We start from the raw sequence: 230686 nt of genomic DNA, 5'->3' as shown, positions 1-230686 counted from the left end.
CGACCGCGAGATCAGGACTTGAAGCGCGTCACAAACCGGCGCTGCCACGGGGTCTCGACCGCTCGCGGCGAGTATGTGGCCCGCACGTACGCCACCGCGTCGGCTGCGGGCACCCCATCGATGATCGCCAGGCACGCCATCGCAGTACCGGTGCGTCCGTATCCGCCGCCGCAGGCGATCTCGACCCGCTCCGACACGGCGCGATCCCACACCTCGTGCAACGCCGACCGGAAGTCGACCGGGTCAGCCGGCAGCCAGAAGTCACGCCACCGTACCCATCGACTCTCCCAGTCCATTGCTGGAGGCCTGGCCCCCAGCAGGTACAGCCCGAAGTCAGGGACTGCTTCAGAGGTTGTGTCGTGTCGCAGACCGCGACCGCGAATCACTCGGCCCGACGGCAGACGCATGAGGCCTGACTCAGAGTCCTCCCAGGTGAGGGGCATACCGCGAGCCTAGCGCTCTGCCGACAGCGAACGACCTCGACGGCAGTCTGTAACGGTGTAATCATGTAATCACCTACCGAGGAGACATCATGAAAAACGAACACCGAGGCTCGCGCGGTCCGGGAGCCGGACGCCGCGGCGGCTGGCAACAGGCCGAACTACCCGACGCCGGCGACGCTGCCGCCTGGTTCGCCGGACGACTTCCCGACAACTGGTTCTCGGGACCTGTCGAGGTCACCGTCGACCGAGATGAAATCACCGTGATCGGCACACTCACACCGCCGGACACCGGCGAGGAGGGGAACGCGGCGGCAGCAGCAGAAGGTCGGGCGTCGCGTTTTCGAGAGGACACCCGCGGTGAACGGATGGCCATCGCCGACGAGGCACAGGCCCGTTATGCGCGCAAGGTGTCATGGGGCGTCAGGGTCGGCGATCAGCGAATCCTGTTCACCCACATCGCCGTTCCGGTGATGACCCGGCTCCGCCAGCCCGAACGTCAGGTGCTCGACACTCTCGTTGATGCCGGAGTTGCCCGCTCCCGCGCCGACGCGCTGGCGTGGTCGGTCAAACTGGTCGGCGCGCATACCGACGAGTGGTTGGGCAAACTCCGAACGGCGATGGACGAGGTCGACAACCTGCGCGCCGAGGGCCCCGGGCTCTGACCCACCCGCCAAATTCGCTCCACCTGCTTGCGTTCGCGCCCGGTGCAACCGGATCGAACGCAGGTAAGTGGAGCGAATTTGGGTGAGGGTGAGGGGCGAGGGTAAGGGTGAGGGTGAGGGGCAGGTCAGGTGAGGGCCCGGCTGTTGTCCTTGAGGTCCACACCGCTGCGCCCCAGCTTGCGGGCACCTTCGACCAGCGCCGCGCAGACGCGTGCGGCGTCGGCGTACCCGAGACCTCCGGGCGGATGGATGTTCGATATGCAGTTGCGCATCGAATCCGCCCGGCCGGGCTCCGGGAGGTAGGTGAGGTAGATGCCCACACTGTCGGCTACCGACAGCCCCGGCCGCTCGCCGATGATGACGATCAGTGTCCCGACCTTTTGAGCCGCGCCGATGTGGTCGCCGAGGGCCACTCGCGCCTGGGTCGCGATGACCGGCGGAGCGAGCGAGTAGCGCGGCGCCAGAACGTCTTTGAGTGCCGAGAGCAATCCGGCTCCATGTTCGGACAGGGCAATCGGTGACAACCCGTCCGCCAGGACCAAGCCGATGTCCGCGCCGACGTCCGAGACTGCCGCCAGGTCGTCCGGTGTGCGGCCCAGATCCGGACGCCTCAGGTATTCGCTGCGGTCGGATGCCTTGCTGGTGACCACGATGGGCTCGCCGAGACCCACTTCGGCCACTGCGGCCGCGAGGCCCCCGACATCCAGTGGCTGGTGCACCGCGTCGCGAGCGGCGGCATGCGCGGCGGCGAACTCCAGCACTCGGCTGGTGGGCAGCGAATCGCCGGTGCGCCCCAACCCTATTCGAGCAGCGGTCCGTAAACGCAGGCCGTCCCACAAGTCGCTCATCAGGCCACCGGCCCCGTCAGGCTGCGCAGCGGTGACGACTCGGGGGCCAGGTCGAGCACCCGGCCGTCGGCTCCCAGCATTCCCACCTTGTCGAGCCACGCCTCGAACTCTGGAGCCGGCTTGAGTCCGAGCGTCCGCCGCGCGTACAGGGCGTCGTGGAACGACAGGCTCTGGTAGCCGAGCATCACGTCGTCGGCTCCGGGGACGGTGATGACAAACGGCACGCCGGCAACCCCGAGCAGGGTGAGCAGATCGTCCATGTCGTCCTGGTCGGCCTCGGCGTGGTTGGTGTAGCAGACGTCCACACCCATCGGCAGCCCCAGCAACTTGCCGCAGAAGTGATCTTCGAGTCCGGCCCGCACGATCTGCTTTCCGTCGTAGAGGTATTCGGGGCCGATGAAGCCGACGACCGTGTTGATCAGCAACGGATCCAGTTCTCGCGCAACGGCGTACGCCCGCGTCTCGAGGGTCTGCTGATCCACCGGCCTACCACCGGTTCCGAGGTGTGCCCCTGCCGAGAGGGCCGACCCCTGGCCGGTTTCGAGGTACATCACGTTGTCGCCGACAGTCCCGCGCGACAACGACCTGCCCGCTTCGTTGCCCTCGCGCAACAGCGCCAGATCCACGCCGAACCCCTTGTTCGCCCCCTCGGTTCCCGCGATCGACTGGAACACCAGATCCACCGGCGCACCGGCTTCCACCAAGCCGATGGTGGTGGTGACGTGCGACAGCACGCACGACTGCACTGGGATCTCGAACCGCTGACGGATGTCGTCGAGCAACAACAGCAGTTCAGATGTGGCGTGTGGTGAATCGGTGGCCGGATTGATCCCGATCACCGCGTCGCCGCATCCGAGCAGCAGACCATCCAGGGTCGCCGCGGCGATCCCGGTCGGATCGTCGGTCGGATGATTGGGCTGCAACCGTGTGGCCAGCCGACCCGGGAGGCCGATCGTGGTGCGAAACGCCGTCACCACCGAAACCGCCTTGGCGACCGCGATGAGGTCCTGGTTGCGCATCAACTTGCTCACCGCCGCAACCATTTCCGGCGTCAGACCCGGCGCGACGTTCCGGAATGTCGTCGCCGCGACGTCTGAGGGCCAGGCCGCGACCTCGAGCAGCCAGTCACGAAGACCACCGACGGTCAGCGACGACACCGGCGAAAAGGCTTCGCTGTCATGCGAATCCATGATCAACCGGGTGACCTCGTCGGATTCGTACGGCACCACCGCCTCGGACAGGAACACGGTGAGCGGAACGTCGGCCAATGCCCACTGCGCTGCCGCCCGCTCGGTGTCCGACTCGGCAGCACACCCGGCCAACTCGTCGCCACTTCGGCGTGGAGTGGCCTTTGCCAGCAGCTCGACCAAGCCGCCGAAGGCGTAGGTGGTGCCGGCAAGCGTGTGTCGATAGACGGTCACACCCTCATTCCATTTCTTTGTCGACCTCGGCAAGCAGGGCGAACTCCTCGTCGGGCGAGGACGCCACCAGGTGCTTGCGGCTGTACAGGCCAAAGTAGGCCATGAACGCGACGAACGCTGCCAGACACCACAAAGCAGCGGTGGTGTCGACCAGGAAGGTGGCGATCACCGATGCCACCGCGATGACCAGCGCGAATCCGGTGGTGACGATGCCTCCGGGCGTCTTGTACGGCCGTTCCATCTCGGGCTCGCGAACGCGCAGCACGATGTGGCTCACCATCATCAACACGTAGCTCAGCGCCGCCCCGAAGACCGCCATGTTGAGCAGGATCGCACCCTCACCGGTGAAGGTCAGGGCGAACCCGATGACACCCGGGATGATCAGCGCCCAGGTGGGCGCCTTGCGGCTGTTGGTCACCGACAACACGGTCGGCAGGTAGCCCGCACGCGACAGCGCGAAGAGTTGACGCGAGTATGCGTACATGATCGAGAAGAAGCTCGCGACCAGGCCGGCCAGCCCGATGTAGTTGACGACGGTCGCGGTGGTGCCGTTGAGCGCGTCGACCAGCGGGTTGGCAGACTCCCCCACACCCTGGGCCCCGAGGGCCCCGGTGGCGAGGAACAACACCAGCGCGCAGGTCAGGAGCAGTACGCCCATTGCGGCGATGATGCCCCGCGGCACGTTCTTCTCCGGGTTCTCGGCTTCCTCCGCAGCGAGCGGAACACCTTCGATCGCGAGGAAGAACCAGATCGCGAAGGGAAGCGCAGACCAGATGCCCAGGTATCCGAACGGCATGAAATCCGACGATCCCGCGGCGTCGGGATCCGGGGCGATGTCGGTGAGCAGACCCGCGTCGAACTTGCCGAGGGCGGCGATCCCGAAGATCACCAGGCCGACCAGTGCGACGGCGGTGATCACGAACATCGCCTTGAGTGCTTCACCGGCCCCGACCAGGTGGATGCCGATGAAGACCACGTAGACGGCCAGGTAGACCCACCAGCCATCGGAGATGCCGAACAGGTCGAGCGATTCGACGTAACCCCCGATGAAGGTGGCGATCGCAGCAGGCGCGATGGCGTACTCGATGAGGATGGCCGTGCCCGTGGCGAAACCACCCCACGGGCCCATCGCCCGACGGGCGAAGGTGTAGCCACCCCCGGCCGCGGGCAACGCAGAGGACATCTCGGCCATGCCGAGGACCATCGCGAGGTACATCGCCGCGATGATGATCGAGGCGATGAGCAGTCCACCGAAGCCACCCTCGAGCAGCCCTGCATTCCAGCCGGCGTAGTCGCCAGAGATCACATAACTCACGCCGAGCCCGGCCAGCAGCACCCAGCCGGCCGTGCCCTTGCGTAGTTGACGCTTTTCGAGATAGTCGGAGGTTTCCGACTGTGCAACGGTTTCAGTCATGCCGCAAGGTATCCGGCGACTGAAACCGCACCGTTAGCGTGAGTTTTCGTACGTGTTTCGTCTTTCGGCAGCTTCCACCCCATGCGGGAATTCGGCGGACCGATGCTGGAACGAGAGAATGTTCGGATTCTTGATGACACCCTCACGGATCTCGATTGCCCGGAACACGGTCGGGACACGGTCCCACGCTGCGGGCCCCTGCAGGATCGTCTCGAGATGCGGCAGCAGCGCCGAACTGATCTCCCACGTGGCCGAGTCCCACAGATACGACGGACTGTGGTCCACCGCGTAGTACAGAACGTTGTTGCCGACCATGAACGAAGGATCGGTGAAGGTGGTGGGCCGCGCCCAGCTGAAGCCCATTCCTTCGTCGCACGACACGTCGACGATGATGCTGCCGGGCGCGAAGCCAGCCAGATCGGATTCGTCCAGGAACGTCAACGGCATGTCGGTGTTCTGCAGGACGCAGTTGACAACGATGTCGTTGCCGGCGAGGAACTCGGCCACCGGGACCCGCCCGTCTGCCGACTCGGCCCACATGCCCTGGGGCTCGCCCGATTCACCGTGCTCTAGCTGGACGATCTGGGTCGAGTGGATGGGTGAGCCGACGGCCGCGACGTCACGGTTCGTCAACACGGTGACGTCGTCGACACCGTGGGCGTTCAGTGCGGTCACTGCGCCACGCGCGGTGGCGCCGAACCCGATCACGGTCGCCTTGAGCCTGCGGCCGTAGTCACCCGTCTTGCCCGCCAACTCGAGCGCGTGCAGCACCGAGCTGTATCCGGCAAGTTCGTTGTTCTTGTGGAAGACGTGCAGCGCGAAGCCGCCCTCGGCGGTCCAGTGGTTCATCGCCTCGAAGGCGATGAGCGTCAGTCGCCGGTCGATCGCGACCTGCGTCAGCGCCTCGTCCTGCACGCAATGCGGCCATCCCCAAACTGTTTGTCCCACACGCATATCCAGAAGATCGGTGGCCTGGACCTTGGGGAGCAACACCACGTCGCAGTCGGCGATGAGCTGCTCACGGGTGCCGATGTTGCCGACCAGCGGGCGCAGGTCGGCATCGGTCACCCCGAAATGCCGGCCATAGCCGTGCTCCAGCGAGATCCGACTCCGCACGCCCGGCTCGATCTTGCGGAAGTGCTGAGGATGAATCGGTAGCCGTCGTTCGTTTTCTTTTGCCGAGTGAGCGAGTATGCCGATCGAAAGATTCTGCAAGTCAGCGCTTTTTGTTGCCGCTGAAGATGGTCTCGCCCGGGGCGGACTCGGTCTTGCCCTTCTTGATGGCACGCTTTTCTTTGAGGGACTTGCCGGACTTCTTTGACATTCCTTGACGGGGCGATTTGTCGGCCATGTGGCGATCCCTTGATTGAGAACCTGATAGGTCCCGGTGTCGCCAGCCTACCCCTCCGGTATGAAAAACTCGGAGGCATGCGTATCGCCACCTGGAACGTCAACTCCATCCGGGCCCGGAGTGAACGGGTCGTCGATTGGCTCGAACGGGCCGACATCGATGTGCTGGCCATGCAGGAGACCAAGTGCAGCGATGACCAGTTCCCCGCCATGGGGTTCGCGGCGGCAGGATATGACCTCGCCACGATCGGGTACAACCAGTGGAACGGCGTGGCCATCGCGTCGCGGGTCGGGCTGACCGACGTCCGCACCGCATTCGACAACCAGCCGGGATTCAGCAAGGACGCCGACGTGGATCCCGCGGTCGAGGCCCGGGCCATCGGTGCCACGTGTGGTGGGGTGCAGGTGTGGAGTCTCTACGTGCCCAATGGCCGCAGCCTCGACGACCCCCACTACACATACAAGCTGGAATGGCTTGCTGCGCTGCGTGATACTGCGGCGGGATGGCTCACCGACGACCCGACGGCGCAGATCGCGCTCACCGGGGACTGGAACATCGCCCCCACCGACGACGATGTCTGGGACCCCGCACTCTTCGCCGACAAAACACACACATCCGAGCCCGAGCGCAAGGCGTTCCGTGCGGTGGTCGATGCCGGGTTCTCTGATGTGGTGCGCCCCCACACACCTGGCCCGGGGGTGTACACGTACTGGGACTACACACGGTTGCGGTTCCCACGCAAAGAGGGGATGCGCATCGACTTCGCACTCTGTTCACCGGCGCTGTCCGCTCGGGTGACCGGTGCCGAGATCGACCGTCAGGAACGAAAGGGCAAGGGCGCCAGCGATCACGCGCCCGTGATCGTCGAACTCGGCTAGGACGGGCGGGTCACTGGTCGCGGTCTTCCACCAACTCGTCGGCGACCACGCGCAGGGTGCGGCCCAGCACTTCGCGCTCGGCGGAATCGAGTCCGTCGAGTGCCTTCTCCAGAGCCTGGATACGACGCGATCGGCTGCCGTTCACCAGTTCGTTTCCGGCGTCACTGAGGGCGAGCAGACTCGCCCGGCCATCGGCCGGGTCGGCGGTCCTGGCCACCAGACCGTCCCGTTCGAGAGCGGTCACGATCCGCGACATCGTTGGCACCGTGACGTTTTCACGTTCGGCCAGTTCGGAGAGCCGGATCGGCGCCTCGGCGGCCATCAGGACCCACATCGCCGACAACGCACTGAGAGGCTGCGAATGCTGGCCGGTCCGCTGACGCAGTGCCCGGGTGATCCTGGTCAAATCGCGGTACAGCGACGATGCGGTGGTGGTCTGGCCAGTCATGACTTCGATCCTGTCAGTTCGGTACTCGGCGCCTTCGAGAGATCATCGTTCACTGAGCTCTTCGGCGCCATCGGAGGACGCCACGGACGCAGTGACCATCATGACGGTCGTCGGCGGCATCCGACCACCCCTCACACAAACTCGTCACCGGGGCGACACAGCCTGTGCAACTGACGGCGGTTCACCGGGTGTGGAGGATGAGGATCAAGACGAGCCCGCTGGTCACGATCAGGGCGGCGACCACGGCCGAGACCCCGACAGCCACGAGAACGGTCGCCGTGTTGACGCCTGATTCCGGTTCGACGGCCCGGATCTCTTGCGTCGGATCGTCGTCTTGCGGCTGCATTTGCCCATTACAACACGGCAACCCGATTCATAGGGAGCTTAGGCTAAGCTCACCCCATGACCAGAGGACTGTCCGGTTTGGCCCTCAAGGCGTTCGGGGCGAACGACTACCGACTCACGGTGACAGGCAATCAGCAGATCACCGACCGCTACATCCGTCTCGGATTCGCAGCCGGGGGGTTGCTGGAACACCACCCGAGTCACCCGACCCAGTGGATCCGGCTGTGGATCCCGAACGGTGACAAGGTGCAGCAACGGGGATACACCCTCGTCGACCCCGACCCGGCGGCCGACCGCTTCGACATCGAGTTCGCGCTCCACCCCGGCCCGGCATCGGACTGGGCGACCTCCGCGGTGGCCGGCGACGAGATCGACGCGTCGGTGATGGGTTCGAAGTTCGAGATCCCCACACCGCCCCCAGCCGAGTACCTCCTGTTCGGCGACCCCGCGTCCCTGCCTGCGATCAACTCGCTGCTCGACGTCGTCGGCGACGTGCCGGTGCGCGTCTGGCTCGAGTGCCAGCACGACTCGGATCGCGATCTACCGCTGCGCTCCACTCCCCGCACAACCGTGCAGTGGCTCGACCGCGGAGACAAGGGGCAGGCTCTGCGGAAGGCCGCGAGCGAGTTGAGTTGCGGCCCAGGGGCATACGCATGGGTTGCCTGCGAGTTCCACACCACGCGCGACATCGTCAAGTCGCTCAAGTCGATACACAAGATCCCCAAGTCCGCGATCAAGTCGCAGGCCTACTGGAAATGACCGTCAGCGAAAGAGTGCAGATGCCCACCCGCTTCAACCGTCTCGGGGCCCCGGCCCTCACCGCAGTGTTCGCCGTCTTGATCCTGCTGATCTCCGCGTGCAGTTCCCCCGAGGAGAAGGACGACTCCGCAGGCGGTCCCATCCAGGTGAACACCTCGATGGGTCAGGTCACCATCGACGGCACGCCGGAACGGATCGTCACCCTCGGTACCCAGTGGACCGATGTTGCCCTCGCGTTCGGTGTGACGCCGGTGGCCTACCTCGACAACGTCGAATTGCTCACCAAGGAACCCACGCCGTGGGTGGGCGAGCGCCTTGCCTCGTCGCAGTCGGTGGACCCTGCTCGTGACGTCGCCAGTCAGGTCGCCTCCGTCGATCCACAGCTCATTTTGTCGACGAACTTCGGCGAACAGCAGGAGACCTACGAGAAGCTGAGCAAGCTCGCCCCCACCATCCCGTCGATCACCGGCCAGCAGGTCGATCCGTGGGAGGACATGGTGACCTTCATGGGCACCGTGCTGCGCCAGCCCGACAAGGCCAAGGAGATCATCGATGGCGTCCACGCCAAGGTCGACCAGATCAAGCAGGACCATCCCGGGCTGAACGGCAAGACCTTTTCGCTGGCATACATGTTCACCAACGATCAGATTCAGGTCTTCGGTGACCCCAATGACGGTGCGGCCACCCTGTTCTCGTCACTCGGTATGGCGATGGCCCCCAGCCTGCTCGAGACGTTCAAGAAGAACGGCGAACCGCGTTTCCCGATCTCCACCGAGAACGTGCCGCTGATGAACTCGGATCTGCTGGTGGTGACGGCCAATTCACCGCAGATGCGGGGCGCCCTGGAAAGTCTGCCGGGATACAAGAACCTGACCTCGGTCAAGGACAAAGCCGTGTCGTGGCTCAGTGTCGCCGAGATCAGCGGCATCAATCAACCGTCGCCGCTGTCGCTTCCGTACGTCCTCGACAAGATCACGCCCGCATTCGACGCCGCTGCCAAGTGACCGGGGCGAGCCCACCCTCGGTGGGTGACCTGCAGTTCGTCTACGCCTTCCGGCCGGGGGCGTCCTGCATGACCGGACCCGGCGGCGTGGCGGTGTTGTTGCCCGACAAACAGCGCCTCACCGGGCTGTCACCCGAACAGATCCGACTTCTCAAAGCGCTGGGCCGAGAACCCACCCAACTCGACCCGGCCGACACCCGTGTCAGCCCTCTGCTCGATCGACTCGTCGCGGCCGGACTGCTGACGGTCACCGTCCGGTCGGGCGGAGTGGACCTGTACTCGCTGCTGCCTTTCGCGCCGCCGCCGCCGCGAACGACCCCCGAGGCCGGCCGGTTACCGATCACCCTCTCGAAGTTCGCCGTGATCCATCGGAACGACGACCGTTGTGTGGCAGAACATCCGATGTCGTGGTGTGACATCGAGATACACGACGGGCGGGTGCTCGCGGCCATCGCAGGGCTGTCCGCCACCGGGGAGCTCTCTCCCGATGCCCTGTCCAGGTTGGCCGACGACCTGGGTTGGGCGGGCTTTGTCACCGACCCGCGATCCGAGCACGACGACTTCGCCACCCGCAGTTGGGGTCCACACGAATTGTGGTTCCACCGCCGGAGCACGTTCGGTGTGCGCACACGAGACTGGGGACGCTTCGGCCCGACCAAATGGGCGGCCGGCACGTTCCCTCCACTGCCCGCTCGCAAGACCGCCTATGCAACAGACCCGATCGCCCTGCCTTCCCCTGACCTGGACAGCCTGCGCGTCGCCGGGGACTCACTCACCGCCGCGATCGAGGACCGCACCTCGTGTCGAGACTTCGCGGCTCAGTCCCCGCCCACCGTCGACCAACTCGGAGAGTTCCTCTTTCGCACGGCACGGAACCGGACGCTGCGGGTGATCGGGGACGAGGAGTTCCCGTCAAAGCCGTTCCCGTCGGGCGGGGGTCTGTACGAGATGGAGGTGTATCCCGTTGTGCGACAGGTACACGGACTCGCTCCAGGGATGTACCACTACGACGCATTCGATCACGCGTTGCGTCCGGTGGCCGCCATCGACCATCCGGCGATCAGCCGGCTGCTCACCCCGTCGTCACTGACTCTCGCCGACGGACAGCTGCCGCAGATCCTGTTCGTCTTCGCCGCACGCGTAGGACGGGTGATGTGGACCTACGAGCAGATTCCTTACGCAGTCATGCTCAAGCATGTCGGGGTGCTGACCCAGACGATGTCGCTGGTGGCCACCGACATGGGCCTGGGGTCGGTGGCGCAGGGCTACTGCGACACTGCCGCATTCGCCGAACTGGCCGGGGTCGATGAGATGATCGAATGTGCCATGGGCAGTTTGGTACTCGGCTCCCCGCGTCGGTGACTCGAACAGCCCAGTCGCGGAACGAGAACCGACGTCAGAGGGCGCGGGCGAGCGCGGCCACGGACTCCTGCCAGATACCGGCGAGATCGTCGGCTTGCCTGGCGTTCATCAGCGACTCACTCCAGCGCAGGCTGGTGACCAACTGCGGCCCCTCGGCCGTGCCCCGGACCACCGCGACCACGTCCAGTGCGTACCGGAGCGGCAACTCGGGTTCTGGAGCGGTGGGCAGATGGCCGTTGAGTTCGAGGTCGGTGATGGCCGACCACGCTCGGGGGTTGTCCGTCGCTCCGGCCGAGCTCAGATCGAACCGGCCGAGATAGTTGAACTCGATCTGCGGGTCGGCGAGATCCACGAGTCCCGCAACCCGCTCGACATGGCGCAGCAAGCCATAATCGATCCCGCGACGCGGGATGGCGTTGACATGCGAGGTGACCGAATCCAACAGGGCAACTGCGACTTCCGGGGCGCGTGTGACCGCGTCGAGGTCGACCGGCTTGCCCGCACCGAGCCGTACCGGGAAGACGCTGGTGAACCACCCGACAGTCTCGGAGGTGTCCACTTCGCTTGCCACCACGCCGTCTTCGCGGCCGTGTCCCTCGAGGGCGATCAGAGCACCGCCGGTGTTGTCCTGCCCGTTGACCGTTCGCCACGTCGTCACGGCAATGGTGAGGGCAGTCAGCAGGAACTCGCGCATCCCGGCGTCCTGACCCGCCAGTTTCGCCAGCACGCGGCCGGTGATCTCGGTGGTGGTGTGTGCGTCGGTGGTCTGCAGGGACGACCAGTCGTCGACGGCCGGATCGGGTGCCCGCTCCCCGATCTCCGGATCGGGCCCCGCGAGTTGACCGATCCAATAATCCTGCTGCGCAAGAACGTCTTCGGATCCGCTCCGCTCGGTGAGCACGTGCGTCCAGCGTCGATAGGAGGTGGACACACGTCCCAGAACGGGCACCGATCCTTCGCTCAGCACGCGTCCGCACTCGGCGAGATCGCCGAACAGTATCTGCCAGGACACCGCATCTGTCGCCAGATGGTGGATGGCGAGGAGCAACACGTCGCCACCGACCGGGTTCTGCAATCGAACAGCGGCCATCATAGCGCCGGCTTCGGGGTCGATGCGTCCCGCTGCGATCCGGGCGGCGTCCTCGACTGCACGGCCCAGGTCTTCGCCGACCACAACCGTCTCGATGACGTCCGCCCCGCTCACCGACCCGATCTCTCGCGTCACGAGCCGGTGACCGGACGGATCGGAGTACAGCTTCGATCGCAGCATGTCGTGACGGTCGAGCAGCGCTTGCAGCACCGACTGCACGTCGCCGTCCGTCACACCCTCGGGCAATGCGATCAGGGTTGTCTGGGTGAACCGGCGGAAACGGCCGTACTCGTACATCCAGCGGACGATCGGCAGCGCAACCACCTCGCCGGGACCGTCGTGCTCGCCGTCGCCGTCGACCACGGCCACCTCACCGGCATCGATGGCCGCGGCAAGAGAGCGTACCGAGGGGTTCTCGAGAACCGCTCGTGGACTGACGTGCACGCCGAACCGTCTGAGCGCGTTCACCAGCGACATGGCGACGATGCTGTCCAACCCGAGATCGAAGAAGTCCTCGTCGACGCCTGGTGGGGGCCCGCCGATCAGTTCGGCGAACGCCGTGCACAGGGCTCGCTCGGTGTCCGTCGACGGCAGCGCATCGGCTCCTGTCCTGGCCGACAGTGCGTCTCGCGCCAGATTCGTCAGGATGTCGTTGTCCAGCTTACCGTTTGATGTCATCGGCAAGGACTCGAGCGTCAGCACTCGGGCGGGAAGCATATGGCTGGGCAGGCGTTCGGCGAGGAACGCACGAACCTGTTGATCCGAAATGGATTTCCCGACAACAAATCCGACCAGCGTGGCCCCAGCCGCACGTCGAAGCACCACCACCGCAGCCGTTTTCACACCCGGCACGCCGCGCAAGGCACTCTCGATCTCGCCGATCTCGATGCGGTATCCCCGGATCTTCACCTGACTGTCAGCCCGGCCGAGAAAGGTCAGCTTGCCGTCGGGCAGGTGCCGGACCAGGTCCCCGGTTCGATACATCCTGTCGCCGGTACCGGTGGGGTCGGCGACAAACCGGCCGGCGGTCATCCCGGGCTGCGCTGCGTAACCGCGGGTGACCTGCTCGCCGGCGAGATACAGCTCCCCGGCGACCCCACGCGGAACGGGACGTAGCGCAGAATCGAGAACGTGCGCCGTCATGCGGTCCACGGCCTGACCAACCGTGGGTGTGGGTGAATCCTTGACCGTTGCGACCACGGCTTCGACAGTGGTCTCGGTGGGTCCATAGCAGTTGTAGACGTCCAGATCGTCGAACTCTTGCAACTGTTTCCACAGCGCCGCACTGATGGCCTCGCCGCCGAGTGCCAGCACCGACAGCGGTGTGCGTGTGCTGTTCGCCGGGATCAGGCCGGCACCCGAGAGTTGCCCGAACATCGACGGGGACGTGTCGATCATGTCGACTCCGTGCGTGATGATCCCCTCGACCAGGGCGTCGGCATCACGCATGTCCTCCGAGTCGAACAGGTGGACGCTGTGCCCGTCGAGCAGACCGACCAGTGGCTGCCACGAAGCGTCGAAACTGAGTGACCACGCGTGAGCGATGCGCAACGGGCGGCCGAGGCGATTCTTCGCGGGCGCGTACACCCGGTCCCGGTGGTCGGCGAAGTAGCTCAGCACGGCGCCATTGGTACCGATGACACCTTTGGGTTCACCGGTCGAACCGGAGGTGAAGATGAGATAGGCGCTGAGGTGGGACTCGTCCGGCACCGATGGCGGCACGGGTTCTCGGCGTGCGATCGAATCGATCACCGCCGGGTCGTCGAGCCGCAGTACGGTGGTGGCACCGCCCAGGAGCTCCGCGGGCAGCACATCTGACCTGGTGATCACGAAAGCGGAGTTCGACTGTCGCAGAATCGATCCGATCCGTGCCGCCGGCAGCGCGACATCCACGGGGACGTATGCAGCACCGGCGGCCAGTACACCGAGGATCGAGATCACCGACTCGGCCGACCGCTCCAGCGCGATCGCCACCACGTCTTCCGGACCGACTCCACGGTGGCGGAGTTCCTGGGCCACACGCAGTGTGCGGTCGCGCAATTCGGCATAGGTGAACTGGGTGGTCGTGGTGGTGAGGGCGGTCGCTTCCGGGGTCACCGCGGCCTGGCGGAGGAACGCGGCAGCGATGGTTCCGGTGGGCACGTCATCGACGGCGGTACCGCGTTCCACGGCAGTGTGCTCGGTGGGTAACAGCACGTCGAGAGTATCGGGACCGGCAGACCCAGAATCGGGAATCTGCCTGAGCACGTGCAGGATCCGCTCGGCGATGTCTGCGGCGGGCAGGTGCGGAAGGGCCTCGTCGATGGCCTCGGCCATCACTACCAAGGAACCGTTCTGCAGGTATGTCGCGATGGTGAGTGGGTAGTGCGCGAGGCTCTCCATCGCCACGGGCAGAAACCGCGTCCCATCGCTGGTGCTGAGAGGTTCGGTCACCGCACCGATCGGGGCATTCTCGAAGACGAACAGGGTGTCGAAGAGACTGCCGTGCCCTGCGGCACGCTGCACCGCAGACAGACCGAGATAGCCGAGATCGCGCATGCGCGCAGAGTCTCGCTGCAGTGCCGCAAGACTTTCTGCCACCGATGTGCCGGGTTCGAAGACGACCACAGAGGGAACAGTGTTGATGAACAGACCGATCATGCCCTCGACGCCTGGCAGGGAGTCCGGCCGACCCGAGATGGTGGTGCCGAACACCACGTCACGCCGATCGGTCAGCCGTCCCAACACCACTGCCCAGGCGTATTGGACAACGGTGTTCACCGTCAGACCCTGGGTCCGTGCCCACGATGTCAGCCTGGTGGTGTCGGACCGGTTCAGCTGAACTCTCGTGCGCCGGGGGACCGAATCCGGCTGGGCCCCGCGGCCTTCGGCCAGCATCACCGGACCACGTAACGGCGCGAGGTAGTCGACCCAACTCGCCAACGCGGAGTCATCGTCCTGGGCCGCCAGCCAGCCGATGTAGTCGCGGTATGGCCGCGGCAGAGGCAATGACCTGCCATCGCCGCCCGCCTCGTACACAGCCAACATCTCCTGGAAGAAGATCGCGACGGCCCATCCGTCCATCAAGATGTGGTGCGCGGTGATCAACAGTCGCCGGCGGTCGTCAGGCATGTTCACCAGCACCACACGCAGTGCGGGGCCCTGGGACAGATCGAACTTGCGTCGCCGCTCGGATCCGGCGATGGAATCGAACTCGTCCGGGGTCGCGGAACGCTCGGCCCACGGCAGTTCGACCCAGGTGGGAACGATCTGTACGGGTTTGGGGATGTCGCGGTCCCAGAAGGAGACCCGCAGGTTCGGGTGGCGCTCGAGGATCACCTCGACGCTTCTGCGCAACAACTCGGTGTTCACATCGCCGCTGATCTCGACGATGAATTGCATCGTGTACAGATCGAGGTCGTCGCCCGCGATCTCGGCGAGTGAGAAGAGGCCCTCCTGCAGTGGACTCAGTGCCAGAACATCCTCGATGGCGGGTGCGGGGCGATCGACCACGTCCTCGGTCATGAACCCGGTTTCCACGACGCGGTCAGGGCTGCCAGGGCGTCGTCACTCAACCCGGAGACAGACATCGGCGCATGGGTCGCTGCGGGGGCCTCGGGCCGGCCGGCTTCGGGGTCCTCATCCGATCCGGGAGCTGCGGCACGGGCCTCGTCGACTGCGGCGGCAACCTCGGCGATCGTGTGGTGATCGAAGATCATCTGTGGCGTGAGCGGGATGTTCTCGGCTGCAAGCTTTCCCGCGAGCTGGATGGAGATGACGCTGTCGCCACCGAGTGCAAAGAAGTTGTCATCACGACCCACGCCGTCGATGTCCAGCAACTCCGCGAGAACATCGCAGATCGCGCGCTCGGTGTCGGTCTGGGGCTGTTCGCCACCGCCGGCGACGCCCACGACCCCACCGGCCACCGTGGCCTCGGAATGCATCTGGAAGACAAGCGAACCGGTGCGGTCCCACCTCGCCCTGTCACCGGTGCACACAGGTCCCGACCCCGCCACCTGGACGTGGACGTCGCCCACCACCCCCGGCGGAACCGGGTCGAGGTGTGCATCGAGCACCAGTACCTTCGATCCTGGGGCCGGACGTCCGGAGTGGGAACCGGACAGTTCGCCCGTCACCACGATGGCGTCGGGATCCCCTGCCGTGTAACGGTACTCAGCAACCGAACCGGCAGACAGGGACCCGAGCGTCTCGCCCAGAGATGGTTGGGTGCTGACCGAGGCAGCCACCCAGGTCCGCACCGACGGCATCATCGACACCCCCGAGTGCGGGAGCATGCCGAGCATGTCCGGTGAAGCGACCACTCGCTGCGCCGACTGGCCGGCGATCACAGCGGCCAGTGCGGCTGGATCGGTTCGTTCGGAGTCGGTGGCGAGCACCACGGTTGCCCCGTCCGACAATCCGGCGAGGAGTTCCGAGACCATCACCGGGTCGCCGGAACGAACAGCGATCAACCGAATCGTGTCGGTGCTCGGAACCGGAAGCTGACACGGTTGTCCGCGCAGCGCATCGCGCACAACCGTGACGACATCGGACAGCGGGCCACCCGCGTTGTCGTTGCGTGCCAGATCATCGGCGAGGGAACGGTAGTCGAGGACATCGTCGCCCCGCCGGATCGCAATTGTGTCGCTGCCGGCAGGAAGGGCATTCATCCTGGCTCGGAAGGCCTCGACATCAAGCGGTCCTCCATCGCACCACTGGTCGAGAAGGCGGTGGCGTTCGTCGGCAAGAAGCACGTCCGCCTTCTCCACCGGGGTGTCCACGTGGTCGGCAAAGTGCCCGAGCATGACGATCATTCGGCGGGCCATCTCTTCGGCGGTGTCGCGATCGTAGAGATCCGTCGATGCCACCAGGCGTGCGGCCAGACCGCCATCGGCTTGCGAGGCGAAGATGATGTTCAGGTCGAGGAACGATGTCTCGAAGTCCACCGGCAGCAACGAGATCGTGGTTCCGTCGGTCAGTGCCGATGCACTGGAGGCACCGCTCTCTTCGCGGCCGTGCTCATCTCGGCTGTGCTCATCCCGGCCGTGCTCATCTCGAAAGTGCATCATTACCTGGAACAGTGGATTACGCGACCGGGTGCGGCGCGGGTTGAGCGCTTCGACGAGGCGCTCGATGGGCACGTCCTGGTTGGCGTACGCTCCCAGCGCTGCATCTCTCCCGCGGATGAGGACGTCGTGCAGCGTCAAGCTACCGCTGAAGTCGTTGCGTAACACCGCCATGTTCGCGAACAGTCCGACGATGTCGGCCGTGGCATCGTCGGTCCGGCCCGCGACCGGCGTGCCGATGGTGATGTCGTCGCCACCGCCCAGTTTGTGCAGCAGGGTCGCCACCGCAGAGTTCAGCAACATGAACTCGCTGACGCCGACGCGATCGGCCACCGCACGCAACTTCGCGCGCAGATCTGCGGGCACCGCGAAAGTCACGATCTCGCCGGTCTTTCCGAGCACCGCGGGCCGAGGACGGTCCGCTGCGACGGTGATGTGGTCGGGAATGCCCGCCAACGTCGACCGCCAGTACTCGAGCTGCGCATCACCCACGTCGTGCGCCACCGCGCCTGGTTCGAAGAGATCGCGTTGCCACAACGCGTAATCGCTGTACTGGATCGGCAGGGGCAGCCAGGGCGGCGCCGACCGATGACCGAGGCGGTGGCGGTAGGCGGTGGCCACGTCGGCCAGCAGCAGATTGAACGACCAGTGGTCGATCACCATGTGATGCACCAGGATCGACAGCACATGCGAGTTGTCGCCGAGTGAGAACAGCTCCGTACGGATCAGCCGTTCGGATTCGATCGCGAAAGTATGGCCGGCCACCCGGTCGAGTTCTGCACTGAGCCGCGCTTCCTTCTCGGCGATCGACGTGCCGTTCACCACCGTGAGTGGCAACACCGCGGGCTCGACGGGTCCGACAACCTGATACGGCACACCTTCTCGCTCGACAAACGTTGTCCGCAGAGCCGAGTGGCGAGCGATCACGTCGCCCAGTGCGTCGGTCAGGGCAGGCACATCGAGCGGACCATCGATCCGCACCGCCATCGGGATGTTCCCGACCGCACTGGGCCCTTCGAAGCTACGGGCGAACCACATCGCGAGCTGTGAGTACGACAGGGGCACGTGTTCTGGCGCCTCGGTGCGAGCAGAGATCGCGGGCCGTCGCGGTGCCCCGGTCAGAGACGATGACGCCGCAGCCTCCGCGATCGAACTGCTGCTGAGATCCCAGTCTCCGCCTTCGTCATCGTCATGCGCGTCGAGGTCGATGCCGAACTCGCTGCGCACCTGGGCCACAAGCCATGTCGCCAAGCCGGCAACGGTCGGCGTGTCGAACGGCGCCCGGACGTCGATGTCCACTCCGAACTCGGTCCGGATCTGCGTGACCAAGCGCGCCGCCAGCAACGAGTGCCCGCCGAGTTCGAAGAAGGAGTCGTCTGCGCCGATGTCATCGCGGCCGAACAGGGACGCGAACAGTGCGGCAACACGGATCTCGGTCGGGGTGGTGGGTGCACGTGACTCCGCGGGCCGGCTGCTCACCGGTTCCGGAAGTGCTCTGCGATCGAGTTTCCCGTGTGCGGTGAGTGGTATCTCGTCGATCACGGCAAAGCCGCTCGGCACCATGTATTCCGGCAACACCGACGCGGCGTGGTCCCGGACAGCTCCGATCTCGATGGTTTGATCACGTTCGGCGACAAGGTAAGCCGCCAGCGATGCGCCCACACGTGGATCGTCGGTGACGATGACCAGGGCACGCGCGACCGCAGGGTGGCCGGCGAGCGCGGACTCGACCTCGCCGAGTTCGATCCGGAAGCCGCGTATCTTCACCTGCTCATCGATCCGGCCGACGAACTCGATGTCGCCGTCGACGTTCCAGCGCGCGAGGTCGCCCGTCCGGTACAGCCGGCCACCCGGCGACATCGGATCGGCGACGAACCTCTCGGCGGTCAGCGCTGGACGGCCGAGGTATCCACGTGCGAGTTGCTCTCCGCCGATGTAGATCTCGCCGACCACTCCGGTCGGCACGAGTTGAAGTGCGGCGTCGAGGATGTACACCGTCACATTGCGGTTCGGCACACCGATCGGCACGATCCGGACACCCTGGGGTCCGTCGACCGGGTAGTGGGTGGCCGCGACAACCGCTTCGGTGGGGCCGTAGTTGTTGCGCAATTGGGCGTCGAACACCGTGCCGAACTTGTCTGCGATCTCACCGGGCAGCGCTTCTCCACCCACGGGTATCTGGCGCAGGGTGGTCCACTCGTTGACCCCGGGCAGCAACAGGAACATACCCAGCATGGAGGGAACCATGTGCATGACGGTGACGCCCTGGCGCACCAACAGGTCCGCCATGTACGGGATATCTTGCAAGCCATCGGATTTGGGGATCACCAGCGTGGCCCCGAGAGTGAGCGTGCAGAACACCTCGAACAGCGAGGCATCGAAGCTGACCGACGATGTCTGAACCAGCCGGTCCTCGGCGGTCATCCCGAATTGGGCATGGAAGCCGGCGAGATGGTCCGCGATCGCCGCATGGGGTACCGGGACACCTTTGGGCCGGCCGGTGGAGCCGGAGGTGTAGATGACGTACGCCAGACCAGCCGGGAGCAGAGGGCGGATCCGGTCCGCGTCCACCGGATCGACGACGGGCAGGGCCTCGGCTGCCTGCTCAGCAGCGGCCAGATCGGCCTGGGACAGCACGATTCGCGGCCTGGCGTCCTCGACGAGGAAGTCGATCCGGTCCTGTGGGTAGGACGGATCTATCGGAAGGTACGCGGCGCCAGCCTTGAGCACGGCGACCGCCGCCACGACGAACTCGACCGACGCAGCAAGACTCAGTGCCACAAGGTCTTCGGGTCCGATGTCGCGTGAGATGAACCAGCGGGCCAGACGGTTGGACCGGGCGTTGAGCTCGGCGTAGGTGAGGGTGTGGCTGTCGTCGATGATCGCGGGCTGGTCCGGATGTGCCCTGACCCGACTCTCGAACATCTCCGGCAGCGTGGCGGGTGTCGCGGAGACCTGATCACCGTGCGAACGCTCGATGATCTCCGCTCGCCCCTCCCCCAGGATGTCGAGATCGACGATTTGTGTGCTGGGCGACGCGACAGCCTGGTGGAGCAACCGAACGTAAGCGGCCAGCATGTCGTCCACGATCGCGTGGTCGAGCACATCCGCGAAGTACTCGGCTTCCACCGATGCGTCATCGCCATCGCGCACCACCGTCAGCCCGACGGGCATCTGGGTCACCGAGGCGGCCAGGTCGAGCTGTTCGGCCGTCACACCGTCGAGCGCGAACCCGACCGCGCTCTTGCGTGTCGAAAAGCTCAGTCGGACAATCTGTTCGAGACCGTCGCCACCAGACCGGTCCGGATTCAACTCGCGCACCACCCGGTCGATGCCGACATGCTGGTGACCGAAGGCACCAAGAGCGTTGTCTCGAGTGGCTGCGATGAGGTCGGCGAAGGGTGCCCGGGGGTCGATGGTCGTCCGCACCAGCACCGTGTTGCCGAAGTACCCGATCGCCCTGTCGGCGCCAGACTTCCGGCGGTCGGTGATGGGTACGGCCACCAAGAAGTCCGTCGCACCGGTGTACCGGTGGATCAATGTCCCGAAGGCTGCCAGCAGCACTGTGAAGGGTGTTGTCGAGGCCGCACGAGCGAGCTCGTTCACCGCCTCCATCACATCCGAGGGCATCGACCTGGAACCGCGGCCTGCGTTCTTGGACGCGACACCGGGTGTCTCCGCCGGCAGTTCGAGCCATTCAGGAGCCGGGCTCAGCAATTCGCGCCAGTATGCGATCGCTGGGTCGTCGACGGCGAGGGCGGCCGGATCGGTTGCCACGTCAAGGAACTGGGTCGGTGGCCGGTGTGCGGATCGCCCGTCATAGGCCGCATTCAGGTCGTCGAAGAAGACCGCCCACGAGTCGTCGTCCCAGCATATGTGGTGGACGACAAAGATGAACACCCACTCGTCGCGGCCGGTTCGGACCAGTGTCGCCCGCACCAGCACGTCCCGGGCGAGGTCGAACGGCCGCCCGAACTCACGTCGGGCGAGCACTTCGAGACGGCGAGAGCGACTCTGCTCCGCGAGATCGGTCAGGTCGTGTTCACTCCAGGGCACCTCGACGTGCTCGGCAGCAGACTGGTACGGGATCCCATCGTCGCCCACGCCGTAGGAGGTGCGCAGGATCTCATGGCGTCCGACCACGTCGGATAGCGCTGCCCGCAACCGATCGACGTCCAAGCGGCCCGACAACCGGTATGCCACACAGACGTTGAGGGTGGTGTCATCAGGGTCACGGGTCTGCAGGAACCACAGCCGCTGTTGCCCCACCGACAGCGGTGAGCGCTCACCGGCCGATCGAGTGCGAACCGGAGCGGTGACGTCGGATGCGAGGCCGCTCTCGACGAGCTTTCGGCGGAGCAGTTCTCTGCGGCGGGCTATCAGGTCTTCTGGCATGGAACGCCCCTAGCGATCACGGTCCGACGGTAGACGCAGGCGGCGCTACAGCGCGCACGGAACCTGCGCGTACCCGGCGACCTCACAGGCGCTGGTGTTCGACAGCTTCCACTTGTTGTCTTTCCACACCCAGGTCAGACCCATCGTCGCGTCGTTGAAACCCGGCGACGAGAGGATGAGGTTGGCGGACATGGTGTTTCCGTTGACGGTCACCGGTCCCGCGATCCGCCATTTCACACCGGCGGGCTCGAACGTCCGCAGCGTGTTGCCGATCCCCTCGCCCACCGGCACACCCCGGGTGCCGGCCTCGAGTTCGTCGGCTTTCTGCGCACTCGAACCGTTCAGCACCAATTTCAGTTTGTTCTGCAGTTCTCCTGCGGACAACGCCGCGGGCGCAGCCGTTTCGGCTGCGGGCGCCTCGGTTGTCGCCGGTGCCGCGGGGGCCTGTGGTGCGTAGCCGCCACCCGAGGTGGTGCCACCTCCGACCGCTGGTGCGGGTGCAGCGGCCGCGGTGGTCGGCGCAGGAGCGGCGGGCGCAGCGGTTGTCGGCTGAGCCGTGGCTCCAGCCTGCACGGTTCCCTGCGGGTTCGCCGCGGCCCCGAGATTCACCACGGTGGGTTCGGCAGAGTTCGACGCCGAATTGTCGGTGTCGACGGCAAACAAAACCCCCACCACACCGATGGACACTATGAGCGCAGAGATGACCGCCGACACACCGGCAGCCACGAACACTGTCGGCACGTTGACACTCGAGTTCGATTTCTCGGTCACCACATCTGCTTTCTGTTCACTTCATGATTTCCCCGCATGTACGCGCTATTGAACCACGACACGGGCTTAAATGGTAAGCCTGTCCTTACCTACATTCAGGAGTGCGATGACCGTTACCCGCCGACGGTGGTCTCAGACCCGACATCCATCAACCTGACCACCTCGTCGAACGATGCGCCGCCCAGGATCGCCTCCACCGGAAGGTCCCGATCGAGTTCGGATTTCACCCGGCGACGGAAATCGAGCGCCTGCAGCGAATCGAGCCCGAGCGCAACCAACGGCACGGTCCGGTCGATGTCAGCCCCGTCGATGCCCATCACGCGGTTGAGCTCGGTGACGACCAATTCGGCAAAAACCGCGCTGTCGGTCGGCGCAGCGGGCTTCTCGGGTGCGGCCGGTTCCGACGCCGTCGGCGAACCGGCCGCCACGGGCGAAGGCGTAGTCAGCACCACGGATGAAGCCAACTGAGCCGGGGTGCGTTCGGGGACCAGCCCGGCGATCAGGGGTCCGTGCCCGAACATGGACACGATGTCGTGTAGCTCGGCCCAGTCGGCCGCGGCGACGATCGTGTCCGCCGTCGCGCCGGTGAAGGCCACCGACAACGCGTCCGCGGGCCGCATGGGGATGACACCTGCCCCTTCGACCCGATCGACGCCGGCCGTATCGAGCGGACCCTGCACGTTCCACAACCCCCACTGCACCGACGCCGCCCGCATGCCCTGTTCGCGCAGGGTGCGCGCCAGCACATCGAGCATCCGGTTGCCTGTCGCGTACAGGATTTGTCCGCGGCCTCCGAGGGTTGCCGCGATCGATGAACACAGCACGACACGACATCGCGGTGCCAGCGGTGTCGCCGCCAGCACATGCATGAGGCCGACGACCTTCGATCGTGTCGCTGCCGCAACGAGATCGGGTGTGATGTTGCCGGATTCGGCGTCCACATAGTTCACCGCAGCGTGTACCACCACGTCCACCGGCTCGGTCACGTGATCGGAGACGAACTGCAGAACCGATGCCTCGTCACCGACGTCACACGCCACGACATCGACCCTCGCGCCACCCAGACTCCGGATGTGCCGCAATCGGCCTGCAGTGGAGGCGGTTTCACCTGATCGGCTGAGAAGGGTGATCCTTGTCGCGCCTCCCGCGGCGAAGTACTCACAGAACTCCAGACCCAGCTTGCCGGTTCCGCCGATGATCACCACGTGATCGTCGGGACCCGAACCGATGGCCGGATCGTCGAACCCGAGCGGTGCGGCGTCCCCGAGCACGGGTGCGGGGCGTCCGTCTACAGCGTCGACGTAGGCGAGGCGTTTTGCGTAGACCTTAGCGCCGCGCAGGGCCAGCTCTGATTCGGCAGCGATGTGCAGAGCGCCGATGACGGCGGAAGCCGACGGCGCACCGTCGTCGGGAAGATCGAGGTGCCGGAACGTCGTGCGCGGGTACTCGGCTGCCAGACAGCGGAATCCGGCGTTGGCAGCGGCATGAAACAGGTGTGGGACCGGATCGTCTGGCACCACGTGTTCGCCGGCTGCAGTCACCAGCCAGCATTCGGCGGCGTCGGTGACCGCGGCCGGCAGCCAGCCCCGGTTGCCGAAGAAGTCGGAGAGGTCCGCGATCGCGGCGGGCACGGTGTCGCCGGAACCACTCGGCAACAGGATCACCACCGAATCGAACTGCGCCGACCCCGACGATCCCTGCTGTCGGTACATGCTCGCGGTGGCGCCGTGGGCCGGCGCTGCGGCGCACAGGTCGGCGGCCCATTGCTCACACCGCCCGGTGTGGTCGACCAGCAGGATGGAACGCGGTGGCACCAGCGTGCGGCGCGCCAGTCGCATCCACGTCTCGGTGATGCGACGGGGAAACAGCGCCGAGTTTTCCTCAGGCACTGCCGATTCCAGTTCCTGCCCAGGCGCCAGATGCGAGGCCCACAGCGACCGCCGCGCCATCTGCACGTGAGGGAAATCGGGCAGCGGGGGTATGGGTTCCACGTCGTCGACAGCGAGGGACTCCCACCGATAGCCGGAGTCGTTCACGGCGACGGTGGCGAGATTGTGTGTGAACTCGCGCAGGTCTTCTGCGCTGCGACGCGACGTCCCGATCACGGGCATCGCCGCGTCAGGCGCTGCGGTCGCGATGTTCTCCTGGATGGCAAGCGCCAGGGTGGGGTGCTCGGCGATCTCGATGAAGGTGTCCGCCCCGCTGCGCACGGCGCCGCCGACCGCGAGATCGAACCTGACACGGTTACGAAGGTTCCAGAACCAGTAGTCCGACAGCGGTTGTGACGGCGACATCGTCTTGCCCAGGGTGCCACCGAAGCATGGGGTCGACGTCTCCGTGAATCTCGAGTTCTCGAGCTTGTCGGCCAGCGCCTCGCCGAGTTCGTCTCGGAATCTGCTGACGATGGAGGTGTGCGCCGGGTAGTCGACCCGGATCTCTTTCGCGAACTTTCCTGCGACAGTCAGTGTTCCGACCATGTCATGCACCGTCGAACGGTCACCCGAGATGCACAGGATGTGCGGGGAATTGACCACCGACAGCTCGGCCCACCCCGAATGTTCGGCCAGTAACGCCTCGCACTCATCACGGTCGATGGCGACCACCGCCATCGAGTAGCCGGTCGGCGAGAACTCGACGACCAGATTCGCCCGGGTGGCCACCACGTGGATGACGTCCGTCAACGACATCGCTCCTGAGATGTACGCCGCGGCGATCTCACCCTGGCTGTGCCCCACCGTCAGCATCGGTTCCACGCCGAACGAACGCCACATCTGCGCCAGGGCGATCATCTGCATCAGAAGCGCGGGCTGTACCACGCGAATGTCCTCGTGCACACGCCCATCCGCGTCGACCGAACGCTCCTGCTGATCGAGCAGATAGTCCCTGGGGGAGATGCCGTACAGGTCGACGAAGATGTCGTTCATTCTGTCGAGCTCGTCCCGGAATACCGGTGACGCGTCGTAGAACATCTTCCCCATACCGGGGTACTGACTGCCCTGCCCTGGAAAGACGAAAGCCGTTGTCCGCCTGGTCGCCGGGCCGCGGCCACGCACCACGTCCGGATGGTCGCCACCGTCCGCGAGCGCCTGCAGGCCGGCAGCGAGGCGATCCCGGTCGGAGGCCATCACCAGTGCCCGATGTCTGCGGACCACACGGGTGCGCATCAGCATTGCCGCGACAGCACTCGGGGTCACCGTCGGGTTGTCGCGCACATACGCCGACAACGCACCGGCCTCGGCCGCCAGGAGCTCCGGCGAATCAGCAGACAGAAGAACCGCGGTCCGGCCGTCGGGCAGGCGATGATCACGCATGGCGGGCTCCCGCGGTCTCGACGGCCACGGCACTTTCCGGCATCGCGACGATCGCATGCGCATTGGTGCCCGAGACCCCGAACGACGACACGGCGCCGTAGCGCACACCATCTTTCGGCTCCCAATATTCGAGGCCGTCGGCCAATCGGAGCGCCGAACTGTCCCAGTCGACCTTCGTGGTGGGCCGATCGGCGTGCAGTGTCGGCGCGATGTGCCCGTTGCCGCCGCAGAGCAGCATCTTGATCAGACCGAGCATCCCCGAGGCAGCCTGGGCGTGGCCGGCGTTCGACTTCACCGATCCTAGCTTCACCGTCCCGGCGCTCCCCTGCCCGTAGGTGTTCTGCAACGCGGTCAGCTCCATCGGGTCGCCGAGCGGTGTCCCGGTGCCATGCCCCTCGATCAGGCCGATATCGCCGGCCTCCACCTCCGCTGCCGCCAAGGTCTTCTCGATCAGGCGAACCTGCGCCGCCGCACTCGGCACCACGATCGGCATTCCCTTGCCGTTGTGGTTGATACGTGTTGCCAGCACACGCCCGTGGATCCGGTGTCCGAGAGCCCGCGCCCTGGATTCGCGTTCGACGACGACCACACCGGCCCCTTCACCCCACAGAGTTCCGGTGGCATCGGCCGCATACGACCGGCAATGTCCGTCCGATGCCAGCCCGTTGTTCTTGGAGAACTCGTAAAACGCAGCGGGAGAACCCATCACGCAAACGCCGCCGGCAAGCGCCCAATCACATTCGTCGTCGCGGACCGCTCCGGCAGCCAGATGCAGTGCCGTCAGCGACGAAGCACAGGCCGTGTCCACACTGATCGATGGACCGACGAGTCCGAGGCTGTGTGAGATCCTGCCGGCAACCGCGCCGAGCGCGGTTCCTGTGATGCGGTGACCGCTGAACTCGTTGACCTCGGCCGCTCGCGGGCCGTACTCGCTGATCGACACGCCCATGTAGCAACCGACCTCCGCATCCTCCAGAGAACCGGGGTTGATACCGGCGTCTTCGAGTGCGCGCCAGGCAACTCGCATGGCGACCCGCTGCTGAGGGTCCATCGCGATCGCTTCGCGTGGACTGATCCCGAAGAAGCCCGGGTCGAAATGCGATGCCCCGTCGAGGAATCCGCCGGCATCGGCGACGGCACTCCAGCCGTCGAGCCGGTGCAGGGCGAACAGCTCCTCGATCGGCCAGTCGCGGTCTCTGGGAAAAGGACCGATCAGCTCACGCCCGGCGACGAGCGCCGCCCAGAAGGCTCCCGCGTCCTCGATTCCTCCCGGCGCTTCCACGGCCATCCCGGAGATTACGATCGGATCGCTCGTGTTGGCTGACATCGACGGCTCCGCTACCGCTGGATCGATTGTTGTGCTGCCGCGGGTTCGGCGACGAGCAACTCGGCGACATCGTCACGGTTCTCGTCGAGATAGAAATGCCCGCCGTCGAAGACGGTCACATCCACCGAACCGGTGGTGTGTGTGCCCCAGCCGTGCAGTTGTCCGGGGGTGATGAAGGGGTCCTCCGCGCCCCCCATGGCGCGGATCGGGGCCGCGACCGTCACCTCGGTGCCGCAGGAGTAGGCATCGAAGGCGCTGTAGTCGATCTTCATGACAGGCAACGCCATCCGCATCACATCCGCACTCGCCAGCACGTCACCACCGGTGCCGTTCAGCGCCGAGAGGTGCTCGAGCAATTCCTCGTCCCCCGTCGGATGAGGAGGCAGGTCCGCAACCTGCGACGGCGCCACCGCCGCCGACACCCCGAGCAATCGCACGTCGATGCCGCGGGCTTCGGCCAGACGGACGAACTCGAAAGCAGTGACAGCACCCATGCTGTGGCCGAACACGGTGATCGCTGCCTGCCGGTTCCATCTCGATCCGACGAACTCTGCAAAGGCACCCGCAGCAAGATCGGGCAATGTCTCGGCCGGCGCCTCCCGTGCGCGGTCCTGCCGTCCCGGATATTGGAAGACGATCACGTCGAAGGAGGCACTGAGTTCTTTGGAGAACGCCCGGTAGGTCGATGCCCCGCTGCCCGCGTGAGGAAAGATCAACAGAGGCGGATTCGCCGGGGACGTGGGCTGATGGAACTGCCGGATCCATCCGAGGTCGCGTGACATCTAGGTACTGCTCCTTCATTCTGGGCGGCCATGGGCCGACACCCCGGGCGGCCAGAAGCGCTGCTCTTCCGGCGGCCAGAGGTCGGTTCCCGGTACCCGAAGGCCGGAACTCCTTGGTTAGGCTACCCTACTTGCGTCCGGCTGAACTGAACGGAGCACGACCGACGTGACCTCGCATGTCCTCAAACGTGAACTCACCGACGTCGGTGACGATGTCCGGGCGGCCCCACCGCCGGTGGTGCCCGACTTCGATCCGCCGTTCGCGTTGCGCCTCGTCGACCCCGACGGCTCCGACCCGGAGATGCTCGCCGCGTGGATGTCGCTGCCGCACCTGGTGGAGACCTGGGAACAGCCATGGTCGGCTGCGCAGTGGCGAGCAGACTCGGCGGCACGCCTTGCCGGCGACTACTCGCGCCCGTGCATCGTGAGTGCCGATCTCGCCGCATTCGGAGTCTCCGGTGAGGCGATGACCGAGGTGGCGTACGTGGAGCTGTACCGCCCGGCCCGCGACGAGAACGCCAAGGTGTATCCAGCTGCGCCCCGCGACATGGGCTTTCACATCGCAACTGCACGGACCGACCTCCTCGGCCGAGGTGTGATGTCGACCTGGATGGAACGGCTCGCGGAGGCGATCTGGGCAGCAGACCCGTTGTGCCACAGTATTTTTGTGGACCCCGATCACCGAAACGCCTACATGCGCAGGGCCCTGGCGAAGAAGGGCTACCGCGATCTCGGCGAGTTCGACGTGCGTCCCGGTCGCCGTATTGCGCTGCACTCGCTCAGCCGGCCCTGACCCCGCTCCCCGACGTCGGCCCGTCGGTCACCTACGCCCGTAGCCCGCCTGGGCTCGCCGGCCCGGTGACACCTTCTCGGGCGCGCGCAGCAGACGATTGGACAGCTCTCCCAGACAACTGAGATTCGGAAAACCGGGGCCCTGAGCGAATCCGGCCAGATTCGGCAGATACAGCTTGGGGAGCAGACCGGTGACCGAGAGGTCGTAGCCGATGGACAGTTCCAGCCGTTCTTGATCGATCGGCCAACCGATCGCGAGTTCGATGAGGTCTGTGGTGGCCGGATCGAACAGCTCCATGAACCACAGGGGCTGTCCACCCGTGGCGTCCACCACGAGGTCGAAGGTGTGCGCCTGGTCCGAACGCAGTTCGTTGTGCAGTGTCACCGCCACCGACTGCCCTTGCTCCACCACCCGCACCACTCTTCCCTGCAGGTGATGGACTCGGGCGTCGCTGATCAGGTTCTCCTGCACGCGAACCGAGAACACTCCGCGGTCGGTGCGGCGGATCACGTCGCGTCTCTCGGCAGTGCTGAGCGCCGCCCACTTCGACGGGTCGCTGAACAACGCGTTCTCGAAGAAGCTCTCTCCGCGGGTGTAGATCGTGGCCATCGGCGAGATGACGGAGATCGTCATCGCGTCGTGCCGAACCAGTTCGTCCAGTGCAGACCCGGCGGTCTCGCCACCGCCGATCACGGCGGCCCGAGACGATGCGGGAATTTCCCTGCGGCCGGCCAGGTTCCAGAACTCGGCGATGCTCAGTACCCGTGGGTGCCGGGCCAGGGCTCGATCGCTGCGGCCCGGGCCGGAGATCATCAGCGCGTCAGCGGAGATCTCCTGTATCGAGCCATCAACTCCCGACACCTCGACACTCCAGCCGGGGCCATCGGCCGAGATCTTGCGCGCCGTCCCGAGCACCACCTCCAGGTCGACCTTGCTCGCCACCCACTGCAGATACTTCGCCCATGTGCTGTGCGGAGGTGCCGGTCTGCCCCGATCGATCCATTCCGAGTAGGTGCCCCGATCGATGAGATACGACGTCCAGCTGTAAGCCATCATCCGCGTGTTGATCTCGTGGTTGTGCCCGCGAGCGATATTGGAACGGTACGGAAATCCGATGTCCTTTTCCGGGCTCGTGCCCAGTCGATGCCGACCGTCGGTCCATCCACCCCCGGCTTGCCAGTTGGCGCCGACGGCATGCGATTCCACCGCCAGGACACGCGGCGCCGGCAGGCCGAGCTCCCGCATCACCGTCGCTTTGGCCGCGACAGCAAGCGCTTTCGGTCCGGCCCCGATGACCAGAAGGGTCTGCACTGGTCCCGTCAGCCGGTCCGACCCGCCCGTACCGCTCATTCGGTCACCAGGTCCGCAAGTTCGTCGTCACCCATGGCGATGACCTCGAGGTACATGTCCGCAACCTGCTCGAGGCGGCCGACGACAGGGTCCGAGGCCATCAGCCTCTCGGCGATCGACGCAACCGTCCGTCCCGAGAACACATCGGCGACAACCGCATTCGGAGCATCCAGCCACTCGCGGACACGAGCGACCAGTGTGGTCGCGAGCACCGAGTCCCCACCGAGAGCGAAGAAGTCGTCGTCTCGCCCGACCCGGTCGGCCCCGACGAGCTCGCCGACGATGTGGGCGAGCGCGCGCTCGAGTGCGGACCGAGCCGGCTCGAACTCCGAGTTGGTGTCCTCGATGTCGAACATCGTGTGCACCGCACGGCGATCGAGTTTCCCGACGCCGGTGATCGGCATCGCTTCCAGGATAAGCAACTGTACAGGGATCATGTACCCGGGCAGCAACTCCCGAAGACCGTCCAGCACGGCCTCCCGCTGCAGCGAGGCACCGAACTCCGGCGAGACGGCGGCCACCAACGTGGGAGCTGCGCCCGTGAGCACCGACGCCACCGCACGGTGCACCCCTGGCAGCAACCGGAGCGCGCCTTCGACCTCACCCAGTTCCACCCGGTAGCCGCGGATCTTCACCTGATGGTCGGCACGTCCGAGAAACTCCAGGCAGCCGTCGGGCCAGTAGCGCGCCAGATCGCCGGTGCGATACCAGTTCTGGCCGTGGTGGCGCACAAAGCGGTCGGCGGTGCGTTCGGGGTCGCCGCGATATCCGTGCGCGACCCCGGCTCCACCGATCCACAGTTCGCCTGCCACCCAGTCCGGGCAGTCGTTGCCCGTGGCGTCGACAACCCGGCACTGCACATTGTTCAGCGGTGTTCCGTACGGCACTGCGGCCCAATGATCAGGCGGGTCCACCGTCTCGCAGATCGTGGCGTGGATGGCCGTCTCGGTGGTACCACCGAGACCGGCAACCCGAACGCCCGGTGCCAGCGCCGTCATGCGGCGGGGCAGGTCGACGCCGACCCAATCGCCACCGAGGAACACCGCGCGCACCGACGCGAGCGCGGTGCTGCCGGCGGGTGTGGCGTTGAGCAGCATGTCGAGCAGGCTGGGTACGCATGCGAGCAGCGTGATCGAATGACGCTCGATCAGTGCCTTCCAGACGTCGGGATCGGTGCGCTCGGCGTCCGTCATCGTGACAACTGTGCCGCCGACACCCCACAGTCCGAAGATGTCGTAGATCGACAGATCGAACTCGAGGTTGGAGACCAGCAGGGCGCTGTCGGCGGCAGTCACACCGAAGCGGTGATGCAGGTCGTCGATGGTGTTCATGACCGCCCGGTGTGGCACCTCGACCCCTTTGGGGATCCCGGTGGATCCGGAGGTGAACAACACGTACGCGACGGACTCGCGGTCCGGGATCACTGCCTCTGCAAGAGGGGCCGGACACTGTGCGGCGTCGGTGTAGGTGAGCGCTGTGAGGCCGGTCGGCAGGTGGGGATCGGGAGTGGCACCCACCCAGGCAACAACCTGTCCGGCAGTAAGGATGTGCGCTCGCCGCGCCGCGGGTTGGTCGTGACCCACCGGTACGTACGAGGCACCGGCCGCGAGGATGCCCAGGGTGGCGATGACCTGTTCGGGGCCTTTCGGAAGCTGTACCGCGACAGCCTGACCCGGCTTGACACCCGCCTGGTGCAGCGCCCCCGCGACAGCGAGAGCTGCTGCGCCGACCTCACGATAGGTCAACAGGCCCTCGGTGCCGAACCGGATGGCTGCAGCCTCCGGAGTCCTTGCCGCCCACGAGAAGAAGCCCTCGTGCAGCACCTGTTCGCTGGTCGGGTGGTCGGTCGCGTTGACCCTGTCGCGCACCGCACGCTGATCGAGGGGAAGCTGCGGTGTGGTGTCGGCCTCCCAGGCCGCCTTCGAGAGGGTGAGCCTGTCGACCGCGACACGGTACTGGGTGAACATCGCGTCGATGACCCCTGGAGAGAACGCAGATTCACGCACGTCCCAGTTCAGCAGTAGTCCGCCCCGCACCTCGGTGACCTGCGCATCGAGCAGGACCTGCGGGCCCTGCGAGACGATCCACTCGGGATCGCCGAAGGTGTGCACCACATCGTCGTCGAACAGCTCACCGAGATTGAGTGCGCTGGTGTACACCACCGGCGCGAGCACCTGTTCTCCGCGATGGCGACCCAGGTCGCGCAGTACCTCGAGCCCGCTGTAGGAGGCATGAGACCCGTTCGCGTGCATCACTTTCTGCAACGCGCGGGCGCGGTCGAGAATGGATGAGTGGGCAGAGGCGTCGACGTCGAGCAGGACCGAGGTGGTGAAGTCGCCGATCAGCCGATCGGCGTCGGGATGTACGGCCTCGCGTTGGAACAGGGGAAGATTCAGCAGGAATCGGGGCGAACTGGACCACCGCGCGATCGACTCGGCGAACACCGACGCCAGAGCCATGGCCACCGTCACGCCGCGCTCGTGCGCTGCCGCGATGAGGGTCTCCTTGGCGGCCGCGTCGATCCAGTGGTGATGACGCACCACCCGGTGTTCGTCGGTTCGCTGCGACCGCGGCACCAGCGGAAGCACTGGGGCCGAGGGTAATTCATCAAGCCGATTCACCCACCACTGCTGATCGCGATCACGATTGACGTCCGGGTGTTCGCCGCGCCAGGCGAGGTAGTCCCGGTAGGTGAACTCGACGGCAGGTAGTGAACGGCCGTGATAGGCCGCAGCCAGGTCGGCCAGCATCGTCCGGTAACTCATCGCGTCACCGGCGATCATGTCGACATCGACGTGAAGTCGCGTCCTGCCGTCTGGCAACAGGGTCAGGGTGATGTCGAGGACCTGACCTTCTTCGATCGGCAGCATCTGGTGAGACTTGTTCTGCCGCAGTTCGTTCAGGGTCTGCTCGACCTGCGCATCGTCGGTCGATCTGAGATCCACGACGCCGAACACCTCGCGGCCGGGTTCGGCCAGCACGCGCTGCGTACCGTCGGACAGGATCTGTACCCGAAGCATCGGATGCGCCGCGACCAGATGTGCAACGGCTTCTCGGAGCCGTGACGGGTCCACATCGGCTCCGTCGAACTCGACGTAGAGGTGGGCCGCGACACCGCCCAGGTCCTGACCTTCGGAGCGGCCGATCCAATAGGCATGCTGCATCGGCGCCAACGGGAAGGGTCCCGATTCGGCGAGCGCCTCGTGCGGGGCATCCGGCGATGCCGGATGTTCTTGCGTCGACGGAGGAATCGACACCCCGCCTGCCTGTGACCGCTCCGATTCCGGGTGCCCACCGATGAGGTTCGCCCAGGCGGCAACCGATGGGGCCTCGGCCAGCTGCGCGAAGTTCACGTTGTGGCCCCGTTTGCGCCAGCCACCCGCGATCTTCATCATCCGGATCGAATCGAGACCCAGTCCGATCAGGTCGGCGTCGTCGTCGATGGTCTCCGGAGAGCACCCGAGTTGCTCGGCGATCTGCCGGCGGATCTCATCGAGGCCGACCTTGTCAGTGGGCTCGGTACCGTCGTTCATCACACGGCTCAGCGGTCGTCGGATGTGCGTTCGACGAGATAGGGCGCGATGCTCCCCAACTTCTCACACGTCTCGATGAATTCCCGCTCGGGAGACGACTGGCCGACAATGCCGGCACCGGCGCGCACCCAGGACCGGCTGCCTTCCCGGAAGACGGTGCGCAAAGCCAGTGCCGCCTCGAGCTCGCCTTCGGACGAGGCGGTCAGAACCGCTCCCGAGTACAGCCCGCGCCTGGTGTCCTCCAGGCGGTAGATCGCATCCACCGCAGCAGGTTTCGGGATACCAGAGGCGGTGACCGAAGGAAAGAGCACCTCGAGCGCATCCCAGGGTCCGAACTCCGGCGCCAGCGTTCCCTGCACGGTCGAAGCGAGGTGCTGAACACTGCCCCGTTCGCGGACCACCATGAACTCGGTCACCGCGGTGGTGCCGGGCAGCGCCACCGACTGCACCTCGGTGAACGAGGTACGTACCGAAACCGCGTGTTCCACAATCTCTTTCGAATCCGACACGAGCTCGGCACGAGCGGCTGCGTCGAGTTCGGGAGACCTGCCGAATGCGCGTGTGCCCGCCAGTGGTTCGGTGACGATCCGGCGATTGGCATCAACCGATCCGACGAGCTCCGGGCTGAAACCCGCAGCTTCGAGACCACCGAGCCGAAGCAGGAACGAACGAGCAGGGTTGTTCTTCTTCCGGCCTTCGCTGTAGGTGGCGGCGATGTCGACGTCGAAGGGGACATCGACCCCTCGCGAGATGATCACCTTCTCGTAGTCACCGCGATGGATCTCCGCGACCGCCTTCGCCACGCGACCCCGGTAGTCCGACGGGTCGTCGTCGACAGGCAAGGGACTGGGCGAGACCGGGTGAGAATGCGGCGCACGGGCCGCCATCTCGCGCAGTCTCTCGGCCAATTCGTCGCCGCCACCCTCCACCCGGATGCCGTCGGGTTCCACCCATGCCTCGAACTCGGGCACAACGAGGTGGGCGAGCACGCTGCCTGCGGTGAGGTGATCGCCGGCACCGAGACCCGGCGCGCAGAAGTCGAACGCGATCCATCCGTAGACACGCCAATGCGGGAAGGGCAGCCCGGCGAGCGCTGCGGAGATCGCGCCGGCAGGTAGGCCCGACCAAGCTTGTGACGTCGACTCGGTCCCGATCGTCGTGACCACCTCGTCGGTGGTGAGCACCACGCTGGCCCGCTGTCCCCCGGCGAAAACCCAGCGATTCTCGCGTTCGTACACGACGTAGTCGTCGGCGACATCCGCCTGCGCCCAGGCCGCACAGATCTGTGCGGCACCGAGGTCCCCGTGGAGCGCCCCGGACTCGTCGCCGCCCTTGTTGTCGCCGCCCTTGTTGTCGCCGCCCTTGTTGTCACTGTTGGTGTCGATGGTCGCGGTCACGCGATCGCCCCGGCAAATGCTCTGCTGCTCATGGCATCCTCTACTCACCCGCACCACGTGTGGACCCCAGTGGCCCACGGACTTGTCAGGCGTCTTGTCGATCGAAAGTTCGTCCGTGCCCCAATGATCCCAGCAACCGCGGACTTAGGATGGGCTAACTCTCGCGCTTGAGGCTAGCCTAACCAACTGATCTGGGCCAAGTCTACGATCACCACCATGTCTGTGATGCACGATGACAGCGACCTCACGAGCGGTTTCACACCCCACCCCCCGACGGCCGCGACGCGGTACCGGGAACTGGGCCTGTGGCGAGAGACACCCCTCTGGCGGATGTTGTGGGACCAGGCCGATGCCGCACCGGATGCACCCGCCGTCTCCGACATCACCCGCACGCTGAGCTATCGCGACCTCGCCGACTCGTCGGCCCGGCGTGCGGCCGGGTTCGTCGAGGCCGGCCTGCGCCCTGGCGAACGCGTGGTGCTGCAGAACCGGAACTCGGTGGATTTTGCGGTCAACTTCTTCGGCATGCTGCGAGCCGGAATCGCGCCCGTGATGACTCTGCCCGCCCACCGCATCAACGAGATCGCCCATCTGGCTCAGACGGCCGGGGCGGTTGCCTATGTCTGCCACGGACACGCCGGCGGGTACGACTACCGCGACCTGGCCCACCAGCTGCGCGGGCGCGTCGACACCATCCGCGCGGTCTTCGTCGACGGTGACCGGGGTTGCGAGGCCGCACCGCCACAGGGCGACCCGAGCTGCCTCGAGGTTGTTCCCACCCCCGATCCCGACAGCCCCGCACTCTTCCTGGTGTCCGGTGGCACCACAGGTCTGCCCAAACTGATCCCGCGCACCCACAACGACTACCGGTACAACGCCGAACTCAGCGCCGAGGTGGCCGGGTGGACCTCCTCCGACACCTACCTCGTGGCGCTTCCCGCCGCACACAACTTCCCGCTGGCCTGCCCAGGGCTGCTCGGCATCATCTCCGTCGGTGGCCACGCGGTGTTCACCGACAACCCCTCTCCCGACCACACCTTCGACCTGATCGAGAAGTACCGGGTCACCGCGGTGGCACTCGTACCCGCGTTGGCCCAGGTCTGGACCGCCGCGACCGAATGGGAACCCGCCGACGTCTCGTCACTGCGGCTGCTGCAGGTGGGCGGGGCCAAGATCGCCGAATCCGACGCGATCGCAGCGAACGCGGCGTTCGGCGGCGCGGTGCAGCAGGTGTTCGGGATGGCCGAGGGGCTGATCTGTTACACCCGGTTCACCGACGACGAACAAACGGTCACCCGCACCCAGGGTCGCCCGATGAGCGACCACGACGAATTGCGCGTGGTGGACGAGAACGGCGATGAAGTCCCTGACGGCACGGAAGGTGAATTGCTGGTGCGCGGTCCGTACACCATCCGCGGCTACTACCGCGCCGGCGAGCAGGGCCGGCGGTCGTTCACCGACGACGGCTTCTACTGCAGCGGTGATCGTGTGCGGAGACTGGCCTCGGGCCATCTCATCGTCACCGGCCGCATCAAGGACACCATCGTCCGCGGCGGCGAGAACGTCGCGGCCGACGATGTGGAAGAGAACCTTGTCGCCCACAACAACATTCGGCAGGCAGCGGTCATCGGGGTTCCCGACGACTCTCTCGGCGAACGCATCTGCGCCGTCATCGTCGCCGACGGCCCGGCGCCTGATCTCCCGACCATCCGGCAGTTCCTCGCCGACCGTGGGCTGGCGACGTTCAAGCAACCCGACCAGCTCGAGGTGGTCGCCGGTCTGCCGGTGACCGCGGTCGGGAAGATCGACAAACGCGCGTTGCTGCTGCAGCTGACTTGACGAGCGGCGTAAGCTGCCCTTGGACAATAGAAAAGCACGGGGGCTCTCGCGATCCGAGGGCTGAGATGACGGCAGGCGGCCGTCGACCGGATGAACCTGACCGGGTAATGCCGGCGTAGGGAGAAAAATGGTTGACGCCGTAAATTCTGTGACCACGGGCCCGATCCGCGGAAGCTCCAAGACCTACCAGCAGATCGATCATCTGCGGGTACCCGGGCGGCGGGTGCACCTGTCGAACGGTGAACACCTCGACCTGTACGACACCTCCGGCCCGTACACCGAGCACAATCCCGAGTTCGACCTCGAAGTCGGTCTGCCCAAGATCCGCGACAGCTGGAACCGGCCCGGGCCGGTGGACGGCGCCAGCACCCAACTCGCCTGGGCAAGAGCAGGTTTGATCACAGACGAGATGCGCTTCATCGCCGCTCGTGAGCAGATGGATCCCGAGTTCGTGCGGTCCGAGGTCGCGATCGGCCGAGCAGTCATCCCGGCCAACCATCGCCACCCGGAGTGCGAGCCGATGATCATCGGCAAGGCGTTCACCGTCAAGGTCAACGCGAACATCGGCAACTCGGCGGTCAGCTCGTCGATCGCCGAAGAGGTGGAGAAGATGGTCTGGGCCACCCGGTGGGGTGCTGACACCATCATGGACCTCTCCACCGGCAAGGACATCCACGCCACCCGCGAGTGGATCATGCGCAACTCGCCGGTGCCGGTGGGCACGGTGCCGATCTACCAAGCCCTCGAGAAGGTGAACGGCGACCCGGTCAAGCTGACGTGGGAAGCCTACCGCGACACCGTGATCGAGCAGGCCGAACAGGGTGTGGACTACATGACGGTCCACGCCGGCGTGTTGCTGCGTTACGTGCCGCTCGCCGCGAACCGGGTCACCGGCATCGTGTCGCGAGGGGGGTCCATCATGGCTGCCTGGTGTCTGGCCCACCACGAGGAGTCCTTCCTCTACACCCACTTCGAAGAGCTGTGCGAGATCTTCGCCCGCTACGACATCACATTCTCCCTCGGAGACGGTCTGCGGCCGGGCTCGATCGCCGACGCCAACGACGCCGCCCAGTTCGCCGAACTGCGCACGCTGGGCGAACTCACCAAGATCGCGAAATCGCATGGCGTACAGGTGATGATCGAGGGCCCCGGGCACATCCCCATGCACAAGATCGTCGAGAACGTCCGCCTCGAGGAGGAGTTGTGCGAGGAGGCGCCGTTCTACACGCTGGGCCCACTCGCCACCGACATCGCCCCCGCATACGACCACATCACCTCGGCGATCGGCGCGGCGATGATCGCACAGGCCGGTACTGCGATGCTCTGCTACGTGACCCCGAAAGAGCATCTGGGACTTCCCAATCGCGACGATGTGAAGGTCGGGGTGATCACCTACAAGATCGCCGCGCACGCAGCCGATCTGGCCAAGGCTCATCCGCGCGCGCAGGAACGCGACGACGCACTTTCGCGGGCGCGTTTCGAGTTCCGCTGGAACGACCAGTTCAACCTGGCCCTCGACCCCGACACCGCCGTCGAGTACCACGATGAGACGATGCCCGCCGAGCCCGCGAAGACGGCCCACTTCTGTTCGATGTGCGGCCCGAAGTTCTGCTCGATGCGGATTTCCGCGGATGTCCGGGCATACGCCGAAGAGCACAACCTGGTGACCCAGGACGACATCGACCGCAAGCTGGCCGCGGACATGGCGGCCAAATCGGCCGAGTTCGTGGAGAAAGGTGCGGCGGTGTACCTGCCGCTCACCGAGGCCAGTTCAGCGCCCGCAGCCGGTGTGGGTCCCGTACTTTCGACACCATGACCGACGCCGTGCAGCTTCTACCCCGGGTACCTCTGGGGCAGACACCCATTCGAGTGATGACCATCGCCGGAACCGACTCCGGCGGTGGCGCAGGCATCAACGCCGACCTGCGGACGATGGCCCTGTGCGGAGTGCATGCCACGGTGGCCGTCGCCGCGGTGACGGTTCAGAACTCGCTGGGCGTCAGCGGTTTCCATCCGATTCCGCCAACTGTCGTGGCCGACCAGATGCGGTCGGTGATCACCGACATCGGGATAGGGGCGGCCAAGACCGGCATGCTCGCTTCTGGCGAGATCATCGATGCGGTGGTGGGCGCGGCCGGTGAGCTGGATCTGGGCCATGGACGGGCCATCCCCCTGGTGGTCGACCCGGTCTGCGCGTCGATGCACGGTGACCAGCTCCTGGCCGGCGAGGCGATGGATTCGCTTCGCGGCAAACTGATCCCGATTGCCACACTGATCACGCCCAATCTGGACGAGGTGCGGCTCATCACCGGAATCGACGTCACCGACCGGGTCTCCCAGGAGAAGGCCGCACGCGCGCTACACGCTCTGGGTGCTCAGTGGGCCCTGGTCAAAGGCGGTCATCTGCGGTCGGACCCGAACAGTCCGGATCTGCTCTTCGACGGTACGGACTTCATCGAGCTCACCGCTCCGAGAATCGACACCGGCCACGACCACGGTGCCGGAGACACGTTGGCGGCGGCCATCACCTGCGCACTGGCGCACGGCTATTCGGTACCCGATGCCGTCCGTTTCGCGAAGTCATGGGTGACCAAGTCGCTGTCCGTGGCCTACCCCTTGGGGGCAGGCCACGGACCGGTCAACCCGCTCTGGCGGCTCGAGGTCTAGCGCGACCTCGGCGTCGTCTGGTCAGGCGTCGCGGCGGTCGGTCACGTAGATCGCCGCACCGAAGACCAACGCGGTGATCACCATGAAGTAGAACAGCGACCCGTATTCGTTCCAGTACCAATCGAATCCAAGTTCGCGGCCGTCGATGAAGTGGTTGGCGTTCAGGAACGGCATGAGGGGTCCGGCAACGTCCTGGACCTTCGGGATCGCCGACAGCACGTTCTCGAGCACCAGGCTCCAGACCAGCAGGACAACGATCGCGCCGGCCGTCTGGCGGATCAGTGCACCGATACCCAACCCGATCAGCACAGCCAGGAATGCGTACAGCGGAACGCCCCAATACAGCCGGATGGCGTGGGAACCGAGCAGGTCGACGTCGGAACCCGACATCGCCTTGCCGATCGGAACCGAGATGAGGGTGAGCACAAACGTGACTGCCGCAGCCAGCCCGCCGTATACGGCCGCCTTTGCCAACAGGACGTTGTAACGCTGCGGAACCGCTTGGAACGACGTCCGGATGGTGCCGAAACGGAACTCACTGGTGACCGCCAGCACGGCCATGATCATGAGAACCGTGACACCGAATCCGGTGGTACCGACCACGAAGTCGGAGACGTTGACTTCGCTGTCCGAGGTGTTGTCGGCATTGGTGGCCCACCCCAAGAGGAATGCCAGTCCCAGTCCGAGAACGATGACGATGCCGACACACCAGTACGGCGACTTGGTGGTGACGAGTTTGATGCGCTCTGCCGCTACGGCGTTGGTGAGCATCAGGCTTTACCCCCGAATTGATTCTGACCCGATTCGTCCCAACCTGATTGCGGATGACCCGGTTGCGCGTAACCCGGTTGGCCCGCCGGCGGTTGCACACCTGGTTGCGGACCCCACCCCGGTGGCGGCGGAGCGAATTGACCTTGCTGAGCAGGATAGGAGGCCACCGATTGTTGTTGTCCGGGAAAGGCCATCGCGTCGTTGCCGTGATATTCGACAGCGCCCGCGGTCATCGACATGAAGACTTCCTCGAGCGAAGCGGTCTTGCCCGAGAGCTCGTGGAGACCGATGCCGTTGGCCGCAGCGATGTCGCCGACCTGGTCGGTGGTGACGTTCTCCAGGCGCAGCGACGGGCCTGCCCCGTCGTCGGCCACCGGCACCGAACGCAGCCCGGCCGCGGCGAGCGCAGCCTGCAGTTCGCCGAGTTTGGGACTACGCACGCGGACGGTGACCTGCGCGCTGCTGGTGAAGTCCTTGACAGACGCATCCGCGATCAGCTGACCGCGGCCGATCACCACCAGATGTTCTGCGGTGAGCGACATCTCGGTGAGCAGGTGACTCGACACCAACACGGTGCGACCCTGGTCGGCCAGAGCCCGCATGAACTTTCGGATCCAGACGATGCCCTCGGGATCGAGGCCGTTGACCGGCTCGTCGAAGAGCAGGACACCTGGGTCGCCGAGCAGTGCACCCGCCAACCCGAGGCGCTGGGACATGCCGAGCGAGAAGCCTCCGGCTTTCTTGCCCGCCACCTCGGTGAGTCCGACGTCGGCCAGCACCTGGTCGACGCGGTGGTTCGGGATCCCGTTGGACGCGGCCATCCACCGCAGGTGGCTGCGGGCGGTGCGGTTCGGATGCACCCACTTGGCGTCGAGCAGCGCGCCCACCTGGGTCAGCGGCCTCTTGAGCTCGCGGTACGGCAACCCATTGATGGTCGCGGTACCCGAGGTGGGACGGTCGAGCCCCAGGATCATCCGCATGGTGGTGGATTTGCCGGCACCGTTGGGACCCAGAAAACCGGTCACCACACCTGGTTTCACGTCAAACGTGAGGTTGCTGACCACCTGGTTCTTGCCATAGACCTTCGTCAGGCCCTGAACTCTGATCATGGCCCTCAGTGTGCCAGAGCAGCACCGCCGCCCACCTCATCCTTGTGACTGATCTTCACCGGCGGTCTCAGCTGTCGAGCTGCGGCGACGACGCCTGTGCCCAGAACCGCTTGGGGATCCGGCCGGCCCCGCGGGCCAGCCTGCCCGCGGTCACCGCCGAACGCATCGCGGCAGCCATCCGGGCCGGATCGGCAGCCCTGGTCACCGCAGAAGCGAGCAAGACCGCGTCACAACCGAGCTCCATGGCCAGGGCCGCGTCACTCGCGGTGCCGATGCCCGCATCCAGGATCACCGGCACGCCCGCAGTCGCGACGATCATCTCGATGTTGTGTGGGTTGCTGATGCCCAGCCCTGTGCCGATCGGTGAGCCGAGAGGCATCACGGCGGCGGCCCCGGCATCTTCGAGTCGTCGCGAGAGGATCGGGTCGTCGTTGGTGTACGGCAACACCACGAACCCGTCCTGGACCAGACGGTCGACCGCTTCGATCAACTCGGGTCCGTCCGGGAGAAGGGTCCGTTCGTCGCCGACCACCTCGACCTTGACCCAGTTGGTGTCGAGTGCCTCCCGGGCCAGTTGGGCCGTGAGCACGGCCTCGGCGGCGGTCCGGCAGCCGGCGGTGTTGGGCAACACCTCGATCTGCAAGCGGCGCAACAGGTCCAGCACTCCGGTGCGTCCGCCGGAATCGACCCTGCGCATGGCCACCGTCGTCATCTCGGTGCCGGAGACGACCAGCGCGTCTTCGAGAACCGCCAAGTTGGCGGCGCCGCCGGTGCCCGTGATGAGCCGGGACGTGAACTCGCGGCCCGCGATCACCAGGGAGTCGTCGGCAGCGGTACCCGCCTGAGTCAATTCGTCAGGTGCCGTGAGCTGTTCAGCCACCCTGCACCGCCGTCAGGATCTCGATCCGCTCACAAGGCCCCAGCTCTTGCGCCCAACGGGACTGCGGATGCACCACGCCGTCGACGGCAACGGCGACCCCGGTACGGGGAAGGTCGAGTTGGTCGAGCAATGTCAGCACGGTCGCCCCATCGGGTAGCCGAACGTCGTCGCCGTTGACGTTTACATCGGTTGCCATGCGAATCTCCCTGGTTCTGTCGCTGGTTGGTCGATCTCCTTGCCGGAGAGGATGTCTGCCACCAGATCTGCGGTGACCGGGCACATCAGGATCCCGTTGCGACCGTGACCCGTCGCCACGATCGTCCGGTCGTCGAGCCTGCCGATGAGTGGCATTCCGTCGGGTGTTGCGGGACGCAGTCCCGCCTCGGCGCTGAGCAGGTGGTACTCGCGCAATGACGGCATGAGCTCGATGGCGTCGGTGAGCAGGTCCGCCACCCCACCGGCCACGGGTCGCCGGTCGAACCCGCTGTCGTACTGGGTGGCCCCGACGACAACGCCGTCGGGCCGAGGCACCACGTACACCGCCCGCCCGTTGACCCGGCCGCGCACAACGTGTTTCGGCGGCGGCAGTGCGCCGGGCGTGGATCCGAGTCGCAGAACTTCGCCCTTGGACGGATAGACCGGGAGCCCGGTCCAGAGCGCGGCCGACCCGACACCTGCGGCGAGCAGCACCTGGTCGGCGGAGATCTCCGCGAGGTCGTGGACTGTTGTGGTCTCGATCCGTACTCCCGACGTCGCCGCGCGGTCGGCCAGCACGGCCAGCAGGCGGCGATTGTCCACTGCCATCTCTCGCCGGGCCAGGTATCCACTGCGAACCCGCCCCGACACCGCGGGCTCGAGTGCACGGATCTCCCTGCCGGTCAACGGTTCTATCGGATGCCCGCGTCGGGCCAGCCATTCGGCGACCATGGCCAGCTCGCCGACGTCCGCGCTGTCGACACCCACCATCAGACTCGAGGAGGCAGCGACCACCTGATCGTCGCCCAGCCTGTCGACGAACTCGGGCCAGCGCGACATCGCCTGCTCGGCAAACGCGAGGTAGACGTCGTCACCGGTGCGACTCTCCCCCGCGATGCCCAGCATCCCGGCCGCCACCCGAGATGCCGCAGTGGAAACGAGCCCGCCGCCGCGCTGCGGCTCGAGGTGACCTGGATCGTAAACGGTTACCTGCCAGCCTGATTCGGCGGCACGGACCGCGCATGCCAGACCGATGACGGCGCCACCGACGATTGCGAGAGACTTCATCCCACCTTCTTCCTTCGCCGGCATTACCCGGATCAGGTGTAACGGTCATGGGCAGGTTCGCGACCCAGATCTCAGCCCGACGCATCCCTCGGGCACCCGTGTGTGTACTGACCGACAGACTACTCCGTCGGTTCGGCCCGCAGGCCAGCCCGTTGGTTCGGCCAGGAGGCTAGCCCGCTGGTTCGGCCAGGAGGCCGGGCCATGATTCGGGCAGAAGGTAGATTCGGCGATCGTGAATGCCCGCGATCGCCTGACCACCGCCCAGCTCTACCTCTGCACCGACGCCCGGCGTGAACGCGGCGATCTCGTCGAGTTCGCGGACGCCGCGCTGGCCGGCGGCGTGGACGTCATCCAGTTGCGTGACAAGGGGTCGGCCGGTGAACGCGACTTTGGGCCCCTCGAAGCCGCGCAAGAACTCGATCTCCTCGGCGCACTGGCCGAGGTGACCGCACGCCACGGCGCGCTGCTGGCCGTGAACGATCGAGCGGACATCGCCGCGTTGAGCGGCGCCGATGTACTGCACCTGGGGCAGGACGACCTGCCGGTGGATCTGGCCCGCCGCATCGTGGGCGACGACGTGGTGATCGGCCGTTCGACCCACGATGTCCAGCAGGCGACGTCCGCGGCCGAGCAGCCGGGGGTCGACTACTTCTGCACGGGCCCCTGCTGGCCCACCCCGACCAAACCGGGCCGCTTCGCACCGGGTCTCGACCTCGTGCGTGCCACCGCCGAACTGGCATCGCCGCGGGCCTGGTTCGCCATCGGCGGCATCGACGAACAGCGACTCGCGGAGGTACTCGACGCCGGCGCCGACCGCATCGTCGTGGTGCGCGCAATCACCGCCTCGAACGATCCCTGTAACGCTGCCCGTCGTTTGAAGGACAAACTGGTTGCAAGGACAAAATCCTGAGGACTATGGTTGGCGAATCATGAAGCGCATTCTCGTAGTTCACCGCAGCGGGGTCTGATCCGACCGGCCCCCCGTTGCGGGCCGTGAGCGCTACCTGCTGGTCATCCTTTTCTCCGGAAGACCATGTTGATGAACACTCTCACCACACCAGATACACCGATCTCCCCACATTCCCAGGCCACCGCGCCCGATCCTTTTGCCTCCCGCTATGGCAGATCACTGCCATCGCCGCTGCGGGCCGAGGCCGCCGGTATGACGTGGACAGCTTTCGCCGACACCTACGCGCCCACGACCGGACCGATTCGTCTCGGCAACTGGACCGCGTCGGCCGCCCCACAAGACCTCTTGCACTGTAGGGCGACCATCGCCGCCGGCGACGTCATCCGATCGCTCTCGGCGACCGCGACCGGAGCGATCGGCGCGCTCACCGACATGCTGTACCGCTTGGGCGCCGGCGTCGAGATCGTCAGCCTCCACCAGTACGACTTCACCGGCGGCGTGGCCACTTTCCTGCTGTGCGAGCGCGACGACCGGCGCACCTGGGCGATGGGGAACGGCCGCACCGGTCAGGAGTCGGCACTGAGTGCCCTGATCGCGGCGGCCAATCGGCTCTACTGAGCTGCAGGCACCGGCCGATCGGCGTCGGCCCGTCCCAGATCAGTACTGCGCGGCCACGTCGATGATCCACGTGACACCGAAACGATCGGTGAGCATGCCGAACGCCGGCGCCCATGGGGCGGGGCCGAACTCTTCGACGATGTCGGCGCCGTCGGCGAGCCCGTCCCACAGTGCGCGGACCTCATCGACGCTCTCACCCCGCACCGATACGAAAAACGGCGAGTTCGTGAGGGTCATTCCGTTCTCGCGCCTGGTAACCGGCGTGGGCGCGACCGCGCGTGACGGCTCGGCCGGTGCGGGCGCGTCGTAGGCCATCACACCGAATCCGGACTCCCCCACGATCTGGCCGAACACAACCCGATCGGCGCCGGGGGCATCTTTCGGCATGCCGAAGTCGCCGTAGGTCGCGACGGTCATCTCGCCGCCGAAGATCGATCGGTAGAACTCGAGGGCCGCCCGGGCTTCGCCGTCGAAGTTGAGGTGGGTGACTGCGTTGTAGGTCATATCTGCTCCTTTGAGGCTCGGAGCCGGTTTTCCGGCCCGGTGCCCACTGTGCGCACCTCATAGGTCAGTATTTGTCCGCTTATCGCGGCAGAATCGACAACATGCCGCTGACCCCCGCCACGAGTACCTCGCGCCGACTGCTGTCGCTGCTGTCATTGCTCCAGGCACCACGCGACTGGCCGGGGTGGCTCCTGGCCGACCGCCTCGACGTCAGCGAGCGCACCCTTCGTCGCGATGTGGACCGGCTGCGTGAGCTCGGCTACGAGATCCGGGCCACCAAGGGACGCGACGGCGGCTATCGGCTCGACGCCGGCGCAATTGTTCCCCCGATGCTGTTCGACGACGAACAGGTCGTCGCGATTGCGATCGCGTTGCAGGCCGCACCCAACACCGGCGCAGACATCGGGGAATCTGCGGCTCGGGCACTGACCACCGTCAGGCAGGTGCTGCCGAGCCGACTGCGGCCACGAGTCGACGCGGTCGAACTCACGCCCCTCGCGGGAAACAACCAGCCGACAGCCGGAACCGACGTGCTGCTCGCCATCGGCGATGCGATCCGACGCGGCGAAGAACTCCGTTTCGATTACGGCCGTGCCGACGACACGGACACCGATCGTGAGGACGCCGGGCTGTCCCCTCCGCCCCGCCGGGTGCAGCCACACCACCTCGTGTCACGGCAGGGCCGGTGGTACCTGGTGGGCTGGGATCGCGACGCCGATGATTGGCGAGTCTTCCGTGCCGACCGGATGTCTCCGAGGACACCGACAGGACCCCGGTTCGTCCGTCGCGACATCCCCGGGGGTGACGTGGGCACGTTCCTCGAAAGCCGGTTCAAGGGTTCGACCGACAACACCGACCGCTGGCCGTGCATCGGCGATGTGATCCTTCATGCCGACGCCACGGACGTACATCCATTCGCCCACGATGGGGTCGTCGAGTCACTCGGACCCTCGCGGTGCCGACTGCGGTCGGGGTCGTGGTCATGGGCGGCGCTGGCGGCCGCACTGTGCAGATTCGACGTCGACATCGAGGTGGAGGGGCCGCCCGAACTCCGCGCCGCCTTCGCCGACTTGGCGCGAAGGGCAGCGCTCGCAGCGCAGTGACCCGCCGCGGTCAGGTGTCGGACTGGGAGAACGCGCTGAGCTTGCTGCGCAGCTCGGGCCAGCTCACGGCGAACGCGGGATGGAGTGCCAGATCGCCGACCTCATCGGCGCTGACCCACCGCAGCTCCACCGACTCGCGGTTGGCCGTGGTGGCCAGTGGGGCGGCCACCTCGGCGATCACCGTGGTGTACGTCCAGCCGCTCGGCGCCCGGTGCGTCACCAGTTCGTCACGCACGGTGAGCTCGGCGTCGGCGATTCCCGCTTCTTCATCGGCCTCACGGACGGCCGTGTCCACCGCGCTCTCGTGTGAATCGCGGGCTCCACCAGGCAGTGCCCACGTGCCACCCTGGTGGCTCCACACAGCGCGATGTTGCAGCAGAACGAGGACCGAACTGGTCTCGCTCGGGGTGTACAGCAACAGGCCCGCGGCACCGTGCCGTCCCCAATATCGCGATCCGTCCGCGTCGAAAACCCAACCGTCGCCGTCGCCCCGCACGCGACACCTCCTCGCCCAGCCGACCTACCTCGGTGCAACGCTACTTGCCCCGCCGGGGTGACACAGGGCCGCACTGTCGCAACGGGCTCGGTAATTCGCAGTAATGTCGGTTTCACATCCACTCATCTGCGATCAGGACCTGGCCCTGCGCGGCGGGCCTGGAGGAAGAAGGGATCGCGTGACCGGCGGCAACGCAAGTTCTTTGCGTACCCGGCTCATGCATGCGGAGAAGCCGTACAGCGGCCGCTTCCGACGGCCGCTGTTCGATCGGCCCGCTCCCCTGACCCGGCGCGAAGTACTGAGTCTGACCCGCGAGCGCACCCAGAACCCGCTCACCAACATGCGCGAGCTGGCCTGGACCAGCCCCGGCAAACTGATGATCATCTCGCTGGTGCTGCTGATCTCGTCGGTGGTCGTCGGGTGGTATTCGTCCGACACGCTGGACGACCGCACCACCACGCTCGAGAACATGATCGTGCAGACCGAGCCGCTCGCCGAGGCCTCGCAGGTTCTCTACAGCTCGCTGTCCATCGCGGACGCCGCCGCCAATTCGGCGTTCATCTCCGGCGGCCTCGAACCGCCCGAACTCCGCGAGCGTTACAACGATGCGGTCGCCACCGCGGCGCACGCCCTCATCCAGTCGGTCAGCGGGGCCGCGATGGACAACACCGAGATCCGGCAGGACCTCACCACCCTCTCGGCCCAGATCCCCGTGTACACCGGTCTGATCGAGTCGGCCCGGATCAACAACCGACTCGGCAATCCGGTGGGCTCGGCGTATCTCGGCGAGGCATCGAACATGATGCAGGAGATGATCCTGCCCGCAGCCGAACGGCTGTACGCCGAGCGCGCCGACGCCATCGGCGATTCGAGAACCAACTTCACCAACGCGCCGTGGGGCGTCTACACGGCACTGATGTTGCTGCTGGCAGCGATGATTGCCGCGCACCTGTACGTCGCCAAGCGCAGTCGCCGACGCTTCAACCTCGGATTGCTGGTGGGCATCGGGTGCGTCCTGATCGGCTTGCTGTGGTTGCTCGTCGGCGGCCTGCTGTCGGTCAACTCCACCGCCAACGCCGAGAACCGCGGCGCAGTTCCGCTCCGCGAGCTGACCCAGGCCCGCATCCTCACCCAGCAGGCACGGTCGGATGAAACCCTCTCGCTCGTCCGGCGAGGCGATCAGCAGGAGCTCGAGTCGGGGTACGCCACAGCGGTGGCACAGATCGACACCGTGCTGACCGACTACCGCGAGGACGATCGCAAGGACGTCGCCGAGGACTCGGTGTCCGACGCGATCGACGCTCTCGCCCTGTGGCGCGATGCCCATGCCGCCATCCTCGAACGCACCAACGCCGGCGACTTCAACGGCGCCACCGCCATCGCGGTGGGCGACAACCCCGACGGGTCGGCCGCGGCATACAGTCGCCTCGACACGGCCCTTGTCGATGGCATCACCGACACCCGCAACACGTTCCGCGACGACATCAACACCGCACGGGTGGTCATCGGGTACGCCGGACTCGGGATCATGCTCTTGGGCATCGCGGCCGGCATCGCCGCCTTCGTCGGGATCTTCCCCAGGATCCGGGAGTACCGATGATCACGCGATCAGGAGTCCGTGGCCTGGTGGCGGCCGGCGCGCTGGCGCTCGCCACAACGATGGTGGCCGGCTGCGTCAATGCCGAAGCGCCCGAAAGTCTTCCGCCCTCGGCGTCGGCCGCGTGGCCACAGCCTGCAGGGGTGAGCCTCGACGTGCCGATCGAGCCTCCCCCGGCCACCGAGTCGTGTGATGCGACGGCGAGTCTGACACCTGGACCCCTACCCGAACCCGGCAAGATGCCACCGGGCACCACCACGGAGACAATCTACAAACGGGGCTGGCTCAAGGTGGGCCTGGACATCGGGTCGAACCTGCTCTCGTTCCGTGACCCGATCAGCGGCACCATCGAGGGCTTCGACGTCGACGTCGCCAAAGAGCTGGCCCGGGCGATCTTCGGTGACCCCGAGCGGATCGAGTTCCGCATCCTCAACTCTGACGACCGGATGAACGCACTGAAAGACAGTACGGTCGATGTCGTGGTCAAGACGATGAGCATCACCTGCCAGCGACTGCGGGACATCGCATTCTCCACCGTGTATTACGAAGCGTCGCAACGCATCCTGACCATGCGCAGCTCCGACATCAACGGTGTTGCCGACTTGGCAGGCAAACGCGTGTGCGCGGCCCGCGGCACCACGTCCATCGCACGTATCCAGCAGCGGGTGCCCGACGCCATCGTCGACACCGTCTCCACCTGGGCCGATTGTCTGGTGATGGTGCAGCAGGGCCAGGTTGATGCGGTCTCCACCGACGATGCGATCCTGGCGGGCATGGCCGCGCAGGATCCGTACGTACACGTCGTCGGGCAGAGCCTCGGCGAGGAGCCCTACGGCATCGGCCTCAACAAGAACGACGAAGACCTCGTCCGTTTCACCAATGGCGTGCTGCAGAAGATGCGTGAAGACGGCACCTGGTTCGACATCTACGACCGCTGGCTGTCGATCCTTGGGCCGAAATACTATCCACCACAACCGTCGTACCGGGACTAGAGGTGATTCGTGAACAACGATGACCCCGCCGAAAGCGACACCGAGGTCGGGACACAGGCGGTGTCGATGGAGGACCTCGACATCGGAACGCAAGCCGTTCCGATGGAGATGGCCTTCACCGAACAGACCCAACGAACCCAGCGAGACGATCGGCCCGGCCGGCCGACCAACTCGGTTCTGTCTGCTCAGACGCCCATGGTCCCCACCAGCCGCAGCTCGCGCAGTCGCCGCCGGATGGGCGGCGGCCTGGTCGATGTCCCGCGCGTCTTCGACATCGAGCCCGCCGATGCGGTCATGGACCACGCGGTGGTGGCCGAGGGCAAGCGCAACTGCTGGAAGTGCGGGCGGCCGGTCGGCCGTCAGTCAGGGCCGGGAGCCGGACCGCTCACCGGGGTCTGCAGCCATTGCGGGGCACGCTATTCGTTTGTGCCCGGCCTGGCCAAGGGGACGATGGTCGCCGACCAGTACGAGATCTCGGGCGCGATCGCCTACGGCGGGCTCGGCTGGATCTACCTCGCCATCGACCGCAATGTGTCCGACCGTCCCGTTGTGCTCAAGGGCCTTCTGAACTCGAAAGACGCACAGGCACAAGCAGTTGCACTGGCCGAGCGACAGTTCCTCGCGTCGGTGTCACACCCCGGCATCGTCAAGATCTACAACTTCGTCGAGCACGTCGATCCTGTGGGCAACACCTTCGGGTACATCGTGATGGAGTACGTGGGCGGCAGCACGCTCAAGGACATCACGGCCGTGGACGGCGAATGTGGGCCCGGCCGAAAGCTTCTCACTCCCGAGCAGGCCATCGCGTACCTCCTCGAGGTGCTGCCGGCGGTGAACTACCTCCACTCGGTAGGGCTGGTGTACAACGACATCAAGCCCGAGAACATCATGGTCGGCAGCGAGGACGTGAAGCTGATCGACCTCGGGGCCGTCTCCCCCATCAACGGTTACGGCCATCTCTACGGAACGCCTGGCTTCCAGGCCCCGGAGATCGTCAAGACCGGCCCACAGATCGCCACCGACATCTACAGCCTGGGCCGCACCCTGGCCGTCCTGACAGTCGACATGCCGATGGAGAAGGGCCGCTACCTCGACGGTCTGCCGGATCCCTCGGACGCGAAGGTGTTCGCCGACAACCCCTCGTTCTATCGGTTGCTGCAGCGCGCAACCCATCCCGATCCCACCAAGCGTTTCGCCAGTGCCGACGAGATGGCAGGTCAGCTGCTCAACGTGCTGCGCGAGTTGGTCGCGGCGCATTCCGGTGTGCCACGACCCGGCCTGTCCACGGTCTTCAGTCCACAGCGCACCACGTTTGGCACCGAGATGATGCTCGCGCCCGTGGACGGAATTCTCGAACCCGTACGTGCGCAGATCAAGCTCGACACCACCGATGTTGTCGCCGCCCTTCCCGTGCCGCTGGTGGATCAGTCGGATCCGGCTGCCGGACTGCTCAACTCGACTGCGCTGTCCGAACCCACCCAGACACTCGACTCGATCCGCAGCGCCCGCGAGGGTGGACTGTCATCGGTGATCGGCACCGACCCCTCCGACGACCACCCGTCCCGAGAGATCGACCTGATCGAAGCACGTGCCTATCTCGAACTCGGGGACGCACAGACCGCACTCGACCTGCTCAACCAGGCCACCGAGCATCACGGAAAGTCCTGGCGCACAGAGTGGTTCCTGGGATTATGCGCGTTGCTGATGAACGATGTGGAGGTGGCGCACGCACGATTCAACGACGTGTTGGCCGCCATGCCCGGCGAAGTGGCACCCAAGCTCGCGGTGGCGGCGACCGCGGAGCTGATGAACAACCATGATGTTGCATTGCAGCACTATCGGACGCTGTGGCAGACCGATCGCGCGATCGTCACCGCGGCTTTCGGGCTTGCTCGCATGCGGTTCGCCGGCGGCGACATCGACGGCGCGGTCAAAGCACTCGACGACGTCCCGCCGACAAGCCGCCACTACAACGCCGCGAGTTGCACGGCAATCCTCACCCTTGTCCACGGCCGAGATCCCGCCGAGGTCACCGAAGAACAGCTGCGCGAGGCCGCCAGGCGACTGGACGCCATGTCCGACACCGAACCTCGCAAGCAACGTCTGGTGATCCTGGTCCTCGGCATCGCGATCGGCTGGATCCATCGCCGACCCGACCAGTCACCCACCGATGCATCTGCGCGCGGCGACATCCTGGGCTACCCGTTCAACGACCACGGCCTGCGTGTGGGCTGCGAGCAATCACTGCGGCGACTGGCGCGGGGCACGATGAACCGAACCCAGCGCTTCTTGCTGGTCGATCTGGCCAACTTCATCCGGCCGCATACGTTGTTCTGAGGTCGACGTCGGCGCGGAGGTCCCATTCCCTCCGACTCCAGCCACATCCTCCGGTTGCAACCGGAGGAACTCAACACAATCGGAGGGACTGGCCAGACCCGGGCTGGCTCCCGGCAGAACCGGATGCGTCTAACCGGCCAGCGCCGCCACCGACTGCCTCGCGATCGCGAGTTCCTCGTTGGTCGGCACCACAAGAACGGTGACGGCCGAATCGTCCGACGAGATGACCCGAGCCTCACGGCTTTTGGCTGCATTGCGCTCGGAGTCGATCCGGATGCCGAAACTCTCCAAACCCGCGAGGCTGTCGGCCCTCAACTTCGGAGCATTCTCGCCGACCCCGGCGGTGAAGACGATCGCGTCGGTACGGCCCAGAGTCACCATGTAGGCACCGATGTACTTGCGCAGCCGGTGAACGTACACCTTGTAGGCCAGCGTGGCGTCGGCGTCACCTGCCTCGACCTTCTCGGTGAGCGTACGGAAGTCGTTCTCCCCACTGAGACCTTTGAGCCCGGCCTGGCGGTTCAACATGGTGTCGATCTGGTCGACGTCCATGTCCGCCGCGCGCCGCAGGTACATCACCACACCCGGGTCCACATCACCGCTACGTGTGCCCATCACCAATCCCTCGAGGGGGGTCAGGCCCATCGACGTCTCCACCGGGCGACCACCCTCGATCGCCGACGCCGACGCGCCGTTACCGAGGTGCAGCACAATCTGATTCAGGCTCTCGCGATCGGCACCGAGGAACTCGGCGGTCACGCCCGACACGTACTCGTGCGAGGTGCCGTGGAAGCCATATCTCCGGATGTCGTGCTTCTTCGCCAACTCGCGGTCGATCGCATACGTGGCGACATGGTCGGGTAAGCCGTGGAAGAACGCGGTGTCGAACACCGCCACAGACGGCACGTCGGGCAACAACTCCCGTACCGCTTCGATGCCGACGAGGTTGACCGGGTTGTGCAGCGGGGCAAGGTCTTCGAGATCCTTGATCGCAGCCACCACGTCGTCGTCGATCACGGTGGGGCGATAGAACTTCGGTCCGCCGTGGACCACCCGATGGCCCACCGCGACGATACCTTCGGACCCCAGATCGTGTCCGGCCTCGGAGAAGAGATCGAAGACCTTCGCAAGACCGGCCTGGTGATCGGCGATCTCACCGACGAACTCGTTCTTCTCGTCACCCTGCACGTGCTCGACCCGCGCCTGCGACTCGCCGATCCGCTCCACCAGGCCGTGAGCCACGACCCTACCCGAGTCGGGTTGCACCAGCTGATATTTCAGCGACGACGAGCCTGCGTTGAGTACCAGGACGGTGTTGTCGGGATTGCTCTGGGATGTCATGTCATTGCTCCGCGTCGTCTGATTGGCCCTGGGCCTGGATGGCGGTGATCGCCACGGTGTTGACGATGTCCGAGACCAGCGCACCGCGCGACAGGTCGTTGATCGGTTTGCGCAAGCCCTGCAACACGGGACCGACGGCCACCGCATCGGCACTGCGCTGCACGGCCTTATAGGTGTTGTTGCCGGTGTTCAGATCAGGGAAGATCAGCACCGTCGCCTGGCCGGCGACCGGCGAATCGGGCATCTTCGACTTGGCCACCGAGGGATCGACTGCGGCGTCGTACTGAATAGGTCCCTCCACCAACAATTCCGGCGCTCGTTCCCGGACGAGCCCGGCAGCTGTGCGCACCTTGTCCACGTCTGCACCGCTGCCCGATTCGCCGGTGGAGTACGACAACATTGCCACCCGCGGCTCGATGCCGAACTGTGCAGATGTGGCGGCGGAGGAGATGGCGATGTCGGCCAGCTGCTCGGCGGTGGGGTCGGGGACGATGGCGCAATCGCCGTACGCCAGAACGTGGTCGGCCAGGCACATGAAGAACACGCTCGACACCGTCGACACACCCGGCGACGTCTTGATGATCTCGAACGCAGGCCGGATCGTGTGCGCAGTGGTGTGCACGGCGCCCGACACCATGCCGTCGGCGTAACCCAGTTGCACCATCAGGGTTCCGAAATACGAGACGTCCTGCACTGTGCTGCGGGCGCGCTGCAGGTCCATCCCCTTGTGCTTGCGCAGCTCGGTGTAGACCTCGGCGAACTCGTCGAGTAGTTCCGACGACGTCGGGTCGATCACGTCCACACCGGTCAGGTCGACATCGAGTTCGGCGGCCCGATCCCGCACTGCCCGTTCGTCTCCGAGAATGGTGAGGTCGGCCACCTGGCGTCGGAGCAGTCGTCCGGCGGCACGCAGGATGCGGTCGTCGCCGCCCTCCGGGAGCACGATGCGCTTACGGATTTTGCGCGCCCGTTCGATCAACTGATACTCGAACATCTGGGGGGTCACGACCTCGGGGATACGCAACTTCAGCTTCTCGAGCATCGCCACGGAGTCGACGTGCTCCTCCATCAGATTGAGAGCCACGTCGATCTTGCGGACCGAGTTGATGTTCATCCTCGCGCGGGCATGGGCTGCGGCCCTTGCCGTTTCGTAGGTACCCTGTTCACAGCAGATGAGCGGCAGAGGCGACTGCAACCCCTCCATCAATGCAGCGATCTTCGGGTGAGGTTTGATGCCACCGTTGAGGATGATGCCGGAGAGCTTGGGGAACCCCTCCGCGGCATTTGCTGCCACCAGCGAGACCAGCACATCGGAGCGGTCGGCCGGCGCGATCACGGCAACGCCTTCGGTGAGTCGTTCCAGGATGTGCTCGATGGTCATCCCGCCGACCATCACATGCATGGCCTCCCGGCTGAGCAGCTCGGGATCGCCGCTGTACAACTCGCCGCCGAGTTCTTCCATCAGTTCCCCGACCGTCGGCGCGATCAGCACCGGGTCTTCCGGCAACGTCCACGTCGGCAGTCCGGTGGCCTCCTGCAGCGCGTCCTTCACCGAGTCCAGCCGATCCGGGTCACAGCGGTTGGCGATCAGCGCGACCGCCTGAGCGTGGTTCTGCTCCAGCTCGTGCAGACACAACTCGGCCAAACCGACCACTTCGGCGTCGCTGCGGTCCGCCGCCTTGAGCGCCAACAGCATCGGCGTCTGCAAGTTCGCGGCGATCCGGGCGTTGAAGCTGAGTTCGGACGGACTGGCGATGTCGGTGTAATCCGACCCGATCACCAGTACGGAATCGCATCGTTCCTCCACCGCATGGAATCGGGTGACGATCTCCCCGAGCGCTGCCTCCGGGTCGGCATGGACCTGCTCGTAGGTGACGCCGATGCAATCCTCGTAACTCAGGTCGGTCGAATCGTGTTCGATCAACAACTCCAGGATGTAGTCGCGCCGGTCGGACTTGGTTCTGGAGATCGGCCGGAACACCCCGACCCGGCCGCCCGAGGCGGCCAGCAGGTGCAGCACCCCCAACGCCACTGTCGACTTACCGGTGTCGCCTTCTGGTGAGGCCAGGTAGATGCTGCTCGATGACGAAGCGCCCATACCGCCCACCCTAATGTGGGCGCAATGGGCCGGCCGTGCGACCGGCCTCATCAGGCGGATCACCAGCCGGATCCGGAACGCGGCTGCCGTTCAGCAGAGCTGTCATGTCCGCCCTGTGCGGGCCATCGTTGGTCCGGCAGGCGCACGGCCTGCGAGGTTACCGGACAGCGAGCTCACCGGATGGTCGAACGCACCACCATGTCCGCGATGTCGTCGTCGGACAGCGCACTGCGCGGAATGAGCATGTAGGAGTAGATGATTCGGATCATCATCTCGGTGGCTCGGCCGGCATCGGGCACCAGCGCAGCCTCGAGTTCCGGCTCGTTCGCGAAGTTGCCGACGCTGTTCGCCACGATGAGGTCCACGATGGTGACGTCGGAGGTGCGGTCGGGACCACGGGCGACGATCGTGGTGATGATCTCTTCCGGCTCGTTCTTCAGGATGTATTGCAGCGCATCGTGATTGCGAATGTAGTCGAGCACGTTGAGCACGAGGACACGAACCTTGTCCGCCGGCTCGGGTTCGGACGCGGTCCACTCGGCGATCAGGGTACCGAGCCTCTTCACCTCGCGTTCGACGATCGCCTGCACCAATTGGTCGCGGCCGCCGAACATCCGGTAAGCGGTCGCCCGGCCCACCCCAGCATGCCGCGCCACCGACGTCAGGCTCAGTGCACGAGCACCGAATCGTTCCACCACAGCGATGGCGGCGTCGACCATCCGCTCCCGATCCATGCAAGAAGGTTAAGAGGTGGCAACCGGTTCTGGTACATCGGCCGTCGTTCGGGACCGGCGCCGACTGATCGCGACACCCGTGAGGGCCATCGCGCCACCGACCAGGCCGAGTGGGGTGGGCACCTCACCGAGGAAGAGCCAGGACAGGCCGATGGCAATCGCCGGTACGGCCAGGGTCGTGGCCGCCATCTTGCCCGCGTCGGTACGGGTCAGCGCGTACGCCCACGTCAGGAACGCGATCGCGGTGGGCCCCACGCCCAGGAAGATGACCCCTGTGATCGCCCCTGCGGAGGCATCGGCGAGTTCGTCGATCGCCTGCGGCGCGAACGGCACCGTGGCCAGCAGACCGGCGAGGCAGCCAACCCATGTTGCCGTGACGGCATCGACGGTGCGTAGCGCCACCTTCTGCATCAAGACGCCGGCCGCGTACAGCACGGCAGTGATCAGTCCAAGGATTATGCCGAGTTCGTCGTTGTGACTGCCGCCCGAACCGCCGAGGGCGATGAGCAGCACCCCCGCGAAGGCTATGAGGATTCCGATCACCAGTGGCTTCGGGAAGCCTTCTCCCATGAAGAAGCCTGCGAACACCGCCACCAGGATGGGCGCGAAGTTGACCAACAGCGCGGCCGTTCCGGCATCGAGGTGTTGCTCGGCCCAGTTCAGCAGCACTGTGTACGCGGCAAACCAGAGCAGGCCGTAACCGATCACCAGTCCCAGCGCCCGGCCGCGAGGGACCGGACGGCGATAACGCAGTGCGATGACAACCAGCACCACGGCGCCGGCAGCGAGGCGGGTGAACGCCATCGCACCAGGCGACAGCGTCTCACCGACAAATCGGATGACCACAAACGACGACGACCACAGCAGCACCGTCACGATCGCGGCCACCACCGCGAGATTGTTCGACAAGACCTTCACAGCGACCACTCTGATTCATCCGACACATAAGCACAAGCGATTTCTCCTTGAGAACACTTCAGTGCAGCTGTACAGTTCGACCATGCTCGACGCCCACCGCCTCCGACTGTTCCGCGCCGTGGTCGCCGCCGGATCCATCAACGGCGCAGCTGCCGCACTGGGCTACACCCCGTCTGCCGTCAGCCAGCATCTGGCCGCACTCCAGAAGGAGACCGGGCTGGTCCTGGTCGAAAAGCGCGGTCGCGGGATCGAGCCGACCATGGTGGGCCGCACGATCGCCGCGGAGGCCGGCCACGTGCTCGAACGCCTGGCCGACCTGGAATCGCTTGTCGCAGACCTGCGGTCGGGGCGGGTGGGAAGTCTGTCGGTGAGCTATTTCGCCTCCGCCGGGGCTGCCTGGATACCCCCGGTCATCGCGGCGATCACCAACGAGTTCCCCCGCCTCCGTATCGACTTACGTCTCATCGAACTGGTCCACGACAGCTCCGGCGAGCCCGATGTGGAGATCTTCGTGGAGGGCGCCGCATCCACGTCGCTGCGCGGATACGACATCGAGCCGCTGCTCACCGAGCCCTACGTGGTGGTGCTCCCGGAAAACCACCCACTGGCCGCACGTGACGAGGTCGAATTGTCGGCGTTGCGCAACGAGCGCTGGGTGGACAACGACGTGTCACGCGGCCCGTGCCGGCAGGCGATTCTGGATGCCTGCTCGGTGGCGGGTTTCAGCCCGGGGTTCCACATCGAGACGCACGACTACCCGACGGCGATCAGCTTCGTCGCGGCGGGCGTGGGCGTCACGGTGCTGCCCGAATTGGGCACCGGGAACCTCCCGCCCACGGTGGTGGCGCGGCCGCTGCGGAATCCGACGCCGACGCGAACGATCTCGGTGCGTACCCGCGACGCCGTCCGCGACAACCCCGCCGTGCACCGAATCATGGAACTGCTGCGCGAGCGCGTGGCGTTTCCTCAGGCGGCCTGAGGCTCGGCGTCCGCGTCGCGCACGATGATGCTGGCCATGCCGTAGATGGCCCACGCCGAGGTGACGATGGATTGTGTGATCACGATCAGGGGAAAGAACTGCACGGTGGAACTCCTCAAGTAAGCGGGTGACGGGCCGGCACAACTGAGTCGGCGGTGACTCACTTCTTGGATGCCTTAGTTCGGGCGGGCTGTGACATCCGGCAACCGAACAAGTTCACCAACGTAGACAAACAGCCCAGAGCTGTCGACCGAATCGGCCGCTTTGTGATCGACGCAACCATTCGCACTAGGGTTGAGTGGATCTCAGGTCGAACATCGTGCCTGCGTGTTCTGCAGCTGAAGGGTTCACCATGACCGACAAATCAGTTTCCGGCGCCGTCGATAGGGCCACGGACAGCTCCGCCTTCGAACGCCTGGCGCGAGCCGGGCACGTCGTGAGCGGACTGCTGCACCTGCTGATCGCCTACATCATCTTCCGGCTGGCATTCGGTTCCGGTGGCAGCGCCGATCAGTCCGGCGCACTCGGAACCCTCGCAAAGAACTCGGGCGGCAAGTTCGTGTTGTGGCTTGCAGCAGTGGCCTTCGTGGCCATGGCGCTGTGGCGTCTGGCCGAGACCATCGTCGGACCACACGCCACCGAGCCGGGTGATGGGAGCAATTCCGAGGGAAAGAAGGACGCGTCCGCGCTCTTCGACCGGCTGAAGGCTCTGAGCCTGGCGGTCGTCTACTTTGCCTTTGCGTTCTCGGCGGTTCAATTCGCCCGTGGCACAGGCCAATCGAGCGGAAAGCAGAACTCCGGCCTGTCGGCGCGCCTGATGGAGAACGGGGCCGGCAAGACGCTGCTCGTTGTCATCGGGCTGATCATCATCGCCGTCGGCGCGTACCACGTCTACAAGGGCGTGACGAAGAACTTCCTCGACGACCTGAAGGTCTCCGACGGCAAGGTCGTGACACCCCTCGGTGTGGTCGGGTACACCGCCAAGGGCCTGGTGCTGGCCGGCGCAGGGATCCTGGTGATCGTGGCATCGGTGAAATCGGATCCGTCCAAGGCCACCGGCATCGACGGTGCGGTCAAGACGCTCGGAGACGCACCGTTCGGCCAGTTCCTGCTGGTGCTCGCCGCCATCGGCATCGCGGCCTACGGCGTCTACAGCTTCGCGATGGCCCGCTACTCACGTATGTAACTCCCGATGATGTGCCCTTTTGGCGCCCCCCACCTGGGAGTTCGCTCGCCAAAAGGGCACACTTTCGGGGAAGGGCAGGCGGTCAGCCCAGCTTGCGCAGGCGGGGTTCGAGGTCCTTCTGGAAGTTGGTCAGGAACCGCTGCTGGTCGTGCCCGGGGGCGTGGAAGACCAGGTGGTTGAGGCCGGCATCGGTGTACTGCTTGACCTTCTCGACGGCCTCGTCCGGGTCGGAGGCGACGATCCAGCGTTTGGCGACCTGCTCGATCGGGAGTTCGTCGGCCAGGCGTTCCATTTCGGTGGAGGAGTTGACGCTGTGCTTCTGCTCGGCGGTCAACGACAACGGCGCCCAGAAACGGCAGTTCTCCAACGCCAGCTCAGGATCGGGATCGTAGGAGATCTTGATCTCGATCATCCGGTCGATGTCCTCGAAGTTGCGTTCGGCCTTGTCTGCGCCTTCCTTGACCGACGGGATCAGCTTCTCGGTGTAGAGGTCCATGCCCTTGCCCGAGGTACAGATGAAACCATCACCAGCGCGACCTGCGTAGCGGGCGACCACCGGGCCACCGGCAGCGATGTACACCGGCACCGGCTGCTCGGGAATGTCATACATGTAGGCGCCCTGGGTGTGGTAGTACTCGCCCTCGAACGACACCTCCCCACCGGTCCACAGCTCCCGCATCAACCGGACCGCTTCTCGCAACCGCGCGAAGCGTTCCTTGAACTCGGGCCACTCCCCCTGAAAACCGGTCGCGTACTCGTTGAGTGCCTCACCCGTACCCACCCCGAGCATGATCCGACCCGGGTACATGCACGCCATCGACGCGAACGCCTGCGCGATGACGGCCGGGTTGTAGCGGAAGGTCGGTGTCATCACCGAGGTACCGATCTGCACCCGCTCGGTACGCTCACCCACCGCCGCCATCCACGCCAACGAGAACGGGGCATGCCCACCGTTGTGCCGCCACGGCTGAAAATGATCGGACACCGCAACCGAATCCATACCGTGGGCCTCGGCCGCCACCGCGATCTCGACGAGCTCACGCGGATTGAACTGCTCTGCCGAAGCCTTGTATCCGAGTCGCAATGCCACAGTGATCTCCTCATCGTCCAGCTCTGTCCAGCACAGGTCTTTCCAGTTCACCACAAACCCGCACCGTCCCGGAGGCCGGGCGGATTCAGCTGTGCGCATATTCGATTGACTTCAAGTTAACTTGAACTCCTACAGTGGTTGTATGAGTATGGAGTCGGTTGCCAGGAACACGCTGTACCGGTCGATGAACGCACCCGACCTCAGCAAGGAACGCAGACGCGAGAACCGCCGGGAATCGATGCGCCGGATCGTAGAGTTCGCGCAGCCGCACCGCGGCAAGCTGGCGGTGTTCATGGTGCTCAGCGTGGTGGTGGCCGTGCTCACCGTCCTCACCCCCGTCCTGGCCGGCCGGGTGGTCAACAACATCGTCGACGGCGGCGCCGCTTCCACCGTGGTCTGGCTGTCGATCCTCATCGCCATCATCGCGGTCGCCGAAGCCGGCACCGGCCTGGTGGTCAGCTGGCTCTCGTCCACGATCGGCGAGGGTCTGATCTACGACCTGCGCCGCTCGGTGTTCGACCACGTACAGAAGATGCCCGTCGCCTTCTTCACCCGCACCCGCACCGGGGCACTGGTCAGCAGGCTCAACAACGACGTCATCGGCGCACAGCGCGCGTTCTCCGACACGCTCTCGGGAGTGGTTTCGAACATCGTCACCCTGTCCCTGACCCTGGCCGTGATGATCTCGATCAGCTGGCAGGTCACCCTTCTCGCACTTGTCCTGCTACCGCTGTTCGTGATCCCGGCCAGGCGGATGGGCAAGCGCATGGCCGCACTGTCGCGGGAAGCGGCCGAATACAACTCTCTGATGTCGACCCAGATGACCGAACGGTTCTCCGCCCCGGGCGCCACCCTGATCAAGCTGTTCGGACGACCCCATCAGGAGTCGAACGAATTCGCCTGGCGCGCAGACAAAGTGCGCGACATCGGAGTGCGGCGATCGGTGGCGCAGAGCATCTTCGTCACCTCCCTCACCCTCGTCTCCGCGCTGGCACTGGCCCTCGTCTACGGCTTGGGCGGCTACCTCGCGGTGAACGGGCATCTCAACGCCGGCGCCGTGGTGTCGCTCGCCCTGCTCCTCACCCGCATGTACGCACCGCTGACGGCGCTGGCCAACGCGCGTGTCGAGATCATGAGCGCCCTGGTGAGTTTCGAGCGCGTCTTCGAGGTGCTCGATCTCAAGCCGCTCATCGCCGACAAACCCGACCCCACGCCCGTACCCGAAGGCGCGCTGTCGCTGAGCTTCGATCACGTCAGCTTCAGCTACCCGTCTGCGGACAAGGTGTCGCTGGCTTCGCTCGAAGAAGTTGCGGTACTGGACAAGCGGGGCGGCGAAGAGGTCATCCACGACGTGTCGTTCACCGTGCCACCCGGCCAGATGGTTGCGCTGGTGGGCAGTTCCGGAGCCGGTAAATCGACCATCGCACAGCTGGCCACCAGGCTCTACGACGTGGACTCGGGCGCGGTTCGCCTCGGCGGCAACGACGTCCGCGATCTGGAGAGTGGAGAACTGCATCGAGCCATCGGATTGGTCACCCAGGACGGCCACCTGTTTCATGACACCGTGCGATCGAACCTGTTGCTGGCCAATCCCGCTGCGGACGAACAGGACATCTGGGACGCGCTGCGGCGGGCACGCCTCGACGGTCTGGTCGCGAGTCTGGCCGACGGCCTCGACACCGTGGTCGGCGAACGCGGCTACCGCCTGTCCGGTGGTGAGCGCCAGCGGCTGACCATCGCCCGCCTGCTGCTCGCCCATCCTGCCGTCGTGATCCTCGACGAGGCCACCGCCCACCTCGACTCCACGTCGGAAGCAGCAGTGCAGGAGGCGTTGGCCGAAGCGCTCGCCGGCCGCACATCGGTGGTGATCGCCCACCGCCTGTCGACCATCCGAGCGGCCGACCAGATCCTGGTGCTCGAAGACGGTCACGTCATCGAACGCGGCACCCACCTCGACCTGCTGACGCGTGGCGGCCGGTACTCAGAGCTGTATCGAACGCAATTCGCCGATCAGACCGATCAACCTGCCGACCGGCCGGCTCAGGCCACGCCGTCTCTGCCACCGCTGGGCTCGGACCGGGCCTGACGGACCAGCTTCGCAGCCTTCTCCAGGCTCAAGCCGCGGTCGGCCCGGCGGAGTTTGCGGATCGCGTTGACCTCGTTGTCGATGCCGTCGGTGACCTCGCGGACCTCGGACAAGGTCCACGGCAGCGGCTTGGGCTTGGGCCGCAATTCGGTGACGATCAGGCCGATGTTGACGGCAATGATCACCATCCCGAGTGCGAACCAGCCCCATCTGCCGTCATTTGCCCAGCTCACGGACAGCAGCGCGACACAGACCATCAGGACCAGCGAACCGATCACCGTCAGACTGGTGCCGAATTTCTTCAGAGCATGCATGGGTCAAGTGAACACGGCCACCCCTCAGGGCCGCACCCCGGCCTTTGCAAAGCCTTTGAGGGCGTACTTGTTGTAGCGGGTCGTGGCAGGCAACCGTCGGTAGATCGGATCGAGTGCGCGTACCGCCGCACAGAACCGTTCGTAGTTGCGCTGTTTACGGTCACTCCAGGGCAGGCCGAGTTGCTCGCGGGAGCGAGCAGGCAGGCCGCCGGTGGTGATGAACGCCGCCACCGGGTTGACGATCGGGGAGATCAGTTTCCAGACGATCGGCTTCATCCCCGGAGGCAACGGATAGCCCTTGGTCACGTAACCGACGCCGTACCGCGCGGTCTTGTGCGGGATCAGCACCTCGTCGACCATGTGATCCCAGTACTTCACGAACTCGGCGTAGTTGGCCGGCATCGGCCGATCGCTCACGCCATAGCGCCGGTACCAGGTGACCGACTCTGCGTAGATCTGCTCTTTCTCCGCGTCCGTCAGCTTCTTGATGAAGCGGTCGGTGGCGGTGAGCACGATGTCGAGGAAGGTGGCGTGGGCCCAGTAATAGGTCTCGGGGTTCAGCGCGTGGTAGCGGTCGCCGCCGGGCATCGTGCCCTTGATGTCGGTGTGGAAGTCGCGAACCGTGGGGCCCGTGCTGTCGCCTTCAGGGGCGTAAACCGTTCCGTAGATGCCCGGCAGCGAGCGCTTGACGCGCGCGAACGGGTCATCGAAGAACACCGAGTGTTCCAGGACGGCCTGCCCGAGCTCAGGGAGCATGTTCTCGAGCACCCCGGGCCGCGGACCCAGGAGCGAAACACGGTTGTCGCCGAAGTACTTCCAGGTCAGTGAGCCCGGGCCGAGCGGCGCGCCGACGATTTGCGGACGTGCGTAGTGCTCATCGGGTGCGGGTTTGCCCTCGGTTGCGTCAGAGGTCGATGTTTCGATTGCCTCGGTCATGTGGGTGACGGTAGCACCAATGGAACACATTTCACAGACCGTTCCATTGATTGCGTTCACGGCAGCACACCCCGTCTGCGGGATCGTCCCAGACCTTCAGACCGCCAGCGCACGGTCCGATTCGCGGGGATCGACGATGTCGGAATAGTGCGATGCGTCGCCGGCCACCACCCTGCTGCGTTCGCCGCCCACGCTCACCGGCACGTCACCCGCGAGGGTGATGCGGTTCAGCCGGCGGTACTGGTCGTCGTAGTCGGCCACGGCGTAGTGCTGAGTGGCCCGGTTGTCCCAGATGGCCAGATCGCCGGGCTGCCAGTTCCAGCGAACAGTGTTCTCCAGCTTGATGATCCGTGCCTGCAGCACGCTGTACAGCTCGGCCGACTCCGCGCCGCCCAGGTCGACAAATCGTTTCACGAAATGGCCGAGCAGCAGCGCCCGCTCACCCGTCTCGGGATGTACCCGCACCACCGGATGTTCGGTCTCGTAGTAGGTGGACTGGAACTCGGCCCGGTACTCCTCGGTGTGCCGGGACACCACCGATTGAGCCGAGCTCGCCGCGTAGTCGTACACGTTGCTGTGCACCGCCCACAGGTTCTCGGTGAGCGCCCTGAGCGATGCCGGGAGCTGTTCGTAGGCGGCAACCGTGTTCGCCCACACCGTTGAACCTCCGTAGCTCGGTAGCTCGACCGCACGCAGGATGGACGCCTTGGGAATACGGTCGACGAAGGTGACGTCGGTGTGCCAACTGTTGGCCCGGCCATAGTCGGAGTCGATCGGCAAGATCGTGTCACCCCGCGACGTCACCGTCGGATGGGCGGTGGTCGGGATACCGAGGGCTCGGGCGAACGCCAGTTGACCGTCGTCGTCGAGGTGGTCCTGCCCCCGGAAGAAGATCACCTTGTGCTCGAGCAGGGCGACGTTGATCGCCGAGACCGATTCGGGTGCAAGGTCTCCCGACAGTTTCACCCCATCGATACGCGCGCCGACATTCGATCCGAGCTTGACCACGTCGAGCTGTGCAGACATTGGGTAGCCGCCTTCCGGGAACTTCGCTGTGAGTGTCTTCGCAGTGAAGTTATTCGCGGCGAGGCCATTCGGTAACCGTTCAGCGCGCCCTGAACGAAAAGCCGAACCCGAACGAAACAGCGTTGATCACAACGGATTACCGGAAGGCGTCGTGGCCGGTGAGAGCCTTGCCGATCACGAGTTGATGCATCTCGGACGTGCCCTCATAGGTGAGTACGGACTCGAGGTTGTTGGCGTGCCGGATGATCGGATATTCCAGCGTGATCCCGTTGGCCCCCAATATCGTCCGGCAGGTTCGGGCGATCTCGATGGATTCGCGGACGTTGTTGAGTTTGCCGAGACTGATCTGTTCCGGTCGCAACGTCCCCGCATCCTTGAGCCGGCCGAGATGCAGGGCCAGCAGCATGCCCTTGCCCCATTCGAGCGACATGTCGGCGATCTTCGCCTGCGTCAACTGATATCCCGACAGCGCCTTGTCGAACACCTCGCGGTCCCCGGCGTAGGCAATTGCGGTCTCCAGGCAGTCCCGGGCCGCTCCGAGCGCACCGAACACGATGCCGAATCGCGCCTCGTTCAGACAACTGAGTGGCCCCTTGAGACCTTCGACCCCCGGCAACATCGCCGACTCGGGCAGTCGCACGTCCTCCAGGACGAGTTCGGAGGTGACCGACGCCCGCAGCGACATCTTGTGTTTGATCTCGGGGGCGCTGAACCCAGGTGTGTCGGTGGGTACGACAAACCCACGGATGCCCTTCGAACCCGTCGCGAGATCGGTGCGGGCCCAGACCACCGCGACATCGGCGACAGATCCGTTGGTGATCCACATCTTGGTGCCGTTGAGCACCCAGTCGTCGCCGTCACGCTTGGCGTTGGTGCGCATGCCCGCCGGATTGGACCCGAAGTCGGGCTCGGTCAGGCCGAAACACCCCAGCGCACGTCCGGCCGACATCTCCGGCAGCCACCGCTGCTTCTGTTCGTCTGAACCGAAGGCGTGGATCGCGTACATGGACAGCGAACCCTGCACCGAGACGAAGCTGCGCAGACCGCTGTCGACGGCCTCGAGTTCGGTACAGACCAGGCCGTACGTGGTGGCCGACATGCCGGCACAGCCGTAGCCGTCCAAGTGCATGCCGAGAACACCGAGCTCGCCCAGTTCGGTGGCAAGCTCTCGTACCGGCAATTGGCCGGCCTCGAACCATTCAGCCATGTGTGGACGCAATCGGGACGATCCGAATGCCCGGACGGTGTCCCGGATCTCGCGCTCGTCGTCGCTGATCAGCGAGTCGGTTGCGAAGAGTTCCGGTAGTTGCTGAGAATTGTTCACCGGGCTATCCCACTCCTTGTAGTGATCGTCCGCGGCCTTTTCGGCCGGATCCGGCCGCGGCTGCTGTGGCAAATGCGGCGGTCCTCGCGATTGCTTTCAGGGCATCGGGCAGACGACCGGCGAGAACCGGGAAGGCGTGTACCTGCCATGAATGGCTGTGCAGGTCGGCCTGCACGCCGTCGGCCATCAACTTCTCCACCAGTGCCACCGCATCGGGTTCGAGCATCTCATCCTCGGCGGTCACCACGATCGTCGGCGGGAAGGCCTCGCTGTCGATGTCCACCACCGAACGAGCACCGGTCAGGGCGATCGGGCCTTTGTCGAACTTCGGGGCGAGCTTGGCGAACTTGTTCATCGGCAGGTACGCATCCGACCTGCTGGTGCGATCAGGATTGCTCGCCATGTCGAGATCGAGGAGGGGCGAATAGGCGACGTACGCCACCGGGCGCGGCAAGCCGTCGCGGTGGGCGAACTCGATCACCTTGGCGGCGAGGAACCCGCCTGCCGAATCCCCCGCCACGATGACGCGGTTGAAACCACGCTCGAGCACCAGTTCGCGATAGGCCTGATAGGCGTCGGTGACCGAGGTGCCCACCCCTGCCTCCGGGAGCTGCCGGTAGGCCACCGAGTAGAGCGGCAGGTCGATGTCGAGGCACAAGCGGGCCGCGACCGCACGGTGCGTGGCCAGCCCACACACAACCAGGGCCCCGCCGTGCAGGTACAGCACGGCGGTCGCGTCGTCACGTTTGCTGGGTCCGGCCGGCACCATCAGTTCGACCGGCCGACCGGCGAGGGTCATCTGCTCGCGAACGACGCCTCGGGGGCCCGGGGCCAGTGCGAACAGTTCATCGATCATGAACAGCGGCCGGAGCCCGAACACGCTGATCGGCCACAGGGCCAGGGCCGGTTTGACGAACAGCCGAGAGCCCAGCCAGATCGGGTACGAGCGCAGACTCGGGTGTCTGTGTGTGGTGACGGTCATGACGAACCTCCAGGCGTCCAGTCGTGCGGCGCGGCGGTTTCGGCGACCACGGCGGCTACCCCGGATGGGTGAACCCAAGGCGAACCGTTGGTGAAGTTCATCCCATCATGCGCCCTCGCGACCTGCGCGCGCACGAATAGACACGGTGATTTGTGATCTGGTTGGCTTCGCGGGGCCGGTACCTGCTGCGACAATAAGCATTCTTTGACTTGAGAAAGGACCTCGGTGACAGCTCCGACCCTCGCGCAGTTCAGCAGATCAGCGCAGGCGCCGACCGCACGCACCCTGATCGACATCCTGACCGAAACCGCGTCAGCTCATCCGGATGCACCCGCCATCGACGACGGGGAGTTGGTTCTCACCTACTCCGAGGTCATCGACCTGATCGACGAGGGCGCAGCGTGGCTCGGCAGCCGCGGCATCGGCCGGGGCGACCGCATCGGGATCCGCATGCCCTCGGGCTCACGCGAGCTGTACCTGGCCATCCTCTCGACGCTGGCGGCCGGTGCCGCCTACGTTCCGGTGGACGCCGACGATCCACCCGAGCGGGCGACACTCGTCTTCGGCGAGGCCCAGGTGGCGGCGGTCCTCGGAGCCGACGGTCTGCGGTGGCCATCCGACCTGGGTCTTTCTCGTTCGGGTGACAGCGACGTCGACCGGCCGGCCGATGCCGAGCGACCGACCGTCGAGGACGACGCGTGGATCATCTTCACCTCCGGTTCCACGGGGACGCCGAAGGGTGTGGCGGTGACCCACCGCAATGCCGCCGCGTTCGTCGATGCCGAGGCCGAGATGTTCCTGCAGGACGAGCCGCTGGGTCCGGGCGATCGGGTGCTGGCCGGTCTGTCGGTCGCGTTCGACGCGTCCTGCGAAGAGATGTGGCTCGCCTGGCGCTACGGCGCATGCCTGGTGCCTGCGCCACGTGCCCTCGTGAGGTCGGGCATGGACCTCGGGCCGTGGCTGGTGCAGCGTGACATCACTGTTGTCTCGACGGTGCCGACCCTGGCGTCGCTGTGGCCACCGGAGGCCCTCGAAGCGGTGCGACTGCTGATCTTCGGCGGCGAGGCCTGCCCGCCCGAGCTCGGTGCCCGTCTTGCCGTCGACGGCCGCGAGGTGTGGAACACCTACGGCCCCACCGAGGCGACCGTGGTGGCGTGCGCGGCGCAGCTCGACGGCACCATGCCGGTCCGCATCGGCTTACCGCTGGCCGGCTGGGATCTCGCGGTGGTCGATGGCGACGGGCAGCCCGTTGCGCCCGGCGAGATCGGCGAGCTGGTGATCGGTGGAGTGGGTCTGGCCCGGTATCTCGACCCGGCCAAAGATGCCGAGAAGTACTCCCCCATGGCCACACTCGGCTGGGACCGCGCGTACCGCAGTGGCGACCTGGTGCGTTTTGAACCCGAAGGCCTGGTCTTCATGGGTCGCGCCGACGACCAGGTGAAGGTCGGTGGCCGACGGATCGAGCTCGGCGAGGTCGACAACGCGCTGCAGCATCTGCCGGGTGTCGGTGGCGCCGCCGCGGCGGTGCGCAAATCCGCCGCGGGCAACTCGGTCCTCGTGGGTTATCTCGTGTCCACCGACCCCGACTTCGACATCGCACTCGCCCGCGACCGGCTCTCCGACCAATTGCCCGCCGCGCTGATCCCCCGGCTCGTCCTGGTGGACGAACTGCCGACCCGCACGTCGGGCAAGGTCGACCGCAACGCGCTGCCCTGGCCCCTGCCGTCGTCCGGCGACGACCAGACGCCCGGCGACCTGAACTCCACCGAGGCGTGGGTGGCCGAGCGCTGGACCGCGGTACTCGGGGTGTCGATCACCGACGCCGAGACCGACTTCTTCTCCGAGGGAGGCGGTTCGCTGGCAGCGGCACAGTTGGTCACCGCGCTGCGCGAACGTTTCCCCACGGTGACGGTGGCGGATCTCTACGACCATCCGCGGCTCGGCTCGCTGGCGCAGATGCTCGACGACATCAACCCCGGCGCGGTGACCGAGAAACGCATCGTTCGTCCCACTCCCCGCCGAACAGGTCTTGCGCAAGTGGCGTTGTCGGTACCGCTGACAACTCTCACAGGGCTGCAGTGGGTCACCTGGCTCGCGGTGATCAACAACGTGCTCGCCTGGTTCACCGACGCACCGTGGATCCATCCGGTGAACTGGTGGGTGGTGTTGGCGGCGTTCATCGTCTTCATCACCCCGCTGGGCCGGATGGCCATCGCCGCGGGCGGGATCCGCATGCTGCTCGCCGGCGTGGAGCCGGGTGATTATCCGCGCGGCGGGTCGGTGCACCTGAGATTGTGGATCGCCGAGCGGCTCACCGAGGCCAGCGGCGCAGCCAACCTCGCCGGTGCCCCCTGGATGATCTACTTCGCCCGATCGCTGGGCGCTCAGATCGGCCATGGCGTGGACATGCACACGCTCCCACCGGTCACCGGCCTGATCACCCTCGGCGACGGCTGCTCTGTCGAGCCGGAGGTGGACCTGGCCGGCTGGTGGATCGACGGCGACGTGGTCCACATCGGCGACATCGAGGTCGGTGCCGGCGCAAGCGTGGGATCGCGCTCGACCTTGTTGCCCGGCACCACCATCGGAGCCAACGCCGAGATCGCACCCGGTTCGGCGGTGATGGGCCGGGTCAAGGGCGGCCAGCACTGGGCCGGGTCACCCGCGGTGAAAACCGGTAAGGCCCAGCGCCCCTGGCCCCACCACCGACCGCCACGGCGCAGCTATTGGGTGCCGATCTTCGGTTTGTCGTCCATCGCGCTGGCCGGCGTTCCGCTCATCTCCCTGTGTGCCGGGCTCGCCGTGATCGGCGCGTGGGCCGGCAGTGCGGACCGGCTGCGGTCGGTGGCATTGCGCGCGCTCGCGCTCCTTCCGGCCGCGACCATGGTGAGCCTGCTGGTCTTCGCATTCATCACGGTGGTGCTGGTGCGCCTGCTGTCCCTCGGGATGCGCGAGGGCTATCACCCGGTGCGGTCGCGGACCGGCTGGCAGGTGTGGGCCACCGAACGCCTGATGGACTCTGCCCGCACCTTCCTGTTCCCGCTGTACGCCTCACTGCTGACACCGTGGTGGTTCCGGTTGCTCGGCGCCGACATCGGCAAGGGCACCGAGATCTCGACCGCACTGGTGATCCCGAAATTCACCACGGTCGGTGACGGGGCGTTCCTCGCCGACGACACCATGGTCGCCTCGTACGAACTGGGCGGCGGATGGATGCACATCGATGAGGCCAAGGTGGGCAAACGCGCTTTCCTCGGCAACTCCGGGATGACCGGGCCGGGGCGCAAAGTCCCGAAGAACTCTCTGGTGGCGGTGCTCTCGGCCACCCCGAGCAAGGCCAAGTCCGGGTCGAGCTGGCTCGGCAGCCCACCGGTACGACTGCGCCGGGCGGCCGCACAATCGGACACCTCGCGGACCTTCGATCCGCCGATGAAGTTGAAGGTGGCCCGCGCATCGGTGGAGACGTTGCGTCTGATCCCGGTGATGATCACCTTCGGCCTGGGGTTGTTCGTGCTGATCGGCCTGCAGTACATCTCGCAGGAATCGAACATCTACGTTGCGGCAGCCGTCAGCGGGCTGGTGCTGTTGGTGGCCGGAGCCGCCGCCTGCTGCATCGCGGCCGCCGCCAAATGGGCTGTGGTGGGACGTATCCGGGCCACCGAGTACCCGCTGTGGAGCTCGTTCGTCTGGCGCAACGAGTTGTCGGACGCGTTCGTCGAGACGGTCGCGGCCCCGTGGTTCGCCAACGCCGCCACCGGAACACCCATCCTCAACCTGTGGCTGAGAATGCTCGGGGCCCACATCGGTAAGGGCGTCTGGTGCGAAACGTACTGGCTGCCCGAGGCCGACCTGGTTCGCCTCGGTGACGGCGCCACCGTCGCCCGGGGCTGCGTGGTGCAGACCCATCTGTTCCACGATCGGGTGATGGCCATGGACGAAGTCGTCCTCGGCGCCGGCGCCACCCTGGGGCCGCACTGCGTCGCGCTGCCTGCCTCAGGTCTCGGCGACGGGGCGACCGTCGGCCCGGCGTCGCTGGTGATGCGCGGCGACGTGGTGCCCGATTCGACCCGCTGGCAAGGCAATCCGATCGCGCCCTGGAATTGAGGGACCACGCTCAGTGCGGGTGGGTGACGAGCCGGTTGTCAGTACGCGACGTCGCGGTCGCGATTGAGGTCGCGGCGGCGGCGCCGGCGATTCATCAGGTATCCGTCGCCGCCGATCCGGCCGGTGTCGGCGAAACCGACGGCGATGAGGCCTGCGATCAGCGCCAACGGCAGTTCGTAGCCCTGATCGGCGTTCCAGAATCCGTTGTCGATGTGCGCGTAGAAGATCGCCCCGATCATGTCGGCGATCAGCAGCAAGGACACCAGCGGAGTGAGAACTCCGAGGATGAGCAGGATTCCGCCACCGAACTCGACCAGCGCCGAGTACCACGCAGCGGCCGCAGGCAGAGGGATGTCCAACGACTTGAAGTACGCCTCGGTGGCGTCGATCCCGTCTTTGTTCAGCTTCTGCCAGCCGTGGAAGATGAAGATGATGCCGAGAATCACTCGGGCGACAAACGATGCGAGATTCCTCGTGATACCCATGACTTCCATCCTTCAGGTCGTTTGGCACATAGGTGTGATTCCGGGCGAGCGGCCCCACGGGTCTCAGAGCGCCATCGCCCTAGGAGCCATGTAACGTCATGAAAGACCAAACGTGGGGCCGAATAGGAGGATTAGTGCCAGGTAAAGCGGGCCGACGTTCCCCTGGGACAGGTCAACCGCTTCTCGGCGATCCTTCGGACGGCATCGATCCGTACCTGCCCGCCAACGGCAACCTCGGTTATCGGGTGTCCCGCTACGACCTCGACCTCGAATACCGGGTGGCGACCAACCGGCTTGCCGGGACCGCGACCATCACGGCCACCACGATCATCACACTGAACCGATTCGCGCTGGATCTCTCCGGCGCCCTCAAGGTCGACCGGGTGACGGTCAACGGCACCCGGGCGCGGCGATTCAGTCACCGCAGCAACAAATTGACGGTCACGATGGAAGACGAGCTGCCACCGGGCGGCGTGATGACCGTGGTGGTGAAGTACTCGGGCAATCCGCGTCCGATACGCAGCCGGTGGGGTGAGGTCGGCTGGGAGGAGCTCACCGAGGGCTCGCTCGTGGCGAGCCAGCCCAACGGCGCGGCATCGTGGTTTCCGTGTGATGACCACCCGATCTCCAAAGCGGCATACGGTATCTCGATCACCACCGACAGCCCGTTCATGGCGGTGGCCAACGGGTCGCTGCAGCGCAAACGGACCAAGGCCGCCCAGACCACCTGGGTGTACGAGCAGGTGGAGCCGATGGCGTCGTATCTCGCCACCATCCAGATCGGTCAGTACACGCGGCAGACCCTGACGACCAAGCCGGTGCCGATCCATGCGGTGATCCCGCCGGGCCTGCGCAGGAACTTCGAGATCGAGTTCGTCAACCAGGCGCGGATCATGGAGGCGTTCATCGAGTGGTTCGGGCCCTACCCGTTCCCCGAATACTCTGTCGTGGTCACCGACGACGAGCTGGAGATCCCGATCGAGGCTCAAGGCCTGTCGATCTTCGGAGCCAACCACTGCAGCGGTTCCGGACGATCCGAGCGCCTCATCGCCCATGAGCTGGCGCATCAGTGGTTCGGCAATTCGCTGACTTTGTCGCGATGGAAAGACATCTGGCTGCACGAGGGGTTTGCCTGCTACAGCGAATGGCTGTGGTCGGAACGCTCGGGCGGCCTCACGGCCGAAGCGCAGTCGCGCAAGTATTACGACCGACTCGCCTCGTCGTCGCAGGATCTTGCGATCGGTGATCCCGGACCCGCGCGCATGTTCGACGACGTCGTGTACAAGCGGGGCGCACTCACCCTTCACGCGCTGCGAAAGACCCTGGGCGACAACAACTTCTTCGCCCTGTTGCGCGAATGGACCCGCGAGTACCGCTACAGCTCGGTCAGCACCGAGGACTTCACCGGACTCGCCGCCCGGTACAGCCCACAGCCGCTGCACGATCTGTGGCACCAGTGGCTCGAACAGAAGGCGCTGCCGCCCTACCCGGGCCCCTGATGAGTGAAGGCCCGGCGAACGAAGTGGCCCCGAGTACTCGTGACTCCCTGGGCCGCGTGGCAGTGGCCACCGTGGTGGCTGCGGCGTCGGGTTACCTCGTGCTGTTGCTGGCGGCACGTGCCCTGGGCGCCGACGGGTACGCGGCATTCGCCGTCTTCTGGGCCGCGTACGGGTTGGTGACCGGCACCCAGAACGGACAGTTGCAGGAGACCACCCGAGCGGTTCGGCGCGCGCGTGAAGAAGGGCGCAGCATCGGTGCCCGGCCGATGCCGATGAACGCGATTCTCGGCCTCGCCTTGGCAGCTGTCGTCGCCGTCACCTCCCTTGCCTGGGCTGGGGTGGTGTTCGAGTCGGACCGTGTCGAATCGGTGCTGCTGCTCACGGCAGGTGTCGCCGCGTTCGGTCTCTACGCGGGGCTGGGCGGCGTGCTGTCCGGGCTGGGTCGGTGGGGCGTTTTCTCAGCCCTTCTCGTCGTCGATGCGTTGATCCGTCTGCTGCTGACCGTGGTCGCGGTGGCTGCAGGATGGGGCCTACAGGCCTTTTTGGTCATCACGGTCGCGGGCACGGTCTCCACCGCGGTCGTCCTGGCCGTCTTTGCCGGCGCACGGGGGGCGCTCGGCGCACGCGGTGATATCCCGTCCGGTGAGCTGGCGCGCAACATGCTCACGGCGATGACCGCCGCGATGGCGAGCGCTGTTCTCGTGATGGGGTTCCCCGTGCTCATCTCGATTTCCAGCGACGGCCTCGACGCGTCTGCCGGCGCGGTGATCCTTGCGGTCACGCTCACCCGCGCGCCACTCCTGGTCCCGCTGAACAGCTTTCAGGGTGTCCTGATCAGCCGCTTCGTCGACGACCGTGATCACCTCCTGCGGTCGGTGGCGTCACCGGCCGCTGCCGTTCTTGCGGTCGGCATAGTCGGGATCCTGGCTGCGCGGCTGACCGGACCGTGGCTCCTCGAGACCGTCTTCGGCGCGGACTACCAGCTGTCGGGCGTCACCGTCGCCGCACTGACCGCCGGAGCCGGGGCGATGGCGATGCTGACCCTGACCGGGGCGATGGCGCTGGCCGCCGGCCGACATCGGCTCTATGCCGCCGGATGGTGGCTGGCGACGGCGGTGAGCGTGGGACTGCTGTTCATCTCCGCCGACCTGACGGTCCGCGTCCCGATCGCCCTGATGATCGGACCGCTGGTGGGTATCGTCGTACACCTGCTGGCAGCGCGCGGCGGATCAGCGCACGACGTGCCGGCCCAGGGCCCGGGCGACGCTCCATTGTCGGCCGACTAACGCGCTCGGCAAGAGTGTCGCCGCGTTGAGCCTCGAGGTGACGTGCCGTCGGGCGGCCCGTTCGGCTCTGGACCATCCCCGCTCGCGGCAGCGCGATGCCTCGGTCTCGAAGAAGGCGCGTTCCTCCTCGAACCGGCGGCCGTCGACCGCGCGCACCGAGCTGACGGACTGCTGATGGCGCCGATAGTAAAAGGTGACGTGGGGGTCGAACACCATCGATCCGCCTGCGCGGGCGATGTCGGTGAGCAGCCCCAGATCGAGGGCCACCTCGAGACCCGGCCGGAAACCGATGGGCGCCGCGATCTCGGTGCGCCAGACCAGTGACGGGAAGTACGTCCAGTTCCCGCGGTAGAGGCTCTGCGCCATCGACTCGCCACTGAGCGTGGTGGGCGACGTGGGGGCCATCGATGCTTTGACCCGATCGCCCAGCGGGCGGACGACCTCACCTGCGGAATCGATGACGTCGACCCCGGGTTGCACCACCGCTGCCTCGTGGTGACTCCCCAGTGCGTCAACCGCTCGCGCCAGGTGGTCAGGGGCCATCACGTCATCGCATCCCATGATGGTGAACGCGGGCGCCTGCACCAGGTCCACACATCGACGGAAGTTGCCGTTGACCCCGAGATTCTCCTTGTTGCGCAGGTAGTGCACCCGGGGGTCCGTCAATTCCTGCAGCCAGCGCGCGGGTTCGGGGTCAGGGTATTGGTCGTCGACCATCACCAGGCGGAAGTCGCCGTGGGTCTGGGCGAGGACGCTGCGCACGGCGGTCTTGAAGAGGGCGACGTCCCCGTAGAACGGCAACATGACATCGACCAGCACGGTGGAAGAATACGCTGCGGCGAACCGATAGACTCCCAGGCGGCCGGTTTGCAGTCGAGGTGGGCGTGGAGGTGGAACGATCACTGAGCCAGATACTGCCGTGGGCAATTCAGATGTGTGGCTGATCGTTCCCGTCTTCAACGAAGCTCCGGTCATCCGTTCGGTGGCCGGCGCGGCAAAACGGACCTTCCCGAACATCGTCTGTGTCGACGACGGCAGCAAAGACGGCTCTGCCGACGAAATACTCGCTGCCGGAGTACATCTGGTGCGACATCCGGTCAATCTCGGTCAGGGCGCGGCCATTCAGACCGGCGTGGAGTACGCGCGTTCTCAGCCGGGCGCCAAGTATTTTGTGACCTTCGATGCCGATGGCCAGCATCAGGTGGACGACGTGGTGGCAATGCTGGACCGCCTGAGATCCGAGCCCTTGGACATGGTCATCGGCACCCGATTCGCCGACGACCGGAGCAAGAGCGTCCCGGTGGTCAAACGGATGGCGCTGCGCACCATAGTGTTTCTCAGCCCGCGTACCCGGCGACTCGGTCTGACCGACGCTCACAACGGTCTTCGGGTCTTCAACGCCACCGTGGCCGCACAACTCGACCTGATCATGAACGGGATGAGCCACGCGTCGGAGTTCGTCGCACTCATCGATCATCATCAGTGGCGGGTTGCCGAACAACCGGTCACCATCCTCTACACCGAATACTCCATGGCCAAAGGTCAGTCGCTGCTCAACGGTGTGAACATCTTGACCGATGGCCTGCTTCACGGCCGGATGAGGCGGTAATCATGCTGGCCATTCAGATCATCCTGATCCTGTTTGTCATCGCGTTGGTCGGATACTTCATCACCCAGCGCGGCAACGCCAAGGCCTCGGCCTGGGTGAAAATCGCGTTCGTCGGCTTCCTGGCCTTCGGTGTGTACGCCTTGCTGCGGCCCGACGACCTCACCGTCATCGCCGGATGGGTGGGTGTCGGCCGTGGCACCGACCTGGTGCTCTATTGCCTGGTGGTGGCTTTCGCGTTCACCACCATCGGTACCTATCTGCGGTTTCGCGAACTGGAAGTGAAGTACGCGCGCCTCGCCCGGGCCATCGCTTTGCAGAATGCCGCCCTGGAGAACCGGAAAGCCGAACCCGGCGACGATCCGTTCTAGTGATGGTGCGCGCCCATCACGTCGTGCAGGATCCGGTGGACGATGGCGTCGGCGACCACACGGTAATGCACCGTCCGACCTGCCTTGGTGGTGGTCACCCAGCCCTGTGCACGTAGGGCGCGCAACGATTGCGAGGCCGCGTTCTCGGTGATCCGGGCGGCCGCGGCGAGTTCACTGACCGTTGCGTCCGGGTGTTCGTGCATGTGCGTGATCAGTCGTAGTCGCGTGGAATCGGACAGCAGCGCAAAGCGTTTGGCCCAACCGTCGATATCGGTGTGCTCGTGGTCGCCCATGTCCGCCCCCACGCTCTCGTGCTGCTGCCCGGTCTCGTCGGTGTTAGGCTACGGCACGTAAATGTGTCTGTGCAGACACATGTTTTGGGCGAGGGAGTCGATCGGTGCCACGCATTCGTCGAATGCCTCTGTTCCTGGCTCTCGTCTGCGTGGCATCGGTCGCGGCCGGATGTGCTTCGCCGAGCGAAGATCGCTCAGTCCGCATCGTGCTGGCCGAGAGCCAGGAACTCGGTGGATACAACCCCGTCGCAGGCTACGGCGAACTCGGTGTGTCCCCGCTGTACGACGGCCTGCTGCGCCCAGCGTCCGAGACCGACACCACGCTGCCCGATCTGGTTCCGGCACTGGCGGTCGCGGAGCCAGTACCCCTCGGCGAGCGGCAATGGCGAATGCAACTGCGGCCAGGCGTCACGTTCTCCGACGGATCGTCGCTGGACTCCTCCGATGTCGTCGCGACGTACAAAGCGGTGGTCAACCCACTGGTCGCCTCCGAGGTCGCGACCCACTTCCGCCCGATCACCGACATCCGCGTCGACGGTGCCGACGCCGTGGTCGTCACGATGGCCAACGACGCCGATCCGTCGCCTCACCTGCTGCTGGGGATCGCGCCGTCGGAACGGATCGAGCAGGCACCCGTTGCCGACTGGACGCTGAACACCGAACCCGTCGGTACCGGTCCCTACGAACTGACGAGCCTGCGTCCGGACCAAGCCGTCTTCACCGCCCGCGACGACTACTGGGGCCCTCGGCCACACGTGCGTTCGCTGGTGTTCACCCATACTCCCGACGACAACACCCGCGCCCAGCGCATCGTCGCCGGCGAGGTCGACGGCGCGAGCCTGCCGCCTGGGTTGCTCGGCGCGGTCGCCGGTCGCGAAGGAATCACGACCATCGGGGTCGCATCGGCGGACTGGCGCGGAGTGTCGCTGCCGCGCAACAACTCTTTCACCGCCGACCCGGTTGCGCGAACGGCGATGAATGTCGGCGTCGATCGGCAAACCATGATCGACGACGTACTGGCAGGCCACGGTCGGCCTGCGAGCACACCCGTAGCCGAAGTGTACGGCGACGCCTACGATCCCAGAGCTCAGTTCTCCCACGACGTCGACAGCGCCGCAGCCATGCTCGACCGCGCGGGCTGGCGGATGGGCACCGACGGCGTGCGGCAGAAAGACGGCAGCACAGCCCGTTTCGATCTCCTCTACAACGCACAGGACAGCCTGCGCCGTGATCTCTCGATAGCTTTCGCCGCGGCAATGGCACCGCTCGGCGTCGAAGTGCGGACACGAGGCACGAGCTGGGACGAGATCGACACCAGATTGGGCACCGCGGCGGTACTCCTGGGCGGAGGCGAAACCCCCTACAGCATCGACTCTCAGGTGTACGACACGCTGCACACTCGGGTTCCGGACTCGTCCCCGTATGCGAACCCGGGCAACCTCACTCCCCCGGGTGTGGATCGATTGCTCGACGAGGCGCGGTCGGCCGGGCCGTCGCCCGACACCGACGCAAGATACCGAGAAGTGCAGCAGCGGTATATCTCTGAACCGTCGTATGTGTTCCTGGCCTTCCTCGACCACACCTACGCCTACCGCGATCTCGGCTGGAACCAGACCGCACCGATCCTCGAGCCACATTCACACGGGGTCTCCTGGGGCCCCTGGTGGCATGTCGCCGGCTGGACCCGATGAACGCTGTCACCCGATCGAGACTCGTACCCGCAGTTCGGCTTCTCGGCGTACGAGCGTTGGTTGCTCTGCCCGTGACACTGGCCGTGTCGGCGGCGATCTTCTTCATCGCCTCGCTCTCACCCCTGGACCCGCTGACCGTCTACCTCGGTGATGGATATCAATCCGCCACCCTGTCACAGCGGACCGCAGTGCGTGAGGCATACAACACCGACGGCTCCTGGTACACCGCCTGGTGGCGGTGGTTCACCGAGCTGTGTCAGGGCAACCTCGGATGGTCGTCCACCCAATCATTGCCGGTGTCAACCGTTCTCACCGAGCGGCTGCCGTTCACCGTCGGCTTGTCACTCGCCGCGATGGTTGCTTCCGCGCTGATAGGGATCCTGGTGGGCACTCTTGCCGGGATGCGCCGCGGCGGACCACTCGACCAGACGTGCTCGGCGTTGTCTGCGGCGTTGGCCGCCGTACCCCCCTTTGTGGTGTCGCTGGTATTGGTGTCGGTGGTCGCGGTGTCGTTGGGGTGGTTCCCCACGTCGGGGGCAGCCGCTCCCGGCGATCCGTACACCGCCCGGGGAATCCTCACCCACGGATTTCTTCCCTTTGTCGCGCTGACCATCTCGCAGATCCCTTGGCTGCTGCTGACCACGCGGACGGCCGTGGTCGAGGCGTCGTCGTCGGACGCGGTGCGCGCGGCGAGAGCTCGGGGTCTGCACGGGTGGGCACTGCTGCGCGGCCACATCCTGCCCACATCCGTGGCACCTACCCTGGCCTTACTGGGGACCCGGCTGCCGGAGGTGATCGCCGGAGCCGCCATCGTGGAAACCGTCTTCGGCTGGCCGGGGCTGGCATCGGTGCTCGTGGACTCCGCGGTGGCGCTGGACTTTCCGCTGCTGGCGGCGTTGACGGTCGGCGCGGCGTTTGCCGTGTTGCTGGGCTCGGCAGCGGCAGATGCCGCGGCGACGGCCATCGACCCACGGGTCGGTGCGACGTCGTGACCATGGCCTCATACGCGACACCGCTTCGCCGACAGTGGCCGTGGTTGTTGCTGCTCCTCATCGCGACGTCGGCCGTGGTGATTCCCCTGGTCTCCAGTTCACCGGTCGCGGACTTCGGTGAGGCGTTGCGGGCGCCGGGCATCGGCCATCTGGGCGGTACCGACCATTCGGGGTACGACCTGCTCACCCGCACAGCCGAGGGCCTTCGCATCTCGCTGACGATGGCAGCGGTGTGTGCGGTGGTGGCCACCGGGCTCGGCGTGCTGATCGGGGTGGGCTCGGTGGCGGCCGGCGGCTGGGTCGATGCCGTCGTGATGCGCGTGGTCGACGGGGTGAATGCTTTGCCGCATCTGGTGATCGGCATCGTGATCGCCGCGATGTGGCGCGGCGAACCACTGGCGATCATCGCCTCGATCGGCTTGACCCACTGGCCTGCGGTCGCGCGGGTGGTCCGGGCGGAATTACGGTCGGGGGCCGAAGCAGGGTGGGTACGGTCGGCTCGACTCGCCGGGGCGTCTCGCTGGTTCGTGGGTCGGCACCACCTCCTGCCCGCCGTTGGCGGGCAAGCACTTGTGGCGATGGTGATGCTGCTACCCCATGCGGTGTGGCACGAGTCCACGCTGTCCTTTCTCGGCGTGGGACTCTCGCCCGACCGCGCCAGCCTGGGCACGCTGCTCGGCCAGTCCCGCGGTGACGTGATGTTGGGCGCGTGGTGGACGTTGGTGGTTCCAGCATCGGCACTTCTTGTCACCGCCCTGGCAGTCGCCGCCGGAGGTTCCGGATTGCGTCGACGACTCCAGCCACCAGGAGGTCAGGTGTGGTGACCGACATGGCTGCCCGGCTGGATCGATTCGGCGTTCGCATCGCGACCCGTGAGCGGGAGATCGCGACGGTCACCGGCCTCGACGGCGTCGACCTGGACGTCGCGGCCGGCGCGGTGACCGCACTGGTCGGCGAGTCGGGATGCGGCAAATCGCTGGTGGCGCTTGCACTGTGCGGGCTGCTGCCACCGGGGTCCACAACTCGGGGACGGTTGCACGTGGCAGGCCACGAGGTGACCGACGCGGACGAGAAGACGTGGCGGGGACTCCGAGGACATGCCGTCGGCCTGGTCCCGCAGTCTCCGGCGACGTCGTTCACCCCCGTCCGCACCATCGGGTCGCAGATTGCCGAGGTGGTCCGGGCACTCGACAGTGACCGCAGTGCAATCGAATTGGCTGCGCTGGCAGGGCTGCCCGACGACGCTCTCGAACTGTTCCCACATCAATTGTCGGGCGGGATGGTTCAGCGCGCCGCGATTGCAGCTGCGCTCGCCGGCCGACCGGCCGTGCTGCTCGCCGACGAGCCGACATCCGCACTCGACACCGAGCTCGCCGAGATGGTCTGGACATTGCTGCGCAGCATCGCCGATGACGGTGCCGCCGTCCTGGTCATCACCCACGACATCGCATCGCTGATCGCGTCGGGCGTCTGCGACTCCCTCGCCGTGATGCGGCGGGGACGGATCGTCGCACAGGACTCCCCACACCGTGTCCGGCAAACAGCCGATGAACACACGCAGAAACTATTCACGGGGGTATCCCGATGATCGCCGCCCGTGCCATCGGGGTGCGGTTCGGCGGCACCACGGTGTTGCGCGACATCAACTTCGACGTTGCGCCCGGCTGTGTCAGCGGGATCATCGGTCGCTCGGGCAGCGGGAAGACCACGCTGCTGCAGATTCTCGCCGGCATCCGCCCACCCGATGCAGGCGTGGTGCGGTTCGCCGGAAAAGCCCGTGCGCCACGCGGATCGGTCGCGATGATCGCTCAGCACCCGCGATTGGTCTGCAATCCCCGGTGGACGTTGTCGCAGATCATTCGCGAACCCGCCGACATCATGCGGCGTCCGATCGACCCGGTCAGCCACGCCGAACGCACCGGGCTGGACCCGGAGCTGTTGGGCCGCTTCCCATCACAGGTCAGCGCTGGCCAGCTTCAACGCGCCTGTCTTGCCAGGGTGCTTGTCCAAGAGCCGACGTACCTGCTCTGCGACGAGCCCACCGCCATGCTCGACCCCATCGCCGCCGCCGACGTGGCGACACTATTGAGATCCATTGCCGCAGACGGCGTGGGCATGGCTTTGGTCAGTCACGACCGCGCGCTGGTCAAGCAGATGTGCTCGACGATCACCACACTGCCCGGTCCCGGCGTCTCCTGAATCACTCAGGTGGTGAGACCACGGATGTAGCCGATGACGTCGGTGTACTCGGGAAGCAGGCCACTCGCCTCGGCTTCGGCGAGCGTCGGCGCGGCAGTATCCTTGTCCGACAGGGTGAAACTGAGATCCGAGCCGTCGCGGGCCGTGGTGGGGAACTCGATTCCGATGGCCGGGTCCAACGGGTTGATGCCGTGTTCACCGGCGGGGTTGTATCCGGTCGAGCACAGATAGGTGACAACGGAGTTGTCCTCGAGCGCCACAAACGCGTGCCCCAGTCCTTCGCCGATGTAGAGCGCCCTGCGGTCGACGTCGTCGAGCAGGGCGCCGTCCCAGGCACCGAACGTCGGTGAGCCGACGCGGATGTCCACCACCACGTCGAAGATCGCCCCCTTGGGGCAGCTGACGTACTTCGCCTGTCCCGGTGGCACATCGGCGAAATGCACCCCGCGCAGCACACCTGCGGCCGACACCGAGAGATTGGCCTGCTGGAGGTCGAAGGGATGCCCGATCACCTCCGCCAGCAGGTCACCGCGGAATGCCTCCATGAAAAGGCCACGCGGGTCGCCGAACTTCTTCGGGGTGATCTCCCAGGCGCCATCGATGGACAGGGGTTCGATCAGCATGTTCTCTACAGTTCCTTGCCGCGTTCGAGGAGGTCGATCAGGTACGTCCCGTATCCCGACTTGAGCAAGGTCTGGGCGCGAGCCCGCAACTGCTCGTCGTCGATGAAGCCGCGCCGCCAGGCAACCTCTTCCGGCACAGCGATTTTCAGGCCTTGGCGTTCTTCGACGGTGCGGACGAAGTTGCCGGCGTCCAGCAGTGAGTCGAAGGTTCCGGTGTCGAGCCACGCCGTACCACGGGGCAGCACCTCGACGTGCAGCAGGCCCTTGTCGAGGTATGCCCGGTTGACGTCGGTGATCTCGTACTCGCCACGGGCACTCGGCTGCAGCCCCGATGCGATCTCCACGACGTTGTTGTCATAGAAGTACAGGCCCGGAATCGCGAAGTTGGACCGAGGGTGCTCCGGCTTCTCCTGCAGGTCGATGGCCTTGCCGTCGCTGTTGAAATCCACCACCCCGTAGGCCTCGGGATTGCGGACCCAATAGGCGAACACCGCGCCACCCTCGATGTTGTGGAACCGGTTGAGCTGCGAGCCCAGCCCGGGTCCGTAGAAGATGTTGTCGCCGAGGACCAGCGCCACCGACTCCGACCCGATGTGATCAGCACCCAGAACAAACGCCTGTGCCAACCCGTCCGGACTCTCCTGCACCTTGTACGTGATCGAGATCCCGAATTGACTGCCATCCCCCAGGAGGTTCTGAAACGCAGACGAGTCGTGCGGCGTGGTGATCACCAGGATCTCGCGGATACCCGCCAGCATCAACGTGGTCAGCGGATAGTAGATCATCGGCTTGTCATAAACGGGGACGAGTTGTTTGCTGACGCCTTGCGTGATGGGATGCAGCCGACTTCCGGTGCCCCCCGCAAGGATGATTCCGCGCATATGTGACACCTTAGGCCCCAGGCGCTCGGCCTACCCGATGAGCTGCCGATCGGTAGGGTTGCAGCAGCGAATGGAGGATTGACATGCGGGTACTGATCACCGGTGGCGCCGGTTTCATCGGCGCCAACTTCGTGCACCGGACCCTTGCGACCAGGCCGGATGCCCGGGTACGGGTGCTGGACGCGATGACGTACGCAGCGAACAGGCAATCGCTGGCATCGGTGTCCGATCAGATCGAATTGATCGAAGGAGACGTCGCCGACACCGCTTTGGTGAACCGATTGGTCGGCGAAAGTGATCTTGTCGTCCATTTCGCCGCCGAATCGCACAATGACAATTCATTGGCCGACCCATCGAGTTTTGTTCACACCAATCTCGTCGGCACATTTTCGATTCTCGAAGCGGTGCGCGCACATGACGTGCGTTACCACCACATCAGCACCGACGAGGTGTACGGCGATCTCGAACTCGACGACCCCGCACGCTTCACCGAGCAGACCCCCTACAACCCGTCGAGCCCGTACTCGTCGACCAAAGCGGGCAGCGACCTTCTGGTCCGGGCCTGGGTGCGCTCGTTCGGAGTGCAGGCCACCATCTCCAACTGTTCCAACAACTATGGCCCGTACCAGCACATCGAGAAGTTCATCCCTCGCCAGATCACCAACGTGCTCAGCGGGATTCGCCCCAAGCTCTACGGGCAGGGCACCAACGTGCGGGACTGGATCCACGTCAACGACCACAACGACGCGGTGTGGACCATCATCGACAAGGGGCAGATCGGCGAGACCTACCTCATCGGCGCCGACGGTGAAGCCGACAACCGCACCGTCATCGAGACGATCCTCGAACTGCTCGACCAGCCCAAGGACGCATTCGACTTCGTGACCGACCGGCCCGGCCACGACATGCGTTACGCCATCGACTCCACCCGTCTGCGCACCGAACTGGGCTGGCAGCCGATGTTCACCGACTTCCGGTCCGGGCTCGCCGACACGGTGGCGTGGTACCGCGACAACACCGACTGGTGGCAGCCCCTCAAAGAGGCCACCGAGAGCAAATACGCCACCACCGAACGCGTGGTGGGTTGACCTCACCCACCGGTGGCCCAGGGGCCCGGCCGGGGAGCTAGACGGCGCGGAAGTACTCGACGGTGCGCCGAACCCCTTCGGCCAGCGACACTTGCGGGTACCAGCCGAGTACGGCGCCGGCGAGTGAACCGTCAATGGATGAGTCCCGGACGTCACCGAGCCGGGCCGGTTCGTACACCGGTTCGTCGGGAGCGTGTGCGGCCTCGGCGACCAGGGTGTGCAGCGCCCGGTCTGATGTCGCCGCCCCGGTGCCGACGTTGAAGCGCTGACCGCCACCGAGTTCGCCGCCGGCCAGCACAAAGGCCTGCACGACGTCGTCGACATAGACGTAGTCGCGGGTGTTGCCTCCGTCACCGAACAGCTTGGTAGTGCTGCCCGACAACAGGTTCCGCGCAAAGATGGCGACCACGCCTGCTTCGCCGTGTGGATCCTGCCGCGGCCCGTACACATTCGCGGGGGCGATGTGGGTGCAGTCCAATCCGTACAGCGAGCGGTACATGTTCAGGTACACCTCACCGCTGACCTTGGCGGCCGCGTAAGGGCTCATCGGCGCAACCGGTGCTGATTCCGCCACCGGTAGGTGCTCGGGCGACCCGTAGATGGATCCTCCCGAGGAGGTGAACACGATCTTGCGAACTCCCGCCCGCCGGGCGGCCTCGGCGAGCCGCACGGTCCCGACGACGTTGACCTGGGCGTCGGCAACCGGATCGCTCACCGAGGCGCGCACGTCGATCTGGGCAGCGAGATGGAAGATCACCTCGGGTTGTGCCTGCGCCACAACCGTTTCCAGGTCCGCAACGGTGAGATCCCCCTCGACGATGCGACATCCGCGTTCGACGGCGCCGGTCAGGTTGGACCGGGCACCCCGCGAGAAGTCGTCAAGAGCGACAACCTCGTGGCCGTCGGCCAACAACCGATCCACGAGTGTCGAACCGATGAACCCGGCGCCGCCGGTGACCAAGGTGCGCATCACTTCTCGCCTTTCCGTATTGCGTCCGCGACCTCATAGATCGTCACGTTGCCCTGCCGATAGACCTCGCGCAGACCGGGCGCACCGTTCTCTCGCAGCGGAAGGAAGGGATCACCGAACCGGCCCTCCGCAAGATTGGGTGCGCCGTTCTGGAACCACCAATAGCTCGGCGGCGCGTCGATCACGTACCTGATGTCCAGGTCCCGGACTATCTGGTCGATACGCGGATCCGCGCCGATCCGGGCGACGTTCCAGTACACATCCGACTGACGCTGGCTGAAGTCGTTGGCCCGGTAGAACGGGAACAGCGGGGTCAGATCCGCCACCGGATACATCCATCCACTGCCCTGGTCGAGGTTGTTGAGGATGACGGTGCTGCGCGCCTCCGGCTGCTGCGCCAGCCACCGGTAGGCCTCGACGTCCTCGACACCCACATATGCGCCGCTTCGGTACTGGACGGCGATCTTCCCGTTGTCGGCGTACCGTATGGCTCCCGCGCCGGCGATGATGAGCAGGCCGACCAATGTCAGTGCAGGCAGCGCGAGCCGGTTTCGCTGCCAGACGGGTTTCCGGGCCAGCAGCCGCGCGACACCGAGAACCAGCACCCCGAGCCCGATCCCCGCGGCGACCGCGGTGAACATCGACACCACGAAGGTCAGTCGGTGTGGCGAGTTGTAGAAGTATCCACCCAAGGCGCCGAACAACTTCGACGGCAACCCGCCGAGGTCGTAGACCGCGTTAGCCGTGGTGACGATGAACGCCAGCCAGGCGGCGACCACAGCCCAGTTGCGCGACCACAGGAGCCAGCCGAGCCCGATCGCCGCCGGGATCAGCAGGTACAGCAACGGGTACTGATGGCCGAGCAGATCGGTCCCGTTGAACGCGGCGCGCACAAACGCCTTTGGGACGCTGGCATTCTCATCGCGGAAGTCGAAGCCGGAGAGCTCGTTGTTCTCCGAGATCTTCAGGGTTCCGATGATCACCGGGCTGATCAGCACCAGTGCGCCCGCACCGATCACTGCGAGCGTCGCGACATCACCGCCCCGACCACGTACCGGCTTCCACAATGCCTGCAGTAGCCACCACGATCCGACGATCACCGCCATCACCACCAGCCCCGACGGGTGGGTGGCTGCGGTACCGGCGATCGCGAGCACAGCCGCGAGCACGCGGCGACGATCGCCGACCGCACTGATCACGAGCACCGCGGTGACCGGCGCCAAAGAGACACCGACCGCATTGGGGACTGCCGTGAACGCGAGTTCCACGTAGGGCAACGACGGGAAAACGGCCGTGACCGCGGCGGCAAGAGCTGCGAAGACCGCGCTCCGGTCCGGATCGAATCGCTTGCGGCCCAGCCAATATGCGAGCGACCCGATGCTGATCGGCAAGGTGAACGCCAGCGACGCCGGGGAGTAGATGTTGTACAACTCCACGGTGTTTGCACCGGTCAACGGGTAGAGCAGAGCGCCCAGGTCGTGCCACGTGTTCGGGTAATAGTTGAATCCGTGCGTGTCGTAGTTCATCAGCTCGCCCATGTGGAGCGACGACCCGTCGCCGGTCTCATGGATCCACTGCAGAGCATCGGCATGCCACAAGGCGTCCCACACCTGCGAGATGTTGTTCAGTCCGAAGAATGTGGTGCCGATCAGTCGCCGGATCGACGTCAGGACGATGATCAGCGCGCCCAGCAGCACACCGGCGGCAACGGTCAACAGGGTCGGGCGACTGATCGGGCGTACCTCGGCGGCGACCGCCGGGGCCAGAGACACGAATCGGCGGGTTCCGAGGTCCCACCCCCACGCCACCAGCCAGGACACTCCCACCATCACCGCAGCCGTCCCGACGTTCCACGGGATGGACAGCGCCCCGTAGAGCACGGTGAAGATGCCGATCATGCCGAATGTGAGCGGCGCACCTGCGGCGACCGCCACCGGCCACGGCAATGACATCCGCCGTCCGACCAGGGCCCCGGGCACGATCAGGATCACCGCGGTGACGACCGTGATCCACGCGGCCAAAAGCATGCATTCCCTTTTCGTTGGCTGGGGCGGCCGGCAAGACGGCCGGGGACGTTGCTTCTGCACCTTAGTGGAGGTCCGTGAGGCGCCGCGCCCCCGCCACTCACCACTACCGTGGAACACATGGACTGGCCTCGGCACATCCCCACGCTGACCGATCGGGTGATCACCCTCCGACCCTTCGTGCACGACGACATCGGCGCCGTACTCGCGGCCAGCCAGGACCATGCGACGGCCGAGTTCACCGTGGTCCCGAGTCCGTACACCGAGGCCGACGCCCGCGACTTCGTCGAGGATCGGTCGGTCAAGGTGTGGCCGGGATTCGACGTCGCGATCGTTGATCGCGACGACGCGTTCCTCGGGGTGTGCGGTTTGCGGGCCAAGGACGACGACGCGGTGACCGAGATCGGGTACGCGGTGGCTCCCTGGGCACGCGGCGCCGGTGTGGCCACCAGGGCGACCCGGCTGCTCATCGAGTTCTCCTGGCAGATCGGGGCAGTCCGGGTGGAACTGGACGCCTACACGGAGAACAAGGCGTCACGCGCCGTCGCCCGCAAGTGTGGGTTCACCCAGGAGGGTGTTCTCCGATCGGCGGCACCGGGCAAGAACGGTCGCAGGCACGACCTCGTCGTCTTCGGTCTCCTGAAGACCGACGAGGTGCCCTGAACCCCAAACCCTGAGCTCGCCGGCAGGCGGGGATCAGACGCTTGCGTGCTCGCGATCGGCGAGGATCTCCAGGATCTGCCTCACCAGTTCGTCGGCATCGGCGCCCGTCGTATCGATCACCAGATCCGGGTTCTCCGGCGCCTCGTACGGCGTGTCGATCCCGGTGAGCCCCTTGAGTTCGCCCGCCCGTGCCTTCGCGTAGAGCCCCTTCGGATCGCGACGTTCACACTCGGCCAGCGGCGTGGCCACATGGACTTCGATGAACGGAAGGTCGGCGGCGGCCGTCAGTGCCCGGGGGATCTCCCGGTCACTACGCAGCGGCGACACCAGCGATGCGATCGCGACCACCCCGGCGTCGGCGAAGAGCCTGGTCAGATGCCCGACCCGGCGAATGTTCTCGGCCCTGTCCCCGGCCGAGAACCCGAGGTCGTCCGACAGCCCGTGGCGCACGTTGTCGCCGTCGAGCAGATAGGCCACCCGGCCCGACTCGACCAGTGCACGCTCGAGTGCGACCGCGACGGTCGACTTGCCCGACGCCGGCAGGCCGGTGAGCCAGATGACCGCTCCCCGCTGACCGACCGCACTCCACCGATGGGTGCGTTCGAGGGAGGACGGATGCCACTTGATGTCGTTGCGTGTCCGGGCGCCCGGCTTGACCTCCCGGGGCTCGGTGATGGTGCCGGCGCCCACCGTGTCGTTGGAGTTCTCGTCGATGAGGATGAACGCACCCACATCGCGGTTGTCCGCGTACGGATCGGCCACCACGATGGAACTGGTGCGCAACGTCACCGTGCCGACGTCGTTCAGCGCGAGTTCCACGGGATGCGGATCCTCGCCCAGTGTCTCGGGATCCAGTCGGCTGTGCAGTTCCTGGACCGTGGCGCGCACCGTGCGGGTCGCCTGCTTGAGCGCGATCCGGTCCCCTGCACGAAGCGGCGTCTCCGAGAACCAGCAGACCGTGACGTCGAGCTCACGGGCGGCGACCGGTAAGTGCGCATCCGGTGACCCACTGACGATCATGTCGCCGCGGCCCACGTCGATCTCGTCGGCCAGTTCCACCGACACCGACAACGGCGCGACGGCCACGCTGCGGTCGTCGTCGAGGGTGTCGAGGGCGGTGACGCGACTCTTCGAACCCGACGGCAGCACCACGATCGGATCGCCGACCTGCAGGGTGCCCGCAGACAACCGGCCCGTGTAGCGACGACGCTCGCCGGCGGCCGGCCGCGACACCCATTGCACCGCAAGACGCACCTCGGTCGGTTCGGCGGCGGGCGCCTTCAACTCGACGGCCTCGAGGAACTCCAGCAACGTCGGACCGGTGTACCAGGGTGTGTTGGTCGAACGGGTCACGACGTTGTCGCCGAGCTTGGCGGCCAGAGGAACAACGGTGAGGTTCTGGACACCCAAACGTTGTGCGAGCACGTGCAATTCGGCTTCGACCTCGGCGAAACGCTCTTCGCTGTAGTCGACCAGGTCGATCTTGTTGACCGCCGCGACCAGGTGGGGCACCCGGAGCAACGTGGCGATCCGGGCGTGGCGACGGGTCTGACGGACCACGCCCGCACGGGCGTCCACCAACAGCACGGCCACGTGTGCGTTGGACGCACCGGTGAACATGTTTCGCGTGTACGCCTCGTGACCGGGGGTGTCGGCGAGGATGAAATTGCGTGTGGCCGTGGAGAAGAAGCGGTAGGCCACGTCGATGGTGATGCCCTGCTCGCGTTCGGCCCGCAGACCGTCGGACAGGGCGGCGAGGTCGGCAACACCTTCGGTGTCGGTGACCGATTCGAGGTGATCGAGCGGCAGACTGTCGGTGTCGTGGAGCAACCGGCCGATCAATGTGCTCTTACCGTCGTCCACCGAACCGGCGGTGGCGAGCCGGAGCAGTTGGCGTGTCATCAGAAGTACCCCTCCCGTTTGCGGTCTTCCATGGCCGCGGCGGACGTGCGGTCGTCTGCGCGGGTCTCGCCGCGCTCGGACACGGTGGATGCGGAGATCTCGGTGACCACGTCGGCGATCGTGGTGGCCCGTGACCGGACCGCTCCGGTGATGGTCAGATCGCCGACCGTGCGATAGCGCACCCATTCGACGGAGGCCGACTCCCCTTCGGCCGGACTGGTGAATTCCGAAGTGGCGAGCAGGATTCCGTCACGCTCGAACACCTCGCGCTCATGGGCGAAGTAGATCGGCGGCAACTCGAGGCCTTCCAGCTCGATGTACCGCCAGATGTCGAGTTCGGTCCAGTTGCTCAGCGGGAAGACGCGGACCTGTTCGCCCCTGCGGATGCGCCCGTTGTAGAGCGACCATGGTTCGGGTCGCTGTGCCCGCGGGTCCCATTGACCGAACTCGTCGCGGAAGCTGAGCACACGCTCCTTCGCCCGAGCGCGTTCTTCGTCGCGCCGAGCGCCGCCGAACGCCGCATCGAACTTGCCGGCCTCGAGCGCGTCGAGCAGAGTCCTCGTCTGCAGGCGATTGCGCGAGCCGGCCGGTCCGCCGACCTCCTGCACCCGCCCGGAGTCGATCGACTCCTGCACCGAACCGACGATCAGCTTGTGCCCGCCCTCGGCGAGACGCCGGTCGCGGAAGTCGATGACCTCAGGAAAATTGTGCCCGGTGTCGACGTGCAGTACCGGAAACGGCAGTGGCGAGGGCCGAAAGGCCTTCTCTGCCAACCGGAGCAGCACGATCGAGTCCTTACCCGCCGAGAAGAGCAAGACCGGTCGCTCGAGTTCGGCCACCACCTCACGGATGATGTGCACCGCCTCGGCTTCGAGAACTCGCAGCTCATCGACGTGGGTCACGTCGGCGGTGATCTGCGTTGTCATACTGGCAACCCCCTTTGTCGGGCCTCGGCGCGGTATCGCTCTACCCATTCACCGGACCGGTTGTTCGCTTGACGTTCCAGCACCGGCGGCGGCGCTGCGGCAGGGTCGAGATCGAGGGCGGCGAGGATCCGCGCCGTGACACCGGTGGAGTCCTTCGCCAGCTCGCTGTAGTCGACCTCGAACGGCGTGATCGACTCCTGCTCGAACCAGGTGCGCCAGCCGCGCTCCTGCTCGCGGAGGATCGTGACCAGGTGCGCGATGCCGTCTGCGTTGTACTGCGCCGCCGCATCGACCTCCGGTTCTGCGTGTCCCCGCCACACCTGCGTCTGCACGGCACGCCAGAACGACACCGCCTGCGACACGACGTCCGGCCGGTTTACCTTGATGTACAGCGGTTCCTCGCCGATGACGTCGGCGATGGCGGATCGGAGGTCACCACCGGATCGGCCCGTGAAGCCCTCGGCCCGGTCGATGACCAGCGGAACCTGATTCCACATCAGCTTGCCGCCCCAGACCCCGTTGGGGGTGCGCGCCTCCCGCGAGATGCGCTCACGCCATTGGTCGCTGGTCTCGGTGTTCGGCGTCCCCGTCCGCAGCGGGGCCAGCAGCGCGAGCACGGCGGGATCGGTGACGTCGGCGAACCACTGGCGCGGTTGCGGCGGCAGAGAGGTCGACGGCAGGTATTGGAAGAACTCCTCGGGTTCACCGGCAATCTTGCTGGCCCGCAACGATTCGACGAGGAGGGTGCTACCGCTACGTTGCGATGCGCATACGAGGTAGGAGCTCGGAGCGGAAGCCATGGATTCGAATATAGAGATCACACCGTGTGGGTTCCCCAGCCGCGACGGCTGATATTCACCACGATTCCAACCGTTGACAGCTTTCGGCGATTGTGTCGGTCAGAATCGGTCCCGGTGGCGCTCCTGTTCGAGGACGGCGTCGAGATCGGAAAGTCGTTCCATCGACGCCACGGCCCGCCGCGTTCGCATGTTCTTGGCGAGCCGCTCACGGTGGCGATGGGTGAAGGCCCAGTAGCCAGCGGTGAACGGGCATGCATCCGCGCCTATCCGCTTGCGCGGATCGAACTCGCAGTCCTTGCAGAAGTCGGACATCTTGTTGATGTAGGCGCCGCCCGAACTGTACGGCTTGGTCGCCATCTTGCCGCCGTCGGCGTGCTGACTCATGCCCACCACGTTGACCGGCATCACCCATTCATAGCCGTCCACGAAGTTGGCCGTATACCAGCGGGTGAGCTCATCCGGGTCGTATCCCTGTTGCAGCGCATGGTTTCCCAGCACCATCAACCGCGGGATGTGGTGGACCCATCCTCGATCGTGGACGCCACCCAGAGCGTCGGAGAGGCACTTGGCCGTCACCGCGCCGGCATCGAGATCGCGGAACCAGTCGGGCAACGGCCGATGCGCGTTCAATTCGTTGTTCCCGGTGCGATAGTCGCGACCGAAATGCCAGTACAGATGCCAGACGAACTCACGCCACCCCAGGATCTGCCGGATGAACCCCTCGGCGGAGGCCAACGGGACCGACCCTTCACGGGCGGCGGCTTCGGCGGCATGAACCGCGTCCAGCGGGTGTAGCAGCGACAGATTCAGCGGCACCGACAACAGCGAGTGGGACATCGACCAGTCCCCACCCATCATCGCGTCCTCGTATGGTCCGAAATCTGCCAGCCGATGGTCGATGAATGTCTCGAGAGCAGACTGCGCCTCCGCCGCCGTCACCGCGAACAACCGCGGACCGTCGACACCCGACCACGGTGCGTCGAGTGCGTCGAGGTCGGCGCGCACCTGCTCGTCGATCCCGTCCTCCTCGGGCCACCAGGGGTCGGGCACTCCCAGGGTCGGCGTCTTGGGCGGCGATTTCCGGTTGTCGTGGTCGTAGTTCCACGACCCACCCATCGGTTGATCGCCGTCCATCAGGATGTCGAAACGCGTGCGCTGATCGCGGTAGAACATCTCGAGGCGAAAGCGTGAACTGTTCCCCGCCCACTGTTCGAAGTCGCTTCTGGGCAGAGCGAACGACGGGTTGGGCAGAACCTCTTCGACTAGGCCTTCCGCCTGGAGGCGATGCACGAAGTCGTGAGCGGCCCACGAGGTCGGCTCATGCACCACCACCGGTCGGCCGAACTCGACGAGGGCGTCGCGGTAACCGTCCGCTTTGAGATGATGCGCTCGCTCGCCGTGGTCATCGGCCAGGTGCCGCATCCCCGACAGCAACAGATGCGCCTTCTGCCGGTGGCCTGCCCGTCTCCGCAAGGCCGCGGTGGACTCGATGAGGACCACCTCACGACCGAGATGGCCCTCGGCGGAGTGGATATGGGGACCGAGTTGGTCGGCTAACAACCACAGCGGCGCCGAAGAATCGCTCACCTCGTCCAGCGTACGGTTTGCTCAGCGGCGGGCCACGGAATCGACGATCTGGTCGATGAAACCGGGCGTCACATCAAGACGCTGCATCGCGGTTCGATAGATGATCGGCCCAAGGGTTCTTGCCACCACGTCTGTCCGATCGAGTTTTTGATCCAGTTCGCCACGCTCGACGGCCTGGTCGATCATCCCTTCCATCACCCGGTAGGTCCGCTCGATGAGCTCGGCACCGAGGTCGGCGATCACCGTGTGATTGTCGGCCTCGGCGATCATCAAGGCGATGAATTGCTGACTGGTCGGCAGAGCCAATTCCGCAGCGGCGTGCGTGAGCTGATTCCGCAGCCACTCGTCGAATGGTTCGTCGCCGGGCTGCATGATCGTCTGATCGATGTCGCGCAGGGTGTCGACGAGCAGGTCCAGCGTGGTCGGCCAGTGCCGGTAGATCGTCGCCCGACCCACCCCCGCCTTGAGCGCGACACGCTGATGCGTCAGCCCCGAGGCGCCTTCCTCCTCGAAGATGCGGTGCATCGCCTCGATGACCACTTGTCGTGTGCGGGTGATCCGCGCATCGACGGCCGGTTGTTCAGTCACGTATCGAGCATATGCGAGTGGCCGTGTCCGATTGTTACGCAAACGAATGTTCGTGAAGTCGGCAACCATATTTCACTTTATTTTGTCGGCCCCATCGAGAAATGTTTGCGGAGTCCCCGTACTCTCATCTAAACGCGTTCGACCGGCGACAACAAAGAACGCCCTGCCGAAAAGAAGAGAATTGTGCGAGACGATCAACACGAACGGAATGTGATTGCAACCGTTCTCACATATGCACTTGTTCTCTTGATACTGGGCGGCGGAACCGCCGTTACTCTTGCACTCATTCAAGTGACACCGGAGAACCGTTCACCCGCGGTCGCCGACAGCAGGTCGATTGCATCGCTCATCGCCGGGGCGCCACAGACCCACCAACTGGGTGACGCCGTGGTGGTCAACACCGGCGGCGCCGAACTTCGGATCACACTGGACAACGTGCGCGCGGGCGCCGAGGGAGCAGACTGTTCGGGAGGCTCGCTCCACGTCGTGGACGCCACGGTCCAATTGGTGCGCGGCACCGCCCTTCTCGAGCCCGCAGAGCTCACTGCGCGCACGTCCGGCGGAAGCCAATTGACAACCGTCGCAACAGCACTCGAGCACCCGCTGGAAGCGACAACCCTCACCCAGAACGACGTGGCCACGGGATCGGTTGCGTTTGTGCTACCCCCTGGCGAGACGATCGTCGCCCTGTCGTTCGCAGGCGGTTCCGAAGTGGCGACCTGGGCGGTGCCCGATGACACCTCCGGTCCGCTCGAGCCCTGAGGCAACTCGAAAACACTCTGCTCTGCCGGACTACAACGGCAGAGATAGCTCCTTCGCCCCACCCTGTTGTGAGCCGACCCGCCGGAACCACTCGGTTCCGAACGCAGCTTTCAATTCCTCGTCCGCCATTTTCAGCACAGGGCCGAAGTCGCCGATCTGGGTCTCGTGCACCTGCATCGCCGCACGCTTGGCCGCAATGGCCGCGGCCACGTCCACCCTTGTGGTGATCTCCGCTTCCGGGGTGCCGAACGATTCGAAATCGATCGGCGAGTCGTCGTTGTTCCATTCCGGATTTGACATCATCATCTCGCGCATCTGATCCCGATTGATCACGCTCTCGTACACGTTCTGCACGCCGGCGATTTCCGCGGCGCGCATTCCGACGCGGTGCACCTGGATGTGGTCGGGGTGCCCGTAACCGCCGTTGCTGTCGTACAACGTGATGACATCCGCCTTCTCCTCGCTGAGCACAGCGGCCAGACGTTCGGCCGCCTGCTCGACGGGGACGTTCGCGAAGGCGTCCGGGCTGTTGTTCTCCGGTGTGCCGGCCATCCCAGAGTCGGCGTAGCCCAGCATGACCAGGCGGTGCGCGCCCAGGATGCGGGCAGACTTCTCGAGTTCGGTTCGCCGGCGCTCGGCAAGCGATTCGCCCGGGACCAGCAGTCCGTCGGGGACCTCACCCGCAGCACCGTCGGTGGCCGTGACGAGTACCACCCGGTGACCCGCATCGGCGGAGAGCCGGATGATCCCGCCGGTCCCGAACACCTCGTCGTCGGGATGAGCGTGGAAGCAGACGAGGACACCCATGAATCAACCGCCACCTAGTGTTTGCCGAATGCACCAACCGGCACCGATCGGTGCCGGTTCTGACGTGGAGCCGCCTGCGAGAATCGAACTCGCGACCTTTTCATTACGAGTGAAGCGCTCTACCGACTGAGCTAAGGCGGCGTGCTGCCAAGGCAGCGCAGACGAGTCTATCGACCGGAGCCGACAGCGACCAAACCGGGCGAGTCCACAGCTCAACCCGATCCCGATTTCGCGCCCTGTTCCCGGCATCGACCTGGGGATTCATTGCTGATGACCCCCAGGATCGGGGTCAGTGACGCAGGGCCAAGCCGATCTTGGCGACCATCGAATCGACCGCGAACTTCGGTTTGACGTTGAAGCTCAACGACTCCCGACATTCCAGAACCGCCTCGACACAGGCCAGCAGCTCCTCGCGGCGGGCGTAGCCGGCCATCGCGACGGTCTGCTCGGACATGTCGGGGTGCATCGCGGTCACCGACGACCCGTACGACGCGGCCAGAGCGTCCCGAAACAGGGCCGCAAGATCCACGAGCGCACGGTCTAGAAGATCGCGCCCGGTGCGCGTCTCCCGGGACTTCTGCCGACGTTCGAGGTCCTTGAGGATCCCGGCCGAACCCCGCATGGCCCCGACCGCACCTTTTCCCGTGCCGCCGGCCCCGAGCGCCGTCCGCATCTCCTCTGTCTCGGCCTCGTCGAGCCTGGCGCTGATGGCCTTGGCCGCGGCGTCGGCCGACTTCACGAGAGCCTCGGCCGCCGAGTACGCGGTCGCGTCCCTGGTGGCTGCCCGTGCGACTGCCAGCGCCTGCTTGCGCTGCTCACGGGCCTCGTCGTCAGTGGCCAGCCGTCGCGCCCGGCCGACATGACCGCCACACACCGACGCAGCCCACTTCGCCATCTCCGGATCGATGCCGTCGGACTCGATGAGCACCTCGGCGATCGAGGCCACCGACGGCATGGTCAGCGCCACGTGTCGGCACCGCGACCGGAGCGTCACCGAGATGTCCTCGGGATCGATGCTGGGGGCGCACAGCAAGAACACCGTGCGAGGTGGCGGTTCCTCGACCGCCTTCAGCAGCGCGTTGGCTGCGCCTTCGGTGAGCCGGTCGGCATCCTCGATCACCACAACCTGCCAGCGACCCACGCTGGGACGGCGCGCAGCGGTCTGAACGATGGCTCGCATGTCCTTCACCGGAATCGACAATCCCTCCGGGACTATCCTCCGAACATCCGAATGTGTGCCCGCCATCACAGTCGTGCACGCGTGACATCGCCCACATCCGGGCGAATCGGTCACCTCACATTGCAGCGAGGCTGCAAAACACTGAGCCGCCACAGACCGCCCCGAACCAGGCGGACCGGTGAACAGCCATGCGTGTGTCATCGCCGACGAGCCGGAGTCCGGGTCCCCGGCAAGCAGTGGTAACGGGTCATTTCCGTGGGCTTGAAGGTCGCGCGAGGCGGCGAGCCGAACTGCGGCAACCGCCGCCGATGTGAGTTCACCCACCACCGCGTGCTGGCCGACGAGTCGATCGAACACAGTTGTCACAGGTCAAGCCTATCGGGCGCCTCCGACTGTCGTGTTTAACTCTTGCAAGCAGCCAGCTACCGTGGTCACGTGGTGGAAAGACAGTCACGCTTACAACGGGGATGGCACCTGTTGCGCTGGCTGGTGCGCACACCGTGGCCGGTGCTGGCTCTGGACATGCTCCGAGCCAATGTCGTCGGGGCCCTGTTCACTTTCGCATTCCTCCGGTTCGGCCTCCCCCAGCAGACGTCGGTCCAGTTGTCCGAGATCAGCGGCCTGAGCCAGCTGGTGTTCGTGGTCTACCTCTTCATCGCCGGCCTAGTGAGTGCGTACGCCACCATCGCCCTGTCGCTCCCGGTTCTCGTGTGGACCCGCCGACGATCCCGACTCGACAACGAGAGCGCACGCCGACGCGCCCTCCGCCTCCCGGTGCTGCTGGTGCAGGTGCATGGCGCCCTGTGGTTGCTCGGCGGCGCGATATTCGCCCTGCTCAGCCTGTCGCAATCGGCGAAGACGGCAATCGTCGTGGCACTCGGTTCGTTCGTCGGCGCCCTCATCACCTGCGTGCTGGGTTACATGCAGTCGGAAAAAGTCCTCCGACCCATCACCGTTGCCGCGATGGCCAACAACCCCGAGAGCGCCACGGCCCCCAGCGTCACCCAGCGCATCATCCTGTTCTGGATCATCAGCGTGGCCGCTCCCCTCTGCGTCATCATCGCGCTGGTGATCGGTCAGCAGATCGGGGTGATCGACACCGACGCCGCCGGTCTGCAACGCCCGGTCCTGTGGATGGCGATCGCCGCACTCGCCTTCGGTTCGATCGGTCTCGTGCGCGTGGTGTCCGCCATCGCCGACCCCATCAAGCAGCTCCGGTTCGCCCAGGCCGAGGTGCGTGAAGGAAACCTCGACACCTCGGTGCGCATCTACGACGGCAGCGACCTCGGTCTCCTGCAAGCGGGATTCAACGAGATGGTGGCCGATGTGCGCGAGCGCCAACAACTCCGCAACCTGTTCGGCCGCTACGTCGGCGAGGACGTCGCCCGCCGTGCCATCGAGATCGGCACCGAACTCGGTGGCGAAGAACGCTACGTCGGGGTGCTGTTCGTCGACATCGTCGGATCGACCCGGCTGGCCGTCAACCGGCCGCCCCGCGACGTCGTCAACCTGCTCAACGAGTTCTTCCGGGTGATCGTCGACGTCGTCGGCCGCCACGGGGGCTTCGTCAACAAGTTCCAGGGCGACGCCGCCCTCGCAATCTTCGGCGCACCCTTGGATCAAGAGGACTTCGCCGGTCACGCGCTGGCCGCGGCCCGGACTCTGCGTCAGGAACTGGACACCGCACTGGGCGACACGGACGTGGGCATCGGCGTATCGGCAGGTAAGGCGATCGCCGGACACATCGGTTCGCAACAACGACTCGAGTACACCGTCATCGGCGACCCGGTCAACGAGGCGGCCCGGCTGACCGACCTGGCGAAGTTCGAGCCGAGTCGCGTACTCGGTTCGGCCCGCGCCGTTTACCTGGCGTCGTCAGAGGAAGCCGAGCACTGGGACATCGGCGAGGGTGTCGAGCTACGTGGGCGGGGCATCGAGACACGTTTGGCGAGGCCGAAATACGAGGTCGAGGTCTAGCTCCACCAGCATCGTCCCCGTCGGCCGGGCGGAGGGACGTATGCCCTCAGCCGTCGTCGACGGGGACGATCGTGGTGCTAGTCCGCCTTCTTCTTGGCAGCAGCCTTCTTCGCCGGAGCTTTCTTTGCAGCTGTCTTCTTGGCGGTGGTCTTCTTCGCCGTTGTCTTCTTGGCAGCGGTCTTCTTTGCCGGAGCCTTCTTGGACGCCTTCTTGGCCGACTTCTTCGCCGGGCCACGAGCACGCCTGTCCGCCAGCAACTCCGACGCACGCTCGTCGGTGATCGACGCGACGTCATCGTCTTTTCGCAGGCTCGCGTTGGTCTCGCCATCGGTGACGTACGGACCGAAACGGCCGTCCTTGATCACCATCGGCTGCTCGGAAACCGGGTCCTTGCCCAGCTCACGCAGCGGAGGAGCAGCTGCTGCCCGACCGCGGCGCTTGGGCTCGGAGTAGATCTTCAACGCCTCGTCCAAGGTGATGTCGAAAATCTGGTCCTCGGACGTCAACGAACGAGAATCGGTGCCGCGCTTCAGATATGGCCCATAGCGACCGTTCTGTGCGGTGATCTCCTGGCCTTCGGCATCCTGCCCGACAACCCGTGGCAACGACAGCAACTTCAACGCGTCGTCGAGAGTGACCGAGCCGATCTCCATCGACTTGAACAGCGATCCGGTGCGCGGTTTGGGGCCGGCCTTCTTGGCTGCCTTCTTCGCGGTCTTCTTGGCGGTCGCCTTCTTCGTGGCGGTTGCGGTGCCACCGCCACCCGTCGGTGCGTCGAGCGGGGTCGCGCCGTCGTCAAGCGGGGTCGGGGCCGGGGGCGGAGTCAGCGCCGGGACCGAATTCCCGTCGTCGCCTTCGTCTTCCGGATCCGGGAGGATCTCGGTCACGTACGGACCGAAACGTCCTTCCTTGGCGACGATCTCGTGACCGGTCAGAGGATCGACACCCAGGGTGCGGCCCTCTTGCGGTGTGCTGAAAAGCTTTTCGGCCAATTCCAGCGTGAGCTCGTCGGGCGTGATGTCGTCGGGCAGGTTGGCGCGCTGCGACTCCGGTTCGCCACCACCTTCAGGGGTGACCGTGCGCTCGAGATACGGACCGAACCGGCCGACCCGCACGTACACCGGGCGACCCTGTTCGTCGTCGAACAACCGGATCGAGTTGACCTCACGGGCATCGATCTCTTCGAGGTTCACGCCGACGAGCTTCTTGAGCCCGGTGCCGGCCTGTCCCTCTGCGCCCTCTTGCCCGTAGTAGAAACGGGTCAGCCAGGCGGTGCGATTCTCTGCGCCCTGCGCGATCTGGTCGAGGTCGTCTTCGAGGGTGGCCGTGAAGTCGTAGTCGACAAGGCGTTTGAAATACGCCTCGAGCAGTCCCACCACCGCGAACGCGATCCAGGACGGCACAAGGGCCGAACCCTTCTTGTGCACGTACCCGCGGTCTTGGATGGTGCCGATGATCGACGCGTACGTCGACGGACGTCCGATCCCCAACTCCTCCAACGTCTTCACCAAAGAGGCTTCGGTGTATCGGGCGGGTGGGTTGGTGGTGTGCCCGTCGGGACGCAGCTCGGTTGCGGTCAGCGACTGGCCTTCGACGAGATTCGGCAGGCGACTCTCGGCGTCGTCCGCGGTGCCGCCGGCCTGCTCGTCCACCGTCTCCACATAAGCCGACAAGAAGCCCGGGAAGGTGATGGTGCGACCCGACGCGGCGAAGGTGCAGGTCTCCCCGGTTTGCGCCTTACCGCTGATCCGCAGACTCATCGTGGTGCCGCGTGCGTCGGCCATCTGCGAAGCGACCGTGCGCTGCCAGATCAGCTCGTACAACCGGAACTCGTCGGTCTGCAGCGCAGAGGCGACCTGACCCGGTGTCCGGAAGGACTCGCCCGCCGGCCGGATGGCCTCGTGCGCCTCCTGTGCGTTCTTCACCTTGCGGGTGTACTGCCGCGGCGTCGGATGGACGAAGTTGGCCCCATAGAGATCACGGGCCTGGTTACGGGCGGCCGTGATGGCCGACTCGGACAGCGTGGTCGAGTCGGTACGCATGTAGGTGATGTAGCCGTTCTCGTACAGCCGTTGTGCCACCCGCATGGTGCGGTCGGAGGTGAACCGGAGTTTGCGGCCGGCCTCCTGCTGCAGGGTCGACGTCATGAACGGTGCGTACGGGCGGCGCGTGTAGGGCTTCTCCTCCACCGACGAGACCGTCATCGCGGCGCCTTGGAGCCCTGACGCGAGCGACACGGCGCGCGACTCGTCGAGCACCGTCACCCCGTCGGCCTTCTTCAGCGCGCCGGCGGAGTCGAAGTCGCGGCCACTGGCCACTCGGTCGCCGTCGACACTGACGAGCCTGGCGCCAAAACTGCGGGGTGTCGCTTCCGCACCGGCGTCGAGCGTGGCGGCGATGTCCCAGTACGTTGCCGACCGGAACGCCATCCGCTCGCGTTCGCGCTCGACGATGATGCGAGTGGCCACCGACTGCACACGGCCTGCCGAGAGCTTCGGCATGACCTTCTTCCACAGCACCGGCGACACCTCGTAGCCGTACAGGCGGTCGAGAATGCGTCGGGTCTCCTGGGCGTCGACGAGGTCTTCGTCGAGGTCACGGGGGTTCTCGGCGGCAGCCCTGATGGCCGATTCGGTGATCTCGTGGAAGACCATCCGCTTGACCGGAACCTTGGGCTTGAGGGTCTCCAGGAGGTGCCAGGCGATGGCCTCACCCTCCCGGTCACCGTCTGTTGCGAGATAGAGCTCGTCGACGTCCTTGAGCAGCGACTTGAGCTCGGTGACGGTGGACTTCTTGTCCGGCGAGACCACGTAGAGGGGCTCGAAGTCGTGCTCGACGTCGACACCGAGTCGCGCCCAGGGCTGACCCTTGTACTTGGCGGGCACGTCCGCAGCGCCGCGTGGGAGGTCCCGGATGTGTCCGCGGGACGACTCCACCACGTAGTTGTTGCCGAGATAAGAGGAGATCTTGCGGGCCTTGGTCGGAGACTCGACGATCACGAGCCGGCGCACGACACCGCCAGTCCCGCGGGCTGTTGTACCTGAATCCGCCACCGTCTTTGCCTGCACCTTTCCCTGGGCCTTCTGGCCCGTTTGTACCTTATGTATAGCGCTACTGACACACCTCTACCTGATCTGCCACCCGCGAAACCGGTCGGAGCCCGGTGTTCGGACCCCCCTCGGACAGGGTGTCGTCGCAGTTCAGCGATCGATTGACGCGCTCGTCAAATGAATGGCCAGCATGCGGCCGCCCCGGGGATGTCCGGAGCCTCACCCACTGATTCGATCAGACGCGTCAAGCGGCGTTTGCCTGCGATCCGCAGGGCGGGGGCGGCGCCCCGCGTGCCCACCAGCGTCGGCGCCACCCCTGCGCGCATCACAGCGGTGGCCAGAGCCCCATGGGACTCAGGGGTGTGTGGGTCGAGTCCCAACAGGTAGCGGTCGACGTCGCGCTGCCCGGCAGCGATCACCCACAGACGCAACGCTCGGGGGCTCGGCACCCACGTCGCAGGCATCGTCTTGATCGCCCCTTTTGTCCAAGCGCGATGGAGCGGCTCGAGAGCCCAGGTGGTGGCGGTACCCACGAGCGGCGAACCCTCTGACGACACCGAGACCTCGGGAGTCAGTCCGCACCGTTCCATCTCGTCTGCCAGCGCTTGGGCCCGCCAGTCGTCGGCCACGACCACCGAGACGCGTGCGCCGCGAGATCCGATTGTGGTTTGTCCGGCCGACGCCAACAGACCGGCGAGATCGTCCACAGACGGTTCGTCGGTCTCCGCGGAGAACATGGACAGCTGACCCACGATGAAACCGTACGGTATGCGGGCCGGAAAACGGCTCACCCCCGGACACCGGAATGCGGCGACCGGGGGTGAGATCGTCGAGCACCGAAAGAATGCTCGAATCAAACGGAGGTTCCTCGCGTGGTGCGAAGGTCCTCGGGGAGTGACCTACAGCGCGCGAACGCCGGTGGCCTGTGGGCCCTTGGTGCCCTGACCGACCTCGAACTCGACCCGCTGGTTCTCCTCGAGGGTGCGGAATCCGTTCCCCTGGATCTCCGAGTAGTGGACAAACACGTCGTCCGGTCCATCATCAGGCGCGATGAAGCCGAAGCCCTTCTCCGCGTTGAACCACTTCACAGTCCCCTGTGCCATCTTGCATTCCTTTTCTTTCACCCGGGTGCGGCGGGGAGTTACCCCGCCGGGCCGGTTCCGACCGCCATACCTACTGGCGCCGCTCGCGGGACGAACCCGCGCACCAACCTTCAGTACCACGCTCGCAACACGATCCCGAGAGATCGGCCAAATGCTTGAACCGCCCCCCAGAAGCTGCGACCGAGATCAGTCAATCATGTTCCGGGCGTGCACAACAGTCGAGAGTTCAATCTGATTCCAAACGTGGCCACAACCGTGATTGTCGGAGCAATCGGTATTATTACGACGTGGTGAACTGGCTTTATGAGTAGTGATGATTTCGGCTCCGCGCTACTGGCGCGGACACTGGCCGGAATCTCCCCTGATGAATCGCCACTCACGCACAAGTCGGTAATTCCCAGCCGGACAGCATCTTTCGCCGAGTGGCCGAACTGGGTCGCCGGTCCGGTTAAGGATGCGCTTGTTGAGGCGGGTGTTCGCAGGCCGTGGTCGCACCAAGTCGCGGCCGCCGAACACGCCTGGGCCGGTCGACATGTGGTGCTTTCCACGGGTACCGCGTCCGGTAAATCGCTCGCCTATCAGGTACCCATCTTGAGCAGGATGCTCGCCGACCCGCGGGCCACCGCCCTCTACCTAGCGCCCACCAAAGCGCTCGGTGCAGACCAGCTCCGCTCCGTCAGCTCGCTCTTGGCCGGGCGCAAGGAGTTCCTGCACCTACAGCCCTGCGCGTACGACGGAGACACCGAACCCGCGGTCCGGCAATGGGCACGCGAACATTCGAGGTGGATCTTCACCAACCCCGACATGCTGCACATCGGAATACTCGGCTCCCACGGTCGATGGCGGCATTTCCTGCGCGGTCTGCAATTCATCGTCGTCGACGAATGTCACCACTACCGCGGCGTATTCGGGTCACACACCGCCCTGGTGTTGCGGCGTCTGCTGCGACTGGCACGCGCGGTCGGTGCCGATCCGGTGGTGATCGGGGCCAGCGCCACCTCGGGAACGCCGGGTGCGGCTCTGAGCAGACTCGTCGGCGCCCCATCCGAGGAGATCACCGAAGACGGGTCGCCTCACGGTGCTCGCACCGTCGCCTTGTGGGAACCCGGCTTCGTACCCGAGATGACCGGTGAGAACGGAGCGCCGGTGCGTAAACAGGCCGGCGCCGAAGCCGCCCGCATCCTCGCCGACCTGGTACTCGAAGGCGCCCGGACGCTCTGTTTTGTACGCAGCCGCCGAGGAGTGGAGCTGGCCGCCCTCTCGGCCAAACGCATTCTCGACGAGGTCGACCCGGAGTTGTCGTCGCGGGTGGCCGCGTACCGCGCCGGTTACCTCGCCGACGACCGCAGAGTGCTCGAGCGCGACCTCGCCGACGGTCGACTACTGGGGGTCGCGACCACCAACGCGCTGGAGCTCGGCGTCGACATCAGTGGTCTCGATGCCATTGTGGTGGCGGGTTTTCCGGGCACTGTCGCGTCGTTCTGGCAGCAGGCCGGCCGCGCCGGTCGCCGCGGTGAGGGTTCACTGGTGGTGCTCGTCGCCCGCGACGACCCCCTCGACACCTACCTCGTGAACCATCCGGAAGCGTTGCTGGACAAGCCCGTCGAGGCAACGGTCACCGACCCCACCAACCCGTATGTACTCGGTCCTCAATTGCTCTGCGCGGCAGCGGAGATGCCGCTGAAGGAGGCCGAGGTGGACGCATTCGGCGCACGGGAGCTGCTCGAGGACCTCGCCCGGCAGGGGCTCATCCGTCACCGGAAGGCCGGCTGGTACGTCGCGGCGGGGGTAGATCCTCATGGCGCCGTGGACATCCGGGGAGGCATCGGAGGACAGGTGATGATCGTCGACGAGACCAGCGCCCAACTGCTGGGAACCGTGGACACCGGCCGGGCCATGTCCACCGTCCACCCTGGTGCCGTCCACATCCATCAGGGTGAGAGCTACGTCGTCGACGAACTCGACCTCGAGGACGGGCTGGCTCTGGTCCACCCAGAAGAACCGGACTGGACCACCAGCGCCCGCGAGACGACAGTCGTGGAGATCACCGAGGTGATGCAGGAACAGCGGCACGGGCCGTTGAAGGTCTCCCTTGTCCGCGTCGACGTCACCCATCAGGTGATCGGTTACCTGCGTAAGTTGCTCACCGGTGAGGTCTTGGACTCGGTGGAGCTGGACATGCCGCCGCAGACGCTGTCGACGCGGGCGGTGATGTACACGATCGAACCCGAGGCACTCGAGGCGATCGGGATCGCCGAGGTGGACTTCCCCGGTGCGTTACACGCCGCCGAGCATGCAGCGATCGGCCTTCTCCCACTGGTGGCCACCTGCGATCGATGGGACATCGGCGGGCTGTCGACCAACCTGCACCCCGACACGGGGTTGCCCACCGTGTTCGTCTACGACGGATATCCCGGCGGCGCCGGGTTCGCCGACCGCGGACATGAGGCGTTCGGGATCTGGATCAAAGCGACCCGGGATGCGGTGTCGGACTGCGGTTGCGAGGCTGGCTGCCCCTCGTGTGTCCAGTCACCCAAGTGCGGAAACGGCAATGACCCGCTCGACAAGGCGGCTGCCGTTCGTGTTCTCGACCTGATCCTGCGGGAGTTGCCGGACAGCTGAGGCCATGTTCCGGGTTCCGCGTTGTCGGTGTCGCGGAGCCGCGCGGCTCCCGCGACAGATTGTGTCGACCATCTGACTGAAATAGCTTTGATTTGCGGGGATGAGACAAGGATTCGGGTTCTTTACGGCCTCGTTTGGGCTTACCGTTGGATATCCAAACTCGTTGAAGGATTCGGCAGAAGGATTGACGATGTCTCAGAGCCCCGGGCAGCCCGACCCGTACGAACAGACGCGGTTCAGTCCGACGTCCACACCACCGCCCAGTGGTCCGCCGCAGGGGTATTCGCAGCCGGGCGGCCAGCAGGGTGGTCAGCCGGGCGGCCACTCCCAGGGCCAGTACGGGCAGCAGCCGCAGTATGGACAACCGCAATACGGGCAGCCGCAGGGCCAGCAGCCGCAGTACGGCCAGCAGTACGGGCAGCAGCCCTCGAGTGCGCAGCAGTACGGGCAGCAGCCGCAATACTCGCAGGCTGGGCAGAGCCCGTATCAGGCCGGCCAGAATCCCTATGGCGGTAGCCCTTACGGCGCGGGACCGTACGACGCGGCGGCCACCGGATCGACCACGCTGTCGAAAGCGGTCAAGATCATCGGCGGGGTGATCGCGGCGCTCGGCCTGCTGACCGTGATCGCGGCGTTCTTGCCCTGGGTCACCGGCATCGTGGAGGTCAATGGCCTCGGAGACTCCGACTACGGCGTCAAAGACGGCATGATCACACTGGTCCTGGGACTGGTCGCGGCCATCTTCGGCGTGGTCTCCGCGCTGATCGCCAAGCGATCACCGCTGCACCTGGTCGCAGGCATCATCGCTCTGATCGCCGGTCTGCTGATCGTGCTCACCTCGGCGATCGACATCGCCGACATCAGTGACTACAGCCCCCTCCTCGAAGTCGGTTTCGGCTTGTGGCTCACCCTCATCGCGGGTATCGGTCTGGTGGTCGCCGGGATCGCGGGCATCGTCAAACGCAAGTAGCCACCCCTACTCGGCCGGGCCCGCGCGGGCAACCGCGCGGGCCTGCCGCTGTCCGAAGACACCCACTTCCACCCCCACGGTCACTGTCAGCACCACATCACTGCCGTCGACCGCGCACGACACCACGCCCGCCGACATCCGACGAGTGATCACCTCAGCCCGGCCACACGGGTCGGCACCACCGAGCACCAACGCCTGCGCCGCGGCGAGCGCGCCGAGATCAGCAGCCGATTGCGCCTGATGCCGGGCCGAAACAGCCGCCCCCACATACACAACCAACACCACCAATCCCGCCAGCGCCGCCACCACACACGCCCCGACCACCGTCGCCGACCCGCGCTCATCGGCAACGATCCTCACGGGTCCGCACCCTCCGGTTCCACCGCTGCGACCGCATCAGCACCCACATCGAGCATCGGGAACAGCGGCACAGACGCACTCACCCGCGCCACCACCACATCACCCTCAGTCCGAATCTGCACCTGCGCACCCCGTGGACCGACCTGCGCGGCAACCTCTTCAGCCCGACCCGAATCACCCTGCGCCGCAATGCGCGCCGCCTCACGTGCGGCATCGATACACCGCACGTGAGCCGCCACCGCAACAATCCCCACCACCCCCATCACCACCGCAGCAACAATCGAGGCGATCGCAATCGCCGCCTCCACCGTCACCATCCCCCGCTCGTCAGACACCAGACGAGCCCGGCCGCGACGAATCACCCGACCGACGTCTGCAACGCCTTGTCGATGATCCCCGTCAACGCCGACACGATGTTGTCGCCGGTGACAACGGTGTACAAAATGGCCCCGAACGCCGCGGCAGCGATCGTCCCGATCGCATACTCGGCGGTCGACATCCCGTCCTCGTCTGTCATCAGCAACGCCGCGCGTGCCTGCGCTTCTCGAAAGACTCTGTTCATCATGGTTTCTCCCCCTTTTTTCGTGCCGCGGTGATTCCGCGGCAAGTCTTCACAGCAATCCCCCGCCGAACACCGGCCCGGCCAATCCGATGACCACCGGCACAATGCCCAGACAGACGAAGGCCGGCAGAAAACACAGACCCAGCGGACCGCTGATGGCGACACCGGCGCGCTCGGCTGCCGCGGCCGCGCGGTCTTGCGCTTCGGCACGCTGACCGTCGGCCAACTCCCCGAGGCCACGTACCGGTGACGATCCGGCACGCGCCGAACGCCTCGCCATGGCAGCCAGAGCCTGGGCGGCCGGATCGGCGTCGTCGGGAACGGCCCACGCACGCAACGGGTCCGCGCCCAGCGAGAGGAGGTCGGCGGCCTCGGCAAGGGTTCTCCCCAGGGCCGGTGGCGCCGAGTCCGCCACCACGCGGGCCGCCGTACCAACCGGAAGTCCCGACCGCAGGCACACCGCGAACAGTTCATAACTCGCCGCCGCGGCGAAGGGTTCATCGCCGCCCTTCTTCTTTCCCAGCCAACGCGGCTCCCGATCACGGGGTGTGCGAGCAGGCGGACCGACAACGCGATAGGTGCGCCACACCGGACCTGGTATCAGCCACAATCCACCCGCCCCGGCCACGGCGGCGATCACCCACGGGGTCACAGGGCGGTCACCTTGCCCACGATCCTGCGCGACCACAGCAAACCGCAACACACCAGAGCCACCCCGACCACCAGCAGCACGCCGCCGAGGCCACCACCGAGCAGCACCGACAGCGGACCCGCCCCGATGGCCTGCCCCAACACGATCCCGAGGACCGGCAACAACGCAAGCACCAGTGCGGTGGCCTTCGCACCGGCGAGCGCAGCTCTGGTTCGTTCCCGAAACCGGTTGCGGGCCATGAGGTCCGATCGCACGGACGTCAGGAGTTCGGCCATCGGCAGTCCGTACTGTTCCGCGGTGCGCCACGCCACCGCGACCCTGCGCCACGACTCGCGCTGATTGCTTTCAACCTGCTCGATGCCATCGGCGACATCACCCCCGAGAGCGGCTCGACCGGCCATCATCTGCAACATCTCGAAGGTCGCCGCACGATCGACACAGTCCTGCGCGGCCTGCCGGCACGCATGAGCGGGGTGGGCACCGACCCGAAGCTCGGCGATCATGACCTCGAGCGCTGCCAGCAGCCGGGCCATCTCGGCTGCCGCATCGCTCTCCCGTTTTCGCGCCACCACCGCCACGTAGGTCATCGCCGAAGCCATGCCGGCTGCGAGTGCGGCTGCCGGGCCGAATACCGCCAACGCCAACACCGGTGCCGCACCGGTGAAACACGCTGCAGGATCCCCGATTCTTCGACGGGGAGGGCGGGCTGTCTCGGCCAGCCCGGTTGCGCGCAGATGCTGCGGGGTACGAGGCCACATCAACAGAGCGACGGCAACAGCGGCGACGACGGCGCTCACCGGCGCAGCCTAGAGCTCAGGAGATCGGCGAGATCCGTTGCCGCTCGCGCGAATCCGTCATCTCGATCCCAGACCGGCTCGATCTTCACTAGGCCGTCGTCGCCGCGGCGGACCATGCCGATCTCGGCGACGCCCCGGGCGCCCGAGGCGTCGCGGAAGACGCCGATCACGACGGAGATGGCTGCTGCCAGCTGACTGTGCAACGCCGGGCGGTCCATGCCACCGAGCGCGGCAAGCGCCTCCATCCGCGCGGGTACCTCCGCAGTGGAGTTCGCGTGCAGTGTTCCCGCGCCACCGTCGTGTCCTGTGTTCATCGCTGTGAGGAGGTCGACCACCTCGGCGCCGCGGACCTCGCCGACAACAATGCGATCGGGGCGCATGCGCAGCGCCTGGCGAACCAGCGCGCGTACCGGAACCTCCCCCGCACCTTCGACATTGGGCGTACGGGCCACCAGCCGCACCACATGAGGATGGCGCGGGGCGAGTTCGACCGCGTCCTCGACGCACAGAATGCGTTCGGCCGGATCAACGCGGCCGAGCAGGGCCGACAGCAGGGTTGTCTTTCCCGCACCGGTGCCCCCGACAACCAGGAAGGCCAGCCGGGCGTCGATGATCGCCTCCAGAAGAGTCGCCGCCTCCGCGGCGATCGCACCCGACGCGACCAACGCGTCGAGGTTCTGCGTGGCCGGCCGGAGAACTCGCAGCGACAGACACGTGCCGTCGACGGCGATGGGCGGGATGACCGCGTGCAGGCGCACGTTGTAACCCCGCCTGCCGACATCGGTGAGTTGACCGTCCACCCAGGGCTGCGCGTCGTCGAGGCGTTTGCCCGCGGCGAGCGCCAGCCGCATGGCCAGTCGCCGGACGGCATCGTCGTCCTCGAACTCGATCGTCGACGGCTGCAGCCCGTGGCCCTGGTCGACCCACACCTGTTTCGGGCCGACCACCAGGATGTCGTTGACCGTCGGTCCTGCCAGCAAGGTCTCGAGCCTTCCGGCGCCCACCAATTCGGTTTGCAGGAACCGCAGGGCGTCAAGGAGATCGGTGTCGCCGAGGACCCCACCGGCTTCTTCCCGGACCACCGCGGCCATCACCTCGGGGGTCGGGTCTTGTGCGGTCGCGGCCAGCCGTTCCCGGACACGGGTCAGCAGAGCCGCTCGAGTGGTGCCGGCTACATCGGTCCGAGTGGTCATCTCCGCCCCCGACGTGAGTCGACGCCACGCTGGAGCACGGCTTCCGCGGTCCGCCGCAGCGGTGATCGCCGACCGAGTACAAGGCCGCCGGACTCGAGTTGCCAGGGAACTTTCGGGTCCGACCGCGTCGCACCGAGCAACGGGAGACCGATCACCTCGGCCACCTGCCGGGCCCGCAGACCTCCCGGGGCAGGGCCACGGACCACCACTTCCAGTCGCCCGCTGCGTGAGCCCATCCGTCGCGCCACCTCCCGGGTGGCCGCGCACGACCGGATGGTCGCCGAGCAGACGACCACAACGACGTCGGCCGCCTCCACCACGGCCGCCGCCAGCTCGTCATCTCGCCGGGGCAGGTCGGCGACCACCACATCGCCGTGTGCGCGGCAGGCGTCGATCGCGGCGAGCGCCGTCTCGGGACGCACAGGCTGCGCGGATCCTCGGCGGCTGGTCAGGACGGCCAGGCCACCGCGCGCGTGGGGCAGGGCGGCATGGAGTGAGTCTGCTGCCACCTGGCCGCTTTCCAGGGTCAATTCCTGCCATCGAAGGCCGGGTTGGTCCTCGATGCCGAGCATCAGGTCCTGGCCTCCCCCCAGATCGTCCAGATCCAGGAGGAGTGCGTCGGCACCCTGCTCGGTCGCCAGCAACCCGACGGCGGCCGCCAAGGTCGACGCTCCGGCGCCGCCGTGCCCAGCCAGCAGAGCGACCGCAACTCCGGAAGGGCCGGTGGGTGTGCGGATGCGCGAGAGGGCGGAGACGACGGCGTGCTCGTCGTCTGGCAGGACGAATCCGTCCTCGGCCCCGAGAGCCAGCGCCGTGCGCCACATGTCCGGTCCACTGCCCGCCAGCCCGACCACCATGACGCCGGGTCGGCGGGGCAGGCCGGCCGACAAAGTGGCGTCCACGGTGGTCGCGTCGACGAGCACCGCGGTGGCCTCGGACCACTCCCGACGACAACGGTCAGGTGCCGCACGCCACACCTGATAACCAGAGGCTGCTGCGACACGCGCAACGTCATCGGCGACCTCGGACGAGACCATGACGAGCACGCTGGGTGATTCGGGCATGGACTCAGCATCGGGTACGCCACCGACCGGAGAACCTGCCCGAACCCTCCATCTGTGGATGGCCGACGGTCTGTGGACAACCCGATCCGTCAGCCGATCGAGCAGGCCCCACACGCCACACAGAACAGCAGGTCAGAGGGGTAAATGCGGGGGAATGATCGTGTGGGTCAGATGACCGACATACCCCGGAAATGGGGACGACCCCGGCCAGGGGGGGAGGAGGCCAGGGTCGTCGCGTTCAGCCCCGGGGGGTCGGGCTGAAAGCCCCGGATCAGGTCCGGGTAATAACGACTATACACAAAAACCCCGGATTGATTGCAACTTCAACCATTTGTTTTTCGTCATGCCGATCCGACATCGTTAACGGCCTCCGCTGTAGTCCGAACCGATGAATCTGCGCCCGGAATGGACGGCCGACGTACCCTCGACACGTGACTTATTCCTGGCCCGCGGACGGTGGTCCGGAATCCACCTCCGGCCCGCGGATCGCCGCCTTCTTCGACCTCGACAAGACCATCATCGCGAAGTCGAGTTCGCTGGCGTTCTCTCGCCCGTTCTTCGACCAGGGGCTGATCAACCGTCGCTCGGTACTCAAGTCGTCGTACGCCCAATTCATGTTCTTGCTGTCGGCCGCCGACCACGATCAGGTGGAGCGGATGCGCAAACACGTCACCGAGATGTGCACGGGGTGGGACGTGGATCAGGTGTCGTCGATCGTCCGCGAGACGCTGCACGACATCGTCAACCCCCTGGTGTTCGCCGAAGCCGCGGACCTCATCGCCGGCCACAAGGCCCGGGGTCACGACGTCGTGATCGTGTCCGCTTCGGGAGCCGAGATCGTCGAACCGATCGGCGAGATGCTGGGCGCCGACTATTCGATGGCCAGCCGGATGAAGGTGATCGACGGCAAGTATGCGGGCGCGGTCGAGTTCTACTGTTACGGCGAGGAGAAGGCCGCGGCGATGAACGAGATCGCCGAATCCGTCGGCTACGACCTCTCCCAGTGTTTCGCCTACTCGGACTCGATCACCGACCTGCCGATGCTGCAGGCGGTCGGCCATCCCACCGTCATCAACCCCGACCGTGCGCTGCGCAAGCAGGCCACCGCTCTCGGCTGGCCGATGTTGTCGTTCACCAAACCCATCTCGATCCGCGATCGCCTGCCCAACACACCGTCTCCCACCGTGACCGCTTCGGCGGCAGTCGGTTTGGGCGCGGTGGTCGCCGGCGCCCTCACCTATTCGATCCTCGCCCGCAAGCGCCACTGACGCGCGACGCACCTGAGCCCACCGCAAACACGAAAAACGTTTCCGCCCAACGGGAAATGTCAATCTCGAATTGATGTGCCCGAGGTCTTGATGTGACCGCGGTCACGGTGTAGAAAGTAGTTACGGAAAGCGCGGAAAGCCAAGTTCGGGCCGGAAGAGAAGGAACGGACTCCTGACCGCGCACTCCCAGCACGGATACCGAGCACCCACGCGCAGCACGCCGCGGGAGGCACCAGGTTGCGGGCCTGCGAGATCCGGCGTCGAGTTCGAGTGAGTTCCTTTGGGTGGGAACGGCTTCGAAGCGGCGGCGGAACACTACGCCTAGGTCATCCCACACAACCACCAAAGCACGCTTGGTAACTCGGATCCGTGCTAGCGGGCGGCGATCGGAACGCAGAGGCGAACCGGTACGCCGCCCGCAGCGCGTTCGGAGCAGGTCAGCGCGTTCAGAGCAGGTCGGCAACGCTCATCGCGCGGCTTCGGCAATCGAGTTCGCCTCTGCGGCACCGGCTTCGAGAGCATCACAGCACAGCAGCACCCATTCCCGGATACGGTCGGGGTCTCCGGAACCGAAGGCGGTCGAACTGTCGCGGTACTCGCGCACCCGCTGGAACCACGTCACCTCGGGCACGCCCAGGTTGTGTGGATCGAGTCCGCTGCTGGTGCAGACGAGCCGCGACGCCGCGCGTGCGACGATCCCGTTCGCGTACGTGAAGGGTTCGAGGGAGAGCAGTTCTGCATGCACCACCGCCGCCACGATGGGGGCGGGTGCTTTTGTCGCGCCGGTGATGAGCTGGGCGAGCAAGGCCAGACGCTGGCCGAGGTCGCGGTCCGCGCGGGGACGGCCCAGCAGTTGCGGATCGTCGGTGAGGTCGTTCGCGGCGAGAACGTGCAGTCGCGCCAGCGTCTGCAACGGAGCACGCGTCCAGGTCGACACGAACTGCGGAAGTGATTCTCCGTCGAGCGCCTGGGCCACCCGCATGGCACCCGAGAGCACGGGCTCATCGAAGTCGCCGTCGCGCACCAGATCGACGCTTCCACCGTCGATGGCAGCGGACGACCGTCCGGCCCGCCACGACGCCTCCGTTGCCGTCTTCTCCCACCCGCGCAGGTTCACCGGATGCCGGTGGGCAGCGGCCAGGGCATCACGCGCTCGGTCGGCTGCCTCGATCACGCCGGGCAATTCGAGTATCGGGGCCAAGGGGTCGGTCACGAGAGGCCAGCGTACTGGGCCGAGATGGCGTGCCCGGCCGGGATGCGGCGGCGAGAGCAGACTGCCGGGGAGTCAGATCAATTCCAGGACGTGGCCGGCGGCGCGCGCTTTCACCACGGCTTCATGACGGGTGCGGGCACCGAGACGAACCATGGCGGCCCGGAGGTAGGTCTTGACGGTGTCGACGGTGAGGCCGAGTCGATCGGCGACCACCCTGTTGCCGAAACCCATCGCCACCAGCGACAGCACCTGTAGCTGGCGTGGCGTGAGTGCGATCGTCGGCTCGACCCCGGACCGGTCGACACTGGTGATCTGGTCGACGAGTCGGCCGATCCGGCGTCGGGTCTGCTCATCCTCGGCACCTGTCGCGATGTCGCGGAGCTCGTGGATCCAGTCGGGGATCGGCCGCTGAGCCTGCTCGCGTGCTGCGATCGCGGCGACCCGGCGGTCCACCTCGTCGCGGATCCGCAGTTCGGTGCCGATCCGGCCGGCCTCGAGCGAGAGCGCATCCATCGCGTGCTCGCCGAGAAGTCCTCCGCCACCGCGCCAGCCGCCGTACAACAGCCCTCTGACCGCGCCGTCGACGACAATGGGGGCCGCAGCCAGGTCGGTGATGCCCTCGCCGAGGATCTGGTCGTCGAAGTCATGGGTGATCTCGCTGGCCGACCCGTAATCCCGGACCATCTTGGCCCGCTTGTTCAGCCAGGTCAGCCCACCGAGCCCACGTTCGGGGGTGACCGTGATGGTTCGCAGGGCAGCAGTCTGGTGACCCACCGACTCGGTGACCTGGATGACGTCCCGATCGCGCAGACCTGCGAAGACCACCGGGATCCCGGCTGTCTTACGCAGACGCGCACTCGTGGCACGCACCAGTTCACGATCACTGGGACGGAGCACGCTGTTGTCTTGACTCATCTGCACTATCCACTTTCGGGGCTATTGCCTCCGATGATGCCGCAACCATCATGTGGTGTACAACACAGCGACCGCGCGTCTGTGACGGGACCGAGCACAGCAGCACGTGAATCGGTGTCCGGATCGGGCTCGCCCCATGCAGGTCGGGCAGCCAGTACGAAAGGTCAGAAAATGAGTGAAGGAACCGCGCAAGCGGCGTACCCCCCACCCCCGGCGTTTGTCGAGCAGGCCAACGCCGGACCCGAATTGGCCGAGGCAGCCGAGGCCGACAGGCTCGCGTTCTGGGCCGAGCAGGCCCGCCGACTGCACTGGGACACCGACTTCACCGACGTCCTCGACTGGTCCGGCGCGCCGTTCGCCAAGTGGTTTGTCGGCGGCAAACTCAACGTCGCATACAACTGCGTCGACCGTCATGTCCTCGAGGGCAACGGCGACAGGGTGGCGATCCACTGGGTCGGCGAGCCGGGCGACTCCCGCGACCTCACCTACAGCCAGTTGCTCGCCGAGGTGAGCCAGGCCGCGAACTACTTCGTCGAGATCGGCCTGGTCGCCGGCGATCGCGTGGCCATCTACATGCCGATGGTCCCCGAGGCCATCGTCACGATGCTCGCCTGCGCACGTCTGGGACTCACACATTCTGTTGTCTTCGCCGGATTCTCGGCCGGCGCGCTACGGTCGCGGGTCGATGACGCCGAGGCGAAGTTGGTCGTCACCACCGACGGCCAGTACCGCCGCGGCAAGCCTGCCCCGCTCAAGGCCGCGGTCGACGAGGCACTCGGCAGCGGGGACGACGCAGCGAAATCCGTCGAGCACGTCCTGGTGGTCAATCGCACCGACTCCGACATCGACTGGACCCCGGGCCGGGACGTCTGGTGGCACGAGACCGTCGCCAAGGCCGAGAACGTGCACACGGCAGTGGCGCATGACGCCGAGCACCCGCTCTTTCTTCTGTACACGTCCGGTACCACGGGCAAGCCCAAGGGCATCGTCCATTCCTCGGGCGGCTATCTCACGCAGGTGAGCTACACGTTCCACAACGTCTTCGACCACAAGCCGGGCAAGGACGTGTTCTGGTGTGGCGCCGACATCGGCTGGGTCACCGGCCACAGCTACCTCGTCTACGGTCCGTTGTCGAATGGCGCCACCGAGGTGGTCTACGAAGGAACTCCCAACTCCCCCAACGAACATCGCCATTTCGAGGTGATCGAGCAGTACGGGGTGAGCATCTACTACATCGCCCCCACCCTGATCCGCACGTTCATGAAGTGGGGCAGGGAGATTCCCGATGCCCACGACCTCAGCTCTCTGCGACTTCTGGGCAGTGTCGGTGAACCGATCAACCCGGAGGCCTGGCGCTGGTACCACGAGGTGATCGGCGGCGAGCGGTGCCCGATCGTCGACACCTGGTGGCAGACCGAGACCGGCGCGATCATGATCTCTCCCCTGCCCGGGATCACCTCGACCAAGCCGGGTTCGGCGATGGCTCCGCTCCCCGGCATCAGCGCGAACATCGTCAACGACAACGGCGAACCGGTCGGCGCGGGCGAACAGGGCTTCCTCGTGCTCGACAAGCCATGGCCGTCGATGCTGCGCGGCATCTGGGGTGACGAGGAACGTTTCCGCGACACCTACTGGTCGCGATTCGCCGAGCAGGGTTGGTATTTCGCAGGCGACGGCGCGCGTTACGACGACGACCACGCCCTCTGGGTCCTGGGCCGGATCGACGATGTCATGAACATCTCCGGACACCGGATCTCCACCGCCGAGGTCGAATCCGCGCTCGTCGGACACCACAGCATCGCCGAGGCGGCCGTCATCGGCGCCGCCGATGCCACCACCGGCCAGGGCATCGTCGCGTTCGTGATCTTGCGGCAGGGCCAGGAGGACACCGGCGACCAATTGGTCAAGGAACTCAAAGACCAGGTCTCCAAGGACATCTCGCCGATCGCCAAGCCACGCGAGATCTACGTGGTGCCAGAACTGCCCAAGACACGCTCCGGCAAGATCATGCGACGGCTGCTCAAGGACGTCGCCGAGGGACGCGAACTCGGTGACACCTCGACACTGGTCGACCCGTCGGTGTTCGACAACATCCGTCGCCGCAAGGCCGACTGAACCCGAGGGGCACCGGGTGGTGGGTGCTGTCAGCTCAGCTTCGAGAAGTGCTTGACGGTATCGGTTTCCAGGGTTGCGAACGTTTTCTGCGTGATGGGCAACGCGAACCTGGAGGTCTTTGCCATCACCCCACCCATCTCGATGGCGAACGACCATGTGAAGCGGCAGCCACCTCCCGACGGCTCCACTTCACTCAACTCACCGAAGCGACGAAGACTGGGCACATTGGACTGCTCCACGTAGAACGCGTTGCGGTAGGTGCCCGCCTCACGGTCGTCGTCCCAGCAGAAGAACCTCTCCGACAGTTGCGCGTACCCGGGCGCCAACTGCGCCCTACGGGTTGTCCCCACGCCGTAGGGCGCCGGGGAGGTGAACGTGATCGACTTGATCACCCGGCACCAGTCGAGGGTGTTCTGCCTGGTCAGCTCAGCCCACGCCTGCTCAGGAGGCACCGGGAGGTTGACACTGAATCGGTGGGTGATCGGGGCGGTCTGAAAAAAGTCCAGCTCGAACGGTTCCATGGGGTAAGTCGGCATGCCATTCCTTCGTGATCGGGGTCGGTGGTGCCACCCGATCGGCCGGACGGCCCCGGGTGCACCACCCGACAGTTAACGCATCTACGGCGCCTCGCGCCCGTAGAAAGGTCCGATGAACCTGCAATCGGGTCGGGCATGGCAACATAAGGCCTACTAACCCCGGCGATGCAGAGATGAACGTCCGGGATGGACTCGGGCGTGGTGTCCGAGGATGGAGGAGTTGCAGTGACGCTGGACGACCGCCCTTCGGGAGATGTTCCGCCGAACGTCTCGTCGATTCCGTTGTCCGACCCCAATGTGCGCCCCGGCGGCGACCCGAGTGTCGGTGGTCTGGTCAAGGACGCCACCACGCACTTGTCGACGCTGTTCCGCGCCGAGGTCGCACTGGCCAAGGCCGAACTGACCGCCGAGGCCAAGAAGGCCGCAGTGGGTTCGGGCCTCATCCTGGTCGCGCTCACCGTGCTGCTCTACGCGAGCCTGTTCTTCTTCTGGTTCCTCGGGGAACTGCTGGACGAGTGGCTGCCTCGCTGGGCCGCGTTCGGCATCGTGTTCCTCATCCTGCTGGTCCTGGCGATCATCACCGGATTCATCGGTTATCGGGTGTTCAAACGGATAACCGGTCCGAGTAAGACGATCGCATCGGTTCAACGGGTGCCCGAAGTGCTGCCCACCTCCGGGCACGACGGAGTCCACCCCGGTGCAGACCTGAGCAAGCCGTCCGGCTCGCACAAGGTCCTCAAAGGCTGACATTTGGCGCCCCCGGACCCGTCGACCGTTCGATTCGCGGGACCGTGGCATCACCATGATGTCCGCGCGAACGGCGTGCGCCTGCACGTCGTCGAATGTGCGGACACACCCACCAACCAGCCCCTGGTGCTCCTCATGCACGGCTTCGGGGAGTTCTGGTGGAGCTGGCGTCACCAGATCACCGCACTCACCAACGCCGGGTTCCGGGCCGTTGCCGTTGATCTGCGCGGGTACGGCGACAGCGACAAGCCGCCGCGTGGTTACGACGGATGGACACTGGCCGGTGACACGGACGGCCTGATCCGCGCGCTCGGTCATTCCGACGCCACCATCGTCGGACATGCCGACGGCGGTCTCGTCGGATGGGCGACCGCGACCCTGCATCCCCGGTCGGTCCGCTCGATGGCGGTGATCTCCTCACCGCATCCGCAGGCGCTGAAGAACGCCAACATGCGGGAGTCGACCCAACGCAAGGCATTTCTGGGTGGGTTGCTTCGCGCCCAGATCCCACGGACCGCCGAGCGTGACCTCACCCGCGACGACGGCGCGATGGCCGAGGAACTGATGCGACGTCGATCCGGGCCGGGGTGGCCACGCACCGACGACTTCGCCGATGCCGCCAAGCGCAATCGATCGGCGGTGCAGATCCCCGGTGTGGCGCACTGCAGCCTGGAATACCGGCGCTGGGCCTTCCGGTCCCAATTCCGCCCGGACGGTTACAAGTTCCTCCAGCTGATGGATCGTCGCCTCCAGATCCCGGTGCTGGCCATGCACGGCGAACTCGATCGCTACATCCTCCGGTCCACGGTGGCGGGCAGCGCCAAATGGGTCGACCGGCTCGACTTCACCGAGGTCACCGGCAGCGGCCACTACGCGCATCAGGAAAACCCCGACGAGGTCAACGAACTGCTGATCGAGTTCGCCGGGCGCTGACGGCGACTACCCCGAATGCACGCAGGACTGCGTGTCGACCGCGGTGCTCAACCGTTCCGATTCGGCGAGGCCCGGTTTGACCTGGTCGGCCGTGAGCACGAATCCGGTTTCGCTGGCCGGATCCTCGGCCGCCCCGAAAACCACGCCGAGGACGTCGCCGTCCGAGTTGATCAGCGGTCCACCGGAATTGCCCTGTCGGATCGAGCCGCGCACCGTGTACACCTCCCGGGTCACAGCAGATCCGGGATAGATTCCCGGGCCGCGGAGCTGGATGACCTCCCGGACGCGTTCGGCGCTGGCGTTGAAGGGCCCCGCCTCGGGGAAGCCGAGGGCGATCGCGTCTTCGCCGGTCTTCGCGAGTTCGTCGGCGAAACGCAGCGCCGGCGCCTGCAGTCCCGGCACGTCGAGCACCGCGATATCGGTGTTCGGGTCGAAATAGACGACGGTGGCGTCGAACTGGTCGCCTGAGGCCACCACGTGCAGGGTGGTCGTTCCCGCGACGACGTGCGCGTTGGTCATCACCCGCTCCGGAGAGACCACGAATCCACTGCCTTCCAGCGCCTGATTGCAGCTGGGGGCGACGCCCTCGATCTTCACCACACTGGGACGGACCCGACCGATCACCGGCTGTTCGAGCAGCCCCTGGTCGGGAGCTTCGACACTCGTGATGGGCGTGCGGCCGAACGGGCCGATGGCCTCTTTGAGCCCGGAACCTTCGAACATGTCCCAGAACTCGCGCGGCAATCGCTGCATCCACTGCGGCGCAAGCGAATTGACCTCGTCGATGACTTTCGATTCGCTCACCGCGCCGGCGATCTGGGGCTGGGCCGACGTGCTGATCGGGGTGGCGAGCACCCATGCGGCGAGCAGGACCGCGACCGCCTGGAGCAACGATCCGATCACCGAGTCGATGCGTCGCACCGAGAGGGTGCGGATGCTGCTTCGCGCCGCCCGTCCCAGCACCATGCCGGAGATCTCCCCGACGATGACCAGCGCGACGAGCAGGAGCACGCCGGCAACGAGCCGCCATCGCTGATCCTCGATGTTCCGGATGAGGTGTGGCGCCAGGAGAACCCCCGCGGCAGCACCCAGGAGCACCCCGACAAACGCCATCGCCGACGAGACCGCGCCTTGGCGGTACCCGGAGGCCGCGGCGAGCAGCGCGATGCAGATCACCAGGACGTCAACCCACGCGGCTCCGCTCACTCCTGCCCCACCTTGGCCAGCTCATCCGCAAGATCGCGGACATCCGTCTTGTCCCACGCGATCTCCCAGCCGGCCGCCTCCACGATGGCCGCGAGCAATCCCCCGGTGAATCCCCACACCAGCATCTTCTCGACGCCGAAGGCAGGCCCACGGTAAGGACGTCCCGGGATGCCGGTGGGGCGCTGCACCTGAAAGCGGTTGCGGGGGTTGACCACATCGCGCAGAGGCACCCGGACCACCCTGGCGGTCTCTGCGAGGTCCACCACCCCCACCTCCGACGGGTCGCGCCAGTAACCGATCACCGGCGACACCTCGAATCCGGAGGGTGGCACGGGAAACGTGTCGAGGGTGGCGAGCAGGTCGACACCGGCAGGGTCCAGCCCGGTCTCCTCGACGGCCTCGCGCACGGCGGTGCCGACCGGGAACTCGTCACCGTCGTCGCGGACGCCACCGGGAAAGGCGATCTGCCCACTGTGATTTCGCAACGTCGCAGCGCGCTGGGTCAGCAGGACATCGGCGTCGGCAGGGATGCCGCCGTGGTGGGTGGGGTCGCCGCTCCAGTCGCCGCTGAACAGGACCAGTACCGCTGCCGACCTCGGGTTCCGCATCATCGATCGCAGCAGTCGCTCGGTCACGCCGCCGCGGTCCTCGACCGACCGGGTGACCCCGTCGAGGTTCGCGGTGAGCCCACGAAGCCATGGCGGCACCTTCTCGTCGGGCACCAGAAGTCGGGTCATGCGTCGACGCCCAGATGTTGGCGCACCACATCGGCCACCTCGTCGGGCGACTCGAACACCCGCGGCAGCACCGCTGCCACCGTGCCGTCTGCGCGCACGAGCACGGTCGACGGGTAGGCGCGCGGCACTCCCAGTGCCGCAGCGATCTTGGCGTCTGTGTCCACCACCGTCGGCAGGTGTACGCCGATCTCGGCGAGCAAGGTCAGCGACAGAAACGGATTCTCGGCGCCCTCTTTGCCTTGTACGGTGAGCACCCGCACCCGATTCCCCGCCCTCTTGGCGTATTCGTCGATCACCGGCAGCTCGGCCCGGCACGGTCCGCACCAGTGGGCCCACACGTTGACGAGCATCGGGGTACCGGCCGTTGCGCTGCCCAGGTCGACCGTCGATCCGTCGGCCAGGCACGGCACGGTCACACCCGCCAGCTTCGACCCGGAGGGTGTCGGGCCCGTGGCGACCGGACAGGGCAGCAACGCAGCCTTCTCGCGGCCCTTCGCCATGTCGTCCTCGGTGACCGCGGCCTCCAGCCCAGGAAGCGCGGAGCTTCCCGTGGTCGGCATCCCGCTCGGGGACGGGCCCGGATCGGATGAGTCACGTGGCCAGATCGCGACGATCAACGCCAGAACCACGACCAGCGCGGCAACGGTCCACCGGGCGGACGTCGAGAGATGAAACCGCGCGCGTGGGCGCTCGGGTTGGGTGTCCACGGGCATCGACTACAGACCTGCCAGCTTCAGGAGATGGTCGGTCTCGGGACCCTTGACGAGCTTGGCCGCTTCCGCTTTCTCCGTGGGCCCGAGGCCGTAGGACGGGCAGTCCGCGGCCAGCACGCACACCCCACAGGCGGGCTTGCGCGAGTGACACACGCGTCGACCGTGAAAAATCACCCGGTGCGAGAGGTCGGTCCAGTTCTTGCGCTCGATGAGCTCACCCACGGCCTGCTCGATCTTCACCGGATCGGTTTCGGCCGTCCATTTCCAGCGCTGCACCAACCTGCCGAAGTGCGTGTCCACGGTGATTCCCGGCACACCGAAAGCGTTACCGAGGACCACGTTCGCAGTCTTGCGGCCGAAGCCGGGCAGCGACACCAACTCGGGCAATGTCCGTGGGACCTCACCGTCGAATCGCTCGACGAGCGCCTGCCCGAGACCGATCAGCGAGTTGGCCTTGTTCCGGTAGAAACCGGTGGGCCGGATCATCTCCTCCAGCTCGGCGCGGTCGGCGCCGGCATAGTCGGCGGCCGTCCGATAACGCCGGAACAACGCAGGCGTGGTCAGGTTGACCCGCACGTCAGTGCACTGCGCCGACAGGATCGTCGCCACCGACAACTCCAGCGGGTTGGTGAAATCGAGTTCGCAGTAGACGTGCGGGAACGCCGTCTGCAGCGTTCGGTCCATCCGCCGCGCCCGCCGGACCAGACCGGTGCGGGTCTCGGTACCGCGCTGCGCTGCGGTCTTGCCACGCCTGGCCGGGGCCGCCCCGTTCTCGCGCACACTCACCAAATCAGGGTACGGCGGACTTCTGTGAACGGCTCTATCCGGTGGTCGACCGACGGACCTCGCGTGGCGACGTGTGGTCCGCGTCGCGTCAACGACGTGCATTCAGATGCAGATCGTGTCTCTTCTGAGACCTGCGTTGTGTTAACTACTCCCCATGCACGGACTCGCCGTACTTTTGTTCCCCGCAGTTCTCATGCTCTTCGCGTTGGCGATGGAGCGTCTGGAGAACCAGCTCGAACGACTCAACGTGCGACCGAACGATGTCGAGGAGTTCCTCGAGTCGGCTCAGCCCGAGCAGATGGACACGCTGGCCCGGTCGGGCTTTCCCGCGGCGCTCGACGAGTTCCGCGATCGGAGAGTCCCCACCACGGTCGAGACAGAGCATTCGATCCGCGCCAGCTGACCACCGAAACCCGCGAGCGACAGGCGTGATCGCTCGATGAGGGGTAATTAACCTGTTTCGCACCCGATACCCGTAGACTGGATGACGGGTGACGAACACAACACATCGACCGTGTGACCGGCCCCAAGTTTTGATCGTGGTCTGGCTGGACCCTAGAAAGGGGCGTAAGTGGAGGAAGTACTGGCGCGGGCGGGCATCTTCCAGGGAGTGGAACCGACGGCCGTCGCGGCATTGACCAATCAGCTTCAGCCGGTTGATTTTCCACGGGGCCACGTGATCTTCAACGAAGGTGAGCCGGGTGACCGGCTCTACATCATCTTGTCCGGCAAGGTGAAGGTCGGTCGTCGCTCCATCGACGGCCGCGAGAACCTGCTGACGATCATGGGTCCCTCCGACATGTTCGGCGAGCTCTCCATCTTCGACCCCGGACCACGCACATCGTCGGCGACCACGGTCACCGAGGTCCGCGCCGTGTCGATGGACCGCGAGGCTCTGCGTTCGTGGATCGCGGATCGGCCTGAGATCGCCGAACAGTTGCTGCGCGTCCTGGCCCGCCGATTGCGTCGCACCAACAACAACCTCGCCGACCTCATCTTCACCGACGTGCCCGGCCGTGTGGCCAAGCAGCTGCTGCAGCTGGCACAGCGTTTCGGTACCCAAGAAGCCGGTGCTCTGCGAGTCACCCACGACCTCACGCAGGAAGAGATCGCCCAGCTCGTGGGCGCCTCCCGCGAAACCGTCAACAAGGCGCTTGCCGACTTCGCCCAGCGCGGATGGCTGCGACTCGAAGGCAAGAGCGTCCTGATCGCAGACTCCGAGCGGTTGGCTCGCCGCGCGCGGTAGAACAACGTGGAAAACCGCCCCGATCGCTGATGCGGTCGGGGCGGTTTCTTGGTTGTCTCTGCTGCCTTGCCCGCTACTGCTCGGCCAGGTAGGCCAGCTGGGTCTTGACCGACATCGTGGCCGCAGGCCACAGTTTCTTGTCGATGTCGGTGTACACCTTCTTGACCACTTTCTTCGGCTTGGCTTCTGCGGCACTCATCCCGAGTTCGGCCAGCGCGGCACGTACCTGATCGACCCGCTCTTCGCGGTGCGCTTTGTAGTGGCGGGCCAGCGGGATCACCTCGGCATGATCGGGCCCGTGCCCGGGCAGCAGCACGCAATCGTCACCCTCGACGATGATGCGGTTGAGCGAGTTCATGTAGTCGCGCAACGTGCCGTCTTTGGGATCGAGCACGGTTGTCCCACCACCGAGGATGGTGTCTCCGGTCAGCATCGCCTTGCGTCCGTTGTGCTCGACGAGAAAACTCACCGAGTCGCCGGTGTGTCCGGGTGTGTGCAGCACAGTGATCTTGAGGCCGGCGGCCTCGATCACCTCCCGGTCTTGGAGTGGGCTGCCGTCGCGGGTGTACTTCTCGACCCGTGCCCGCACGGGCGCGCCGGTGAGTTCACGGAAGAACTTGATCGCGCCGGTGTGGTCGGGGTGGCGGTGGGTGATCAGCCCGAGAACCACATTGCCCTGCGCGACAACGTTTTTGACGTGCTTCTTCTTACCTTTGGGACCGGGGTCCACCACCACACAGTCTTTGTGACCGGGCGCCCGCAAGATCCAGGTGTTCGTGCCGTCGAGTGTCATCATCCCCGGGTTGCGGCACAGCACAACCGACGCGAAATCGGTCACCGGACGAACGACACCGTACGCAGGATGCTGCGGTTCACTCATGACGATCAGGCTATATCCTGCACTTGGCGAAGGCAGGGTCGACTCTGTCGGGTCGCTGCGGGTGCACGAACCGGCTACAAAGAGGCGAGGCGCAGACGATGGGTAGATTCCACCGCCACGACGAGACACACACCCACGCCGACGGGACAACGCACAGCCACGAGCACACCACCCCAGGCCATTCCGACCACGGCGACCACAGTGGATACGACACCGGCGCCGAACGCATCGATGTGCTCGAGGCGATCTTCACCGAGAACGACGTGCGTGCCGACCTCAACCGGGCCGCATTCGACGGCGCCGGGGTACCCGCGATCAATCTGATGAGCTCACCGGGTTCGGGCAAGACCGCCATCTTGTCGGCCACCCTCGACGCCATGCGAGCGGACGTGCGTATCGGTGTCGTCGAAGGCGACATCGCCACCGACCTCGACGCCGCACGGCTCGCCGACAAGGGCGCCCAGGTCTCACTGATCAACACTGCCAACGGGTTCGGCGGCGAATGCCATCTCGATGCCCCGATGGTGAACCGCGCGTTGCAAGATCTCGACCTGCAGACGCTTGATCTGGTGATCATCGAGAACGTCGGGAATCTGGTGTGTCCCGCAGAGTTCGATGTCGGCGAGCACGCCCGCGCAATGGTCTATTCGGTGACCGAGGGTGAGGACAAACCTCTCAAATATCCGCTGATGTTCAGCCGGGTGCACGTGATCCTGCTGAACAAGATCGACCTCCTGCCCCACCTCGACGTCGAGTTGCAGGCGTTCCTCGACACCATCGCCCAGACCAACCCGCGCGCACGCGTCATCCCGGTCAGTGCACGCACCGGAGAGGGACTCCAGGAGTGGTTCAGTTGGGTCCGTGCACTGGTCGAGCGTCGCGCAGGCTGACGACGAGGGTCAGACCTCGACGATCAACTCGATCTCCACCGGCGCCCCGAGTGGCAGCTCGGCCACTCCGACCGCAGACCTGGCGTGCGCGCCGGCCTCTCCGAAGATCTCGCCCAGCACGTTGGACGCACCGTTGATGACCTGGGGCTGACCGGTGAAGCCCGGGGCCGAGGCCACGAAGCCGACAACCTTGACGATCCGCTTCACCGAGTCGATTCCGACCAGACTGTCCACTGCCGCAAGCGCGTTCAGAGCGCAGACGCGTGCGGCCTCGGTTGCCTCATCCGGCCGGACAACACCTTCGGCGCCCTCGGACACCTTGCCCTGCACCGTCAATTCGCCACCGAGCAACGGCAACTGGCCCGCGGTGTAGACGAGGTTGCCGGTCTGGACTGCCGGCACGTACGCGGCCAGTGGTGCCACCACCTTGGGCAGCACGATGTTCAGTTCGGTCAATCGCTGCGACCACGTCATGACGGATCAGCCCTTGGCGCGCTTCAGGTAGGCGACGTGCTGCTCGCCCGTGGGTCCCGGCAGGACGCTGACCAGCTCCCAGCCGTCAGCACCCCACTGATCGAGGATTTGTTTGGTGGCGTGGGTCAGAAGGGGGACGGTGACGTACTCCCAGGCAGTTGGCTCGCTCATGTGCACACCCTATCTCTCCGGTATGTGTTCGGGCCGCGTACGTTCACCAACCCGGACATCCCCTGATGACAGGGGTGAAATACGCGTACTGCACGGTATGGTCTTCGGCCATGACCAACGTGGATATGGTGAACCCGTGACAACAGAACAGCCCACGGGCTATCGCTGGTCAGAGGCCGCTGCGAAGGCGCGCCTGCACTTCGTCTCCGGCAAGGGCGGGACCGGAAAAACCACTGTCGCGGCCGCTCTTGCGCTGACACTGGCCGCCGAAGGCAAGAAGGTCCTCCTCGTCGAGTGCGAGGGACGTCAGGGCATCGCGCAGATCTTCGATGTTCCGCCCCTTGCCCCCACCGAGACCAAGGTCGCCACCGCAGAAGGCGGCGGACAGGTGTGGGCACTGGCGATCGACATCGAACACGCGCTGCTCGAGTACCTCGACATGTTCTACAACCTCGGATTCGCCGGCCGCGCCATGCGCCGCATCGGTGCCATCGACTTCGTCACCACCGTCGCGCCGGGGCTTCGCGACGTCTTGGTGACGGGGAAGATCAAGGAGACCGTGGTCCGAACCGACAAGCGCGGCAACCGGATCTACGACGCGGTGGTGGTCGACGCACCTCCGACGGGCCGGATCGGCAACTTCCTCGACGTCACCAAGGCCATGGCCGATCTGACCAAGACCGGCCCCTTGCGCAACCAGAGCGACGGTGTGGTCAAGCTGCTGCACTCGGACCAGACCGTGGTGCATCTGGTGACGTTGCTCGAGGCGATGCCCATCCAGGAGACCATCGAGGCGGTCCGCGAGCTGGAGGGCAAGAACCTCACCATCGGGTCGGTGATCGTCAATCGGGTGTCGCCGCACCATCTGCCGCCCGAGTCGATCGGCGACATCGCCGACGGCGTCATCGATGCCGCCGAACTGCGCGCCCAGCTCGACAAGTCGGGCCTGAAGTACACCGAGGCCGACTTCGAGGGCCTGCTCACCGAGACCATCGAGCACGCCAGTCGGGTGCAGGCGCAGCTCGAGGCCGGTGCCGAACTCGACGCCATGGAACTCGACAAGCTGCAGCTGCCCGCGTTCGACGATGGCGTCGACCTCGGCGGCCTCTACGAAATCTCCGAAATCCTCCAGAAGGCTGGTGCCTGATGCCGATCGACCTGAAAATGGGCGCAATTCTCACCGACCTCGGAACCAAGGTCGTGATCTGTTGCGGCGCAGGCGGAGTCGGCAAGACGACCACCGCCGCGGCAATGGCCGTGTACGCCGCCGAACGGGGACGCAAGGTGGTTGTCCTCACGATCGACCCCGCCAAACGGCTCGCGCAGTCGCTGGGTATGAACGAACTGACCAACAGCCCGCAGCCGGTCAAGGTCGACGGCGAGGGCACGCTCGACGCCATGATGCTCGACATGCGCCGCACCTTCGACGAGATGGTGACGCAGTACTCGACGCCTGAACGCGCCGAGGCGATCATGAACAACAACTTCTATCAGACCGTTGCCAGCTCGTTCTCCGGCACGCAGGAGTACATGGCGATGGAGAAGTTGGGACAGCTTCTGGCGCAGGACGATTGGGATCTGGTGGTGGTGGACACCCCACCCTCGCGCAATGCCCTCGACTTCCTCGACGCGCCCCAGCGTCTCGGGTCGTTCCTCGAAGGCCGGCTGATGAAGATGCTCGTGGGCGGCGGACGCGGTGTGGGCCGGGTCGTCACCGGTGTTGTCGGACTTGCCATGAAGGGCATCTCGACCATCATCGGCGGCGAGACGCTACGCGACGTCTCGGTCTTCGTGCAGTCACTCGACTCGATGTTCGGAAGCTTCCGGGAACGGGCGAACCGGACCTACAACCTGCTCAAACAACCCGGCACCCAATTCGCCGTGGTTGCGGCGGCCGAACCGGACGCCCTGCGTGAGGCCGCGTTCTTCGTCGACCGGCTCTCCGAGGAGAAGATGCCGCTCGCCGGCCTGATCCTCAACCGCACCCATCCCAACCTCACCGCGATCGGCGGGAGTACCGCCGAGGCGGCGGCAAACAATGTCGACGACCCGTTGACCAAGGCCGTCCTCACGATTCATTCCGAACGGGCGACCACCGGCAAGCGCGAACTGCACCTGCTGCACAGCTTCACCACGTCGCATCCGGCAGTCCCGATCGTGGGCGTGCCGTCACTACCGTTCGAGGTCGCCGACATGACCGCACTACGCGCGGTGGCCGAAGAGATCACCAGCAAAGGCTGACGCCGCCGCCCGGCAGGGCGACGGCGTCAGGATGTTCGCGAAAACTCAGCCGACGCTGGTGATCTGCCTGCGACGCTGCGTCTCGAAGAACGTGCTCCACGAGGTGACCTCGGGATGCTGGCGCAACAACGCTCGGCGCTGACGTTCGGTCATGCCTCCCCAGACTCCGAACTCAACGCGATTGTCGAGTGCATCTGCACCACACTCGAGCTGGACTGGGCAATGACGGCAGATCGTCGCAGCCTTGCGCTGAGCGGCTCCACGGACAAACAGCTGGTCAGGATCGACCTCGCGGCACCGTGCCCTGGCCACCCAGGCCAATCTTGCTTCGTTCTCTACCGTCGCAGCTGCCGCTTTTGCCATTACGATCCCCTGTCTGAAGCACAATATTGACGTCCGCCGCCACATTTAAGACTGAATGTTACGTGTGTCACATTCAATTACGACCAATGTATGGACCACACTTACGCACCGTCAAGACCTGGAATGAAAAAAGTGGCACTTGCGTGCAAACCGAGTGCGACGATCTGGCCTTTGCGCCGCTCGGTGCCACCTGAGAAGGCAGACGCCACGTATCCTTGCTGGCGTGCCAAAGTCGAAGTCCCTGTCACTGCTCGCGGGATGCTGCGTCCTAGCCGGTGTTCTCGTCGCCGGACTGCTGTTTCCGGTGGCCGGTGGAATCGGTCTGGTGTCGAGCCGGGCCGCGGACACGGTCCAGAACGTGTCGTCGGAACTGCTCGAAGGCACGGTCCCCGAGGTCACCACGATGACGGACGTCACCGGCAAGCCGATCGCGTTCCTCTACGACCAGCGACGAACACAGGTCGGCTACAACGACATCTCGCCGGAGATGATCCGCTCCATCATCTCCATCGAAGACCGGCGTTTCCTCGACCACGACGGGGTGGACTGGAAAGGCACGATCCGCGCGTTCCTCAAGAACTCGTCGTCGGGCGAGGTGCAGCAGGGTGCTTCGACCATCGACCAGCAGTATGTGAAGAACTACCAGCTGCTGGTTCTCGCCCGCACCGACGCCGACCGTCGCGCCGCCACCGAGACCACGCCTGCGCGCAAGCTCAAAGAAGTCCGCATGGCACTCACGCTGGAGGAGAACCTCACCCAGCAGGCCAAGCGGGACAAGAACCTGAGCGACGAGCAGGCCAAGCAAGAGGCCAAGAAAGAAATCGTCACCCGCTACCTGAACGTGGTGCCGTTCGGTAACGGCGCCTACGGCATCGAGGCCGCAGCTCGCACGTACTTCAACAAGGCCGCGAAGGATCTGACGATCCCCGAGTCGGCGATGCTCGCCGGCATGGTGCAGTCGAGTTCGGCACTCGACCCTTACAACAACCCCGATGGTGTGCTCGAACGCCGCAACCTGGTTCTCGACACGCTGATCTCCAACTTCCCGAATCGCGCGGCCGAGTACCAGGCCGCGAAGGAGACCCCGCTCGGCGTGGTCCCCTCCCCGATCACCTTGCCCAACGGCTGCATCTCGGCCGCCGACGCCGGTTTCTTCTGCGACTACGCGTTGAAGTTCCTGGCCGAGAACGGCCTGAGCCGCGAGACGGTCGCCCGCGGCGGCTACACCATCCGCACCACGCTCGATCCCGCCGTCCAGCGGTCGACGCTGACCGGGGTGCAGAACATCACCGACCCCGACCTCAACGGTGTCGCGACCGTCATGAGCGTGATCCGGCCGGGCACCGAGAGCCACGACATCATGTCGATGGCGTCGAGTCGCCAGTACGGGCTCGACCAGAATGCGAACCAGACCGTGCAGCCTCAGCCGTTCTCGATGGTCGGCGACGGTGCGGGGTCGGTGTTCAAGATCTTCACGGTCGCCGCGGCGATGGAAAAGGGCCTGGGTGCCGGGTCCTCCCTTCAGGTCCCCGCCACCTTCCAGGCGCAGGGCATGGGTAGCAGCGGCGGTGTCAACGGTTGCCCGGCGAACACCTACTGTGTGCGCAACGACGGCCGGTATCCCGCACAGTTGTCGGTGACGCAGGCACTGGCCCAGTCCCCCAACACCGCATTCGTCAAGCTCCTCCAAGACGTCGGGGTGGGACCCGCGGTGGACATCGCCGTACGTCTCGGACTGCGCTCGTACACCAATCCGGGAACCTCCGGCCAGGGCGAGCAGAGCCTCGCCGACTACTTCAAGCAGAACAATCTGGGGTCGTTCACCCTGGGACCCACGGCGATCAACGCGCTCGAGCTCTCCAACGTTGCCGCCACGCTGTCTTCGCACGGTGTGTGGTGCCCGCCGAACCCGATTGCATCCATCACGCAGCCGAAGCGCGATCGCAACGGGAACCAGGTTCTGGGTACCGACGGACGGCCTGCGGTGCAGGAGGTCGCCTTCGAGCGCCCGAAGTGCGAGAAGGTCGTCGAACCCGGCCTGGCCGACACCCTCGCCAACGCGATGAGCCAGGACGACCGCGGATCGGGAACTGCTGCCGGCGCTGCCGGGTCCACCGGATGGAATCTGCCGATGGCCGGAAAGACGGGCACCACAGAAGCCCACCGCTCGTCGGCCTTCGTCGGGTTCACCAACAACCTGGCGGCCGCGACCTACACGTACAACGATTCACCGACCCCGTCGGAGCTGTGCTCGAATCCGCTGCGGCAATGCGGATACGGCACCCTCTACGGCGGTAGTGAACCGGCACGAACATGGTTCACCGCGATGTTGCCGATCGCGAACAACTTCGGGCCCACAGCACTGCCACCGAACGACCCGACCTATGTGGCCGGTGTGGGCGGCAAGGCTGTTCCGTCGGTTGCGGGAATGACCGCCGACGAGGCGACGAAGCGGATCGAGCAGGCGGGCTTCCGGGTCGCGCGGCTCAATACCGACAGTGCGCAAGCAGCGGGCACCGTGGTGTTCACCGCCCCGGAGGACACAGCGATCCCCGGGAGCACCGTCACCATCTACGTGAGCACCGGGCAGTCCCAGCTCCCCACCCGACGGGCGGCGCCACCCACCACCATCACCGTTCCCGGGGTGGGCCCAATCGTCATCCCGGTACCGGGCGGCTGATTCGCCGGGCGGCCGGACTACTGCAGGCGCGCGCGGATCGCCGATGACAGGCGCTTGCCGTCGGCGCGACCGGCGGCGAGCTTGGTGGCGTGCCCCATCACCTGGCCCATCTGCCTCATCGCCGGTGCCTCACCGGTCTCCTCGGCGACCGCCGCGACGGCTTGGTCGACGATGCCCGCCAATTCCTCGTCGGACAGTTGCGCGGGTAGGTACCCGGCGATGATCTCGCCCTCGGCGCGTTCCTTCTCTGCCAGTTCCTCGCGGTCGTTCTCCGCGAACACCGCGGCCGCCTCTGCACGCTTCTTGCTCTCACGCGCAAGCACTTTCATCACGTCGTCATCGGTCAACTCGCGGGCAGCCTTGCCCGACACCTCTTCGGACTGAATGGCAGCCAGAACCATCCGCAGGGTCCCGGTGACCGTGGTGTTCTTGGCTTTCATGGCAGCGGTCAGATCGGTGCGGATCTGCTCTTTGATCGTGGACATGTGGTCAAACCTACGCCGCCGAGGTCGACGGTCCGCACCCGTTTTGCGCCTGCGGGCGTATTCTGGCCAGATGCCTCAGGGACGAAAAAGCATCACTCGTCGCACAGATCAACTCGCCGGACTCACCCCGGTCCACGCGATCGCGGGGGTCGCGGCCGCGGGCGCCGCCGGTCTCGCCTATGCGACCTTGATCGAGCGAAACGCATTTGCGCTGCGACACGAGACCCTGTCGGTTCTCGAGCCCGGCTCCACATCGCTGCGGGTGCTGCACATCAGCGACCTCCACATGATGCCGGGACAGCGGCTCAAACAAGCATGGGTTCAGGAGCTCGCCGCGCTGCAGCCCGACCTCGTCATCAACACCGGCGACAACTTGGCCCACCCGCAGTCGGTGCCCGCCGTGGTGCAGGCGCTGGGCGATCTGTTGTCGCTTCCAGGGCTCTTCGTGTTCGGGTCCAACGACTACTTCGCGCCCATTCCGAAGAACCCGCTGAAGTACTTCAAGAAAGACCACAAGCGCACCCACGGGGAGCCGCTTCCGTGGCAGGATCTGCGCGCGGCGTTCACCGAGCGTGGCTGGCTCGACGCCACCCACTCGGTGCGCGAACTCGAGGTCGCCGGGGTGCGGGTGGCAGCTGCGGGTGTCGACGATCCGCACATCGGCCGCGACCGCTACGAGACCATCGAGGGACGTCCCAACCCGCTGGCGCATCTGCGCCTGGGTCTGACCCACTCGCCTGAGCCGCGGGTGCTCGACCGATTCGCCGACGACGGGTACGACCTCGTGATGGCCGGACACACTCATGGAGGCCAGCTGTGTCTGCCCGGTGTCGGCGCGATCGTGACCAACTGCGACCTCGACCGGTCACGGGTCAAGGGCGTGTCGGCGTGGGGTGCGGCGATGAAGCTCCACGTCAGTGCCGGGCTGGGCACCTCGCCGTATGTTCCGGCCCGCTTCTGCTGCCGGCCTGAGGCCACGCTGCTCACCCTCACTCCCGTATCGGCCGGCGACGCCGACTACGAGCAGGAGGGGTCACTGCCTCCGGTGAATGCCGAAGCCAATTGACCGTCGTGACCAGGCGATTTAATCCGCTACCGCGGCTGAGGTAAGCTATCGCAGGCTGATTGATCACGGGGTGTGGCGCAGCTTGGTAGCGTGCTTCGTTCGGGACGAAGAGGTCGTGGGTTCGAATCCCGCCACCCCGACATGGAGGAGAAGGGCGAAGCCCGGATCCGACCGGTAGATGTGTTGGTTGAGACACATGAGAGACCCTGATCAGGGGAAACCTTGATCAGGGTCTCCTCGTTTTCAGCCGCTCTCCCCGATGATGTGTGGTTGTTGCGACCGAAAGCCCAGGTCGGCGCCGCCACAACAACACACTTTCGGGCTATGAGCCGCTGTCGTCCAGAACTCCGACCGAGACGCCGTAGGGCAGGAACCGGACACGCCGTTGCGGATCCACATTGTCCTTGTGCGCGCGCAGAGCATCGAGTTCCGAGGCGTACACCTGGTCGATGCGAGCCGAACCGTCTTCGGCGACGGTGTAGATGGCCCAGACACCGTCACCGGTGTCGCCCGTGGTCTCACGCGACGGCGGCGCGGGCTTGGTGCGCTGCGACGCCGAGCTGAACATCGAATCGCGAAGTAGCGACGCCAGGGGGTTCTCGCCTCCGGATTGAGACATCCCCTTGGCAACCTGGCCCAGCATGTCGCGGAATCCCTCGCCGGCCTCTCTGGCAAAGCGGTCGAAATCCTCGGGCTCGAAGCCGAACGGTCCGTTGGTACTCATTGATCACTCCTGTTGTGCGGTGAGGACTCCAGTGTGCCTGCCCGGCCGACTCTCGGCAGAAACTATCGGCGGGCCACCTCAGGCCTTCTCCGGTCCGGTGATCACCGTGTAGAGCGACGAGATCCGCCCGTCGGTCACCAGTGCGGCGTCGAAGCCGGTCGCCACCGGGTCCTGTCCGGGCGGGCCCAGCTCCCACGCGAGATGGCCGAAGTTCTGTGCTTTCTGCACCCGGCCGACCTTGCTGAACACCAGACCCTGCATGCCGTCGAGCAGCTTCTGGGCCTTGGCCGCCAGAGCTTCTCGACCCACCGCGACACCCTCTTCGTCCGTCCACACGACGTCCTCGGTGTAGGTCTCTGCGATGGCCTTGGCTCGTCGCTCGGGGTCGGGTTCACCGAACACCGCCAGCAGATTCGCTTCCATCAGTGCGGTCACTTCGTCGGACATGGAGACTCCCCGCGTTGATCGATCCGGACGTTCCGAAGACATGACTACAAAATACGGGCTCCACAGCTCGTCTACTCGGTGTGGCGAAGAGCCTTGCCGCTGTCCGACTTGACGATGTCAATCAGTTGACTTAAATTAAGTCAGTCACCTGACTTAATCATTATTCTGATTCCGGAGATCTGATGTCACCGACTGTTGCCGACCCCGGCGCCACAACCACGGCCCCCAAGACCGCGGCGGTCGTCGCCGTACTCGCCTTCTCAGGGATTGTGGTCTCGCTCATGCAGACCCTGGTCATCCCGATCATCCCCCACCTGCCCGACTACCTCGACGCTCCCGCGTCCGACACAGCGTGGGCGGTGACCGCGACTCTGCTGGCCGCCGCCGTAGCGGTGCCGACGATGGGAAGGCTTGGCGACATGTTCGGCAAACGCCGACTGCTCCTGATCAGCGTGGTCTTGCTGGTCGCCGGTTCTGTTGTCGCAGCGCTGAGTTCGAGCCTCGTGCCCCTCATCGTCGGGCGCGTCCTACAGGGTCTGGCTGCCGGCACGATCCCACTGGGTATCAGCATCATGCGTGACGTGCTTCCCCCGAAGAAGCTGGCAGGCGCCGTGGCGATGATGAGCGCATCACTGGGAGTCGGTGGCGCCCTGGGGCTTCCGATCGCAGCTCTGATCGCCGAGTACGCCGACTGGCACGTCTTGTTCTGGACCTCCGCCGCACTGGGAGTCCTCGCCGGCGCGCTGATCGTCATGCTGGTGCCCGAATCACCGGTTCGCACCGGCGGCGCATTCGACTTCATGGGCGCCATCACCCTGTCCGTGGCGTTGATCGCGCTACTGCTGGCCGTCTCCAAAGGTTCGGACTGGGGCTGGACCGGGTCGAAAACTCTTGTCCTGCTCGTTGTTTCATCTGCCGCATTCGCTGCGTGGATCTGGTGGGAACTACGGAGCAGCCGGCCGCTGGTTGATCTGCGTGTCTCGATCCGCAGGCAGGTCCTGTTCACCAACCTCGCATCCATCGTCTTCGGGTTCGCGATGTTCGCTGCCACCATGGTGTTTCCGCAAGTGGTCCAACTTCCCGAGGCGACCGGTTTCGGGCTGGGCGGATCGATGCTCCTGTCCGGCTTGGTGATGGCTCCATTCGGCGTGGTCATGATGCTGATCTCACCCGTGTCATCGCGGATCACCAACGTTCACGGGCCCAAGATCACGCTGATGATCGGCGCCGTGGTGGTCGCGCTCGGTTACGGCATCGGAATCTTCTCGCTGCACTCGATCTGGCAGCTCATCATGATCGCCATCATCATCGGCGCCGGAACAGGAATGGCATACGGCGCCATGCCGGCACTCATCATGGCAGCGGTGCCACCCACGGAAACCGGCGCCGCCAACAGTTTCAACACCCTGATGCGTTCGCTGGGAACGTCATTCGCCAGCGCGATCGCAGGCGTGATCCTTGCTCAGATGACCATGTCTGTAGGGGCCGCTTCCGTACCGTCGGAGAGCGCCTTTCGGGTCATCATGGCACTGGCTGCAGGATCCGCACTCGCCGCGCTCGTACTGGCGGCCTTCCTGCCGCGGTTTCGTGCACCGGGCGCCGACGACGCGGCTACGGTGGACCGAACTCCCGTGAGCGCTGGGGCTCGCTAGCCGGCCTGCCGGATCGGGCCCCGCCGCCCTGTGACGTGCACTCGGGCTGACATGGAGGGGATATGGCCACGCCATCGGGACGCAGCGAGCACTTCGAGCCACGCCGACAGGAAATAATCGATCGGGCTGCGGTCCTGTTCGCCGAGAACGGCTACGCGGCCACCGGGGTATCGGAGATCTGCAAGGCGACCGGGCTGGGCAAGGGCGCGCTCTACCACTACATCGGGTCGAAGGAGAGCCTGCTCGTTGCCATCCAGGATCGGGTGCTCGAGCCGTTGATGGCGCAAGCCAAGGAGATCGTCCGGTTCGACACCCACCCGGTGGTGAAGATACGGCTGCTCTCCGAAGTGCTCTTGAACTCGATCATGTCCAGGGTCGACCACATCTGGGTGTACGAACACGACTACCGTCACCTGACCGGCGAGAACCTCGAACGAATGCTCGCACAGCGTGACGAGTTCGAGCGGTTGATCGAAGATGCGATCGCCGAGGCCATCGACAATGGCTTCCTCCGCGACATCAATCCGCGGCTCGCCACTCTCCAGTTCCTGAACCTGCACAACCACACCTATCGGTGGGCGAGCACGGCGAATCAGCTGTGGTCAGTTCAGGAACTGTCAGACGAGTACTGCCACACATTGATCCGGGGCATGGCAGCGGCCGATGCACAACTCGAGGGTTTGGATGTCGAGGCCAACCGATTGCGCAAAATACTGGCAGCGGCATGAGGCGATCAGCCGAGGCATTGTTCGAGGGCTTTCCATTCGTCAAATGACGCGAGACGCCCTACCGTGAAAGTCATCGTTCTTGTGTGTGCCTGAACCCACAGGCTTCGCGCAGGCTGCATCGGGGTGGCCAATTCCGGACTCCTCGGTGGACTCGGAGTTGTAGGAGGCCGACATGCCGGACCCGGACGCGGACGAACAACAGAACGAGCTGGATCTCGCACAGCTCGACATCGAGAAGCCGAAGTCCCATGCGGCGGGCGCCACTGCCGTCGCCGTCTCGATGAAACGCGCTCTCGGCCACATGGGGGCGGTCCGGACCGCCAAGACGCTGCTCAAATTGAACCAGGCCGAGGGCTTCGATTGCATGAGCTGCGCGTGGCCGGACCCCGACCCGGGCCATCGCCACGCCGCCGAGTTCTGCGAGAACGGCGCCAAGGCGGTGGCCGAGGAGGGCACCACGAACCGGGCAACTCCGGAGTTCTTCGCCGCACACAGCATCGAGGATCTGTCCGGGCGCACCGAGCACTGGCTGGGGCAGCAGGGGCGCATCACTCATCCGATGATCAAGCGTCCCGGCGGAACACACTACGAACCCATCGACTGGAACGACGCCTTCGCGCTCATCGGCAACGAACTCAACGGTCTCGCCTCACCCGACGAAGCCGTCTTCTACACATCGGGCCGGGCCTCGAACGAGTCGGCCTTCGTCTACCAGCTGTTCGCTCGCGCTTTCGGCACCAACAACATGCCCGATTGCTCGAACATGTGCCACGAGTCCACGTCCATCGCATTGCAGGAATCGATCGGGATCGGCAAGGCAAGCGTCACCCTGGACGACGTCTACAACGCCGAGCTGATCATCATCGCCGGCCAGAATCCGGGCACCAACCACCCGCGGATGCTCTCCGCCCTCGAGAAGGCGAAACAGAACGGCGCGAAGATCCTGTCGATCAATCCGCTGCGTGAAGCCGGACTCGTCAACTTCAAGAATCCGCAGACGCCCCGCGGCATGGTCGGGCCGGGCACCGACCTGACCGACATGTTCTTGCCGATCGCCTTGAACGGCGACCTCGCGCTCTTCCAGGCGTTCGGATCCCTACTCGTGGAGTGGGACGCGCTGGACCACGAGTTCATCGACGCGCACACCACCGGTTTCGAGGCGTGGCGCGAGCATGTCGGTGCCGTCGACTGGGACGTCGTCACCTCCACCACCGGACTCTCCCGCGCACAGATCACCGAAGCTGCCGAACTCCTGCGGGATTCGAAGGCCACGGTGTTCTGCTGGGCGATGGGACTGACGCAGCATCGAAATGCGGTCGCCACCATCAAAGAGGTCACCAACCTCGCTTTCGCACAGGGCAACATCGGCAAGCCGGGCGCGGGATTGTTCCCCGTGCGGGGGCATTCGAACGTGCAGGGCGACCGCACGATGGGCATCTGGGAACGGCCCCCGCAGCACTTCCTCGACGCCATCCAGAAGGAGTTCGGGTTCGATCCCCCGCGCGAGCACGGGCTCGACACCGTCGACTCCATCCGGGCGATGCGTGACGGCAAGGCGCACTTCTTCCTGGGTCTGGGCGGCAACTTCGCCCAGGCAACCCCGGACAGCGACGTCACGTTCGACGCTCTGCGCAAGGTTCGGATGACCGTGCAGATCTCCACGAAGATCAACCGCGGTCACCTGGTGTGCGGCGAGACCGCATTGATCCTGCCGACCCTCGGCCGCACGGAGAAGGACGTGCAAGCCAGTGGGCTGCAGTACATCTCGGTAGAGGACTCGACCTGCTCGGTGCACGCCTCGCGTGGACCGCTCGCTCCGGCGAGCCCGCACCTCAAGTCCGAGGTCGCGATCATCACCTCGATCGCCGAAGCCACCATCGGCGACCGGCATGGCATCAATTGGGAAGCCATGCGCGACGACTACCGCAACATCCGAGCGCACATCGCGCAGGTGGTGCCCGGATGCGAAGGCTACGAGGTGAATGTCCGCAGGCCCGGCGGGTTCATCCTGCCCCACCCACCTCGGGACTCCCGGACCTTCGACACCGAGTCGGGTCTCGGCGAGTTCGCCGTCTCCCCCATCGATGTTCTCCAGGTCCCGCCGAATCACCTGATTCTGCAGACACTTCGAAGCCACGACCAGTTCAACACCACCATCTACGGCTTCAGCGACCGGTACCGCGGTATCGAGGGTGGTCGCCGTGTTGTGTTCGTGCACCGCGAAGACATCTCCGCGCTGGGGTTCCGGGACGGCGACATCGTCGACATCGTCACCAAATGGGATGACGACGACAACGTGCGGTGCGCGCCCTCGTTCCGGATCGTGGAGTACGCGACACCACGGGGTTCGGCTGCTGCCTACTATCCCGAGACCAATCCCCTTGTCCCACTGGACTCGACCGCACTGCAGAGCAATTGCCCCACATCGAAGTCGATCATCGTCTCACTGGTTCCGGCCGGCCAGGGCAGAGCCACCGAGAACGCCGCCGATCAGGACTCGACCGGATCGGACTGGAGTCACAAGACCCAACCGCAGCCCGAGCATCTGAGCTGACGCGGGTACCCGGGGTTGTAAACCGTCGCGCGACGGGGTACACAACTAGAACACGTTCTATTTCGGAGCATGTTCATGTTGAATACCCGGCATTGCGAGGCACACCATGCACACCCCAATCTGTGACGATCTCGGCATCGAGTTCCCCATCTTCGCGTTCACCCACTGCCGCGACGTCGTGGTCGCTGTGAGCAAAGCCGGCGGATTCGGGGTGCTGGGTGCGGTCGGATTCACCCCGGAACAGTTGGAGATCGAACTCAACTGGATCGATGAGCACATCGGTGACCATCCCTATGGCGTCGACATCGTGATCCCCAACAAGTACGAGGGCATGGACTCCAACCTGTCCGCCGAGGAACTCACGTCGATGTTGCAGTCGATGGTCCCGGCCGAAACCCTCGACTTCGGCCGCAAAATCCTTCTCGACCACGGTGTTCCGCTACCCGAGGACGAAGAGAACTCGCTTCAGCTCCTGGGGTGGACCGAGGCCACCGCGACCCCCCAGGTCGAGATCGCGCTCCAGCATCCCAAGGTCAGCCTCATCGCAAATGCCCTCGGCACGCCGCCTGCGGAGATGATCACCCACATCCACGAGGCCGGCCGCAAGGTGGCCGCGCTGTGCGGGTCACCCAAGCAGGCACGCAAACATGCCGACGCCGGTGTGGACATCATCATCGCCCAAGGCGGCGAGGGTGGCGGCCATTGCGGCGAGGTCGGATCCATCGTCTTGTGGCCGCAGGTGGTCAAAGAGGTTGCGCCGATCCCGGTTCTGGCCGCCGGTGGCATCGGCAGCGGACAGCAGATCGCGGCCGCTCTCGCTCTCGGCACCCAGGGAGCCTGGACGGGTTCGCAGTGGCTGATGGTCGAGGAGTCGGAGAACACCGCCGTGCAGCAGGCCGCCTACGTGTCGGCCAGCAGCCGTGACACCGTTCGCAGCCGGTCCTTCACCGGTAAGCCGTGCCGGATGTTGCGCAACGACTGGACCGAGGCCTGGGAAAAGCCGGAGAACCCCGAACCGCTGGGAATGCCGTTGCAGTACATGGTGTCCGGGATGGCGGTCGCCGCAACACACCGCTACCCCGACCAGACCGTGGACGTCGCTTTCAATCCCGTCGGTCAGGTGGTCGGGCAGTTCACCAAAGTGGAGAAGTCCGCTGCGGTCATCGAACGGTGGGTTCAGGAATACCTCGACGCCACAACAACTCTGGACCAACTCAACGCACTGACCTGAGGCTCGGCGGACGTCGCCTACGGCTGGACGCCGGCCGTGGGCACGTCCGCAAAGTGGGCCTCGATGATCGCACGCACGGTGCGTCGACATCGGCCGCAGTCACGACCGGCACCGCAGGCGTTGGCAACCTCTTTGGAGGTACGCGCTCCGTCGGCCACGGCCTGCTCGACGACGTGACTCGTAACTCCTTGGCACAGACACACATACATGACGAAGTCCGATACCTAGGCTTGCAACTGCAGTTCCAGTATCCGCTGCAACTTGCCCACGAACAGCGGCGGATACACCCCGACTCCCGCACCGGACATCCATTCGGCAGCGGCGTCAGGCTGCTCCACCCAGGCGATCGCGTGCTCTTCGGTGTCGAGTTCCTGCAAGATCATGACCTCGTTCCGGTCATCGAACGCCCGGTAGATCCAGACACGCCGGACTCCTGCAGCGATGAACCTCCGCAGGCTGCCCCGAACCTTCGCGAGCAGAACATCCACGTTGTCGATCGGAGCGATTGCAGCGACGATGATGCCCGTGTGGTTAGTCGGCTCGTCCACCAGATCGATCTTCTCCACAACCTCGCCCGCGAACAGAGGAGGGATCTCCTCCACGCCGGCCGCGTCGAACCAATCCATGACCGCAGGATTGCGGAGCAGCTTGTCGATGGATCCGCGGTCGTGCAACCCGAGCGTGGCGAATACGCGCCGCGGGTCATGCAGCCCGCTGTAGACCACCATGTGGTGGGCACCCAGCTTCGCGAGCGAGTCGTTGTTCGCAGACAGAACATCAACGATTCCCTCGTCACTCGGCAGCGAGAAGTCCGAGGCCAGGATTCGAGAGTGCTGGGTCATTGATCCATCCTGCCGCCGAGGTCCGGTCGTTGTCACCAAAACAGCATCGTACCGAGATAAATTGATTCCGGACGCGTGTGTTGCACAGCCCCTCCGGGACCAGCCCTCCCGTTGGCGACACGACGTGCTCTTCGATGTGAGGAGATTTCATGCAAGGAGATCCAGAAGTTCTCAAACTGCTCAACGAGCAGCTGACCAGCGAACTCACCGCCATCAACCAGTACTTCCTGCATTCGAAGATGCAGGACAGCTGGGGATACACGGAGATCGCCGCTCAGACCCGTGCCGAGTCGTTCGAGGAGATGAACCACGCCGAGGCACTCACCGACCGGATCCTGCTGCTGGACGGACTGCCCAATTACCAGCGGCTGTTCTCGCTCAAGGTGGGCCAGACGTTGCGTGAGCAGTTCGAGAGTGACCTGCAGATCGAACTCGACGTGGTCGCACGCCTCAAGCCTGGAATCGTGATGTGCCGCGACAAGCAGGACTCGACCAGTGCGATCCTGCTCGAGAAGATCCTGGCCGACGAGGAAGGTCACGTCGACTACCTGCAGACGCAGCTCGAACTGATGAACACGTTGGGTGACCAGTTGTACCTGGCCCAGTGCGTGGCCCGTCCGCCCAAGTGATCTCCGGCGGGTGTGGGGACGTCGACTCCCGAGAACCCGACGGTTCTCACACCCGCTGATCGCACGCGCCCGCACGGTCCGTGCGAGCCGGATTCGACTGTGTTTCCGCCCCTTTCATCAATCTGGACGCTCTGACAGACGCTCACGACGGACCGATCGGTACGGACCCGAGCCCGTGCGACGGTGCCGGTGATGCGTGACACGGCTGGTAGGTTCCTCATTGTCCCGCCAGATTTACCGTGAGGAATTGATGTTCAAGAAGGCCGCCACGCTCATTGCAACTCTGTGCGCGCTCGTCGCACTGACAGCACTGGGGGTGTCCACCGCTTCAGCTGCGCCTGCAAAGGCCAACATAGGGGGTGGCACAGGAATCTTGGTGGACAAGGACAGGGGCACAGCGAGCGCCTGCACACTGACCGCCATCGGCCGCGACCAGAACAACATCTTGGTGGGTCTCACCGCAGGTCACTGTGGCCCCGCCGGCAAGGCAGTGTTCGTCGAAGCCGCCCAAGGACTCGGACCGGTCGGCCAGGTCACCTTCACGCACCGCGACCTCGATTACGCGATCATCCGCTTCGATTCAGCGAAGGTGAACCCCGTTCAGCGCGTCGGCGGCGTCATCATCCGTGGCATCCGCACGCAGGCCCCCACTTTCCCGGAGATCGGCTGCAAACAGGGACGCACCACCGCCAACACCTGTGGCATCACGTGGTTCTCGGACGGCTCAGCGCACACCAGCCAGATCTGCGTGGTCGAGGGAGACTCGGGTAGCCCCGTGGTGGTCGGCGACCGACTCGTCGGAATGGTCAACGCCTACTACTTCATCGGATGCATCGGGCCGGAGACCGGCACGAACATCAAACCGATCCTCGACGACCTGCCGGCGCGCGGCATCACCGCATTCCACGTGGTCTGACTCTCCGGACTTACTCGGCGAGGGCTTCCGACGTGCTTCTAGCGGCGCGTCAAGGTTTCCAACTCGTCGCGCACCCGTGCGGAATCGGGGCCGTATTCGGCGTCCAATCCGAACGGGGCGCGCGGTAGGTGTGCTGTCTTCTTGGCGTTCTCGTAGAACGCGATGAAGGCGATGATGAGGACTGGGATCAAGATGATTGCGATTTCCATGTCTGAAACTATGCGCCCGAACAGATAGTGCCACCACTGGCTGTTTTGCCAGTCTTCGCATATTTTCTGCCATACTGGTTGGCATGCTCCGCTCCGTTGCCGTGATCCTGCAAGAGCCCGTTGCCGCCTTCGAGTACGGCGTGGTCAGCGAGGTATTCGGCGTGGATCGCACCGACGAGGGCGTACCGAAATTCGACTACCGCGTGTGCGGTATCGAACCGGGCAAACCGCTGAACTTCACGACGGGCGCCCAGGTCATTCCGCAGTACGGGCTCGAAGCGTGCGCCGACGTGGATCTGGTGGCGATACCGGCCGGGCAAGTCCGGACCGACTTCCCCGAGGCGGTGCTCGATGTACTCCGTGCAGCCGACGCTCGAGGCGCATACATCTTGTCGGTCTGCACGGGCTCGTTTGTCGTCGCCGCCGCCGGCCTGCTCGGCGGCCGGTCCGCGAGCACCCACTGGAAGTACGGCAAGGAGATGGCCGAGCTGTTCCCAGACGTCGACGTGAACACCGATGTGCTGTACGTCCAAGAGGGCAACATCATCACCAGCGCCGGTACAGCAGCCGGCATCGACGCCAGCCTGCACCTGGTCCGCACCGAGCACGGGCCGACGATTGCGAACAAGATCGCCCGCCGCATGGTGGTTCCCCCGCAACGCGAAGGCGGGCAGAGGCAGTTCGTGAAAGCGCCTGTGCCGGAATGTGATGAGGACGGATTCGGTCGCGTGCTCAACTGGATGCTGCGCAATTTGAAGCAGGACATCTCGATCGCGGACATGGCCACCAAAGCACACATGTCCCCACGCACATTTGCCCGCAGGTTCGCCGACGAAGTGGGCACCAGCCCGTTGCGCTGGCTCACCGAGCAGCGGGTCCTCGCCGCGCAGAGCCTGCTGGAAACCACCGATCTCGGCATCGAGGAAGTGGCCCGTCAGGTCGGTTTCAGTTCGGCGACCCTGCTGCGACACCATTTCTCGGCCATCGTCGGTATCACGCCCACTGCGTTCCGCGTCCGCTTCGGTTGCGCCAGCTGAACCACGAGCTGTCCGTGTCTACGATGTGTGCACCGGCAATACGGACATCGACAGCGGGGGTTTGTAGACATCATGACCAACGATCCGGGCGACGCTTTCGGCTCACGTCCAGACCTGACCAAGGCTGACCGCCGGACCGGCGACGGCGCGCAACCCACGCAGCACTTCGCCGAACCAGCTGACCCCCAACACCCTGGCCACGTCGACCAGAGTGGTTTCAATCCCTATCCGCCTGCCCAGCCCTCCGATCAGTTCGTGCCGTACCCACCGCCGTATCAGCCGAGCGCACAGCAGTTTTCGCAACCCGCGCAGTACGGGAACACTCAGTACGGCAATCCGCAGTACGGGGTACCGCAGTACGGGGTACCGCAGTTCGGGGGGTCGACGCCGGGCTTTGATCCCAAGCCGGTTGCGGTCGGGCTCACGCGCGCCTTCGGTGCCGCAGCGCTCGTCGGGGCCCTACTCATGGTTGCCTACGGATGGTTGACCTGGGCGTCTTTCGAGCCGAAGACGAGCAACGGCCCGCGGGCCTCGGTCAACGGTTGGGGGCAGGTGTTCGAAGCAGGCGAACCGGTTGATCTGGGATCGGGGGCGAGCGGAGCTCCCTATGCCGGAGTGTTCCTTCCGCTCTTTGTATTACCGGTCGCCATTCTGGGCCTGCTGGTTCTCTGCAACATAGGACGTTTCGGCAATTCGATCGCCGTCTTTGTTCTGTCGGTTCTGCACCTGCTGCTGGCGATCATCTTCCTGGCGGCGCCGAGCATTTGCATCTTGTTCGAGTCCGACTTCGAGTCCGAGGTCTTCGAGGCCACCAATGATTTCACTACAGGTCCAGGCGCCGTGCTCGCCACCCTGACCCTGCTGGTGGTCACCGGGACGAGCCTCGCAGGCATCGTGTTGGGCCGCAAAAGGGCACCTGTGCAGGCGCCGACGTACGGCTACCAGCCCTACTGACGTCTGCCGAACACCGATCAGGCCTCGCCGACAATGGGTTCGCCTCAGTCGGTGGAGCTTTCGGGCTCGTCGCTGTACGAGTCCGCAAACGAAATCCGCGGCATGCTGGTTGCCGCGTACAGCGTCAGTCCCAGAAATACCAAGAAGGTCAGAGCGAAACCGGCTGCCACAGCGGCCAATCCGTAATGCACGACGTCCGTGATGACTCCACCTCCGTCGCGGACCCAAAGTGCGCCGAACGCCGCGAGCACGGCACCCAACAGGGCCCACGCCGCGCCCCGCGCTCGTGGCCCGACCGTGGATGCATAGAACAACCGCTCGTAGATCGCCGTCTCGAACTCGTCGATCGCCGCCGCCCGGACCGGGTCCTGGCCTGCGATCGTCCGCAGTTTCACCGCAAGATCGACGTCGTGATCAAGCCGAGCCGCCTCGTTCTGCCTGTACCGGACATACAAGCCGATACCGAACACCACCGCGATGAGAAAAATCCCGACACCTACCGCACCCCACGACGCATCATTCACGCCGGTCACGTTACGGCAGCCGACCAGCGCTCACGTCCGTCTGGTCGAACCCATCGGGCATTCCGGCGGCACTCGGCGGCGCCGCGCGACGAACCATGTGTGCGGACGTCAGTCGAACCGAGGATTCGGGCTGTTCACCTGGGTTGTTGGTGCCTACGATATGTCAGTCATCGCTCAGCACGCTTGAACTCAGAGGACGCACAACATGGCCGAGTTATTCGGATTGACCAAACGCGTGGTCGAGGCACGGCTCAACAACACATCGATCAAAGCCGTCAGCGGGTCGATGGTCTCGTACCAGGGACAAGTTGAGTTCAAGGCAGCCGGATTCGGCGGCGGGGCGGGTGTGCTCGCCGGCCTCAAACAGAAGGCCACCGGTGAATCGCTCAAACTGATGGAGTGCACGGGCAATGGCCTGGTCCACCTCGCGATCGGCGCTCAGTACACAACGGTGTTGCAGCTGAACAACGAGACGATCCAGGTGGAGTCGCGGCAGTTGCTGGCGATGGCCGGTAATCTTCAAACCAATGTCCAGTTCTCGGGGCTCGGCGGAATGTCCAGCGGGCAAGGTCTTTTCACCACGACGGTGTCGGGCACGGGTCAGGTTGCCCTGCTGTCGGCCGGCGGTCCTTTGATTCATCTCGAGGTGAGCCCGAACATGCCTCTAGTGGTCGACCCGGATGCGTTTGTGTCTGCCAAAGGTCAACTGCAGCAATCGTTTGTCACCGACGTCAGCTGGCGGTCGATGATTGGCCAGGACGGCGGCGAGGCGTTCTCGCTGCGGTGGCAGGGTCAGGGTGTTGTGTCCATCCAGCCGGCGGAACGGTGAGTGCAATGGTCTTTGAAAAAGTGAACTCGAAAGTGGTCAAGGTCAACGTCGGTCACGCCGGTGGCGTGGTCGCGCGTAAGGGCGCGATGCTCTTCTACACCGGTCAGGTGCAGTTCTCGCCGCACCAGATCCCCGGCGCAGGAGGGGGTGGCATGCCGGGAATGGGCGGCATGGGTGCCGTCGCGGGCATGGCGGGTCGGATGATGCGCGGCGAGCACGAGGCCACGATGCTTGCGCAGGGAAATGGCGACGTGCACTACGGGTTTGCCGGTCTTGCCGTCCATGTCATCGACATGCCCCAGGGAGGAACGGTCACCGCTGACGCATCGCGCACGCTCGGCTACACGTCGGGGCTGCAGGCATCGATTGTCTCGATGACCTCGCAGGGCGGCGGGGGCGGCGGCGGTCGAGGCGGCGGAATCATGGGTGCTCTGCGCGGAGCTGCCACCGGCGCATTGACCGGCGACGGCATGTTCACCACCCAACTCCAGGGCATGGGCTCGGTCGTGTTGTTGGCTCACGGTGAGGTGTTGGAGATCCAGGTCGGCGGCCAGTATCCGGTGATCGTGGATCCGCAGGCCTTCGTCGGCACGTTCGGCAACGTTCAAACGCAGCTCAAATCAACGATGGGCTGGCGCGACGCGGTCGGCCGCGGCGCCGGCGAGGCCATGCAGTTGCAGTGCCAGGGCCAGGGAACTGTTTTCGTCCAAGCATCCGAACAGAAGCTGTAGGGGAAAAGCCATGAGCGACATCTTGAATCCGTCGATGCTGCAAGGTGACGACAACATTCCGGGCAACACGTACGCGTACTACATGCAGCTGACCAAGCCCTGGATCATGTCCAAGGGCGCCATGATCGCCTACTACGGACAGATGCAGTTCCAGGCTCTGGTCCAGGGCATGCAGACAGCGATGATGCAGTCGCTGGCCGGCACCATCAGCGCGCCGTTGTACATGGGCGACTACGTGATCGCCCAGGGCCAGGGAACACTGATCATCGGCGACCGCGGCTTCGACATCAATTCGTACGACCTCGAAGACGGCAACCTCACGGTTCGGGCGGCCAACCTGTTGGCTTTCGAGCCCGGGTTGCAGCTGAACCAGTCAATCGTGCCGGGCTACTTGACACTCATCGGCACCGGCAAGTTCCTGGCGTCCTCGAACGGGCCGGTCATGTTCGCCGAACCGCCGTTGCGGGTCGACCCCGAGGCACTGGTCGGCTGGGCCGATTGCCCCTCCCCCAGCCACCACTACGACCAGGGGTGGATCACGGGCTACATGGCCGCAGGAGCCGCGATGATGGGCGCCGCCAGTGGCGAGGAACAGCAGTTCGACTTCACCGGCGCCGGAACGGTTCTCATCCAGTCGAGCGAGAAGGTGATCAACGACCACAACCTCGTTCGCCAGCTGGAGAGCCAGATCCCCGGGTTGTCGACCATGGGACTGCAACGCCTGCAGCAACGCATCCAGACCCAGATGGCGGGCCAACAGCAATACTGACGACAGGCAATCGCACCTCATACGCGCCTGGGACTCGCGCTACATCCGCGCGGAGCTCATACTATGGAGTTTTCAAGGATCTTGCGCGGTCTCGACCACATCGAGGGCGCGGAGGGCAGTTACTGGTCGACTTATGCTGCGAGGGTGAGGGTTCGGCGGTTGTAGGCCGGTAGTGGTTGTCGGGTGGGGTCGATGTCGGCGGGCGGGATCAGCCAGGGATGTCCGTCGAGTCCCATCACGATGTCCCAGTCGGTGTGGTGCACGGCCCGATGGCACGTCCGGCACAACAGACACCCATTCGCGAGGGTGGTGGGCCCGCCATTGGCCCAATGCACGATGTGATGACAGTCCGACCAGGTCGCCGGTGCCCCGCATTTGATACAGCAGGTATCGCGAAGCAAGATCGCTTTACGCACCGGCCCGGTGAACAGGCGATGGGGTGGACTCAGATCGATCGGCACCTGCTGCCCGTCCAGGGTGATCGAGGTGATCACCGCATCACACGCGGCTGCTGCGGCGGTCGCTTCGGTGACCGGACCCATCCACCGCAGTGACGCAAGGTCGGGATGATCCGCCGGAACGGTCACCGCCACTTCCGTTTTCGGCGCCGTCACCAAACCCTGCCCACCACCACCGCAGTCGAGGAGTTGGTGCAGGGCGTCAGCGCGTCGTTGCGTCGGTGTGCGGGTATCGGCGCTTCCGTCCGGTTCAGGTCGGGGTCTGGACCATACGTCGAGCGCGGACATCATCTTTTCCCCGGTCACCGCATCCACATCAAACCTGCCCGACAACCGGCCATCGTCAGTGATCTCGTAGTCCAGAGTGTTCAACGAAACGTCTTCGGCGGCCGGCACCCCACCAGACACCCCGGCGACCTCGTTACCCATCGCCCGGGCGATCCTTCCGATCTCGGCGGGTGGTGCACCAGAGATCGCATGAGCCAGGAGTGTTCCCTCGAGCTCACAACGGAAGTCGTCACTCATCACACCCACCATGCGGCCGCGCACATGGCTGATACCTCGAACTATTGCGTCGACGTGCTCGGCGGAGAGGAAACCGTCCCGAAAATACCCGGCTGTACGCACCAACCCCATCAAGCCGGTCCCGATCCGTAGCCATCGTGCCGCCACCGCTGGGGCGGCACCGTTGGCCTGCGCCACCTTCAAGGTTGTCGAACCCATCCGTTTGGCCACACCCAGGCGGTCGATGATCGCCGCACCGGCTGCCAACCGCGCCTCGACAGCATTACGCAGGGTGATCAGATCTTTCACCACCGCCACCACCCCGGCCGGATCATCGGGAAACTCCACCCCGATGACCTCATCAACCAGATCAACAACAGCCATCACCACACCCCCTCCAAGACAACAACATTGGGACAGCCGATCACAATGGTGGCGTAGTCACACGTATCTCAGAGTCAGGTCTTGCGGACGATCGGCGTGGTATCAGTCTAGATCAATCGAACACACATTCGATAGTCATCCGTTTGGATGAACCCGCCCGAGTCATGTCGGCGGCACAGGGCTCGTCGAATCAGGACCCGCGGGCAGCTGTCGCCATCTACTCGACGGCGTCGAAAGAAGCCCGATGAGAACTGTCGGCTTCCTGCCAATCATCCGGTCCGCTCGACGCATCGAGACTGCCGGCCGAATGAGCAATCGCGCCCACCATGCTCATTCCGAATGCACCTTGACAGTCCCACATGGTGGCCGCGCCCGCGGCAATGCCATCTGCAGACAGATGGTTGTCGGCTTCGATCCCCACGACGTTCCCGATCGGCATACGGGCCAGCAGGATGGTCGCATCGTGGTTGATGAATCCGACACCCCGATCGCCCCAGCTCGTAAGAGTATTCGTCAGCTCGCCGAGCATAGCTGCGCGAATCAGCGGCGTGTTGTCCACGTCGTCAAACAATGAGGGCTGGTCAAACCAGAGCCGTTTCCGACTGGCATTCTGATGCTCCGGCATCGGCACACTCCACCCATCAGGGTGTTCGTCACTGCCCCACAGGATGCCAGGTTGCGGCAACGCTTCTGCGACCCGGTCATCCAGGGACATGGAGGGACTGACCGGACGCCACCGGGCGCCCACTGGTTCCCGGGTCGGAGTGACCGACACCATCGAAGCCCGCGCCACCGTTCGATCCCCTTGGTAGACGCGGACATCGGCGATTCGAATGCTGCGTCCTTCGCGTACCACCGAGCCCCGGGTTTGAATCGGAGCGAACTCCGGTTGCCGGAAGATGTCCATAGTGAATCTCGCAGGTCGATAACTGCCTGCACCGCAGTCTTTCTCGAGCGCATGCGCGATCAGCCCGGCCAACGCCGAGCCGTTGATCGAGTTCGGTGCCCACTGACTCTGGGCGAATGGCAAAGGATGAAAACCCTCGTCGCCATGCTCGAAATACCCCACTGTCCATTCCCCCTCAGGATTTACTCGACCCGTTCCCAGGCCCCTGAGAACGACACTAGAACGTGTTCTAGTTTTGTCAAGGGATCAACTTCTGCGCGGCACACGAGGCCGGTCCGACGACTGGCGCACCGAACTCACACCAAATAGACGAGCCAGAGCCCCAATGCGCACGCACCAACCGAGAGAGCGAGCGGGATAACAGCATTGGAAAGGGCAATCCCGTGGCGCCCCTGTTGAACGAGGCGCACCGTCTCGACACTGGCGGTACTGAATGTTGTGTATCCGCCACAGAATCCGGTTCCGACAATGGTCTGCCAGGCACTTGGTTGGCCGTGGAACAACACCACTCCGGCCACCAGCCCGATCAGCAAGGAGCCCGACACGTTGATGAACACCGTCCCCCACGGGAACGCTGAGGGGCGGCGACGTTTGACCTCTGAGTCGACCAGAAAACGGGTCACCGCTCCGGCTGCGCCGGCCAACATCACCAGAACGATCATCGGCGAGGCGCCGATCGACTCACGCGTGCCTTTGTGGCAACAGCGATGCCCGCCCAAGCCATCGCCACACCGAGGATCACAGAAGTCGCCATATAGGCCACTGCCACAACAACTTCGCCATCCCTGCCGAGCAGAGAAGCTTCGAGAGCAAAGGCACTGTAGGTGGTGAACGACCCGCAGAATCCCGTACCGAAGAACAGGCGAAAACGCTGTCGGCGCCCGGTGTCATCCCCCATCCGGGCCAGCGCTTCCAAGACAATGCCCAGCGCAAAGGCGCCCGCGAGATTGATCAGGAAGGTGGCCCACGGCCACTGCGGGGGGTGAAACGGGTAGGCCTGCTCGATCAGGTAGCGAGCACCGGTGCCCAGCAGGCCTCCCGCAAAGACCATCGCGAGCGAGGCCGCGCGCAGGTGCAACGGTCGTGCAGCCACGAGGTCGGGATCCCCGGGGAGTTCGGGGTGGGAATCGGGCCGCGTCACCAAGTGAATGTACTTCGATACGGCGCCGACTGCATACGGCATGCGAAAGCCCCCACGGCCGAGGGGCTGTGCCGTGGGGGCTCTCTTCTACGAGCGCGTCTGAGACGCGCTGGACTTGCTGACCGATCTGGTCAGGCGACCTGCGCCTGCCACATCCAGTGCAGCTGCTCGAGCCGCGCCGCAAAGCTGATCAGGAGGTCTTGGGTGACCGGATCAGCTTCTTCGGTGGCCTTGATTCGCGTGCGCAGACCGTCGACCACGGTCTTGATGTTCGCGACAATCGCATTGACGACGTCGGAGTCCTTGGTCCAGCCTTCGCCGAATCCCTTGGTACCGGCGGTCTTTGCAACGGTCTCGGACCGGCCGTCCGGGCTGACGCCGATGGCCGTTGCCCGCTCGGCGGCGGCGTCGGTGAACTCGCGAGCAGCGGTGACGAGCTCGTCGAGCTCGAGATGCACCGACCGGAACTGCTTGCCGACAACGTTCCAGTGAGCCTGCTTGGCGATCAGCGACAGGTCGATCAGGTCAACCAAGGTCTCCTGCAGCGCCTTTCCGGCGATCGACTGCTGGTCGTCGTTCAGAGTGCTTGTGATGGGGTTGCTCATTGCACTTTCCTCTCTGTTGAAGTAATTGGTGCGGCCGGTATCCGGCAACACCATCTTGACCGATGGCGACGTGGTCCGTCACGGCCGGTCAGGCATGTGAGCGCTGAGGTCAGCCTTGCCTGAGTGCATGTCCGACTTCAGATTCCGCCTCGAACACCTTCCTCGACCTTCTTGCCGAGTTCGGGATCAACGTTCTTCCAGTAGTCGAAAACGCGTGAAAGTACAGGCTCACGCACTCCGTCCGAGACGTGCCCGACGATGTTGCTCACCAAACGGTCGCGCTCGTCGTCGTTCAAGACCTCCCGGTAGAGAATGCCCGCTTGGGTGAAGTCGCCATCTTCCTCGTGCTCGATGTACCCGGCCCGCACCGCTTGGCCATCGAAGGCCCACAGGCCTTCGTCGCCGGCCGCTGCAGGATCGGCGTGTGGACCGTCGAACGAGTTCGGTGCGTACACCGGAACCTGCGGCCCGCTGAAGTTGTACGCCATCGCACCCTCTTTCGAGTACGTGTTGACCACTGCGGCCTTGGCCGAGTTCACCGGCAGCTGAGCGTAATTGGCGCCGATTCGGTAGCGGTGCGCGTCGGCGTAGCTGAAGACCCGGCCGAGCAGCATCTTGTCGGGCGAGAAGCCGATGCCCGGAACGACATTCGACGGCTCGAACGATGACAATTCGATCTCGGAGAAGAAGTTCTCCGGGTTGCGGTTGAGTGTCCACTTGCCGACCTCGATCAGCGGATAGTCCTTCTGCGACCACACTTTTGTCAGATCGAAGGGGTTGAACCGATATCCCTCCGCCTCTGCCACCGGCATCACCTGGACCTTCAGGGTCCAACTGGGAAAGTTCCCCTTCTCGATTGACTCGTACAGATCCTTACGGTGGTGGTCGGGGTCGGTACCTGCGAGGGTGTCGGCCTCTGCCTGCGTGAGGAACCCGATGCCCTGATCGGTCTTGAAGTGGTACTTCACCCAGAAGCGCTCGCCCGCAGCATTGACCCACTGGTAGGTGTGCGAGCCGAATCCGTCCATGTGACGCCAGGTCTTCGGGATACCACGATCTCCCATCAGCCACGTCACCTGGTGCGCCGACTCCGGCCGCAGTGTCCAGAAGTCCCACTGCATGTTGTGGTCACGCAGGCCCGAGCCGGGCAGTCGCTTCTGACTACGGATGAAGTCGGGGAACTTGATCGGGTCCTTGATGAAGAAGACCGGGGTGTTGTTGCCGACGAGGTCGTAGTTCCCGTCCTCGGTGTAGAACTTCACGGCAAATCCGCGCGGGTCACGCCAGGTGTCAGGGCTGCCCTGTTCGCCTGCGACAGTGGAGAATCGGACAAGCGACTCGGTGGTCTTACCCGGCTGAAGGAACTTCGCCTTCGTGTAGCGGGAGACGTCGCCGGTGATTCGTAGCTCACCGAATGCTCCGCCACCTTTTGCGTGCACCACTCGCTCGGGAACGCGCTCGCGGTTGAACTGAGCGAGCTTCTCGATCAGGTAGTGGTCGTGAAGCAGGATGGGTCCCTGCGTGCCGGCGGTGAGTGACTCGTTGTCACTCGATACCGGTACGCCCTGGTTGGTGGTTGTACGTGGGGTCATCTGTTGCCTCCTGATACCCGCATCGGGAGCTGCCGATGCGGCCTGAAACTTTGTATTGCAGTCTTTTTCGTGACGTCGAACCCGTTGGCTCGCCGTCAGGTCACGGCCGTCCGCGGAAGTCCGGTGATCGCAGAGCCATCTGTGGACTCGGCCCGGCAATCGGGGCACAGGCCCCAGTAGGTGACCTCGGCCTCGTCGATGACGAAGCCGTGTTTGTCGCTCGGTGCGAGACACGGGGCCTCCCCCACTGCGCAGTCGACATCGTGGATCGCTCCACACCGGCGGCAGACGAGATGGTGGTGGTTGTCACCGATCCGGTTCTCATACCTGACGGACGAGCCTGCCGGTTCGATGTGCCGCAGTAGACCGCGTTCGGAGCAGACGCGAAGTACGTCGTACACCGTCTGGGTCGACACGCCGCCGAGTTGTTCGCGAACGCGAGCGGCGACGAAGTCCGCAGTGGAGTGGGGATACCGCTCCAGCACTTCGAGGACCGCCACCCGCGGCGCGGTCACCCGAAGGCCCACTGCACGCAACTGCTCTCGCGTGTCTGGGGTTGGTTGCTGCGAACTCATGTCTTCGACCGTACGCCCTTTTCTGGAATGAGTCCAGATCTAAACTGGAATCTATCTAATCTGGTGGCAGCGCGGCGAGTGGGCTGCGAGATGCTCAGACCCCGCACGGATCAGTACGGCACTACAACCGGTGCCGACGTGATTGAAGCGACGGAAATCGGGAATCCCCTGCACGTGACCACACCACCGAACGACCCCAGCGCGACTACTGCGGCAACGACAGACGACGGACCAGACCCGGACGCCATCACGTCGCTGACGGATGTGGTCCGGCCCGACGGCCCCCGCCCGGTGGCCCACGCTCTCGCCTCCGTCGAGGAACTCTCCGCGGTCGATGCGCCGGCGGGTCGACTCGCCGACCTGGTGAACGGTGCGATCCCGACCGCGGTTCTCGATGTTCTGCGTGGCCGGTGGCTCGGACATCCCCTCCATCCCGTGCTGGTCACCGTGCCCATCGGCGCCTGGATGGCAGTGCCCGTCTTGGACCTCACCGGCCAGCGCATCGCTGCCCAGCGGCTGGTCGCGTTCGGCATCGCCGCGGCACTCCCGGCTTCGATCACAGGGCTTGCCGAGTACACAACGCTCGACACGGCTCAGCGCCGGGTCGCAGTTGTGCACATGGCCGCAAACACCGTCAGCCTCGGCTGCCTGGCGCGATCCTGGTGGCACCGCCACAACGGGTTCGCTTTGCGCGGTGGAGCCTGGTCGCTCGCAGGCCTGGCGATCAGTGGCGTTGCCGGTGCGCTCGGCGGTCATCTGTCCTACTCACAAAGCGCCGGTGTGCTCCGCGAACGCTGACCTCAGCGGCGGTTCAGCCCGAGAGCACCCAGGCACATCTGGTCGAGCGTGTCGAGGAGGGCCTTCTCGTCGGCGTCCTCCCCCTGCACAAGCCACAAATAGAGCGTGTGGTCCACCATCGCGGCCAGCGAGCGGGCCGCCAGCTCCGGATCGAGCGTGGCTGACACCTCACCGTCGTCCTGCCACCGGGCGATCGCGCGAGCGCTGCGTTCGATGAGTTCGCGACGATGCTCATGGCGCAGGCGTCGGAAGTCGGTGTTGAAGGTCGCGACCTGTTCGACGATCGCCATCAGCTTCGCGTTTCGCCGGTAGGCCTGGTAATACGCACGATTGGAGTTGATGAGTCGCTGCGCCGGTGAGGCGTTGCCTTCCACGCCGTTTCGGCGGTGGATGTCCTCGAACAGTCGGGTGCTCAGTTCCCAGAACACGGCGTCTTTCGACTCGAAGTAACGATAAAAGGTGCCGTAGGAAACGTTCGCGGCCTGGGCGATGTGCTCAACCCTGGTGTCCAGGAACCCGACCTCCTCGAACACCACGCGCGCGGCGTCGAGCAACGCATCCCGGGTCTTCCGGCCGCGGGGGGTCAAAGTCTCGACCGCCGGCAGCGCGGCCTTGACAGGTTGCGTGATCACGGTCACACTCTGTCGAAACATGACATGACTGTCAAGTCATGCGGCAATACGGCGGGGAGATGAACATGGGCGCAGCAAACACCAAATACGAACTCGGCGGCATCAACCACCTGGCCTTGGTGTGCTCGGACATGAAACGGACCATCGACTTCTACTCGGGCACCCTGGGCATGCCTCTGATCAAGACCATCGAGCTACCGGCCGATCTGGGTCAGCACTTCTTCTTCGATTGCGGCAACGGAAACACCATCGCGTTCTTCTGGCTGGCGGATTCGCCTGACGCCGCACCGGGTGTCGCGGCGCCGAAGGGCCTCCCCGACGAGGGCGAGCTCGCCAGCGCGGTCGGCTCGATGAACCATGTGGCCTTTGCGGTGCCGCCCGAGAAGTTCGACGAATACTACGACCGGTTCACGTCCGAGGGCATCAAGGTGAGCCAGGTGCTGAACCACGATGACAGCGCTTTCGGGGTGTCTCGCCACGTGCATCCCGGCACATTCGTGCGGTCGTTCTACTTCCAGGACCCGGACGGGGTACTGCTCGAGTTCGCCTGCTGGACTCGTGAATTCACCGATGCCGACGTCGCTCACGAGCCGAAGACCGCTGCCGACCGACGCGTGGCGACCTCTCCGTAGCCAGAGATCGCGAGACCATCGACGAGAGGAACTGTAGTGCCACGTCTTCGCCAAGTACCCCGCGCGGAGGTCACCGACGAGAAGATCCTGTACTTCTACGACAGGCTCTTCGGCCCCGACAAAGACCCGGCGGTCGACGGGGGAACCGTTCACGGCACTCCGGGCGACTGGTGGACTGTCTTCGCGCAGTCACCCAACGTATTCGACCATGCGGTAAGGGGATTCGCCCTCTACCGCAACGCGACGCTCGACCCGATGCTGCGTGAGCTCGGCCAGTGCCGGGCCGGATATGCGCGGGGCAGCCAATTCGTCTTCTCCCAGCACTCCAAACAGATGCGTTCGCTGGGGATGCCCGAGGAGAAGATCGCCGCCATCGCGCACTGGCAGATCGCCGACTGCTACACCGAACTGGAACGGGCCGTGCTCGCGTATACCGATGGCCTGGTGTTCGACGGTGGTCGGGTGCCCGGCGCGGTCGTCGACATCCTCAAGGCTGATCTCAGCGATCCCGAGATCCTCGAACTGACCTACATCACATGCCTTTACGACATGCATGCCACCATCTGTCGCGCCTTGCGCCTCGAGTTCGACGACCGCGAGGAGCCGGTCGTCGAGGTCGAGGTGCCTGCCGGGATCGGTGCTCGTGATCTGTCTGCGGACTTGTCCGGGGAGTGACGCCGGGGCCGCTTTCCGCATCGCGGACCTGAGCCCCACTGCACACAAATCAGCCTGTGGCGTCACATTCGGCCGTCCGAGCACGAAAGATGTGCAACAGGGCACCCGCGTGACTGCTCCGTCGAGCCAGGTGGCCCGCCGCAGAAACCGCCCACGCGCAGAGTCACCTTCCAAGGTGAATCGCGCGTGGGCGGTTTCTGTGATGGCTTGCCTCAGATCACCAGGCCCAGAAGCAGTACAACGATCAGGCCGGACACCGACAACACGGTCTCCATGATCGACCACGTCTTGATCGTCTGGCCGACGCTCATGCCGAAGTACTCCTTCACCAGCCAGAAGCCGGCGTCGTTGACGTGTGAGAAGAAGACCGAGCCGGCACCGATGGCCAGGACCACCAGCGACAGTTCGCCGCTGCTCAGCCCGTCGACGAGACCCAGGATGAGCGAGGACGCGGTGATCGTGGCAATGGTGGCCGACCCTGTCGCCAGCCGGATCAGGGCGGCGAGCACCCAGGCGAGCAGCAGCACGGAGATGTTCGCTTCTTTGGCCCAATCGGCGAGCAACGTGCCGATCCCGCTGTCGACGAGAACCTGCTTGAAGCCGCCGCCCGCAGCGACGATGAGCAAGATGCCGGCGATCGCGGGCAACGCGGCACCGGTCGTCTTGGAGATGGTGTCGCGATCCATCCCCGACCCACGGCCGAGAGTGAACATCGCGACCACCACCGCGATCAGCAGGGCGATGATCGGGGTTCCGAGCACGTCGAGTACCTGCCGCACGATCTGGTCGTCATCGCTGATGAAGATCTCGGCAATGGCCTTGCCCAGCATCAACACAACCGGCAGCAGGACGCTGAAGATCGTGATGGCGAACGACGGGCGCTTGGTCTTGACAAGCGTGTCTTCGGGATCGGCGTCGAAGGTGGTGGGAACCGGCAGCACCACCCAGCGGCCCGCGAGTTTCCCGAAGAGAGGTCCGGCCACGATGATGGTGGGTACCGCAACCGCGACACCGAGCGCCAGCGTGGTTCCGAGGTCCGCACCGAGCACGTCGATGGCGACCAGCGGTCCCGGATGGGGCGGCACGAAGCCGTGCATCGCCGAAAGACCTGCGAGAGCGGGGATCCCGACGGTGATCAATGACAGGCCCGACCGGCGTGCCACCAGGTAGATGACCGGCATCAACAGCACCAGACCGATCTCGAAGAACATCGGCAGACCGATGATCGCACCGACGAGGGCCATCGCCCACGGCAGCATGCGGGGGGAAGCGTGCCCGACAATGGTGTCGACGATCTCATCGGCGCCACCGGAGTCCGCGAGGAGCTTTGCGAACATCGAGCCGAGCGCGATCAGGATCCCGACTCCGGCCGCGGTGCTGCCGAACCCGTCGGTGAACGACTCCAGTACATCCGGAACCGCTTCGCCGGCAACAATTCCCACCGTGAGCCCGCCGGCCACGAGCGCCAGGAACGGGTGCACCTTGGCGATGGTGATCAACACGACGATGACGGCGATGCCGACGAGCGCAGCGAGGATCAACTGCCACCCGGCGGCGACCGGCTCGGGTAGTTCGGTGTCTGCCGCCAGCAGCACCGCCGATGGTGAGCTCATCAGTTCTCCTTGTGTTCTGTCAGGGTGATGTAGGACTCGACGATGTCGTCGATCGACTGATCGATGTCGATCACAATTCCTCGCTCATCGTCGGCGAGTGGTTCGAGAGTGTGGAACTGCGACGACAAAAGTGACGGCGGCATGAAGTGCCCCGGCCGGCTTGCCTGACGTTTCGAGATCACCTCAGGCGTGCCGTCGAGGTGGACAAAACACACCTCGGGACAATGCCGCCGGAGCTGGTCGCGGTACTTGTGCTTGAGCGCCGAACAACTCATCACACCGCCGTCGGCATGATCGGCCAGCCACTGGCCGATCACCTGGAGCCACGGGTGACGATCGTTGTCGTCGAGCGGCTGTCCACTGGACATCTTGGCGATGTTGGCCGGCGGGTGGAAATCGTCGGCATCAGCGAATGGCGCCCGGAGGCGCTGTGCCAGCGCGGCTCCGACGGTGGACTTGCCGGACCCCGACACCCCCATGACGACCAGCGGTGCTCGCATTGATGACTCCTCGCTCTTGTGCTGCCGGTCACAGATATTGCCGCAATGATCATACTTTTGCAAGAGCCTGAGCGCTTAAAGCATTCTTTTGAAGAGGCTCGACGACAATGAGAAGATAAATCGGTGGCAACAGACGCGAGTGTGGGTGAACTTCATGGCAGCGTTCTCACCGGCGTGGGCACGCAGATCGTCTCCGGGCATCACCGTGAGGGCGAGGTTCTCACTCTCGACAGCATCGGCGTCCAGTACGGGGTGTCGCGTACCGTCGCCCGCGAAGCCATCCGGGTCTTGGAATCGATGGGTCTCGTGGCCTCACGCCGACGCGTCGGGATCACCATTCAGCCCCGCAGCCACTGGCATGTCTTCGACCCACGGCTGATCCGCTGGCGACTCGACGCCGGAGAGCGAACCGACTTCCTTCTGACCCTGTCAGAGCTGCGGCGCGGGTTCGAACCGGTCGCCGCGGCTCTCGCTGCAGAGCGCGCGGACGAGCATCAGTGCCGAATCCTCGCTGCTGCGGTCTCGGACATGGTCATGCACGGCCGGTCGGGCGACCTTGACCAGTATCTGTTGGCGGACAAGGTATTCCATCGCACCCTGCTCGAAGCGAGCGGAAACGAGATGTTCCGCGCGTTGAGCGATGTGGTCGGTGAGGTGCTCGCCGGTCGTACACATCACGGCATGATGCCGACCAACCCCAACCCTGCGGCCATCGACCTCCACGACGCGGTCGCCCGGGCCATTCGCTTACGTAAGCCTGTGGACGCCGAACGGGCCATGCGCGAGATCATCATCGAAGCAGCGGACGCTGTTCGCGAACCCGACCAGGACTAGCGGTTACCCGGCCGGATGATCTGGGTCGGCTTCATCCTCATCGAGGGCGGCAACCATCGGTTGACGCCACGACGCAGAGTGAACAACGCAGACAACAGCAGCAACGCGAACTGCAGCCACCCCATGAACCTGATGACGCCAGAGATCGACGGATAGTCGAAGAGGAGATCGATACCCATCGGGATGCACAACAGCATGACCAGCACAGCGGTCACGTAGACGTTCCTGGCACCCCGACTGCGGTGCCGAGACGTCGCCACCAGCAGCGGGTACTGCACGGCGAGCAGAACAAGCGTTGCGACGAGCATCGCCGGGGGGAAGAAGCTCGACAACGAGTCGATGCGGTCCGCAGGCGCCGCCGCACCGGGATCACGGGCGACATCGGCCTGAAGGCGCTCGTTGAGCAGATCGCTGATGGACCCCGAGTTCACGAACCCGTAAACCACACTGACCAGCGCAGCAGCGGCACCACCCAGCCACAGCAACCAGGCGTGGTACAGTGCGGCCGGAGGAGGTGTCGGCTCATCGAGCACCGCGTGGTCTTTGTCCTTGGACTGTCGCCCCGCCTCGATCGCCGCCAGATCCATCGCGTCGAGTTCGGCCAATGACGGCATGCCGGAGAGGTCGGACGGCACTTCTACCGGGCCGTCAGGGCCGATACTCGATTTCTCGAGGTCGGGGCCATCGCGGTCCGGGTCCATCGGCTGCTTGTCTGGGTCCTGCGTCACACCGTCGATTGTTCCACTAGTCCACCTGCGCCCTGACCAGAGTGCGCACCTTCCGTCTTTCCCCCAGCTTGCCGTCCGACACCGTCCCCGACAACGATGGTCGGATGAACACACGTGTCGAGGTCACCAGCGTCGAAGAACTGCGCGCCCTGGTCGGCGAACCAGTCGATCGCGTCGCGAAGAAGGTGCGCCCCGCACTCCTGCCGGTGCATCTCGAGTGGTTGGCGCGGTCGCCCTTCGCTTTCGTCGCCACCACCGACGCCGACGGTCGCGTGGATGTCTCGCCGAAAGGCGATCCCCCCGGCTTTGTGCACGTCATCGATTCGCGAACGATCGCCATACCCGAGCGGCCGGGAAACCGGCGCGTCGACGGCTACCTGAACGTGCTGTCCAACCCACACGTCGGCACCAACTTCCTGGTCCCCGGCAGGGGTGACACCCTGAGGATCAACGGGACCGCGACTGTTCTGAGGGACGCGGACTACTTCGACGCACTGGCGATCCGCGGCCGACGGCCCATCCTCGCCCTCGAGGTCGCCGTCGAGGAGGTGTTCTTCCATTGCGCCAAAGCATTCATGCGCGCCGACCTCTGGCGTCCGGAAACGTGGAAACCAGACGTGTTGCCCAGCCCCGCCGAGATCACGCACGTGTTGAACAAGGGGTCGAATCTCGAAGAGCTGCAAAAGTATTACGGCGAGAGCTACGGGAAGAAGCTGTACTGATCCAGCGCCTCACGAGCTGATCTTCTTCAACATCCGGCCCACCGTCGCCTGCCACATCGACCCGTCGGCACCGATGGTCCCGGTCAATTGCAAGGGTTCGTCGACGGGGGCTGCTCCGACCTCGGTGAAGGCTCGCCGCGTACCCGTCGCGAAATCGACGGCCGCGAAGTAGACCGGTCCGATCTGCTGAATCCCGTTGCCCGCCAATGCTTCAGTCGAGGGCGCATAGGCCAGCGCATAGATGAGGCCGTCGGATCGCGACAATTTCGGCAGAGTCGCCATGCGATCGTGGGTTTCCCAGACGCGATGGCATCCGGTGTCGGTGACGTCGATGCGGGTCATCCCTCCGGCGAACGTCGCGGCCGGTGGGTCACTGGGCCCGGAAGTTGCGAACGGCGGATAGCCGAACCCGTACGTGCTGGGGATGACCAGCGAATTGCCCCACGCCATCGGCGAATTCTCGGTGCCTTGCCCGGAGGTGCCGAAGGCGGGCGTCGCGCACACCACCGACCCGTTGTCGCTGCGGTGGACGATCAGATTGGGCCGCTCGGCGTCGTCGACGATTGCCACGAACTCGTCGTCCACCCCAAAATATGTTGGTGTGGTGCCGGATCCAGGAGCCAGCTGCCCGGGCTTTCGGACACTCCCCGCGGTGTAGGTCTGCCGCCACACAGTGGTGGGCGTGCCGGTGTCGTCGGCGTGCATCTCGTAGAGGGCACGGTCGGTGAGGACGGAAGCACCCTCCCGCCGAACACTCAAACCGTTCGTGAGCCTCTCGCCCGGTGGCAGGTGCATCGAAGCGATATGGCCGTCAGCGGAAATCGTGCCCACCACGCCACCGGTGGTCGCGAACCAGATGCGCTGTTGATAGTCGGGCGCCAATCCGGTGATGGCATCTCCGGCGGGAATGTGAGCGCTCACGTCGATTCGCTCGGCGACGTACAGGTTCCATTGCCCGGCAGCGGTTTTGCGATGGGCGACCTTGAGCACCGAGCCGGATCCGTCGGCCATCACCACGCGGTCGCGGCTGTCGAGATATCCATAGACGCCGCCCAGAAGACCTCCCTTGGTGAGCTGGATGGACGCGATCGGCTGGGCGGTGACCGGATCGAAGAGTTGCACTGTGGGCACCGCGACGCCGGGCGGGTCGACACCCACGTATCCGGTGCACAACGCCACGGGCATGCCATCGCTACCAATGAAGGTCGCCGCACATGCTCCACCGGGCAACGACGAGGCGACCACGCGCCCGCCCACTCCGGGCCCGGGATGCGGCGTGGTGTCCGTCGACGCCAGGTCCCCATGGATCAGAGACGTCCCCGGCGGCCCGACATCGGGAATGCCCGGTGTGGCCTGGGCAGACCCCGCGTTCAGTGCTAAGACCAGCGTCGTGAGCAGAACTGCCACGCAGGCTTTTCGCGCCATCATTCGACCATCGAACCACGGCCACCCGGCCACATCCTCCGACTCCAGCCAGAAACTCCGGCTGCAACCGGAGGAACTGCTCGAAACCGGAGGAACTACCGACTAGACCAGCAGTTCGGCGATCTGAATCGTGTTGAGGGCAGCACCCTTACGGAGGTTGTCGCCGGAGACGAACAGCGCCAGGCCGCGTCCCTCGGGTGCGCCCGGATCCTGACGGATACGGCCGACCAACGAGTTGTCCTTGCCGGCAGCAGCCAGCGGGGTGGGCACATCGGTCAACGTGACGCCGGCGGCGTCAGCCAAGATCTTGGTGGCCTCTTCGACCGACAACGGATTCGCGAACTCGGCGTTGATCGACAACGAGTGCCCGGTGAACACGGGAACCCGCACACACGTACCGCTCACCAGCAGATCGGGGAGGCCCAGGATCTTGCGGGACTCGTTGCGCAGCTTCTGGTCTTCGTCAGTCTCACCCGAACCGTCGTCGACGAGCGAACCGGCCAGCGGGAGCACGTTGAAGGCAATGGGCGCAACATATTTGACAGGATCAGGCAGCGACACCGCCGATCCGTCATGCACCAGCTTCTCGGCATCGTCGATGCCCGCCCGCAACTGGGTGGCGAGCTCTTCGACGCCGGCGAGACCACTACCGGAGACCGCCTGGTACGACGAGATGATCAGACGCTGCAGGCCAGCCGCGTCATGCAACGGCTTGAGCACCGGCATCGCAGCCATCGTGGTGCAGTTCGGATTGGCGATGATGCCCTTGGTCAGGTTTTTCGCCTGCTCACCGTTGACCTCTGAGACAATCAGCGGCACATCGGGATCCTTGCGCCAGGCCGACGAGTTGTCGATCACGGTGACACCGGCGGCGGCGAAACGCGGCGCCTGCTCACGAGACATGGTCGCACCGGCGGAGAACAGCGCGATGTCGAGGCCGGTGGGATCTGCGGTCGATGCATCCTCGACCTCGATCTCGCCACCCCGCCACGGCAGCTTCTTGCCCGCCGATCGTGACGACGCGAAGAAGCGGATCTCGTCGGCCGGGAAATTGCGCTCTTCCAACAGCTTTCGCATGACGGCGCCGACCTGGCCGGTCGCGCCGACAACTCCAACACGTACACCCATTGCTATCGCCCCGTTCCGGCGTAGACGGTGGCCTCTTCCTCGCCACCGAGATCAAATGCGTCATGCAGTACGCGCACAGCCTTGTCGAGCTCGGTGTCGCGGCACAGCACCGAGATCCGGATCTCCGACGTGGAGATCAGCTCGATGTTGACACCCGCCTCCGAGAGGGCCTCACAGAATGTGGCCGTGACGCCGGGATGCGACTTCATCCCCGCACCCACCAGCGACACCTTGCCGATGTGATCGTCGTAGAGGATCGAGCTGAAGCCAATTTCTTCCTTCAGCGTCGACAACTTCTCCACGGCGATCGGACCGAGTTCCTTGGGACACGTGAAGGTGATGTCGGTCTTGCCCGTCTCGACCTTCGAGACGTTCTGCAGCACCATGTCGATGTTGATCTCGGCATCGGCAACAGCACGGAAGACCTTGGCGGCGTAGCCCGGCTTGTCGTCCAGGCCGACAACCGTCACCTTGGCTTCGCTGCGGTCGTGGGCAACGCCGGTGAGGATGGCTTCTTCCACGGGAATGTCCTCCATCGATCCGGACACCATGGTGCCGGGTTTGGTTGAGTACGACGAGCGCACGTGAACGGGAACGTTGTAACGGCGGGCATATTCCACGCAGCGCAGCATCAGCACCTTCGCGCCACATGCGGCCATCTCGAGCATCTCTTCGAACGAGACCGTCGCCAAGTGGCGGGCGTTCGGGACGATGCGCGGATCAGCGGTGTAGATGCCGTCGACGTCGGTGTAGATCTCGCAGACATCGGCGTTGAGGGCCGCGGCAAGTGCCACGGCGGTGGTGTCGGACCCACCACGACCCAGCGTGGTGACGTCCTTGGTGTCCTGCGAGACACCCTGGAAGCCCGCGACGAGAACGATCTTGCCCTCGTCGAGCGCCGACCGGACGCGGCCGGGCGTGACGTCGATGATCTTGGCCTTGCCATGGCTGCTGGTGGTGATCACACCCGCCTGCGAACCGGTGAACGACTGGGCTTCCGCGCCGAGGGAGCTGATGGCCATCGCGACCAGCGCGTTCGAGATGCGCTCACCCGAGGTGAGCAGCATGTCCATCTCGCGGGGCGGCGGCGCCGGGCAGACCTGCTCGGCGAGGTCGAGCAGCTCGTCGGTGGTGTCGCCCATCGCCGACACCACGACCACCACGTCGTTGCCCGCCTTACGGGTCGCGACGATGCGCTCGGCCACTCTGCGGATCCGTTCGGCGTCGCCAACCGAGGAGCCGCCGTACTTCTGCACGACCAGAGCCACCGAGTTTCCCTTCTCTAGCTGCTGCGAACCTTCAAAATCAGTGAGCGGGCAACAGTGCAAGACTGGCTCCCGCCTCGTGCAAGGATAGCCACCCGCAACTCCCCCACGTGCAAGCGTGTCGCTGCACCGTCAAGCCGGGAGACCGCCGCCCACCGGGGCTCGGGCGGGCACGCGGCAATTGCTTTAGCGTGCTTCGGAACTGGCGGATCGGCCGTGCAACCGACAGCGCCCGCCCCGAGCGAGCGTTCGGCACTAGGATCGCTCAGGTGCTGACCCGAGCGAGATTCGAATCCGTCAGCGACCTCCTGTATCGACGGCGAGACTGGGTCGAGCCGATCGCCGCCTTCCTCCTCATCCGTCTGGTCGGCATGCTCGTGCTGGAGCGGTTCACGCAGCTGCGCGGCAGCAGCCTCGGCGCGGCGCTCTCGGCGTGGGACGGCAAGTGGATGCTCGCCATCGCCGAGCACGGGTACGGGGGCGTGCCGCTGACCCAGACCGACGCGCAGGGTATGCGTGACTCCGACACGCCTTACGCGTTCTTCCCCGGCTATCCGTTGCTCGCCGGGGCGCTGGACAAGGTGCCCGGTTTCAGTCCGCTGGGTGCCGCCCTCACCGTGAACGTGGTGCTCGGGTGCCTGGCCGCGGTGGGTGTCGCCCGGATCGGAACGCTGTGCGCCGCACAGATGCAGAACCGTGAACACAAGTCCCGGCTCGTGCCCGCACGCTTCACCGCTTGGTTTGCCGAGGACATCCAGCGGGCCGACGACGGCCAGGTGGTGCGCGTCAAGGCCGATCCGCGTCGGGCTGGGCTGCTGCTCGCCGTTCTGTTCGCCGCAGCGCCGATGGGCATCGTCTTGTCGATGGCCTACACCGAGGCGCTGTTCTGCGCGCTTGCGGCCTGGGCGCTGATCGGCGTGCTGGAGCGACGATGGTTGCTGGCCGGGATCTGCACGATGCTGGCCGGACTGAGCCGTCCGACCGCGGTGGTCCTGATCGTTGTCGTGGTGGTGGCTGCGGCGCTGCGATTCCGCGACGGACCGAGGGCGTGGGCGGCCATCGTCCTCAGTCCGCTCGGCTACCTGGGGTATCTGGCGGTGGTCTGGCACAAGACGGGCGAACCACTCGGCTGGTTCAAGATCCAGACCGAGGGCTGGGACACGCGGGTCGACTACGGCCAGGCCGCCTACGAGTTCATCAACTACGCGCTTGTGAACTCCGGCGAGATCGCGCCGGTGGCCACGGCCTGGATCATGCTGATCACCATCGCCCTGGCGTTGTTGAGTTTCGCCGAGCGGGTGCCGTGGCCGGTGGCGGTGTACGGAGCACTGGTGGTCGTATCCATCGGCGCCTCGAGCGGTCTGATGATGAGCCGCCCCCGACTGCTGCTCCCGGCGTTCGTCTTGCTGATCCCGATCGCGATCGGCCTGGCCAAACGTCGCGGGTCCACACAGATCCTGGTCTCGCTCGCGGTTGTCGCCTTCAGCTCATGGTTCGGCGCACACATGTTGACGGTCTATCCACACGCCATGTGACCTGCGCGTCAGTGACCATCACGCAATCTGGACGCCCTCGATTCGAAACCGTCGCACAGCGCGGCCACACCCTGGGTGAGTAGATGGCGGGGGTCGGTGAGTTCTGAATGATGCGTGCCGACCAGTGCTGCGAGATGGGGCGGCGGCTCGCTCTCGGGGTTGCCTGCCAGAAGATGCGCCAGTCCACTCTGACCTTGGTCTTCATCGGCGGCCCGGTCGAGCAGTAGTCGTTCGGCGACAGTGCTGAGCACCGTGCCGGCGATGAGGTTCCACAGGGTCAGCGCCATCTCGGTGGCGACCGCGGGGGTGACCTCGAGATCGAGGAAGGCGTCCACAAGCCAGTCGAGACAGTTCAGGCTCTGCGGGCCCATGCTGGTGCGCGGAGATGCGAAGGCCAGCAGTACCCAGGGGTGGCGCTGATACAGGGTCCAGTCGACCTCGGCCGCGATCAACGCCCGCTCGCGCCACGTCGCATCGTCGGCGGGCGGGTACGGGAAGCGGATGCCGATCTCATTCGACATCTCCCGCAGCAGCGCGTCCTTGTCGGCGATGTGCCGGTACAGCGACATCGTGCCGACGCCGAGCCGGTCGGCGATCTTTCGCATGGTGAGGGCGCTGAACCCGTCGGCATCCGCGAGTTCGATCGCGGCGTTGACCACCGCGCCGCGGGTCAGTTTGGCGGACTCGGGTGCCGGGTCGAGGCCACCGCTCACCGCACCCTCCTGTGCTGTCATCACATCTCTCCTTCGCCGCGTTCATTGTCCGTGTTCACGGCCGGGACGGTGAACAAAGCCCGAACGATGGAATAAACGCTTTGCGTACAACGTACTCTTATGCGTACGTTGTACTCAGGTTGATCGAGCCGCCACGAGCGGGCGATCGCCGTCCGAACACATGTAGCGCCCTCAACGCGGCCAACGCCGGCGTCCGCTCGTGTGTTCGCAGCGTGATTGGAGCACCCCGTGAGCATCATCGACAAACAGACCGATCCGCGATCCGACGCGAGCACCAGCCGCCCGGACCGCCGGACCTGGCTGGGACTGGCAGTACTGACGCTGCCGGTCTTTCTGGTGTCCATGGACTTCTCCGTCTTGTACCTGGCGATCCCCACCCTGAGCGCCGAACTCGCCCCCTCTGCCACACAGCAGTTGTGGATCGTGGACATCTACGGCTTCCTCATCGCCGGCCTGTTGATCACGATGGGCAATCTCGGCGACCGGTTCGGTCGACGCAAGCTGCTGCTCGTCGGCGCCAGCCTCTTCGGCGTCGCCTCGGCGATCGCAGCATTCGCTCCCGACGCGAGCGCGCTCATCGCCGCCCGCGCCATCATGGGCATCGGTGGCGCCACCCTCCTGCCCTCGAGCCTGTCGCTGATCAGCAACATGTTCCCCGACGCCAAGGCCCGGGCGAAGGCCATCGGCATGTGGACGGCGGCGTTCGCAGGCGGATCGGCCATCGGCCCGGTGATCGGTGGCGCCCTCCTCCACCAGTTCTGGTGGGGCTCCGTCTTCTTGATCAACGTGCCCGTACTGCTGATCCTCTTGGTCTTCGGCCCCCGCCTGGTCCCGGAATACCGGTCGCCCAGCTCGGCCCCCTTCGACGTCCTCGGCGTGCTGCTGTCGTTGATCGGCATCCTCCCGCTCGTCTACGCCATCAAGCACGGCGCAGCCGAAGGGTTCGACACCACCACGGCCGTCTTCGCCGCCATCGGCATTGTCGGAATGGCGTTGTTCGCCGCCCACGAGCGTCGAACAGAACATCCGTTGATCGACCTCAAGCTCTTCAAGAGTCCCGGGTTCTCCGTTGCGATCGGCAGCGCACTGACGGGCATGATGACCCTTGCCGCGTTGAGCTACCTGAGCGGCATCTACCTGCAGTCGGTCCTCGGACGCGATGTGCTGGAGGCCGCAGTACTCGGTATCCCGATGGCGATCGCCGTGGCGATCTTCTCGATGAGCGCTTCCCGCATCGCCGCGGTCATGTCGGTGCGCTGGGCGTTTGTGTTCTCGCTGCTGGCCGCTGCGGTCGGCAACGCAGGCATGCTCGGCCTCGGCGTCGACCAGGGCGTACTGGTCTACCTGATCAGCTCCACGCTGGCCGGTGTCGGCTACGGCGTGATCTTCTCGCTGGTTTCCGATGTCGCCGTGTCGTCGGTGCCTGCTCAGCGCAGTGGGTCGGCGGCCGGTCTCTCCGAGACCAGCTTCGAGTTGGGAACGGCGTTCGGACTCGCCGTTCTCGGTTCGGTGGCCACGATGGTCTTCCGCCGCTCCGGTGAGGGCAGCGGAGTCGAGGACACCCTCTCGCAGACACTCACTCAGGCACAGACCCTGGACCCGGGCGCCGGAAGTGCTCTCGCCGACGCCGCACGCAGCGCGTTCGTCGACGGCTTGCACATCACGTCGCTGGTGAGCGTGGCACTCTTGGCGGTGGTGGCCGCAGTGGTGGCAATCGTTCTCCGCGAACGCCGGCCGGTCACCGACTGATCCCCGCCCGGCCCAAGGAGCTGCTGCCCGTGCACCCGCTACTCGCAGACCGATGGAGTGCACGCGGCTACGACGCCGACGCAACCATGTCCGACGAGCATCTGCAGTCGATCCTCGAGGCGGGCCGGTGGGCGCCCACGGGTGGCGGTCGCCAGCCGGTCCGCTTTGTCGTCGGCCGCCGCGGTGACCCGACATTCGCCGGGGTCACCGAGGCACTCAAACGCGGGAACCAATCGTGGGCACCGGCCGCCGCAGCACTGATCGTCCTGTGTACCGACGACCTCCCCGACGACCCGAAAATGCACGACTACGCCACGCTCGACGTGGGGCTCGCCGCCGGTCAGATGATCGTCCAAGCCCAGGCCGACGGATGGAACGCGCATCCCATGGGCGGGTTCCGCGCGCCAGACCTGGTGCAGCAGTTCGACATTCCGGACTCAGTTCGACCACTACTGGTCCTGGCCATCGGCCGACTCGCTGACGCCGCTGCTCTGCCCGCAGACATCCGAGAGCGTGATGGCCGCGAACGCACCCGCCTGCCGTTGTCCGAGATCGCGTTCGCCGAGACCTGGGGACGACCATTGGTTCCGGACAACCGGTGAACCACCTTTGGACTTCCGCGCCTTCGGGAGTACAGTCACAAAAATGCAGCGCGTGCTCCTTCTCGGTTGCCGCGGCGGGGTCTGATCCAGACCGGCTTCCCGTCGCGGGATCTTTGACGCGCCGGTCTCATTCCCCCAACCCCGGAGATTGACCCTCATGCCTGCCGCCGATGCATTCACTTCCAGTTCCAGCCGGATCAGCGAACCCGCCGGACCCATTCCTTCCGGACAACCGTCGTGGAACCCCCAACGCAATTCCGCGATGCCCGCACATCGTTATCGCGCCTTTGCCGATGAGGTCGAGAACGTCGCGGTCCCCGACCGCACCTGGCCCGACAAGGTGATCGACCGCGCCCCCATGTGGTGCGCCGTCGACCTTCGTGACGGGAATCAGGCTCTGATCGACCCGATGAGCCCGGCACGTAAGCGCCGCATGTTCGACCTGCTGGTGCGGATGGGTTACAAGGAGATCGAGGTCGGGTTCCCCTCGGCCAGCCAGACCGACTACGACTTCGTCCGCGAGATCATCGAAGACGATGCGATCCCGTCGGACGTCACCATCCAGGTGCTGACGCAATGCCGGAACGAACTGATCGAACGCACCTTCGACGCATGTCGCGGCGCCGCGAATGTCATTGTGCACTTCTACAATTCGACGTCGGTGCTGCAGCGCCGGGTGGTCTTCCGCGCCGACAAGGCAGCCATCAAGAAGATCGCCACCGACGCTGCGCACAAGGTCCGCGCCGAAGAGGTCAAGTACCCCGACACCAATTGGCGTTACGAATACTCCCCGGAGTCGTACACGGGCACCGAGCTCTCTTACGCCAAAGAGGTGTGTGACGCGGTCACCGAGATCATCGACCCCACACCGGAAAAGCCGATCATCCTGAACCTCCCGGCAACCGTGGAGATGGCCACCCCCAACGTGTACGCCGACTCGATCGAGTGGATGCACCGTAACCTCGCCCGCCGCGACTCGGTGATCCTGAGCCTGCATCCGCACAACGATCGCGGAACTGCTGTCGCCGCTGCCGAACTCGGCTATCAGGCCGGCGCCGACCGCATCGAGGGTTGCCTGTTCGGCAACGGCGAGCGCACCGGCAACGTCTGCCTGGTGACGCTCGGCATGAACCTGTTCAGTCGGGGGGTCGATCCGCAGATCAACTTCTCCGACATCGACGAGATCCGCCGCACGGTCGAGTACTGCAACCAACTCGGTGTGCACGAGCGCCATCCGTACGGCGGCGATCTGGTGTACACCGCGTTCTCCGGAAGCCATCAGGACGCCATCAACAAGGGCCTCGACCAGATGAAGATCTCCGCGGACGAGGCCGACTCGGACATCGACGACATCCTGTGGCAGGTTCCGTACCTGCCGATCGACCCCAAGGACGTCGGCCGCAACTACGAGGCCGTGATCCGGGTCAACAGCCAGTCGGGCAAGGGCGGCGTCGCCTACATCATGAAGGCCGACCACGGACTGTCACTGCCGCGCCGTCTGCAGATCGAGTTCAGCCGCGAGATCCAGAAGATCACCGACGGTGAAGGCGGCGAGGTCTCTCCCAAGGAGATGTGGGACGTCTTCGCTCAGGAGTACCTGCAGCCACTCAAGCCGCTCGAACGAATCCGCCAGCGCGTTGACGCCGCGGAGGAAGACGGCGGCGAAGATCGCATCACAGCGACCGTGAAGGTAGACGGCAAAGAGAAAGAAATCACCGGCTCCGGCAACGGACCGCTGGCCGCCTTTGTCGACGCGCTGTCGACCGTCGGGTACGACGTGCAGGTGCTCGACTACGCCGAGCACGCGCTGACCGCAGGCGACGACGCGAATGCCGCTGCCTACGTTGAGGTTCAGGTCCGGGGCGAAACCGTGTGGGGCTGCGGAATTGCACCGTCGATCACCACGGCATCGCTGCGCGCAGTGGTCTCGGCGGTGAACCGGGCAGTGCGTGTGGCCGACGGCAGCGGGGACGCCGAATCCGGCGAGCAGGCCCCACGCACGTGGGCCCCGTAGTCGGTTCCGAGGGAACTCGTCCCACCTGGTCGGCCCCGGTGCGTTACGCCGAGGCCGACCAGCAGGGCGTGGTCTTCAACGCGCACTACCTGCTGTACTGCGACGAGGCCAGCGCGGAGTTCTGCCGGCAACGGGGAATCCTCGATTTCGGCGAGATGCTGCGCGTCAAGAAGTCGACGCTCACCTGGACAGCGCCGGCGGTCTGGGGTGAAGTGGTCGACGTCTATGTGACCTGTCCACGCGTCGGACGCACCAGTTTCACGATGTGTTTCGACGTCAAGGTCGCGGATCGGGAGTGCTGCACCGTCGAGACCGTGTATGTCCACGCCGACGAATCCGGTGCGCCACAAGCCATTCCAGATGACGTCGCGCAGATCCTGACCTCCGGCGCACCAATAGGGTAGTCGGCCGGCGGTTCTGCCGGATGATCATGCTCCGACCGAATCACCCTCGGCGACAAGTGCTGCAAGAAGTTGCCTCACCGCACCTCGCTGATCACCCATCGGGCGGCTCAACGCCTCGTATACCCGCGCGGCGCGCACCCCGGTGAGAACAAGGCGGCTGCAGTCCGGATCCCGGATCGAGAACCGGGGCATGAGCGCGACTCCGTGATCACGTGCCACCATCGACTCGATGACGCGGAAGTCGTTGATGCGGTGGGTGACTCGCGGCGCCACCCCGGTCGCCGCCGCAAGGGAGAGCAGCACGTCATCAACCGGGAACCCGCCGCGGACGCTGATCCAGTCCTCGTCCTCGAGTTCGGCCAGTGTCACCTCGCTGCGGCCGGCCAGACGATGACCACCCCCGACCACCAGGTCGATGGGCTCACGCATCACGGTTGTCACCGACACCCTCGCCTCGACAACCTGCGGCGCTCGCTCATCCCGATGGGTCAGGACAACGTCGAAGTCGGCCAGCAAGGCAGGCGCATCAACATATTTCACGTCTTCGTCGCCGGCGATCACCCGGATCCGACGATCGCTCATCCGGTTGAGGACACCCGGTAGCAGAAGTGCCGCTCCCGAGGGGAACATCGCCAAGCGCACTTCGCCGACTGCGTCATCGCGGTACGACGCCATCTCCGCCTCGGCCCGCTGCACAGCGGCGATGACCTCGTCGGCACGTAGTACCAACGCGCGACCGGCGTCCGTGAGACGAACCCGCCGGCCATCTTGTTCGAGCAAGGCAATCCCGGCTTCGCGGCCCAGTACCTTCAACTGCTGCGACACCGCTGACGGTGTCATGTTCATCGCCTGGGCCACGGCTCCCACGGTGCCGCGGTCTGCGAGCTGCCTCAGGATTCGTAGTCGCTGCAGGTCCATGTGGTCACGCTACACAGTTGGCGACCCTTTCTTCAGGTCTGCCACATCATTCTCAACTGCGGCGACGAACAGCAATCTGCCCTTTGCGGCGGGGAGCATAAGCGACGCCGCGACTGTGCCAACGCTCAGCAGGTTTCGTCGTGGGAAGCAGTTCGAACTTCTCCAGCACGGTCCGCAGGGTGACATCCATTTCCATGTTCGCGAAGGCCGCACCGATGCACCGGCGGGTTCCACCGCCGAACGGAAGCCATGCGGCGGACGGCTTGTGATCCAGGAATCGACTGGGGTCGAATCGATCTGGATCCTCGAACTGCTCACTGTCGTCGTGCAGTAGAGAGATGCTGACAAGCACCGTGTGCCCCTGCGGGATGCGCCACTCGCCCAACTCCAGCACAGGAGCCACCACTGTTCGCCCGGCGAGATCGATCACGGGCCGGCTGCGCTGCACTTCCAGGATCGTCGCCTGCCGGAACGCGGTGTCCCCCTCGTCGACCTCAGCGGTCAAGCGGGCCAACACATCCGGGTTGCGGCGCAATCGCTCGAACGCCCACGCCAGCGTGGTGGCGGTGGTCTCGTGGCCCGCGGCGAGCAGCGTCGCCAGTTCGTCGGCGATCTCCGTGGTCGTCATCGGCGACCCGTCGTCGTAGGTACTTCGCAGCATCAGCGAGACGATGTCGGTACGTTCGGCGAAGTCGGGGTCGCCCCGCACCGTGGAGATCAGGTCTTCGATGATCGAGTCGTATTCACGACGGCGAGCCATGAATCGTTCCCAGGGGTCGAACCGGCCGAGGTTGATTGCCGTGTTCGGCAATGTCGCGAGGCGCGAGCCCAATTCGACCATCGGCGGAATGATGCGCCGTAGTGAGTCGAGCTGCTCCCCATCGGCGCCGAACACCGCACGAAGAATCGCATTGAGCGTTATCCGCATCATCGGAGCCAGACTCTCGAACTCGCGATCTTCCGGCCAGGTAGCGGTCTCGCGCAGGACCTCTTCCTCGATGATCTGCTCGTAGCCCTTCACGCTCTTGCCGTGCAGCGGAGGAGTGAGCAGCTTGCGTCTGCGGCGATGGTCGTCACCTTCGAGCGAGAACATCGAGTGGTCGCCGAGGATCCGGCCGAGGTTGGGTTGCACGTTGCTCAGCACTCCGGCCGGTGTGGTGAACAGCTGCTTGGCCAAGTGCGGGTCCGATACCACCACCGTGTTCCCGAAGACCGGGATGTTCAGTGTGAACGCCGGCCCGTAGCGCCTGGCGAGCACCTGCATCGTCTGCCGACGTGCGGCGACGAACGCGAGTCCTTGCACGTGCCGATGGAGTCGTGGACCAGGCGGCAGGTGCACCGACGCCTCTGCCTGGCGACCGTCTTTCGTTTCTGTATGAGCTGGCCCCATGTTCGAACGCTCCCGTCTCGGCGCCGCCCGGTACTACGCCGTACCACTGCGACGGTACGCTCCCGTACCAGGCGATAACAAGGGGTCGTATCGTTGGATCGATGGCAACCAACCCGCAGTCAGTCGACCAACTGCAGCCCGCCGACGCCGGCGGGTCAGCATTCCGGGTTCGGCTGCTCGACGCGCTGGCCACTTCGATCGAGGTCCGTGGGTACCGGGCGAGCACCATCGCCGACATCGTCGGCATCGCCCGGACGTCGCGACGAACCTTCTACCAGGAGTTCTCTGGCAAAGAAGATTGCTTCATCGAGCTGCTGCGGCGTGCGAACACCTCCATGATCGATGAGATCGTGGCAGCTGTGGATCCGAACGCCGGGTGGATCACGCAGATCAGGCAGGCCATCGGCGCATACGTGAAGTCGATCGAGATGGATCCGGCCATCACACTGAGCTGGATTCGCGAACTCCCCGCCCTGGGAACCAGCGCCCGACCGGTTCAGCGGCACGCGATGGAAGAGCTGATCCGCACCCTTGTCATGTTGACGAGCACACCTCAGATGCGGGCTTTGGGCGTGGAGACGGTGTCGCGGTCGATGGCCACCTTGCTGCTGGGAGGCCTACGCGAACTGACGGCGGTCGCAGTCGAGGACCACAGGCCGATCAACTCGATGACCGAGACCATGGTCGAGGCCTGCATCGCCCTTCTGGGCCCGCGACCGGACGTTTCCCGAACACAGTTGCCGAAACAGCAAGAATAGTTGTCGAAAACAGCGGTTCGCGGCCATTGTGGAGACATGAGCCAAGAATTCTGGGACGAGCACTACAGCAGCGCCGAACAACTCTTCAGCAACAACCCCAATCCCGTCCTCGTCGACGAGGTGGCGGACCTGCCACCCGGACGGGCGCTCGACCTCGGATGCGGTGAGGGCGCCGATGCCCGCTGGCTCGCTGAACGCGGATGGCAGGTGACGGCCGTCGACATCTCGCAGGTCGCCATCGACCGCGCCATGAAACTGGGCGACTCGGACGCCATCACCTGGGTACGTGGTGATCCGCTCGCCGACCCGCCGACGCCGACCTCCTACGACCTCGTGTCGATGCAATATCTCCACAGTGTTCCCCGGTCCGACGGCGGCCAGACCGCCCGCGCGATCGCGAACGCCGTCGCGCCAGGCGGCACGCTGCTCATCGTGGGCCACGAGATCCGAGAAGGCCACAACTGGAAGGGAATCGACCCGCGGGACTTCTACGACCCACACGACTTCGCCGAACTCCTCGGCGACGAGTGGACGGTGCTGATCGACCGCACCCAGCCCCGGACGACCGCCCCTCCCGGAAACTCACACCACACACACGACACAGTCCTGAAAGCTGTTCGCTCACAGTAGGACTACGACATCAGGTTTACTGCCTCCCGGTCAGCCCAATCCATCCGTGCGCACGGGGTAGGCCTCCAGCATCATGCCGGCGACTGCTCCGAGTGCCTCGGACCACGCATCCGTCATGGCATCCGTCCACTCGGAACCTCCGCGGTCGGCCATGGTGGCGATCATCGTGGACGCGACCCAGTTGTACATCTCAGGCGTGACGCCCCACGATGCGTGCCTCTGGCCCAGCGCCCCCAGCGAGGCACGGAGCCACGTCGGATCCTCGAGGTGGTCGAGCACGGCGACGATGGCATCCTGGAGCATTCGCGCTTGCGGGCGGATGTCGCTGCTGAAAAGCGCTCGTGCCGAGGGGTATTCGGCGAACAACCGGTCATAGAAGTCGGTTGTGAGCCCCACGTCGTCGTCGGCGACCAGCATGAGGCTCCGCTCGAGCAACACCTTGTCCACGTTCACCCTCTCCAAGACTCCGGCGGATTATGCGCGCCGCGGCATCACTTGTAGTTCGGGTTGTTGATCACCGGTATCTCGATGTTGATCGGCATGCGGAGTTCGGAGGTGTAGAACAGGACGAACTGGCGCAAGAACTCGTCGAACAACCAGTACGCCTCTTCCGGGACGCCCACATCGAGAAGCCCTTCACGCACAGCCACAAACGGACCCCACGCGGTTTCGAGCAACGGCGTCCAGACGGGCTCCCGCGGAATCCGCAGCCACTCGGCCACCTGATCGCCGAGCATGAATCGGGTCAACGCACCGAGAATGGGCCGGCTGAGCAACGTCAGATCCAGATTCATACCCAGACCCAGGAGGATGTCGGCAAGCTTGATGCCCTCGGGTGTGGGCGCGAGGATCGGGTCGAGAACCTGCTTGGCCTGCGAGTCGGCCTGATCCCACGAGGCCGGGATGTACTGGTCTTGCACACCGAGCAGGTGGGCGGCCAGTTGCCAGGAATGCAGGAAGCCCTCCGATTCGGCAGCCGGGATCTGCACGTTCCACTTCTTCAGGTTTCGCATCACGGTGGTCGGCAAGCTGTGCCAGGTGACCATGATGTCGGCCTGGCTGATCGGGATGTCTTCTGGCGCAGACCCCGTCCAGTGTGGCGACTGCGGAAGCAGATGCCGAACCGCCGCGTGCGCGAGCCGCGTCTTGACGCAGGTGATCACCATCTCACCGTCAGGTTGGTAGGCATTGAGCGAACCGATGTCGTACCCGAGTTTCGCGGTCTTGGTGATGCGGTCCTTCATGTCCGCGCCGCCCTTGGAGTAGTACACCGCCCGCGCCTCTTTGGGGATGACGGTGCTCATCATGCCGCTGGCGAAGCCGTACAGCACACCCAGATAGGTGCCGCGCTTCTGGTTGAACTCGACCGCTGTGGCCAGCTTGCCCTGATCAGCCCACGACGGCATCTGCCGCGCGTACTCGATGAAATCCCGCAGATCATTCGGCAGGCCGGCGGGCAACGCCTGGCCGTTTTTTGTCCAGTGCTTCAACAACTCGTTCACGCGCGGCACCTCGCCGCGGTCGATCAACGACGCAACCACCGGATCGGCCTCGTTGTCCCACACGCCCCGGGGGTCGGCCCCGCTACCGGTTCCCGGCACCGAACCTGCCGGCGACCATGACCACGGGGTCGCCGGAACGATGACCGCCGCAGCGCCGGCCGCACCCAACACCCCGCCCGCTTTCAACGCGTTGCGCCTACTGAAGTTGTCCACGCTATTCACTCCCCGTCCGACCATGAATTCATTCGCTGATGCAATGAAACAATCAGCGTTTCTTAGTAACATGGTTAGCACAAAAGTGTTGCCGGTCACAAGCGGTGCAGTTTCCTCGTGCGACTCACACCTGTTCGAACGAACTGAGCGCCGCGAACCGGTACCGTCTTCGTCTATGGCGACGTCGAGCACCCGAGCGATGCTCGAACGCGCGTACAAAGACGCGATCAGACGGACCGACGCCGGTGACGACACCACCCGCACCCGTTTGCTCGACGCCGCCTACGAGCAGTTCAGCCGCACCGGTGTCCAGCGCACGTCCATGGAGGACGTCGCAAGGCGGGCCAACATGTCCCGCATCACGGTCTATCGCCGGTTCGCCACCAAGGACGCCCTGATCGAGCAGGTCATCTTTCGAGAGTTCCGGCGGTACTTCGAGCGGTTCCTCACCGACATCCGATCCGCTGAGACCGCGGCCGAGCGAGTTGTTCTCGGATTCGTGAGCTCCCTGCGCGCCATCCGCGGCAACCCGATGATCGGCGGGCTGATCGACGCCGAACCCGGCCTGGTCGCCGGATCGATGATCGGCGACGACGGCCGCATGGTCGCGGCGGTCCGCGAGTTCGTGGCGGGTCAGCTCCGTCGCGAGCAACAGGCAGGCAACGTCGACAAACAACTGAACATCGACCTCATCGCCGAAATGATGGTTCGCATCTCCGCGTCGTTCCTGACGATCCGCAGCGATGTCGTCGACCTCGACGACGACGAGCAACTCGCCGCGATCGCGTGGCAATTCCTCGTACCCATGCTCGATGTCGGTCGATTGCCGAAATAATCTGTCCGGCAGCTCTTTTGTAGGTCTTGTACTACGTCGCGTCCCGTCGGCGGCGCCTAGTATTGCTGCCCATGGACAAACATGTGGCCGGCAGGCTCGCAGACACCCACTTGGCCGAATGGGGCCGGCGCGTGGACTACACCGAACTCGCATGGGCGGACGACAACGAATCGACGACCAGCCGGGAAGTGGTCGAGGACGGCGTTCACTACACGGTCCAATCAACCGTGTGGCGTGAACAGGGAGCGAACGTCTACACCCTCGGGGTTCGTGTCACCGAGACCGGCCGGCGCTCGCTGTTCGGAAAGGCCGTGTCGCGGTTCGGTCGCAAATATCCCGATGGGAGGTTTGTGGAGGGGGCCTAGCTCTGACGCCGCCCGGCAGGTACCTTCCCTCCATGACTTCCACTAAGGGTGCCCTCACAAAACTCATGGGCGCGCTCGCGATTGCTTCGGTGGCCACACTCATCGGCTCCGCCACCGCATCGGCCGGGTCGACGCCGAGTCAGCCTCAACGCATCGTGCTGCTGGTACCCGGCCAGCAACCGGCCCCGGGAACCTCCAGCGTGGACCTCTTTCAGGACATGGCGGACGAGTTGGCTGCCGACGGGTACACCGTCGACACGGTCGACGTGAAGGGCCTCGACCTCTACGCGGACTCGCAGGCCATCCAGGAGTCGGTCGAAAGTGCCGCGGCCGGAGTCGAAGTGGAGAGCCTGTCGCTGGTGGCGCACAGTTACGGGGGTTTGTCGTCGCGCCATTATCTGAAAGCGCTGGGCGGTTCCGAGCGTATCGACGACTACGTCGCAATCGGCACCCCTCAGTACGGCTCGCCCGGTGGCTGCGTCCAATTGCCCGGATTCGGCTTCGACGGCTGCCCGGTGACCCCGTTCATCGCCGAACTCAACAACGGCGACGACACACCCGGAGACGTCGAGTACTACTCGATCAGGAGCAACGAAGAACTGGCCGACGGGCGGCTCGATGGCGGCCAGTGCAGGCTGGCCCCGATTCCGAACCTCGAGCATGCGGTCGAGCCCGCAGACGACCGCGTGATCGCTGCCGTCTCGAGCGCGTTGAGCGGCGGGTGTCCCGGAGAGTTCGTGAACGAACGTGAGGGCGAAATCACCTTGGCGTCAACGCTTTTCCCCGCGCCACGCTGAGTTCCCCAGCCCACCCATATCACCGACCCCGGACAGACCCCCTTGTTCGTCGCTCGGAACGACCTATTGACATTCGATGGATTTACCGTGATAGTCGATGCATGTTCAATGAACGCTGGGTCGTCACCGCACTGCGAGTCTTCCTCGTATCGCTCTTCGCAATACTGGTTTTGTTCCAAACCATGTCCCTGCCAGGACAATTCGCACACATGGCCGAGGAATCACCCGATCAGGCCTACCTGCGTTGGCCGGCGACAGCCGTCACCGTGTTCTGGGTGCTCTGCGCCCAGGTGGTCATCGTCTGCACCTGGAAGTTGCTCACCCTGGTGCGCAGCGACCGCATCTTCACCCACGCCTCACTCGTCTGGGTCACGGCAATCGTCTGGGCGATCGGCGCCGGTTGGCTCACACTTCTCGGCGTGTTCCTCTTCGTCGGTTTCAACGCGAACGATCCAGGCTTGCCGCTTCTCCTCTTCCTGATGCTGATGGGCGGGGCCGTCTTGGGCCTGTTGATGGTTGTGATGCGCGCACTGCTGCGCCAGGCCACCACGCTGCGGTCGGACATGGACGCGGTGATCTGATGTCGATCGTCGTGCGTATCGACGTGGAGTTGGCGAAGCGGAAGATGAGTGTCGGGGAGTTTGCCGAGCGCGTGGGGCTCACTCCCGCGAATGTCGCGGTGCTGAAGAACGGCCGTGCCAAGGCAGTCCGATTCAGCACCCTGGAAGCCATGTGCCGGGTACTCGAATGCCAGCCCGGGGATCTACTGGAATGGATCGACGACTGAGGGTGTCGCCGCCGGAGGGAGCCAGTCGCGCGAATCCCCGGGAACTCCATCGTTGGTGAACTATGTTCGGTGCTAGCCGAACTCGAGGTCGGCGAGGAGGTAGCCATGCGGGTCTTCGTAACCGGGGGCACAGGCGCCGTGGGCACTCGCGCAGTGCCTGCGCTGGTCGCGGCCGGACACGACGTCACTGCGATGGCGCGCGGCTCGGAGAAGGCCCGGATCCTCGAGCGCCAGGGTGCGCGACCGGTGCTGGTGTCGTTGTTCGACAGGCCAGGACTGACCGTTGCCATCGCCGGGCACGACGCCGTGGTCAATCTCGCCACCGCGTTACCGTCGACCGCCTCCTTCGTCCGACGGTCGGCCTGGCGCGAGTGTGAACGGGTGCGCACGGAGGGATCGGCAACTGTCGTCCAGGCCTGCCTCGACGCCGGTGTGCCGCGGGTCATTCAGGAGTCGGTGGTCATGCTCTATCGCGACGGAGGTGGCCGATGGATCGATGAGGACCATCCTGTCGATCATTATCCGATCACCAAGGGGAACCACGCCGCCGAGGCAAACGCCGCCGAGGCAAACGCCGCCCGATTCGCTGGTGCCGGCGGCCAGGCGATTGTTTTGCGCTTCGGCCTGTTCTACGGCATCGGCGCGGCTCACAGTGAGCAGATCGTGGCCCTCGCCCGCCGCCACATCGGCTTTGTGCCGGGCCCACGGGACAGCTTCATGTCGTCCATACACGTCGCTGATGCCGGCGATGCCGTTGCTGCCGCACTGGCATGTGCGGGCGGCACCTACAACGTTGTCGACGACGAGCCTCTCACCAAGGGCCAACACGCGCAGGCGTGTGCCGACGCAACGGGCGCCGCTGCCTGGATCAAGGGTCCCGGTCGCCTCGGCCTACTCCTGGGGGATCGGCTGACGTCGATGACCCGGTCGCTACGGGCGACCAACGCACGCTTTCGGGATGCGGCGAACTGGCAACCCCGTTACCCGAGCGTTCGCGAGGGATACGAGCAGATGGCGTGCGACCTACTGGCCGATCCCCACTGATCCCCGAGGGTCAGCAGGTCGCGTCATCGAGATCGGAATCGACCGAAACACCATTACCACCAAGCTTTTTCGCCTGGTACATGGCAATGTCCGCAGACCTCATCAGCGCCCTCAGGGTTGCCGTGCTCGGCTGCCGCTTGTTCGCCCGCAGCTGCTGGTGGGTGGCGACCGCAACCCCGACGCTCACCGTGATCGGATGTCGATCGTCCGTGTTGTGCAGCGTCGAACGCACCCGATGCGCCAATGCGATCGCCTGCTCGGGGGTGCCGACGAGCGTGATCGCGAACTCCTCGCCGCCCACTCGGGCGATCAGCGCGTGAGTACCGGCGACTTCCATCAGCCGGGCTGCGACGAGTTCGAGTACCGCGTCTCCGCCGCTGTGTCCGTGCTGGTCGTTGATCTTTTTGAAGCCGTCGATGTCGAGCATCAGCACCGCCAGCCCCACCGGGATCCCGCTGTACTGGAGCTGATGAAATCCCGCTTCGAGTCCACGACGATTGCGTAGCTGGGTCAGGTGGTCCCGGAATGCGTCATTGGCGTCCTCGCGCAGATCCAGCAGGCCCGACTGCATGATGATCGGCGCTGCCAGCAGAACCGGCAGCAATACCATCAACAGTGCCGTGGCGATGCCCTTGTCCGCGTCCGAGCCCAACACCACGCACGCGTAGAGAGCCAGCGTCACCGCCGTTGCGAAACTCAGGTGCCCGAGCAGCCACCGCGGACTGTGGAAGGCGGTCACATGTGCACCGGTCACCGAGAACAGCGAGCAACCCATCATCGCGATGAACAGGTCCGCGAAGGTGAACAGCACCACCGCGACGCCGACATCGGTGTAGACGACGAACAGCCGGGTCATCCACTGGCGGGGCCAGCGCCCGGCGAGCCAGACGACTCCGATGACAGCACAGGCGACCGCGAGTACGCCGACGAGGATGTCGATCGCAACGCCACCTCGGGGACCGGCAGGCGACGTCAGTGCACAGAAGGCTCCGACGCTGAAGCAGCAGCACCACAGCCCGACGGATATGCGATTGACTGCCAGCGTTCCACGCACGCGGTGATAGTTGACCGTCCACTGGTAGTCGAACGGCTGCCGCCACCACGAACGAAGAAACTCCACGGTGATGGACTCCCCCAGGTCACTACTGCATCGACGTACTGGCCGCCCCCCGACAGCCGTGATGTGTAGCAACGCTCTGCGCCCGCACCACCGAAAAAATCACCTGACTGTATCAACGCGGAACCGTGGAGGCCGGACCTTCCCCGATCGCAGACTCATCGGCACTCATCGGTTGTGTGAGTGATCCGGGCCACTCATTCGGGGGCTCTCCACCGCATTCGTGCATAGTTCGCGAGCGACTGGGTAGGCAAAGACCATGTCCCTACAACCGGTAGCAGACTCATATGACGACACCGCGTTCAGCCGTCCGGACGTGCCGGCGACCGCTGCGGGAGCCAGCCACCTGCGTCAGGAGTTCGGACGATGGCTCAACGAGAACTTCGCGATCTCGGACGAGCACCTGTACGCCATTGTCCTGGCGGCATATGAGGCTCTCGCCAATGCGGCCGAACACGCCTACGTCGGTGACCCGCACCCGGGGACCATGTCGATCGAGGCACGCCACTCCCCCTCGAGTGACCGCCTCTCGGTGACCGTGTCCGATCGAGGCAGATGGCGACCGCCCGCGCACAACCGCTTCCGGGGTCGGGGGATTCCGCTCATCCGAGCCCTTTGCGACCGGCCCGTGTTCGTCAAGGAAGCGTCTGGCACCACTTTGACTCTCGAGTGGGTCCAAGTGCGGGCATATTCGTTATCGTCAGCAGGGTGACGCTTCATCTCAAAACGTTCGGTCGCCGGCTCGGGTATTTCGTCAGGACGTTCTGGGCGCCGATCGCGGCGGGAGTGGTGGCGTTGGCCATCGGAGTCGGCAACATCTACGTGACCTCCGACTCGGAAGCCGACGACAAGGCAACCGACTGCGCGGCAGCGGTGTCAGAATCCGTGTCACCGTCCACAGGGGTCTGGTACGGCGCCAGTTTCGACTGGGAGAAGACAACGATCGCGGACTACTCGGAAAACCTCGGTAGCCATCCCGCGGTGACGGTGTTCTTCACCGAGATCCCCTACGACGATGCCGCGCGAGCCGACCTGAAACAGACCGTTGACACCGTCCGCGAAGACGGAAGAGTTTTGTTGCTGACAGTGCAGCCATCGGGTGGTCTGCGCACGGTAACCCCTGAGGTCGCCGAGGCCTTTGCCGCCGATCTCGCAGAGTTCAATGAATCCGGAGTCCCGGTTGTCGTCCGCTTCGCCCATGAGATGAACGGTTCCTGGTATCCGTGGGGTCAGCAACCGGCGCTCTACAAAGAGACTTTCGCTCGCGTCGCGACAGCCGTGCACGCCGCCGCTCCCGGCTCGGCAATGATGTGGGCTCCCAGTTATGCCGGTGGATATCCCTTCGCTGACGGTGAATACTCGCCGGCGCCCGGCACAGCCGAGTTCACAGACCTGGACAGTGATCGCAACGGACAGCTGACGCGAGAGGACGACCCCTACGCCGCCTTCTACCCCGGCGATGAATCGGTTGATTGGGTCGGGATGTCGCTCTATCACTGGGGCAACCGCTTTCCCTGGAGCGAGAACGAACTCGCCGAACCGAACAAGTTCGCACAGCAACTGACGGGGAGCTATGTCGGGGCAAATGGCGACGACACCGTGTTGCCCGACTTCTACGACGAATACGGCACCCAGCGGAACAAGCCGGTGGCGATCCCGGAGACTGCAGCTCTGTTCAATCCCGGCGAGCCCGAAGGTCCCGGCGCCCTCGCGATCAAGAAGTCGTGGTGGACCCAGATCTTCGCGCCCACGGTGCCCGACGAGTTCCCCCTGCTGAAGATGGTCAACTGGGTCGAATGGGACAGGTACGAACCCGAGGCGGACACGCAGGTCGACTGGCGGACGATGGCCGATCCGCCCATCCGTGCGGAGTTCACCGCGGCGCTGCCCGATTGGCTGGCATTCGGGCCGAATGAACCGTGTGGGCCGATCGCCACCAAAGGTTAAGTTCATCTACACAACCGATGCAGTTTAATTCGATTGAACTGAACCATCAATGGCCCCGAGAATTGTCCCCATGACACTCCGCGATCGCCTGCTGGCACTGACCGTCGTGGTGTTCTGGGGCCTGAACTTCCTCGCGATCCACGCCGGGCTCGAACACTTTCCGCCACTGTTCTTCGCGGCGTTGCGTTTTGCGGTGATGGCCATTCCGGTGATCCTGTTCGTACCGCGACCCGATGTTCCCCTGCGCTGGTTCCTGCTCTACGGATTCGGTTTCGGCACGCTGCAATTCGCTTTCCTGTTCCTCGCGATGGACCAGGGAATGCCAACCGGGTTGGCATCCCTGGTGCTGCAGTCGTCGGCCCCGTTCACGGTCATCCTGTGTGTCCTCCTACTCGGCGAGAAGATGTCGCTGCGACAGACGGTCGGGATCACCGTGGCCGTCGGCGGCATGGTGGTGATCGGCGTGGACCGCGCCGCACACGGGGCCTCAGCGGGATTGATCCCGGTCCTGCTCACACTTCTCGCCGGGCTCGGCTGGGCCTTCGGCAACATCGGGTCACGGCTTGCCCACCCCCGCAACGCCCTCTACATGGCGTTGTGGATGTCCGTGATCCCACCGATCCCGCTCTATGCCCTCAGCTTGGCTGTCGAGGGACCGTCCGCCGGGTTCGAGTCGATCGCCACGGTGGGAACACACACAGGCCTCGTGGCCCTCGGTGGCCTGGCCTACATCGTGGTTCTCGGCACCATCGGTGGCGCAGGGCTCTGGGCATACCTGATGACACGGCATCCGGCATCCAAGGTCGCACCGTTCTCGTTGCTCGTCCCGATAGTCGGCATCAGCGCGGCCTGGGCGATTCTCGGGGAGACACCGACGGCCTGGGAGTTGGTCGGCGGAGCAGTGGTGATCATCGGCTGCTTCGCGGGAGTGACCGGCGCCAAGTCGAAACCCGCCAAAGAGAAGAACGTCGAACCCTCGTCCACGGACGAACCGATGGCGGTCCCCTGACTTGCACATACGGCGGACGCCGCGCGGCATATGACAAACTCGCAGCCATGCGTGACGAGGACCGAAAGAGTTCCACAGGCTTGCCGATGCGGGCACGACTCGCCCTGCGAGCCGCTGCCACGGCGCGATGGGCGTCGCAGAAAACCGGTCGCGGCAAGGGCTCGATGATCGGCGGCCTGGTGGCCCTCAAGATCGACCCCACCCTGATGGCTGCGCTCGCGCGCGGGAAGCGATCGGTGGTCGTAACCGGAACGAACGGAAAATCGACCACCACCCGTATGACCGCGGCAGCGCTGGCCGATCTCGGCGAGGTGGCTTCGCAAGCCGACGGCGCCAACATGGACGCAGGCATCGTCGCCGCCCTGTCGTTGAACCGGCCCGCCGAGTGGGCTGCGTTGGAAGTCGACGAACTGCACGTCCCCCACGTGAGCGACGCCGTGAACCCCGAAGCGCTGATCTTGCTGAACCTCTCACGAGACCAGCTCGATCGGGTCGGCGAGATCAACATGATCGAGCGCCGGCTGCGTGACGGGATCGCACGGCACCCGGAGACCACCGTGATCGCCAATTGCGATGACGTGCTGGTGACCTCCGCCGCCTACGACGCACCGAAGGTGGTGTGGGTCGCCGCGGGCGCAGGATGGGCCGGCGATTCGGTGAGCTGTCCGCGTTCGGGTGAGCCGATTCTGCGTGACGGTTCGCACTGGTATTCCACCGGAACCGATTTCGAGCGGCCGGCCCCCGACTGGTGGTTCGACGACAAGAACCTCTACGGACCAGACGGTTTCGAGCACCCGATGACGCTCGCGGTGCCCGGCAACGCCAACCGCGGCAACGCAGCGCAGGCCGTTGCCGCGGCAGTGGCATTGGGCGCCGACCCCGTAAAAGCCATTGCCGCGGTGGGCACCGTCGGCGAGGTCGCGGGCCGATACTCGGTACAGCAGATCGGCCAACATCGCGTCCGCATGCTGCTGGCGAAAAACCCTGCGGGATGGCAGGAGGCGATGGCGATGATCGACCAGGACGCCGACGGCCTGGTCATTGCCGTCAACGGTCAGGTGCCGGACGGCGAGGACCTCTCGTGGCTGTGGGACGTCCGTTTCGAAGCATTCGAGAACATGCAGGTGGTCGCTTCCGGCGAACGCGCCACCGACCTCGGTGTCCGGCTGATCTATGCGGGCGCCGAGCACACCACCATCGGTGATCCGATGGCCGCCATCGAGTCCTGCCCGCCCGGCCGGGTGGAGGTACTCGCCAACTACACCGCTTTTCGCGACCTCAACAACGCACTGGCGCGCGCGCAGAAGGGAATTCGCTGATGTCCGACTCCACACTGCGCATCGGACTGGTACTCCCCGATGTGATGGGCACCTACGGCGACGGCGGCAACGCCCTGGTGTTGCGCCAGCGCGCACGCATGCGAGGCATCGAGGCGGAGATCATCCAGATCAACCTCACCGATCCCGTGCCCGAATCACTCGACGTCTATACCCTCGGCGGCGCCGAGGACTACGCACAACGGCTGGCCACGCGACACCTGACCAAATACCCGGGCCTGCAGCGCGCGGCAGAAACAGGCCGGCCCGTTCTCGCCATCTGTGCCGCCATCCAGGTACTCGGGCACTGGTACGAGACATCTTCCGGTGAGCGCGTCGAGGGGATCTCGATGCTCGACGTGACCACCACACCGCAGGACAAACGCAGCATCGGCGAGCTGATCACCGAACCGTCACCGGCCTCCGGGCTCACCACCCCACTGACGGGATTCGAAAACCACCGCGGTGGAACCACTCTCGGGCCGGACGCCCACGCGCTGGGCAAGGTGAAGCACGGCGTCGGCAACGGCGCGGGCGAGAAGGTGGAAGGCGTGGTGCAGGGTTCGGTGATCGGAACCTACATGCACGGCCCCGCCCTGGCCCGCAATCCCGAGCTGGCCGACATGCTGCTCGCCCGCGCACTGGGCGTCGAACAACTCGATCCACTGCCGTTGGCAGAGGTCGATCTGCTGCGCCGTGAGCGCCTTGCCGCGGGCCGTCGAGGGTGAACGACTCCAGACCCCGGCACCGATGACATCTCCCCGGTCCACGTCCACATCACCACATCCGGGCGGCCAACGCCGCGCCGCTCCTGCGTTGTTCGCCGTCGCCCTGGTGGTGGTCGCAGTGGTGGTCACCGCAACGTGGATGATCACGTGGTCGGTTGTGGGCGAAGACGATTCGCCCACCAGCGCTCCTACCGCGTCTACCACCGTGTCGAACGAAGACACCATCCTCGACACGGTGCGCGCCACCACGGAATCGATCTACAACTTCACCCCTGACACCATCAGATCGACGATGAAGTCCGCGCAGGCCCTGCTCTGTGGAACGGCCCTTCAGGAGTGGAACGACACCGCCGATTCGCTGCTGCAGACGGTCACCACCACCGGCCGCAGCCTGGTGACCAGCAATGCGCACTACGGCATCGCCCGGCAAGATGCGGAGTCGGTGACCGTGCTCGCGGTCTTCGAGGTGTCCGCGAGTCAGGACAACTCCGAACCGGCCCCCATCGAACCCGCTGCCATCGAGTTCACCGTGAGCCGCTCCGCAATCCCCCTGTGCGTCAACATGATGAAGGTGCTGTGATGACGGACCCACATGTGCGCCCGACCCGTCCGCCCGGGTCACACCGCCGCCTCCGACTGCTACTGGTCCTCGGGGGCGTGCTGATCGTGCTCGTGGCACTCACCGCCGTCGTCGCGACACTCACCGCTCCCGACAACGGTGACGACGAGACACGGTCACCGACGACGCCGGCCGGCCCGACGATCACCGATCAGCAGGCCCGCGACATCGCGACCGCGGTGACGCGCAGCATGTACGACGTCGGCCCGGCGACCGCGGACGGGCAGGTTGCGGTGTTCAAGGCGAACAGTTGTGGCGAGTTCGCCAAGAAGACGTTGCCTGACCTGATCACGTCCACCGACCAGCTCAAGACGCGTAATTCGTCGAGCACCCTGACCATCGATTCGATGGCGGTGGTGCCGCGCCCTGCGCCCTCTGCCCAAGTCGAGGTGATCGTGGCATTCTCGTGGGAGCAAGGTGACATCTCGGAGAATACGCGGGCGGTGTATCAGGTGGCCGACGAAGCCGGCCGGCCGTGCATCACCACCGCCCAGTTCTTCTAGCAACGCCGCGCCGGTGGAGATGTCGGCCGAGACCGAGCGTGAACGGGAGCAGGTGGACAGGCAGATGCGACTGCGACACAGCCGTGATGAAGCACGCGAGTTCTTGGATCGCCGTGCAGCAGGCCGCGCTCTCGGCGACCAGCTCAAGTTCGGCGAACTCGAGCTGGCCGACCGCAGCGACGTCCTCGTGCTCGGGCTGGCCCGCGGAGGCGTGCCGGTCGCCTGGGAGATCGCCTATGCGCTCAATGCCCCACTCGATGCGATGGTGGTCCGAAAACTGGGGGTACCCGGACGCGAGGAGCTCGCGATGGGCGCGGTGGCCTCGGGCGGCGAACCGGTGCTCAATCATCGGATGATCCGCGAATTCGGTGTCAGCCGCGACGACGTCCAGCGCGTCCTGGAGACCGAGACCCGGGAGCTGATGCGCCGCGAAAAGGTCTATCGGGAGGGGCGCCCACCCGCCGAGGTGACCGGCAAGGTTGTCATCCTCGTCGACGACGGACTGGCGACGGGGGCCAGCATGCGTGTGGCGGTCGACGCGGTGCGCAGCCGCCGGCCCGCACAGGTGATCGTCGCCGCCGGCACCGCACCTGAGTCCACCTGCTCGCTGCTCACCGGGGCCGCCGACGAAATCGTCTGCGGCGCACTACCTGACGACTTCACGGCGGTCGGGCGGTCATACCGCGACTACACTCAGGTGTCCGACGGAGAGGTGCAGGAGCTGCTGCGCACCCCGACGACCGAACCAGACTGACGGGTCAGACCGATTCCGGCGCGAACTCGGGTACCACTTCACAGTGCTCGCGGGTGCGGTCGACCGCGAACCAGCCGCGCTCGAAGTTCTGCCAACGGATCAGGTGCCGGCGTTCGTCCTCACCGTCGCGGGCGACCGCTCGTTCCAGACGTTCCGATTCGTCGCCGCCATCGAGCCACAGCGCCCTGGTGAGCTGCCTGCGAACCGGCGCACGAGCACTGGACACACCCTCGATCACCAGCAACGGCTCCCATCTCACCCAGACGCGAGGACCGGTTTCGGGACGGCCGTCCCGCCACACCCGCGGGTGGTAGCGGAAGTCGTGTCCACGCCAGTACGACCGGATCACCTCTTCGTCGAGCTCGGGCCACCAACCGACCGGGTCGTCCCACGTCGCGAAGTCGTCGGTACGCACCAGCACCGCCGGGGTCCCGACATCGTGGAGCACGGCCATCAATCGGTCCGCGAACGTCGACTTGCCCGCGCCGGACGGGCCGTCGATGGCCACGATGCCCGACTTGAGTTGCCGGGCGAAATGTTCGATCCACGCGTCGTCGACCATGAGAGCTACGTCAGGATCCGGCGACCGGACAGTGCCCGCCCGAGCGTCAATTCGTCGGCGAACTCGAGGTCGCCGCCCATCGGCAGACCCGACGCCAGCCGGGTCACCGACAGACCGGGGAAGTCCCGCAACATCCGTTGCAGGTAGGTCGCCGTCGCCTCGCCCTCCGTGTTGGGGTCGGTGGCGACGATCACCTCGCTGACGTCCACGCCATCTTCCTGATTACCCAAGCGACGCAACAACTCTCGGATCCGCAGTTGGTCCGGGCCCACCCCGCCGAGCGGGTCCAGGGCCCCACCGAGAACGTGGTAGCGGCCGGTGAACTCCTTGGTTCGTTCGATGGCCTGCACGTCCTTGGGCTCTTCGACCACACATATCTTGCTCGCATCACGCCGGGCATCACGGCAGATCCGGCAACGCACCTGCGCCGACACGTTGCCGCACACCTCGCAGAAGACGACGTCGTCGCGGACGTGCACCAACGCGGCGGTCAACCGGTCGATGTCGCCTGCCGGAACGGCCAGCAGATGGAACGCGATCCTCTGGGCACCCTTGGGACCGAGCCCTGGCAGCTTCGCCAGCTCGTCGATCAGATCCTGGATCGGTCCTTCATACACGGGTCAGCTATCCACCCAGACCGGGGAACCCGCCGCCCAGGCCGCCGAGTCCGCCGGCGAGCGGACCCATCTTCTGCTGGGTGAGCTCGTCGCGTTTGCTGTTCAGATCGGCAAGAGCACCGACGATGAGATCTTGCAGGGTCTCGACGTCGTCGGCGTCCACGACCTTGGGGTCGATGGTCACCGCGGTGACCTCGCCGGTGCCGCTACCGGTGACCGTGACGAGCCCTCCACCGGCGGTTCCGGTGACCTCGGCGGCGGCGATCTGTTCCTGCGCGGCCAGCAACTGCTGCTGCATCTGCTGAGCCTGCTGCAGGAGTCCGGCCATCGGGTTATCTGGTTCCACTGCTGTCCTCTGTCTCATAGGGCTGATCGGGGTCTTCGGGCCTGATCGGGCCGTCGGGCGGGTTGTCTTGCGGGCGCATCATGCGTTCGAGATGAGCAGCAATGCTGTCGATGGTATCGCCGCCCGCCGACTCGGCCTCGAACCGCAGTCGCGCGTTGCCACCGAACATCATCGACGCCTTGGGTGTCAGCGCGAACTGGAACTCGTCGCCGACCCGTTGCCACGCGGCGATACCCCCTCGTACCGGCGGCCCGACCCCGGCACTGATCTCGTAGCCGTTGTCGCCGGCGGGGAGGTCGCGCTGGACCTGGAAACAATCCCCACTCTCGTCGTCGAGGAAGAGCACCACCTCGCAACGCAGGTCCGGGTAGCGGTCGTAGGAGACGATGATTGCCACTCGGTTCTCCTCTCAGAGCAGTTCGCGGGTACTGACGAAGCGTCGCAGCTCGCCGCTGAACGGGTCGGTGAACTCGACAGAGTAGGCAAGTAGGCGAAGCGGATCGGAGAAATCACCGCGGTCCGGGGCTGCGGCCACGTCGGGCCGGACCTCCGGGTACAGCGGGTCTCCGTCGATCGGGACACCCAAACCCGCCATGTGCAGTCTGAGCTGATGTGTGCGACCGGTCTGCGGCCTCAGCCGGTAGACCCCCCGATCGTGCGAGGCGCTCAGGAGATCGATGGTCGAGACAGCGTTGACCTCCCCAGGTTCCACCCGAGCTCGCAGGTCGCCGGCGTCTTTGAGGATGCGGTTGCGAACGGTGACCGGCAATTGCAGGCCGGGGTGGATCGGTGCGCGGGCACGGTATTCCTTGTTCACCGCACGGTCGGCGAAGAGCTGTTGGTAGGGGGCGCGCGCTTGCGGGCGCACGGTGAACATGAGCACTCCGGCCGTGAGCCGGTCCAGCCGGTGCACCGGGCTGATCGATGGGTTGTCGAGTTCTCGGCGCAACCGGACCAGTGCGGTCTGCACCACGTGCGTTCCCCGAGGCATCGTCGCCAGATAGTGCGGTTTGTCCACGACCACCAGATCGTTGTCCTGATGGATGATCGGCAGGTCGAACGGTATCTCCGTCTCCACGGGCAGGTCGCGGTAAAAGTAGACCGGCCGTCCGATCTCGGCCGGTGCAGCCAGATCGACGGGTTCACCACCGATGCCGAGCACCTCACCGCGCTCGGCCCGGGTCAGCAGATCGTGGAGCGTCAGGCCCTCACACGCCGGTGCGGCCAGCATCGCCTCGCCGATCGTGCGATCAGCGGAACGCAGAACGACCCGAGTGGGGTCCACACCGTCGCGCAATGGGAGCGGCGCTGGTTTGCGGTGTCGCACTCGGGTCGTCTTCTGGAAGTCGTTCTCGGCGCGATCCGGCTCAGACGCGTTCGACGTGCGACTTGAGGTTGCCGAGCAGTTCGGCCTGGATCTTCGCCAGTCCCTTGGGTGCAAACGTCTTCTCGAAGAATCCGCCGATACCGCCCGCTCCCTGCCACGTGGTGGTGGTGGTGACCTTCGAGCTGGCCCCGGAGGCATCGACCTGATACGTGGTCACCATCGACGAATTGACGTCGGTCTCGGTGACGGTGGAGCCGACCACGCCCACGCGGGCCTGGACGTTGCGCGAGCGCTTCTTTGTTGCCTGGAGGGTCCAGGAGGCGACGGTGCCTGCGCCGACGCCACCCTCGACGACCTTGTAGTCGCGGTACTGGCCGGGGAGGATGCTGGGACGCACCGTCTGGTAGTCGGATAGTGCCGCGAGCACCTTCTCCGGCGCGGCATTGATGACGATCGACTCGGATGCGGTTACCTGTGCCACGAGATATCACCTTTCGGTTGTTGGTAGGTGTCACGTCGAGCCTGCCAGAACGCCATCGGATGACTTCGCGCGGCGCAGCCGGCCCGTGCGGAACCGAACAACGGCAAATCGGTCATGTGGTGGGTGAGCTGGCAACTACTGGACGAGGGTCCTAGGCTCTTAGGCGTGTCGCGGGTAATGGGTTCCGAAACAGGGCGAGAGGTTTTCGACGAAGGCGTCGAGAGGTTGCTGGCCAGCTACCGGGCCATCCCGACCTCTGGCCGTGTCCGGCTGGCCAAGAAGACGTCGAACCTGTTCCGCAAGCGGGCGAAGAACCCTTATCCCGGACTGGACGTTTCCGGGCTGGACCGGGTGATCTCGGTTGACCGGCAGGCCCGTACGGCCGACGTGGCCGGAATGTGTACGTACGAAGAACTTGTGGCGACGACGCTGAAATATGGTCTGGCGCCCAAGGTCGTTCCCCAGCTCAAGACCATCACCTTGGGCGGCGCGGTCACCGGCCTCGGCATCGAGTCGACTTCTTTCCGCAACGGACTCCCCCACGAATCGGTACTCGAGATCGACATCTTGACCGGAGCAGGCGAGATCGTCACCACCTCGGCCACCAGTGAGAACTCAGATCTTTTCTTCGGATTCGCCAATTCTTATGGCACACTTGGCTATTCGACGCGGCTACGCATCGAGCTCGAGGAGGTCGCGCCCTACGTCGAGTTGCGCCACGTACGGTTCACCGACGTCGACAGCCTGCAGTCCACGATGAACGACATCGTCGAGCAGGGCACCTACGCCGGCGAACGCGTCGACTATCTCGACGGTGTCGTGTTCTCCGCCACCGAGAGCTACCTCGTTCTGGGCGCGCAGACGAGCGTGCCGGGCCCGGTCAGTGACTACACCGGCGATCAGATCTACTACCGGTCGATCCAGCACAGCGCCGATTCCACTCCCATCCGCGACCGGCTCACCATCGCCGACTACCTGTGGCGCTGGGACACCGACTGGTTCTGGTGCTCGCGGGCATTCGGCGCGCAGAACCCCCGCATCCGCCGTCTGTGGCCAAAGCCACTGCTGCGCAGCAGCTTCTACTGGAAGTTGATCGCGCTCGACCACCGGTTCGACATCGGCGACAAGCTCAATGCCCGCAAAGGTCGACCGCCCGGCGAACGGGTGGTCCAGGACATCGAGGTCCCGATCGAGCGCACCTCCGAGTTCGTCCACTGGTTCTTGGAGAACATCCCGATCGAGCCGATCTGGTTGTGCCCGCTGCGACTTCGCGACCCCTCCCCCGCCGGTGCCGACGCACACCGCCCGTGGCCGCTGTATCCCCTCGAGCCCCACCGCACCTACGTCAACGTGGGGTTCTGGTCTGCGGTGCCCAAACGCGAGGACAAGCCGGAGGGTTACGCCAACCGGCAGATCGAGATCAAGGTCTCCGAACTCGACGGACACAAATCGCTGTATTCCGAGTCGTTCTATGGCGAAGAGGAATTCGATCAGCTCTATGGCGGTGAGCCCTACCGCCTGCTCAAGAAACGTTACGATCCCGGGTCGCGGTTACTCGACCTGTACTCAAAGGCGGTGAAGCGGCAATGACAACTGTGAAGAACAACGAGGTGCCCGGGTCGGTGGTCGGGCCGAAACTCAGCCTGGCCGAGGTGGTGGAGGCCGTCGCGGGCGGCGATCTGCAGATCAGCGTCACCGCCTACGACGGCAGTTCGGCCGGCCCGGCCGATGCCGAGTACGGGCTCGAACTGCTCACCCCGCGGGGTACCCGCTATCTGGCCACCGCACCCAGCGACCTCGGGTTGGCCCGCGCATACATCGCTGGCGACCTCTCGCTGAAGGGGTGCCACGAGGGCGACCCCTACCCCGCATTGCGAGCGATCTCCGAGGACGTGCAGTTCTCCAGGCCGTCGGCCCGCACGCTGGCACAGATCACCCGGTCACTGGGACTCGAGCATTTCAAGCCCATCACACCCCCGCCCCAGGAGCAGCTCCCCCGGTGGCGCCGAATCGCTGAGGGTTTGCGGCACAGCAAGACTCGTGACGCCGAAGCGATCCACTATCACTACGACGTCTCGAACACCTTCTACGAATGGGTGCTCGGGCCGTCGATGACGTACACGTGCGCCTGCTATCCGAATCATGAGGCGAGCCTGGAAGAGGCGCAGGACAACAAGTATCGCCTCGTGTTCGAGAAGCTGAAGCTCAAGGCCGGCGACCGACTGCTCGACATCGGCTGCGGTTGGGGTTCGATGGTGCGGTACGCGGCACGTCGCGGTGTACACGTCATCGGCGTGACCTTGTCGGCCGAGCAGGCCCAGTGGGCACAGCAGGCAATCATCGACGAGGGTCTGAGTGAGTTCGCCGAAGTGCGGCACAGCGATTACCGCGACGTCACCGAAAACGAGTTCGACGCGGTCTCGTCCATCGGATTGACCGAGCACATCGGTATCCAGAACTACCCGTCGTACTTCAAGTTCATCCGCAGCAAGCTGCGTGATGGCGGAATCCTGCTGAACCACTGCATCACCCGGTCGAACAACGTGAGCCGAGGCAAGGCCGGACCGTTCATCGACCGCTATGTGTTCCCCGACGGGGAGTTGACCGGCTCGGGCACCATCATCTCGGCCATCCAGAACATCGGTGCGATGGAGGTGGTGCACGAGGAGAACCTGCGCGAGCACTACGCGATGACCCTTCGCGACTGGAACAAGAACCTGGTCGACCACTGGGACGAGGCAGTCGAAGAAGTGGGCATCGGCACCGCGCGGCTCTGGGGTCTGTACATGGCCGGATGCCGGATCGGATTCGAGCGCAACATCATTCAGCTACATCAGGTTCTCGCGGTGAAACTGGACGACAAGGGCGGCAACGGCGATCTGCCGCTGCGCCCGTGGTGGAATGCCTGATCTGACCTGACCCTCCGGTTCCCCGCCGCCTCCAGAAATTCGCGCCGGCTACCGACGCACGCGCCAGTTGCAACCGGCGCGTCCGCCGGTAAATGGCGCGAATTTCTGGGAACCGGTCGGTGTCGCGCGTCCCGCGGCAGCGAAGGTCAGGTGATCGGGCGGGCGCCCAGCTCGGTGGCAAGGAGTTCGATTGCCACCTGTTCGGGATCCTGTCGCGGATCCGGCGTGGAATCTCTTGCCGTGGCGATCATCTCGTCGCGTTCGGCATCGGTGAGGTCTTCGTCGTCAACGGGCTCGGGTGGTGCTTGTACCGGTTCAGGTTCGGGTTCGGGCTCCGGTTCGGGCGCGTCACCCGAGGCGCTCGCGGCACCCGCGCCGCGGCTCGGGCGGACATAGGGCGCCTTCGCCTCGGGCTTGCGGGTGCTCCCAGGCGCGGCGGCCTGAGGCTTGGCGGTGTCTGCGGGCAGCGACGCCGCCGCGTGCACCGAGATCTCCCAGCTACCACCGAATACTTTCGACATCGCTCCGGTGAGCACTTCGACCGCATGCGGAGAGCTGAGCCGCTGCACGAGTGGCGCGGAGTCGTGACTGAGCACAAGCGTGGTGCCGTTGACGCCGCGAACCGTGGCGCCGGACAGCATCACCTCGGTGACCTTGTTGGCGGTGCGGACCTCGGTGCGCACTTCCTGCCACTTCGCCTGCACCGCAGCGAGATCAGGGCCTCCGGCGGCGGGAGCTCCGGCAGGCTCGGCAGGCGCTGCAGCCGACTCGACAGCGGGTTCCGGCTCGGGCTCGTAGTCGGGTTCCGGCGGTAGTGGGACGTCCGCTTCATCGGGGACGGACACCGCTGTGTCGACGGGCGATTCGGCCGCGGGGCCGGCAGACGGTTCGGGCGTGCGGACGACCGGCTCGGGGGCTGCAGCCGGCTCCGGAGCAGGGGCCGACTTCGCGGTTGGCGTCCGCTGGGGCGCCGGGGCCGGTTCCGGCGTCGGGGTGGGTTCGGGAGCCGGGGCCGGTTCCGGCGTCGGGGTGGGCTCGGGAGCCGGGGTGGGTTCTGGGCTCGGTGCCGGTTCCGGCGTGGGAGTGGGTTCAGGCGCAGGGGCCGGGATCGGCGCGGGTGCGGGAACCGCCGCCGAAGCGGCCGCGGGAGAGGTTGATTCGGCCGAACCCTCGGATTGTTTGCGCTGTGACGCGCGGACGAACTTGCTCGGAGGCGGTTCCGCGGGCGCCCCTCCCGATGAGGAGCCGAGGGGTGCAGCCGGAATCGCCGCGCCTCCCGCCAGCTGCGCCTCGATGCGCTCGATCCGTTGCAGCACCGCAGACTCGGCGTCGGACGCCGCCGGAAGCAGCATCCGGGCACACATCACCTCGAGCAGGAGCCGCGGCGACGTGGTTCCTCGCATCTCACCGAGCGCGTCGTGCACGGTCTCGGCGAAACGCGCCAACGTTCCCGGCGCCAGCTTGGCCACCTGCTCGGTCATCCGCTCGACCTGGTCGTCGGGCGCTTCCACGAGTCCGCGCTCGGCGGCGTCGGGTACCGCGTCCATCAGGATCAGGTCGCGGAGACGTTCGAGGAGGTCGACAGCGAATCGGCGCGGGTCGTGGCCGGCATCGACAACCGACTCGATGGTTCCGAACAGCTTCGCCCCGTCGTGGTCTGCGAGGGCGTTGACGGCGTCGTCGATCAACGCGACGTCGGTGACACCGAGGAGGGTCAGTGCGCGTTGGTAGGTGACGCCTTCCGCCGACGCCCCGGCCAGCAGCTGATCCAGGACGCTGAGCGAATCACGGGGTGAGCCACCGCCGGCACGGATCACCAGGGGGAACACCGGCGGCTCCACCGTGACTTTCTCGCTGGCACAGATGCGTTCGAGCAGGGTACGCATCACGGCCGGAGCCAACAGGCGGAACGGGTAGTGATGGGTGCGCGAGCGGATGGTGGGCAGCACCTTCTCCGGCTCGGTGGTGGCGAAGACGAAGATGAGGTGCTCGGGTGGTTCCTCGACGATCTTGAGCAAGGCGTTGAATCCCGCGTTGCTCACCATGTGCGCCTCGTCGATAATGAACACCCGGTAGCGCGACTCCGCCGGCGCATAGAAGGCCTGATCGCGGAGTTCGCGGGTGTCTTCGACACCGCCATGGCTGGCGGCGTCGAGTTCGATCACGTCGAGATTGCCGGGGCCACCCGGGGCCAGGGCCACACATGACGAACACACCCCGCATGGGGTGGACGTCGGCCCTTGTTCACAGTTGAGCGACCGGGCCAAGATGCGCGCCGACGAGGTCTTACCGCAACCACGCGGACCGGAGAACAGATACGCGTGATTGATGCGGCCGGAGTCGAGCGCGCGACCGAGCGGCTCGGTGACATGTTCCTGCCCGACGACCTCGGCAAAGGTCGCGGGTCGATACGTCCGGTAGAGAGCCACGGTGGCAGCCTACCGGCGCGGTCCGACGTTCGGCACCGGCGCCCGAAGACGGTGGTCACCGGACATCAACGGGCAACGACTCGACCGCGGATCCTGCCCAACGCGAGGAGAGCCACCAGCGTGACGACGAGCAGAACCGTGGTGCAGGCGGCGGCAGAGAACACCTGGCCACGATCGGACAGGCCGAAGATGGTCACCGGAAGCGTTTTCCAGGTGGCGGGGTACACCATCACGGTGGCCCCGAGCTCACCCATCGACAGCGCGATCGCCAGGCCGGCGGCGGCGCCCAGTGCGGGCAACAGCAACGGCAGGGTGATGCGGGTGAGCACACGCACCGGCCCGGCCCCCAGCGACTCCGCCGCTTGTTCGTACGCGGGATCGAGTCGCTCCAGCGCCGCCGACACCGCGCTGAAGGCAAAAGCCAGGACGAGCACGGTGTGCGCCACGATCACGATCCATTTGGTGCCGCCCAATGGGACCGGCCCGGCGTTGAACGCGATGAGGGTTCCCAGCCCGACAACCACCGAGGGGATCGCGATCGGCAGGTGGAACACGGCGTCGGTCATCCGGCGGAGCCAGGTCGGGGTCCGTCGAGCGGCGATGGCCGCCCACGCGCCGAGCAGCAGCGCGATCGCACCGGAGATCACGGCGGTCTGCAGGCTCACCGAGAGACTGGCGAGTTCGTCGCCCGACATCGCCTGGTCGAAGTGGGTTGTCCCGAGGTCGCTGGGCAGAGGTCCGGTCCACGACCCTGCCAGCGCGGCGAGCACCACCGTGGCGATCGGCGCCGCGAACACGGTCAGCACCACAATCGCGAACACGGTCCAGACGATGGCCTTGCTACGGCTTGTCCACAACAACATCGGGTTGTCCTTTACGTCCACTCAGCAGTCGGGCGAAGATGAGGCGATAGGTCAGGTAGAGCGTCAGCGACAGCACCACCTGAACCGTGCCGATGACGGCGGCGCCCGGCAGATCGAAGGTGACGATTCCCCTCGTGTAGATCAGCACCGGCAGTGTCACAACATCTTTGGCTCCGGTGAACAGCACTATGCCGAACTCGTTCAGCGTCAGCAGCAGCACCAGGCTGCCACCGGCCATCAAGGCGGGCCACGCCTCGGGCATCACGACGGTGCGCAGTACTCGCCAGGGCGAGGCGCCGAGACTGGCCGCGACATCGAGCTGTTCACGCGAGACGAGGGCAAAGGCGGCCAGCAGAGGACGGACCACAAACGGTGTGAAGAAGGTGATCTCGGCCGCGATCACCCCCGCGGGTGTGTTGAGAAAATTGACCAATGCGGTGTCGCGTCCGGTGATCTCCATGATCAGGGCGTTCAGAGCGCCTGCCGTTCCGTAGAGGAAGGTGAAGGCCAGGGTGATCAAGAAGGACGGCAAGGCGAGCACGGTGTCGATGAGCCTGCCGACGACCCGCGATCCAGGGAACGGCACGAACGCGAGCACCACTGCCACGAAGATCCCCAGAATCAGGCACCCGGCAGTGGAGCAGATGGCGATCTGGGCCGTCCGCAGCAGAGCGGTGCGGAAGATCTCAGATCCGAGGACTCCGCTCCATGAGCTGGTGCCTGTTCCTTCGGTCGAGCTGAGGAGCACACGGATCAGCGGATAGACCGCGAAGAGGGCAACCACCAGCAAAGGTGTTGCGGTCCAAGCGATGCGTGACCAGTACCCCTCGGCCCGACGGGGAGGCGACGCCGGTGGCGAGGTGCGGTCACGCTCGAGCGTTGCGGTCATCGCGCGGCGTCCGCCGGCACCAGTGTGCCCGCCTGAGCAGGCAGGACCACGCCGACCTCCGCACCGGCGGGGTGCCGGGAATGTCCGGGGACGTCGGCTTCCACCAACACGTCCGGCAGTCCGTTGATCGACAGCGACAGACGCGTGGACGCGCCACGCCACACCTGCGTCGCGACCCTCGCCCGCAACGCGCCGCGCGCCGTGGGTGAACCCACCGTGAGGGTGTGCGGTCGAACGCACAGGTACGCGTCGGAGCCGGGCGGCCACGCAGTCGAAGCAGGCGCATGCGCGCTCAGCGTGAGGTCTCCGACGGTGACCAATGCCGCTGAGCCGCTGACCCTTCCGACCTTGCACGGAATGAGGTTTGCCCCACCGAGAAATGCTGCGGTGAACGTCGTCGGCGGGCGGTTCCAGAGGTTCTCCGCCGTGTCGACATCGATCAGTCTGGCATCACGCATCACCACAATCCGGTCCGCCAAGGCCAGCGCCTCGCTCTGGTCGTGGGTCACATACAGCATCGCGGTGTCCGGCAACGCGTCCCTCAACCGCTGCAATTCGCCGAGCATCGATTGGCGCAGTTGGGCATCGAGAGCCGCGAGCGGCTCGTCCAGCAACAGCACGTCCGGCCGGATGGCCAATGCCCTGGCTATCGCCACCCGCTGCTGCTGACCTCCGGACAGTTCTTTCGGCAGACGGTTGACATACTCGGACATACTCACCATGGCAAGCGCCTCTGCCACACGATCTTTCAGCTCGCCGCCACGAACTCGCCGGGCCCGGAGACCGAATGCGACGTTGTCACCCACCCGCATGTGCGGGAACAGCGCATACGACTGGACGACCACACCGATCCCCCGCCTGGCCGGCGGGAGGTCGGTGACGTCGCGATCGTTCAACCGCACCCGGCCCGAGGAGGGGCGGACGAACCCGGCCAGCGCCTTGAGCGCGGTCGATTTGCCCGACCCACTCGGCCCCAGCAGAGCCACGGTCTCACCCTTGGCCACCCGTAGGCTGAAGTCGACCAGCGCATCGGTCGCCTTCTTGCCGCGACCGTAGGTGACCGTCACGCGGTCGAAGCTGATGGCCGGAGCCGTCGAGGTCTTCGCGAGCGCATGTGCTGAGAGCGTCCTCGAACCGGCTGCGATGGGGTCGGTCATGATCAGTTACCGGTGGCCTGCTGATAGGCGGCGATATCGGCGTCGAGGTCGGCCAGCACCGCGTTCCAGTCCGGATTCCAGATCTCGACTCCCTCGATCGCCTTCGCGGGGGTGGGCCCGCCGTCGCCGGCTCCGGGCTGCACGTCGGTTCGTACCGAGACGCCCATTGCTGCCTCGCCCACGCCGTTCTGGACGTCCTGCGAGAGCAGGAAGGCGAGCAGTTGCTCTGCTTCGTCGGCGTGTGGCGCTCCCTTGGTGACGCCTGCGACGTAGGGCAGCGACACGGTGGTACGGGTGCCGTCGGCGGCTGCGGGGAAGAACAATTCGAACTTCGATCCATCGTCACGGATCGACGCCAGGTTCATCTGCACGTCGCCGTTGGCCACCAGGAGTTCGCCATTGCTGACCTTGGGCTGGAGTTTCCCGGTGGAACTCGACGGCCCGACGTTGTTTGTCTGCAGCTTCTTCAGATAGTCCAGGGCGCCTTGTTTCCCGAGGAGATGCTGCAGGAGCAGGAGCACGGCCGTACCGTCACCTGCTTGACCGGGTGTGGAGTACTGGATCTTTCCCTTGAACCGCGGATCGAGGAGGTCGTCCCACGTCTGGGGTGGGGGCTCGGCTCCCGGATTGGCGATGAAGGTGAGGTAATTGTTCACCACGGACACGTATTTGTTTGCCGGACCGATACCTTCGGGTGCCACACCGGTGGTGTCCACATCGGTTTCCACCAGCAGCCCATCGGCGTCGGCCTTCTGGATGAACGGAGGCAAGGTGACGAGCAGGTCGGCCTGCGGGTTGGATTGCTCCTTCTGGACCCGGGAGACCACCTCTCCCGAACCTGCCTCGACGACGTCGACCGCTATGCCGGTGTCGTCGGTGAACTTCTTGAACTCGGACTCGTACCAGGAGGCGAGTCCGTCGGCACTGTAGACGGTGACGGTCTTGCCGTCTGTGCTCGACGAACCGGTGCCGCCGCACGCGGCGGTGAGTGAAATCGCAACAGCAGCAGCTGTTATCGCGATGAGTCGGGACGGGTGGGGGTGACGCGGCTTCATGCGCATTGCTTTTCCTTGGGTGTCGTGTGGTCGCGTGAGGGCTGGGGATGATTCGTGAGGTGAAGCGATCGACATGGCAACCCGGCTCAACCGATCAGGAGGTCGGCGAAGTCGGCAACCGTCGGGACGAGGTGAGTCGGTTCTGCGGCACGCAATTGGCCTTCGTCATGTGCCCCCGTGAGCGTCCCTGCCACGACGCGGGCCCCGGCGCGATGCCCGCTCACTATGTCGTTTGCGGTGTCGCCCAACACCGCAACCTGGCGGACATCGTCGATCTCCAAGCGGAGCAGAGCGGTCAAGATGAGGTCGGGGTAGGGACGCCCGCGCCCGGCTTCCGATGGCGCCAGGGTCAGATCCGCGATCGACTCCCATCCCAGGGCTTTGAGCAACCGGTCTTTGGTGGGCTTGCTGAAGCCGGTGGTGAGCGCGACCTTCACGCCCCCTTCACGCAGGCGTCCGATGGCTGCCGCCGCGCCGTCGATCGGGGCCGCAGCGCCACCGTCGATCAGCGCGTCATATGCCTGTTCGAATGCCCGATTCGCCTGTTGTGCCAGGTCTTCCGAGTCGACCAGGGCGCGGAAGACGGTGATCTTCGACTGCCCCATGGTGTCGATGACGTATTGACGGGCCGCTTCGTGCTCCGGACCCGAGTCGGGGATGCCGGCCGCCGAAGCCGCCGCGTCGAAGGCTTTCATCACGAGGCCGTCGTCGGCCACCGTGGTGCCTGCCATGTCGAGTACGGCCAGGCGAATCGAGTTGTCGCTCAATGTTCTACGTCCCTTCAAGAGTCGATGAGGTCGATGGTTTGTTCGCCGATGGCCGGACCCAGGGTCATCCCCCGGCCTCCTGGACCAGTGACCACCCAGATGCCGTCCGCAACCTGGGTGCGGTGCACGATCGCCTCTGGGTCGACGCACTGCGAGTACACACCCGCCCAGCGGCGCACGACCGGCGGTAGCTTGCGTCCGAGAAATCCCTCGACCACGTCGCTGAGCAGCCGGTAGGGGTCCTCGGCGACGTCGAACCCGAACGGTTCGGCGTACTCGTGCGTGTCGCCGATGGTCAGGCCGCCGTGCAGTCGCTGAACACACAGCAACTGCATCTTGTGGGTGTCGGCAATCGGATTCTGCGGCTGCGTGTTCCGGAGACGGTCGAGGTTCCCCCCCGCGAATGCCGGGTAGTAGCGGAAGCTGTCCGCATCCGCGATCGCCGTGGTGAGCGTTTCGCCCAACGGCGCTGTCTGCATCATCTGCAACCGCACCCGGCGAACCGGCATGTCCCCGGCCAGTTCTCGGGCCAGACCGCCATGCGCCGCCCCGGGGCACACGATGATGGCGTCAGCGGTGTGCGTCCGGCCCCTGTCATCCCGGGCACTCACACCAGATCCCGTGCGCTCGACACCACGGATCTCGGTGCCTGCCTCGAACCGATAACGTCCGGACTCCGACAAGTACGCGCGTAGTGCCGGAAGTGCCTGTCGCGACTCGACTGCGGCGTCGCGGGAACAGTACAACCCGGCGATGAAGTCGCCCCGCAACGCCGGGTTCTTCCGCACCACGTCGTCGGGGGTGAGGAGTTCGAAGCCGCGGGCGGTGGCATCTGATCTGCTGACCATCTCCTCGGCCACCGAGAGTTCCGCCGCGGTGCGGACCAGAGTGATCGATCCGATGTCGCGGAACCCGACATCCGTTACCAAGCCACCGATCTCGGCCCAGAGGTCACGGGAACGCTGGGCCATCGACAGTTCGGCCGACGACCGCCCCGACACCCAGACAAGGCCGAAGTTCCGGACCGTGGCGCCTCGCGCCTCCGCTTCGCGCTCCACGTGAAACACTTCATGTCCGCGCCGCAACGCGGCCCACGCATGGGCAGTGCCCAGGATCCCACCGCCGACGATCATCACTCGCATGACGTTCACCCTGCCCGATTGGTCTAGACCAATAAAGGACCAATGCGCGAACTTCGGGTTAACAATTGGTATAGACCAATTGAGGCTATGCTGGGGGCATGGATTCGATCGGGGAGACCGAGGCCGTATTGCGATCACTGCGGGGCGTGTGGGACGAAGAGGCCGTGGACGAACTCGACCACGCATTGCAGGCGGCCCACCTCGCCACCATCGACAACGCCGATGACGAATTGACCCTGGCCACAGCACTTCACGACGTCGGCCACAGTCCCCTGCTCGGCGCGGCCGCCGCCGAACATCATGACCGGGCAGCAGAACAGTGGCTGACGCCGCGTTTCGGACCCCGTGTGGGTTGGCTCGCCGGAGCCCACGTCGCCGCCAAGCGCCATCTTGCCGCGACCGCCTCCGGGTATGCGGGAACGTTGTCGGGTACCTCGATCCACTCGCTACGGGCACAGGGCGGTGCGGCGGTCTCCGTCGCGTACCTCGAGGACCCTCGCTGGCCCGATGCGCTTCGGCTGCGCCGGTACGACGACGCCGCGAAAGTGCCCGGCGCACCGATGATGTCGATCGGTGACCTGCTCGACGTCGCCCGCCGCGTCGACAGTCGGTTGCCGTCATGACCGCACAGGAGCGCGTTCCCAAGTACTACCTCGTGCGCACCGAGCTCGAACAGATACTGGCCAAGCTCACCGAAGGTGACACGGTGCCACCCGAGCGCGAACTCGCCGAGCGGTTCGAGGTATCGCGAGAGACCGTCCGCCAGGCTTTGCACGAGCTGTTGGTCGAGGGCCGCATCGAGCGCCGGGGTCGCGGAACCGTGGTGTCCGCACCCAAACTGGTTCAGCCACTGTCGCTTCGGTCCTACACCGAGGGCGCCCAAAGTCAGGGACGAGTCCCCGCCCGCCTGTTGGTCACCTGGGAGGACGTGCCCGCCGACGCCGAGATGTGCGCCGACCTGGAGGTGCCCGCGGGGTCGAAAGTGATGCATCTGCAGCGCGTGTTGCTCGCAGACGGCGCACGTCTCGGTCTGGAGAGCACGTACCTACCGAAAACCCGGTTCGGTTCTTTCACGGAGACGTTCGACCCCAGCACGTCGCTGTATGCGGCCATCCGCAATGCGGGTGTTGTCTTCGGGAGCGCCCTGGAACGGATCGAGACCGTGCTGCCCTCCCCCCAAGAGGCACGGTTACTCGAAACCACCACGGCCATGCCCATGTTGCTGATGCACCGGCGTTCCCTGGATACCGACGGTCGGCCGATCGAGAGGGTGCGGACCGTGTATCGCGGCGATCGGATGGCGTTCGAGGCGATACTCCGCGAGTGACCCGTTCCGATGTCGGGCAGCTAACGACGGGCGACACCCCTGACCCGCACTTCGCCCGGGCCCCAGACGGCGATGCACAACACCGCGGTCACGCCGAACACCCACAGGTAGGGCTCGGCGGAAAACCATCGGAGCCAGTCCGGGAACGGCGTCATGAACATGCCGGTGCCGTAGAAGGGCTTGAAGCCCATGGCGCCTCCGGGGAGGTGATTGCGCCAGATGAACACGGCGGTGAAGAGCGCGGGCGGAGCGAGGCACAACAATCCGGCGAGTGGTCGCGACCCGGCGCGCCACGCCGCGATGGGCAGGTGCACCGCGAACACCAGCAGAGGCACGAACCACACCCAGTGATGGCCCCAGCTGAACGGTGACACTGCCGCAGTGGTCATCCCGGTCAGGCACAGGGCGAGCAGCTCCTGGCCCGCACGGTGCGCCAGCCAGGCCGCGCCGATCCCGAGGACCACCGCGAGTGCAGAACACGCAATCCACAGCACGTTGCTGGGCGTGGTCGTATCGAACACCGTGGCCAGGGCGCCCTTGATCGACTGATTGCTGGGAGCGTCTGTGGGTCCGACGCGGTCGGAGTTCACCACCCGGGCGGTCCAGTAGTTCCACGACTGCCGGGGCGTCGCGAGGAAGCCGATCAGGATCGTGGCGCCGAATGTCGCGATCACCACGACCACCGCGCGCCACCGTCTCGTGACGGCGAGGTAGACGACAAAGAATGCGGGGGTCAGTTTGATGCCCGCCGCGACACCCACACCGATGCCCTTGAGCCGACTGCCATCTGGCCGAAGCAGGTCCCACAGGACGATCGCCATCAAGAAGACGTTGATCTGCCCGTACCAGATCGTGGTGCGGACCGGCTCCATCAAGGTGACGGCGCAGACCATCGACGCGGCCACGATGGCCAGCGACCAGCTCATCTCGTAGCCCAGACTCCGGAACGAGGCCACGATGACCCAGTACAGGGTGACGAAGATGAGGCCACTCCACACGTCCACGGCCATCTCGGCGCTCATCCAGCCGAAAGGCTGGAAGACGATGGTCGAGAACGGGGTGTAGGTGTACAGCAGGCCGTTCCGGAGCATCGGCAAGTCGTAGAGCTGCCGGCCGTGCAACAGGTGCTGGGCCCCGGCGCGGTACACGTCGAGGTCGACCTGGTTCTTGAACAACCCGAAGATGGGGGCGTCCAGAGGAATGAACCGGACTTGCACGAGCAGCGCAATGGCCGCGCCCACCACAAACGCGATCAGCAGAAGTGGGTGACTCGGAAATCGCTGCTGTGCCCTCGTGTCGTCCGTTGTCTCAGCGCGCGCTTGATCCGCTGTCACCCATTACTCCTCACCCCGTGTCCAGGGATGCTAACCCGCCGCGACCGGCTCCGGAGTCTCGACGCGGCGCCGCCAGGTGAGACACACGATGGCAGCCACCGCTGTCACCACGAACACCCAGTTGTAAGGGTCGTAGGTGAACCACCGCAGCTCAGGGATGCCGACCTTGTGGTACAGCCCGGTGAAGTAACCGTCCGGCAGAACCCGTTCGATCTGCAATACCGGAAACGAACGGTATGTGCGCCAGATGAATGTCGTCGCCATCAAAGCGACCACCGCCGTCGCCGCCAGCGCTTTGGCAAAAGCACCCCGCGCCTGCAGCGTCAGGTGGATTCCGATCACGAGGGCCGGGACGAACCACACCCAGTGGTGTCCCCACGACATCGGCGACACCGCGGTCCCCGTCATACCGACGAGGGTGACGGCGAGCAGCTCATGCCCGGCTCGATGAGCCAGTGAGGCCGCAGTCATCCCGAGCGCGAGCGCCGCAACGGCCAAGGTGATCCACACCAACGGGTTGGGTGCGTCGGTCTGCCACAGGTTCGCCAACGCTCCCCTGATCGATTGATTGCCGACGGTGTTGGGGGCACCGACCCGCTTGGAGTCGATGAACGTCCCGCTCCAGTACTTCCAGGAATCACGGGGCATCACCGCGAACCCGAGCGCGATGGTGCCCACGAACCCCGCACCCGCCAGCCACACCGCACGCCAGTTGCGGTTGATCAGGAGATAGAACACGAAGATCAGGGGCGTCAGCTTGATCCCGGCAGCGATCCCCACCCCGAGACCGCGGATGCGACTGTGCCTGCCCTGCAGGAGATCCCAGAGGATGAGCAGCATGAGGAACACGTTGATCTGGCCGTACCACATGGTGGTGCGGACCGGCTCCATCAGCGCGCTCACCAGGACAAGTGCGCCGGCAAAGATCCGAACCGACCAATTGATCTGGTACCGCAGGCTTTTGAAGCTCAGAGTGATACAGAGATAGAGGGCGACGAAGATGCCGGCCATCCAGACGATCCGCGCGAGTTCAAGCGACATCGCCGCGAACGGCATGAACAGGATTACCGACACCGGCGCATAGGTGTAATCCATGACGCCCACGAGTTTGGCCTCGTACAGGCGGTCACCGTCGAGTACCGCTTGCGCGCCTTCTCGATACACCGCCAGGTCGAGTTGGTTACCGAAGACTCCCCAGTACGGGGTGTCGATCGGGACGGCCAGATGTTGCAGATACACCGCGAGCAGGCCGAGCGCGAGGGACACCGCGACAACAACGGCAGGCCTCGGCAACACCGGGCCGTTTGTCACTGCTGCGCGCTCCTGCGAACGGACGTGCGGAGCGGACTCGATGCCCAACCGGGATGCGCCTTTCTCGACCATCGGCCCTTCTCGATCACCGAGCGAGGGTTCCTGCGTGATGTCAGCTGTGGTCTTCGAGCAACTTCTCGGCTGCGGCGAGCAGCACACAGGTGGCCACCCCGTCCATCGCCAACCGCAGCTCTTCCAGTCCCGGAAAGGTCGGGGCGAGACGGATGTTGCGGTCGTCGGGATCACGCTTGTACGGGAAGGTCGACCCAGCCGCGGTCAGTGAGATGCCGGCCTTCTTGGCCAGGTCGATGACCTTGGTCGCGGTGCCGTCGACAACGTCGAGGCTGATGAAGTAGCCGCCTTCGGGTTCGGTCCACGATGCGACCTTCGCCGCGCCGAGCCGGTCCTCGAGGATCTGCAGCACCAGCGCGAACTTGGGCAGCAGCACGTCGCGGTGCCTGGCCATCTGTCGGCGCACGCCGTCAGCATCACCGAAGTAGCGCAGGTGCCTGAGCTGGTTGAGCTTGTCGGGGCCGATCGTCTTGATGCTCGCGTGCCGCTGGTACCAGGCCAGGTTGTCGGCCGAACTACCGAAGAAAGCCACGCCCGCACCGGCGAAGGTGATCTTGGATGTCGAGGCGAACACGTAGGGGCGGTTCGGATTGCCCGCGGCCGCCGCCAGTCCCAGCACGTCCACCGGCTCGGGCGGCGTCTCCTGCAGGGTGTGCACCGCGTACGCGTTGTCCCAGAAGATGCGGAAGTCGGGTGCCGCGGCCGGCATCGACATCAGAGCCTTGCTCACCTCGGCGCTGTAGGTGGCACCGGTGGGGTTGGAGTACGTCGGTACGCACCACATGCCCTTGATCTGCGGATCTGCTGCCACCAATTCGGCACACACCGCAACGTCGGGGCCGTCCGGGTTCATCGGCACGGTGATCATCTCGATGCCGTAGGACTGGGTGATCGCGAAGTGCCGGTCGTAGCCCGGGGACGGGCACAAGAACTTGATCGGGCCCTGCCCCCAGGGCGCAGCCGAGTCCGGCGTGCCGTGCAGCAAACCGAAGATGACCAGATCGTGCATGTATTCGAGGCTGGCGTTGCCGCCCGCCAGCAGATTGTCGGTGGGGATCCCCAGCAGTTCACCGAAGATGGCACGAAGCTCGGGCAATCCGGTGAGACCGCCGTAGTTGCGGCAGTCGGTGCCCTTGCCGTCGCGGTAGACATCAGCTCCCGGCAACGACAGCAGATCCGCGGAGAGATCGAGTTGTTCCGGTGACGGTTTACCGCGGGTGAGGTCGAGGTTCAGGCCCGCTTCGGCGAGGCGCTGATATTGATCGCGCAGCTCGGACCTGGTGGCGGTCAGCTGGTCGGCACTCATCGAGTGGTAGTTCACGTCGGCCTTTCGCCCGGAACCACACCTGCCCCGGAACTGTCATCGCGCGCTTCGCTGGGGAACAAAGTAGGGGACCCCGCGCACCCGAGAGAGCCCGCTGACCCTTGCTGCCTTCCGGCCCTGGGGGAGTTCACAGGATGCACGCCGCGCGGGATCCGGGATCGAGTGTAGCCGCCCGGTGCGCGGTGCCGGAAACTGGTCACCTCACCAGCCCGTTTTTGGCAGGTCACCTCACGACCGGTAAGCTCCCCCACGGAGGATTCGCCTAGTGGCCTATGGCGCTCGCCTGGAACGCGGGTTGGGTTAACAGCCCTCAGGGGTTCGAATCCCCTATCCTCCGCCAACTTCCGAAAGTGGTGGCTTCGGGTGAGCATTCGCCCAGGTGAGCCTCACCCGAACCCACCATTTCGGGAAGTCAGAGGCGGCTTTCGAGCCTCGCCGACAGGCCGGCTTCCTGCAGATCGAGACGTTCGAGCATCGCGCGGACTGCTTCGTCGTCCACCTCACCGGCGTCACGACTGGCGATCAGGGCATGACGCTGGGCCGCCAGCACCTCCCGATAGAGCTTGGCGAACGTCTCCGCACGCTCGGTGTGCGCTTCGGGGTCGGGCATCTCCTCGGCATCACGCACCTGGCGCGCGACGGTCGACCGGATGAACTCGACCGTCTTCGCATCCAGGGTGGCGGGCGGTTCGGCCACGAAGTCCTCGATCACCCCATCTCCGGCGAAGTGCACGATGCTCTCCGCTTTCGACGTCTCGCGAGCTGCGTACTGCTCTTCCTCCTCGGAGTGCAGATGCAAGCGTGCGATCAGCCAGGGCAGGCTGGTGCCCTGGATCAAGATGGTGCCCACCGCGACTACAAACGCGATCGCCTGGATCGCAGCACGCTCCGGAAACGGCTCCCCCGATTCCAGGGTCGCCGGGATGCCGGACGCCGCAGCCAAGGTCACCACACCGCGCATACCCGTCCACGACACCACCAGACTCTCCTGGAAGGTCAGCGTCCGCTTGTCCATCGAGGCGGTCAGGCGTTTGACGGCAGCCGGCCGTTTCTTCTCGCGCTTCGCGGTCGGATCTCTGCCCGACTCACTGATCCGTCGCGGAACGCGAGGGCCCGCAGCGATCTGCGACGAGCTGACCGTCTTCTCGACGTGCCGTTGCAACAAGCCCCGGCCGAACATGAGGAACACGGCGAACGGGCGGATGACAAGCACCACGAGCAGGACAACAACCGAGGCCACCGCCACCCCGACGAGCGACTCACGCGCCTCTCGCAGCTCGTCGATGATGAACCTGAGCTGTAAACCTATGTAGGCGAACACAAATGCTTCCAGGAGCACATCCACCGAGTTCCACACATAGCGCTCCTGCAGACGAGTCTGGTAGCCGGCATGAACCGAACCCGACCCGACCACGAATCCGGCGATCACCACCGCGAGCACCCCAGACGCGTGGATGTGTTCGGCGGCAACAAAAGCCGCGAACGGGACGGTGAAGCCGAGAACCGTTTCCAGCGCCGGGTTCTGCAGGTGACGCCGGATCCACAGGGTGCCGAACCCGATGACGATTCCGACGACGGGCCCGAGTACCGCGCTGTAGCTGAAGAGCAGCAACGGATTCCCGATGAACGCGTGGGTGTGCGCGATCTGCGACACGGCGATCGCGAACAACGACAACGCGGCTGCGTCGTTCACCAGGGACTCGCCGGTCAGGATGGCCATCACCCGCTTCGGCAGACCCAGTTTGCGGCCGATCGCGACGGCCGTCACGGCATCGGGCGGGGCGACGATGGCCCCGAGCAACAGTGCGAGAAGGAAGGTGAACTCCGGAATGGCGACCGTGGCAACGGCTCCCACCGCGAACGCTGTGACCACAACCATCGCCACACCGAGACCGAGGATCGGTTTGATGTTGCGCAGGAAGCTCGGGAACGAGAAGTTCAGCGCCGCCGAATAGAGCAAGGGCGGCAACACCACCGTCAGCAGGATGTCGGACTCCAGCTCCACCCGGGGCAGACCGGGGATGAACGACACCAGGAGTCCGACCACCAGAATGATGAGCGCGGGCTGCATTCCGCGACGATCCGCGAAGGCCGTGACGACAACCGCGCCGAGAAGTACCAGAAGCAGCAGTTCCATGGCCGGATTCTGTCAGGTGATGTCCGAGTCTGCTCGCCGTGAACCTGCTGGATTCACCGGCCCGCGGGGTTCGCCCGCACGGATCGTCCCGTGGCGGCCCGCCGAGGGCAATACGCCCTCGGCCGGGTCTCACGGGGACCAAAGGAACGGCTCAGGACTCCGACTCGTCGTCGTGACGGGCCCTCGACGGCTGCACACGCTTGGGTTCACCCGGCATTTTCGGGTAGCTCGGCGGATAGGGCATGTCGCCCAGCCCGTCCTTCTCGTCGCGCGCCACCCATTCGAGCAGCGGCTCGAGACTCCCAGGATGATCGCCGATGTCCGCCATGGGATCTCCCCTTCGTTCCAGCAGCGCCGGGACAGTGGCGATGGTGCAGTCCAGAGGATCGACGTCGGCCAGTTCCTCCCAGGTCACCGGCGTCGACACCGTCGCCGTCGGGGTGCGCCGCGCCGAATATCCGGCGGCCATCGTGCGGTCGCGGGCGTTCTGATTGAAGTCGATGAAGAGCCGCTCTCCGCGCTCTTCCTTCCACCACGAGGTGGTGACCGACGCACTGTCGCGGCGTTCAAGCTCACGAGCCAGGGCGATCACCGCACGCCGGGTCTCGATGAAATCCCAGCGCGGCTCGATGGGCACGAACACGTGCAGACCGCGTCCGCCCGAGGTCTTGGGGAAACCGACGAGACCCAATTCGTCGAGCAGTGGCCGCAACACGTCGATGGCAACACGGCGCGCGTCGGCGAAGTCCGTGCCCGGCTGCGGATCGAGGTCGATCCGGAGCTGGTCGGGATGGTCGTTGTCCGGGGCGATCGTGGGCCACGGATGAAATGTGACAGTCCCCAGATTGGCCGCCCACACGATGACCGGCGCGCTGGTGGTCCGGATGGCGTCGGCCGTGCGGCCGGAGGGAAAGGTGATCGACGTCGACTCCACGAAGTCGGGGCGTTTGGCCGCCACACGCTTCTGGTAGATCTCTTCACCTTCGATGCCGTCGGGGAAACGCTGCAAGAAGGTCGGTCGGTCGCGCAGGGCCGTCAACATTGCACCCTGCTGCGCCACGGTGCGGTAGTACTCCACCAAATCCCTTTTCCGGCCGCCCTTCTCGCCGAGCTGAGGGAAGTAGATCTTGTCGGGGTTGGACAACCGCACCGCGGTCCCGTCGACATCGAGTTCTTCGGCCGGAGCTTTCGCCATCAGTCTTGTCCCTCCAGGACGTCGAAAAGGTCGTAGGTGAGCGGGACCTCGAGTTGTTCATAGCCACAGCTCTCGGGTTCACGGTCGGGACGCCACCGCACGAATTGCACGGTGTGCCGGAACCTGTCGCCCTCCATCTGGTCGTAGGCGACCTCGACGACGAGTTCCGGGCGGATGGGGATCCACTGCGACGACCCCTTCTCTTTCCAGCGGCTCGGTTCACCCTCGGCGACGTTGTCGGGGTCGAGCCGCATCGGTTCGAGCATCTCCTGCAACTCGATTCGCTTCGCGTCCGAGAACGCGCCGGCTCCGCCGACCATGCGGAGATCACCGTCTCTGTAGAGCCCCAGCAACATCGAACCCAGACCGGTACCACTCTTGTGGACGCGGTACCCGATCACGACGCAGTCGGCGCTGCGCTTGTGCTTGACCTTGATCATCTCCCGCTTGCCCGGCAGGTAGATCCCGTCGAGGCGCTTGCTGACGACGCCGTCGAGACCTGCGCCTTCGAACTCGGAGAACCAGTTCTGCGCAAGGTCGGCATCGGTGGTCACCCGACTCACCCGGCAACGCCCGGCGCCGGGGATCGACTCGAGGAGGACCTCGCGGCGGGTGGAGAACGGCTCCCGGGTGAGATCCCTGTCGCCGGTGGCCAGTGCGTCGAATCCGATGAACATCGCCGGGGTCTGCTCGGCGAGCATCGTGACCCGGGATTTCGCGGGATGGATCCGGATGGACAGGGCGTCCCAGCTGAGCCGGCGAACCCCACCGAGATCGGCCTGTACGCCGATCTCACCGTCGACAACCACCCTGTCCGGCAATTCCTCTCGGGCCGCCTCGATCAGTTCGGGGAAGTACCGTCCGAGGTCCTTGCCACCGCGCGACCCGATGACCACCTCATCACCATCGCGAAAGATGATGGCCCGAAACCCGTCCCATTTGGGCTCATGCGACCACACCGCGGCGCCGGTCTCATCGGGGATCTTGGCAGCGGATTTGGCCAGCATCGGTACCACCGGCGGCATCACAGGAAGGTCCATGATGTCCCATCCTTGCACTTGTACCCTCGTTCGGGTGAACGATTGCCGCCGAGACGAACCGGGCCGCCCGAGCGGTGCGGGACGGTACGCGCCGTCGCCGTCGGGTGATCTGCACATCGGCAATCTCCGTACCGCATTGCTCGCCTGGTTGTTTGCCCGTTCCACCGGCCGCCGCTTCGCGGTGCGAATGGAAGATCTCGATCGGGTGGCACCGGGGGCAGCAGACCGGCAGCTCGCCGATCTGGCGGCAATGGGGATCACCTGGGACCCTCCGGTGATGTGGCAGTCGCAACGTCGACTCTCCTACGACGTCGCCATCGACGACCTGCAGCTACGGGGACTGACGTACGAGTGCTTCTGCACTCGACGCGAGATCCTCGAAGCCCCGTCGGCCCCGCATGCGCCGGCGGGCGCCTACCCGGGGACCTGCCGCGACCTCTCCGAAGCGCAACGACAAGCCAAACGCGATACTGGCCGCCCGCCGGCCATCCGGCTTCGCGCGGAGGTTGCCGAGTTCACCGTCGTCGACACACTTCTCGGCAGTCATACCGGCATGGTCGACGACTTCGTCCTCCGCCGCGGCGATGGCACACCGGCATACAACCTGGCCGTGGTCATCGACGACGACGCCCAGGGAGTGGATCAGGTGGTTCGTGCCGACGACCTCCTCAGCTCCGCTCCCCGACAAAGTTATCTGGCTACGCTGCTTCACATTTCGCCGCCTGTCTACGCCCATGTGCCACTGGTCCTCAACACGGAGGGCGCAAGGCTCGCCAAACGCGACGGCGCTGTCACGTTGTCGGACCTGGCCCTGGGCGGCATTGACACACAGCGTGTTCTGTCACTCATCGCCGCGTCGTTGAATATGGCAGCCCCGAACGAGCCGGTGACCATCGATCAGCTGCTCGCCCGTTTCGATCCCGACGATCTGCCGCGCGATCCCTGGGTCCTCGAACCGAGCGCAATGCTGAGTTGTTGATCGGCACCAGAACGCCGCGCCATGAGAAGTCCACGGGCAGACGGCACGCCGAGCGATCATTCGAATGGAATAGCGGTCCGGCCTTGGATTCACGGTGCCGGTAACCGGCGATCGCCGCTGACGCAGGCAACCGATGGACGCCGAAAATCGACTGACCTGCTCAAACGCCAAGTGACGGTCGATGATCGCTTACTCGAATCAACGCTGGCTAGACACCCCTCAGGGGTCCAAACAACCGGCAACCCACCTTTGTCCGGTTTAGACTCGTCACGACCATCAGGTAGGTGCGAAGCGTGCCTTCGCCGCGAGAGGAAACGAACGTCATGAGCGGACCGCAGTATCCAGGCCCCGACCCCAACTACCCGGGCAACAATCCCCCGCCGAACCCGGACCTGGGTAAAGGCGGCCCGGCAGGTCCGCCTCCCGGTTCCTACCAGCAGCCAGGCACCCCGCCGCCGGCAGGTTCTTACCCGCCGCCGCAGGGCAACTATCCTCCGCCCTCGCAGGGCAGCTACCCCCCGCCGCCCCAGTTCGGCGACCAGTCCAGCTACGGACAGCCGCAGGCGGGCGCCGGATTCGGGCAGACCGCAGGCGCCGGAATTCGCTTGGGCGCCAGGATCATCGACGCCATCATCGTCGGCGTGGTCTTGGCCATCGTTTCGACTATCGTCGTGCTGGTCGTCGACATCTTCATCGTGTCGCTGATCGTCTCCCTGATCCTGAGCCTCGCCGGGTTGGCCTACTTCGTGTTCTTCGAAACCCGTTCGGGCGCAACGTTGGGCAAGCAGCTCCTGAAGCTGAAGGTTCAGGGCGTTTCGGGCGGACTGCCCACCCAGGAAGAGTCACTCAAGCGGAACTCCTGGATGCTGATCGGCTTCCTGTCGTCGCTGCTCTCGTTCGTGCCGATCTTGCCGTTCCTGTTGAGCCTCGCCTCGCTCGGAATCCTGATCGCCATCGGTGTCACCATCAACAGTGACCCGAACAACCAGGGCATCCACGACAAGTTCGCCGGTGGCACCAAGGTCGTCAAGACCGGCTAGTTCACGAGGTTTTCGCCTGCGCGTAGTACCGGCCGAGGAACTCGTCCCGGAACTCGAAGTAGGTCCCGTCTTCGATGGCCTGGCGCGCCCGCTCCACCAACGTCACGATGAAGTGTTCATTGTGGATGGTGCAGAGTGTGGCCGCCAGGCCTTCTTTGGCTTTGAACAAGTGGTGGATGTACGCCCGGGTGTATTGCGTTGTGTAGTTCTCGATCTCGGGATCCAGTGGTCCGAAGTCGTTGCGGAACCGGCTGTTCGTCACGTTGTAGCGACCATCGAGTGAATAGATGGCCCCGTTGCGCGCCACCCGCGACGGCGACACGCAGTCGAACGTGTCGACCCCGTTCTCGATCGCGGTGAAGATGTCGTCCGGTTCGCTGATCCCCAGTAGATGTCGCGCTTTGTCCTGTGGCAGTTCCTCGTTCACCCACCGGACGATGGTGCCCAGGTTCTGTTTCTCCAGTGCGCCCCCGATTCCGTAGCCACCGAAACCGCGGCCGCCGTTGTCGACGTCGCGTTCGCTCATCGCAACCAGATCACGCGCCGCCTTGCGCCGCAGGTCTTCGTACTGCGCGCCCTGCAGCACTCCCCAGAGCGACTGGGTCGGTCGATGGCTGCGTTCGGCAGTCAGCCGGTTGTGTTCGGCCAGGCACCTGATCGCCCAGAGCCGCGTCCGCTCGAGCGACGTCTCCTGGTACTCACGGGTGTTCATCAACGTGGTGAGTTCATCGAACGCAAAGATGATGTCGGCGCCCAACTGGTGTTGGATCTGCATCGACACCTCAGGGGTGAACCGATGGGGCGAACCATCCAGATGCGATTTGAACGTGACCCCGTCGTCGTCGACGCGGGCCAATCGTTCCTTGCCCTCGGCGATCACCTCGTCGTTCTGCATGCCGGTCACGTCCATCGCGATGACCTTCTTGAAGCCGGCCCCGAGCGACATCACCTGGAAGCCGCCACTGTCGGTGTAGGTGGGGCCGGGCCAATTCATGAACTTCCCGAGGCCACCCGCCTCGTCGATGATGTGCGGACCGGGCTGCAGATACAGGTGATAGGCGTTGGCCAGGACTGCCTGAGCACCGAGGTCGCGCACCGCCTCGGGAACCACGGTCTTCACCGTCGCCTTGGTCCCGACCGGCACGAATGCCGGCGTCTTGATCTGCCCGTGCGGCGTATTGATCGTCCCGGTTCGTCCGAGTGTGCCGGCCAGGCTGGTCCCGAGGGTGAAGCTGCGGTCGGGGCCTTGTTGGGGATCGTTCACCGATGCATCTTCCCAGTGCGCCGCACCACCGGGCAAAACGCCGGGGTGTGGCGGCGAGACTTCTTCGACCAGAGGCCCGGCGATCAGCCGTCCGTCACGTCCACTGCACGCGCCGACAACTCCCGCGCCGACGGCGCGGCCAGCGATGCGAGCAGAGCGAGCTTCTCTGCGCTGTCGGTTCCGGGCGCCGCGTGATAGATCACCAAGACAAGACCTTCGGAAGCATCGACGGCAAGCCGGTCTTTGTAGAGCATCAGCTCGCCGACCTGCGGGTGGTACATCGGGGTCTGAGTGCCCGCCCGAACCTGCACGTCGTGCCGAGCCCACAGTCGACGGAACTGCTCGCTCGCCAGGGAGAGCTCCCCCACTATCTGCACAACACGCGGATCATCGACGTCGGTGCCGACCGACTGTCGGAAGCCCGCGACGAGGTGGCTCATGGCCAGTTCATGATTCGGGCAGAGTGCTTGTTCGCCGGGGTCGAGGAACAACGCTTTCATGCGGTTCTGACCGACACGCAGATTAGGTGACACGGCGCGCGCAAGGTCGTTGGCGGCGAGCACGTCGAAGTGTCGACTCTCCACGAAGGCCGGCATTCCGATGGTGGCAAGTAGTTGGCGGATTCCCTCGGGCACCGTCTCGCGGCGGTGACGTCGCGTGCGTTTGCGTGTCTGGGGCGCAGCGAGTCCGATGAGATAGGACGTGGCCGTCTCGTCGAGTTGCAGTACGCGGCCGAGTGATTCGAGTACCTGCACCGACGGGTTGTGGTCGCGCCCTTGCTCCAGCCGGAGGTAGTAGTCGGAGCTGATGCCGGCGAGCATCGCCACCTCCTCGCGGCGTAACCCCGACACGCGGCGCTGCCCCATCACCGGCAGCCCGACGTCCTCTGGCCGAACGAGCTCCCGTCGGGCACGAAGGTAGTCGCCGAGTTGTCCGTTGCCGCCCATATGTCGACCGTACTCAGACTTGCGCTCGGCGTGACTGTCCCTGTCACTCCCAGGAAGACCGGGGCACTGGCACGGTCACCTCGCGTCTCGCACGGTGGGGACATGACAAACGCAACACAACTACCCGGCGGGGTCTTTCCGCTCACCGATCAGCTCGAGCTCACCCGTTTCGGCTACGGCGCAATGCAACTGGCAGGCCCCGGCGTGATGGGGCCTCCGGCCGACCGCAGCGCTGCGGTCAATGTCCTGCGCGAGGTGGTGGAGCTGGGCATCACCCACATCGACACCAGCGACGCGTACGGGCCCTACATCACCAATCAGCTCATCAGACAGGCACTTCACCCGTACCCCGACTCGCTCCGCGTCATCACGAAGGTCGGCGCGCATCGTGACGCCCAGGGCGGCTGGCCGCCGGCTCGATCGCCTCAGCAGCTGCGCGTCAGCGTCCATTCCAATCTCGAGAACCTCGGACTCGATGCGCTCGACGTGGTCAATCTGCGGGTGGGCAGTCCCACGGGCCCGGAGTCGGGATCCATCAAAGAGGCCTTCACGACCCTGGCGGAGTTGCAGCAGGACGGGCTGATCCGGCACCTCGGGCTCAGCAACGTGACACCTGACCAGGTCGCCGAGGCACGCGCGCTCGCGCCGATCGTCTGCGTCCAGAACTTCTACAACGTGGCCAACCGACACGACGATGAGCTGATCGACTCGTTGAACTCCGACGGCATCGCCTACGTACCGTTCTTTCCCCTCGGCGGTTTCAGCCCGTTGCAGTCGGCGGTGCTGAGCTCGGTGGCGACTCGGCTCGACGCGACACCGATATCGGTTGCTCTGGCGTGGCTCCTCCGGCGTTCACCGAACATCCTGCTGATCCCTGGCACCTCATCGGTCACCCACCTGCGCGACAACGCTGCCGGCGCCGGGATGCAGCTGTCCGACGCCGACTATGCCGAGCTGGGCACGATAGCTGGGCCCTAGCCGAGAGATTCTCTCCAACAAACGAACTCACCCCACCAGCTCAGCGAGCTGGTGGGGTGAGTGTGGTGCGCGACGACGCTCAGACGGACACTTGTTCGCGCCTGTCGATTTCCGCTTGCTCGGCGGCCAACGTCTTGTTGAGCTTCTCGCCCTCGATGTCGACGTTGGGCAGGATCTTGTCCAGCCACTTGGGCAGCGACCACGCCTTGTCACCCAGAAGGGCGAGCACGGCCGGGATCAGCGTCATACGGACGATGAAGGCGTCGAAGAACACCGCGATCGCCAGCGCAAATCCCATCGCCTTGATGAACACCATCTCCTGCAGCATGAAGGCGGCGAACACCGAGATCATGATGGCGGCCGCGGCTGCCACCACGCGGGCACTGTGACTGAAGCCCGACACGATCGCATCCTTGGCCGACGAACCGTGGACGTACGCCTCGCGCATCCGGGTCACCAGGAACACCTGGTAATCCATCGCGAGTCCGAACACCACGCCGATGAGCATGATCGGCAGGAAGCTGACCAGAGGCTGCGGATTGCCGATCAGCCCGAGGTCACCGTTGGTGAAGATCGCCACCGTGGCACCGAAGGTGGCGCCCACGCTGAGCAGGAAGCCCAGTGCGGCGGTCAGCGGGACCAGGATCGAGCGGAACACGATCATCAACAGGATGAACGCCAGTCCGACCACCACGATCAGGTACGGAATGAGTGCCGAGCTGAGCTGATCGGACACATCGATCTCGATCGCTGTCTGCCCGGTGACACCGTAGGTGAGGCCGGTCGACTCGGTGACACTCGATTCCAGGCCTCGCAAATCCTTCACGAGCTGCTGCGTGGCCTCTTCTCCCGACGAACTCGCGGGGAGCACCGAGATGATCGCGGTGTCGCCGGATGCGTTCACGTCACCGGGGCTGATCAACGCCGTGGCGACATCGTCGACGCCCTTGATCTGGTTGACCAGACCGTTGAACGCGTCGATCCGCTGCGTCTCGTCCGCGATGGCGCTGCCGTCGACAACAACCACAAACGGGTTGTTCTGGCCCGGACCATAGCCCTCGGCCACCAGCTCGTACGCCTTGCGCTGCGTGGTGCTGGGGTCGCCGCTGCCGTCGTTGGGCAGAGCCAACTTCAGACCGGCCATCGGAAGTGCGATCAGCGCGAGCAGGATGATCGGTGCGATCGCGAAGAGCGCGGGCCGCTTGACCACCTGGTTGATCCAACGCTGGCCGTTGTGGCGGCGCGCCGGATCGGCGGGCGTCACATCGGGTGCGTTGAGGGCCTTGATCCGGCCTGCGAACACCTTGCCGCCGAAGAGCCCGAGGATCGCAGGCAGCAACGTGAGAGCGACGAGGACCGCTACCAGCACCGTGCCGGCCGCGGCCAGGCCCATCGCCGTGAGGAACGGGATGTTGACGATGAAAAGGGCTGCGAGCGCGATGAACACGGTTGCACCGGCGAAGACAACGGCCGAACCCGCTGTGCCGACGGCCTTTCCGGCTGCTTCGGCACGAGACTTGGAGGTGTGCACCTCATGCCGGTACCGGGACAGGATGAACAGCGCGTAGTCGATGCCGACCGCGAGACCGATCATCGTCGCGAGGATCGGGGTCTCCGAGCTGAGATCGAAGAAGAACGTGGCTGCCGTGACTCCCATCATGCCGATCACCACACCGACGATCGCGGTGATGAGCGGCATGCCCCAGGCGACCAGCGACGCGAAGGTGAGGATCATGACGATCGCACCGACGCCCATACCGATGAGCTCAGAGGTGAGACCGATCGCGGGTTGCGGCAGGGCCGTACCCGACATCTCGACCGTGAGACCCCCCTTGCGCGCTTGATCGGCGACGTCTTCCATCTGCTCGTGAGCCTTTGCGCTCACATCCGCGCTGGCCTCGACGTCGAAGGACGCACCGAGCTGGGCCATGTTCTGGTCTTTGTTGATCGGCGACCCGGCCTGGGCGTCGGCCGCCGCTTCCACGGGCGACTTCCCGAACTGCTGGGTCTGGAACTCGGTGACCGCGTTCCAGCCGGGCCCGGGACTGTCAGGTGTTCCGTAGGTCTCGAATGGATTGGCGATCGAATCAGGCTGCTTGACCTTGTCGAACTGCTTCATCTGCTCGACCATGCGGTTGATGGTGGCCTGATTCTGCGGAGTGTTCAGGTTCGAACCATCCGGGGCCTTCACCACGTACTTGACCGACGTGTCCTCGGAGAACTTCGGCTTTTCCGGGAAGGCCTCGACCATCTGATTCTGAGCTTTTTCCGACGGAATGCCCGGAATCGAGAAGCTCTCGGAATTTGGCTTCGACAACGTTGCGGCCGCCACACCCATCGCGACCAGCACGAGTAGCCAGATCGCGATCATCTTGAACTTGTTCAAATAGGCCCATTTGCCTATTCGATAGAGATAAGTGGCCATGGTGCTGGTCCTTCCAGTGGGTCTTCGGGAGGTTTGGGTGCGCCGGTAGGCGTCAGGTCAGGGATTTGGTGTCGACATCGGGCGGGACAAGCCGCACTTCGTGAGACGGAATGCTTCGCCGAGGAATTCACGGAGGTCGGTGTGCGGGGCGAGCCCTTCGCTCCACATCTCCAACCCCACTCGCAGGGTCACCAGCTCGTTGCCGAAGACCAGGCGTTCGTACAGGCCCAAGTCGGTGGATTCACCGCGGCATCCGACGACCGACTCGAACCGGGCCTTCTGTTCCGCGGCCAGTCCGTCACTGTGTTTGTGGTCGGCCAGTGTCGGCTCGGTCTCGAGCAGACGGATCAGGGTCAGGAACTGCCCCGGATCGGCTTCGGTGTCGCAGGCGATCTCGGTCAAGGCGTACTCGACCGAGTCCCACAGCACCTCTCCCCCGGGTCGCGACTCGATCAGATCGGCCAGGCGGTCGAGCATGACGCCGACGAAATAGATCAGCGCATCCTCTTTGCTCGGGAAGTAGTTGTGGAAAGTCCTTGCGGATACTCCGACCTCGGCGGCAACGGTCTCCACGGACACCGACTCGAGGCCGGCGTCCGATGCATGACGGAGCACCGCAGTCGCCAGAGCCAGCCGCGTGGCTGCCTTCTTGGATTCGCGTAAGCCCATTTCTTGCATGACTTCCACCGTACGGAAGTTGCAGAGTTCTGCAACTTTTCTGTCGGGTGCAAAAATATAGAACACGTCACACAGGACCGCTGGAGTGGCGGGCATCACCCGGCGCGGTGGACGCGTCGCCGTCATGTAGGCCGGGATGCGGTTCGCTACGGTTGCCCCATGCGTACCGCTCTTCTCCGACTTGCCGGACCATTGGTGATCGCCACGGGCGCGGTCGTCACGCTTTCCGCCTGCGGCGGGGACGACTCGACCGCGCCTGGCAATTCGTCGACCGCGCAGAGTTCGGGCAACGCCGCGATCGGTTCGAGTTCTCCGGCCGAGCCCGGCACCACCTCGTCGCGCACGCCGTCGACCGAGAACTCGAACGCACCCGCCGTACCCGGCCCATCATTGCCGCCGGCCACCTCGATTCCCGACTCGAAGCGACTTCCCGCCATCGAGGGCGTCCGGTGCGAGACGGTCAACGGTCCCGACGGCGCGCTACAAGTCGTCATCTTCGCCGGCAGCGGCGTCGACTGCGCCGCAGTGATGCCGGTCGCCAGGGAGTACGGCCCGAAGATCGCGACAGGAACTCCGCAGCAGGTCAGCGGCTGGGATTGCGGCCCGTCACAAACCCGCGGGGTGCTCTCTCGATGCACCCGTGGATCGGACGCCTTCGGTTTTGCCATCGAGTGATCTAGCTGGTCTGTCGCAGGTGGGGTCGCGTGGCTGACGGGCTGACGTTGGCGAGGATTGCGAGCCGCTCGGCTAACCGGCACACGCTCGCCCTGCAGACCGAGCGTCGGCCAGAATCGCGAGCTGGCCGTCAGCGGCGCTCACCCAACCGGCAAAAGCTCGCCCCGCAGACCAAGCATCGGCGAAACTCGCGAGCAGGCCGTCAGCGGCGCTCGGCTAACCGGCAAACGCTCGCCCCGCAGACCGAGCAACGACGAGAATCGCCGCTAGGTAAACCGCACCACGTACTCCCCACACCGAACCTCGGCGAGAATCCCAACGCCCGAAACCACCTATTTCGACTTTTTTCATACCCAGGCAATCCACCGTTGTTTCGGCTCCGAACACGTGTGGTAGTCGTCACAAAATGCCGCATCGAAAAAGGAGCTCGAGAATGATTCGTTTCACTCGCAAGTCCGTCGTCGCCGCCGCAGCAGCAGGCGCGGGTGCCGCCGCACTCACCTTCGCCGCCGCACCTACCGCCACCGCCGCTCCTGAGATCTGCCCGAGCCTGCCCGGCCAGACCAGTGCAGGTGCGAACTGCTACTCGTCCTCGGGTCCGACCGGCCTCACACTCGCCATCACCGCAGATGGCGGCGTCGCCGTGTCCACCGGCAACAACTTTTCAGGCCCCGCTGCCATCGCGCTGGGACCAGGGGCGGTTGTTGAGATGCAGGGCGTGAATCCGGGGTTGTCCATCGGTATCGCGGGGCCGGGAGCGACCGTGGTGGTCGACGGCCAGAACCGGGTGCAGTGCACTGACGGGATCAGCTTCGCCGGGGACTTCCAGACCTGGAGCGGCTGCTTCAACAACGGCACCACCCAGATCCCACTCGGCTGACCGGTTGGGGCCCGAGACTCATCCATGTGAGTTTCGGGCCCCGATTCCGGCGATAGCGCTCACCCTCCATCACCTGGTGTTCTAGTTTGCTAAGTGAACCTTGCGTCGCGGACCGACCGCGATCGGTGCACTTGAAGATGGAGGAGCAATGCTCCGCACGGTGTTCGACGAAGAACATGAAGCTTTCCGAAAGGTGGTGCGCGACTTCATCGCACGCGAAGTCGCACCGGTGCACCACGAATGGGAGGAGCAGGGCCATCCGCCCCGCGACTTCTATCGCCGTCTCGGCGAGATGGGCATCCTCGGGATCGAGGCGCCCGAAGAGTTCGGCGGAGGTGGAGCGGACACCTTCAAGTTCAGTGCCGTGGTCACCGAAGAGGCGGCACGCGCAGGTGTCACGTTCGGCACCTACTCGGTTCACTCGAACCTCATCCTGCCGTACCTGGTGAAGTACGCAACCGACGAACAGAAGAAGCGCTGGCTTCCCGGATTCATCTCCGGCGACATCATGACGTCGATCGCGATGACCGAACCCGGGACCGGCTCGGATCTGGCCAACATCGCAACCACCGCAAAGCTGTCCGATGACGGCAGTCACTATCTCCTCAACGGCGCCAAGACCTTCATCACCGGCGGCGCCCTTGCCGATCTTGTCCTGGTGGTCTGCCGAACCGCGGCGAGCACCCCCGAGAACCGGCGCGGCGGTCTGAGCATCTTGTGTGTCGACACCACATCGCAGGGATATTCGGTGGGACGCAAGCTGCAGAAGATCGGGCTCAAAGCCTCTGACACTGCTGAACTCTCGTTCGACAACGTCCGCGTCCCGGTAGAAGACCGACTCGGCGAGGAGGGCGAGGGCTTCAACTACCTCACCCACAACCTCGCGCAGGAACGCCTGACGATCGCGTTGCAGTCGTCGGCCGCCGCCCAGGCCGCGTTGCGGCATGCGCTGGACTACGTCAAAGACCGCAACATCTTCGGGAAGCCGCTGGCGGCTTTCCAGAACACCAAGTTCGTACTCGCCGAGTGCGCCACCGACGTCGAAGCCATCGTGTTGATGGCCGACCGTGCGCTCGAACTCCACGATTCGGGTGACCTCACCGTGGCCGATGCGGCCAAGGTCAAGCTGTTCTGCACCGAAGGCGCGGGGCGGGTGATCGACAAGTGCCTGCAACTGCACGGCGGATACGGGTACGTCACCGAATACCCCATCGCCCGTCTCTATGCGGACACGCGTGTGTCCCGAATCTACGGTGGCACAAGCGAAGTCATGAAGACAATCATCGCCAAATCCCTGGGCATCTGAAAGCCCGTCCCATCTCAGTGATCCGAAACAGCAGGAGAACAAACAATGCGTGATGCAGTGATCGTCGATGCCGTTCGAAGTCCAGTCGGCAAACGTGGTGGCGGCCTGTCCGGTATCCACCCGGTCGATCTGTCCGCCCAGGTGTTGCAGGCGCTCGCCGCCCGTAACGGTCTCGATCCCGAACGGGTGGACGACGTGATCTGGGGATGCGTTTCCCAGGTCGGTGAACAGGCCGGCTGCATCGGCCGGTATTCGGTGCTGGCTGCCGGCTGGCCCGAGTCGGTGCCCGGGCTCACCGTGGACCGCCAGTGCGGATCTTCGCAGCAGGCAGTACATCTGGCTGCGGCCGGAGTTGTCGCGGGCCACTACGACGTGGCTGTTGCCGGCGGTGTGGAGTCGATGTCGCGTGTGGTGATGGGTGCGGCCCGTGCCAGTGGCGAACACGGCGAACCCTTCGGGCCGATGGTGCGCAAGCGATACGACAACTTCGTGTTCAACCAGGGTATCGGCGCGGAGATGATCGCCGAGGAATTCGGTTTGAGCAGAACAGATCTGGACCAGCACGCCCTCGACTCCCACGAGAAGGCGGGCAATGCCATCGATGAAGGACGTTTCGTCGACCAGATCGCACCCATCACCGTCACGGCCGAAGACGGCACCACAACAGTGGTCACCACCGACGAGGGGGTTCGCCGAGGCGGCACACTCGAGAAGCTGGCGGGACTCAAGACACCGTTCAAGGAAGACGGGGTGATCTCCGCGGGCAACGCCTCTCAGATCTCCGACGGCGCTGCCGCGCTTCTGGTCACCACCAGTGAACTTGCGTCGGTGTACGGATGGACCCCCATCGCCCGCGTGCATTCGGTGGCGGTGGTGGGCGCCGACCCGATCACGATGCTGAAAGGCCCGATCCCGGCCACCGCGAAGGTGTTGCAGCGCTCCGGGATGTCCCTCGACCAGATCGGCACCTTCGAGATCAACGAGGCGTTCGCGTCGGTGTCCCTCGGCTGGCAGAAGAGCACGGGCGCCGACTACAAGCTACTCAATCCGGACGGCGGCGCCATGGCGCTCGGCCACCCGCTGGGCGGGTCCGGTGCGCGACTGATGACCACGATGATCCACCGGATGCGGGCGCAGGGCATCCAGTACGGACTGCAGTCGATGTGCGAGGGCGGCGGCATGGCCAACGCGACCATCCTCGAATTACTCTGACCCGATCGAGCCGTTCAGGCGGCTGCCACCGGACCGGTGGCAGCCGCTCTGTGCGTCAACGGGTTTGAGTTGGTCCGTCAGTCTCCCGTGAACTGCCCGGGCCTACGTTCGACAAAGGCGGACAGCGCTTCGCGGTGATCAGCCGTGCCGTGCGAGATCGCCTGCATGGCGGCCGACAACTCCAGGATGCCGCCGAGGTGTTGCGTATCCGCTTCGCGTAACAGCTTCTTCGTGAGACGCAACGCATTCGGCGGATTCGAGGCCACGCGGGCGGCCAACTGTTTGGCGGTGTCCATGAGGGCGTCGGCGGCCACCACCCGCGACACGAGTCCCCACTCCAGCGCGGTCGCCGCATCCACGCGGTCGCCGGTGAAGGCCATCTCCGCGGCGCGTGCCGCACCCACCGCACGCGGCAGCAGCCATGCTCCACCATCGCCTGGTATCAGGCCCAGCTTCACGAAGCTCTCCGCGAAAAAGGCTTTCTCCGAAGCGATTCGCATGTCTGCCATCAAGGCCAGATCACATCCGGCGCCCACTGCAGGTCCGTTCACCGCTGCGATGATCGGCACCTCGCAACCGTAAATTGCCCGCGTCAGTCGCTGTATCCCGCTGGTGTAGCCGTGCTGGATGTCGGCCTGATTGCCGCCGAACATGCCGACCCGGTCCACCATGTCCTTGACATTGCCGCCGGCCGAGAACGCCGACCCCGCTCCGGTGAGGATCACCACCCGTACGTTCCGGTCCGCGTTGGCGGCCGCGGCAAGGTCGACCATCCGGGACACGACCTCGTCGCCTGAGATGGGGTTGCGGGCTTCGGGCATGTTGAGCGTCCAGGTGGTGATGCTGTCCTCGGTATGGGCGACGACGACTTCATGTGACCCGGTCACATCGTTGGGGTTGGTCATGCAATGGATTCTCCCCCTTCGCCCGCCGTCAGACGATATGCTTTTCCCGCTTCGACCCGGGCAACATCTTGCGACGGCACCCGCGCAAGATCGCGAGACGCGGAGCGAGCATGTACGTGCCCGACCTTCGGACGGAAGTGCCCATGTTCGCTGTCATCGCCCGCACAGTTGTCGCTCATCCGTGGCGGTTCATCGCCGGTTGGGTGGTCATCGCCGTGTTGATCATCCTGTTCTCGCCCAACCTCGAGGACCGCACGAGCAACAATCAGCAAGACTTCCTGCCATCGTCGTTCGAATCGGTCCACGCTCAGGAGTTGGGTAACGAGTACTTTCCGGCCACGGCCGGGGCCAGCGGCAGCCTGGTGGTATCTCGTCCGGACGGTGCCCCACTCACGCCGGATGATCAACAGACCGCGCTGGGTTTGGCAACAACGTTGCAGGACGCCAAGATTCCCGGCGTCACGAGCGTCGTCGGCAGTCCCCAATCGTTCTCGCCGGACGGCAAGGTGGCCGCGCTCCAGGTGACCTTCGCCGGGCAGCCCGGTGACGAGACGGTCAACGATGCGGTGGCCGATGTGCGCGACGATGCCACCAAGGACCTCGAAGGCACCGGGCTCGCAGCGGGTCTCACCGGCAACGCCGCGATATCTGTCGACAGCAACGCCGCCTACGCTGATGCCGAGCAGGTCATCACCATTGCGACGGTGGTCATCATCCTGCTCACACTCGGGCTGGTGTTCCGCAGTCCCATCATCGCGATCCTGCCCATAGTCGTGATCGGAGTGGTCTTCATCGCTGTTCGTGGTGTGACAGCCATGGCGGCAGGCCTATTCGACTTCGAGGTGAGCACCACCCTCGACGCGATTCTGGTGGTCGTACTCTTCGGCGTCGGCACCGACTACATCGTCTTCCTGCTCTTCCGCTACCGGGAGGAGTTGCGGCAGGGCGACTCTCACAATCCGGCGATCATTCTCTCGACGCGAGTTGTCGGCCGGGTGGTCGCGTCGTCGGCACTGACGGTGATCGGGGCATTCTCCGCGCTGTTCCTCGCCAAGCTGGGCTCACTCAGTTCGCTGGCACCAGGCCTGATCATCGCCGTGGCAGTCATGCTGATGACCGCCCTGACGCTCATCCCCGCCATTTTCACCGTCCTGCATCGCCATCTCTTCTGGCCCCTCGGACCGGGCCACGACCCCAGACGCTCGCCATTCGCCGGGATCGGCCGATTCGTGGGCGGCCGGCCGATCATCGTGGTCGGCACGGTGGTGGCGGGCCTGATCGTGCTGGCGGTCTTCAGCACCGGGTACAAGGCCACCTACGACACCCTGGCCGAGATGCCCTCGGACACACCGTCTCAGCAAGCGTTCGACACGCTCGCCGACTCACTGCCCCCAGGGGCGCTGAGCCCCACCCAGGTGTACGTCAAGACACCTGGCCCGGTCCCACAGGACCAGTTGGCCACGCTCGAGGCAAACCTCGCGAAGGTCCCCGGCGTGGCGTCGGTGCAGCCACCCAGGATCAGTCAGGACGGCACGGCCGCCCTGATCAACGTCATCTTGACCCAGAGTCCGTACACAACCGACGCTCTCGACACGGTGGAAGGCCCTGTGCGGCAGACAGCACACGATTCGATCCCCGGGGCCGAGGTCTACGTCGGCGGACAGACGTCGACCTTGGTCGACGTGCGCAAACAGCTCGGTTCCGACACCGGTCTGGTGTTCCCGGTGGCCGTGGTGATCGTCGGTGTGATCCTCGGACTGCTCCTGATGTCGGTTCTCGCACCGATCAACCTGCTCATCTGTGTGGGGCTCACTTTCGCCGCCACACTCGGCGCTCTTGTCATCGTCTTCCTGCACGCCGCCGGCCTCGCAGGTATCGACTTCTCGACGCCGATCGTCCTCTATCTGTTCGTGGTCGCAATCGGCACCGACTACAACATCCTGCTCGCCGAGCGCTTACGAGAGGAGTTCCGCGACGGCCATTCACCTCCGGACGCTGCGCGGATAGCGATCGCCAACGACGGTCCGACAGTCGCCGCGGCGGGCACCATCTTGGCGCTGACCTTCGCCTCGCTCACACTCACCGGACTCGACAACCTGAAGGAGCTCGGCGCGGGAGTCGCGATCGGTGTCCTGCTCGCATCGCTTGTGATGGCACCCACGCTGGTGCCTGCTCTCTCGGTGTTGCAGCGCAAGGCGTTCTGGTGGCCGGCGAACGACGTGCCAGGCGGGCCGAAGCAGTCACCACCCTCGGGGCCCGATGGCGACTCGACTGCCAGCGGCCCCGCAGATTCATCAACTGCCCGTTTCTGACGGTGCCCGGCGCGTAGCATCGGCCTGGTGACAGAGGCACCGTCGCGTTCCAATCGTCTTGATGTGCTGCGGGTTCTGGTCTACAGCAGCGACGCTGCCACCCGCCGGCAGGTCATCGAGGCACTGGGCGACCACCCCCCTTCCGGACTCGCCCCGTTCACCTATGTCGAGGTGGCAACTCAGCCCGCCGTTCAAGCCAGGATGGACGAGGGCGGCATCGATCTGGTCATCCTCGATGGTGAGGCGTCTCCCGCGGGTGGCATGGGTATCGCCAAACAACTCAAAGACGAGGTGGACCGCTGCCCTCCCGTGGTCGTTCTCACCGGCCGTGCCGAGGACAGTTGGCTTGCCAACTGGTCGCAGGCCGAAGCGGTTGTCCCCCGGCCTCTTGATCCGTTCACCCTCACCCAGGCCGTTGTGGAAGTCCTGCGTCCCTCACGCTGACTCCCCTCCGACCCGCACATTTATGCGCGATCGAGATAACTGGGATGACAAATCGGCAACCCGTGTCACCGCGAGAACCCTGCCGAGCACCGAGGTCTCACGAGTAGCGTGTGTCTCAGATCACACACAGCCCATGTGCGGTCGCACCCTCGGACAGCGTGCTCATCCGCCCGGTCGATGACCGCCGCTCCACCGCCACTCGCGGGAAAGGAGGATTCGGTGCCATGAATCTCTACGTGCCGATCCTCGTTCTCGGTGCCATCGCCGCCGCCTTCGCGGTCTTTTCGGCAATGCTCGCCTCTGCGGTGGGGCCCCGCCGCTACAACCGCGCCAAACTCGAAGCGTATGAATGCGGGATAGAACCCATTCCGAACCCCCTGCGAGGCAAAGACTCTGGGAGTGCCGGGCTATCTGCCGGCCAGCGGATACCCGTCAAGTACTACCTCACAGCCATGCTCTTCATCATCTTCGACATCGAGATCGTCTTCCTGTACCCGTGGGCGATCTACTTCGACTCGCTCGGCTTGTTCGGCTTGATTGCCATGGCGCTGTTCATCTTCAACGTCTCGGTTGCCTACGCGTACGAATGGAGGCGGGGCGGCCTGAGCTGGGATTGATTGTCTGCTAGACACATTCGAAAAGAGAGTAACCACCATGGGACTCGAAGAGAAGCTGCCGAGCGGGTTCCTGCTGAGCACCGTCGAAGGTCTCGCCGGATACATGCGCAAGGGTTCCCTGTGGCCCGCCACCTTCGGATTGGCCTGCTGCGCAATCGAGATGATGGCCACCAGCGGCGGGCGCTTCGACATCGCCAGGTTCGGCATGGAAGCGTTCCGGGCGTCGCCGAGGCAGGCTGACCTGATGATCGTCGCCGGCCGGGTCAGCCAGAAGATGGCACCGGTGCTCCGGCAGATCTACGACCAGATGGCTGAACCCAAATGGGTTCTGGCCATGGGTGTCTGCGCCTCATCGGGCGGCATGTTCAACAATTACGCGATCGTGCAGGGCGTCGACCACGTCGTTCCGGTCGACATCTACCTGCCCGGCTGTCCGCCGCGGCCCGAGATGCTGTTGCACGCCATTCTCAAGCTGCACGAGAAGATTCAGGACATGCCGCTCGGGGTCGACCGGGTGGAGGCCGTCAAAGCCGCTGAGGCCGCAGCACTCACCGCCACCCCCACCATCGAGATGAAGGGGTTGCTCCGATGACGCCGCCCGATGACGGGCCCACCCGCGACGACGCTCCCGGCGAGGTCATCGGTGTCCGTCGGGGGCTGTTCGGCGTACGAGGCAGCGGCGACACGTCTGGTTACGGTCGCCTCATCCGGCCGATCACCCTGCCGGGCAGCACTCCTCGTCCGTACGGTGGCTACTTCGACGAAGTGGTGGACACCCTCGGGCAGGCGCTGGAGAAGGCCGACGCACCTGTCGAGATCTTCGACGCCCTCGAGAAGATCGTGGTCTACCGCGAGGAACTCACCCTGCATGTCTTTCCCGCGCATCTGCCGGTGATCGCACAGACACTGCGCGACGACCCGAAGTTGCGCTTCGAGCTGTGCCTGGGTGTCAGCGGAGTGCACTACCCCGACGAGACCGGCCGCGAACTCCATGCGGTCTACCCGCTCATGTCGATCACCCATAACCGGCGAGTCCGGCTCGAGGTCGCCGTTCCCGACGCCGACCCCCACATCCCGTCGCTGCACGCGATCTACCCCACCACCGACTGGCATGAACGCGAGACCTACGACTTCTTCGGCATCGTCTTCGACGGCCATCCGTCACTGACGCGGATCGAGATGCCGGACGACTGGGCGGGACATCCACAGCGCAAGGACTACCCCCTCGGCGGAATCCCTGTGGAGTTCAAGGGCGCGCGTATACCGCCGCCTGATCAGCGGAGGTCGTACAACTGATGAGCGACAACATCGACACGGGCAGCAACCTGTTCACTGCCACAGGCCAGGACTGGGACCACATCGTGAGTTCGGCCGCTGAGTCCGGCGAGGAACGCATCGTGGTGAAC

General features: G+C 65.3%; 218 protein-coding genes, 3 tRNA genes, 1 other RNA gene and 1 riboswitch (1 of these 223 only partly in view). Of the genes, 101 read left to right on the top strand and 121 right to left on the bottom strand.

All coding sequences use genetic code 11. The features are described 5' to 3' along the window. Positions 1-11: 11 nt before the first annotated feature. Complete coding sequence (locus WIMU1_RS03885) at positions 12-443, bottom strand: protein-tyrosine phosphatase family protein (RefSeq protein ID WP_062795190.1); 432 nt, start codon at positions 441-443, stop codon at positions 12-14. Positions 444-532: 89 nt separating this feature from the next. Between WIMU1_RS03885 and abmR the strand changes: the two genes are divergently transcribed. Next, on the top strand, positions 533-1105 hold the full coding sequence (gene abmR, locus WIMU1_RS03880; RefSeq protein WP_062795189.1) for an ATP-binding transcription factor AbmR: 573 nt from the start codon (positions 533-535) through the stop codon (positions 1103-1105). 125 nt (positions 1106-1230) lie between these two features. Here the strand turns inward: abmR and eutC are convergent, their stop codons facing one another. From eutC to WIMU1_RS03860, 4 genes are read right to left on the bottom strand one after another with little or no spacing between them, the layout of a single operon-like run. Then, positions 1231-1953, bottom strand: a complete 723-nt coding sequence (gene eutC, locus WIMU1_RS03875) for an ethanolamine ammonia-lyase subunit EutC (RefSeq protein ID WP_062795188.1) — start codon at positions 1951-1953, stop codon at positions 1231-1233. Continuing rightward, positions 1953-3374 (bottom strand): ethanolamine ammonia-lyase subunit EutB, encoded by a 1422-nt coding sequence (locus WIMU1_RS03870; protein ID WP_062795187.1) that lies wholly within the window; start codon positions 3372-3374, stop codon positions 1953-1955. The genes eutC and WIMU1_RS03870 overlap by 1 nt, the downstream gene beginning before the upstream one ends. Before the next feature lie 4 nt (positions 3375-3378). After that, positions 3379-4788, bottom strand: a complete 1410-nt coding sequence (eat, locus tag WIMU1_RS03865; protein ID WP_062795186.1) for an ethanolamine permease — start codon at positions 4786-4788, stop codon at positions 3379-3381. A gap of 33 nt (positions 4789-4821) precedes the next feature. Then, the gene (locus tag WIMU1_RS03860; protein ID WP_062795185.1) at positions 4822-6003 is read right to left on the bottom strand and encodes a N(5)-(carboxyethyl)ornithine synthase; all 1182 of its coding nucleotides are present in this window, start codon (positions 6001-6003) and stop codon (positions 4822-4824) included. 213 nt (positions 6004-6216) lie between these two features. On the opposite strand from WIMU1_RS03860, the gene WIMU1_RS03855 reads away from it, so the two are divergent. After that, positions 6217-7017 carry an exodeoxyribonuclease III gene (locus WIMU1_RS03855; protein ID WP_062795184.1) on the top strand — a complete coding sequence of 267 codons (801 nt, stop codon included), beginning with the start codon at positions 6217-6219 and terminating at the stop codon, positions 7015-7017. A gap of 10 nt (positions 7018-7027) precedes the next feature. Here WIMU1_RS03855 and WIMU1_RS03850 read toward each other — a convergent pair whose 3' ends face one another. Further along, positions 7028-7465, bottom strand: a complete 438-nt coding sequence (locus WIMU1_RS03850; RefSeq protein ID WP_023955497.1) for a MarR family winged helix-turn-helix transcriptional regulator — start codon at positions 7463-7465, stop codon at positions 7028-7030. Positions 7466-7646: 181 nt separating this feature from the next. Next, positions 7647-7811, bottom strand: a complete 165-nt coding sequence (locus WIMU1_RS26090) for a hypothetical protein (RefSeq protein ID WP_156045404.1) — start codon at positions 7809-7811, stop codon at positions 7647-7649. 56 nt (positions 7812-7867) lie between these two features. On the opposite strand from WIMU1_RS26090, the gene WIMU1_RS03845 reads away from it, so the two are divergent. The 3 genes from WIMU1_RS03845 to WIMU1_RS03835 all read left to right on the top strand — a co-directional run bounded on the left by WIMU1_RS03845 (position 7868) and on the right by WIMU1_RS03835 (position 10934). After that, the gene (locus WIMU1_RS03845) at positions 7868-8569 is read left to right on the top strand and encodes a siderophore-interacting protein (RefSeq protein ID WP_062795183.1); all 702 of its coding nucleotides are present in this window, start codon (positions 7868-7870) and stop codon (positions 8567-8569) included. Between the two features lie 20 nt (positions 8570-8589). After that, positions 8590-9573, top strand: a complete 984-nt coding sequence (locus tag WIMU1_RS03840; protein WP_062795821.1) for an ABC transporter substrate-binding protein — start codon at positions 8590-8592, stop codon at positions 9571-9573. A 68-nt stretch (positions 9574-9641) separates the two neighbouring features. Beyond that, the gene (locus WIMU1_RS03835; RefSeq protein WP_174548706.1) at positions 9642-10934 is read left to right on the top strand and encodes a SagB family peptide dehydrogenase; all 1293 of its coding nucleotides are present in this window, start codon (positions 9642-9644) and stop codon (positions 10932-10934) included. 34 nt (positions 10935-10968) lie between these two features. Here the strand turns inward: WIMU1_RS03835 and WIMU1_RS03830 are convergent, their stop codons facing one another. From WIMU1_RS03830 to WIMU1_RS03805, 6 genes are all read right to left on the bottom strand, one after another. Then, on the bottom strand, positions 10969-15528 hold the full coding sequence (locus WIMU1_RS03830; RefSeq protein WP_062795817.1) for a non-ribosomal peptide synthetase: 4560 nt from the start codon (positions 15526-15528) through the stop codon (positions 10969-10971). Continuing rightward, entirely contained in the window at positions 15525-21464 is a 5940-nt protein-coding gene (locus WIMU1_RS03825; RefSeq protein WP_062795182.1) for a non-ribosomal peptide synthetase, read from the bottom strand. The genes WIMU1_RS03830 and WIMU1_RS03825 overlap by 4 nt, the downstream gene beginning before the upstream one ends. A 45-nt stretch (positions 21465-21509) precedes the next feature. Beyond that, positions 21510-22235 carry an MTB12 C-terminal domain-containing protein gene (locus WIMU1_RS03820; RefSeq protein ID WP_133248644.1) on the bottom strand — a complete coding sequence of 242 codons (726 nt, stop codon included), beginning with the start codon at positions 22233-22235 and terminating at the stop codon, positions 21510-21512. A gap of 113 nt (positions 22236-22348) precedes the next feature. After that, entirely contained in the window at positions 22349-25546 is a 3198-nt protein-coding gene (gene nbtC, locus WIMU1_RS03815; RefSeq protein ID WP_084248060.1) for a nocobactin polyketide synthase NbtC, read from the bottom strand. Next, a complete protein-coding gene (locus WIMU1_RS03810; protein WP_062795180.1) occupies positions 25539-26873 on the bottom strand; it encodes a beta-ketoacyl [acyl carrier protein] synthase domain-containing protein in 1335 nt (444 codons plus the stop codon). Before WIMU1_RS03810 ends, nbtC begins: the two co-directional genes overlap by 8 nt. An 11-nt stretch (positions 26874-26884) precedes the next feature. After that, positions 26885-27655, bottom strand: a complete 771-nt coding sequence (locus WIMU1_RS03805) for a thioesterase II family protein (protein ID WP_062795179.1) — start codon at positions 27653-27655, stop codon at positions 26885-26887. A gap of 166 nt (positions 27656-27821) precedes the next feature. On the opposite strand from WIMU1_RS03805, the gene WIMU1_RS03800 reads away from it, so the two are divergent. Beyond that, positions 27822-28448, top strand: a complete 627-nt coding sequence (locus WIMU1_RS03800; RefSeq protein WP_062795178.1) for a GNAT family N-acetyltransferase — start codon at positions 27822-27824, stop codon at positions 28446-28448. A gap of 27 nt (positions 28449-28475) precedes the next feature. On the opposite strand, the gene WIMU1_RS03795 is transcribed toward WIMU1_RS03800, so the two are convergent. The 3 genes from WIMU1_RS03795 to WIMU1_RS03785 are packed head-to-tail and all read right to left on the bottom strand — an operon-like array spanning position 28476 to position 34614. Continuing rightward, positions 28476-29798 (bottom strand): SidA/IucD/PvdA family monooxygenase, encoded by a 1323-nt coding sequence (locus WIMU1_RS03795; RefSeq protein ID WP_062795177.1) that lies wholly within the window; start codon positions 29796-29798, stop codon positions 28476-28478. Then, on the bottom strand, positions 29795-33331 hold the full coding sequence (locus tag WIMU1_RS03790; protein ID WP_062795176.1) for a non-ribosomal peptide synthetase: 3537 nt from the start codon (positions 33329-33331) through the stop codon (positions 29795-29797). The genes WIMU1_RS03795 and WIMU1_RS03790 overlap by 4 nt, the downstream gene beginning before the upstream one ends. 8 nt (positions 33332-33339) lie before the next feature. Continuing rightward, positions 33340-34614: a salicylate synthase gene (locus WIMU1_RS03785; protein WP_062795813.1), complete on the bottom strand. Its 1275-nt coding sequence runs from the start codon at positions 34612-34614 to the stop codon at positions 33340-33342. 339 nt (positions 34615-34953) lie between these two features. On the opposite strand from WIMU1_RS03785, the gene WIMU1_RS03780 reads away from it, so the two are divergent. From WIMU1_RS03780 to thiD, 3 genes are all read left to right on the top strand, one after another. Then, positions 34954-36567, top strand: coding sequence for a (2,3-dihydroxybenzoyl)adenylate synthase (locus tag WIMU1_RS03780; protein ID WP_371850283.1), 1614 nt, complete (start codon positions 34954-34956; stop codon positions 36565-36567). A gap of 127 nt (positions 36568-36694) precedes the next feature. Continuing rightward, positions 36695-38383: a phosphomethylpyrimidine synthase ThiC gene (thiC, locus tag WIMU1_RS03775; RefSeq protein ID WP_062795174.1), complete on the top strand. Its 1689-nt coding sequence runs from the start codon at positions 36695-36697 to the stop codon at positions 38381-38383. Between the two features lie 8 nt (positions 38384-38391). Further along, the gene (gene thiD / locus WIMU1_RS03770) at positions 38392-39234 is read left to right on the top strand and encodes a bifunctional hydroxymethylpyrimidine kinase/phosphomethylpyrimidine kinase (protein ID WP_062795811.1); all 843 of its coding nucleotides are present in this window, start codon (positions 38392-38394) and stop codon (positions 39232-39234) included. A gap of 21 nt (positions 39235-39255) precedes the next feature. On the opposite strand, the gene WIMU1_RS03765 is transcribed toward thiD, so the two are convergent. From WIMU1_RS03765 to thiO, 5 genes are all read right to left on the bottom strand, one after another. Continuing rightward, complete coding sequence (locus tag WIMU1_RS03765; RefSeq protein WP_062795173.1) at positions 39256-40005, bottom strand: ABC transporter permease; 750 nt, start codon at positions 40003-40005, stop codon at positions 39256-39258. Further along, positions 40005-41114, bottom strand: a complete 1110-nt coding sequence (locus tag WIMU1_RS03760; protein ID WP_062795172.1) for an ABC transporter ATP-binding protein — start codon at positions 41112-41114, stop codon at positions 40005-40007. The genes WIMU1_RS03765 and WIMU1_RS03760 overlap by 1 nt, the downstream gene beginning before the upstream one ends. Before the next feature lie 67 nt (positions 41115-41181). Beyond that, complete coding sequence (locus WIMU1_RS03755; RefSeq protein ID WP_371850278.1) at positions 41182-41994, bottom strand: thiazole synthase; 813 nt, start codon at positions 41992-41994, stop codon at positions 41182-41184. Next, positions 41987-42190 carry a sulfur carrier protein ThiS gene (gene thiS, locus WIMU1_RS03750; protein WP_023956287.1) on the bottom strand — a complete coding sequence of 68 codons (204 nt, stop codon included), beginning with the start codon at positions 42188-42190 and terminating at the stop codon, positions 41987-41989. Before thiS ends, WIMU1_RS03755 begins: the two co-directional genes overlap by 8 nt. After that, entirely contained in the window at positions 42175-43257 is a 1083-nt protein-coding gene (gene thiO, locus WIMU1_RS03745) for a glycine oxidase ThiO (protein ID WP_062795171.1), read from the bottom strand. The genes thiS and thiO overlap by 16 nt, the downstream gene beginning before the upstream one ends. Further along, a riboswitch (TPP riboswitch) is annotated at positions 43248-43367 on the bottom strand. Its footprint overlaps the gene before it by 10 nt. Before the next feature lie 119 nt (positions 43368-43486). Between thiO and thiE the strand changes: the two genes are divergently transcribed. Further along, on the top strand, positions 43487-44167 hold the full coding sequence (gene thiE, locus WIMU1_RS03740; protein ID WP_062795170.1) for a thiamine phosphate synthase: 681 nt from the start codon (positions 43487-43489) through the stop codon (positions 44165-44167). 129 nt (positions 44168-44296) lie between these two features. Then, positions 44297-44785, top strand: a complete 489-nt coding sequence (locus tag WIMU1_RS03735; protein WP_084248058.1) for a hypothetical protein — start codon at positions 44297-44299, stop codon at positions 44783-44785. A gap of 39 nt (positions 44786-44824) precedes the next feature. Here the strand turns inward: WIMU1_RS03735 and WIMU1_RS03730 are convergent, their stop codons facing one another. Further along, on the bottom strand, positions 44825-45289 hold the full coding sequence (locus WIMU1_RS03730; RefSeq protein WP_062795168.1) for a VOC family protein: 465 nt from the start codon (positions 45287-45289) through the stop codon (positions 44825-44827). Between the two features lie 101 nt (positions 45290-45390). Here WIMU1_RS03730 and WIMU1_RS03725 point away from each other — a divergent pair, with 101 nt between their 5' ends. Next, a complete protein-coding gene (locus WIMU1_RS03725; protein WP_062795167.1) occupies positions 45391-46392 on the top strand; it encodes a helix-turn-helix transcriptional regulator in 1002 nt (333 codons plus the stop codon). Positions 46393-46402: 10 nt separating this feature from the next. On the opposite strand, the gene WIMU1_RS03720 is transcribed toward WIMU1_RS03725, so the two are convergent. Then, the gene (locus tag WIMU1_RS03720) at positions 46403-46888 is read right to left on the bottom strand and encodes an NUDIX hydrolase (RefSeq protein WP_062795166.1); all 486 of its coding nucleotides are present in this window, start codon (positions 46886-46888) and stop codon (positions 46403-46405) included. A gap of 217 nt (positions 46889-47105) precedes the next feature. On the opposite strand from WIMU1_RS03720, the gene WIMU1_RS03715 reads away from it, so the two are divergent. The 3 genes from WIMU1_RS03715 (at position 47106) to WIMU1_RS03705 (ending at position 51814) form a co-directional block, all read left to right on the top strand. Continuing rightward, on the top strand, positions 47106-48488 hold the full coding sequence (locus tag WIMU1_RS03715) for a GlnX family signal transduction membrane protein (RefSeq protein ID WP_062795165.1): 1383 nt from the start codon (positions 47106-47108) through the stop codon (positions 48486-48488). Continuing rightward, a complete protein-coding gene (locus tag WIMU1_RS03710; protein ID WP_062795164.1) occupies positions 48485-49477 on the top strand; it encodes a glutamate ABC transporter substrate-binding protein in 993 nt (330 codons plus the stop codon). The genes WIMU1_RS03715 and WIMU1_RS03710 overlap by 4 nt, the downstream gene beginning before the upstream one ends. A gap of 66 nt (positions 49478-49543) precedes the next feature. Further along, positions 49544-51814 (top strand): serine/threonine-protein kinase, encoded by a 2271-nt coding sequence (locus WIMU1_RS03705; RefSeq protein WP_062795807.1) that lies wholly within the window; start codon positions 49544-49546, stop codon positions 51812-51814. A gap of 129 nt (positions 51815-51943) precedes the next feature. Here WIMU1_RS03705 and WIMU1_RS03700 read toward each other — a convergent pair whose 3' ends face one another. The 4 genes from WIMU1_RS03700 to WIMU1_RS03685 form a co-directional block, all read right to left on the bottom strand. Continuing rightward, positions 51944-53155, bottom strand: coding sequence for an acetate kinase (locus WIMU1_RS03700; protein WP_062795163.1), 1212 nt, complete (start codon positions 53153-53155; stop codon positions 51944-51946). A gap of 1 nt (position 53156) precedes the next feature. Next, positions 53157-55253 carry a phosphate acetyltransferase gene (gene pta / locus WIMU1_RS03695; protein WP_062795162.1) on the bottom strand — a complete coding sequence of 699 codons (2097 nt, stop codon included), beginning with the start codon at positions 55251-55253 and terminating at the stop codon, positions 53157-53159. Positions 55254-55426: 173 nt separating this feature from the next. Continuing rightward, the gene (locus WIMU1_RS03690) at positions 55427-55987 is read right to left on the bottom strand and encodes a TetR/AcrR family transcriptional regulator (RefSeq protein WP_062795161.1); all 561 of its coding nucleotides are present in this window, start codon (positions 55985-55987) and stop codon (positions 55427-55429) included. 9 nt (positions 55988-55996) lie between these two features. Beyond that, on the bottom strand, positions 55997-56905 hold the full coding sequence (locus WIMU1_RS03685; protein ID WP_245969130.1) for a DMT family transporter: 909 nt from the start codon (positions 56903-56905) through the stop codon (positions 55997-55999). Between the two features lie 82 nt (positions 56906-56987). Here WIMU1_RS03685 and WIMU1_RS03680 point away from each other — a divergent pair, with 82 nt between their 5' ends. After that, on the top strand, positions 56988-57884 hold the full coding sequence (locus tag WIMU1_RS03680; RefSeq protein ID WP_062795803.1) for a LysR family transcriptional regulator: 897 nt from the start codon (positions 56988-56990) through the stop codon (positions 57882-57884). Between the two features lie 352 nt (positions 57885-58236). Continuing rightward, complete coding sequence (locus WIMU1_RS03675; protein WP_062795801.1) at positions 58237-59070, top strand: DUF1206 domain-containing protein; 834 nt, start codon at positions 58237-58239, stop codon at positions 59068-59070. An 82-nt stretch (positions 59071-59152) separates the two neighbouring features. Here WIMU1_RS03675 and fgd read toward each other — a convergent pair whose 3' ends face one another. Further along, positions 59153-60166 (bottom strand): glucose-6-phosphate dehydrogenase (coenzyme-F420), encoded by a 1014-nt coding sequence (fgd, locus tag WIMU1_RS03670; protein WP_062795799.1) that lies wholly within the window; start codon positions 60164-60166, stop codon positions 59153-59155. A 136-nt stretch (positions 60167-60302) separates the two neighbouring features. Between fgd and WIMU1_RS03665 the strand changes: the two genes are divergently transcribed. After that, positions 60303-62246: an ABC transporter ATP-binding protein gene (locus WIMU1_RS03665; protein WP_062795160.1), complete on the top strand. Its 1944-nt coding sequence runs from the start codon at positions 60303-60305 to the stop codon at positions 62244-62246. Here the strand turns inward: WIMU1_RS03665 and WIMU1_RS26085 are convergent. From WIMU1_RS26085 to WIMU1_RS03640, 5 genes are all read right to left on the bottom strand, one after another. After that, entirely contained in the window at positions 62201-62560 is a 360-nt protein-coding gene (locus WIMU1_RS26085) for a hypothetical protein (protein ID WP_023956329.1), read from the bottom strand. The two genes, WIMU1_RS03665 and WIMU1_RS26085, sit on opposite strands and share 46 nt — an antisense overlap. A gap of 24 nt (positions 62561-62584) precedes the next feature. Continuing rightward, positions 62585-63496 (bottom strand): oxygenase MpaB family protein, encoded by a 912-nt coding sequence (locus WIMU1_RS03655; protein ID WP_084247978.1) that lies wholly within the window; start codon positions 63494-63496, stop codon positions 62585-62587. Between the two features lie 96 nt (positions 63497-63592). Next, on the bottom strand, positions 63593-64522 hold the full coding sequence (locus tag WIMU1_RS03650; RefSeq protein ID WP_062795159.1) for a TauD/TfdA dioxygenase family protein: 930 nt from the start codon (positions 64520-64522) through the stop codon (positions 63593-63595). Positions 64523-64658: 136 nt separating this feature from the next. Next, positions 64659-65846: an acyl-CoA dehydrogenase family protein gene (locus WIMU1_RS03645; protein WP_062795158.1), complete on the bottom strand. Its 1188-nt coding sequence runs from the start codon at positions 65844-65846 to the stop codon at positions 64659-64661. A gap of 4 nt (positions 65847-65850) precedes the next feature. Next, the gene (locus WIMU1_RS03640) at positions 65851-66828 is read right to left on the bottom strand and encodes an alpha/beta hydrolase fold domain-containing protein (RefSeq protein ID WP_062795157.1); all 978 of its coding nucleotides are present in this window, start codon (positions 66826-66828) and stop codon (positions 65851-65853) included. A 225-nt stretch (positions 66829-67053) separates the two neighbouring features. Here WIMU1_RS03640 and WIMU1_RS03635 point away from each other — a divergent pair, with 225 nt between their 5' ends. Then, positions 67054-70932 (top strand): Pls/PosA family non-ribosomal peptide synthetase, encoded by a 3879-nt coding sequence (locus WIMU1_RS03635; RefSeq protein ID WP_062795156.1) that lies wholly within the window; start codon positions 67054-67056, stop codon positions 70930-70932. Between the two features lie 38 nt (positions 70933-70970). On the opposite strand, the gene WIMU1_RS03630 is transcribed toward WIMU1_RS03635, so the two are convergent. Continuing rightward, entirely contained in the window at positions 70971-71417 is a 447-nt protein-coding gene (locus tag WIMU1_RS03630) for a DoxX family protein (RefSeq protein ID WP_062795155.1), read from the bottom strand. A gap of 134 nt (positions 71418-71551) precedes the next feature. Between WIMU1_RS03630 and WIMU1_RS03625 the strand changes: the two genes are divergently transcribed. Next, entirely contained in the window at positions 71552-72916 is a 1365-nt protein-coding gene (locus WIMU1_RS03625; protein ID WP_062795154.1) for a M1 family metallopeptidase, read from the top strand. Continuing rightward, positions 72916-74202 (top strand): polysaccharide biosynthesis protein, encoded by a 1287-nt coding sequence (locus tag WIMU1_RS03620; protein WP_084247976.1) that lies wholly within the window; start codon positions 72916-72918, stop codon positions 74200-74202. Before WIMU1_RS03625 ends, WIMU1_RS03620 begins: the two co-directional genes overlap by 1 nt. Here WIMU1_RS03620 and WIMU1_RS03615 read toward each other — a convergent pair. Beyond that, complete coding sequence (locus WIMU1_RS03615; protein ID WP_062795153.1) at positions 74146-75021, bottom strand: glycosyltransferase family 2 protein; 876 nt, start codon at positions 75019-75021, stop codon at positions 74146-74148. The genes WIMU1_RS03620 and WIMU1_RS03615 overlap by 57 nt on opposite strands. 79 nt (positions 75022-75100) lie before the next feature. Between WIMU1_RS03615 and ppgS the strand changes: the two genes are divergently transcribed. Beyond that, positions 75101-75811: a polyprenyl-phospho-N-acetylgalactosaminyl synthase PpgS gene (gene ppgS, locus WIMU1_RS03610; protein ID WP_062795152.1), complete on the top strand. Its 711-nt coding sequence runs from the start codon at positions 75101-75103 to the stop codon at positions 75809-75811. A gap of 2 nt (positions 75812-75813) precedes the next feature. Further along, positions 75814-76179, top strand: a complete 366-nt coding sequence (locus WIMU1_RS03605) for a DUF2304 domain-containing protein (RefSeq protein ID WP_023956351.1) — start codon at positions 75814-75816, stop codon at positions 76177-76179. Here the strand turns inward: WIMU1_RS03605 and WIMU1_RS03600 are convergent. Beyond that, a complete protein-coding gene (locus tag WIMU1_RS03600) occupies positions 76176-76472 on the bottom strand; it encodes an ArsR/SmtB family transcription factor (RefSeq protein ID WP_062795151.1) in 297 nt (98 codons plus the stop codon). The two genes, WIMU1_RS03605 and WIMU1_RS03600, sit on opposite strands and share 4 nt — an antisense overlap. Positions 76473-76594: 122 nt before the next feature. Here WIMU1_RS03600 and WIMU1_RS03595 point away from each other — a divergent pair, with 122 nt between their 5' ends. From WIMU1_RS03595 to WIMU1_RS03575, 5 genes are read left to right on the top strand one after another with little or no spacing between them, the layout of a single operon-like run. Further along, positions 76595-78163, top strand: a complete 1569-nt coding sequence (locus WIMU1_RS03595; protein ID WP_062795150.1) for an ABC transporter substrate-binding protein — start codon at positions 76595-76597, stop codon at positions 78161-78163. Then, positions 78160-79155: an ABC transporter permease gene (locus tag WIMU1_RS03590; RefSeq protein WP_062795149.1), complete on the top strand. Its 996-nt coding sequence runs from the start codon at positions 78160-78162 to the stop codon at positions 79153-79155. Before WIMU1_RS03595 ends, WIMU1_RS03590 begins: the two co-directional genes overlap by 4 nt. 2 nt (positions 79156-79157) lie before the next feature. Then, positions 79158-79979: an ABC transporter permease gene (locus WIMU1_RS03585; protein WP_062795148.1), complete on the top strand. Its 822-nt coding sequence runs from the start codon at positions 79158-79160 to the stop codon at positions 79977-79979. Continuing rightward, positions 79973-80743, top strand: a complete 771-nt coding sequence (locus tag WIMU1_RS03580) for an ATP-binding cassette domain-containing protein (RefSeq protein ID WP_371850277.1) — start codon at positions 79973-79975, stop codon at positions 80741-80743. Before WIMU1_RS03585 ends, WIMU1_RS03580 begins: the two co-directional genes overlap by 7 nt. After that, positions 80740-81354, top strand: coding sequence for an ABC transporter ATP-binding protein (locus tag WIMU1_RS03575; protein WP_062795147.1), 615 nt, complete (start codon positions 80740-80742; stop codon positions 81352-81354). The genes WIMU1_RS03580 and WIMU1_RS03575 overlap by 4 nt, the downstream gene beginning before the upstream one ends. 5 nt (positions 81355-81359) lie before the next feature. Here WIMU1_RS03575 and WIMU1_RS03570 read toward each other — a convergent pair whose 3' ends face one another. Further along, on the bottom strand, positions 81360-81977 hold the full coding sequence (locus WIMU1_RS03570) for a dTDP-4-dehydrorhamnose 3,5-epimerase family protein (protein ID WP_062795146.1): 618 nt from the start codon (positions 81975-81977) through the stop codon (positions 81360-81362). A gap of 5 nt (positions 81978-81982) precedes the next feature. Beyond that, entirely contained in the window at positions 81983-82858 is an 876-nt protein-coding gene (gene rfbA / locus WIMU1_RS03565) for a glucose-1-phosphate thymidylyltransferase RfbA (RefSeq protein ID WP_062795145.1), read from the bottom strand. A gap of 83 nt (positions 82859-82941) precedes the next feature. Here rfbA and rfbB point away from each other — a divergent pair, with 83 nt between their 5' ends. Continuing rightward, complete coding sequence (gene rfbB, locus WIMU1_RS03560) at positions 82942-83946, top strand: dTDP-glucose 4,6-dehydratase (RefSeq protein WP_062795144.1); 1005 nt, start codon at positions 82942-82944, stop codon at positions 83944-83946. A gap of 37 nt (positions 83947-83983) precedes the next feature. On the opposite strand, the gene WIMU1_RS03555 is transcribed toward rfbB, so the two are convergent. Together WIMU1_RS03555 and WIMU1_RS03550 are read right to left on the bottom strand one after the other, a co-directional pair. Further along, positions 83984-84916: an NAD-dependent epimerase/dehydratase family protein gene (locus tag WIMU1_RS03555; protein WP_062795143.1), complete on the bottom strand. Its 933-nt coding sequence runs from the start codon at positions 84914-84916 to the stop codon at positions 83984-83986. Continuing rightward, a complete protein-coding gene (locus WIMU1_RS03550; protein WP_062795142.1) occupies positions 84916-86943 on the bottom strand; it encodes a DUF6541 family protein in 2028 nt (675 codons plus the stop codon). Before WIMU1_RS03550 ends, WIMU1_RS03555 begins: the two co-directional genes overlap by 1 nt. A 117-nt stretch (positions 86944-87060) precedes the next feature. Between WIMU1_RS03550 and WIMU1_RS03545 the strand changes: the two genes are divergently transcribed. Beyond that, a complete protein-coding gene (locus WIMU1_RS03545) occupies positions 87061-87603 on the top strand; it encodes a GNAT family N-acetyltransferase (protein WP_062795141.1) in 543 nt (180 codons plus the stop codon). A 33-nt stretch (positions 87604-87636) separates the two neighbouring features. Here WIMU1_RS03545 and cysC read toward each other — a convergent pair whose 3' ends face one another. The 5 genes from cysC to WIMU1_RS03520 form a co-directional block, all read right to left on the bottom strand. Further along, positions 87637-89505, bottom strand: a complete 1869-nt coding sequence (gene cysC / locus WIMU1_RS03540; protein ID WP_030169112.1) for an adenylyl-sulfate kinase — start codon at positions 89503-89505, stop codon at positions 87637-87639. After that, positions 89505-90431 carry a sulfate adenylyltransferase subunit CysD gene (cysD, locus tag WIMU1_RS03535; protein ID WP_030169110.1) on the bottom strand — a complete coding sequence of 309 codons (927 nt, stop codon included), beginning with the start codon at positions 90429-90431 and terminating at the stop codon, positions 89505-89507. Before cysD ends, cysC begins: the two co-directional genes overlap by 1 nt. After that, complete coding sequence (stf0, locus tag WIMU1_RS03530) at positions 90428-91231, bottom strand: trehalose 2-sulfotransferase (protein WP_062795140.1); 804 nt, start codon at positions 91229-91231, stop codon at positions 90428-90430. The genes cysD and stf0 overlap by 4 nt, the downstream gene beginning before the upstream one ends. 99 nt (positions 91232-91330) lie before the next feature. Beyond that, positions 91331-92818, bottom strand: a complete 1488-nt coding sequence (locus tag WIMU1_RS03525) for a cryptochrome/photolyase family protein (protein WP_307714160.1) — start codon at positions 92816-92818, stop codon at positions 91331-91333. Positions 92819-92839: 21 nt separating this feature from the next. Further along, a complete protein-coding gene (locus WIMU1_RS03520; protein WP_158599288.1) occupies positions 92840-93406 on the bottom strand; it encodes a TetR/AcrR family transcriptional regulator in 567 nt (188 codons plus the stop codon). 291 nt (positions 93407-93697) lie between these two features. On the opposite strand from WIMU1_RS03520, the gene WIMU1_RS03515 reads away from it, so the two are divergent. Further along, positions 93698-94168: a DUF1942 domain-containing protein gene (locus WIMU1_RS03515; RefSeq protein ID WP_147431428.1), complete on the top strand. Its 471-nt coding sequence runs from the start codon at positions 93698-93700 to the stop codon at positions 94166-94168. A 30-nt stretch (positions 94169-94198) separates the two neighbouring features. Here the strand turns inward: WIMU1_RS03515 and WIMU1_RS03510 are convergent, their stop codons facing one another. The 3 genes from WIMU1_RS03510 to WIMU1_RS03500 form a co-directional block, all read right to left on the bottom strand. Then, positions 94199-94975, bottom strand: a complete 777-nt coding sequence (locus WIMU1_RS03510) for a PIG-L family deacetylase (RefSeq protein WP_062795136.1) — start codon at positions 94973-94975, stop codon at positions 94199-94201. Positions 94976-95040: 65 nt separating this feature from the next. Beyond that, positions 95041-95116 (bottom strand) — tRNA-Thr (locus tag WIMU1_RS03505). Between the two features lie 148 nt (positions 95117-95264). After that, a complete protein-coding gene (locus WIMU1_RS03500; protein WP_023956389.1) occupies positions 95265-96521 on the bottom strand; it encodes a DNA polymerase III subunit delta' in 1257 nt (418 codons plus the stop codon). Positions 96522-96590: 69 nt separating this feature from the next. Here WIMU1_RS03500 and WIMU1_RS03495 point away from each other — a divergent pair, with 69 nt between their 5' ends. Next, on the top strand, positions 96591-98132 hold the full coding sequence (locus WIMU1_RS03495) for an adenylate/guanylate cyclase domain-containing protein (protein WP_062795135.1): 1542 nt from the start codon (positions 96591-96593) through the stop codon (positions 98130-98132). A gap of 77 nt (positions 98133-98209) precedes the next feature. On the opposite strand, the gene topA is transcribed toward WIMU1_RS03495, so the two are convergent. From topA to WIMU1_RS03480, 3 genes are all read right to left on the bottom strand, one after another. Continuing rightward, entirely contained in the window at positions 98210-101185 is a 2976-nt protein-coding gene (gene topA, locus WIMU1_RS03490; protein WP_031331786.1) for a type I DNA topoisomerase, read from the bottom strand. Positions 101186-101355: 170 nt separating this feature from the next. Next, entirely contained in the window at positions 101356-101934 is a 579-nt protein-coding gene (locus tag WIMU1_RS03485) for a hypothetical protein (protein ID WP_030169088.1), read from the bottom strand. Between the two features lie 147 nt (positions 101935-102081). Then, positions 102082-102285, bottom strand: a complete 204-nt coding sequence (locus WIMU1_RS03480; RefSeq protein ID WP_023956397.1) for a cold-shock protein — start codon at positions 102283-102285, stop codon at positions 102082-102084. 303 nt (positions 102286-102588) lie between these two features. Here WIMU1_RS03480 and WIMU1_RS03475 point away from each other — a divergent pair, with 303 nt between their 5' ends. Both WIMU1_RS03475 and WIMU1_RS03470 read left to right on the top strand, forming a co-directional pair. After that, on the top strand, positions 102589-104907 hold the full coding sequence (locus WIMU1_RS03475) for a DEAD/DEAH box helicase (protein WP_062795134.1): 2319 nt from the start codon (positions 102589-102591) through the stop codon (positions 104905-104907). A gap of 190 nt (positions 104908-105097) precedes the next feature. After that, positions 105098-105877, top strand: coding sequence for a DUF5336 domain-containing protein (locus tag WIMU1_RS03470; RefSeq protein WP_062795133.1), 780 nt, complete (start codon positions 105098-105100; stop codon positions 105875-105877). A 6-nt stretch (positions 105878-105883) separates the two neighbouring features. Here WIMU1_RS03470 and WIMU1_RS03465 read toward each other — a convergent pair whose 3' ends face one another. The 7 genes from WIMU1_RS03465 to ssd are packed head-to-tail and all read right to left on the bottom strand — an operon-like array spanning position 105884 to position 110505. Further along, positions 105884-106237 (bottom strand): Rv3654c family TadE-like protein, encoded by a 354-nt coding sequence (locus WIMU1_RS03465; protein WP_062795132.1) that lies wholly within the window; start codon positions 106235-106237, stop codon positions 105884-105886. Further along, positions 106234-106554: a TadE family type IV pilus minor pilin gene (locus WIMU1_RS03460; RefSeq protein WP_062795131.1), complete on the bottom strand. Its 321-nt coding sequence runs from the start codon at positions 106552-106554 to the stop codon at positions 106234-106236. The genes WIMU1_RS03465 and WIMU1_RS03460 overlap by 4 nt, the downstream gene beginning before the upstream one ends. Before the next feature lie 41 nt (positions 106555-106595). Further along, entirely contained in the window at positions 106596-106802 is a 207-nt protein-coding gene (locus tag WIMU1_RS03455; protein WP_030169063.1) for a DUF4244 domain-containing protein, read from the bottom strand. A gap of 46 nt (positions 106803-106848) precedes the next feature. Then, positions 106849-107451 carry a type II secretion system F family protein gene (locus tag WIMU1_RS03450; RefSeq protein WP_030169060.1) on the bottom strand — a complete coding sequence of 201 codons (603 nt, stop codon included), beginning with the start codon at positions 107449-107451 and terminating at the stop codon, positions 106849-106851. After that, positions 107448-108248, bottom strand: coding sequence for a type II secretion system F family protein (locus WIMU1_RS03445; protein WP_062795130.1), 801 nt, complete (start codon positions 108246-108248; stop codon positions 107448-107450). The genes WIMU1_RS03450 and WIMU1_RS03445 overlap by 4 nt, the downstream gene beginning before the upstream one ends. Next, on the bottom strand, positions 108245-109441 hold the full coding sequence (locus WIMU1_RS03440) for a TadA family conjugal transfer-associated ATPase (RefSeq protein ID WP_062795129.1): 1197 nt from the start codon (positions 109439-109441) through the stop codon (positions 108245-108247). Before WIMU1_RS03440 ends, WIMU1_RS03445 begins: the two co-directional genes overlap by 4 nt. Beyond that, the gene (gene ssd / locus WIMU1_RS03435) at positions 109438-110505 is read right to left on the bottom strand and encodes a septum site-determining protein Ssd (RefSeq protein ID WP_062795128.1); all 1068 of its coding nucleotides are present in this window, start codon (positions 110503-110505) and stop codon (positions 109438-109440) included. Before ssd ends, WIMU1_RS03440 begins: the two co-directional genes overlap by 4 nt. 431 nt (positions 110506-110936) lie before the next feature. Between ssd and WIMU1_RS03430 the strand changes: the two genes are divergently transcribed. After that, positions 110937-111773, top strand: a complete 837-nt coding sequence (locus WIMU1_RS03430; RefSeq protein WP_062795127.1) for an HAD-IB family hydrolase — start codon at positions 110937-110939, stop codon at positions 111771-111773. A gap of 466 nt (positions 111774-112239) precedes the next feature. Here the strand turns inward: WIMU1_RS03430 and WIMU1_RS03425 are convergent, their stop codons facing one another. Then, positions 112240-112986, bottom strand: coding sequence for a Fic family protein (locus tag WIMU1_RS03425; RefSeq protein WP_062795126.1), 747 nt, complete (start codon positions 112984-112986; stop codon positions 112240-112242). Positions 112987-113058: 72 nt separating this feature from the next. Beyond that, a complete protein-coding gene (locus tag WIMU1_RS03420) occupies positions 113059-113901 on the bottom strand; it encodes a helix-turn-helix transcriptional regulator (protein WP_062795125.1) in 843 nt (280 codons plus the stop codon). A 171-nt stretch (positions 113902-114072) separates the two neighbouring features. Here WIMU1_RS03420 and acs point away from each other — a divergent pair, with 171 nt between their 5' ends. Continuing rightward, a complete protein-coding gene (gene acs, locus WIMU1_RS03415) occupies positions 114073-116016 on the top strand; it encodes an acetate--CoA ligase (RefSeq protein ID WP_062795124.1) in 1944 nt (647 codons plus the stop codon). 29 nt (positions 116017-116045) lie between these two features. Here acs and WIMU1_RS03410 read toward each other — a convergent pair whose 3' ends face one another. Beyond that, positions 116046-116552: an SRPBCC family protein gene (locus WIMU1_RS03410; RefSeq protein WP_062795123.1), complete on the bottom strand. Its 507-nt coding sequence runs from the start codon at positions 116550-116552 to the stop codon at positions 116046-116048. Positions 116553-116777: 225 nt separating this feature from the next. Here WIMU1_RS03410 and WIMU1_RS03405 point away from each other — a divergent pair, with 225 nt between their 5' ends. Both WIMU1_RS03405 and WIMU1_RS03400 read left to right on the top strand, forming a co-directional pair. Then, positions 116778-117299: a phage holin family protein gene (locus tag WIMU1_RS03405; protein ID WP_030169033.1), complete on the top strand. Its 522-nt coding sequence runs from the start codon at positions 116778-116780 to the stop codon at positions 117297-117299. Between the two features lie 3 nt (positions 117300-117302). Further along, positions 117303-118232, top strand: a complete 930-nt coding sequence (locus WIMU1_RS03400) for an alpha/beta fold hydrolase (RefSeq protein ID WP_062795122.1) — start codon at positions 117303-117305, stop codon at positions 118230-118232. 6 nt (positions 118233-118238) lie between these two features. Here WIMU1_RS03400 and WIMU1_RS03395 read toward each other — a convergent pair whose 3' ends face one another. The 4 genes from WIMU1_RS03395 to nth are packed head-to-tail and all read right to left on the bottom strand — an operon-like array spanning position 118239 to position 121572. Beyond that, on the bottom strand, positions 118239-119438 hold the full coding sequence (locus WIMU1_RS03395) for a MarP family serine protease (RefSeq protein ID WP_030169027.1): 1200 nt from the start codon (positions 119436-119438) through the stop codon (positions 118239-118241). Then, on the bottom strand, positions 119435-120175 hold the full coding sequence (locus WIMU1_RS03390; protein WP_062795121.1) for an NUDIX hydrolase: 741 nt from the start codon (positions 120173-120175) through the stop codon (positions 119435-119437). Before WIMU1_RS03390 ends, WIMU1_RS03395 begins: the two co-directional genes overlap by 4 nt. Further along, the gene (locus WIMU1_RS03385; RefSeq protein ID WP_062795120.1) at positions 120172-120888 is read right to left on the bottom strand and encodes a TlpA family protein disulfide reductase; all 717 of its coding nucleotides are present in this window, start codon (positions 120886-120888) and stop codon (positions 120172-120174) included. The genes WIMU1_RS03390 and WIMU1_RS03385 overlap by 4 nt, the downstream gene beginning before the upstream one ends. Positions 120889-120891: 3 nt before the next feature. After that, on the bottom strand, positions 120892-121572 hold the full coding sequence (gene nth / locus WIMU1_RS03380; RefSeq protein ID WP_243404514.1) for an endonuclease III: 681 nt from the start codon (positions 121570-121572) through the stop codon (positions 120892-120894). Between the two features lie 256 nt (positions 121573-121828). On the opposite strand from nth, the gene WIMU1_RS03375 reads away from it, so the two are divergent. Further along, positions 121829-122077 (top strand): hypothetical protein, encoded by a 249-nt coding sequence (locus WIMU1_RS03375; RefSeq protein ID WP_023956440.1) that lies wholly within the window; start codon positions 121829-121831, stop codon positions 122075-122077. A gap of 168 nt (positions 122078-122245) precedes the next feature. Then, entirely contained in the window at positions 122246-122920 is a 675-nt protein-coding gene (locus WIMU1_RS03370) for a Crp/Fnr family transcriptional regulator (RefSeq protein WP_023956441.1), read from the top strand. Between the two features lie 73 nt (positions 122921-122993). Here WIMU1_RS03370 and WIMU1_RS03365 read toward each other — a convergent pair whose 3' ends face one another. Beyond that, complete coding sequence (locus tag WIMU1_RS03365; protein WP_062795119.1) at positions 122994-123800, bottom strand: MBL fold metallo-hydrolase; 807 nt, start codon at positions 123798-123800, stop codon at positions 122994-122996. 98 nt (positions 123801-123898) lie between these two features. On the opposite strand from WIMU1_RS03365, the gene hypB reads away from it, so the two are divergent. Continuing rightward, a complete protein-coding gene (hypB, locus tag WIMU1_RS03360) occupies positions 123899-124690 on the top strand; it encodes a hydrogenase nickel incorporation protein HypB (RefSeq protein ID WP_062795118.1) in 792 nt (263 codons plus the stop codon). Between the two features lie 9 nt (positions 124691-124699). On the opposite strand, the gene WIMU1_RS03355 is transcribed toward hypB, so the two are convergent. Further along, the gene (locus WIMU1_RS03355; protein WP_062795117.1) at positions 124700-125164 is read right to left on the bottom strand and encodes a RidA family protein; all 465 of its coding nucleotides are present in this window, start codon (positions 125162-125164) and stop codon (positions 124700-124702) included. 6 nt (positions 125165-125170) lie between these two features. After that, complete coding sequence (gene sp36, locus WIMU1_RS26080) at positions 125171-125335, bottom strand: Sp36 family protein (RefSeq protein ID WP_023956445.1); 165 nt, start codon at positions 125333-125335, stop codon at positions 125171-125173. 136 nt (positions 125336-125471) lie between these two features. On the opposite strand from sp36, the gene bagA reads away from it, so the two are divergent. Further along, positions 125472-126482: an ATPase BagA gene (gene bagA, locus WIMU1_RS03350; protein ID WP_030169011.1), complete on the top strand. Its 1011-nt coding sequence runs from the start codon at positions 125472-125474 to the stop codon at positions 126480-126482. Beyond that, the gene (bagB, locus tag WIMU1_RS03345) at positions 126482-127576 is read left to right on the top strand and encodes an ArsA family ATPase (RefSeq protein ID WP_062795116.1); all 1095 of its coding nucleotides are present in this window, start codon (positions 126482-126484) and stop codon (positions 127574-127576) included. Before bagA ends, bagB begins: the two co-directional genes overlap by 1 nt. A gap of 45 nt (positions 127577-127621) precedes the next feature. Here the strand turns inward: bagB and WIMU1_RS03340 are convergent, their stop codons facing one another. Next, positions 127622-127939 carry a WhiB family transcriptional regulator gene (locus WIMU1_RS03340; RefSeq protein ID WP_030169006.1) on the bottom strand — a complete coding sequence of 106 codons (318 nt, stop codon included), beginning with the start codon at positions 127937-127939 and terminating at the stop codon, positions 127622-127624. Between the two features lie 223 nt (positions 127940-128162). On the opposite strand from WIMU1_RS03340, the gene WIMU1_RS03335 reads away from it, so the two are divergent. Next, positions 128163-130619, top strand: a complete 2457-nt coding sequence (locus tag WIMU1_RS03335) for a penicillin-binding protein (protein ID WP_062795115.1) — start codon at positions 128163-128165, stop codon at positions 130617-130619. Between the two features lie 17 nt (positions 130620-130636). Here the strand turns inward: WIMU1_RS03335 and WIMU1_RS03330 are convergent, their stop codons facing one another. After that, complete coding sequence (locus WIMU1_RS03330) at positions 130637-131104, bottom strand: GatB/YqeY domain-containing protein (RefSeq protein ID WP_062795114.1); 468 nt, start codon at positions 131102-131104, stop codon at positions 130637-130639. A gap of 70 nt (positions 131105-131174) precedes the next feature. Here WIMU1_RS03330 and WIMU1_RS03325 point away from each other — a divergent pair, with 70 nt between their 5' ends. Then, the gene (locus tag WIMU1_RS03325; RefSeq protein WP_023956457.1) at positions 131175-132170 is read left to right on the top strand and encodes a metallophosphoesterase; all 996 of its coding nucleotides are present in this window, start codon (positions 131175-131177) and stop codon (positions 132168-132170) included. Positions 132171-132236: 66 nt separating this feature from the next. Beyond that, positions 132237-132310 (top strand) — tRNA-Pro (locus tag WIMU1_RS03320). A 182-nt stretch (positions 132311-132492) separates the two neighbouring features. Here WIMU1_RS03320 and WIMU1_RS03315 read toward each other — a convergent pair. Beyond that, positions 132493-132894 carry an Rv0313 family protein gene (locus WIMU1_RS03315; protein ID WP_062795113.1) on the bottom strand — a complete coding sequence of 134 codons (402 nt, stop codon included), beginning with the start codon at positions 132892-132894 and terminating at the stop codon, positions 132493-132495. Between the two features lie 78 nt (positions 132895-132972). Further along, a complete protein-coding gene (locus WIMU1_RS03310) occupies positions 132973-133341 on the bottom strand; it encodes a nuclear transport factor 2 family protein (protein WP_062795112.1) in 369 nt (122 codons plus the stop codon). A gap of 182 nt (positions 133342-133523) precedes the next feature. On the opposite strand from WIMU1_RS03310, the gene WIMU1_RS03305 reads away from it, so the two are divergent. From WIMU1_RS03305 to WIMU1_RS03290, 4 genes are all read left to right on the top strand, one after another. Then, on the top strand, positions 133524-134993 hold the full coding sequence (locus tag WIMU1_RS03305; RefSeq protein ID WP_062795111.1) for an MFS transporter: 1470 nt from the start codon (positions 133524-133526) through the stop codon (positions 134991-134993). Between the two features lie 62 nt (positions 134994-135055). Continuing rightward, entirely contained in the window at positions 135056-135721 is a 666-nt protein-coding gene (locus WIMU1_RS03300) for a TetR/AcrR family transcriptional regulator (protein ID WP_062795110.1), read from the top strand. A 172-nt stretch (positions 135722-135893) separates the two neighbouring features. Then, a complete protein-coding gene (locus WIMU1_RS03295) occupies positions 135894-138275 on the top strand; it encodes an FdhF/YdeP family oxidoreductase (RefSeq protein WP_062795109.1) in 2382 nt (793 codons plus the stop codon). A gap of 106 nt (positions 138276-138381) precedes the next feature. Then, positions 138382-139506 carry a nitronate monooxygenase gene (locus tag WIMU1_RS03290; RefSeq protein ID WP_023956470.1) on the top strand — a complete coding sequence of 375 codons (1125 nt, stop codon included), beginning with the start codon at positions 138382-138384 and terminating at the stop codon, positions 139504-139506. 17 nt (positions 139507-139523) lie between these two features. On the opposite strand, the gene WIMU1_RS03285 is transcribed toward WIMU1_RS03290, so the two are convergent. Then, entirely contained in the window at positions 139524-139715 is a 192-nt protein-coding gene (locus tag WIMU1_RS03285; RefSeq protein ID WP_030168973.1) for a (2Fe-2S)-binding protein, read from the bottom strand. 15 nt (positions 139716-139730) lie between these two features. Further along, positions 139731-140348: a hypothetical protein gene (locus WIMU1_RS03280; protein ID WP_062795108.1), complete on the bottom strand. Its 618-nt coding sequence runs from the start codon at positions 140346-140348 to the stop codon at positions 139731-139733. A 149-nt stretch (positions 140349-140497) separates the two neighbouring features. On the opposite strand from WIMU1_RS03280, the gene bfr reads away from it, so the two are divergent. Both bfr and WIMU1_RS03270 read left to right on the top strand, forming a co-directional pair. Then, positions 140498-140977, top strand: coding sequence for a bacterioferritin (gene bfr, locus WIMU1_RS03275; RefSeq protein ID WP_023956474.1), 480 nt, complete (start codon positions 140498-140500; stop codon positions 140975-140977). A gap of 250 nt (positions 140978-141227) precedes the next feature. Continuing rightward, complete coding sequence (locus tag WIMU1_RS03270; protein ID WP_062795107.1) at positions 141228-141893, top strand: chymotrypsin family serine protease; 666 nt, start codon at positions 141228-141230, stop codon at positions 141891-141893. A gap of 38 nt (positions 141894-141931) precedes the next feature. Here WIMU1_RS03270 and WIMU1_RS26075 read toward each other — a convergent pair whose 3' ends face one another. Further along, a complete protein-coding gene (locus tag WIMU1_RS26075) occupies positions 141932-142102 on the bottom strand; it encodes a hypothetical protein (RefSeq protein ID WP_023956478.1) in 171 nt (56 codons plus the stop codon). Positions 142103-142185: 83 nt separating this feature from the next. Here WIMU1_RS26075 and WIMU1_RS03265 point away from each other — a divergent pair, with 83 nt between their 5' ends. Both WIMU1_RS03265 and WIMU1_RS03260 read left to right on the top strand, forming a co-directional pair. Continuing rightward, positions 142186-143139, top strand: a complete 954-nt coding sequence (locus WIMU1_RS03265) for a GlxA family transcriptional regulator (RefSeq protein ID WP_023956480.1) — start codon at positions 142186-142188, stop codon at positions 143137-143139. 72 nt (positions 143140-143211) lie between these two features. Beyond that, positions 143212-144093 carry a hypothetical protein gene (locus tag WIMU1_RS03260; RefSeq protein ID WP_062795106.1) on the top strand — a complete coding sequence of 294 codons (882 nt, stop codon included), beginning with the start codon at positions 143212-143214 and terminating at the stop codon, positions 144091-144093. Positions 144094-144137: 44 nt separating this feature from the next. Here WIMU1_RS03260 and WIMU1_RS03255 read toward each other — a convergent pair whose 3' ends face one another. Beyond that, positions 144138-144617 (bottom strand): hypothetical protein, encoded by a 480-nt coding sequence (locus WIMU1_RS03255; RefSeq protein WP_243404483.1) that lies wholly within the window; start codon positions 144615-144617, stop codon positions 144138-144140. 205 nt (positions 144618-144822) lie between these two features. Between WIMU1_RS03255 and WIMU1_RS03250 the strand changes: the two genes are divergently transcribed. The 3 genes from WIMU1_RS03250 to WIMU1_RS03240 are packed head-to-tail and all read left to right on the top strand — an operon-like array spanning position 144823 to position 146946. Beyond that, positions 144823-145446: an AIM24 family protein gene (locus WIMU1_RS03250; protein WP_023956486.1), complete on the top strand. Its 624-nt coding sequence runs from the start codon at positions 144823-144825 to the stop codon at positions 145444-145446. Positions 145447-145451: 5 nt separating this feature from the next. Then, positions 145452-146177, top strand: a complete 726-nt coding sequence (locus WIMU1_RS03245; RefSeq protein WP_023956488.1) for an AIM24 family protein — start codon at positions 145452-145454, stop codon at positions 146175-146177. A gap of 10 nt (positions 146178-146187) precedes the next feature. Continuing rightward, on the top strand, positions 146188-146946 hold the full coding sequence (locus WIMU1_RS03240; protein WP_030168954.1) for an AIM24 family protein: 759 nt from the start codon (positions 146188-146190) through the stop codon (positions 146944-146946). A gap of 131 nt (positions 146947-147077) precedes the next feature. Here the strand turns inward: WIMU1_RS03240 and WIMU1_RS03235 are convergent, their stop codons facing one another. The 7 genes from WIMU1_RS03235 to WIMU1_RS03205 all read right to left on the bottom strand — a co-directional run bounded on the left by WIMU1_RS03235 (position 147078) and on the right by WIMU1_RS03205 (position 153112). Next, positions 147078-148292, bottom strand: coding sequence for an HNH endonuclease (locus tag WIMU1_RS03235; protein WP_062795789.1), 1215 nt, complete (start codon positions 148290-148292; stop codon positions 147078-147080). A 217-nt stretch (positions 148293-148509) separates the two neighbouring features. Next, positions 148510-149361, bottom strand: coding sequence for an acyl-CoA thioesterase domain-containing protein (locus WIMU1_RS26980; RefSeq protein ID WP_062795105.1), 852 nt, complete (start codon positions 149359-149361; stop codon positions 148510-148512). 134 nt (positions 149362-149495) lie between these two features. Continuing rightward, on the bottom strand, positions 149496-149861 hold the full coding sequence (crcB, locus tag WIMU1_RS03225; RefSeq protein ID WP_062795104.1) for a fluoride efflux transporter CrcB: 366 nt from the start codon (positions 149859-149861) through the stop codon (positions 149496-149498). Beyond that, positions 149858-150340: a fluoride efflux transporter CrcB gene (gene crcB / locus WIMU1_RS03220; RefSeq protein ID WP_245969132.1), complete on the bottom strand. Its 483-nt coding sequence runs from the start codon at positions 150338-150340 to the stop codon at positions 149858-149860. The genes crcB (WIMU1_RS03225) and crcB (WIMU1_RS03220) overlap by 4 nt, the downstream gene beginning before the upstream one ends. A 131-nt stretch (positions 150341-150471) precedes the next feature. Continuing rightward, positions 150472-150945, bottom strand: coding sequence for a Dps family protein (locus WIMU1_RS03215; protein WP_062795787.1), 474 nt, complete (start codon positions 150943-150945; stop codon positions 150472-150474). Between the two features lie 137 nt (positions 150946-151082). Beyond that, positions 151083-152537: a catalase gene (locus WIMU1_RS03210; RefSeq protein ID WP_062795102.1), complete on the bottom strand. Its 1455-nt coding sequence runs from the start codon at positions 152535-152537 to the stop codon at positions 151083-151085. A 95-nt stretch (positions 152538-152632) separates the two neighbouring features. After that, a complete protein-coding gene (locus tag WIMU1_RS03205) occupies positions 152633-153112 on the bottom strand; it encodes a Fur family transcriptional regulator (RefSeq protein WP_062795101.1) in 480 nt (159 codons plus the stop codon). A 174-nt stretch (positions 153113-153286) separates the two neighbouring features. Here WIMU1_RS03205 and WIMU1_RS03200 point away from each other — a divergent pair, with 174 nt between their 5' ends. Next, positions 153287-153910 carry a DUF2231 domain-containing protein gene (locus WIMU1_RS03200; RefSeq protein ID WP_245969134.1) on the top strand — a complete coding sequence of 208 codons (624 nt, stop codon included), beginning with the start codon at positions 153287-153289 and terminating at the stop codon, positions 153908-153910. Between the two features lie 2 nt (positions 153911-153912). On the opposite strand, the gene WIMU1_RS03195 is transcribed toward WIMU1_RS03200, so the two are convergent. Further along, positions 153913-154542 carry a TetR/AcrR family transcriptional regulator gene (locus WIMU1_RS03195; protein ID WP_307714134.1) on the bottom strand — a complete coding sequence of 210 codons (630 nt, stop codon included), beginning with the start codon at positions 154540-154542 and terminating at the stop codon, positions 153913-153915. Positions 154543-154607: 65 nt separating this feature from the next. On the opposite strand from WIMU1_RS03195, the gene WIMU1_RS03190 reads away from it, so the two are divergent. Both WIMU1_RS03190 and WIMU1_RS03185 read left to right on the top strand, forming a co-directional pair. Further along, on the top strand, positions 154608-155174 hold the full coding sequence (locus WIMU1_RS03190) for a VOC family protein (protein ID WP_062795783.1): 567 nt from the start codon (positions 154608-154610) through the stop codon (positions 155172-155174). 36 nt (positions 155175-155210) lie between these two features. Beyond that, the gene (locus WIMU1_RS03185) at positions 155211-155849 is read left to right on the top strand and encodes a carboxymuconolactone decarboxylase family protein (RefSeq protein ID WP_030168925.1); all 639 of its coding nucleotides are present in this window, start codon (positions 155211-155213) and stop codon (positions 155847-155849) included. 212 nt (positions 155850-156061) lie between these two features. Here WIMU1_RS03185 and WIMU1_RS03180 read toward each other — a convergent pair whose 3' ends face one another. Together WIMU1_RS03180 and WIMU1_RS03175 are read right to left on the bottom strand one after the other, a co-directional pair. Then, positions 156062-157462, bottom strand: a complete 1401-nt coding sequence (locus tag WIMU1_RS03180) for a GntT/GntP/DsdX family permease (protein WP_023956512.1) — start codon at positions 157460-157462, stop codon at positions 156062-156064. Next, positions 157462-157962 carry a gluconokinase gene (locus WIMU1_RS03175; RefSeq protein ID WP_062795099.1) on the bottom strand — a complete coding sequence of 167 codons (501 nt, stop codon included), beginning with the start codon at positions 157960-157962 and terminating at the stop codon, positions 157462-157464. Before WIMU1_RS03175 ends, WIMU1_RS03180 begins: the two co-directional genes overlap by 1 nt. A 123-nt stretch (positions 157963-158085) precedes the next feature. Between WIMU1_RS03175 and WIMU1_RS03170 the strand changes: the two genes are divergently transcribed. Continuing rightward, a complete protein-coding gene (locus WIMU1_RS03170) occupies positions 158086-158796 on the top strand; it encodes a FadR/GntR family transcriptional regulator (protein ID WP_062795098.1) in 711 nt (236 codons plus the stop codon). On the opposite strand, the gene WIMU1_RS03165 is transcribed toward WIMU1_RS03170, so the two are convergent. Next, on the bottom strand, positions 158793-159524 hold the full coding sequence (locus WIMU1_RS03165) for a hypothetical protein (protein WP_084247974.1): 732 nt from the start codon (positions 159522-159524) through the stop codon (positions 158793-158795). The genes WIMU1_RS03170 and WIMU1_RS03165 overlap by 4 nt on opposite strands. A 104-nt stretch (positions 159525-159628) precedes the next feature. Between WIMU1_RS03165 and WIMU1_RS03160 the strand changes: the two genes are divergently transcribed. Further along, entirely contained in the window at positions 159629-160246 is a 618-nt protein-coding gene (locus tag WIMU1_RS03160) for a pyridoxamine 5'-phosphate oxidase family protein (RefSeq protein ID WP_062795779.1), read from the top strand. A 9-nt stretch (positions 160247-160255) separates the two neighbouring features. On the opposite strand, the gene WIMU1_RS03155 is transcribed toward WIMU1_RS03160, so the two are convergent. The 3 genes from WIMU1_RS03155 to WIMU1_RS03145 form a co-directional block, all read right to left on the bottom strand. Beyond that, on the bottom strand, positions 160256-161671 hold the full coding sequence (locus WIMU1_RS03155; protein ID WP_062795777.1) for a hypothetical protein: 1416 nt from the start codon (positions 161669-161671) through the stop codon (positions 160256-160258). A 102-nt stretch (positions 161672-161773) separates the two neighbouring features. Further along, positions 161774-162799: an aspartate-semialdehyde dehydrogenase gene (locus WIMU1_RS03150; RefSeq protein WP_062795097.1), complete on the bottom strand. Its 1026-nt coding sequence runs from the start codon at positions 162797-162799 to the stop codon at positions 161774-161776. A 2-nt stretch (positions 162800-162801) separates the two neighbouring features. Further along, on the bottom strand, positions 162802-164067 hold the full coding sequence (locus WIMU1_RS03145) for an aspartate kinase (protein ID WP_023956524.1): 1266 nt from the start codon (positions 164065-164067) through the stop codon (positions 162802-162804). Between the two features lie 368 nt (positions 164068-164435). On the opposite strand from WIMU1_RS03145, the gene WIMU1_RS03140 reads away from it, so the two are divergent. After that, positions 164436-165599 (top strand): putative hexosyltransferase, encoded by a 1164-nt coding sequence (locus WIMU1_RS03140; RefSeq protein ID WP_370623742.1) that lies wholly within the window; start codon positions 164436-164438, stop codon positions 165597-165599. Between the two features lie 8 nt (positions 165600-165607). Here WIMU1_RS03140 and WIMU1_RS03135 read toward each other — a convergent pair whose 3' ends face one another. Beyond that, positions 165608-166333 (bottom strand): TetR/AcrR family transcriptional regulator, encoded by a 726-nt coding sequence (locus WIMU1_RS03135; protein WP_062795096.1) that lies wholly within the window; start codon positions 166331-166333, stop codon positions 165608-165610. A 228-nt stretch (positions 166334-166561) separates the two neighbouring features. Between WIMU1_RS03135 and WIMU1_RS03130 the strand changes: the two genes are divergently transcribed. The 4 genes from WIMU1_RS03130 (at position 166562) to WIMU1_RS03115 (ending at position 171102) form a co-directional block, all read left to right on the top strand. After that, positions 166562-168082 (top strand): MFS transporter, encoded by a 1521-nt coding sequence (locus tag WIMU1_RS03130; RefSeq protein WP_255283861.1) that lies wholly within the window; start codon positions 166562-166564, stop codon positions 168080-168082. Between the two features lie 29 nt (positions 168083-168111). Next, a complete protein-coding gene (locus WIMU1_RS03125) occupies positions 168112-168684 on the top strand; it encodes a nitroreductase family protein (RefSeq protein ID WP_062795095.1) in 573 nt (190 codons plus the stop codon). 157 nt (positions 168685-168841) lie between these two features. Next, the gene (leuA, locus tag WIMU1_RS03120; protein ID WP_062795094.1) at positions 168842-170698 is read left to right on the top strand and encodes a 2-isopropylmalate synthase; all 1857 of its coding nucleotides are present in this window, start codon (positions 168842-168844) and stop codon (positions 170696-170698) included. Next, entirely contained in the window at positions 170686-171102 is a 417-nt protein-coding gene (locus WIMU1_RS03115) for an acyl-CoA thioesterase (protein ID WP_084247973.1), read from the top strand. Before leuA ends, WIMU1_RS03115 begins: the two co-directional genes overlap by 13 nt. A 24-nt stretch (positions 171103-171126) precedes the next feature. Here WIMU1_RS03115 and WIMU1_RS03110 read toward each other — a convergent pair whose 3' ends face one another. Then, positions 171127-172020 carry a LysR family transcriptional regulator gene (locus WIMU1_RS03110; protein WP_062795092.1) on the bottom strand — a complete coding sequence of 298 codons (894 nt, stop codon included), beginning with the start codon at positions 172018-172020 and terminating at the stop codon, positions 171127-171129. A 52-nt stretch (positions 172021-172072) separates the two neighbouring features. After that, the gene (locus WIMU1_RS03105) at positions 172073-173410 is read right to left on the bottom strand and encodes a cytochrome P450 (protein ID WP_062795091.1); all 1338 of its coding nucleotides are present in this window, start codon (positions 173408-173410) and stop codon (positions 172073-172075) included. Positions 173411-173511: 101 nt separating this feature from the next. Here WIMU1_RS03105 and WIMU1_RS03100 point away from each other — a divergent pair, with 101 nt between their 5' ends. Further along, the gene (locus WIMU1_RS03100) at positions 173512-174168 is read left to right on the top strand and encodes a TetR/AcrR family transcriptional regulator (protein WP_062795090.1); all 657 of its coding nucleotides are present in this window, start codon (positions 173512-173514) and stop codon (positions 174166-174168) included. A 36-nt stretch (positions 174169-174204) separates the two neighbouring features. Then, positions 174205-174798 carry a class I SAM-dependent methyltransferase gene (locus tag WIMU1_RS03095; RefSeq protein WP_062795089.1) on the top strand — a complete coding sequence of 198 codons (594 nt, stop codon included), beginning with the start codon at positions 174205-174207 and terminating at the stop codon, positions 174796-174798. A gap of 30 nt (positions 174799-174828) precedes the next feature. Here the strand turns inward: WIMU1_RS03095 and WIMU1_RS03090 are convergent, their stop codons facing one another. Both WIMU1_RS03090 and WIMU1_RS03085 read right to left on the bottom strand, forming a co-directional pair. Then, entirely contained in the window at positions 174829-175251 is a 423-nt protein-coding gene (locus WIMU1_RS03090) for a globin domain-containing protein (protein WP_307714126.1), read from the bottom strand. A 38-nt stretch (positions 175252-175289) separates the two neighbouring features. Continuing rightward, on the bottom strand, positions 175290-176513 hold the full coding sequence (locus tag WIMU1_RS03085) for an oxygenase MpaB family protein (RefSeq protein WP_062795088.1): 1224 nt from the start codon (positions 176511-176513) through the stop codon (positions 175290-175292). Between the two features lie 175 nt (positions 176514-176688). Between WIMU1_RS03085 and WIMU1_RS03080 the strand changes: the two genes are divergently transcribed. The 6 genes from WIMU1_RS03080 (at position 176689) to WIMU1_RS03055 (ending at position 180341) form a co-directional block, all read left to right on the top strand. Then, positions 176689-177348 (top strand): TetR/AcrR family transcriptional regulator, encoded by a 660-nt coding sequence (locus WIMU1_RS03080; RefSeq protein WP_031331821.1) that lies wholly within the window; start codon positions 176689-176691, stop codon positions 177346-177348. A gap of 71 nt (positions 177349-177419) precedes the next feature. Beyond that, positions 177420-177713: a hypothetical protein gene (locus WIMU1_RS03075; RefSeq protein WP_023956550.1), complete on the top strand. Its 294-nt coding sequence runs from the start codon at positions 177420-177422 to the stop codon at positions 177711-177713. 32 nt (positions 177714-177745) lie between these two features. After that, positions 177746-178510 (top strand): lipase family protein, encoded by a 765-nt coding sequence (locus WIMU1_RS03070; RefSeq protein WP_147431429.1) that lies wholly within the window; start codon positions 177746-177748, stop codon positions 178508-178510. Between the two features lie 101 nt (positions 178511-178611). Continuing rightward, the gene (locus WIMU1_RS03065) at positions 178612-179091 is read left to right on the top strand and encodes a DUF2975 domain-containing protein (RefSeq protein WP_023956555.1); all 480 of its coding nucleotides are present in this window, start codon (positions 178612-178614) and stop codon (positions 179089-179091) included. Continuing rightward, the gene (locus WIMU1_RS03060) at positions 179091-179297 is read left to right on the top strand and encodes a helix-turn-helix domain-containing protein (protein WP_023956557.1); all 207 of its coding nucleotides are present in this window, start codon (positions 179091-179093) and stop codon (positions 179295-179297) included. Before WIMU1_RS03065 ends, WIMU1_RS03060 begins: the two co-directional genes overlap by 1 nt. A gap of 105 nt (positions 179298-179402) precedes the next feature. Continuing rightward, on the top strand, positions 179403-180341 hold the full coding sequence (locus WIMU1_RS03055; RefSeq protein WP_062795769.1) for an NAD-dependent epimerase/dehydratase family protein: 939 nt from the start codon (positions 179403-179405) through the stop codon (positions 180339-180341). Positions 180342-180351: 10 nt separating this feature from the next. Here WIMU1_RS03055 and WIMU1_RS03050 read toward each other — a convergent pair whose 3' ends face one another. After that, positions 180352-181461: a GGDEF domain-containing protein gene (locus WIMU1_RS03050; RefSeq protein ID WP_062795086.1), complete on the bottom strand. Its 1110-nt coding sequence runs from the start codon at positions 181459-181461 to the stop codon at positions 180352-180354. Between the two features lie 256 nt (positions 181462-181717). Between WIMU1_RS03050 and WIMU1_RS26610 the strand changes: the two genes are divergently transcribed. From WIMU1_RS26610 to WIMU1_RS03010, 8 genes are all read left to right on the top strand, one after another. Then, positions 181718-182170, top strand: a complete 453-nt coding sequence (locus WIMU1_RS26610; protein WP_062795085.1) for an ATP-binding protein — start codon at positions 181718-181720, stop codon at positions 182168-182170. Further along, positions 182167-183405: a glycoside hydrolase family 26 protein gene (locus WIMU1_RS03040; protein ID WP_245969138.1), complete on the top strand. Its 1239-nt coding sequence runs from the start codon at positions 182167-182169 to the stop codon at positions 183403-183405. The genes WIMU1_RS26610 and WIMU1_RS03040 overlap by 4 nt, the downstream gene beginning before the upstream one ends. A gap of 70 nt (positions 183406-183475) precedes the next feature. Then, positions 183476-184414 (top strand): EamA family transporter, encoded by a 939-nt coding sequence (locus tag WIMU1_RS03035; protein WP_062795084.1) that lies wholly within the window; start codon positions 183476-183478, stop codon positions 184412-184414. A gap of 47 nt (positions 184415-184461) precedes the next feature. Further along, on the top strand, positions 184462-185733 hold the full coding sequence (locus WIMU1_RS03030) for a Mur ligase family protein (RefSeq protein ID WP_062795083.1): 1272 nt from the start codon (positions 184462-184464) through the stop codon (positions 185731-185733). After that, positions 185733-186458, top strand: coding sequence for a type 1 glutamine amidotransferase (locus WIMU1_RS03025; RefSeq protein ID WP_062795082.1), 726 nt, complete (start codon positions 185733-185735; stop codon positions 186456-186458). Before WIMU1_RS03030 ends, WIMU1_RS03025 begins: the two co-directional genes overlap by 1 nt. Further along, the gene (locus WIMU1_RS03020; protein ID WP_062795081.1) at positions 186427-187038 is read left to right on the top strand and encodes a hypothetical protein; all 612 of its coding nucleotides are present in this window, start codon (positions 186427-186429) and stop codon (positions 187036-187038) included. The genes WIMU1_RS03025 and WIMU1_RS03020 overlap by 32 nt, the downstream gene beginning before the upstream one ends. Continuing rightward, positions 187038-187580: a hypothetical protein gene (locus WIMU1_RS03015; protein ID WP_062795080.1), complete on the top strand. Its 543-nt coding sequence runs from the start codon at positions 187038-187040 to the stop codon at positions 187578-187580. Before WIMU1_RS03020 ends, WIMU1_RS03015 begins: the two co-directional genes overlap by 1 nt. A 19-nt stretch (positions 187581-187599) precedes the next feature. Then, complete coding sequence (locus tag WIMU1_RS03010) at positions 187600-188334, top strand: phosphoribosyltransferase (RefSeq protein WP_245969140.1); 735 nt, start codon at positions 187600-187602, stop codon at positions 188332-188334. 4 nt (positions 188335-188338) lie between these two features. On the opposite strand, the gene WIMU1_RS03005 is transcribed toward WIMU1_RS03010, so the two are convergent. From WIMU1_RS03005 to WIMU1_RS02980, 6 genes are all read right to left on the bottom strand, one after another. Next, on the bottom strand, positions 188339-188896 hold the full coding sequence (locus tag WIMU1_RS03005) for a uridine kinase family protein (RefSeq protein ID WP_062795079.1): 558 nt from the start codon (positions 188894-188896) through the stop codon (positions 188339-188341). 5 nt (positions 188897-188901) lie between these two features. Next, entirely contained in the window at positions 188902-189513 is a 612-nt protein-coding gene (recR, locus tag WIMU1_RS03000; protein ID WP_023956577.1) for a recombination mediator RecR, read from the bottom strand. A gap of 7 nt (positions 189514-189520) precedes the next feature. Next, entirely contained in the window at positions 189521-189841 is a 321-nt protein-coding gene (locus tag WIMU1_RS02995) for a YbaB/EbfC family nucleoid-associated protein (RefSeq protein WP_174548705.1), read from the bottom strand. A 4-nt stretch (positions 189842-189845) separates the two neighbouring features. After that, the gene (locus WIMU1_RS02990; protein WP_062795077.1) at positions 189846-190256 is read right to left on the bottom strand and encodes a hypothetical protein; all 411 of its coding nucleotides are present in this window, start codon (positions 190254-190256) and stop codon (positions 189846-189848) included. A gap of 12 nt (positions 190257-190268) precedes the next feature. Continuing rightward, positions 190269-191144: a pseudouridine synthase gene (locus tag WIMU1_RS02985; RefSeq protein WP_245969141.1), complete on the bottom strand. Its 876-nt coding sequence runs from the start codon at positions 191142-191144 to the stop codon at positions 190269-190271. A gap of 82 nt (positions 191145-191226) precedes the next feature. Then, positions 191227-191667 (bottom strand): SRPBCC family protein, encoded by a 441-nt coding sequence (locus WIMU1_RS02980; protein ID WP_062795075.1) that lies wholly within the window; start codon positions 191665-191667, stop codon positions 191227-191229. A gap of 177 nt (positions 191668-191844) precedes the next feature. Here WIMU1_RS02980 and WIMU1_RS02975 point away from each other — a divergent pair, with 177 nt between their 5' ends. After that, the gene (locus WIMU1_RS02975) at positions 191845-193257 is read left to right on the top strand and encodes an FAD-binding oxidoreductase (protein WP_062795074.1); all 1413 of its coding nucleotides are present in this window, start codon (positions 191845-191847) and stop codon (positions 193255-193257) included. Continuing rightward, positions 193254-194576 (top strand): class I SAM-dependent methyltransferase, encoded by a 1323-nt coding sequence (locus WIMU1_RS02970; RefSeq protein ID WP_062795073.1) that lies wholly within the window; start codon positions 193254-193256, stop codon positions 194574-194576. The genes WIMU1_RS02975 and WIMU1_RS02970 overlap by 4 nt, the downstream gene beginning before the upstream one ends. Before the next feature lie 146 nt (positions 194577-194722). Here WIMU1_RS02970 and WIMU1_RS02965 read toward each other — a convergent pair whose 3' ends face one another. The 7 genes from WIMU1_RS02965 to WIMU1_RS02935 form a co-directional block, all read right to left on the bottom strand. Next, complete coding sequence (locus WIMU1_RS02965) at positions 194723-197005, bottom strand: DNA polymerase III subunit gamma and tau (protein WP_062795072.1); 2283 nt, start codon at positions 197003-197005, stop codon at positions 194723-194725. Between the two features lie 65 nt (positions 197006-197070). Then, entirely contained in the window at positions 197071-197868 is a 798-nt protein-coding gene (locus tag WIMU1_RS02960) for an ABC transporter permease (protein WP_062795071.1), read from the bottom strand. Further along, positions 197846-198757, bottom strand: a complete 912-nt coding sequence (locus WIMU1_RS02955) for a 2-aminoethylphosphonate ABC transporter permease subunit (protein ID WP_062795070.1) — start codon at positions 198755-198757, stop codon at positions 197846-197848. The genes WIMU1_RS02960 and WIMU1_RS02955 overlap by 23 nt, the downstream gene beginning before the upstream one ends. Next, entirely contained in the window at positions 198754-199914 is a 1161-nt protein-coding gene (locus tag WIMU1_RS02950; RefSeq protein ID WP_084247972.1) for an ABC transporter ATP-binding protein, read from the bottom strand. Before WIMU1_RS02950 ends, WIMU1_RS02955 begins: the two co-directional genes overlap by 4 nt. Positions 199915-199916: 2 nt before the next feature. Beyond that, positions 199917-200975 carry a 2-aminoethylphosphonate ABC transporter substrate-binding protein gene (locus tag WIMU1_RS02945; protein WP_062795069.1) on the bottom strand — a complete coding sequence of 353 codons (1059 nt, stop codon included), beginning with the start codon at positions 200973-200975 and terminating at the stop codon, positions 199917-199919. A gap of 80 nt (positions 200976-201055) precedes the next feature. Then, complete coding sequence (locus tag WIMU1_RS02940) at positions 201056-201736, bottom strand: phosphonatase-like hydrolase (protein ID WP_084247971.1); 681 nt, start codon at positions 201734-201736, stop codon at positions 201056-201058. Positions 201737-201750: 14 nt separating this feature from the next. Beyond that, positions 201751-202878, bottom strand: a complete 1128-nt coding sequence (locus WIMU1_RS02935) for a TIGR03364 family FAD-dependent oxidoreductase (protein WP_062795068.1) — start codon at positions 202876-202878, stop codon at positions 201751-201753. A gap of 98 nt (positions 202879-202976) precedes the next feature. Between WIMU1_RS02935 and WIMU1_RS02930 the strand changes: the two genes are divergently transcribed. Then, a complete protein-coding gene (locus WIMU1_RS02930; RefSeq protein ID WP_062795067.1) occupies positions 202977-203501 on the top strand; it encodes a hypothetical protein in 525 nt (174 codons plus the stop codon). Next, positions 203498-204205, top strand: a complete 708-nt coding sequence (locus tag WIMU1_RS02925) for a GntR family transcriptional regulator (RefSeq protein ID WP_062795066.1) — start codon at positions 203498-203500, stop codon at positions 204203-204205. Before WIMU1_RS02930 ends, WIMU1_RS02925 begins: the two co-directional genes overlap by 4 nt. A gap of 20 nt (positions 204206-204225) precedes the next feature. Here the strand turns inward: WIMU1_RS02925 and WIMU1_RS02920 are convergent, their stop codons facing one another. The 4 genes from WIMU1_RS02920 to ffs all read right to left on the bottom strand — a co-directional run bounded on the left by WIMU1_RS02920 (position 204226) and on the right by ffs (position 208404). Beyond that, on the bottom strand, positions 204226-205539 hold the full coding sequence (locus tag WIMU1_RS02920) for a glycosyltransferase 87 family protein (RefSeq protein ID WP_062795065.1): 1314 nt from the start codon (positions 205537-205539) through the stop codon (positions 204226-204228). 30 nt (positions 205540-205569) lie between these two features. Next, the gene (locus WIMU1_RS02915) at positions 205570-206922 is read right to left on the bottom strand and encodes a glycosyltransferase 87 family protein (RefSeq protein ID WP_084247970.1); all 1353 of its coding nucleotides are present in this window, start codon (positions 206920-206922) and stop codon (positions 205570-205572) included. 40 nt (positions 206923-206962) lie between these two features. Further along, a complete protein-coding gene (locus WIMU1_RS02910) occupies positions 206963-208243 on the bottom strand; it encodes an aspartate aminotransferase type Ic (protein ID WP_062795064.1) in 1281 nt (426 codons plus the stop codon). A gap of 64 nt (positions 208244-208307) precedes the next feature. Next, an RNA gene (gene ffs, locus WIMU1_RS02905) (signal recognition particle sRNA small type) lies at positions 208308-208404 on the bottom strand. A 93-nt stretch (positions 208405-208497) separates the two neighbouring features. On the opposite strand from ffs, the gene WIMU1_RS02900 reads away from it, so the two are divergent. After that, a tRNA-Ser gene (locus WIMU1_RS02900) sits at positions 208498-208586 on the top strand. A 72-nt stretch (positions 208587-208658) separates the two neighbouring features. Here the strand turns inward: WIMU1_RS02900 and WIMU1_RS02895 are convergent. The 3 genes from WIMU1_RS02895 to WIMU1_RS02885 all read right to left on the bottom strand — a co-directional run bounded on the left by WIMU1_RS02895 (position 208659) and on the right by WIMU1_RS02885 (position 212618). Continuing rightward, positions 208659-210383 carry a cation:proton antiporter gene (locus WIMU1_RS02895; RefSeq protein ID WP_062795063.1) on the bottom strand — a complete coding sequence of 575 codons (1725 nt, stop codon included), beginning with the start codon at positions 210381-210383 and terminating at the stop codon, positions 208659-208661. A 151-nt stretch (positions 210384-210534) separates the two neighbouring features. Next, a complete protein-coding gene (gene ligD, locus WIMU1_RS02890) occupies positions 210535-211578 on the bottom strand; it encodes a non-homologous end-joining DNA ligase (RefSeq protein ID WP_174548694.1) in 1044 nt (347 codons plus the stop codon). Continuing rightward, the gene (locus WIMU1_RS02885; protein ID WP_062795757.1) at positions 211578-212618 is read right to left on the bottom strand and encodes an ATP-dependent DNA ligase; all 1041 of its coding nucleotides are present in this window, start codon (positions 212616-212618) and stop codon (positions 211578-211580) included. The genes ligD and WIMU1_RS02885 overlap by 1 nt, the downstream gene beginning before the upstream one ends. A gap of 1 nt (position 212619) precedes the next feature. Here WIMU1_RS02885 and gluQRS point away from each other — a divergent pair, with 1 nt between their 5' ends. After that, the gene (gene gluQRS, locus WIMU1_RS02880; RefSeq protein ID WP_084247969.1) at positions 212620-213597 is read left to right on the top strand and encodes a tRNA glutamyl-Q(34) synthetase GluQRS; all 978 of its coding nucleotides are present in this window, start codon (positions 212620-212622) and stop codon (positions 213595-213597) included. Between the two features lie 323 nt (positions 213598-213920). Further along, a complete protein-coding gene (locus tag WIMU1_RS02875; RefSeq protein WP_062795060.1) occupies positions 213921-214637 on the top strand; it encodes an RDD family protein in 717 nt (238 codons plus the stop codon). A 1-nt stretch (position 214638) separates the two neighbouring features. On the opposite strand, the gene tgt is transcribed toward WIMU1_RS02875, so the two are convergent. Together tgt and WIMU1_RS02865 are read right to left on the bottom strand one after the other, a co-directional pair. Further along, positions 214639-215901: a tRNA guanosine(34) transglycosylase Tgt gene (gene tgt, locus WIMU1_RS02870; protein WP_062795755.1), complete on the bottom strand. Its 1263-nt coding sequence runs from the start codon at positions 215899-215901 to the stop codon at positions 214639-214641. 83 nt (positions 215902-215984) lie between these two features. Next, positions 215985-216848 carry a helix-turn-helix transcriptional regulator gene (locus WIMU1_RS02865; protein ID WP_062795059.1) on the bottom strand — a complete coding sequence of 288 codons (864 nt, stop codon included), beginning with the start codon at positions 216846-216848 and terminating at the stop codon, positions 215985-215987. 102 nt (positions 216849-216950) lie between these two features. Here WIMU1_RS02865 and WIMU1_RS02860 point away from each other — a divergent pair, with 102 nt between their 5' ends. Further along, complete coding sequence (locus tag WIMU1_RS02860; RefSeq protein ID WP_062795058.1) at positions 216951-217826, top strand: oxidoreductase; 876 nt, start codon at positions 216951-216953, stop codon at positions 217824-217826. 79 nt (positions 217827-217905) lie between these two features. On the opposite strand, the gene WIMU1_RS02855 is transcribed toward WIMU1_RS02860, so the two are convergent. Both WIMU1_RS02855 and WIMU1_RS02850 read right to left on the bottom strand, forming a co-directional pair. Beyond that, a complete protein-coding gene (locus WIMU1_RS02855) occupies positions 217906-220251 on the bottom strand; it encodes an MMPL family transporter (RefSeq protein ID WP_062795057.1) in 2346 nt (781 codons plus the stop codon). A gap of 57 nt (positions 220252-220308) precedes the next feature. Beyond that, positions 220309-220929 carry a TetR/AcrR family transcriptional regulator gene (locus tag WIMU1_RS02850; protein ID WP_084247968.1) on the bottom strand — a complete coding sequence of 207 codons (621 nt, stop codon included), beginning with the start codon at positions 220927-220929 and terminating at the stop codon, positions 220309-220311. 159 nt (positions 220930-221088) lie between these two features. Here WIMU1_RS02850 and WIMU1_RS25730 point away from each other — a divergent pair, with 159 nt between their 5' ends. From WIMU1_RS25730 to WIMU1_RS02825, 4 genes are all read left to right on the top strand, one after another. Then, positions 221089-221604, top strand: coding sequence for a hypothetical protein (locus WIMU1_RS25730; protein WP_084247967.1), 516 nt, complete (start codon positions 221089-221091; stop codon positions 221602-221604). A 433-nt stretch (positions 221605-222037) separates the two neighbouring features. Next, a complete protein-coding gene (locus WIMU1_RS02835; protein WP_062795053.1) occupies positions 222038-222484 on the top strand; it encodes a DUF6764 family protein in 447 nt (148 codons plus the stop codon). A gap of 148 nt (positions 222485-222632) precedes the next feature. Beyond that, positions 222633-223790 (top strand): acyl-CoA dehydrogenase family protein, encoded by a 1158-nt coding sequence (locus WIMU1_RS02830; RefSeq protein WP_023956618.1) that lies wholly within the window; start codon positions 222633-222635, stop codon positions 223788-223790. Positions 223791-223835: 45 nt separating this feature from the next. Continuing rightward, positions 223836-225002 (top strand): thiolase family protein, encoded by a 1167-nt coding sequence (locus tag WIMU1_RS02825; protein WP_062795052.1) that lies wholly within the window; start codon positions 223836-223838, stop codon positions 225000-225002. A gap of 77 nt (positions 225003-225079) precedes the next feature. Here the strand turns inward: WIMU1_RS02825 and WIMU1_RS02820 are convergent, their stop codons facing one another. Then, the gene (locus WIMU1_RS02820) at positions 225080-225907 is read right to left on the bottom strand and encodes a crotonase/enoyl-CoA hydratase family protein (protein ID WP_023956622.1); all 828 of its coding nucleotides are present in this window, start codon (positions 225905-225907) and stop codon (positions 225080-225082) included. Positions 225908-226050: 143 nt separating this feature from the next. Between WIMU1_RS02820 and WIMU1_RS02815 the strand changes: the two genes are divergently transcribed. From WIMU1_RS02815 to nuoD, 6 genes are all read left to right on the top strand, one after another. Further along, the gene (locus WIMU1_RS02815; protein ID WP_084248050.1) at positions 226051-228219 is read left to right on the top strand and encodes an MMPL family transporter; all 2169 of its coding nucleotides are present in this window, start codon (positions 226051-226053) and stop codon (positions 228217-228219) included. A gap of 27 nt (positions 228220-228246) precedes the next feature. Beyond that, positions 228247-228663, top strand: a complete 417-nt coding sequence (locus WIMU1_RS02810) for a DNA-binding transcriptional response regulator (protein ID WP_030168730.1) — start codon at positions 228247-228249, stop codon at positions 228661-228663. A 224-nt stretch (positions 228664-228887) separates the two neighbouring features. Then, positions 228888-229280 (top strand): NADH-quinone oxidoreductase subunit A, encoded by a 393-nt coding sequence (locus tag WIMU1_RS02805; protein ID WP_030168728.1) that lies wholly within the window; start codon positions 228888-228890, stop codon positions 229278-229280. A 37-nt stretch (positions 229281-229317) separates the two neighbouring features. Continuing rightward, a complete protein-coding gene (locus tag WIMU1_RS02800; RefSeq protein WP_030168726.1) occupies positions 229318-229872 on the top strand; it encodes a NuoB/complex I 20 kDa subunit family protein in 555 nt (184 codons plus the stop codon). After that, positions 229869-230576 (top strand): NADH-quinone oxidoreductase subunit C, encoded by a 708-nt coding sequence (locus WIMU1_RS02795; protein ID WP_062795051.1) that lies wholly within the window; start codon positions 229869-229871, stop codon positions 230574-230576. Before WIMU1_RS02800 ends, WIMU1_RS02795 begins: the two co-directional genes overlap by 4 nt. After that, positions 230576-230686, top strand: the start of a protein-coding gene (gene nuoD / locus WIMU1_RS02790; RefSeq protein ID WP_062795050.1) for an NADH dehydrogenase (quinone) subunit D. Its footprint extends 1197 nt past the window's final position; the window shows 111 of its 1308 coding nt (coding positions 1-111); it begins with the start codon at positions 230576-230578; the stop codon falls past the right edge of the window. The genes WIMU1_RS02795 and nuoD overlap by 1 nt, the downstream gene beginning before the upstream one ends.

The organism is Williamsia muralis NBRC 105860 (genome assembly GCF_001598915.1).
In the GTDB taxonomy this organism is placed as follows: Bacteria; Actinomycetota; Actinomycetes; order Mycobacteriales; family Mycobacteriaceae; genus Williamsia; species Williamsia muralis.
Note: the sequence above shows the minus strand (reverse complement) of the source record. Positions and strands in the feature narration are given on the sequence as shown.

Coding starts and splice junctions, on each gene's coding strand:
- WIMU1_RS03885 (WP_062795190.1), bottom strand. CDS start 443: ATGCCCCTCACCTGGGAGGACTCTGAGTCAGGCCTCATGCGTCTGCCG.
- abmR (WP_062795189.1), top strand. CDS start 533: ATGAAAAACGAACACCGAGGCTCGCGCGGTCCGGGAGCCGGACGCCGC.
- eutC (WP_062795188.1), bottom strand. CDS start 1,953: ATGAGCGACTTGTGGGACGGCCTGCGTTTACGGACCGCTGCTCGAATA.
- eat (WP_062795186.1), bottom strand. CDS start 4,788: ATGACTGAAACCGTTGCACAGTCGGAAACCTCCGACTATCTCGAAAAG.
- WIMU1_RS03855 (WP_062795184.1), top strand. CDS start 6,217: ATGCGTATCGCCACCTGGAACGTCAACTCCATCCGGGCCCGGAGTGAA.
- WIMU1_RS03850 (WP_023955497.1), bottom strand. CDS start 7,465: ATGACTGGCCAGACCACCACCGCATCGTCGCTGTACCGCGATTTGACC.
- WIMU1_RS26090 (WP_156045404.1), bottom strand. CDS start 7,811: ATGCAGCCGCAAGACGACGATCCGACGCAAGAGATCCGGGCCGTCGAA.
- WIMU1_RS03845 (WP_062795183.1), top strand. CDS start 7,868: ATGACCAGAGGACTGTCCGGTTTGGCCCTCAAGGCGTTCGGGGCGAAC.
- WIMU1_RS03840 (WP_062795821.1), top strand. CDS start 8,590: ATGCCCACCCGCTTCAACCGTCTCGGGGCCCCGGCCCTCACCGCAGTG.
- WIMU1_RS03835 (WP_174548706.1), top strand. CDS start 9,642: ATGACCGGACCCGGCGGCGTGGCGGTGTTGTTGCCCGACAAACAGCGC.
- WIMU1_RS03830 (WP_062795817.1), bottom strand. CDS start 15,528: ATGACCGAGGACGTGGTCGATCGCCCCGCACCCGCCATCGAGGATGTT.
- WIMU1_RS03825 (WP_062795182.1), bottom strand. CDS start 21,464: ATGCCAGAAGACCTGATAGCCCGCCGCAGAGAACTGCTCCGCCGAAAG.
- nbtC (WP_084248060.1), bottom strand. CDS start 25,546: ATGCGTGATCATCGCCTGCCCGACGGCCGGACCGCGGTTCTTCTGTCT.
- WIMU1_RS03810 (WP_062795180.1), bottom strand. CDS start 26,873: ATGTCAGCCAACACGAGCGATCCGATCGTAATCTCCGGGATGGCCGTG.
- WIMU1_RS03805 (WP_062795179.1), bottom strand. CDS start 27,655: ATGTCACGCGACCTCGGATGGATCCGGCAGTTCCATCAGCCCACGTCC.
- WIMU1_RS03795 (WP_062795177.1), bottom strand. CDS start 29,798: ATGAGCGGTACGGGCGGGTCGGACCGGCTGACGGGACCAGTGCAGACC.
- WIMU1_RS03790 (WP_062795176.1), bottom strand. CDS start 33,331: ATGAACGACGGTACCGAGCCCACTGACAAGGTCGGCCTCGATGAGATC.
- WIMU1_RS03780 (WP_371850283.1), top strand. CDS start 34,954: ATGCACGATGACAGCGACCTCACGAGCGGTTTCACACCCCACCCCCCG.
- thiC (WP_062795174.1), top strand. CDS start 36,695: ATGGTTGACGCCGTAAATTCTGTGACCACGGGCCCGATCCGCGGAAGC.
- WIMU1_RS03765 (WP_062795173.1), bottom strand. CDS start 40,005: ATGCTCACCAACGCCGTAGCGGCAGAGCGCATCAAACTCGTCACCACC.
- WIMU1_RS03760 (WP_062795172.1), bottom strand. CDS start 41,114: ATGATCAGAGTTCAGGGCCTGACGAAGGTCTATGGCAAGAACCAGGTG.
- thiS (WP_023956287.1), bottom strand. CDS start 42,190: ATGGCAACCGATGTAAACGTCAACGGCGACGACGTTCGGCTACCCGAT.
- thiO (WP_062795171.1), bottom strand. CDS start 43,257: ATGAAGTCTCTCGCAATCGTCGGTGGCGCCGTCATCGGTCTGGCATGC.
- WIMU1_RS03735 (WP_084248058.1), top strand. CDS start 44,297: ATGAACACTCTCACCACACCAGATACACCGATCTCCCCACATTCCCAG.
- WIMU1_RS03730 (WP_062795168.1), bottom strand. CDS start 45,289: ATGACCTACAACGCAGTCACCCACCTCAACTTCGACGGCGAAGCCCGG.
- WIMU1_RS03725 (WP_062795167.1), top strand. CDS start 45,391: ATGCCGCTGACCCCCGCCACGAGTACCTCGCGCCGACTGCTGTCGCTG.
- WIMU1_RS03715 (WP_062795165.1), top strand. CDS start 47,106: ATGCATGCGGAGAAGCCGTACAGCGGCCGCTTCCGACGGCCGCTGTTC.
- WIMU1_RS03710 (WP_062795164.1), top strand. CDS start 48,485: ATGATCACGCGATCAGGAGTCCGTGGCCTGGTGGCGGCCGGCGCGCTG.
- WIMU1_RS03705 (WP_062795807.1), top strand. CDS start 49,544: ATGGAGGACCTCGACATCGGAACGCAAGCCGTTCCGATGGAGATGGCC.
- WIMU1_RS03700 (WP_062795163.1), bottom strand. CDS start 53,155: ATGACATCCCAGAGCAATCCCGACAACACCGTCCTGGTACTCAACGCA.
- pta (WP_062795162.1), bottom strand. CDS start 55,253: ATGGGCGCTTCGTCATCGAGCAGCATCTACCTGGCCTCACCAGAAGGC.
- WIMU1_RS03690 (WP_062795161.1), bottom strand. CDS start 55,987: ATGGATCGGGAGCGGATGGTCGACGCCGCCATCGCTGTGGTGGAACGA.
- WIMU1_RS03680 (WP_062795803.1), top strand. CDS start 56,988: ATGCTCGACGCCCACCGCCTCCGACTGTTCCGCGCCGTGGTCGCCGCC.
- WIMU1_RS03675 (WP_062795801.1), top strand. CDS start 58,237: ATGACCGACAAATCAGTTTCCGGCGCCGTCGATAGGGCCACGGACAGC.
- WIMU1_RS03665 (WP_062795160.1), top strand. CDS start 60,303: ATGAGTATGGAGTCGGTTGCCAGGAACACGCTGTACCGGTCGATGAAC.
- WIMU1_RS26085 (WP_023956329.1), bottom strand. CDS start 62,560: ATGCATGCTCTGAAGAAATTCGGCACCAGTCTGACGGTGATCGGTTCG.
- WIMU1_RS03655 (WP_084247978.1), bottom strand. CDS start 63,496: ATGACCGAGGCAATCGAAACATCGACCTCTGACGCAACCGAGGGCAAA.
- WIMU1_RS03650 (WP_062795159.1), bottom strand. CDS start 64,522: ATGTCTGCACAGCTCGACGTGGTCAAGCTCGGATCGAATGTCGGCGCG.
- WIMU1_RS03640 (WP_062795157.1), bottom strand. CDS start 66,828: ATGACCGTCACCACACACAGACACCCGAGTCTGCGCTCGTACCCGATC.
- WIMU1_RS03630 (WP_062795155.1), bottom strand. CDS start 71,417: ATGGGTATCACGAGGAATCTCGCATCGTTTGTCGCCCGAGTGATTCTC.
- WIMU1_RS03620 (WP_084247976.1), top strand. CDS start 72,916: ATGAGTGAAGGCCCGGCGAACGAAGTGGCCCCGAGTACTCGTGACTCC.
- WIMU1_RS03605 (WP_023956351.1), top strand. CDS start 75,814: ATGCTGGCCATTCAGATCATCCTGATCCTGTTTGTCATCGCGTTGGTC.
- WIMU1_RS03600 (WP_062795151.1), bottom strand. CDS start 76,472: ATGGGCGACCACGAGCACACCGATATCGACGGTTGGGCCAAACGCTTT.
- WIMU1_RS03595 (WP_062795150.1), top strand. CDS start 76,595: ATGCCTCTGTTCCTGGCTCTCGTCTGCGTGGCATCGGTCGCGGCCGGA.
- WIMU1_RS03590 (WP_062795149.1), top strand. CDS start 78,160: ATGAACGCTGTCACCCGATCGAGACTCGTACCCGCAGTTCGGCTTCTC.
- WIMU1_RS03585 (WP_062795148.1), top strand. CDS start 79,158: ATGGCCTCATACGCGACACCGCTTCGCCGACAGTGGCCGTGGTTGTTG.
- WIMU1_RS03575 (WP_062795147.1), top strand. CDS start 80,740: ATGATCGCCGCCCGTGCCATCGGGGTGCGGTTCGGCGGCACCACGGTG.
- WIMU1_RS03570 (WP_062795146.1), bottom strand. CDS start 81,977: ATGCTGATCGAACCCCTGTCCATCGATGGCGCCTGGGAGATCACCCCG.
- rfbA (WP_062795145.1), bottom strand. CDS start 82,858: ATGCGCGGAATCATCCTTGCGGGGGGCACCGGAAGTCGGCTGCATCCC.
- rfbB (WP_062795144.1), top strand. CDS start 82,942: ATGCGGGTACTGATCACCGGTGGCGCCGGTTTCATCGGCGCCAACTTC.
- WIMU1_RS03555 (WP_062795143.1), bottom strand. CDS start 84,916: ATGCGCACCTTGGTCACCGGCGGCGCCGGGTTCATCGGTTCGACACTC.
- WIMU1_RS03550 (WP_062795142.1), bottom strand. CDS start 86,943: ATGCTTTTGGCCGCGTGGATCACGGTCGTCACCGCGGTGATCCTGATC.
- WIMU1_RS03545 (WP_062795141.1), top strand. CDS start 87,061: ATGGACTGGCCTCGGCACATCCCCACGCTGACCGATCGGGTGATCACC.
- cysC (WP_030169112.1), bottom strand. CDS start 89,505: ATGACACGCCAACTGCTCCGGCTCGCCACCGCCGGTTCGGTGGACGAC.
- cysD (WP_030169110.1), bottom strand. CDS start 90,431: ATGACAACGCAGATCACCGCCGACGTGACCCACGTCGATGAGCTGCGA.
- stf0 (WP_062795140.1), bottom strand. CDS start 91,231: ATGGCTTCCGCTCCGAGCTCCTACCTCGTATGCGCATCGCAACGTAGC.
- WIMU1_RS03510 (WP_062795136.1), bottom strand. CDS start 94,975: ATGGGTGTCCTCGTCTGCTTCCACGCTCATCCCGACGACGAGGTGTTC.
- WIMU1_RS03480 (WP_023956397.1), bottom strand. CDS start 102,285: ATGGCACAGGGGACTGTGAAGTGGTTCAACGCGGAGAAGGGCTTCGGC.
- WIMU1_RS03475 (WP_062795134.1), top strand. CDS start 102,589: ATGAGTAGTGATGATTTCGGCTCCGCGCTACTGGCGCGGACACTGGCC.
- WIMU1_RS03470 (WP_062795133.1), top strand. CDS start 105,098: ATGTCTCAGAGCCCCGGGCAGCCCGACCCGTACGAACAGACGCGGTTC.
- WIMU1_RS03460 (WP_062795131.1), bottom strand. CDS start 106,554: ATGGTGACGGTGGAGGCGGCGATTGCGATCGCCTCGATTGTTGCTGCG.
- WIMU1_RS03455 (WP_030169063.1), bottom strand. CDS start 106,802: ATGATGAACAGAGTCTTTCGAGAAGCGCAGGCACGCGCGGCGTTGCTG.
- WIMU1_RS03440 (WP_062795129.1), bottom strand. CDS start 109,441: ATGACCACTCGGACCGATGTAGCCGGCACCACTCGAGCGGCTCTGCTG.
- ssd (WP_062795128.1), bottom strand. CDS start 110,505: ATGCCCGAATCACCCAGCGTGCTCGTCATGGTCTCGTCCGAGGTCGCC.
- WIMU1_RS03420 (WP_062795125.1), bottom strand. CDS start 113,901: ATGAGTCAAGACAACAGCGTGCTCCGTCCCAGTGATCGTGAACTGGTG.
- acs (WP_062795124.1), top strand. CDS start 114,073: ATGAGTGAAGGAACCGCGCAAGCGGCGTACCCCCCACCCCCGGCGTTT.
- WIMU1_RS03410 (WP_062795123.1), bottom strand. CDS start 116,552: ATGCCGACTTACCCCATGGAACCGTTCGAGCTGGACTTTTTTCAGACC.
- WIMU1_RS03390 (WP_062795121.1), bottom strand. CDS start 120,175: ATGACCCGACTTCTGGTGCCCGACGAGAAGGTGCCGCCATGGCTTCGT.
- WIMU1_RS03385 (WP_062795120.1), bottom strand. CDS start 120,888: ATGCCCGTGGACACCCAACCCGAGCGCCCACGCGCGCGGTTTCATCTC.
- nth (WP_243404514.1), bottom strand. CDS start 121,572: ATGGACCGAACGCTGCAGACGGCGTTCCCGCACGTCTACTGCGAACTC.
- WIMU1_RS03375 (WP_023956440.1), top strand. CDS start 121,829: ATGCACGGACTCGCCGTACTTTTGTTCCCCGCAGTTCTCATGCTCTTC.
- WIMU1_RS03365 (WP_062795119.1), bottom strand. CDS start 123,800: ATGAGTGAACCGCAGCATCCTGCGTACGGTGTCGTTCGTCCGGTGACC.
- hypB (WP_062795118.1), top strand. CDS start 123,899: ATGGGTAGATTCCACCGCCACGACGAGACACACACCCACGCCGACGGG.
- WIMU1_RS03355 (WP_062795117.1), bottom strand. CDS start 125,164: ATGACGTGGTCGCAGCGATTGACCGAACTGAACATCGTGCTGCCCAAG.
- sp36 (WP_023956445.1), bottom strand. CDS start 125,335: ATGAGCGAGCCAACTGCCTGGGAGTACGTCACCGTCCCCCTTCTGACC.
- bagB (WP_062795116.1), top strand. CDS start 126,482: ATGCCGATCGACCTGAAAATGGGCGCAATTCTCACCGACCTCGGAACC.
- WIMU1_RS03340 (WP_030169006.1), bottom strand. CDS start 127,939: ATGGCAAAAGCGGCAGCTGCGACGGTAGAGAACGAAGCAAGATTGGCC.
- WIMU1_RS03330 (WP_062795114.1), bottom strand. CDS start 131,104: ATGTCCACGATCAAAGAGCAGATCCGCACCGATCTGACCGCTGCCATG.
- WIMU1_RS03325 (WP_023956457.1), top strand. CDS start 131,175: ATGCCTCAGGGACGAAAAAGCATCACTCGTCGCACAGATCAACTCGCC.
- WIMU1_RS03315 (WP_062795113.1), bottom strand. CDS start 132,894: ATGAGTACCAACGGACCGTTCGGCTTCGAGCCCGAGGATTTCGACCGC.
- WIMU1_RS03310 (WP_062795112.1), bottom strand. CDS start 133,341: ATGTCCGACGAAGTGACCGCACTGATGGAAGCGAATCTGCTGGCGGTG.
- WIMU1_RS03305 (WP_062795111.1), top strand. CDS start 133,524: ATGTCACCGACTGTTGCCGACCCCGGCGCCACAACCACGGCCCCCAAG.
- WIMU1_RS03300 (WP_062795110.1), top strand. CDS start 135,056: ATGGCCACGCCATCGGGACGCAGCGAGCACTTCGAGCCACGCCGACAG.
- WIMU1_RS03295 (WP_062795109.1), top strand. CDS start 135,894: ATGCCGGACCCGGACGCGGACGAACAACAGAACGAGCTGGATCTCGCA.
- WIMU1_RS03290 (WP_023956470.1), top strand. CDS start 138,382: ATGCACACCCCAATCTGTGACGATCTCGGCATCGAGTTCCCCATCTTC.
- WIMU1_RS03285 (WP_030168973.1), bottom strand. CDS start 139,715: ATGTATGTGTGTCTGTGCCAAGGAGTTACGAGTCACGTCGTCGAGCAG.
- WIMU1_RS03280 (WP_062795108.1), bottom strand. CDS start 140,348: ATGACCCAGCACTCTCGAATCCTGGCCTCGGACTTCTCGCTGCCGAGT.
- bfr (WP_023956474.1), top strand. CDS start 140,498: ATGCAAGGAGATCCAGAAGTTCTCAAACTGCTCAACGAGCAGCTGACC.
- WIMU1_RS03270 (WP_062795107.1), top strand. CDS start 141,228: ATGTTCAAGAAGGCCGCCACGCTCATTGCAACTCTGTGCGCGCTCGTC.
- WIMU1_RS26075 (WP_023956478.1), bottom strand. CDS start 142,102: ATGGAAATCGCAATCATCTTGATCCCAGTCCTCATCATCGCCTTCATC.
- WIMU1_RS03265 (WP_023956480.1), top strand. CDS start 142,186: ATGCTCCGCTCCGTTGCCGTGATCCTGCAAGAGCCCGTTGCCGCCTTC.
- WIMU1_RS03260 (WP_062795106.1), top strand. CDS start 143,212: ATGACCAACGATCCGGGCGACGCTTTCGGCTCACGTCCAGACCTGACC.
- WIMU1_RS03250 (WP_023956486.1), top strand. CDS start 144,823: ATGGCCGAGTTATTCGGATTGACCAAACGCGTGGTCGAGGCACGGCTC.
- WIMU1_RS03245 (WP_023956488.1), top strand. CDS start 145,452: ATGGTCTTTGAAAAAGTGAACTCGAAAGTGGTCAAGGTCAACGTCGGT.
- WIMU1_RS03240 (WP_030168954.1), top strand. CDS start 146,188: ATGAGCGACATCTTGAATCCGTCGATGCTGCAAGGTGACGACAACATT.
- WIMU1_RS03235 (WP_062795789.1), bottom strand. CDS start 148,292: ATGGCTGTTGTTGATCTGGTTGATGAGGTCATCGGGGTGGAGTTTCCC.
- crcB (WP_062795104.1), bottom strand. CDS start 149,861: ATGATCGTTCTGGTGATGTTGGCCGGCGCAGCCGGAGCGGTGACCCGT.
- WIMU1_RS03215 (WP_062795787.1), bottom strand. CDS start 150,945: ATGAGCAACCCCATCACAAGCACTCTGAACGACGACCAGCAGTCGATC.
- WIMU1_RS03210 (WP_062795102.1), bottom strand. CDS start 152,537: ATGACCCCACGTACAACCACCAACCAGGGCGTACCGGTATCGAGTGAC.
- WIMU1_RS03205 (WP_062795101.1), bottom strand. CDS start 153,112: ATGAGTTCGCAGCAACCAACCCCAGACACGCGAGAGCAGTTGCGTGCA.
- WIMU1_RS03190 (WP_062795783.1), top strand. CDS start 154,608: ATGGGCGCAGCAAACACCAAATACGAACTCGGCGGCATCAACCACCTG.
- WIMU1_RS03180 (WP_023956512.1), bottom strand. CDS start 157,462: ATGAGCTCACCATCGGCGGTGCTGCTGGCGGCAGACACCGAACTACCC.
- WIMU1_RS03175 (WP_062795099.1), bottom strand. CDS start 157,962: ATGCGAGCACCGCTGGTCGTCATGGGGGTGTCGGGGTCCGGCAAGTCC.
- WIMU1_RS03160 (WP_062795779.1), top strand. CDS start 159,629: ATGAACACACGTGTCGAGGTCACCAGCGTCGAAGAACTGCGCGCCCTG.
- WIMU1_RS03155 (WP_062795777.1), bottom strand. CDS start 161,671: ATGGCGCGAAAAGCCTGCGTGGCAGTTCTGCTCACGACGCTGGTCTTA.
- WIMU1_RS03150 (WP_062795097.1), bottom strand. CDS start 162,799: ATGGGTGTACGTGTTGGAGTTGTCGGCGCGACCGGCCAGGTCGGCGCC.
- WIMU1_RS03140 (WP_370623742.1), top strand. CDS start 164,436: ATGCTCGTGCTGGAGCGGTTCACGCAGCTGCGCGGCAGCAGCCTCGGC.
- WIMU1_RS03135 (WP_062795096.1), bottom strand. CDS start 166,333: ATGACAGCACAGGAGGGTGCGGTGAGCGGTGGCCTCGACCCGGCACCC.
- leuA (WP_062795094.1), top strand. CDS start 168,842: ATGCCTGCCGCCGATGCATTCACTTCCAGTTCCAGCCGGATCAGCGAA.
- WIMU1_RS03110 (WP_062795092.1), bottom strand. CDS start 172,020: ATGGACCTGCAGCGACTACGAATCCTGAGGCAGCTCGCAGACCGCGGC.
- WIMU1_RS03105 (WP_062795091.1), bottom strand. CDS start 173,410: ATGGGGCCAGCTCATACAGAAACGAAAGACGGTCGCCAGGCAGAGGCG.
- WIMU1_RS03100 (WP_062795090.1), top strand. CDS start 173,512: ATGGCAACCAACCCGCAGTCAGTCGACCAACTGCAGCCCGCCGACGCC.
- WIMU1_RS03095 (WP_062795089.1), top strand. CDS start 174,205: ATGAGCCAAGAATTCTGGGACGAGCACTACAGCAGCGCCGAACAACTC.
- WIMU1_RS03080 (WP_031331821.1), top strand. CDS start 176,689: ATGGCGACGTCGAGCACCCGAGCGATGCTCGAACGCGCGTACAAAGAC.
- WIMU1_RS03075 (WP_023956550.1), top strand. CDS start 177,420: ATGGACAAACATGTGGCCGGCAGGCTCGCAGACACCCACTTGGCCGAA.
- WIMU1_RS03070 (WP_147431429.1), top strand. CDS start 177,746: ATGACTTCCACTAAGGGTGCCCTCACAAAACTCATGGGCGCGCTCGCG.
- WIMU1_RS03065 (WP_023956555.1), top strand. CDS start 178,612: ATGTTCAATGAACGCTGGGTCGTCACCGCACTGCGAGTCTTCCTCGTA.
- WIMU1_RS03060 (WP_023956557.1), top strand. CDS start 179,091: ATGTCGATCGTCGTGCGTATCGACGTGGAGTTGGCGAAGCGGAAGATG.
- WIMU1_RS03055 (WP_062795769.1), top strand. CDS start 179,403: ATGCGGGTCTTCGTAACCGGGGGCACAGGCGCCGTGGGCACTCGCGCA.
- WIMU1_RS26610 (WP_062795085.1), top strand. CDS start 181,718: ATGTCCCTACAACCGGTAGCAGACTCATATGACGACACCGCGTTCAGC.
- WIMU1_RS03035 (WP_062795084.1), top strand. CDS start 183,476: ATGACACTCCGCGATCGCCTGCTGGCACTGACCGTCGTGGTGTTCTGG.
- WIMU1_RS03030 (WP_062795083.1), top strand. CDS start 184,462: ATGCGTGACGAGGACCGAAAGAGTTCCACAGGCTTGCCGATGCGGGCA.
- WIMU1_RS03025 (WP_062795082.1), top strand. CDS start 185,733: ATGTCCGACTCCACACTGCGCATCGGACTGGTACTCCCCGATGTGATG.
- WIMU1_RS03015 (WP_062795080.1), top strand. CDS start 187,038: ATGACGGACCCACATGTGCGCCCGACCCGTCCGCCCGGGTCACACCGC.
- WIMU1_RS03010 (WP_245969140.1), top strand. CDS start 187,600: ATGTCGGCCGAGACCGAGCGTGAACGGGAGCAGGTGGACAGGCAGATG.
- WIMU1_RS03005 (WP_062795079.1), bottom strand. CDS start 188,896: ATGGTCGACGACGCGTGGATCGAACATTTCGCCCGGCAACTCAAGTCG.
- WIMU1_RS02995 (WP_174548705.1), bottom strand. CDS start 189,841: ATGGCCGGACTCCTGCAGCAGGCTCAGCAGATGCAGCAGCAGTTGCTG.
- WIMU1_RS02975 (WP_062795074.1), top strand. CDS start 191,845: ATGGGTTCCGAAACAGGGCGAGAGGTTTTCGACGAAGGCGTCGAGAGG.
- WIMU1_RS02970 (WP_062795073.1), top strand. CDS start 193,254: ATGACAACTGTGAAGAACAACGAGGTGCCCGGGTCGGTGGTCGGGCCG.
- WIMU1_RS02960 (WP_062795071.1), bottom strand. CDS start 197,868: ATGTTGTTGTGGACAAGCCGTAGCAAGGCCATCGTCTGGACCGTGTTC.
- WIMU1_RS02955 (WP_062795070.1), bottom strand. CDS start 198,757: ATGACCGCAACGCTCGAGCGTGACCGCACCTCGCCACCGGCGTCGCCT.
- WIMU1_RS02950 (WP_084247972.1), bottom strand. CDS start 199,914: ATGACCGACCCCATCGCAGCCGGTTCGAGGACGCTCTCAGCACATGCG.
- WIMU1_RS02945 (WP_062795069.1), bottom strand. CDS start 200,975: ATGCGCATGAAGCCGCGTCACCCCCACCCGTCCCGACTCATCGCGATA.
- WIMU1_RS02935 (WP_062795068.1), bottom strand. CDS start 202,878: ATGCGAGTGATGATCGTCGGCGGTGGGATCCTGGGCACTGCCCATGCG.
- WIMU1_RS02930 (WP_062795067.1), top strand. CDS start 202,977: ATGGATTCGATCGGGGAGACCGAGGCCGTATTGCGATCACTGCGGGGC.
- WIMU1_RS02925 (WP_062795066.1), top strand. CDS start 203,498: ATGACCGCACAGGAGCGCGTTCCCAAGTACTACCTCGTGCGCACCGAG.
- WIMU1_RS02915 (WP_084247970.1), bottom strand. CDS start 206,922: ATGGTCGAGAAAGGCGCATCCCGGTTGGGCATCGAGTCCGCTCCGCAC.
- WIMU1_RS02895 (WP_062795063.1), bottom strand. CDS start 210,383: ATGGAACTGCTGCTTCTGGTACTTCTCGGCGCGGTTGTCGTCACGGCC.
- ligD (WP_174548694.1), bottom strand. CDS start 211,578: ATGGCGAAAGCTCCGGCCGAAGAACTCGATGTCGACGGGACCGCGGTG.
- WIMU1_RS02885 (WP_062795757.1), bottom strand. CDS start 212,618: ATGGACCTTCCTGTGATGCCGCCGGTGGTACCGATGCTGGCCAAATCC.
- gluQRS (WP_084247969.1), top strand. CDS start 212,620: ATGTCCCATCCTTGCACTTGTACCCTCGTTCGGGTGAACGATTGCCGC.
- WIMU1_RS02875 (WP_062795060.1), top strand. CDS start 213,921: ATGAGCGGACCGCAGTATCCAGGCCCCGACCCCAACTACCCGGGCAAC.
- WIMU1_RS02865 (WP_062795059.1), bottom strand. CDS start 216,848: ATGGGCGGCAACGGACAACTCGGCGACTACCTTCGTGCCCGACGGGAG.
- WIMU1_RS02860 (WP_062795058.1), top strand. CDS start 216,951: ATGACAAACGCAACACAACTACCCGGCGGGGTCTTTCCGCTCACCGAT.
- WIMU1_RS02855 (WP_062795057.1), bottom strand. CDS start 220,251: ATGGCCACTTATCTCTATCGAATAGGCAAATGGGCCTATTTGAACAAG.
- WIMU1_RS02850 (WP_084247968.1), bottom strand. CDS start 220,929: ATGCAAGAAATGGGCTTACGCGAATCCAAGAAGGCAGCCACGCGGCTG.
- WIMU1_RS25730 (WP_084247967.1), top strand. CDS start 221,089: ATGCGTACCGCTCTTCTCCGACTTGCCGGACCATTGGTGATCGCCACG.
- WIMU1_RS02835 (WP_062795053.1), top strand. CDS start 222,038: ATGATTCGTTTCACTCGCAAGTCCGTCGTCGCCGCCGCAGCAGCAGGC.
- WIMU1_RS02830 (WP_023956618.1), top strand. CDS start 222,633: ATGCTCCGCACGGTGTTCGACGAAGAACATGAAGCTTTCCGAAAGGTG.
- WIMU1_RS02825 (WP_062795052.1), top strand. CDS start 223,836: ATGCGTGATGCAGTGATCGTCGATGCCGTTCGAAGTCCAGTCGGCAAA.
- WIMU1_RS02820 (WP_023956622.1), bottom strand. CDS start 225,907: ATGACCAACCCCAACGATGTGACCGGGTCACATGAAGTCGTCGTCGCC.
- WIMU1_RS02815 (WP_084248050.1), top strand. CDS start 226,051: ATGTTCGCTGTCATCGCCCGCACAGTTGTCGCTCATCCGTGGCGGTTC.
- WIMU1_RS02805 (WP_030168728.1), top strand. CDS start 228,888: ATGAATCTCTACGTGCCGATCCTCGTTCTCGGTGCCATCGCCGCCGCC.
- WIMU1_RS02800 (WP_030168726.1), top strand. CDS start 229,318: ATGGGACTCGAAGAGAAGCTGCCGAGCGGGTTCCTGCTGAGCACCGTC.
- WIMU1_RS02795 (WP_062795051.1), top strand. CDS start 229,869: ATGACGCCGCCCGATGACGGGCCCACCCGCGACGACGCTCCCGGCGAG.